The sequence below is a fragment of the Colwellia sp. 12G3 genome (assembly GCF_002836775.1).
Lineage (GTDB): Bacteria > Pseudomonadota > Gammaproteobacteria > Enterobacterales > Alteromonadaceae > Colwellia.
Genome location: NZ_PJAQ01000043.1, coordinates 1 through 230686, shown reverse-complemented (window position 1 = coordinate 230686; position 230686 = coordinate 1). Strand labels below are relative to the sequence as shown.

The window sequence follows — 230686 nt, the reverse complement described above, 5'->3', positions numbered from 1 at the left end:
TTTTATAGGGTTTACTTGACCTTAATCAACAAGATTACCTTTTAGCATTAAGCCTATCTAGAGCCGTTACTTGCCATTGCCGTGAATGAACTAGCAACATAAAGTGGTTACACAAATATTTCCCGTAAGAGTATTATTACTCTCTTACGGGTATGTCTGAGTGATACAAGCACAATTAGCTGTTCCAGCCGACTGACCTAAACTAAACTCTACAACACTTTTTATATTTCTTTCCACTGCCACACGGGCAAGGATCATTGCGGCCAACTACAGGTAATGAACTAACAGGCACACTGTTCTCTATAATTGTATTTTCGTCGTACAGGATATTAGCCAATAAACCACCTTCTCTCATTAACGAATCAAAGCCATCAAAGTCTTCAAGATCTTCGCTTGATAGATTATCGAGTTCTTCATCTTCTGAGTCATCATCAGCCCAAGCAGTTAAGGTGGTAACAACATTAAATTGGGTTTGAATCATACCCGATTCAATCAACTTAGGCGTACCTGCCCTATTCCACACTTTAACTTCATCTTGTTTAAAACGGTCTTCATCAAATAAATCTTTGTCACATAAACTAATAAACTGACTTTTAAAATCATCAAGTTGATATTCAATGCAAGAATCGGCTAATGCGCTAAGTAAAAAGCTATTGGTTAAACTCGGTAAAGCCGAAAATACAGTTAGCCATCGAGTTACATGTGCACTTAATACGAATTCATCAATAATACCCGCTTCGTACTGAGCAAAAACCGCTTCTATAGCAGATGCTTTGCAATACATCGCTTGATGACCATCAACAATATAATTACACAATGCTTGTGTATTACCATCGACCACATTATAAAATAAGGTCGGTGTTAATTCAGTAAGCGCATCGCCAAATACCGCTTCAAGAGGCGTTAAAAACGTATCGCTACGTGAAAATAACTGCAAACACTTTTCTAAAGCTGGAGAATATTTTAATTCTGCTAACAATAAAGTACCAAAAAATAAAATGGTCTGCTGATCGTCGGTTAACGATGTATCATCTGCGATAAATTGATCTATCAGCCGTTCTAATTCAGGATAAAATTCTAGCCATTTTTCTTTAACTACTTCGAGACCCGTAATAGGTAATTCGTTGTCTCGTGTATCACCTATTGCCAATAAAGCTTGTTGTAAATTCATGTGAATTCCGTGATAAATAATAAATTATGAGTGCATATGCGCATATTATATAGTAAAGGTCTTATTCCCGTTACCATTCAAAGTATCAAATTCAATCGAAAAAAAACCGCGACGCGTTAACGTTGCGGTTTTCTTAATATGGTGGGCAGAATGGGCACTCTTTCCTATTTTTTGTTTAAGGCGATATACCGATCTATTTCAGCTTCAACCATAGCTAATGGCAATGCACCATTACTCAATAAAGCATCATGAAATTCACGTAAATCAAATTGTTTCCCTAATGATTTTTCTGCCTTTTTTCTTAACTTCCAAATGTGTAATTCACCCAATTTATAGGAAAGTGCCTGACCAGGCCATGATATATAGCGGTCTACCTCAGATCTAACATTCGTTGGTGATAATGAGGTATTACTTGATAAGAAATCTATTCCTTGTTGTCGACTCCATTTCATTGCATGTATCCCTGTATCAATGACCAAGCGACAAGCGCGCCACATTTCATAACTTAATCTGCCAAAATCATCATAAGGAGTATCATATAAACCCATTTCAACACCTAATTTCTCAGAATATAATCCCCAGCCTTCACCATAGGCACTAAAATAGAGACCTAAACGGAATTTAGGCACATTTTTCAATTCACTTGATATAGCCGATTGGTGATGATGTCCAGGTACTGATTCATGTAATGTTAACGCGGTAAGTTCATACAATGGTCGTTGGTCAAGTTGATATGTATTTAGCCAATAAGCACCACCACGTGTTCCACCAACAACGGCTGAATTATAGGAAGCAGTCGTATAATTAGGGGCTATTTCTTTCGGCACAGCAACAACACCATAAGGTAGACGAGGTAACGTTTTAAAATATTCAGGCATAATATAATCAATGCGTTTAGCAATATACGCTGCTTCTTTTAGCAAGTCTTTTGGCGTTTTTGCGTAAAACTGTGGGTCTGTTCGCAGGTATTGGGTAAATTCTTCAAATGTCCCTTCAAATTTTGTCTCTTTTATTATTTCAAGCATTTCGGCTTTGATGCGTTTGACTTCACTCAGTCCTGTTTGGTGTATTTCTTTAGCCGTGATATTAGGTAATGTCGTATATTTTTTAATTTGAGAAGCATAATAAGCTTTACCGTTATTCATTTGTTCTGCGCCAAGCGTTATTGTGGCTGCCTGTAAATATTCTCCGCCGAAAAACTCGGCAAATGTTCTAAAAGCAGGTATTGCGGATTGTGATATGGCTTTCTTGGCAGATTCTCTAAGTTGTTCTTGCTCTTTTTCTGATATTTTAGTGCTCATTTTCACAAAAGGTTTGTAAAGACTACTATCCGTTGGCTTTTCATATATCTGTGCCTGTACCGTAGGAAGAATACCTTCAACAACAATTTTTGGCAGGGTAAAATTGGAATGAATACCTGATCGCATGTTGGTTATATTTTCATTAAAATAGCGCGGTATCTCGTTAATTCTTGCGATGTAATCGTGGTAATCTTTCGCGGTATTCATCGGCAAACCATTACTCATACTTAATACTTGTAGAAAAAAACTATAAAAAGTATTGAGTGGAATACGTGATAAATTAAGTTGGTAACTTTCTATAGAGCCTTCAATCACCCACTTAAATAGTTGATGATTTATTCGGTTGGAGTCAGACAATTGCGTAGGGTCAATTTTTACTAATTGCCCCAGTAATTTTGTCTCCGCGGCAAGTCGCCTATCATTATCAATTTTTGATACTCGGTTAAGTAAATGATTATATTTGCTGATACCTTCTGATGTTGCTGATAAAGGACTTTCTTTCATCGAATAATCCCAATGCTGTGCAATCAGCTTTTCTAACTTTTTATCCGCGTTTACTGATACTTTATCGTCAGCCATAAGGTTTGTCGCAAAGATGAGCGTTGATAAAATAAGACACAACCCTCGGATATTGTTTAACATTTTATTTTTCTTTTTTATCATCATTCATGCTCGTTTCTGTTTTATATGACTTTTATAGTTACTTTTATATCACCTTAGACAACTTATTGATAATCGAATAAATTTTATGATGAGTATCCTGAAAACTACGTAGAAGATGCTGTATTATAAAACTTTGCAATAATCCTTAGCGATAAAATGCAACGTCTGAAAAGTATAAACCCGCTGAGCTTTCGATTAGCGGGTTTTAAATGTGTCGGTGAGATAGCCATCTTAACTCTGCTAAGGTTTAGACCCTATTTGGCGAAACCCCAATCACACGATTAATCTGGTCCAAATAAAATCACGTTATACTATTATCAATCGCCAACTCTTCAAGGTCACTGGTATTAAGGACTCTTCGTTGCCAAAAAGGTGCCTGAGACCAACGTTGCTCTTGTTGATAAAATTGCTGTTTGAGTACATGGTAATTATCGAACTGATTTTTCAAATCCAAATTATACTGCTTTATCGCCTGATTAACATTTGCAGTACTAGCAGTTAAATTATTAGCATTCAACTGAGCCATTATCGCATTTGCGCCATGGCAAGCTGAAGAAATAGCAAAGCCTATGCCCATTGACGAAATGGGGTCAAAAGCACAGGCGGCATCACCAATAGCTACAAAGTTGCTAACATTGTCAGCCACGCTTATTTGGCTAAATGCAGGGCGAGACCACGGATGCGTTGCTGTTACCGTACAATTGTTGACATAATGTTTAATGTGCTTGCTTTCACTTAATAACTTGTTCCAACCTTCTTGCTGATTTAAGCGTAATTTAGCAATGATATCGACATCAGAATAAAACAGATAAATAGTTTGTTTTAAATTTTGGACTTATCCGCTATTTTGCTATTATGGCCGCTTTTAGTTCCCTATAAGGCAGCAGCACTGCGTGGCAGTTTTTCAACTTAGAGATTATCAACAAGAAGCCGTTTCTGCGGTGCTCAAGCACTTTCGAAAAACCAACGAATCTGCGGTGATTGTTTTACCTACTGGGTCAGGTAAAAGTCTGGTAATTGCCGAGCTTGCTCGCTTAGCAAGACGAAAGATACTCGTGCTAACTCACGTTAAAGAGTTGGTCGAGCAAAATCATGAAAAATTTGAAAGCTATGGTGTTACTGCCGGTATTTATTCTGCTGGATTAAAACTTAAAGAAACTCAACACCAAGTCACGTTCGCCAGCATACAATCGGCAGCCCGCAATCTAGATGACTTTAGTGAGCCCTACTCCTTAATTATTATTGACGAATGTCATAGAGTTAACTTAGCTAGCCCTGACTTGTCTAATGAAAAGCCTAATGAACAGTCTAAAGATAAAGCTAAAAGCAAGCTGTCCAATAGTAATCAGTATCAACAAATTATTGAAAAATTGATGCAAGTTAATCCCGAGGTAAAATTATTGGGTTTAACCGCAACCCCTTACCGTTTAGGTATGGGCTGGATTTATAAAAAGCATTATCGTGGTTTCATGCGAAGTGAAGAAAAGCGGCCTTTTGAGCACTGTATTTATGAACTTCCGCTAAGCTACTTAATTAAACGCCAGTATTTAACCGAACCCAATTTAGTCGATGCCACCATAGAACACTACGATTTTAGTAGCCTGCGAGCAAACGCTTCTGGCGACTATAGCCCTACGGATATTAATCATCTATTAAACAAACATCCCCGGGTGACTCAAGGCATTATTGAACAGGTCATTGAGTTAGGCCATAAACGTCAAGGTATTATGGTATTTGCCGCTACAGTTGAGCATGCAAAGGAAGTCTTTAGTTATTTACCCGTAACATTGAGTGCGTTAATTACCGGGGCTACCGACAACACTGAGCGCGATCAGTTAATTAAGGCATTCAAACGTAAAGAAATTAAATACCTGGTTAATGTTTCAGTATTAACCACTGGCTTTGATGCGCCCCATGTCGATATGATTGCGATATTACGTCCAACACAATCGGTTAGTCTCTATCAGCAAATCATCGGTCGTGGTCTGCGTTTGAGTGATAACAAAAAAGATTGCTTGGTAATTGACTATACCGGTAATGATTTTGACCTCTATCATCCAGAAGTCGGAGAGAAAAAGCCGAATAGTAAAAGTCAGCCAGTGCAAGTTGTTTGCCCAAGTTGTGAATTTCCCAATATATTTTGGGGCATTTGTGATGATGATGGTTATTTAGTGGAGCACTACGGCCGACGATGCAAAGGCCTCGTCGATACTGGCAGTGAAGAACAAGCATACCAAGTAGAAAGCCAGAGTCAATGTGACTATCGTTTTGTATTTAAAGAGTGTCCTCACTGCGGTGGTGAAAATGACATAGCTGCTCGTAACTGCTTACAGTGTCATGAGGTCTTGGTTGACCCCGATGATATGTTAAAAAAGGCACTGCAACTTAAAGATTCAAAAATTATTCGCTGCGCAGGTCTTAATTTAACCCGAGTTAATGGCAAGGACAGTGACAAACTCAGTGACAAAGGGGGAGCTGATAAGTTAAAAATCACTTACCATGACGAGGAAGGCACTGAACTCAGTGAATCTTTTGACTTCGCTATGCCTAATCAAGTTAAAACGTTCAATGATATTTTTTCTAAACGCCTTAGCGCTAAAATCAGTGTTCAATTGGGCTCTACTGAATCGTTTGAAGTGACTAATATTGAACAAGCCTTAAAGTTAGCAAACCTATTGCCTTGTCCTGACTTTGTCGTTGCCAGAAAGCAAAAATTCTACTGGCGTATTAAAGACAGACTTTTTGACTACCAAGGTAAATATCGAAAAGCTAATGAGCTAAGATAAACCTAATGGGTTATATGGATGTAGCGGTGCGATAGATATTAGAACTCTATGTGGGGTTTAGCGCTATACACTCATTGTTTAGCTTTTATAAACAGCAGAAATCAAAAAGCCCGTTAATCTTTCGATTAACGGGCTTTTCTTAATGTGGCGGCGAGATAGAGATTTGAACTCTACTCGAAGGTTTAACGCTACAAACCCTTTATCTATTTTCTATCCTCACATTCAAGGCAAAAAAAAACCGCGACTTGTTAAAGTTGCGGTTTCTTAGAATGTGGCGGGCAGAATGGGACGAGTATGGGCACTGGTTTTATTCAATAAAATTGCCCTTAGGCTAGATATTATATAAAACTAAAGCGTATATATTAAACAGTTTATAAAATAACTTGAGCTGTTTATTATAGATTTTAATAAATATGTGACTACGCATAATGTTTGAGATTGCCAAACATTATATAGATTGACTTCTTATGTTTACTTTTGTCAAGAATACATTTGAACCCGATGATTTCATGATGCGTTGCATTAATTTCCTAATGCAAACTAATACTACTTTGGGGAAATTAGCATTTGGAAATTTATACTGAAACATTTGTATATTTTGATCTAGAACGGTCATAGGTCAATAAACCCATAAAGCTTGCAAATTTGTGATAACGGTCGTCCTCCATAGATAAAGGTATGTGTTTTTTGATGCTAATTCATTTATTAGTCTATGTGACCTATAGTTAGGCAATTATCCCATACGTTAAATTAACTGTTCTACGGACGTATTTTAATTTCCTATATAGTCAATTTATGAAAAAATGATGTTAATCTCACATGTTCAATGATTATTCGAGCTAATAAATGAAAATATTTAAGCTACCTCATTATGGAAAATTCATTTTATATCCCCTTGTATTTGTTTCTTTAATACTTTTAGGGTTTATTTTATATATTGATCATTTAGATTCGGAAAAAAACACTCAACAACTACGGCATGATGTTCTCAATGATGTGGCAGAGGTAAAAGCTAAGCTCGAGGGGAATATCAGTAGTAATATGCAATTAATCAAAGGGTTAGTTATTTCAGTCACCCTAGAACCTGCTATGTCAGAAGAGAAGTTTATCGCACTATCGTCGCCCTTACTTACCAACAACCCTCAAATACAGCATATTGCAATTGCTCCCAATCTAATCATCAAGTATATGAACCCAAAAGCAGGAAATGAACTAGCGATAGGTATTGATTATCGTGATATACCTGACCAATTGATAGCTATAAATAAAGTACGGGTCAGTAGAAAGTTGAATATGACAGGACCTGTCAACCTTATACAAGGGGGACAAGGCTTTATTACTCGATTTCCTGTTTTTATTCAGCCAACCGCTAATTCCAAATCCTATTTTTGGGGAATTATTTCTTCAGTGATTAATGTAGACGTATTTTTTGAACAAAGTGGACTAAATCCACTTTTAAAGAATTTAAACATTAGAATTTTGGATAGTACCACCCAACATCTCATTTTGGGTAAAGACGAAGTGAGTATGTTTGATCCTGTGATCTTAACTATGTCATCACCATTTAGTCAATGGACAATTTTGGCAACACCAAAATCTGGTTGGCTAGTAAATTCTAATAAATTTATTTTTAGAATAAAGCTATTTATAATTTTATTATTCATTTTATTCCCATTATTTTTACTCAGTAGAACGTTTGAAGAAATTAAAAAAAATAAACATAATTTACAAGCGATTATGGATAATACTTCAAATTTTATTCATGTAAAAAACACACAAGGCAAGTATGAATTTGTCAACAGTGAATTTGCAAAGGCAATTAATATCCCTCAGAAAGAGGCTATTGGAAAAACAGATTACGACCTTTTCCCTAAAGACCTTGCCGATAAGTTATCAATGCAAGATAAGGAAGTTATTAGAAAAAGAGAAAAAATAAACTTTAAAGGAGAGATCCTTCAAATTGATGGTATTCATCATTATTTATTAATTAAATTCCCATTATTTGAGAGTAATGGCGATATCTATGCTGTTTGTTGCGTTTCAACAGACATTACAGATCAAATAAACCATCAAAAGCATTTAAACCGAGTTAATAAAATGAATGCTCTTGCTACATTAACTAGCGGTATTGCTCATGACTATAACAATATGTTAGGTATTATTATGGGGTATAGTGAGCTACTACAGCTAAATCTAAGTGATCAACCTAAGTTACTTGGTTATGCTAATAACATAAACGACTCTTGTGCTAGAGGCTCTAATCTAACAAAGAAATTATTAAACTTAACTCAAGATAAGGGTGAAAGTAATGAAATTGTAAATATTAATAACTTGATAAATAAAAACCAAGATTTGTTGGAGAAAACACTCACGTCAAGGATCCAGTTAACATACGAACTCACTAATGATCTCTGGCCTATTTCAGTAGACATAAATGACTTAGAAGATGTCATTATCAATATATCTATCAATGCTATGCATGCCATAGATGGTAGCGGTCAACTTATTATTCGAACATACAATGATCAGCTGAGTGAAGAGCAAGCATCAATTTTCGACGTAAAATGTGGGGATTACGTTTTGCTTACCTTTACGGATACTGGCGAAGGAATGACCGAAGAAGTTAAAGAAAGGATATTTGATCCCTTTTATTCAACAAAGGGTGAAAAGGGTACAGGCCTTGGGTTATCACTTGTTTTTAATTTTATGAAGCGAAGTCATGGCATTATTCAAGTTACTTCTAAATTAGATTGTGGAAGTTGCTTTTCTTTATACTTCCCTCGTTCCCCTGGCAATATTAAGAATAAAACACATATTGAAATCCCTTTAACAATAGAGAAAAATAAAAACTCAACTATCTTAGTGGTAGATGACGAGCCTGCTCTTCTCCATGCAACGAGTGAAATACTTAAGCGGCAGAATTATCATGTGATTAGTGTTAATAGCGCTAATCAAGCTTTAGAAATACTAAAAACTCAACATATCGATTTATTACTCTCAGACGTGATAATGCCCAACATGGATGGTTACCAATTATCAGCAATTGTAAAAGAGAATTACCCAACGGTGCAGATTCAGTTAGTTAGCGGCTTTACTGATCAAAAGAAACAATTGAAAACAGATGGGACTATTCATGAGCAGCTATTGTTAAAACCAATAAATTCTCAGATCTTATTGCAAAGATTGCAAAAATTATTGAATAAGAAAATATAAGAATAATGAGTGCACAATATTCGTATGAAATTGGCATATGATCTGACCATCCTAATTATAGATTTGTTCAGAGTGAAAGGACTATATTGCATAAAAAGTAATCCTTAATACTGTTTTCAATTAATTTAATTTTTAAAACCACAACTGAAATCACCAAAGTAATTTGGTTTATGATAGTAATCTGATTTTTTTAATACAAACTTTTTAACAATATCAAAATATAGAAAGTAAAAATCCGCTAACATTTCGGATAGCGGATTATTTTAATGTGGCGGAGAAAATTGTATGAATATGAGAGCTGGGAAATAACTATTCCTTTACCTTTATAATAAAGCTTAAGGGTATATGTGAAAACTATTAATATCAGTGGAATAGCATCAAAAACCAAGATAAATCAATAATTTTTTATTACATTAATAGGATAAAAAACTCTATCAATACACATAGGTTTATTATTGAAATCGCCTTTAACGATACCTTTCATTTATTTTTATGGGTAAATCTAAAGTATATGAAATCAATTTAATCGAATATATAACATTAGAATTACATTGGATTTGTGATAAATGTGTTAATTTATCTTCGTTAAAAAAAGATTAATACATGCTCAAATCAGTATGTCGTTTTTACTTTTTCATGTAATCACTAGTTAATTTATGTAGTCCAAAATTATAATTATTTAACTGTGATTTTCAATGTTTAATCCTAGACTATTCGAATTCAGGAAATGGTTAGTTCGAGATAATAACTGCATAAATTCATCTCCAGGTATAGGTCTTGAGAAGTAATAACCTTGGCCATAATCACATCCAGAATCCATGAGTAACTTCATTTGTTCTTTTGTTTCAATTCCTTCAGCTATAACTCTTAACCCTAACTTCTGAGCCATTGTGATAATAGCTTCTGATAAAATCATATCAACTGAGCCAGGGGCTAGGTTTTTAGTAAATGACTGATCAATTTTTAGATAATCAAGGTTAAATTTTTTCAAGTACGATAGTGACGAATACCCTGTACCAAAATCATCCATAGACAGCTCAATATCAGCCGCTCTGAACTGAGAAAGTCGCTCTATGGTGCTCGTATTATTATCCATTAATAGACCTTCTGTTATTTCAATAACAATGCTTTCCCCTGATAATTCATTTTCAGTAAGATAGCTTAGCCAATCTAATTGAATGGTTGTTTCTCTAAATTGTACAGGTGACTTATTGACACTAATTTGTATGTCTAAACCGAGCTGTTTTTTGCATTTTTTAATCTGCTGAACTGTTTCTTTAAAGACCCAGTCACCAATTTCTACGATTAAGCCTGATTCTTCAGCCATAGGTATAAATTCTGCGGGACTCACCATGCCGCGAACAGGATGTTTCCAACGTAAAAGGGCTTCTGCTTTACGAATAATACCTGTTTGTAATTCGACAATAGGTTGATAAAATACAGCAAGTTGATTCAAGCTAATGGCTTTACGCAAGTCATTCATTAATGCTAAATTGTTTAGTGCTTCTTCTTGCATTGATGCGGTAAAATAACAAAATCTATTACGCCCAAGACTCTTAGCAAGATACATGGCTTGATCTGCATTCTTAAATAACTCCAAAGTAGTATTGCCATCATTTGGAGAGACTGTTATGCCTATGCTAGCAGATATATATGTCGGCATTTCAGATATATAATAAGGTTTGTTTAGGGCTATTAATATTTTTTGGCAAATAGATTCAACATTATATAGTTCCGATAAGTCAGACAAAATAATTGTAAATTCATCACCACCTATTCGAGCAACAGTATCTGCTTCTCGAATACAATGAGTAATTCTTTTCCCTACTTCGACAAGAAGTGCATCACCATAATCATGACCCATACTGTCATTAATTATTTTAAAGTTATCTATGTCAATAAAAATTAAAGCGAATTCTTGTTTCTTACGATGTGATACTTTGATTTCTTGCTCCAACCGATCAATAAACATTCTTCGGTTGGGGAGTTTCGTTAGGCTGTCATAATTAGCTTGCCTTAATATCAATTCATCCGCCTCTTTCTTTTCAGTAATATCTGAAAATAATGCAATTCGTCTGAAAACTTTGCCATAATCATCATAAATGGTGTTAATTGAAATCCATTCGACATAGTCACTGCCATTTTTTTTGGTATTCCAAATTTCACCTTGCCAGCTTCCTGTTAGTTGTAATTCCTCCCACATTGATTGGTAAAACTGGTGGCTTTGTTTACCCGAACTAAATATTTTGGGGTCTTTTCCTATTAGTTCATCTTTGCTATAACCAGTGATGTTAGATAAAGCAGGGTTAATCGCCACAATCTCATTATCAACATTAGTGATCATCATTGCTTCAGAACTATTTTGATACACCATATCTGCAAGTTTTAAATCATCTTCTTGTTGGCGTTTATCTGTTATATCGTTGCTGATCCCTATCAAACCAATAACTTCACCCTGTGTATTTAGCAATTTTACTTTTGTTATTTCAAGCTGGTATGGTTTTTTATTTAAACGGGGGATTTTTTCATAGGAAACATGAGGAACATCTTGTCCTAAGGCCGCTATATCGGAGTCGAAACAATGCTGTGCCATCTCATCTCCCAATAAATGGGCTAATTTAGATATAGGCGTTTCTAGCATGTCTTTTTCTTCTATTCCGGCTAAGGTACAGAATGTTTTATTTACAAAGTGGTAACGACCATCTATACCTGCAAACCAAATTCCTATTGGTGAATTATCAATAATAGCGCGTAATCTTGTGCTTATTTCTTCCTTATCAATCAGTAATTTTTGAAAAGATTCAGCCATTTCATTAAATCCAATCGCAAGATTATTTAGCTCATCATTCGTATAAAGCGTAACACGAGCATCAAGATCCCCACCGTAAAAATCGTCCGTTACTTTAATTAAATAATTTATACTTCTAATTGTTGAGAAATACAGTCCTACTATAAAATAAAGGACAATAATAAATAGCGTTGACGAAAAACCAATACTCAAGATTAATTGAGTGTTTGCCTGATTAACTTTGCTGTGAAGTAAGCTCCGTAGTGTAAAGTAAAGTGAGTTATCTAAAAAATCATACCCTTTATCAATAACGGAAGTTGAGTCATCATAAAATGTTAAAGGACTTAAAGACGTTGTATCGGCTAATATTTCGTCTAAGGTGACTTTTGTATGGTTCTGGATTGTTTTAATTAGAGCTTGAGCTGAAATACTTTCTCCGTCCGAAATCAGTTCCCTTTTAATCTTACGTATATTCTCTTTGAACACGCCTAATGGGACGATGGTATTCGATAAGGATTTTATTATGGTATTTTTATTTTTTGTACTTTTATTCACTAAATATGAAACACCAACAGCACGCGCTTGTCCTAGCAGCTCTAATGTGATCGGAACTGTGAATAAGAAACTATTGGTTAGATAATAGGAGTCCAGATCATCCATGACTAACAAATAATAGTAGTCAGCCAAATTTAGCTGTAAAGAATTGATATTGTTAATTAATTCTTTATGTAAATGCAAACTCTCATCTAGCCCTAAAGTAAGCCCGTTAGTATTTAAATATTCCCACTGATGAATAATAGAAGACCATTTTGCTATTTCCTTTAACTCTAACGGCAAGTCAGTACTAAGAACGTTGAGGGTATCAACGACTTTTTTATTAATTGATAGAAGATGATTAGGACTTTCATTAACACCTGAAAAAACAGCTGTAGAAATCCCTCTATGTTGTTGTAGTGAATGAATCAGTTGTGATGTCTTTTGAGCCTGATGAATACCTTCTAATTGCAAATTAGCTGTATTGATTGACCCTGATAAATATCTGATTAAAGAAATTGAAACAATCAATAATGCTAGGAGAGAAAGTCCCCCAAGTAACATAAACTTACGAGGGTAACTTAGATTGTTCATTACATTTATAGCCGGGTTAAATAACTTTTTCACAAACATCCTTAAAATACATAATCGAGTAAAGTTATGTATAAATTACTTGCAAACAAAAATATTGTTGGCTTGAATAATATCTTCGGTAAGGGCAGTTGTATTAAGCACTCCCCTATTCTATTATTTAAATGTTGCGCTTAACGCATCGATAATTGTCGCGTTTTCGTATACATCAACACCGGTTTTATTGACTTTTTGTGCCAACAAAGCGTTGTTTTTAGATATTTCATCAATGTTAAGAATACTTTGATTGATTTGATTCGCTACCACGCTTTGCTCTTCTGTTGCTGTAGCAATTTGTGCTGTCATATCACTCACATCAGTAACATTCACAATAATACTTTCCATTGCAGATTTGATATTCACTGTATCTTCAGAACATTTTTCGGCGTTAGATTTATTAACAAGCATTACTTGGCTCCACTCTTTTAAGGTTGTTTGCAACTTTTGAACTGAAGTCTGAATTTGAACCGTTGCATCTTGCGTTCTACTTGCCAGTGTTCTTACTTCATCAGCAACCACAGCAAAACCACGTCCTTGTTCGCCAGCTCTCGCAGCCTCTATCGCAGCATTCAAAGCTAACAAGTTTGTTTGATCAGCAATGCCCTGAATTTCAGACATAACGGTAGAGATTTTATCAACGTCTGTCACTAAAGTTATTGCATTCGTGGCTGCATTTTCGACATCCCCAGTTAAATTATGTATTCTGTTTTGACTAACTTCAATCACTTCAATATTTTGTTTACATTCATTTTGAATATTTATAACTTTGTCATGGGTTTGAGTTGTATTGCTACTAACCTCATCAATCGTCGCACTCATTTCGGTAATTGCCGTAGCAAATTGCGCTAAATGTGAGTTTTCATCATTGATACCTTCAAGCATTTCGCTCGATACTTTTTCCAGTTCACTTGCTAGGTTTACAAGCACTCTTCCTGAATCACTACTTCTACCCAGTATAGTTCCAACGCGTGCTTTATATAGCTCTACGGGATAATTGAGAATATTTGTTAACCCTTTTCCTGAATATATGATGCGTGACGGACTATCAAACAACAATTTGATTTTTTTCGTTGCATTTGGAAAAGCGACTAGCTCTTCTGAAAAAGTTATAAAAACTAATATAAAAGACATTAATAAGATGACAATTGAGATGATAGAGCCCACGTATATCCAATTAATCATGCACGATAATATAATAATCATTGTGGCAAAAAGTCGCTTCAAGCTGATATTCGATCTAATATCACGTATGGATTTACCGCTATTTAACGTGTCATAAAGTTGTTGAGCTTTAATTTTTTGCTCTTCTGTGGGACATGTTCTAACTGACTGATAGCCTTTTATAGACCCCTTTTCATATAAAGGAGTCACATAGGCATCAACCCAATAAAAACCACCATTTTTACAACGGTTTTTTACCATCCCTCGCCATGAATCACCTTGTTTAAGTTTTTCCCATAGATCCGAAAATGCAGCTTTAGGCATATTTGGGTGGCGAACAATATTATGATGTTGCCCTACTAATTCCTCAAGTTCATATCCAGCAACCTTGCAGAACTCTGGGTTCGCATAAGTAATTTTCCCATCGAGGTCAGTAATTGATACTAATTGCTCAGTAGTAGCAAACCTAGTTTCGTTATTATTGAAACGATTATTCATTATTCTTAAATTCCTGTTTAATTGTAGAGCCACAAAAAAAGATAAAGACTATCGATATATTCTGGCTAACCCAAATTGCCATAAACCTTATCAATTCAAGTAAAACGAACCCGTTATTCGGGCGCAGTCATTTACTACAATAATGTTTGTTAGGACTGCTACAAAACGTAATAACAGTGGTATGGTGTAAACGTGCCATAGTTTTAATTAATATTGCTATGAAAATCATTTAATCAATTTTCAAATTGAGCAATGGCTAAGTAAATAGGAAACTCTTGACCATTTTTATTACGCACTATTACGCTACCGCCTTTACCTATAAGTTTAGCTTCTTTAGTTTTTTGATAACTCTCTAGGTAAGAGTCATGTTTTACGGCTCTTGATTTTGGCATCAATAACTTAATATTTTCTCCCAACCGCTCAAAAAAAATAGATTGTAAACGATATTGTTGAACATGCAATCGATAAAAACGATATCGCTATATTAACTTTTAAAGTAATATGATAGATTTTACTGAAATCAATTATTTCTTAGCAAATTACTTTAATATATTTGAGAATTAAACAAATTGAATAATCCAGAAAAGTTACTTACTCCAGCACAAGTTGGGAAACTGTTAAGCGTGTCGCCTATAACTGTTAGATTCTGGGCTAAAGACGGGCGTTTAAAGTTTATTACCACTCCTGGGGGCCATCGCAGGTTTGAACGCTCTGAAGTAGAGAGATTAACTGAAGGTAAGTTAGTTGCTAAAAAAGGTAAAACTATTGTCATAGTAGAAGATGACAAACAACATGCCGATTTATTGGTAGAGTTTATTGAAGTGTTATATCCCGAGTTTGGGGTTGAAGTTGCCAATAGCGGCTTTGAAGCTGGGAGCATGATAGAGAATATCAAACCAAGTCTTATTTTTCTCGATTTAGTTATGCCTGATATTGATGGTTTTGCTGTATGCAAATATATCAGAGAAAATGAAGAGACTAAAGATACTCCCATTATAGCTATGTCTGGACTTTCACAACAAGAACATCAAGATAAAATTATTGCTTCAGGTGCTAATGCATTTTTAATAAAACCAATAAAATTATCTGTGTTAAAACGAGCGGTGGAATCCTTTATAGGAGATTAACTGAATCGATGTTTTATTTAAAAGGACTATTAAGCTTCTACGATTTTAACCGAATAGCTAGTTACTTAATAAGTTTAAAGCTTAATTAGACCGCTGTTGAAATAGGCTAATTATGAGAGCATTAAATCAACTACTGACTTTAATAATGCTCACTGGTTTATGCCCTCAGATAAGAAAAAATTCTATAGCTACAAAAGATGTTCGAGCGATCCAATTTAATCAATTCATAATTCTTTGTTGTAAAGTTTTTCGTAAAACGTAAAAGTCATAATGACCTATTGGCATAGAGGACTATTTATTGTGATAAGTACGCACCTAAATTATGTCTTCTTTGTGGTACTTGTTGAGATAGGTCAGCAACTAACGCTAGAAAAACCAATTTATTTGTAACGAATATAAATGACGGTCTCTTTGACGGTTCAAAAAGTAATAGGTGTAAAAAAACCTTCTAAAAACATAGACCTATCCATAAAATGCGGCGGTGAGATAAAGATTTAAACTCTACTCGAAGATTTGCCGCTATAAACCCGTTGTTTTATATTGTTAGCTTAAAAAAGCAAAAAACCCGTTAATCTTTCGATTAACGGGTTCTTTTTAATATGGCGGTGAGATAGAGATTTGAACTCTAGAAGGGCTACAAACCCTTGCCGGTTTTCAAGACCGGTGCTTTCGACCACTCAGCCATCTCACCTGAAGTTAACAATTAAGCGAGTAAAACAATGCTTGCTTGAGAACGAGGCAGATATTAAAGTCTCTCCTACAGGTTGTAAAGCACTATCTTAACAATTGAGCTTGTTTGCTAGAAAAACAATCACCTTGCTTTTATTTCAAGCAGTTAAGATAAAAATAAACAAGGAATAACACAATGACAGCCGAAACCACTTGTCGATGCCCCTGGTTAGACACATCAAAAGCTGACTATGTTAAATATCATGATGAAGAGTGGGGTGTTCCCGTTCTTGAAGATAATAAAATGTTTGAGTATATTGTACTTGAATCAGCCCAAGCGGGTTTAAGTTGGTATACCATTTTAAAAAGACGTGATGGCTATAGAAAAGCATTTGCCAACTTTAATGTTGCCAAAGTCGCTCAATATACCCTTGCAGATGAAGAGCGCTTGGTGCTAGACCCTAGTATTATCCGTCATAAAGGTAAAATTGCTGCAACCGTTAATAATGCGAAATGTTTTATTGCTATACAAGAAGAGTTTGGTAGCTTTATTAAGTATATATGGGCATTTGTTGATAACAAAGTGCAAGTAAGTAATATAAACAAGCCAAGTGATTATATTGCCACCTCGCCTATTTCAGATCTGTTAAGTAAAGATTTAAAAAAAAGAGGCTTTAAATTCGTTGGTTCAACTACTATTTATGCTCATCTGCAAGCCTCTGGTTTGATTAACGACCACAGTAATAATTGCAACAGAAAACAAGCGATTATAAACAGTTACCTATCATTGGGGCTAGACTGGCTTCAATGTTAACTAACGGCCTTTCATTGTTCACTTTATATGTTGAATAGGTTAGTTTATTTTAATTGCTTGTTACAAAATAAAACAAATTATTGCCACTTTTAAACAAAGCAAAGCGTAGTATTTTAAAAATCACCATGCCATAATATGTCATAAGGCACTAAGTTAGCGTAAGTCAGTTATTCTTTTTAAATAAATAATAAAAACTTGAACTTATCTAAAATGACCTTATCTTAGCTTATAACAAGTAAATAGAATTAAATTCTTAAGGAAGTTTTATGCAATCTAATATGAGTTTTCAAACGGCGAGCAAAAGTTCGGCGATAGAGATTAATAAAGTATTAAAAAATACTTACATGTTGTTATCAATGACACTTGCGTTTAGTGCTGTAACAGCTGGCATTTCAATGGCGATGAACCTACCACACGGTGCTGCGCTTATTATGATGTTAGTCGCGTTCGGTTTAATGTTTGTTGTAAACAAAAAAGCGGATTCTGCTAGTGGTGTTTATTGGATTTTTGCTTTCACTGGTTTAATGGGTGCCTCATTAGGCCCTATGCTTAGTGCTTACGCAGCAATGCCCGGTGGCCCAGCGATGATAATGCAAGCGCTTGGCGGAACTGCATTAATATTTTTCGCACTTTCAGGTTATGCGCTAACCAGTAAAAAAGACTTCTCCTTTATGGGTGGCTTTTTGATGGTTGGTTTGATAGTAGTAGTGGTAGCAAGTCTAGCTAACATCTTCTTCGCAATCCCTGCGCTGTCACTAGCAATTAGTGCTGCAGTAATAATGATTATGTCTGGTTTAATTTTGTACGATACAAGCCGTATAATTAATGGTGGCGAACGTAATTACATTCGTGCCACAGTTTCTTTATACTTAAATATCTACAATATTTTTGTACATTTATTATCGTTACTTGGTGTATTAGGCAACGATGATTAGTAAATATTAAAAATTTACGTTATAAAGCATTATAATTATTTATAATGTTTTATAATAAAAAGCCTCGCAATTGCGGGGCTTTTTTATTCCCTTGATAATTTGGATGTGTTGTGAAAACTCTTGCTGTAGTAGTTACTACTCCCCCTTATAGCCATTTAACAATAACGGCACTCACGTATGTTGAGGCGGCATTAGTCGCAGGCATTAATGTTATTGGCGTATTTTTTTATCAAGACGGTGCTATGCATGCTAATAAAAACATTAGTATTGCCAGTGATGAATATCAGGCAATAGAACACTGGCAACGATTACACCAACAGTATCAATTACCCTTACATATATGTATTACTGCAGCTGAAAAACGTGGTATAGCCTGTGACGTAATAGATAACAATCAAATCAACAAGGCATTTACGGTGTCAGGTTTAGGTGAGTTGGTTGAGTTAACAACAAAAGCTTCTCGCTTGGTGCAGTTTTAATGACTTCGATAGAGCTAGCAACATCCGTTGTGTTATCCAAAGAATGTGGCTTAGCCATTATCAACAGTAAAGCACCTTTTAGCAGTACCTACGGTAAAGATGCTCTAGATGTTGCGTTAATTTTTGGCTCCTTTGAGCAAAAGGTATCGTTATTTTTTCAAGGTGATGGTGTTTATCAGTTAATTGCTAATCAAGATGGTCGTTTAGTGTCAATTAAAGACTATTTAAAAACATTTTCTGCTTTTGAATTCTATGATATTGAAGACATTTATGTATGCCAGCAATCTTTAGTTAATCGTCAACTTGATGAAGCATTTCATATTAATGATGTGCAAGTATTAACAAGTATTGAGTTTGGTTTAGCACTTAACCGTCATCAACATATACTCAGGTTCTAAGTCATTATATTTAAGGGAATGAAACATGAGCACTTTACATTTAGTAAGACAATCAGCTTTTGCTACTAATGATTTCGCACAATGCTTAAGCGTGTTTGATCATCAAGATTCTATCGTGTTAATGGATGATGGGTGTTATAGCCTTAAACATTCATTGATGGATAGCTTACTCAAACGAGTAGATGGCACATTGAACATCAATATTATTGCCAGCCACGCAAAGGCAAGAGCCATTGAAACGATGGCAACAATTAACCATATAGACATGGCTGATGTTGTTGATTTAACCTTTAACCACAATAAAGTGATCACATGGCAATAGTTTTAACATTTGAAGACAATATAGTTGCAACAGATAAACAAGGTTATTTGCTTGATCACCTAGTGTGGCAGAAAGAGTTAGCGTTGGTTATGGCAAATAATGATGAATTTGAACTGACAGATGCACATTGGGAAGTCATTAACTTTGTAAGGCAGTTTTACTTAACCTATAACACCTCTCCTGCTATTCGTGCATTGACTAAAGCGATGAAGGTTGAATTTGGTGAAGCAAAGGCAAGCAGTCGATATTTATATAAATTATTTCCTGAAGGACCAGCAAAACAAGCGACTAAGTATGCTGGGCTACCAAAACCTGCTCGTTGTATTTAGGCTTAGTTTTTATCAAATAGACCCGCGTGCTGCCGTCATCATTAAACTTTAATGTTGACCTGAAAACCACTATTACCCGTAGGCGCAGGTACACTATTGATTTTAGCTGATTGAATAAGCTGCAATGCCATTTTTCCTTCTATCTCCTGCTGACTTTTAGACAATGCTGCAGTAAGTAACTCTGCTCCAGAGGTCGGTTGCGCGGCTACAGAATTATTTTGACCTAAACTTATCGACATATTCCCTACTCCTCGTATTTGAATTAGTAATATATAGTTAGCGGCAAAATGAGCTAAAACTTTACTTCTAGTTTTCTGAAATTATTAATTAATACGAATTTAAAATAAAAAGGCGCATATTATTAAATAATATGCGCCTTTTTAATAACTAAAATAAACAGGTTATTTAAGTGGTAAGCTCGGAACTGTAATACCAGCCATTTCAAGCATAACTTGAACAACTTGACAGCTATAACCAAACTCGTTGTCATACCAAACGTATAATACTGCGCGATCACCGTCAACAATAGTCGCTTGTGAATCAACAACACCAGCATAACGTGAACCGACTAAATCAGTAGAAACGATTTCGTTTGAAGCTGTGTAATCAATTTGATTTTGTAACGGTGAGTTTAATGAAATATTACGTAAATAATCATTTAACGCTGCTTTATCAGTCGCTTTCTTTAAGTTCAAGTTCATAATAGCCATTGAAACATTCGGCGTTGGAACTCGAATTGCGTTACCTGTTAGTAAACCTTTAAGCTCTGGTAATGCTTTAGCGACTGCTTTTGCTGCACCAGTAGTACTGATAACCATATTTAAAGGAGCACTTCGACCACGACGAGGTGCAGGATGATAGTTATCAATTAAGTTTTGATCGTTAGTATATGAATGGATCGTTTCAACATGGCCATTGCGAATACCATATTCATCATTAAGCGCTTTTAATACCGGTGTAATCGCATTAGTGGTACAGCTAGCGGCAGAGATGATAGTATCAGAAGCCAAAATCATATCGTGATTAACACCATAAACGATGTTTTTGATATCGCCTTTAGCTGGTGCAGTAAGTAATACTTTAGCAACACCTTTTGATTGTAAATGTTGACCTAAGCCATCTTCGTCAGTCCAGATACCCGTGTTATCAACGACTAATGCGTTAGTGATACCATGTTCTGTATAGTCAACTTCAGCTGGTGATTTTGCATAGATAACTTTAATAAAAGCACCGTTAGCTTTAATGACGTTATTTGCTTTATCGATAGTAATGCTGCCGTTAAAAGCACCATGTACTGAATCACGACGTAATAAACTTGCACGCTTCTCTAAATCATCTCCGCCTTTACTTGGGCGTAAAACGATAGCACGAAGATTTAGCTTTGCATTTGGGCCTGCTCGTTCTATTAATAAACGCGCTAAAAGACGACCTATTCGACCAAAACCGTATAAAACAACATCTTGGCTTTTTTGATTTGAATTTTCACGGCTTTCTGCTGATAATTCTTTATCTAAATATTGTTCAATAGAAAGGTCATTAGCTTGACCATGATATAAATAGTTATAAGCTAACTTACCTACATCGATACGCGCAGGTGCTAAGTCCATTTTGTTAATTGCTTCTACAAAAGGGAAACTTTCACGTAAACGCAATTTACTTTCTTCATGGAGAGCAACCGATTTATGTGCTTTAATAATATCAATCGAAGATGCATTTAGTAGTGGGCGACCGTACACTAAAATTTCTATGCCTTTGTTACGAAACAGCTGTCCAATAATTGGTTGCATATTTTCAGCGAACGTTTGACGTTCTTGCCAGCTTGCTTGATACGTTTCCTCAAGATGAGAAGTCATTACTTAAACCTTTTATTTCAGTCAATTAAACATTAGGCTACTATCATAAGGTATTACATACGATAATTGCTAGTTGAGAGTATATTTACAGGCGTATTGTAATTGAGTATGAAAGATTTCTCTATAGGCTACAAAAAACTTTTTGGTATTTTTTATGATAAATTTTCGAAAAATAAAACAGCTTACATTCTTCGATACCGTTAAGTTTAGCGCTGTATTATTAGTGTTGCTTCTCAATGGTTGTGATAACAATGTTAACTTGAAGCAACTTTGCAACGAAAATGCAGAAATATGTAATGAATTTGGCAAAGACAGTTGGTGTAAAGGTCAGCGAATAGACGTTGCATTAAACCGGATAAAAGTAAAAAACAATAATCTTGATGAAGATAAATATAAGTTACTTATTTCTTATGAGGATTACATACAATGTATGTCTTTGGCTTCACAAATCCAACATAAGAAATCTAAAGAAAAAACAACACTCAGAAATGATAATTTGTTTAAGGCTAAAACCCAGTTAGCGCAATTGTCTGAGCAAAGTGCTGACTCTAAACACCCACATCTGCTTTATTATCATTGGTCAAGAGGTTCTAGCGCATTGGCTTTAGAAGCGTTTCTACAATTAGAGGGAGATCAGATACTCGAAAACTCAACCGCACAGTATCATCTAGCGACATATTATATAAAGCGGGACAGTAATAAAACATTGGGACTGTTATACCATGCACTAGAGCTTCATCAACCTGGAACTGAACTCTCTCCTGAAATATTACAAACACTGGCGACGATATTTACTAAAAAAAGACAGTATAAGCAGGCATATATTTGGTTACGTACTTATCAGCTATTACAAGATGAGCCAGATGAAATGATCGAGACTAGCCTCAATAGCTATCAGCGAGCAAAAGGATTGGATGCGGACTTTCTTGATAAGGTCGCTAGCACTACGTTAACTAAAATTGAAGCAGGCGAATTTACTAGCCCGAGTTATTAGTGATTAGTGATTAGTGATTATAAATTTCATGACTAAGAGAGAATAAGCACTAATGCTTATTCTCTCTTAAATGTTGAAGGGTTATTCTGGCTGAAATTTCAAACTGAGTGAATTAACACAATAGCGTTTACCCGAAGGTTTTGGCCCGTCATCAAAGACATGTCCAAGGTGAGATTGACAATGTTCACACTGAATTTCTACACGCTGCATTAAATGAGAACTATCAGACTTGTAAGCAACTTGAGTTTCAATCGCAGCAAAAAAACTTGGCCAACCACAGCCAGCATTAAATTTACTTTCACTACTGAACAAAGGTTGATCACAGCAGGCACAATGATATGTACCTTGCTGCCAATGATCATTATAAATACCACTAAAGGGCTGTTCAGTTGCCGCTAAGCGACATACTTTATAAGCAGCGTCGGTTAACTTGTCTTTATAATCATCATCTTTCATAATTTTAGCTATTACCCATCAACAAGTATGGTTTTTCTCTCATCAGTTGACCATTCTACATGGTATTTTTTACCTGACGCTTTATCTATTCGCTCAAAAGTATGAGCACCAAAATAATCTCGTTGGCCTTGTAATAAATTAGCAGGCAATGTTTCACTGCGTATTGAATCATAATAAGCAAGTGAAGAAGACAATGCGCCTATAGGTACACCTTGCATTGTTGCATGGCAAATAGCCTTACGCCAGTTTTGTTGACGACTATTGAGTTCTTGAACAAAAAAATCATCAAGCAATAAGTTATCTAAATCTTCATTACGCTCATAAGCGTTAGTTATCGACTGCAAGAATGCAGCTCGAATGATACAGCCTGCACGCCAAATTTTAGCAATGCTAGCAAAATCTAATGTCCAACCATGCTCTTTAGCCGCAAGTTTCATTAACTGAAAACCTTGCGCATAAGCACAAATTTTAGCGCAGTACATTGCATCATGTAATTGCTCAATAACTTGCTGTTGCTCTTCTGCCAATAATGGTGAAGGCTTTGGGCCACCAAGTAATGATGATGCCTGAGCTCTAAGTTCTTTAAATGAAGAGATAGAGCGAGCATATACCGCTTGAGCGATAGTAGGTGCTGGACAACCCACTTCTAAGCTGCTCATAGCAGTCCAAAGCCCAGTCCCTTTCTGCCCTGCTTTGTCTAAAATCAAATCAACAAGTGGCGTATTGGTATCTGATGATTTATGACGTAATACTTCAACGGATATTTCCATCAAGTAGCTATCTAATGGGCCATCATTCCATTGTGAAAAAATGTCTGCTATTTCGTCACATGTTAAATTTAGACCTGATTTCAACACATGATAGGCTTCACAGATAATTTGCATATCGGCATATTCTATACCGTTGTGTACCATTTTAACGTAATGACCAGCTCCAGCTGGACCAATATAGGCAGCACAAGGTTCACCATCAGTGATAACTTGACCTGGCAAAGTACGCTCTATTGGCTTACCCGTTTTCGTATCCACTTTAGCGGCTATTGCTTCCCAAATAGGTTTAACTCTAGCCCAAGCATATGGAGAGCCACTTGGCATTAATGAAGGGCCAAAACGAGCACCCACTTCTCCTCCCGAAACAGCAGAAGAAAATAATAAAAAGTTACTTTTGTACTTCTTTTCTCTAGCAACTGTATCGACCCAGAGACTGTTGCCTGTATCAATTATAATATCATCCGGCTGAATACCGGCACCAATAAGGTTTTCACATACTTGGTCTACTGGAGCACCAGCTGGAACACTTAATACAATAAGGTGTGGTGCTTTAAGCTGCGACAACAATTCAGTATAGGATGAGCACCCATAAACACGTGGAGTATCGGTAGAATTTTCTACCTCATCTTGTGCAATAACTGCTTGGACTTTTTCATCACTTAAATCGAAAGCGGCAATATTATAGCCATTATCAGCTAAATTGAGCACCAGGTTTTTACCCATAACACCTAGGCCAATGAAGCCGATGTCACACAATATTTTATCTTGTGTCATAAATATTTATCCTATGTCAGATAAGATCAATAGTCTCAGTCAGTCGACTATTATAGAAAATTTCGCGCATTCTACCATGCTATTTAGAAAGTATTATACAAAATGCAAAAATAATTAAACTATAACTAGAAAATTTAGTAATTAAGTCAAAATAACACATAAAAACTGAAACTTTTTAGTCACAAAAGCCATCTTTAGCTTGTAATAATCTCAAAATGGTGTAATTTTACTACATAATGAATTTAAGAGGTTCACCATGAAAATTAGAATTGGTATAAATGGTTTTGGCCGTATTGGCCGTTTTGTATTTAGAGCTGCAGCTGCACGCGATGACATTGAAGTTGTTGGTATCAACGATTTAATGGATATTGAATACATGGCTTATATGTTGAAGTATGATTCAACGCATGGTCGATTTAATGGCACGGTTGATGTTGTAGATGGCCAATTAGTAGTAAATGGTAATACTGTACGTGTTACTGCTGAACGTAATCCTGAAGAACTAAAATGGAATGATATCGACGTAGATGTTGTTGTTGAGTCTACCGGTTTATTCCTAACAGATGAAACGGCTCGTAAACACATTACTGCCGGCGCTAAGCAAGTTGTACTTAGCGCACCTTCAAAAGATGATACCCCTATGTTCGTTTGTGGTGTCAACTTAACTGAATATAAAGGCCAAGATATCGTTTCAAATGCGTCATGTACTACTAACTGTTTAGCGCCTATTGCTAAAGTATTGAATGACAATTGGGGCATCGAAAACGGCTTAATGACTACAGTACATGCGATGACTGCTACTCAGAAAACTGTGGATAGTCCATCAGCTAAAGATTGGCGCGGCGGTCGTGGTGCAGGTCAGAACATAATACCTTCATCAACTGGCGCAGCTAAAGCCGTAGGTAAAGTTATTCCAGAGTTAAACGGTAAGTTAACCGGTATGGCATTTCGTGTGCCAACTCCTGATGTTTCAGTTGTTGATCTAACCGTTAATTTGAAGAAACCAGCAACTTACGCTGAAATTTGTCAAGCGATGAGCGCTGCCGCTGAAGGTGAGTTGAATGGTATTTTAGGTTACACTGAAGATGCTGTTGTTTCTAATGACTTCGTTGGTGAAACTTGTACTTCAGTATTTGATGCTACAGCAGGTATTGCGTTAACTGATACGTTCGTCAAAGTTGTTTCTTGGTATGATAATGAAATTGGTTATTCAAATAAGGTATTAGATCTTGTTGCTTTCATCAGCCAGTATGAAAAGTAACTAATACTTAACTAATACTTAACTAATACTTAACTAATAAAGTTAGATAAGTATTAGTCATAGAAACAAAAAAGCTAGGTCAATGACCTAGCTTTTTTTATCTTGACATTTTGCTGTAGCAAAACAAGTCATTTTGCAGCTTAACGAATAGATGCATTGATTTCTTGTAGTATTAATTGAGGGTCAATTGCTTTGGTAATTGGACGCCCTATCACTAGATAATCTACGCCAACATCTATTGCTTGTTTTGGTGTCATAATTCGTTGTTGGTCATCTTGCGCAGAGCCCGCAGGTCGAATACCTGGCGTGATTAGTTTAAACTCTTTACCTAAATCAGACTTTAATTGTTCAGCCTCCCAAGCAGAACAAACGACACCATCTAAGCCACTTTGCTTAGTTAAGTCAGCTAAAAACTTAACCTGCTCTGCTGGTGTTTTTTGAATACCTAAACCACGTAAATCGGCTTCATTCATACTTGTTAAAACGGTAACAGCAATCAATAAGGGTGCATCTTCACCATAGGTGTCTAGGGCTTGTTTTGCTTTTATCATCATCTGACTACCGCCACTTGCATGAACATTGACCATCCATACGCCTAGATCGGCAGCCGCAGTAACCGCTTTTGCTACCGTATTAGGAATATCATGAAATTTAAGATCAAGGAAAACATCAAAACCTTTACTGGTTAACTGCTTAACAAATTCAGGCCCAAAATAAGTGAACATCTCTTTGCCAACTTTTAAGCGAGCATCGGTAGGCTCAATCTTATCAACAAAGGATAAGGCATCTTTTTTGTTATCAAAGTCTAGCGCGACTACTACTTTTGGATCGTTCATGGGGTTTCCTACTTTTAAAAACAATAGATTCCCGACAACTCTTCACATAGAAGGTTCGGAAATGACAATAAGTTAATTCCCGAATTAACTGTCGAGAATGATAATAAGTTTGCTATTGGCAGCTATTACAACTAATAATGATTCGTTTCAACGTTGTAAAGTGCAAGAGCAAAGAGAAGCACGGAGCTGACGATAGTCAGTAAGTACCTTCGATGAAGCTATTGTGTTTTACAACAAAGAAAGGGATTATTATTCCCCTTCGAGGCCACGAATGGGCTTAAGCTGTTCCCATTCATGACAAGATGGACAAGACCAGTAATGAATTTGGCTATTAAAACCACAGCTACGGCAATCATATCTGTGTTTAACTTTCAAATATTCACCAATTAATTCTTTAATTAAGTCTAAACTATCATCATTGATATCGACTTGATTAATTTGCATCTTAACAAAATGCTCAAAGCCACGAATAGTAGGTCTGCGTTTTAATGCAGACAAAATAAACTCTAACGCTTTTTTCTTACTATGCTTTTTTTCTACATGGCTGAGATAACAAATTAAAGCACTTGAACTTGCCGTTTCATCATAAACCTTTTTAATAAAGGCATAGAATTCATCCAGTTCATCTAATCGTGTATAACAAGCTAACATGGGCTCAATAACATCAGGAAAGAACTCATTATCTTGATGATAGATAGCTTGATAACACTTAGCCGCTAATTCACATTGCTGGTGGTTTTCATAAATTTTTGCCATCAGCCAATTAGCACGACATGAATTGGGATCGAGTATAAGTGCTTGCTCTAGTAGTTCAATCACTTCGATAAATTGATCTTTTTCAAAAGCCGTTGTTGCTAACTCACAATAAAAATTCGCAAGTGTGTGTAACGATCGCTTATCGTTATATTTAACAATTAATTTTTGTTTATCTATGCCCTGTTGCCAATCTTTAGTCGATTGAAATATTTTCAATAGATAAGTTAAAGATTTTAGACCATAGTTTTTTGATTTTAATAATTTTGTAAACATTGTTTCCGCACGGTCATATAAACCCGCGCTAAGAAAGTCTTTTCCTAACTCAAACACAGCTTGCTGTTTATCTTTAGTAGGAAGGTGATTAAGTCTGACAAGGTGTTCATGGACTTTTAATGCGCGGTCTAACTCACCACGTTTACGAAATAAATTAGCCATAGCGAAGTGAGCTTCAACACTGTCGTCTTCAACTTTTAATGCGTCAAGTAGTGAATCGATGGCTTTATCTTGTTGATTAGATAATAAGTAATTTAATCCGGTAGAGTATTTTATCGATAAATCTTGCTTAGCCATTTGTTGGTTTTGTTTGATGCTATTACGCCCCATAAACCAACCATAACCCATGGCAACGGGTAATAATAAAAAGAGTAATTCAATCATTAGAGCTCTTGAGACAAGTTATATAGTGAAGTCGAAAAATAGAATTCAATCTACTTTTCCTGGGATTTGTTTTTTGCGAGTGCCTTTTTACTTTTTCGTACTATACGCCAAAGAATAGTAACTAATAAGCCTAGCATAAAGCCCAAACCGGTAAATAAACTCACGGCGGCAGCCACAGTTATTTCTGTGCGTGCAACTAAATAGTTTAATGTGAGTAATTGATCGTTTTGGCTACCAAAAATAAATGCTACGGCCAGTAAAACTAAAATAAAAAAGAGTGTTAAATATAATCGCACTATCATCAGCCTTATAAAATTCTGTCAAAAAAAAACGGCATGGTTAACATGCCGTTTATTATCTAATTTTTTAGTTAGCTTTGCAATTTATGCTACTGAAAGATTAACTCTTTCACGTAATTCTTTACCCGGCTTAAAGTGAGGAACGTATTTACCGTTTAACTCAACCGATTCACCAGTTTTTGGATTTCTACCAACTCGTGGAGCGCGATAATGCAATGAAAAACTACCAAAACCTCGAATTTCAATACGCTCTCCTTTTGACAAGGATTGCGCCATTAATTCCAAAATTTCTTTTATAGATTTTTCCACTTCTTTAGCGGATAAATGACTTAATTTATCGGCTAATTTCTCAATAAGTTCTGACTTAGTCATTTTGACCTCTCAGTATTTACCTAGCACCGCGCAACTTTACTAATGAATAAAAAAATAATAGTAAAAATTGGCTCCGCCAATGGCGTTAAAAATAAGAAAAGAGTATCACCACGATAGTGATAAATACTCTTTTCACCTGCTGTATTAATTACAGCACCATTGCAAAGTAAAACTATTTCCGGTTAAGGAATATTAGTTTTTAGCGTTTTTAAACGCTGCAGCCATAGCACTTAAACCAGTTTCTTCTACTTGGTTTAGGTTATCCATTGCTTCACGTTCATCAGCTTGATCTTTTGCTTTGATAGATAGACTAATAGTACGGTTCTTACGATCCACACCCATAAATCTAGCTTCAACGTCGTCACCAACTTTTAATACTGTAGATGCATCTTCGATACGCTCTACAGAAATGTCGCTAACACGTAGGTAGCCTTCAACACTTTCAGCTAACAAGATAGTTGCGCCTTTAGCATCAACTTCAGTTACCTTACCGTTAACAATAGCACCTTTTTTCTTATCTGCAAGATACATATTGAACGGATCGTCTTCAGCTTGTTTAACGCCTAACGAGATACGCTCACGTTCTGGGTCAACTTGAAGAACGATAGCGTCGATTTCATCGCCTTTCTTATAATCACGAACAGCTTCTTCACCGCCAGCCCATGAAATATCAGATAAGTGAACTAAACCATCAATGCCGCCGTCAAGACCGATAAAGATACCAAAGTCAGTGATTGACTTGATTTTACCTGATACTTTGTCGCCTTTGTTGAAGTTTTTAGCAAACTCTTCCCAAGGGTTAGCAATACACTGTTTAAGACCTAAAGAAATACGACGACGTTCTTCATCAATTTCTAATACTAGAACTTCAACTGTGTCACCTAAGTTAACAACTTTAGATGGGTGGATGTTTTTGTTAGTCCAATCCATTTCAGAAACGTGAACTAAACCTTCAACGCCTTCTTGGATTTCAACGAAACAACCGTAGTCAGTTAAGTTAGTTACGCGACCAGAAAGTTTAGAACCTTCTGGGTAACGGTTAGCAATTGCTACCCATGGATCTTCGCCTAACTGCTTCATACCTAGAGATACACGAGTGCGCTCACGGTCGAACTTCAATACTTTAACTTGTATTTCATCGCCAACATTTACGATTTCACTTGGGTGCTTAACGCGTTTCCAAGCCATATCTGTGATATGTAGTAAACCATCAATGCCGCCTAAGTCAACAAATGCGCCGTAGTCAGTAAGGTTCTTAACGATACCTTTAACTTCTTGGCCTTCTGCTAATGACTCAAGTAATTCATCACGTTCTGCGCTACCTTCAGCTTCGATTACAGCACGACGTGAAACAACTACGTTATTACGCTTTTGATCAAGCTTAATAACTTTAAATTCTAGAGGCTTGCCTTCAAGGTGAGCAGTGTCACGTACTGGACGAACATCTACTAATGAACCTGGTAAGAAAGCACGGATATCGCTAACTTCAACAGTGAAACCACCTTTAACTTTACCGTTGATAACACCGATAACAGTTTCTTTTTCTTCGTATGCTTTTTCAAGCACTTGCCATGCTTCGTGACGTTTTGCTTTTTCACGAGATAGAATAGTTTCACCGAAACCATCATCTGTTGCATCTAAGGCTACGTCGATTTCATCACCAACAACTACTTCAACTTCACCAGCAGCGTTTTTAAATTGATCAATTGAGATAACACTCTCAGATTTTAAGCCCGCATCGACAATTACATTGTCTTTGTTAACGGCTACGATTGTTCCACGGATGATTGATCCAGGACGTGTTTCGATTTCTTTTAAACTTTCTTCAAAAAGTTGTGCAAAATTTTCCATAACTTGTTATAAACTCAGCTATTAATCCAGTCAACGTCATTGTTTCATGGGGTTATTAAGTATGCCCAGTGTGTCCATACAGTAGGCTTTCTATTAAAAGTTCTTTAATACTAGCTGGTATTAATGATTACGCTAGCACAAAGCTGTTTGTTTTACGTTAATTTGCCATTTGCAAAAATAAGGATTTTATTGACCACTTCCGTTATAGAAATATCAGTAGAATCAATAATTAACGCTCCTTCTGCCGGGATAAGTGGAGCTACCTTTCGGTTTTGATCCCGCTCATCTCGCTGACGTATGTCATCCAAAAGGCGACCGATCTTAACATCAATTCCCTTTTCTTTCAACTGATTAAATCGTCGTTGTGCACGTTCATCAGCGCTGGCAGTCAAGAATATTTTTACTGGTGCTTGCGTAAAAACAACCGTGCCCATGTCACGTCCATCGGCAACTAAGCCTGGGCTGACACTAAAAGCGCGTTGTCTTCGTAAAAGTGCTTCTCTAACACGTGGGAATGCAGCTATTTTTGATGCTAACTCACCAATTTCTTCAGTGCGTATAATATCAGTTACATTCTCGCCTTCTAGAATAACTTTACTTTCTCCTTGGCTATTAATTTGAAATTGCACATCTAGATGGGCAGCCATTGGAATCAAAGCTTCTTCATCATCTAAAGCAAGTTGATGATGCTGAATCGCTACTGCTAAGACACGGTAAATAGCACCACTGTCTAGAAGTTGCCAACCCAATTGATCCGCAACTATTCTAGCAACGGTTCCTTTCCCTGCTCCACTTGGGCCATCAATGGTAATTACCGGATTGCTTTCCTGCATACCTTTTTCTCCTAACATCGAAAATCGGCGAAATTATACGGGATTTATATCGTAAAATCGCATAAAAATGTTTTTCTCTAAAATAATTAACAAGAAACTTGTGCTAGCTTGTCAAAATAATCAGGAAATGTTTTAGCCGTACACTTAGGATCATTAATGGTAACGGGTGTGTTACCCAATGCAACAAGTGAAAAACACATCGCTACTCTATGGTCATTGTAGGTATCAATTTCAGCATACTTTAGCGTCTTAGGTGGTGTAATAGTTATGTAATCTTCACCTTCAACGACCTCGGCACCAACTTTTCTTAACTCAGTAGCCATCGCTGTTAAACGGTCGGTTTCCTTTACACGCCAATTATAAATATTTCGAATGGTTGTTGAGCCTGTGGCAAAGAGTGCCGTAGTTGCAATGGTCATTGCTGCATCAGGTATGTGATTCATATCCATATCAACTGCTGTTAAGGGTTTTCCAACAACCGTGATTGACTCATCCTTCCAATGAACTTCTGCGCCCATTTTTTCAAGCACATCGGCAAAGTGCTTATCACCCTGAACACTTAGTTTACCAACACCATGAACAGTGACCTGACCGCCTTTGATAGCCGCTGCAGCTAAGAAGTATGAGGCAGATGATGCATCACCCTCCACCATATATTTTTCTTGCGCTTGATATGACTGATTACCACTAACACTGAAAGACTTATAATCATTATTTTGAACATTAACATTAAATCTACGCATAATATCAAGTGTAATATCAATATAAGGCTTTGAAACTAATTCACCCTCGATTTCTATTGTGGTATCAGTGTCTAATAAAGGTGAAATCATCAAAATCGCTGTTAAAAATTGACTCGATATAGATCCATCGATAGTCACTGTATTACCAGTTAACGCTTTGCCCTTAATTCTTACGGGTGGGTAATCTTTATTTTCCAAGTATTCTATATCGCTACCAAGCTGTTCTAAAGCATCAACCAAATGTCCAATAGGTCGCTCTTTCATTCTTGGTTCGCCAGTTAAGATAAATTCGCCCTTACTCGCTGCAAGTGCTGCGCACAATGGACGCATCGCGGTGCCCGCGTTACCTAAGTACAATTCCAATGGTTCTTTGGCATTAAAAAATCCATTATTACCGACAACTGTGCACTCTGTGCCACAATCACTTAACGTATATTCAATACCAAGGCTTTTTAACGCATCTAACATGTGATTAATGTCATCACTCACTAATAAGTTAGTAATTTTTGTAACACCATTCGCTAAGGCCGCAATGAGCAATGCGCGGTTCGATAAGCTTTTTGAACCAGGTAAAAATATTTCGCCATTAATTTTAGCTATCGGGTTTAATGTTAACTGTTCCACGTTACCTATTCCTCTGTTCAAATTGTTGCATAAATTCTACAAGCGCCTGTACACCTTCAAGTGGCATTGCGTTATAGATGCTTGCGCGCATTCCTCCAACCATTCTATGACCTTCGAGTGCAGTTAAACCCGCAGCTTCTGATTCACTTAAGAACTTGTTATTTAAAGTTTCATCTTTTAGCCAAAAAGGAATATTCATCTTGCTACGATACTGCGAGTCTATGTGATTAAGGTAAAATTCACTGTTATCTATCGCTTGATAAAGTAACTCAGCTTTAGCTTTGTTTACTTTAGCAATGGCTTTTACACCACCTAACTCTTTTAGCCACTGAAAGACTAAACCAGCAAGATACCAAGCATATGTTGGTGGGGTGTTATACATTGAGTCATTATCTGCAGCTAATTTGTAATTCATGATACATGGAGTTGCTATTTGAGCATGACCTAATAAGTCTTCTCGAACAATAACAATGGTTAATCCCGATGGGCCGATATTTTTTTGTGCTCCAGCATAGATTAAGCCAAACTTACTAACGTCGACTTCATGGGATAAAATAGTTGAAGACATATCAGCAACTAAAGGCACACCATTAGTTTCTGGTATTTCATTAATTTCGATACCGTTAACAGTTTCATTTGGGCAATAATGAACATAAGCCGCGTTGGGACTTATTGGCCATTCTGTTGGGTTAAGGACACTAATATTACCATTATCTTCTTTGGTGATGTTAATAACATTAATATCACCAAAGTTTTTTGCTTCGGCTGCTGCAGCTTTAGACCATGAGCCATCAACAATGTAATCAGCCATTTTTCCTGCAGGTAATAAATTCAATGGAACAGCAGAGAATTGTCCACGCCCGCCACCATGACAAAACAAAACTTTATAATTATCTGGAATAGACATGAGCTCACGCAAATCTGCTTCCGCTTGTGCAGCCATTGCCATGTAAATACCGCTACGATGGCTTAACTCCATCACAGAACTACCCGTCCCTTGCCAATTAACAAACTCTTGTTGTGCTTTTACCATTACAGGTTTTGGCAACATGGCAGGGCCAGCACAAAAATTAAAAACTTCTGACATTATCATTCCTATTATCTTAACTGCTATTTGGATTGCTTGGTTTTATTTAAGACTTTTTACTTAAAAAATAACATTAAAAAAGGCGGTTATTAGCCGCCTTTTTAATGTTACTACGACAATTATTCTTGATTGTCGTCTTGTGAGCTATCAGTAACATCCTGTTGAGCATTATGCTCAGGATTATGCTCTGCACTCGTTTCAATAACTTCATTACCTTCGACAACTTCTTCAAGCTGTTCGGGCTCTTCAATTTCATCAATACGTTGTAGTGCAACCACGTGTTCATCATCAGCAGTACGTATTAAACGCACACCTTGAGTATTACGACCGATAACACTTACTTCATTAACACGAGTTCGAACTAACGTACCGCTGTCAGTAATTAACATGATCTCATCAAGCTCTTCAACTTGAACCGCACCAACAACTTTACCATTACGTTCACTGACTTTAATAGAAACAACACCTTTCGTTGCTCTACTTTTAGCTGGGTATTCAGCTAAGTCAGTTCGTTTACCAAAACCATTTTCAGTAATGGTTAAGATAGGTCCGTCATTTTTAGGCACAATAAGTGAAACAACTTTTTGCTCCCCTTCAAGCTTCATACCACGAACGCCAGTACCTGTGCGACCAATTGGTTTTAACGCCCAACGCTGTTCACCCGTTTCTGGATCAAGCTTTATTTCACCTGTTTCGCTATCACGCACTTTTTCGTTAAAGCGCACAACTTTACCTGCATCAGAGAACAACATAATATCGTTATTACCATCGGTAATATCAACACCAATTAAGGTATCATCATCACGAAGGTTTAACGCAATAATACCGTTAGCACGTTGGTTCGAGTAGGCATCTAAACGAGTTTTCTTAACCGTTCCTGAAGCTGTTGCCATAACGATATATTTATCATCGGCATATTCACGTACTGGTAAGATAGCGGTAATACGTTCATCACTTTCTAACGGCAAGATGTTTACAATAGGTCTACCTCTTGCGGTACGACTTGCTAATGGTAACTGGAAAACTTTCAACCAATATAATTTACCGCGATCTGAGAAACATAAAATAGTGTCATGTGTATTAGCCACTAATAAACGTTCGATGAAATCTTCTTCTTTCATCTTAGTTGCGGCTTTGCCTTTACCACCACGACGTTGAGATTCATAATCACTTAATATCTGGTATTTAACATAACCTTCATGTGACAACGTTACTACAACATCTTCTTCAGTGATTAAGTCTTCTAAAGACAAATCATGCGAAGCATTAGTAATTTCAGTTCTACGCTCATCACCAAATTCATCACGAATGGCAACAAGCTCTTCACAAATCACTTCCATTAAGCGAGCTGGCGTAGCCAAAATATGCATTAATTCTGCAATCAGGTCTAATAACGCTTTGTACTCGCTTAGAATCTTATCGTGTTCCATGCCAGATAATTTGTATAACTGTAGGTCGACGATTGCTTTTGCTTGCTCGGCGGTTAAGTAATATAAACCATCACGAATACCATATTCAGGCTCTAACCACTCAGGACGTGCTGCATCATTACCCGCTTCGCTGAGCATGTTAGCAACATTACCTAGTTCCCAACCTTGAGCAATAAGCTTTTCTTCAGACTCTTTTCTGTTGTTCGAATTTTTAATCATTTCAATGATCGGGTCTATATTTGCTAAAGCAATTGATAAACCTTCTAAGATATGTGCACGGTCACGCGCTTTTCTTAATTCGAATATAGTACGACGAGTAACAACTTCACGGCGATGTAAGACAAACGCTTCTAACATTTCTTTAATATTAAATATTTTAGGTTGGCCATTGGTTAATGCCACCATATTTAAACCAAAAGAAACTTGCATTTGTGTCAGTTTGTATAAGTTATTTAAAACAACTTCACCCACTTCACCACGCTTGATTTCAATAACCATGCGCATGCCGTCTTTATCAGATTCATCACGTAAAGCCGAAATACCTTCAAGACGTTTTTCTTTAACAAGCTCAGCCATTTTTTCAATTAAGCGCGCTTTGTTTACTTGATAAGGCAGTTCGTGAACAATTATTGTTTCTTTACCCGTGGTTTCATGCACTTCAATGCTTGCACGAGCACGGATCTTTATTTTACCACGGCCAGTGCGGTAGGCTTCTTCAATGCCAGCTCGGCCACTAATGATACCTGCCGTTGGAAAGTCAGGACCAGGGATATGCTGTAAAATTTCTTCAAACGTTAATTCACTATTATCAATAAGCGCTAAACAGGCATTGATAACTTCAGTTAAATTATGCGGTGGAATATTGGTTGCCATACCAACAGCAATACCTGACGTACCATTAACGAGTAAATTAGGTACACGGGTTGGCATAACCGCTGGTATGTACTCGGTACCATCATAGTTAGGTACAAAGTCAACGGTTTCTTTATCTAAATCGGCAAGAATAGAATGTGCAATTTTAGACATTCTAATTTCGGTATAACGCATTGCTGCTGCGCTATCACCATCAACAGAGCCGAAGTTACCTTGTCCATCGACAAGCATGTAACGTAAGGAGAATGGCTGTGCCATACGAACGATTGTATCGTAGACAGCTGTATCACCATGAGGGTGATATTTACCTATAACGTCACCAACCACACGGGCTGATTTTTTATAGGCTTTATTCCAATCATTACCTAGTACGTCCATGGCGAATAACACCCGACGATGTACAGGTTTTAAGCCATCACGAACGTCAGGCAATGCGCGCCCAACTATTACACTCATGGCATAATCTAAATAGGAGGTTTTTAGTTCATCTTCAATATTAACTGGAACTATTTGTTTGGCCAGATCGGACATAAATCGATGGTATCCCTTAACTAATTCTTTTGCTTAACAATACTCTTTTATATAGCAAGGCTAATTTTTAGTATTGAATAAACAGTATTTTAAAGATTTTATTGTTATGTAATTGTTATATAACAGACACTAATAATAGTAATCAACGCAGCATACTAGCATAAAAATTGTTGATGCCATACAGCTTTATTTAAAGGTTTTTTTAGGGCTAATGATCAGCTTAAAAAAGCACCTAAAAAGCACCTAAAAAGCCTAGATTTGATCTATCCCCTTTGTTTAAAAATGACTTTCGTTTAGAATCGAGATATTGAAAGTTAATTTAAAGTAGTGAGTATATGTCAACTAAACCTCTTAACGTAAATGAAGATGAAATCGCAAAATTCGAGCAAGTTGCTAGTCAATGGTGGGATTTAACTGGTGATTTTAAGCCCTTGCATCAAATTAACCCATTAAGAGTGCAATTTATAAGTCAACACATTGCTCTTGGGGTTAATGATGTTCACTCAAGTAATGGTTTTTATGACAAGCAAGTTATTGATGTGGGTTGTGGTGGCGGTATATTGTCTGAATCGCTTGCAAAACTTGGTTCTAAAGTAACAGGTATTGATATGGGTAGTGAGCCGTTAAATATCGCTAAACTACATGCCCTAGAAACGGGCTTGTCTATCAATTATGAAAAAATTACTGCAGAAGAAAAAGCAGTAAAAAATCCAGCCAGCTTCGATATAGTGACCTGTATGGAAATGTTAGAACATGTGCCTGACCCAGCGTCGGTAATTCAAGCATGTTCTACTTTAGTAAAACCAGGAGGCTTGATATTCTTTTCAACCCTGAACAAAAGTATAAAAGCCTATCTACTTGCCATTGTTGCCGCAGAAAAACTGCTCAAAATCGTTCCTGATGGTACTCATGACCATGATAAGTTTATTCGCCCATCACAACTGATTAGCTGGGCTGAAGAATATGATTTAAAGTGTATTGATGCGAGTGGCATTCATTACAATCCCATGACTGGAAATCATAAGCTAACGGACTCCCTTGATGTCAATTATATATTGTGTTGTCGAAAGCTTTAAAAATACTCACGAATAATGCTTACTATATAGCTGAAGGAGTACTCATTAGTGATAAATCTATTGCTTCAGCTAAGTGTTGAATTATTGTTGTATAAACAATCAAGTTGTTTAAACATTAATCTACACCAGTCAAATCCACGTAAACCACTGTAAAACAAGTAGTTTATTTTATTTAGATTAATTAACTATAGTGAACATGAATATTTAACAAAAATAATTTATCAAAATGATTAGCGTTAAATAAAATAAAATAATCGTTGCTTTTAGTAAATTCCAAAATGAAAAAGTCTTGCTAGGTTAGTCATCACTAACCCTAAAAACAAGGCAAAAATATTCACAAAGATCAACTTGTTTTATCTCTTGCAAAACAGGGTAAACCTCACTATCTTGTGTCTAGAATTATAAAAAACCCTAGATATTGTGCATTTGATGCCCAGTTGTTATTTTTAATACTACGTATTTAGTCACTTATTTCTAATACGTATGTGGGGTTTTTTATTAGGGACGTTTTAGATCCTTTTATTAGGAATAATAAACAATAACAATAATCGCTTTGCAGGTATTTCATGAATAACAACCTTTCTGTAACTAAACGAAATGGTAAAAAAGAAACCATTGATTTAGAAAAAATCCACCGAGTTATTGCTTGGGCTGCTGATGGTTTAGAACACGTATCAGTTTCTCAAGTTGAATTGAAATCTCACATTCAGTTTTATGACGGTATCAAAACTGAAGATATTCATGAAACAATTATTAAAGCTGCTGCTGACTTGATATCTGAGGAAACTCCAGACTATCAATACTTAGCTGCTCGCTTAGCTGTCTTTCATTTACGTAAAAAAGCTTATGGACAATTCGAGCCACCAGCTCTTTATGATCATGTGGTAAAATTAGTTGAAGCTGGCAAATACGATCAACACTTATTAGCAGATTATACTAAAGATGACTTTGAACATATGGCCAGTTTTATGGACCATAGTCGCGATCTAAACTTCAGTTATGCTGCCATGAAACAACTTGAAGGTAAGTATTTAGTACAAAACCGAGTGACTGGTGAAATTTACGAAAGTGCTCAGTTTCTATATATTTTAGTGGCGGCCTGTTTATTTGCTAAATACCCCGCTGATACTCGCTTAACTTATGTAGAAAATTTTTATCACGCAATTTCCCGTTTTAAAATATCATTACCTACACCCATTATGGCTGGTGTTCGTACACCAACACGTCAATTCTCATCTTGTGTATTAATTGAATGTGGCGATAGTTTAGATTCAATCAATGCGACATCAAGCGCTATCGTTAAGTATGTATCTCAACGCGCTGGTATAGGTGTAAATGCAGGTCGCATTCGTGCTTTAGGTAGTACTATAAGAAATGGTGAAGCATTTCATACAGGATGTATACCTTTCTTTAAGCATTTCCAAACCGCTGTTAAAAGTTGTTCACAAGGTGGGGTACGCGGTGGCGCGGCTACATTATTTTATCCTTTGTGGCATCTTGAAGTTGAAAGTTTATTAGTACTTAAAAATAACCGTGGCGTAGAAGAAAATCGTGTACGTCATCTAGATTACGGTGTGCAATTTAATAAGCTGATGTATCAACGTTTAATTAAAGGTGGCTCTATTACCTTATTTAGTCCTAGCGATGTTCCAGGACTTTATGATGCTTTTTTTGAAGACCAAGAAAAGTTTGAACGTTTATATGAACAATATGAAAACGACGACTCTATTCGTAAAAAACGTATTAAAGCTATTGAACTATTTACCTTATTTGCTCAAGAGCGTGCAAGCACTGGTCGTATCTACCTACAAAATGTTGATCACTGCAATACGCATAGCCCATTTGAACCAACTAAAGCCGCTATTCGTCAGAGTAACTTGTGTTTAGAGATAGCTTTACCCACTAAACCGATGAATGATATTAATGATGAGAATGGCGAAATTGCCCTTTGTACCTTATCGGCATTTAACCTCGGTGCTATCGATTCATTAGATGAATTAGAAGGGTTAGCTGATTTAGCCGTTCGCGCTTTAGATAGTTTATTAGATTATCAAGATTATCCTATTGCTGCTGCGAAAAGTGCCAGTATGGCACGTAGAACGTTGGGTATAGGCGTTATTAATTATGCATATTACCTTGCTAAAAATGGTCTTTACTATTCAAACGGTAGTGCAAATAACTTAACGCATCGTACCTTTGAAGCGATTCAATTCTATTTATTAAAAGCGACTAATCAATTAGCTAAAGAACAAGGGGCATGTCCTAAGTTTGATGAAACCCGTTTATCGAAAGGGATTTTACCGATTGATACTTATAAAAAGGCAATCGATGACATCACTGGTGAGCAACTTCATCTTGATTGGGAGAGCTTACGTGAAAGTATTAAAAAGTACGGCGTAAGAAACTCAACTGTATCTGCATTAATGCCTTCAGAAACATCGTCACAAATATCTAACGCAACGAATGGTATTGAGCCACCTCGTGGTCTAATCAGTATTAAAGCCAGCAAAGATGGTGTATTAAAGCAAGTTGTTCCTGAATATGAAAGACTGAAAGGTAACTATGAATTACTCTGGAATATTCCAAGTAATCAGGGTTATTTAGAATTAGTTGGTATCATGCAAAAATTTGTCGATCAAGCTATATCGGCCAACACTAATTATGACCCAAATAAATTTGAAGGTGGTAAAGTACCCGTTAAGCAAATCTTAAAAGACATACTAACGGCTTATAAATTGGGTGTTAAAACTCTTTATTACCATAACACCCGTGATGGTGCCAGCGATGACATTGAGATTGAAGATGACAGTTGTGCTGGTGGAGCTTGTAAAATTTAAACGTTTTACTTAATCCCCTTATATCTCAAACTGAATATAAAAAACAAAGCCTAGCAAAGTACTAGGCTTTTGCTACTACAGCTGTGTAGTCCTAAAGGAATCAACACATGACGTATACTACGTTTAACCAAACACCTAATAACGCACTACTAGAACCAATGTTTCTAGGCAATAGTGTTAACGTATCTCGCTATGATCAACAGCGTTTTATGGCGTTTGAAAAATTAATTGAAAAACAACTTAGTTTCTTTTGGCGTCCTGAAGAAGTCGATGTATCAAAAGATAGAGCTGATTGGCAGAGCCTAACAGATTCTGAAAAACACATCTTTATATCTAACTTAAAATACCAGACTCTATTAGATTCAATGGCTGCTCGCTCGGTAAATGCAGTGTTTTTACCTTTAGTATCCTTACCTGAAGTAGAGACATGGGTAGAAACATGGGCCTTTAGTGAAACCATTCATTCACGTTCTTACACCCATATTTTACGTAATTTATTTACTGAACCGGGTGAGATATTCGATGATATTATCGTGAATCCTGCGATTTTAAAACGTGCTTCTAGTATTGCTAAATACTTCGATGATGTAATTCTTACAACACAGTTACTTCAATCACAAGGTGAAGGTACGTATGAAGTTGAAGGCAGAACAGTTGAAGTAACCACCAGAAAACTTAAAGAACGTTTATTCCTTGCTGTTTGTTCGGTTAATGCGTTAGAAGCTATTCGTTTTTACGTAAGTTTTGCTTGTTCATTTGCTTTTGCTGAACGTGAGTTACTTGAAGGCAATGCCAAAATTATAAAATTGATTGCTCGCGACGAAGCACTTCATTTAACGGGCACTCAACATATTCTTAATAATTGGAAATCAGGTAAAGATGATCCTGAAATGAAACTGATTAGTGAAGAACTTCGTGATGAGGGTTTACAGATATTTTTAGATGTTGTTGAACAAGAAAAAGAATGGGCTCAGTATTTATTTAAAGATGGTTCAATGATCGGTCTTAATGCTGATATCTTAAATCAATATATCGAATATATTTCTAATCAACGTTTAACTGCTATCGGTTTTGATGCGCCTTATGACATTAAGAGTAACCCTTTGCCTTGGATGAACTCCTACCTTGTTAGCGATAACGTGCAAGTTGCTCCACAAGAAACGGAAATATCAAGCTATTTAGTTGGACAAGTTGATTCTTCAGTCGCTGCAGACGACTTTGACGATTTTGACTTGTAAGAAAAGACAAATGGCATTTGCCTTAGTTAAGACTATTTAATAAGAATGAAAGTAATACATGCGTCTCAAAATTTGAATGATGTCATTAAATTGATGCCGAAAATAAATGTTCAGGGGAAAGTCGTTCATTATGAAAATAATGAGCAGACATTACTTGATTGTTTAGAGTCGGCTAATGTAGAAGTACATTATCATTGCCGTGATGGGTTTTGTGGTGCATGTCGAATAACACTTATAGAAGGTGAAATAAACTACCCTTTAGGTGAGCCTTTAGCTTTTGTTGGTGACAATGAAATTTTACCTTGTTGTTGCGTTCCTGTAACTGATATTAGCTTACTAATAGACGAATAGACTATTACCTAATTTCTACTTGAACGCCCCTAAACAGAGTTTCAATTAACTAACATCCAACTGTAATTTTATTCCTTGCATCACTCGGTTAATCTCTGGTGATAGCTGTGAAAATAAGCGAGTAAAATCTTCCTGCTTATCATCATTAACCGCTATATCAAGTGCTTTAGTTACTTCAAATAAATCCATAGCACCAACAGAGCATGCAACACCTTTTAGTGTGTGAGCAATGTGTTTGACCGAGTCTATATCTTGCTCCTGTATTGCGCTTTGTAATTTATCCCCATCGAGATGATGATCTTGATAAAACATGACTAAAATTTCTTTGAATAAATCTTCATCCCCTAATACATTGCTCACACCGACATCAAAGTCGATTCCATCAAAGTTCGTCATAATTACACTGTCCTGCAAAAGGTTATTGTTATCTATTTCATCAGTATTCATTAAACTAACGACTATATTGTCACTTTCATCTGTCGTTGCAAGAATGATGGCATCAACTACTTGGTTACGGCCGTGTTCTTTAGCGTAATAAAGTGCGCTGTCTGCTAATTTTAATAATTCATCAATGGTTAATGAGTCATTTTGAGCTAATACTAGACCAATACTGACCGTAATATGAATTTCTGTTTCAACGTTATTGTCACTGATAATTCTAACACTGAGTTGCTCTATAAAATTTCGAAACCTCTCACAAGCAAGATTAGCATTTTCTCTACTAGTATTAGGTAAGCACACAGCAAACTCTTCACCACCAACTCTACCGATAATATCATAGCCCCGAAAGACTTCTATCATACCTTGACTAAAGGCAAGCAGCACTTGATCACCAGCATCATGTCCATAATTATCATTTACTTGTTTAAAAAAATCGATATCAAACATTGCTACAACTAAAGATTGCCCTGCTCTCTTTGCTAAACTGATAGCATTATTACTTAATTCAAAAAAACTTCCCCTATTATTAATACCCGTTAGAAAGTCAGTCTTGGCCAAATATTCAAGTTGAGCTGTTTTTTCTTTTAACCGGATCGCTGTTCTCATTCGAGCAAGAAGTACTTTTGCAACATAAGGTTTTGCAACATAATCACCTGCCCCTAATTCTAAAGCAGCAACAACTTCATCTTCATCCGTTGAAGCAGATAACATAATAACAGGTATTTCAGCACTAATGGCTTGTGCCTTTATTCTAGCTAATGTTTCTAATCCCGAAAGCCCTGGCATATACATGTCCAGTAAAATAAGATCAACCTCTTGTGTTTCCATAGACTCGAGCGCATCTTCACCACAATCACAACATGTGACTTGGTAACCAGCGGCGCTAAGATCAAACTCCAATAACATCTGAGTATCTTTAGCATCATCAACAACCAGTATTCTATATTCTTTCTCTAACATCATAAAACAGTCACCAGACTACAAACAAATTATTAAATAGCTAAAAATTCAGCTAACTCTTTTGAATTAAATGGCTTCCTAAGTACAGGGTAATCCCAGCTCCTATCTTCGATGGCAATATAGCCACTAATTGAAAATATATTAATATCAGGAAATTTCTCTAAAACCATATTGACGGCCTCCTTACCAGATAAGTCAGGTAAAATCATATCTGTAATGAAAATATCAAAGACAATATCACCATTGATTTTTTCTATTAGTTGCTCTTTATTATTAGCAACAACCACATTCGCTCCCTTGCTATCTAAAAACAGGGCGACAAATTCAGCAATACTTATTTCATCATCGAGCACTAAAATATTAGTATTTTGATAACTTAGAGAGGAGGATATTGCCTCTTTAGGTAAATATTTTTCTTTTAATACTTTGCATTTAAAAACAAGGGTAAAGTGCGCGCCACCAATATCACTAGAGCCTTCAACTTGAATTAGACCATTATGCTTATACATAGTACTATAAACATTTGCTAAGCCAATACCATTGCCTTTATTTACTGACTTTGAACTGTAAAAAGGGTCAAATATTTTAGTTATGTTCTCTTTTTCAATACCAACACCACTATCTTTCACGTGAATTTCTAAACGATTATTATCCAGTAAATTTGCTGAAATTTCTATTTGACCACTGAGCCCTTTTTCTTGGATAGCATCTTGAGCATTGAGCACTAAATTTAATAAAATATTTATGAACTCCCCTTGAGGGAAATTTATCAAGCAGTGCATAGGTTCAAATTTAAAGGTGACATTAATAGTACTTAACAACAACTGCTTAAACAAATATTGATTCTCGTAAATATCTTGAATAGGGTCAAAACTAACCACTTTTATCGTCGGCTTACGGGTAAAAGCTAATAATCTCTCGGTAACATCTTTGCCTTTATCTATCGCATTTTTGACCCTATCTATGTATGAAGAGATATCTTTTTCACCGCGAGAGAATTTTATCTCCAACATTTCAATGGCACCAAGAGCAACACCTAATACATTATTAATATCATGAGATACATTACCAAAAGTATTTCCTAACAAAGCTAAGCGATTAGAAATCACTTGTTGCTGCTCTGTACGAAATTTGTCAGTAACATTCTCAACGATCCAAATATAGATACCTTCATCACTTTCATAAGTAACCGACAAGTCAAACACTGAAGTATACTTATCAAAACTGACATTATTTTCTTTAATTTGTCCTTGTTTCTTCGCTTGTTTTTTATATTCCATATATTCAGTAATACTAAAATTTATATAATTAAAGAGTACCGCACTAGCCCCGTCATAATGGGGCGATATGTCTTGATAAACAACATTATCATTATCATCAATAAAAAATATAGGCACTTTTATAGTAAAATTAACCATTGCTAATAGCTTTAATTTTTCAAATAAGTCTTCATTACGCGTAATATCTTTATATACACCAAATACCGCTAGTGCTTTGCCATTAGTATCTCGCTCAACCTCTGCAATAATCTCAACCTTAACCTTATGACCTGCAGGTTGTATTAACACAGTTTTAAGGTGAAATGGCTGTTGCTGATGAATAGCATTATGAAAACAGGTACGAAATTTAGCTCTATCTATTTCTCGCATTGCATCCACTGCTTGCTCAAAATCGGGTATTATCGATTTATTCGTCAACCCATGAATACGAAATATTTCTGGTGACCAGTCAAGTGCTGCTGACTCGATATCAAAGCGCCAATGACCTGAGTTACTAATACGTTCAGCTAACATGAGCCAATCATTTTGTTTTTTTAATTTTACTATCATATTCTTAGTATCAGTGACATCTTTCACTGTACCAAACATTAAACTCGCTCTATCATCAATACGCTCAACCACTTTACCAACAGCATGTAACCATAACTCATGCCCTTGATTATTGATGATTGGAATAGTGACATCAATGCGTTCTATGTCGCCCTTAAGGTGTTGCTTTATTTGTTGGTTGACTACTTCCAGGTTATGACTATCTAGATGTTCCTCCCATATGCTACTAGAACCAGTTTTCTGTTCATTTGCATAGCCGAGTAATTTCATTAACTGAGCTGAATAAAAAATATTGTCATTCACGAGATCCCATTGCCAGTAAGCCTCATCAATGCCGGTTAGTACTTTATGTGTTAAGTCGAGAGATTGTGAGTTCAAAATAGTTCATCCTCATCATCAATATCATAAGTATTATCAACTTCGTCATTTTCGGTATTTAACTGTTGGAGTTGCTCTACACTGTTAAGCGCTTGATCAAGTAACTGAGTAACTTCTAGAAAATTAATATCATCTTGGCTGTGTTTTTTAAGTGCTCCATGCACCATATCTGTTAGGTAGTCTTCTTGTTCTTGTGACATATCTAAAATGTGAAAGCTAGTACCCATTTTTTGCACTATTTCATTCATTACTTCTTGTTGATGATGCTTAGATATCTCAACCATTTTTTTAGTGGAACCCACCGCTTGCTTTATTTGCTCTTGAACACACACCAAAGAATTTTTATACGTAATAAAAGCCATTCTAGCGCCAATACATTCAATAACTGACGCTAAGGCATCAATATATATATCAGTATCAACGGTGCCTTCTTCTAAGTTTAGTATAAATAAAGAGACTAGCGCATGGTTAAAAATGGTTCTTGAACCAAAACGGTATAGACGAGGTTTTACTTTCAATAACTCCATCACTTCAATTTCTACCGGGGAGCAAACACCTTTTTGAGCACTATAAAATCTGGGCTTATCATCGATGGGGTAAAATGCAATACAACCATGTAAGTCCATGCTGTGGAAATAGGAAAACACTTCATCGCGAATTTGCTCGTAGGTAAAACAATGATTGAGTTTTGATGTCAATTGCATACAGCTTCCATATTTAGAAGCCTGCGCCATTGAGACATTGATCACGTTATTTTTAGATTTTATTTCATCTTCAAAATCATGAATTTTATCTTGATAATCGATGAGTTTATCAAGTTTTGAATGGAGCGTTAATAACGAGAATGGCTTTGCTAAAAAGTCATCTGCACCACATTCTAAGCCTTTCAATAGCGCTTCTTCTGTGGCCATGCCAGAATACAAAACAAATGAAGTAGGAGAGTTTTCATTGCTCTGCTGCTCTTTTATCCAGATAGAGCCTTTTTCATTTCCTATATGCTCATCAATCAACGCTATATCAAAGTGAATATCTTCTCGCAGCAAATCCTCTGCAGCCGATAAGTTACTCGCACATTTCACCTCGAAAGTATCCTCTAAACTTTCTGCCAATAAGTTTAGGTAGTCAATGTCATCATCAATAATCAATAAATTGTGTTTTATCATTTTACTCTTCCTTCTTAGGCAATATTAACGCCATTTAAACATGCCAAATATAACTTGCTGTCACTCGAGTACCTTTATCTTGATATTCTAAGGTATCACAGAGCTGGTTGACTAATTCGACTCCTCGGCCACTTAATTTTAAACCGTCTTTCATTGCAATGCTGTTATCTTTTATAACATCTACTACTTCAAAACCTTGGCCACTATCTTTAATGTTGATAACCATTTTTCCTCCATGTGACAGTGGAAAATATTCCAGTGAAATTCTAACAAAATTATCCGGTGCATTAATGATATTATCAGCGAGTTTAGCCAACCGCTTTGCCCGCTCATTAAAATATTGACTGAAACCTTCCGCTGAGTCTTTTAGCGATGAATTTAATTCCAAAACTCCGTGGTCAAGCGCATTAATAAAGAGTTCGGTTAATATAGTATATAAGCTTTGCCAGTGTTCGCCAGCACCTTCTAAATCATTAATTTGACTCATGACTAAAGGAATGGGGTTAACTGTCTTTAATAATTTACCTGTTAAGTGTAAATGATAAGACCAGGTTGGTAAGGTACTTTGTGGGATACCAAAGTAATTATCGTCTTCATTAAAACCTTCAGGTATTAAAACCTTACTAGTGACTTCAATCTTTTTCCAGCCACTGCAGGGTATGTCGACTAAAGAAATATCATCCTCTTGTTCACAATGCTGACAAAAATCATCAAGCTCTCTGAGCACACTACTAATTAAATTATTTTGTTTTATACCTTCTATCGCTGCATTTTCAAAACGCGGAAAACCAAAAAGCTCTCCCGGTTGATTTCTTGCTTCAACTATTCCATCGGTAATGAACACTATTCGGTCATCACTCTTAACTTGAACTACTTCTAGTTGAGCATCAGGTAAAAGTTGCGGTAATATTCCTAGCGGTGGGTGTGTTGAGGCAAACTGTTGTATAATTTTTGCTTCTTCATTAAATAGGTAGCCATCCGGTAGGCCTGCATTGAAGATATAAGCGGACTTTTCATGTTCTGAAATACTAGCAAAACTTGCTGCAAAGAATAAATCACCAGGAAGTAAGGTATACATTTGTCGGTTTAATTGAGCGATAATCTCTAATATGGAGAAGCCTTTTTTAGTCATCGCTCTAAACGTTTCAGTAACCGGAATAGCACCAATTGAAGAGCGTAAACCATGACCAGTAAAATCGCCAAGTAATACATGAAGATCACCATTTGGACACAACGCACTCAATTGGATATCGCCACTAAAAATGGTAGCGGGCTTTTTAATTACGCCAATTTTATCTAAAGCAAAATTTCTTGCTTCAATTACATTCGACATCATTTTTTCAGCTAGCTTTGCATCATTTTGCTGCTCTTGCTGCAGGCCTTTCACCTGTTCGACTAAATCACTTATTCTTTGCATCGATTTGATTTTTGCTTTAAAAACATTCGGCGTAAAAGGTCGTACTAAAATACTATCCCCTCCTGCATCAACACTTTCAATAAAAGCTTGTTCACTATCCATACTGGTGATAAAAATAATGGGTGCGAGGTTACCTACGCCCGAAAACTTCTTAATTCTTCTGGTTGCTTCAAAGCCATCCATGATGGGCATATTAATATCCATTAATACAAGATCAGGTTGGTGTTCAATGTACATTTTCACACCACTTGCCCCATCATTTGCAACGACTACACGGTAATTTTCTTCTTCCAGCAGTACCGACAACAATTTACATTGCATTTTAGAATCATCAACAACAAGTGCAAGTTTTTGGCTTTGAGACATATATCGTCCTTATAATCTACAGGTTAAACCGATATACCCGTTACCATTCAAGATGCTGATTTCAAAGTGTTTGAGAAATTTCAATTCAAGGCGCTGTGATGAAATAATGGTTGTTCCATTATAAGTCACAGCAACGATGAAGTGATGTTGCTCAAGCGCTTCTTTGATGGGTTTAAAATCACTTTATACGGCGTTAAATAATCAAACCATAGAATGACTATGCTTAAATTATTTTCCTTGCCTAAAGTGGTTTTAATTCCCACTGAAATCCTGCACTTTGATTGGTAACGGGTATAGTTAACCCGTCAATAAAAATGCTATTCAATGGTCATTAAGCGTTGAAATTGAGCAATCTCTAATATTTTTCTTACCGTATCACTCGGCTTAGAGATAATGAGTTGCCCTGCATAATGTTGTACATGGTCTTTTAATAATAAAATCATACCAAGTGCCGAGCTATCCATATATTCAGTTTGGCTTAAATCCACCACGTATGTTAAATTTTGAGTCATCACACTGGTATATGCATCACGAAATTGCTGATGTAGGGAGAAATCAAAACGCTCATCGATTGAAATGACAAGTTTTTTACCATCTCCTGAAAGTTTACTGCTAATAGTCATAAGTGTCTTCCTTATATATTAAAATTTCAAAAGTTTAGAATAAATCTATTTCACCTTCATCCATGTTTAGCTGCTTAACACTACGTGAACCTTCTGATTGCTGAGTCTTATAATAGACTTGCTGACAAGTCGTTTTAAGTGTAATTAATTGTTGATGCACAGTTATACTGGGGTTTTTGACAAAGGTTGCTAGTGCATCACTTATTTCATGGAGGCTACTGACATTCATTTGCAATGACTCTAGCGATTGCCGCGTTAAATCTTCAAACTGTAACGAACGTACTCCTGTATTTACTGCCTCGGTAATTTTAGGTGCAATGATAGCAAGTTCATCAACACTCCGAGTTGTTTGGTTATTAACATCCTCAACATGGCTCATCATCACAGTCATTTTATCTTTTGCCTCTAACGTCGAGGTCATATCAGCAGAGGCCATTGTTTCAACCGACCCACGTAATTTAGCAATAATTGCTTTGGCGTTATTAATTTCAGTACGGATATCTTCATTAAGTTTTGTTGAGCCAACAGACAAACTACGTACTTCATTAGCAACAACAGCAAAACCCCGTCCCGCTTCTCCTGCTCTGGCTGCTTCTATTGCCGCATTAAGTGCCAACAGATTAGTTTGACTCGCCAAGCCTTCAACTTGTGACAATAATTTAAATATACTGTCAAATTGCGACACCATATCATCAGTATATGTCATGGTTACAAGGCTTTGCTTACTGGTATTAATAATGACACCAACAAAATCATCAAGGGTTTTATTGGAATCTGTTACAAAGCTTTCTAATGATCCTCCCTTACCATCTTCCATGTTGCCCGAATGAGAAATCAGTAATTGGATCATTTGTTGCTGATCTTCACTTAAATTTTGTAAGTGTTTAAAGCTTTCAGATATGCCCGTAACCGCGTCTGCTACCAACACTTTCGTACGTTGTAGTTCTTTTTCAACAATATTTATTTCTTGGTGAATAAATTGCTGTAACTCGAAAATAACACTGTGGATTAATTCATCGTCAACTACAGGCATTGCTTCCACATTTTCATCCACATTTTTTACGACAGTATCCTTGTGTGCTTGACTTGTTAACACTATCAATAAAATAAATAAAGTAGAAAATAAAAGCACAAATAGCGATTTTTCATGAAGAAATAAGTCATTAATCCATATCAACAAGGTTAGCGTGCACGATAAATACAGTCCCTTTGTTATATGTCTCATAAAGGTCTTCCTACAGCACTTTTAGCTAAAACTCCCTGCATTTGCGCTCGATCTAAAGCCGCATAATCAAGTATATGCTTCGCAATGTCTGATAAAGGTGACTCCATTGTGTGGGCAGAAAGAGCATGTGCTCTTCCTGGCATTCCCCAAATGAGACTAGAACTTTTATCTTGAATAAGAGTTCTGGCTCCGAGTACTTTTAATCGTAACATTCCCTGAGCTCCATCTTGTCCCATGCCAGTTAAGAGTACTGCTTGCACGTTATCAGCTAAATTTCTGACCGAATCAAACAATACATCCACTGCCGGTTTATGACGATTAACTTCCTCACCGTCACTTAAAGTACAAAACAATGCCCCATTTTTATGGACTACTTCTAAATGCTTATCTCCGGGTGCAATATAAACATGCCCAGTTTTAATTTTTTGACCATGAGTCGCCTCATGTACTTCAACTTGACAAATGTCATTCAAACGTTGAGCAAAGCGTAAGCTAAATGTTTTAGGGATATGCTGAGTAATAACAATGGCTGGCGAATTACTTGGCAGAGTGACCAAAAGTTTTTTTATTGCTTCCGTTCCACCTGTTGATGCACCAAGTGCGACGAGGTGATTTGCACGTTTCACCCCCTTGAAAGATAAGACATTGCTAAGATCGTTGCTTGCTTTATTATTTGCTAAGGTATCTGATAATTTGAAATTCTTCTGATCAATGGTCACTGCTTGAGTGATTTTTTCGATCAATACTTCCTTAAAGCTGTCTTGAGTAGCCATTAACTCTTGTACTGTTGGCTTAGCAATGAAATCCAACGCACCAATTTCCAGGGCCTGTAACGTGATATCAGCGCCTTTAGTCGTTAATGTCGAAAGCATAATGACTGCCATCGGCCGTAAACGCATAAGATTAATAAGAAAAGTAATACCATCCATTTTGGGCATTTCTACATCAAGGGTTAATACATCAGGATTTAATTTTTTAATAAGATCACGTGCAACCAAAGGGTCTTCTGCCTCGCCAACAACTTCTATATGATTGCAATGACTGAGTGCTTCTTTAATTATGCTACGAATAACGGAAGAATCATCAACTATAAGTACTTTAATCATATCCATGTTATTTGACTCCATTACTTAGGTAACGATAACTGAGGTTACTAAAATATTTCGACATCGCCACTAACCTCTTTTTTATAAATCTCACTGCTGTAATCATTTTCACGTCGGATAATAGTGTCATTATGCAGATTATCGAGTCGCTTGATATAAGCACGGCCAGTTCGGGGTTCAAAAATCACTTTTCTGGGAAATAAATCACCAATATCACTACTTTCAATAACGATTTCTTCTTCCTCCAAATAAGCTAAAGCAAAATCAATATTTTTTTGTCCTACATCAGACATTTGATTAAGTACTTTAGCACCACCGAATAACTTGGCTTTTAAATTTCCTCTTCTACCTCCTGATCTTAAAATAATATTAATTAGATGTTCCATTGCAAAATTGCCATAACGGGTAGCATCAGCTGTTTTATCTCTTTGGCCCCAATTAACTTCGTGCGCCTCTTTATTGGTGATCGGTAACATAAAATGATTCATACCACCAATGTGACTATGATCATCCCAGATACACGCTGAAATACATGAGCCTAACGTAGTGGCGATAGCGACATTCTTAGTTGTCATATAAAATTCACCAGGTAAAATTTTAGCAACCACCATATCCCTTTGCCTATCCCAATAATGATTAACTTTTTTAAACTCTGGTAAGCACTGCTCCATATATTGAGACAATTGAGGGTGGTCATGTCTTAGCACAAAATATCCTCCACTAATATGGTATTCATAACCTAGTACGGTTTTCTAAAAATGGTTCTACCAACATTACTAAAATATTGCTGGTAATTACCTAGGTTCTCACTATGGCCAAGAAAAAGTAATCCTCCTGGTGCGAGCATATCAAAGTAACGTGCAAACAAATCGTGTTGAGTTTTTTTGTCAAAATAGATAATGACATTTCGACAAAATATTGCATCGAATGGTCCTTTCATCGGCCAATCATGTAATAGATTTAGTTGCTTAAAAGTTATAATACGTTGTAGTTTCTCATGTACTTTGACACTTTGACTACTTTTCCCACATCCTTGAAAAAAATAGCTTTGTTTAAGGTTTTTAGGAATGTCTTCAATACGATTAACATCATAAACGCCAGCTTTCCCCTTAGCCAACACATCACTATCAATGTCCGTTGCTAGAATCTTTACATCCCATGAAGGTAAGTCATTTTTCAAGGCTTCAAGTAGCGTAATGCCAATACTATACGGCTCTTCTCCTGTTGAACTTGCTGAAGACCAAACCCTTAAACGCTTTTTACCATTAGAACCTGCCGTCTTGCTCTTTATTAATGCTGGAATTTCTTCTGTTGTTAAATATTCAAAGTGATGATTCTCCCGAAAAAAACTCGTTAAATTAGTGGTTATCGCATTAATAAAAAAATCTTTTTCTTGCTCTCCTTGTTTTCTTAACAACTGACAATATTGTGAAAATGAATTTAATTTTCGGTCTCTAATAATGCGTGTTAATCGTCGGTATAACATCTCTCTTTTACTATCATTGAGAACAATACCTGTGCTTTCGTATACAAACTGACAGATGAATTTAAAATCATCATCTGACAGTCTCATAGACTGATCTCGATCTAATCCACGATCTTGAGGGTGACCTTGCTTTTTATTACTATTGCCCGTTAGCTCAGCCATCCTAACTTTTCTCCTTTATCTTAAGTCTATCATTCAACGTTAAAGCGATAAATTTACTGTCACGTTAGAACTCTTCCCACTCTTGGTCAACAGCTGTACTAGGGCGTTTAGCTACTCGAGTTGGCCTCTGTGCTTTTACATTTGATTGCCTGCCAGCTGGTGCTGCTTGTCTTCTTTGTTGTGTTGGTGCTTCTTGCCTAGAGTTGTTTCTATTTTGGCGTTGTACGGGTTCAGGTTGTTGGGCTGTTTCACCATTATTGAAAAAGGAAACTTGATCTAATAGTGACTGTGATTGTTCTTCCATCGATTTACTTGATGCAGCGGCCTCTTCAACTAATGCGGCATTCTGTTGAGTCATTTCATCCATTTGACTCACTGCAGCACTCACCTCGCCAATCCCTGCAGACTGTTCTTTACCTGCACTGTCAATATCTGCAATCATTTTACTCACATCTTCAATCGCAGTAACAAGCTCACTAAATGTTTGCCCCGTTTCATCAACTAATTTAGTGCCTTGACCTACCGCTTCAACACTGTCGTTAATTAGACCTTTAATTTCTTTAGCTGCACCGGCAGAGCGTTGCGCTAAGTTTCGTACTTCCGCGGCAACTACGGCAAATCCTCGTCCTTGTTCTCCAGCTCTAGCCGCTTCAACCGCAGCGTTTAAAGCAAGTAAGTTGGTTTGAAAGGCAATTTCATCAATCACACTGATAATGTCAGCAATTTTCTTACTCGATTTATTAATATCACTCATCGCAGTAATAGCATTTCGAACCACTGCTCCACCGTTACTGGCTTTTTCCATAACTGAGTTAGCTAACTTACTTGCCTCAGTGGTGTTCTCAGCATTTTGCTGAACAGTACTGGTTAATTCTTCCATGGCAGAGGCGGTTTCTTCTAAACTTGAAGCTTGTGATTCAGTGCGATGACTTAGCTCATTATTACCTGATGCTATTTCACGTGCTGAATCAAAGACATTAGTAGAAGCGTTACGAATTTCCTCGACCATATTACTTAAATTTTCAATTGAGCCGTTCATAGCATTAGCAAGTGCAAGGAACTCACCACCATACTCACTGCTCATACTCTGGGTTAAGTCGCCATCAGCTAACGCCTGAGCAATATTTATTGCATCATTAATGGGTTCAACGATTGAATTCATCAAGTTATTAATATTATCACCTAGCTCTTTCATAAAGCCTTCATATTCAGCAGTTTCAATACGACTGTCTAATTTACCGGCGATTGCATCCGTAATTAAGCGATCGATTTGACCTTGTGCATCTCTTTCTTCGGTCAAATCAACCCATTGAACAGCCGTTCCAACATGACTACCTTCTTCATCTCTCAGGGCGATGGCGATAAGCTGGAAAGTGAGACCAACAACAGATATTTCGGTGGTGTATGGGAGATTATCAGGGTTACCCAATAAGTTTTGTTGATGAGCGGGATTCTTATGGAAGGTATCAAAATTAGTACCTACCATAGTATCAACGCTAAACGATGGTAAAGCAGTACGCAGTTTCGCTTCACGGCGACGTAACATGGTTTTAACTGATGGGTTGGCATACACTATATTACCCTTAGTATCTGCCATCATTACATTTGTTGTCATGCCTTCAATGGTAGAAGTCAATCGACCAACTTCAATCGATTTAGCACGAGCAGAGGTGACATCCTGCCACTCCAGTGCATTACCAATATATTCCCCTGAAGCATTTAAAATTGCGGTAACATTAAGTTGAAAACTTAAATGTTTAATTTGAATATCCGTTGTGTACGGTAAATTATTTGGATCTGATAATAACTTGCGTTGATGGCTTGGATTTTTATGGAAGCTATCAATGTTAGTACCGATAATGACTTCCTCATCGGCGGTAAAACCTGGCCAATTATCAGCAAAGGTTGCTTCATGCTCTTTTAATAGCGCTAGAGTTGCTGCATTGGCATAAGTGATAACAAAGTCTCTATCTATCATGATACTTGCAGTTGCCGATTGATCAATGGCACCTTGTAGTTGCACTGCTTTATTTTCTTGCGCTCTAGCCTGAGTCACATCTTGCCATTCGAGGGCATTACCAATGTATTCGCCAGCAGCATCAGTAATAGCGGTAACATTTAGTTCAAAGGATAAGTGCTTAATTTGAATATCGGTTTTATAAGGTAAGTTACTTGGATCACTTAACAATTTGCGCTGGTGACTTGGATTTTTATGGAAACTGTCAATATTGGTGCCAATAATAATTTCAGGATCTGCTTTAAAACCAGGCCAATTATCGGCAAAAGTTGCTTCATGTTCTTTCAGTAAAGCTAAAGTGGCGGCATTAGCATAGGTAATATTAAAATCTCTATCGATCATAATATTAGCAGTACCTGATTGGTCTATGGCACCTTGTAACTGCACTGTTTGGTTTTCTTGCGCTCTAGCCTGAGTCACATCTTGCCATTCAAGGGCATTACCAATGTATTCGCCAGCAGCATCAGTAATAGCGGTAACATTTAGTTCAAAGGATAAGTGCTTAATTTGAATATCGGTTTTATAAGGTAAGTTACTTGGATCACTTAACAATTTGCGCTGGTGACTTGGATTTTTATGGAAACTGTCAATATTGGTGCCAATAATAATTTCAGGATCTGCTTTAAAACCAGGCCAATTATCGGCAAAAGTTGCTTCATGTTCTTTCAGTAAAGCTAAAGTGGCGGCATTAGCATAGGTAATATTAAAATCTCTATCGATCATAATATTAGCAGTACCTGATTGGTCTATGGCACCTTGTAACTGCACTGTTTGGTTTTCTTGCGCTCTAGCCTCCGTCACATCTTGCCATTCAAGGGCATTACCAATGTATTCGCCAGTAGCATCCATTATAGCACTCACATTAAGCTCAAAAACAAGGTGTTTAATACTTATGTCTGTTTTATAGGGTAAGTTACTTGGGTCTGATAATAATTCTCTTTGGTGACTAGGTTTTTTATGAAAACTATCAATATTTGCTGAAAGTATAGCCTCCTTGTCTGCTGTAAAGCCCGGCCAGTTTTCGGAGAAAGTGACTTCATGTTTCTTTAATAATGACAACGTCGCTTGATTCGCATAAGTGACATTAAAATCTCTATCTATCATCATAAATGCCGTAGCAGATTGTTCTAGTGCCCCCTTAAATTGTGAGGTTAACTCATTGTTCTGCTCATCTTCTACAGTATTCTTCTTCATGGTAGGTCCTTTTGCTGACTGAGTTGATGCTGCTTCATTTGCTGCAGCTATCATAGTAGATGCTAGGGTTTGGTATACTGCTGTCCAAGCCTTCTTTGTCGGGGCGGTAAAGTCATCACCGAGACCTTGTGCTAACGTTTTCAGTAACGCTGCTCCAACCGTATCGTAATGTTCTGGCTCCGCACCATACTTAAGGTGCTTAGCCCCTAAATTTTGCACTGCAGGAATTAACTTATCGGGGTTATCAAGTAACTTTACGGCTGTGTCTAACATCGCCATTAATTTTTTGCCTTGCTCGGCAATATCATTAGGAAATAGTGCTTTTAATGAAGGATCCATTTCAAACAAAGTGGTATAAAATATTTCTGCGGCTTGTGGCGCGATGGGTAATACTTTCTGCCAACTTGTTTGCACTAAACTTATTTGATTGGGTGTCATAAGTTATTTTCCTGTTTAGTTATTTATAATCAATAGATTGGTATATACCCATTCCACTTGAAGATGCTCGTTTCAGGAAGTCTGAGCGATTCATAATCAAGGCACATTTTTTTATTAAGGGTCATTCCCTTAAAAACAAATGTAACGACGAGTATTATTTGCTCAGTCTTCCCCAAAGGGCTGGTTTATAAACGCTTTATGCTGCGTTATTGATTTCGACAATAGAATAACTATTCTCTTCAATCAATGCCTTGCCTAAAGGCGTTTCTAATTCCAGCTGAATCATTCATCTTCAAGTGGAACGGGTATACATAGCTCGGTGTTCGATACTGCCAAGTCTTGAATAGTTAATTAAGCGCTAGATAAGGAGGGTGCGTCCCTGGTTAAATCAGAATTACTCTCCAAATTATCATTCTCCTGATCTGCACTTTCTGCACTATGTTGTACAGTGCGATATAAGTCGTCTTCGCTTAATAGTGAGTCGCTATCAAGTAATATAATCAATTTTTCTTCTACCGAGGCTAGTCCCTTTAAAAAACAACCATCAATATTACTTCCAAAAGCAGGTGCTTTACGTATGGATTGGCTAGTAAACTTGTAAACTTCTGAAACAGCATCGACTACAATACCAACCACCATGCTGCTAGATTTAGATTGTTGGCGTAATATAATAGTGACTGTCTGCTCATTATAATCAAGGGCTGGTTGACCAAACCGTAGACGTAAATCAATGATAGGTATAATGACACCTCGAAGGTTAATTACCCCTTTGATGTAATCTGGTTTATTTGGCAGTTCAGTTACAGAGCTCCAAACTCGAATTTCTTGAACACAGAGTATGTCAACGCCATACTCTTCTCCTTGCAGAATGAAAGTGAGATATTCTTGTTCTATATCTGCCATGATCTTTCCTTTAAACAAAATAGTTTAGTTATTACTTATCGTTTTAAATAACCGAGAATAAGCATCAACCTTGCAACCTATGCTTTTCTACTTGCTGTAAATGAGCAACATTTAGCACTGTTACTACCTTATTTTCACTATTGATTAAACCATCAATATATTGTTGCCCGACACAGCCACCAAATGCAGGTGCTGGTTTTATATCAACACTTTCAACATTGAGCACATCAGAAACAGCATCAACCACAAAGCCGATAGTCCGTGATTTTTCTTCACTTTGATAAGTAAGTACGATGACAACTGTTGTTTCTAAGTAATTAGCTTTACCAATGTTAAATTTAAGGCGTAAATCAACGATAGGTACGATAATTCCCCTCATATTAATCACACCTTTTATATAACTTGGCGCATTGGGTATTTTTGTTGGTTGCTCCCAACTTCTGATCTCTTCAACACACAAAATATCAACAGCGTATTGTTCTTGTGCTAATAGAAACGTTAGGTATTGATCACCACTGGTAATAAAGTCAATACCTTCAACAGTGTGCTCTCCTTCAACAGGAACATCTTGTGCCATAGCTTGTATATTCATAAACAGACCTCCGCAGCTACATTACTATTTCCATCAGTTCTAACCCGCTGGATTTTTTGAGCTTGCTCTAAGGCCATATTAATAATACCGGGTATATCTAATATCATTGCAACAGAGCCATCCCCGAGAATTGTAGCCCCAGATATACCAGAAACCTGTTGATAATTATCATTTAAGCTCTTTATTACAACTTGTTGTTGAGCAAGTAAATCATCAACCATCAAACCGACTTTTTGGCCATCGCCTTCTACCACAACCAATAAGGCTTTATCTATTTCGGTACATTCTGTCTCTAAATTAAACATTTGATATATAGGTAATACGGGTACATTGTCATCACGTAATCGATAAAGAACCATATCGCCAGATACACGATTAATGAGCTGATTATCAATTTGTAATGATTCAACAATTGAAATCAGTGGAATGATGTATGTTTCAGTGCCCACTTTGACTAATTGACCGTCTAATATAGCTAGTGTTAATGGTAGGTTTACTTTGAAAGTACTACCTTTACCTAAGACTGATTCAACTTGAATTCTGCCTCCTAATGCTTGAATGTTACGTTTGACTACATCCATACCAACACCACGGCCGGATATATCAGTCACTTCTGCTGCGGTAGAAAAGCCCGGTTCAAATAATAAATCATATACCTGGCTATCTGTTAAGATAGCATTTGCGTCTATAAGACCTTTATCAATTGCTTTATCTAATACAGTTTGTCTATTAATTCCTGCGCCATCATCCTTAATTTCAATGACGATATTTCCACCTTGATGATATGCATCTAATGAAATGGTTCCTTTCTCAGGTTTTCCATTAGCAAGTCTTACGTCTTTAGATTCAATGCCATGGTCAGCAGCATTTCTCACCAGATGTACCAACGGATCACCTATTTGTTCCATCACCGTTTTATCTAGCTCGGTTTGTTCACCGCTGATCACTAACTCCATTGTCTTACCCGTTTTTATGGCTAAGTCATGCACTAGTCGAGGGAATCGATTAAAAGCAAAACTGATTGGCAGCATACGGATACGCATAACACTTTCTTGCATTTCTTTTGTGTTTTGTAATAGTTGCTCAAGACCACTGGTAAGGCGTTCAACTTTTGACATATCAAAATCATTACCTAACTCCGATAGCATAGATTGGGTGATAACTAACTCACCCATTAAATTAATTAAACTATCAACTTTATCTACACCAACGCGAATTGAACCTAAATCTGCTTTTGCCTTAGTTTTGGAGGTTTTACTTTTTTCACCCGTAGCAGTCTCTGGTTCATTGTCTACTTTAGTACTAGCAAGTACCTCTTGATTTTCTATTTCGCCCAGTGAACTCTCTACTGATAATTCATTAATTACTCCGTCTGCAACATCTGAGATGTTATTAGTCGGCTCTTCATTTGCTTTATTTACTATGGGCTCTAATTCTAATAAGCATTCATCTTCCACCCATTCAAAGATTTCTATGACTTCTGCTTCTTCAGCCGTTGTGATAAGTGTTAATTCCCAACTAAAATAGAGCTCTTGTGCATCAATATCCATCAACGCAGGTAATTCTTCAGTGTTAGCGGAAATGGTTAACTCACCCAATTCGGCTAATGCACTAAAAAGGAAGATGGGATCGTTGCCTGTTTTAGCTAAACTATGCTCTGGAATAAATTTGATGTTGTAACCACAGCCATCATTCTTATTCACATTGCTTTCATTTTCACTATCACTGTCAGTTGACTGTTGTCCACCTAATGTTTCAGATAATCGTGCGGAGGTTGTCGATACTTTATCATGGTCATAATCTTGTTCGTCTCGAGCTGCTTCAATTAATAAACGCATGCAATCGACGGATTCAAGTAAAATCTCGGTATCTGCGCTGCTTACTTCTCGTCGGCCATCTCGCATTTCATCGAGTAAGGTTTCAACTAAATGAGTAAACTCGGTAACACTATCAAAACCAAATGTACCTGCCCCGCCTTTAATTGAGTGAGCTGCTCTAAATATTGAGTGAATTGTTTCATTGTCACCCGGTTTTAAATTTAATAGTCCAGACTCCATCAACTCGAGCCCTTCAAAGCTTTCTTCTAAAAAGCTTGGAATAAATTGTGATAAATCAACACTCATAACTGATTACCTACTCTTTCCTTGTCAAAATCAGGGACCTTATCTCGACTAAGTACTTGTACTAGAAGTACCTAAGATAAGTTCGATAGATGTACTATAACGATTGAACAGAAATTGATGCTAGCAATGTCACTTAACCACGCGTTTAATGGTGGCTAATAATTTTTCTGGATTAAACGGCTTAACCAACCAGCCAGTTGCGCCAGCCGATTTACCGCGCATTTTCATATCGGTAGAGCTTTCTGTGGTTAACATCAAAATAGGGGTGAATTTAAAGTTAGCCAACTTTCGTAGCTCAGAACATAAACTGATACCGTCCATATTTGGCATATTTACATCTGAAATAACTAAATCAAAATCACTGGTTTGCGCTTTACTTAAACCATCTTGACCATCTTTAGCTTCGACGGTTTGGTAACCGGCACTTTTTAGGGTAAAACTGACCATGTCTCTTATTGAGTTTGAGTCATCAACAACTAACACTTTAGTCATACGGTTTTCCTCATAGTTTAATGCTTCGAAGTTCTGGATATTTACATTTTCTTATGAAAGGCAAAGCCTTCAATCCATGATGTATTGCAATAAAATGGCATCACTGATGCCAAGTTGTTGAATGCTTTCTTTTAGGACGCTTGATTTTGATTGCCACTTAATTTCTTTACCTTGGGCAATAATATAGGTAACAACTGCAAGGATAAATTGCACACCAATAGTATCGATGCGTGCTAACTCACTGTCATCGATGGTTATCACATCTTGTTCATCTATTAGCGGAATAATTTGAGCTTGATACTCGTCTACTTGAGCAATTGTTAAGTCACTGGGAAATTTGATCATTTTTATAATCTATCCGTATTTATTTATTATTATTTTATCTTGTGACTTAAAGCATATGATAGATTTAGCGAAATGCAAGAAAGAAGAATATATAATACATACAAAAACGTAACACATTGAAAAATGGTTTTATTTTATAAATAAAAAATGTGAACATTTGACAAACAGTCTATTTTATATTGCTAGTATATAAAATTAAAAGTGCAAGAAAAATAATATTTCCTTACACTTTTTAAGGAGTTACCGAGTCGTTTGCTTTTACCATAAAACCAAACAAGAAAGTATTTTTAGCGAGGTAAATAAAAGACCATAACTAGGCAGAATAGTGCTATCAGCCAAAAAGCTTTAACAAAAAATTTCACCTTAATATTTCTATCATTAGGATGTTTTTCAGGTAGTTCCATACCACAGTGCCGACATAGTTTATTTTCACCCTCATTGTCATTTTCAGTTTGACAATACAGACACGTTTTAGTTATTTGACTCATACTATACCCCTCTAATATTAGTTTTTTCGCTGCTAATGCGAAGTCAACTGATGATACAATTGCGGTAAGCGTAATGGCAATTGAGCTGGTCTCAATATTTGAGTAAAGCCATCATTACCAAATAAATAGGGTAAATACTCTTGTGCATCAACATCTATGCTTATACAAAAGGGTTTGATGCCTAGTCGTTTTGCTTCATTAATGGCCTGATGCGTATCTTCAATACCAAATCGACCTTCATAGTGATCGATATCATTAGGCTTACCATCCGTTAAAATAAGCAATAACTTATCCGCTGTTTTTTGTTCACTGATTACTTTTGTTGCTTGACGTATAGCGGCCCCCATACGAGTATAAAAACCAGGAGTAATTGCTTGAATACGCCCCCTTACATGATCGTTATAATTTTCATTAAAGTTTTTAAGCATAGTAAATCGAATATTACTGCGTTTTACTGAAGAAAAACCGTACATTGCAAAGTTATCACCAACAGACTGTAATGCTTCACCAAATAACAATAAACTGTCTTGCACTACGTCAATAACACGATTGTCATTATCTAAGTGAGAATCCGTCGACATTGATAAATCGGCTAATAACAAACATGATAGATCACGGTTATTTCCTCGATATGATTTAAATAATCCTTTTTCCGCCGTTGCAGCCGTTTTACTTTCAACATGAAAATCCAGCCAAGCATTTAGATCAAGCTCTTCTCCTTGTGATTGAGCTTTCAACCAATACTTTACACTGCGTAATTGCTCAAACTGAGCTTGGATCATTTTGGCTGTTTTTTGTAATTTTATCGGTAATTTTGCTGGCGCGGCATCACGCGGTAGCATCGGCTGTAATAAGCATCGATCCTCTTGTAACGTTTGTGTTTTATAATTCCATTCAGGTAGCTTTATGCCTTCGCCTAGCGGAATATCATCTTGAGACGCCGAAGGTAAATCTAAATCTATTTTTATTTGACCACTTTTTTGATGCTCTTGCTTTTTGGTTAAAGTGATTTTATCAAGATCATCAATAGTGCTTTGATAGTCCTCCTCATCTTCATCACTATCATCAGTACCACGGTCCATTTTTGAAAACTCACTCCATGAAAATAAGCTTTCTAGTCTAAAAATCATCATGCCACCACGACTATCAGGAGAGTCAACTCGTTCAGCTTTTTTTCGTGCACTATGAGATTTTTTAGTCGCTTCTTTCTCTTCGTCCTTATCTTCAATGTCATCGGATAGTTCATCCTCATCGCTTTCTGCAGCAAACACATCATCACAACTGGCTGAGGGGTAAAGCCATAAAGATACCGCTTGCGGGGCAAAATTGACTACTGGAAATTCATTAACAGAGCCAGGGGTTAAAATGGCATCCCTTATAGACCTTTCCATTGTTCTTTCTATTGGTGGCAATTTATCTAATGGTGGGCGCATCGCTACAAATGCTTTAGCTAAGCGGCGATATCGGTTATGTAGCGCAGGGAATTTCTCTAATACGTTGACTACCAAGGCTTGATTGTCTTTAGCCCAGTGACGAAAACTACCATTATGATGGGCAGCAAGTACAGCAAGCCAAATATAAAGATCATAATTTAGCGTTTTGTCATTAAATACCGCCAGTGATTCTGGTAAGCGTAAGCTTTCTTCATCTTGCCAGGCAAGGCTAACCAGTTGATTATCACCTGATATTTTTTGCAAGAAGCTTTTACGGGTTAAATATTCACGTCCTGTTGCCGCTTCGACGCGTTTAACAACATCACCACCTAGGGCTCGAAAAACCATTGCGACGGATTTACTTACTTGATCAAAATTTACTCGTGCATCATCAAACTCAGGGTTTGCTTTACGAGTAATATATTTATGCCAAAGTCCACCAACCCACTCTTCCATAGCTGAATACATTCATTTAAATAAATAGTAGTACGATTGTATCAATAAAATTATCGATTGCTGTGATGTGGGTCAATAGAAGGTTATTTTGGTTTATCAAAGTTTAAGATTGGATCTGTGGTAAAGCGGGGTTTACATTCAGAAGGCGATTTCTTTACCAATATTCGGCGGAACGATTCATCAAGATTTAACCATTTATCAATCAGCTCAGGGTGAGTACCCGTTTCACTAAACGTGTCTACAAGTAGTTGTTTTCTTACATCAAACAACTCATCGGGAATAAACATATGACTATGTGCAACAGGAGGGGCTTTACCAATATAGTGATTTTCTCCTCCAAGCACTTTTTGCATAAAATCAACTTGTTGATCTTCAATATGCTGCTGAGGTATTGTTAAAAAATACTGTTTCAACCAAGGATGTTGATACACTTTATCGTAAAAGACTTTGTTAATAGCGATCAAGCTAGCTCGTCCTCCTATACGATTAAAATCATCAATCTTCGTCATTACGTGTTTCGCCCCAGTAACCAATGATAATAATAAATAGTTAATCAAACTATAGAGGAAAAATGCATAACGGGTATTAAAAAATAGGGAGTTTTTTTGCCATTGCCCGAGATAAGTTCAACATACCAACAAGAACAAAACCCGCATGTAAAGTGACAAAATAAATCAATCCAACCATGATTGATGTTTGTAGTTGCGACGTAAAGTAAATAACGACTAAGGGCACTACGACCAGTAAAATACCGGCAATTACTGAAAGCTGTATACTTCTTATAAGATGAATTTTTCCTATGCCTAGGTTTCTCATTCTTATTTTATTATGCACAACTTGATCTTCGATACCCTCTTCATTATGAACTTTTTGCTGATGGTATTGACGATAATAATACAGTAATACTAAAAAGAATATGCCAGGTAGCAAAAGTAAATTGGCTAAGTACAACGATTGACAAATGACTGCAAACGTCCCGCTAGGACTGGGCTTTTGATTAATCACACTTTCCTCCTTGATTCGTTTAATTGGTATAATCCTGATTGATATACAGACACAATTACATTAAATATATCGCAGTAATAATTATCGGTAACAGTACAATGTAACTTAAAAATATCAAGCGCCAAAATCGGGGTGCAGTGTTAAGTTCCATAAATACATCAACAATTTGTTGACCTTTTATCACGACAATAATTAACACGCTGATAATATATATACACCTATTATCAATAGCTTCAGGTAAATAAATAGCGATAACACTTAAAAGAACAAGTAAAAGCCAACTCTTTGTTGCTGGATTAACGATTATATTTATCTGCACTAATGTATCCTTATACATTACCTTAATTACTCGCTACTTAGACTTAAATGACATATATCAACGGAAATAAAATTATCCATAATAAGTCCACCATGTGCCAATAACTTGTCCCAGCTTCAAAGCCAGAAAGGTCATTATTCAGATACTTATCATGCCAAGCACTGTACGCAAGAAAAGCTAAGATCACCATGCCCAATAAAACATGCATCAAATGAAAAGCAGTGATTAAAAAATATAAAGTGAAAAAAGTATTCGTTTCAATGGTTATCCCTTGCTTAAATAGCGATAGGTACTCCCAAACTTTCACCGAAATATAAATTAATGCGAACACTTTAGCGGTTAGTAATAATAACACCGCTTTTTTAGCTTGTGCTTTATGCATCGCAGTCAGTGCCAATGCGACAAAAAAACTACTGGTAATCAAAGCAATGGTATTAATTAAACCTGACATTTGATGTAACTGAGCTTTACCTTGGCTAAACATTGTTTCGTTTAGCTGTTCACTTACGGCAAAGCCTATAAAGAACAGGGCAAAAACAGTAAGTTCTGCCAAAATAAAAAACCACATGGCTAAATCACCTGGCAGCTTTTTATCTGGAAATACCCTATCTTGGTGTACTAAAGCGATTGATGAATTGCTCATAAAATTGGCAGGATAACTAATCGAAGTATATTCTGGCAACATCCATCAAGGCTTTTACCGTTTGAGGATCATCAGATAATGGCTCAGCTAAACAGCAACGGCAAACTTCTAACGGGTCCATACCTGAACTGATCATTCTCGCTGCATAAATTAATAAACGTGTTGAGGCCACTTCATCTAAATCATTTTGTTCTAATCGACGTAAAGCACCTGCTAGTTCAACCAATTTAAAAGCTAAATGCGGGTCAGCAGATGCTTCTTTAATCAAAATTTGTTGTTCCAGTTCCGCATTAGGGTATTCAAAGCGTAATGCAACAAAGCGTTGTCTCGTACTCGCTTTCATACCTTTTAGTAAATTTTGATAACCGGGGTTGTAAGAAACTACCAACATGAAACCTGGTGCGGCTTCAAGTATCTCACCTGTTCGCTCTAAAGGTAAAATACGACGGTCATCGGCCAGAGGATGCAAAACCACTGTAGTATCTTTACGTGCCTCAACAACTTCATCTAAATAACAAATGCCACCTTCACGCACTGCGCGCGTTAATGGGCCATCTTGCCAATACGTACCATTAGGCCCAATTAAGTGTCTACCCACTAAGTCTGCCGCGGTTAAATCATCGTGACAAGCAACTGTGTATAAAGGTTTATTCAGTTTTTCTGCCATATGGGCGACAAAACGTGTTTTACCACAACCTGTTGGCCCTTTTATCAATACAGGAAGTTGGTGCTCAAAAGCATAAGTAAACAATGATACTTCATTGCTTTGTTCTTGGTAAAATAACTTGTCAGCTGTCATTAGAGAGATATATCTATGGTAATTAAACTTGACGTTAAAGTACCTTGCTCTTTATAAAAGTACAATTACGTAAAGCCTGTTCGTTGATGAAGATCAATGACAATGGTGAAATAAAAAATTTATAGTTCACTGATATGCAAATATAAGCTTGGCTATTAATCTCGCATTCGTTAAAATTGTCATATTCGTCGCACCGTGATTGTTAAAATAGCCTTAACTTCACTTTTAATGTCACCTTTAATCATGGTTTTATATGCAGTTATTTCTTGAATACTTCCCCCTCATTATTTTTTTCATTGTTAATTCAATCGCGGGTATTTATTGGGCTACTGGTAGTTTAATTATCGCTGCCTTCGTGCAAATAATTTACTACATGATTAAGAAAGAGAAAATCCCTGCTAAACAATGGATAATCTTCGGCTTGATTGTTGTTTTTGGTGGCCTAACTATTTATTTACAAAATGATGCTTTTCTGAAATGGAAAGTGTCCATTATTAATGCCTTTTTCGCTGGTGCATTATTAGTAAGTAATGCCCTGTTCAAAAAAAATATTATTAAAGAGTTTTTAGGTGAGTCGTTATCGTTACCAGAAAACATTTGGTCAAGATTAAACGTAGCTTGGGCTCTGTTCTTTCTATTTTGCGCCTTACTAAATTACTATATTGCTTTTAATTATGATCTTGACACTTGGGTTAACTTTAAGGTGTTTGGCTTAACAGGCTTAATGTTTCTTTTTTCTATTACTTCTATTCTATTCCTATACCGGTACTTGCCAGTTGAGGAAGATGAAAACGTTACCAATGCAAAAAGCAATGAATCTAATTAGATTATCCAATTGAAAATTAGCCAGCACAACCTATTATTTAAAGGAATACATGCCATGTTTTATGTTATATACAGTGAAGATGTTGAAAACTCACTCAGCTTGCGTCTATCTGTTCGTGATAAGCATATTGAACGTTTAAAAGACTTACAAGATCAAGGGAAACTGTTAATTGCTGGTCCATGCCCAGCCATTGATAATGAAGATCCTGGTGAAGCTGGATTTACTGGTTCATTAATTGTTGCAGAGTTTGATAGTTTAACTGCCGCACAGATATGGGCAGATCAAGACCCATATATCAGTGCCGGTGTTTATAAGAGAGTCACGGTAAAACCTTATAAAAAGGTATTACCCGCATAATAAAAATAGTTATAGTCACCTATTTATCAACTAAACTTAGCGCTAATGTTTGAGCTTTAATCATAAAAGCATTAGCTTTTTGAGTACTTTGTTCTCGTAATAACTTGAGTATATAATCGTAAAATGATCCGTAATAAAATACTTTTAGCATCAACACTTTTATGTCATTTATTGATGTTCTCTCCAGCTCATGCCACAAAAAGCATTGAAGAGTGTCAAAAGCAAAACGCTGAGAATATGTCCTCGCCGCCAATGTCTCGCTGTTTAGACAGCGTAATATCCTTTGTTGATCGAGAATTACAAACATGGGTGAATTTGCATACCTTTAATTTAGAAGAAAAGGCATTAGTTAATGGCCGTTATTCCGCATTAAAGATGTTTAAGCGTTCGCAAAGTAACTTTATTACTTATAGAGAAAATGATTGCCGTTGGCAATATCTGGCTATATCCCCCGAAAGAGGTGCGGATTTGGCCTATAAAACGTGTTATGTGATGTTAAGCCAAAGTAGGATAACCGCACTGAGTAACATTAAAACGACGAATCCTACTCCTTAGTAATTTAGCGGAGTAATACCAATCCCATTAAGTTACTGCCCACGCATGCTGGTTAAAATATTCAAAAGCGGCGTTGCTCTCTATTGGTCTAGTTTAATTACCGCATCTATAACGGTAACTCATCACAAACGATAAAACTTACATATTGCGTGGTACTCAACTTAATCAAGTAATGCTTGCTCGGTGTTATCTACCAACTCAACTTCATCACTTAATAACACAGCTAACCAACGACCTTCTGGTGAGCTCTCTAAACCTATCTTTAATATCATCGTCAGTGGTACGCTTAATAACATACCGACGGTGCCAAGTAACCACCCCCAAAAAATCAATGATAAGAAAACCACTAACGTAGATAAACCTAGCCCTTTGCCCAGATACCTAGGTTCAATAATATTGCCCATCACCATATTAATTAAAACGAAACCTAAACCTATAGCGCCAGCTTCTCCAATACCTAGTTGTAAAATAGCTAACGTCATGGGCGGTACCGCGGCAATGATAGAGCCGATATTGGGAATATAATTAAGTAAAAAGGCCAACACTCCCCATAATAAATAGAAGTCTAAACCAAAACTCCATAACATTAGTGACACGATGCAACCCGTAGCAAGGCTCACCAGCGTTTTAATGGCGATATAATGGTTAACTGAAGATAGAAATCGCTCTATTTGTTTCAAACGCATTTGAGGGTCATCTAGCGCTAAATGTAACTTATGAGGAAAAGTAGACGATTCAAACAACATAAAAACGACCGTTAATATAATCAGAAACAAGTTGGTCATCACTGAGCCAAAACTAGATAACATTTCAGCGGCTAATCCCATTGCTGCAGCAGGATCAAAATACTCAATTACTATAGATGAAGAGAGCTGAATATCATGACTGTTAAGGAAATCGGTTAGCCAAACAAATTGTTCTTTAAGTTGTACTCTGTATAGAGGTATGTGTTGCGAAAGTTCATTCAACGAACTCCCTACTAATCCCGTTAGAAATACAGCCATGGTAACAAAAACGCCAATAACAAAAATGATAGAAAATGCTTTGGGTATTTTAAATGCGCTTGCTTTATTAATTAATGGATTACAGATGATTGCGATAAATACTGACAGCAAGAAAGGCACTAATATATTTGCCGCTGTTTTAATACCCGCAAAAATGATAAAAATGGCGGCGACGGTGACAAAAGCTTTTGCTATAGAACTTTGATTTAAACTTGAAACCATAAAAATTTTCCTTATATTTATCGTTTCAATATACCTCAATTATAATTTTTAGACTAGGAACGGTTGATTTTTCAGGGGTAAATTTCATTCTAATAAAAGTGGTTTAATCACAACGTGAATTTTTAGCATTTAGTGCTCCTTGTAATCAACAAGGAGCACCTAACTAGATTAAGCAATTTTTCTTAATAAGCCTTGGGTATTTTGCCTCATAGTTCTTGCGACCATAAAGTAACCAATGGTCGAAACAAATACAGCGCCACTGAACGGCCCTAACAACCAAATATAAGGATGAAGTCGTCCTTCAATACTAAAGAGTTGCTGTTGAATAACCAGTAATGCAACATCACTGACTATGGCTGCAACTAACCCCGAAATAGCACCCAAAAGCATGAATTCATAGAGTGTAGCGAGTTTAATTAGGCGACCTTTAGCGCCTAACGTTCGTAATATCACTACTTCTTGCATACGCTCAGCCAAGCTCGCTTGTACTTGTGAAATAAGTACTAAAGCACCACTAATCAACACAATAGATAAAACAAAACCAATCGCTAATGAAACTTGCGCAATAATAGATTGCGCTTGTTCAATTTGAGATTTGATATCAATCATACTTATCGTAGGGTAACGCTGTAATAATTTACTTATACCCTTTGTGTGTTCGTCCTGAAGTTTTGCGGCACTAAAATAGGTTACTGGTACCGTTCCTGCCATGTTTGGACTTAAGATCATGACAAAATTAGGTTTGAGCGTTCCCCAATCAACACTCCTAAAACTAGTAACTTTGGCTTTTATTGGCTGTTCATTAACTAATAATGTAATGGTATCACCCAGTTTTAAATCAAGTGTTTCTTGCCAACCATCAAAAACAGACACCTCAATCTCATCTCCAGTCTTAGCTTCATCAGAGAACCATTGTCCTTCAGTTATTTCATTACCTTCAGGTAAAGACTCTAACCAAGTTAAGTTCGGCTCTCTATTGACCCCTTGTCTAGCATCCTCATCTTTTTCTTCACCTTCTTGCTTTGATACTCTTCGAGCATACTCCTCACCATTTACCGCATCAACTCTGCCACTAAAAACTGGGTAAAAAGCTTCGTGAGCAATATTATTATCGGTAAAGAATTGTTTGATTGGATCGACTTCGTCTTCAGCAATATTAATGATGAACATATTGGGAGCATCTGGTGGAACTTGCATTTGCCAATCTGCAATGATGTCAGTTTTTAAAACGACCAAAAATAGCATCAGCTTAATGGCTAAAGCAAAGCTGATCAGTTGAATCGAATTGGCATTAGCTCTTTTTTGCAATGTAGCTATTGCCAAAGACCAACTAGAACCTGGTCTAAGACCTAAACTCCGGCCAGCAGCAAATAATAATCGAGAGATACCGAATAAAATGGCTATCACCAATAAAGTCGAGACAAATAAAATTAGCGTGGTAATAATTTCACCACTAAACAGCCACATTAAAACAAAAATAGTCATAAATGATAGCGCTAGATGAAGTCGACTTATCGCTAACGTATCACCTAAATTACGGCGTAAAACACGCAGTGGTGGAATATCAAATAAATCGAGTAAAGGTTTGAGTGAAAACATCATTGCGCAAATAAGGCCGATAAGGCTCGATAATAACCAAGGTCGAACACCTGCTTGAGGTAATTCAGTCCCCATAAAGGTCGCTAAATAATCGGCACCAATAGTTTGTAAGATAAACCCTATTGCTAATCCTGCAACAATAGAGAAAGTTGTCACTAAGCTCAGGTGTAAAAGATAAATATTTCGGATAACTTTACGACTGCCACCAAGCGTTTTCATCATGGCGACGGGGTCATATTGGCGTTCACAATACCGTTTTGCTGAAACAGCCATCGCTACTGCAGCTAGCATAATGCCAAATAAACCAGCGAGTAATAAAAACCGCTCTGCGCGATCTAAGTTATTGCCTAAGGGGGATTGTCTATCTTTGATCCCTTCCCAGTTTTGATTACTTTTAAGTTGTGGTTTAAGCCAAGCGTAATAATCACTTAGTTGCTGTTCACTACCTGAAAATAGAAGGCGGTGAAATACACGACTACCTGCTTGAACAGCTTGGGTAGTAGGAATATCTTCATAGCTTATGAGTACACGTTTATTACCTGACAGAGAGAAAAATGGTGCATCCGGCTCTTTCACTAAGACTTTACTGACGTTAAAAATCCCTGCCCCCAATTCGACCTTATCACCTATTTTTACGTTAAGGGTGTAAAATAAACCTTCACTAAGCCAAACTGAACCGGCCTCAGGACCCACATCAACTTCATAATCTTTGCTGGTCAAACTATCTTTGACCGTTATTGTTCCTCTTAGAGGATAAGTCTCCGTTGTCGCTTTTACAGAGCCTAAAATCAACTCATCATTAGCAAATAACATTGAGTCAAAATAGAGCATTTTTGCCGTTTCTAAGCCAAATTCACTTGCTTTGGTTAATACTTGTGGATCGAAAGCATGATTACTGGATAAACGACGATCTGCGGCAATAAAATCACTACTTTTTTGCGCTATATTTAAGCCAATTCTCTCGGTAATTGACGATAAACTAAATACCGTGAGAACTGCTAACGCTATTGCAGCAAAAATTATAGTTAATTCACCACGACGAAATTCTCGTGAGAAGAGTTTAAAGGCGAGCTTAACCCACATTGGCTTCTACCCCTTGACTGATTTTTTCAAGTTGCCCACCTTCAATGTGAATAATGTGTTGGCATTGTTTTGCTAATTGTTCATCGTGAGTTACTAACACTAACGTTGTACCATTTTGCTTATTTAAATCAAATAATAACGTTTCAATTAAATGACCATTTTTGCTATCTAGATTCGCGGATGGCTCATCAGCAAAGAGTATTTTTGGCGAACCAATAAATGCCCGAGCAATAGCCACTCTCTGCTGCTCACCTCCTGACAATTGGGAAGGATAATGCTCAAGTCGATGTGAAAGCCCTACTTTATCCAATAACTCAATAGCTTGTGCTTTAGCATCATGATCTCCAGCAAGTTCTGCCGGTAACATAACGTTTTCAAGTGCGGTTAAACTTTGCACCAACATAAATGATTGAAAGACGAAACCAATTTTCTCTGCTCTAACCCGAGCACGCGCTTCTTCATCAAGGGTACTTAAGGCTTCACCATCAAGATGAACATCACCTTCACTGGCTACATCTAACCCGGCTAATAAACTTAATAATGTTGACTTGCCAGAGCCTGAAGCGCCAACAATAGCCACTGACTCTCCTGACTTGACAGAGAAGTTAATATCGCTAAGGATAGTGAGGCTTCCTTCAAGTGTACTAACACGCTTAGTAAGCCCTGACACTTGAATAACATTTAACTGAGAAAGTACTGACATGACGCGTTATTTCCTAAAATTTATTATTATATTAATTTTGACAAACCTATCATTTACAAGCGTTGCAAATGATAAAATTTTACTTATTGGTGATAGCTTAAGCGCTGGCTATGGTCTTGAGCAAGCGCAAGCATGGGTTCATTTGTTACAAAATAAATATAGTGACGATAACACACCCATCACCATTATTAATACTGCTATCAGTGGCCAAACCACGGATAACGCCTTATTAAAAATTGATACTTGGCTAAAGACACACCAACCTAGTCATGTCTTAATTGAGTTGGGTGGTAATGACGGTATAAGAGGATTTCCTGTTAAATTATTACAAAAACATTTAAGTCTGCTTGTCACTAAAAGCCAGCAACATGGAGCAAAGGTTGCTCTAATGGAAATTCAAATCCCACCTAACCTAGGTCCAAGATACCTGCAAATGTTTACCGACAGTTATAATAAAGTATCCAAGCAAACAGGCGCCTATCTTATGCCATTTTTTATGGAAGGTATTGCCATAGATTCATCGCTAATGCTCAACGATAATTTACACCCTAATGTGAAAGCGCAGCCAATAATCCGTGATTTTATGGACAAAGAAATTGCTAAGTGGTTACAACAATAATGTGCATTTAAATCAGACAAAGCATTAAAATATACGGGTGTAATAGCAATTTAAGTAATACCAATTTGATTAAATTTCTTCCCAACTCAGAGCTCTGCTCGATGTTCAATAACAAGGCAAATTTGTTTCGGTTTAGTCATTCTAAATCAAATAAACTTAACGATGTTAGTGAACAACGAGAAAGCTCCCAGAGGGCGAGTTTAAAAGGTTTACATGCTGCGTTATTGATTTTGATAAGGGAATAACCATTCTCTTCAATCAATGCCTTGCCTCTAAGCCTTTTAATTCTCGCTGAGTGGGAAAGAACTTAAGCAACTTGGTATAACTAAGCAAATCAACTCTCCTATAACATAACAGGCTATCATCCCCAATAGCCTGCTATGTACTCTTTAAAGCGTCTTATTCATTAAATTCCCCCCTTAATAAAACTTCCTGTATGAGCTGATTTAATTGGTATAAGATCTTGTTTTTAAGGTAAACTTGTCTTCATGTGGTGAGAAAATCATAAAATATTTATCGATAAGAAATTCTGCATAATTTATCGTTAGTGTTAAAATCTATCTCGCAATATTTGTCACAAACATCAAAACCTTTTCTGTTTAGTAAATCAACATAAGCTAGAGCAATACTATGGACTTTATCTGGATACTTTTCGCTTTTACCTGTGGCCTAGGGGCAAAATCAATATCACTGCCCCCATCCATAGGTTTCCTTGCAGCTGGATTTATTTTAAATATCGCAGGGTACCAAGCTGATGACAGCTTAAGTTTATTAAGTGATCTGGGTATTACCATTATGCTATTTACCATAGGCTTAAAACTCAATGTAAAAAATCTATTTAAAACTGAAGTTTGGTTAGGTTGCTCTTTACATACCTTACTTTGGATTGTGGTCACCATAACGTTTATTAAGATACTCGCGTTGATGTCAGTCAGTTACTTTAGCGAGTTAGATTTAATGACCGCTGCACTGATCGCTTTTGCCTTGAGTTTTAGCAGCACGGTTTGTGTAATCAAGTTATTAGAAGAGAATGGTGAAATGCGCACTCGCCATGGTAAATTAGCCGTAAGTATACTTGTCATTCAAGATATTATTGCCGTTGCTTTTTTAGTTGCCGCTACCGGAAAAATGCCATCAGTTTGGGCATTTTCGTTATTAGGCTTATTCCTCATAAAACCCCTCATTAATCGAGTGATTAATCATGTAGGACATGGCGAGTTAATTCCTTTGATGGGATTCTTCCTCGCGCTAGGTAGCTATGAATTATTCGAGTTAGTTAATATTAAAGGTGACTTAGGCGCATTACTTGTCGGCATGTACTTAGCTTCCCATATTAAAGCGACAGAGATTAATAAAGCCTTAATGGGTTTTAAAGATATATTTTTAATCGGTTTCTTCTTATCAATAGGGTTTACCGCAGTACCAACTTTAGAGATGTTAGGTTTAGCCACCTTATTAATATTATTAATCCCTATTAAATTTATGATGTTCTACGGTATTTTCAGTTTATTAAAAATGCGTTGTCGTAGTGCATTCTTAAGCGCTCTTTCTTTAAGTAACTTTAGTGAATTTGGCCTAATTGTAGGAGCCTTAAGCGTTAGTTCTGGCTGGCTTAGTAATGATTGGTTAGTGATCCTTGCGTTAAGCATGGCCATCTCATTTATTTTGACAAATATTCTTTATCGATTTGCTCATACTCTCTTTGCTAAACACAGAGGGTTTTTATCACTTTTTGAGCGACAAGCAAAACTTGAAGAAGACAGTTTTTGTCAACCATCTCAGCGCCCTATCGTTATAATTGGTATGGGTAGAGTTGGTATGGGTGCTTATCAAGCCATCAATAGCCATAGCACTAATCCTGCATGGGGCTTAGATGCTGATAAAGAAAAGATCAACTGGTTAACTAGTCAAGATGTTGAAGCCTATTATGGTGATGCAGAAGATATTCACTTTTGGGAAAGCATGGATCTTTCAAAACTCGAACTTGTGTTACTTGCGCTACCCTCAGTACAAGATGCTATTAGCATTACTACACAATTGAATGCAGCAAATTATCAAGGGAAAATCGCGGCTGTCGCACGCTATGACGATGAACGTTTACAACTAGAAGAATTCGGCATTGATAAAGTATTTAACTTTTACACTGAAGCAGGGGTCGGTTTTGCTGAGGAAAGCTTAGCGTTACTACCTAAAGCATGTGATAACCACTGAAATAACATAACACTTCCCTGTGGCTAATTAAGCGTACTTAAACAGATATAACAGCACGAATACCATAATAAAACTGCTCATTATAACACTGTGAAAATCCTGTGGAAAACTTGTGACAAAAGGTCACAACAACGGTAAACAGCACAAGTTAAAAAATAGCAACTCATACAATAAACACAGGTAACCCACTGTATTTAATAATGAAATCAAATAAAAAAATAAACATTAGCTATTTAATAATCTTACACTACACTTAATTACACAAACTTAGCATCAAGTAATATTTTGTTGTTAAGGTGGTAGTAAATTGGATTACAACCCTAGTTTATTTTTGTTTTTGTTTTTATCTTAATTACCAGATAATGGTTAATTAGCGCACGGCTCAAACCCCTTGAGCCAACCCTTGAGCTCAAACTTATGTTTGGGTTTTTTTTTGACTAAAAATCATGAAAATAATAGCTATACGCGAACAAATTAAGGTTATTTACAACTTAAAAAGACGATTGAAATTATCACTTGATAACTTCGCTATTTCTTCAACTGATTGACCACGAATACTTGCCAAGTGTTTGGCAACTTCGACCACATAGGCGGGCTGATTTTCTTTTCCTCTATGTGGTACAGGTGCTAGATAGGGTGCATCTGTCTCAATCAAGAATTTATCATCCGGCACTAATGCCGCCACTTCTCTTAGAGCTGTGGCATTCTTAAAAGTGACAATACCTGAGAATGAAATATAAAAGCCTAATGCTATCGCTTGTTCAGCCATATCCCAGCTTTCTGTAAAGCAATGAAGAATTCCACCTACCTGCACTGCTCCTTCACTGCGTAATAAAGACAAAGTATCTTCTTGTGCTGCTCGGGTGTGAATAATAAGCGGTTTATTTAATTGCTTGGCAACGTGAATATGCTTTTTGAAGGAGTCAAGTTGTAGTTCTTTAGTCTCTGGTGCGTAATGATAATCCAGTCCGGTTTCACCGATAGCGATAACACGATCATTTTTACTTAATGCTAACAGATGCTCAGGGTTAACTTTATCTTCTTGATTTAAAGGATGAGCACCACAGGTCAGAAAAACATTATCATAATGAGCGGTTTTTGCTGCCATTTCAGGAAAGTCAGCTAACGTTACGCTGACACATAGTAATTTATCTACTTTAGCCGCTTTTGCGGCCTGGATAACATTATCCAGATTATTATCATGTAGTGATAAGTTAAGACGATCTAAATGGCAATGAGAATCTATAAACAACGGAAAACTCCTGTGCTTAAAAGTTTATTAAAAAAGAGTGTTTGTCACTTATAGTCGCTACCGTTCAAGATGCAGGTTTCAGACTGCACTTTGAATGATCACGGGTTATAATTTGTAACAAGGTAGCTCAACTACATAGTGAGTGTTGGCTCTGAAGAATTTAAATGTCGAGCAAGTATTTGCTCAATTTGGTGTCGTATTTTTTCTGGATCTTTAACAAAAGTGACACCAACACCTGGAGGGGTACCATTTTGCGCGCCAATAGGTGTCAGCCAGCAAACTTCACCATGAACGACCGCCTCTTCTAAAGCATCGGGCAGTAATATATTTAATTCCACTTCATCGCCTAAATCATACTGGCGTGGAGTACGAACAAAAAGGCCACCTTCTTTAAGGAATGGCATAAAGGCAAGGTATAAGTCTCGCTCTGAATGGAACTCTACGTTTAATGGAACCAAGTTGGTCTCCTATGTCGATGGTCTAACGATATCATTTATCGTCATAAGTAGCTGTTCGCCGACGAATTGTCGATTAGCTTGGGTATAAGACTTTATCAGTTTATTACTACTGATGATAGCTTGATATATTTGATTAAGCACCTGTACTGAAATTTTTTGATTAACAACGGATGTTATCTGCTCAGCTTCTATGAGGAGATAAGATTGTCTGACTAGATTGCAGGTTATTTTTTCTAACCAGCGTAAGCCATGCTTATTATCAACAAGCTGACTAAGCACTTTACTTTCACTTTGACCAAAATATAAAAAATCTAAGAAACATTGATTAAAGGTTTGATACTCTTGAAAAATAACATCATCAGTTAATTCAGCTAATTGAGATAAATTAACAAAAGCATTATCATTTAACCTTTCATGTAACCTAGCGTCACTTGATACTTGAGAGTCATGAGGGTTCGATGATTTGAGTTGTGCCAACAAGGCTTCACCAACCATAGGTCTAATGGCATATACAGCACATCGACTTATTATTGTCGGTAATAAGCTATCGAGATCGTCTGTAATTAGAACGATATAGCTGTTCGCGCTTGGTTCTTCTAATGTTTTTAATAATGCATTAGCTGCAGCAATAGTCATAATTTGAGCTTGTGGGATGAATATTGTTTTTACCTTACCTAGATGAGCTGTTTTCTCTAAAAAAGCATTACCACGACGAATATCATCAACCCCTAGGGTTTTGTTCTCGCTTTTCAATAATAAGTGGTCTGGGTAGCTATCACTTTTTCTTAACAAGCACGCTTTACATTGCCCGCAGGCATGACTAATCGGCTCAGGTAAATTATTTGTGGCTAATGGTTGTTGGCATATTAACAATTCAATTAGCCATTGTGCTAATGCATCTTTACCACAACCTTCTATGCCCTGAATAAGAATGGCATGTGCCAAGGTTTTTTGCCGGTATTGTCGGCTTAATTGACTTTGTTTTTCGCGGCAAATAGGTAACATACTTGATCTCTAATCCAAGTCTATTTTAGCAATAAACTCATTAACAGCTTTCTCTATATCCAGATGCACTTTTGGCATTACTTGTGCGGCATCAACGGTAATAATAGACTCGTCTTGTTCAGCTAGTTCTCTATACTTATTATGAACACGGATAAAAAACTCCATTTTCTCCAACTCTATACGGTCTAAATCACCCCGTGCTTGTGCTCGAGACAAACCAATATGAGGGTCTATATCTAAATAAAGGGTAATGTCTGGACGAAAGCCTTTCAGGGTTATATCACTAATGGTGCCCATTACCGCTTCATCAAACCCTCGTCCTCCTCCTTGATATGCGCGAGAGCTCAAATCATGGCGATCACCTATTACCCACTTCCCTGCAGTTAAAGCGGGTAGTATCTTGTTAGCAAGTAATTGACTACGGCTGGCATACATAAGCAGTAATTCGGTTTCAACGGTTAGCGTTTCTTTATGTTCCACTGACTTTACCATATCACGCAAAGATTCAGCTAAAGGAGTACCACCGGGCTCTCTGGTATTAATATACTCAATACCATGTTGATTTAAAATACGTTCAATTACCCCGATAGCTGAAGATTTACCAGCGCCCTCCATACCTTCAATGACAATAAATTTTCCTGTAGACATAGCTAAGCTTGTACCTTTAATCAGTTGTTTTGGTTAATGTAACTAATTATATAATTTATAAAAATCACACTATTTAGTTCGTTCTATTCTGTCTTTGCTTTTTTAGATAATTTTTCACCGCAAGGTTATGTTCAGGCAACGTTCGGCTAAAAATATGTTTGCCATTACCACCACTAACAAAATAAAAATAATCACTATTGGCAGGATTTAATGTTGCTTTAAGGGCTGATAGACCAGGCATTGCGATAGGCGTTGGCGGTAGACCATTAATTCTATAAGTATTGTAAGGCGTTTTTTCACGTAAGTGTGCACGTGTTATATCACCTTGATAACGATCCCCTAAGCCATATATAACAGTAGGATCTGTTTGTAGGCGCATTCTTTTTCGTAAACGGTTGACAAAAACTGACGATATAACAGGCTGTTCTGCGATATAACTTGTTTCTTTTTCGATAATAGAAGCCATAATCAAGGCTTGGTAAGGTGTCTTATACGGTAAATTATCTGCCCTACTTTCCCATACTTTATTTAATTGTGCCTGCATATTTGTGTAAGCACGCTTTAATAATGTTATATCTTGAGTACCTGCAGTAAAGGAATAAGTATCAGGAAATAACCATCCTTCTGGATTTTCAACATTGATACCTATTTTTTCGGCAATAACTAACACTGTTTTCTTATTGATACTTTGTTCAATATAAGGATGCTCTGCTAGTATCGTTAACGCATCTTTAAAGCGTGTACCTTCAATAAAAGTCACCGAGAATTGATGTTCTTTCCCTTCAACAAGTTGTATTAATAATTGCGCTAAGGTTAGGTTTTTTCTTATCAGGTAAGTACCCGCTTTAATATTTGCCTTTTGAGGGAATAGTCGGCCATAATTTCTCAGCCAAAAACGAGTGGGTATCCATTGCAACTGCTCTAATTGCTTGGCAAAAGAGCTAATAGAACTACCCGGTTTTATTTTTAAAAAACTATCGTTTTCAATTGCTAAAGGTGCTTTTAACGCTTGTTGAAATTGATATACTAAGGTACCTGCACTACCCAGTAATACTAATAAAACAATAAGAATAATTTTTCGGAGCACGAATTTTCCTTAATAAATAATGACCAGCAAAAACAGTAAAAGTTGTTTAAATCAGTCCTTTCAATTGTCTTTGAAGCTGCAGTACATTATCGACAACAAGTATCCGATTATTGTACGTTTTTACCGGGATGATGCCCATCAAAGAATTACAGATAAATATGGCTTTAGCTTGTTTAAGATCGTCAAGTTTAGTTTGGCATACTATCACTTGCGGGCTATTGGCTATAATTGTCTGTCTAATAATACCATCAACTCCTGATGTTGATACGTCAGGAGTACATAACTGCTCATCAAGCCAATAAAATAAATTTGAACTTGTTGCCTCTATAACATTACCTTGGCAATTAGTAACAACGAGATCATCTTCAACTCGATCATCAAGTTCAGCTCTTAACAATACTTGCTCAAGCCTATTGAGATGTTTAATCCCGCCGAGCATTGAACTAATCGCAATCTGTTGTTTACTATCTCCAAGATTAATTCCTCGCTGGACAAGAGCTTGGTAATGATCAGGAAAACTAGATATCATAATAATTACATTAGTTGCATTATCGCGTAGCCCTTCTCGGGAGTATCCCCTGCCGCCACTGCCTGCAGTAATCATTACTTTTAATACCGCTAGTGGATAACCTTTAGCAACCGATGCCAATTGTTCGATTAAATTGTTTCTACACGGTGCTTTAATTTTTAAATGCAGACAACCATGGACTAATCTATCTAGATGTTTAGCTAACAATACTACTTTGCCGTTAACTATTTTAGCTGTGGTAAAAATCCCATCTCCATAAGCTAAACCTCTATCGGTAATCGCTATATTCGATTGTTGTTTACCATTTACCGAGCAATATTTCATTGAGTGTCGCTACATTAATTATTGACATAAAAAAGCCTGAAGACTTCCTCTACATGGAGGTTAGTATTCAGGCTTACTCATGATTTTTCAAGTATTTTACATTACTACTTGCGAACAAAAAATTTAAGAATATTTAAGAAATTAAATTTTCTTAAATATTAATGAGCCGTTTGTGCCGCCAAAACCAAATGAATTACAAAGTACGTATTCCAATTCAACATCACGTGCCGCACCTGCAATATAATCTAGATCACAACCTGCATCAGGGTTATCTAAATTAATTGTCGGTGGAACTTGGTTATGCATTAATGCTTGGATGCTGAAAATAGCTTCAACAGCGCCTGCAGCACCTAACAAATGCCCCGTCATTGACTTGGTAGAACCCATCATTACATTCTTTGCACCTGCACCAAATACAGTTTTAACCGCATTAGTTTCGGCCATATCACCCGCTTGTGTAGAAGTGCCATGGGCATTGATGTAACCAATTCTGCTAATATCTACCTTTGCATCATTAATCGCATTTTGCATAGCTCGCGCGGCACCATCACCATTTTCAGGTGGTGAAGTCATATGATAAGCATCGCCACTCATACCAAAGCCAACTAGCTCAGCATAAATTTTTGCGCCACGGGCTTTAGCATGTTCATATTCTTCAACAACAATAATACCAGCGCCATCACCAAGAACAAAACCATCACGATCTTTGTCCCAAGGACGAGATGCCGCTTCAGGGTCATCATTACGTCGAGATAAAGCACGAGCCGCACCAAAGCCCCCCATACCCAATGTTGTAGAAGCTTTTTCAGCGCCTCCGGCAACAACAGCATCGGCATCACCGTAAGCAATCATACGTGCAGCATGTCCAATGTTATGAACGCCACTAGTACACGCCGTAGTAATTGCTATATTGGGGCCTTGTAGACCAAACATAATTGATAAGTGACCAGCAATCATATTAATGATGGTTGATGGTACAAAAAATGGCGATAACTTACGTGGATTACCATCGGCTTGTATCAGCTTATTATGGTTTTGCTCAATTAAGCCTAAACCGCCAATGCCAGAGCCAATAGCAACACCAATACGAGGTGCATTTTGCTCTGTAACTTCAAGACCTGAGTCTTTAAAAGCTTGTACGCCCGCTGCAATACCATATTGAATAAAAAGATCCATTTTTTTGGCTTCTTTTCGTTCCATATAATTTTGGGCATCAAAGTCTTTTACTAAGCCTGCAAATTTAGTGGGGTAATCTGTGGTATCAAAATGATCAATATTACCTATACCACTTTTACCAAGCAGCAGGTTTTGCCATGTTTCTTCTGCGGTGTTGCCTAATGGGCTAAGCATGCCTATGCCAGTAACTACTACACGTCTCATAACAGAGCGGCCTCCGAAAAGTTAAATGTATTACCCAATATTAATATTCTATTGAATAATATAGTCATATTAAAGATAAAAAAAAAGCGGTCACTTGCAATTAAGTATACCGCTTTTATTATTTTACTAAGCCCGAAATATCGAACTTATTAACAATTACTGGTTAGCAGTAACGTAATCAATTGCTGCTTGAACTGTTGTGATTTTTTCAGCTTCTTCGTCAGGAATTTCAGTATCAAATTCTTCTTCTAACGCCATAACTAATTCAACAGTGTCTAATGAGTCAGCACCTAAGTCATCAACAAATGATGAATCAATTTTAACTTCTGCTTCACTAACACCTAGCTGTTCAACTGTGATTTTTTTTACGCGTTCTTCGATAGTACTCATTTTATTTCCTTTACTGAAAGTGCAGTTTTTCAAATTGCGTGTAGTGTATTCGTCAACAGCTTGCCTTGCAAGCATCTAATTCACTTTTTTAGACTGGTCTAACCTGTTGAGCTATTGAAAAATATTATTAAAAAACAATGTAAGCCACAAAAATAAAGGCTTACACCATGTACATACCACCATTAACATGAATAGTTTCACCAGTTACATAAGCCGCTGCATCTGATGCTAAAAAGGCCACCGTACTTGCAATTTCTTCTGGTTTACCTAAACGATTAGCAGGGACTTGAGAGAAAATACCCTCTTTTTGCTCATCAGTCAGGCTTTGTGTCATATCAGTATCAATAAAACCTGGTGAAACGGTATTAACGGTTATCCCACGAGAAGCCACTTCACGAGCTAATGCTTTCGTAAAACCAAGTAAGCCGGCTTTAGCTGTTGCATAGTTAACCTGACCAGCGTTACCCATGGTACCAACAACCGAGCCAATATTGATGATACGGCCAGTGCGTTTCTTCATCATAGGACGTATCGCGGCTTTACTTACTTTAAAAACAGACGTTAAGTTAGTTTCAATAATATCTGACCACTCATCATCTTTCATACGCATAAATAGGTTATCACGTGTGATACCAGCATTATTTACGAGAATATCAATTGAGCCATGTGCTTCTTTAATAGCAACAAACATTTCAGAGATAGATTCATCACTCGTCACGTTAAGCACTAAGCCCATACCACTACCGTTATCGGCCGTTAAGTATTCAGTTATATTATTAGCACCATTTTCTGATGTCGCAGTACCAATTACCGTTGCACCAAGTGACTGTAATTGTGTTGCAATTGCTTTACCAATACCACGGCTTGCGCCAGTAACTAAAGCGACTTTACCTTCTAAAGAAAACATATTCTTACCTACTATTTTTATTTTAAAACGCTGTCCTGATAGATATGATAGCGCATCATTTATGTTAATTTTATTAAACTAATCTTTTATCACTTATTAAGTAATAATTAAACCTAACTATTAATTAAATCTTTTGCTTGTTGTAACGAGTCAGTAGTATTGAAACTAACACTGCGCAGTGATTTATTTATACGCTTATTTAAGCCTTGTAAAACCTTACCTGGTCCAACTTCAACAACTTTGTCGATGCCCTCACTTGCTAGCAGACTCATTGTTTCGCTCCAACGTACTGGCGAATACAATTGCTTAACTAACGCAGATTTTATTGCTGCACTTGCCGTTTCCTTTGCAACATCAACATTATTAACAACATTAATAACGGGTGCATTAAAAGTAACTTTATCTAGTTCAATAGCTAATTTAGTTGCGGCATCACTCATTAAAGCACAATGTGATGGCACACTAACAGGCAATGGTAAAACGCGTTTAGCGCCTGCTGCTTTACAAAGTTCACCTGCACGTTCAACTGCTTCCTTATGACCAGCAATAACGACCTGACCTGGAGAGTTAAAATTAACTGCTGAGACGACTTGAGCTTCTTTTGCCATTTCACAAGCCTTAATGATTTCGTCATCGGCTAAACCGATAACAGCCGCCATAGCGCCAACTCCTGCAGGAACACAAGCCTGCATAAACTCACCACGTTTTTCAACGAGTACTACCGCATCACTTAGGGAAAACACACCCGCACAAACTAACGCTGAATACTCTCCTAAGCTGTGGCCTGCCATGACATCTGGAGTCACTTCCGATTCTGCTTGCCAAACTCGCCATAAGGCAACACTGGCGGTTAATAACGCAGGCTGGGTGAAATTAGTTTGATTAAGTTTTTCTGCCGGACCATCTGCAACTAATTGCCATAGGTCATAACCTAAAGCCTTTGAAGCTTCTTCAAAAGTTGCTTGCACGATACTATTTTCTGCAAAGTCACTGAGCATGGCAACAGTTTGTGAGCCTTGCCCCGGAAAAACGAATGCTAATTTATTTTGCATATTAATACTCTATTTAAGTTCTTGTTAATAAATATTTTGATTTTGATACTTTTTGCTTAAGAAAAATTATCTTGTCGAATACATTTTCACTATGTAATAGGAGTTATCGGCCAGCAAAGCCATCTTCAAATGAGGTTTTAATTTTCTCAGGAACTTGCCTTTCGACCTCTTTTACTGCTTCTTCTATGGCAGATAAAAAAGCACTTGAACTGGCATTACCATGACTCTTAACAACTATACCGCGTAATCCTATCAAACTTGCGCCATTGTACTGGTCGGGGTTCATGGTTTTAAACAATTTTTTGAAGCTTGGTTTAAGTAATGATCCAAATAACTTAGCCAATAAGCTCGCACTAAAAGCCGTTTTAGATTTTTGATAGACTAACCGTGCTACACCTTCGCAGGTTTTTAGCGCGACATTACCTACAAAGCCATCACAGACAATAACATCGGCTTTATTGGAAAAAATATCACTGCCTTCAATGAAACCTACATAGTTGATATTTTTATTTTCACTTAACTCAAGTGCAGCAAGTTTTATGTGGTCACTGCCTTTAATTGATTCTTCACCCATATTAAGTAAAGCAACTCGCGGCTTACTAATACCATCTACTTGTTCAGCCATTACTGAACCCATCACACCAAATTGATATAAGACATGCGAGTCACAAAAAACATTAGCGCCCAAATCTAGCATAAAAACATGTTTATCTTTATCGTGGGTGGGCAAAGAAGAAATAAGTGCTGGGCGCTCTACTCCCGGTATATTTTTTAACACAAAGTGTGCCATCGAAAATAATGCCCCGGTGTTACCGGCACTGACACAAGCTTGTGCACGACCTTCATGAACTAGATCAAGTGCTTTACGCATTGATGAATCTTTTTTGGTTCTGAGTGCAACAATGGGCTTATCCGACATTAAAACAACTTGAGAGGTCGGAAAAATACTTAACTGCTTATGAGTGGTTAAATTTTCTTTGGTGATTTTAAAACGGGCAAGAATTTCTGTAATGATGATTGCATCACCACATAGAATGAGGTGCAAATTTGGCTGTTTATTGATAGCCATGATTGCTGAAGAAATTGTTATAAGGGGGCCTTGATCGCCCCCCATAACATCTAACGCGATGGTTAGATCAGTATTTAAGCTCAAACGAGGTAAGCCTAAAATATAATCGCTTAAACAGCGATTACTTTAACGCCTTTGTAAAAGCCATCAGCAGTTATATGGTGACGTCTATGCGTTTCACCAGATACTGGATCTACTGATAAGTTTTCCGGTGTTACTGCATCATGTGAACGGCGCATGCCACGTCTTGAACGAGACTTTTTGCTTTTTTGTACTGCCATGAGTTACTCCTAAATCGGTTATTAGTTAAATAGCTTTATGCTTATTAACTACTTGAATTGTTTTAATACATCAAATGGATTTGGCTGCTCAAGCTCTTCTGGCAACTCACCCCAAACTGAATCAGCATCAGCTGAACAATCTTGAATGTTGTGCCGTGGAATTAATGGGATCATGAGCATTAACTCTTCTTCCACTAATTCACGTAAGTTTACTTCACCATTTTCATCTAATTCTACTACGTCATAATATGACGGGATTTTTTCAGCTGCTTCCTCATTTTTGGCAGGACTAAAAGTAAACTCTACTTCAAGCGTCTGGTCAAAATTTTCGTTACACCGCTGACAAGTTAATGCAACTAATGCCGATCCCGTACCTGACATTACTGTCAAACCACGTTCATCCACATCAAACTTAACACTTACTTGAACATGCTCGCTTCTGCTTTCGCATTCTGCAAGCAGTCTCGTCATATCCGCTAATTTAAATACACCTTTGCACACAAGTCTACGTTGCGCGCTACGGGATGGACTAATTGTTATTGGAAGTTTAAGATTCTGCATAAGGCGCGCATATTATAGTCCCTACCGGCTAGTGTCAAAAGAAAATTGCACTATTTTGTTTAAAAGTTCAAGATAGTCTCAAAATAAACAATTATTGTATAATAATTGTTTATTTTGACAACAATTGCTATTTAAAAAAACAATGCAGCTCATTATAGCTACTTAATACTAATCAGTGTAAGAATGTTCTCACTTCTTTATACTTAATAGTATTACATTAAAAGAAGGATAAATATGAAAACCTTAGTGCTTGGATCAACTTCTCCATTTCGTAAAACTATTTTAGAAAAACTTCAACTACCTTTTCACTGCGCAAAACCTAATATTGATGAAACGGCACTAAAAGGTGAATCCCCCCAAGCTTTGGTTGAGCGCCTTGCCATAGAAAAGGCAAAAGCGGTTACATCAGAATATCCAAACGCGTTAATTATAGGCTCAGATCAGGTTGCCGTTTGTGAAGGCGAAATTTTAGGGAAGCCTCATAGTTTTGACAATGCTGTTATTCAGCTGAGTAAATTTAGTGGTAAAAGCATTATCTTCTATACTGGCCTGTGCGTTTATGACAGTGAGAAAGATAAAGCAATTGCCTTGGTTGAACCCTTTACCGTGCATTTTAATCAACTGAGCCCAAAAGACATAGAAAATTATCTTAATGCTGAACAACCCTATAACTGTGCTGGTAGTTTTAAAAGTGAAGGTTTGGGTATTTGCTTATTTAACAAACTTGAAGGTGATGACCCAAATACATTAATAGGGCTACCATTAATTAAACTTGTTGCATTATTAAAGCAGCAAGGTATCGATGTCTTAGCTGAGCAAAGTAAAATAACTGATTAATAAATCGCTGTTTAAGAAAATCTAAAACAACCAGTAGCACAGTATTAAAGTGCTATTAGTTGTTTTAGGTATAGTAATTTTAGAGAATGCTACATGATTATCTGTGCACTGCTGCGGGTAGTAGTAATTGCTGTAACTCAGCAAGAGAGTCAACAATGGCTATTGGCTGGTAGTTGTTTAATATATCTCTATCGTGGACGCCAAGGGTAATACCTATCCTATCTATACCCGCCGTTTGCGCCATTTGCATATCATAACTAGTATCACCAATCATAACGGCTTGCTCAGGTGCAATGCTTAGCTCTGCTAGTAAGCTTAATAGCATCTGTGGATCAGGTTTAGATCGAGCCTCATCAGCACAACGTGATGCATGAAAAAAATGTTCTGTTTGGCTTGCAGAAAATACACGTTGTAATCCTTCTCGCCCTTTACCTGTTGCCACAGCTAACAGCTTGTCGTTATCGGTAAGTGCCTTTAATAACGACAGAGCATGTTCAAACAAAGGTGCCGGAGTACTATTCCCCTCGACATATTGAAATTTGTATTGCTCAAGCAAAGCAGTTATATCGATTTGAGAAGCACTAGGGAATAAAATATCAAGCACCTTAGGTAAACTTAAGCCTATGGTATTTTTTACGTTATTGACTGTCGGTATAGTCAACTGACAATGACGTGCTGCTGCTTGCATTGATGAAACAATACGAGCAATTGAATCCATCAAAGTACCGTCCCAATCAAAAATAACTAATTTATACTCAGTCATGCGCGTTATTCTTTAACCAACTTAGTTAACAGTTTCTCTAAACTAGCCTCCATCGGTGCTTCAATTTTTAAGCGTTCCTCTGTGCTTGGGTGAGTGAACTCAATACTAGCGGCATGTAAGAAAAGTCTTTTTAATCCTTTACTCTTCATCTGCTCATCAAACTCTTCATGACCATATTTTGCATCCATCGCAATGGAGTGACCACTCGTTTGACAGTGAACGCGGATTTGATGTGTTCTGCCTGTTACCGGGAAAGCCCTCACTAAAGTAGCACCACGATAGCGCTCTAACACTCTAAAGCGTGTTTCAGACTCTTTACCTTCTTGGTTATCAACAACGACAACGCGTTCACCTGATTTTAAATCATTTTTCTTTAGTGCATCAGTAACTCGCGTAAGTTTAGTCGGCCAATGACCTTTAACTAAAGCGTGATAAAATTTTTGTACATTTTTTTCACGAAACTGTTCATGTAAGTGTCGCAAAGTTGAGCGTTTTTTAGCTACCAGTAAACAACCAGACGTATCTCTGTCTAATCGATGAACGAGCTCTAACATTCGCGCATCTGGTCTCAACGCACGTAACGCTTCAATTAATCCAAAACTTAATCCGCTACCACCATGAACTGCCATACCTGATGGCTTATTGATAACAATTAAACGATCATCTTCAAAAAGTATTTGTTTTTCTAAATTAGCAACAATATTGAGTCCTGTAGAAACAGCATCCTTTTCTTCTGAAACTCTAATAGGGGCAATACGTAACTCATCATTTAACAATAATTTATAGACAGGTTTAATTCGCTTTTTATTAACTCTTATCTCGCCCTTACGCATTAAGCGATATAGATGACTTTTAGGAACACCTTTGAGCGTCCTTAAAAGGAAATTATCAATTCGTTGTCCTTCATCCTCACTATCTATAGTGATAAAACGTACTTTTGGCTTTTCGGGCTCAGGCTCGTTTGTTACTTGTTTAGGCTTTTCAGGCGTGATTTTTATCTGTTGAATTTTTTTTTCAACTGAGTGATGTTTTGTCTTTAATTTAATTTTAGGCACGTGTTTGGCTTTTTTGGTCTTAATTTCTTTCATAGCTGCAGTTTAACACACTTTATTTAGCGAATAATGCAATTAACTCCCTTTTTAATTGGCTAAACAACAAAGATAGTGGGATAATATCAGGGTTATTAGTTGATATTTAACGCTAACTGCGTATTAAGAAGCCATATTAAAGATTCACACACGGCTAATCAACGTAACAAATTTAACCCTAGAAGCTTTAAAGAGAGACGTAAGAGGCAAACTGCGGCCACATTTTTATGCGAACTTTTATTTTATTAACTGCACATATTTAGCGTTGATAAAAATAGAAAAAAGACATACTGATAGTACGGCCTATTGCATTATTTGACACAGTAAACCATCACTTTTGATGTTTTACCCGTTGTAGATTGTCAAATAAGCATAAACAGTTTTAACAATTTGATTTTGAATTGTTATTAGCCCAGCACCATAAAGCAATTATTATAAAATAGTATCAGAGCGAGAATGCACTGATATGTTGCACAGCACACACGCTGAGCACATAAAGAAATAATTTAGCATTGCCACTTAAATAAAGGGCGATGATATAAAAAACAATCCGAATTTATAATAGCTTAACTTGGTTTTATGACAGGTTAACTCTGACAACCGTGAGGTTGACAAACTGCTGTTACCAGAAAAACAGATTGCTTTGTGTCCTAAGCAAATGGTGTGTTGTGACTAAAATGAGTCCGGCAAACTATGAAACGTATGTTAATTAACGCTACCCAATCAGAAGAATTGCGCGTAGCACTAGTAGATGGTCAAAAGCTTTACGATTTAGATATTGAAAGCCCTGGTCATGAACAAAAAAAATCTAATATTTACAAAGCTAAAATCACCCGTATCGAGCCTTCTTTAGAAGCGGCTTTTGTTGATTATGGTGCTGATCGCCATGGTTTCTTACCAATGAAAGAAATCGCACGTGAATACTTCCCTAAAGGCTATACATTCCAAGGCCGACCTAACATTAAAGAAGTGTTACACGAAGGCCAAGAGGTTATCGTTCAAATTGATAAAGAGGAACGTGGTCAAAAAGGCGCAGCTCTTACCACCTTTATTAGTCTCGCCGGTAGTTATTTAGTATTAATGCCTAACAACCCGCGTGCTGGTGGTATTTCTCGTCGTATTGAAGGTGACGAACGTACTGAATTAAAAACATCATTAAGTAAACTAGATTTACCTAAAGGAATGGGTTTAATTGTAAGAACTGCTGGTGTTGGTAAAGATTACGACGAACTAAAGTGGGATCTCAGTGTTCTTTTGCATCACTGGCAAGCAATCAGTGAGGCAGGAAAAAGTCGTCCTGCTCCTTTCTTAATTCATCAAGAAACAAACCTAATTTTGCGTGCTATTCGTGACTATCTTCGCCGTGACATTGGTGAAGTATTAATAGATCGTCCTAAAACCTTTGAAAGTGTAAAAAAACACATTGAAGTTGTTCGTCCTGACTTCTTAAGTAAGATCAAGCTTTATACTAGTGATGTACCTTTATTTACTCACTACCAAATTGAAACTCAAATTGAGACCGCATTTCAACGTGAAGTTCGTCTACCTTCTGGTGGTTCAATAGTTATTGACCCAACTGAAGCGATGACTTCAATAGATGTTAACTCTGCCCGTGCAACTAAAGGTAGTGACATTGAAGAAACTGCTTTTAATACTAACTTAGAAGCAGCAGAAGAAATTGCTCGTCAACTACGTTTACGTGACTTAGGTGGCTTAGTTGTCATCGATTTTATCGATATGACACCTGTTCGTCATCAACGTGAAGTAGAAAATAGAATGCGTGATTCAGTTCACCAAGATAGAGCACGTATACAACTAGGAAAAATATCTCGTTTTGGTTTATTAGAGATGTCTCGCCAACGTTTACGTCCTTCTATTGGTGAAACAAGCCAAGGTGTATGTCCTCGTTGTAGTGGTACCGGTCATGTACGTGGCGTTGAATCTTTAGCGCTATCGGTATTGCGTTTAATGGAAGAAGAAGCCATAAAAGACAATACACTTCATGTACAAGCACAAGTGCCTGTACCTGTTGCTACCTACTTATTAAATGAAAAACGTCGCTCTGTTATGCATGTTGAAAAACATCATAACGTTAGGGTTTTAATCATTCCTAATCCACACATGGATACACCGCAATACGAAGTACTGCGCGTTAAAACGGATGAAACTGTTGTTGAAGCAAGTTATGAATTACCGGTAAAACAAGCTGAACTTGAAGAAGCTAAAATGCCGAAATTTGATAAAGTAACATCAAAGCCTGATGAACCTTTGATTCAAGGAATGACAGCACCAAAATCAGCTCCAATGCCTACTGAAAAAGCAGTAAAAGCTGACACCCCTTTGGTATCAAAGAAATCTGGTGGCTTCTTTACTTGGTTAAAGGGCTTATTTATTGCCGAAGAAGTAGTGGTTGTTAAAGAGAGTAAAGAAACAAGCACTAGTCAAAAACCTAGACGACCACAAGATAGACAAAGAAATCAGCAAGCAAAACGTCGTAATAATCGTGGCACCAATCGTCCCGATCGTAATGACGAGGACTCTACCAATCGTCCTGTTAATAAACAGAATGAACCAAGAACACCTCGTTCTAGTCATGATGAAGTGAATAAGCCTAAGAGACAACCTCGTAAGAATGATAGTGTAGAGAAAGAAAATGTCATTAAAGAAGAGAAAGTCGGTGAGCGTCGCCAACGTAGAACTAATCGTAAAAAAATACGTGTAAACCCAGCAAATATAGCTATCGATACAACTGAAGCATTAACAGCAGTTAACACAACTGAGAATGAACAGGTTAATACTCCTATTGTAGAAGACGTAGCTCAAAATGATGATAAACCACGTAATAGACGTTCTCCTAGACACCTAAGAGCAAATGGCCAACGACGTCGCCGTAGCAACAGTGATAGTGAAAATTCACAACAAGAACAGGCATTAACTGGTGAAGAAGTATCTATCGATGAATCTGTAGAGGCACGTTATCCTGCTACGACAACTGCACCTGTTGTAACTGCTCCTGTTGAAGCTGCACTTGTTGAAGCTGCACTTGTTGAAGCTGCACCTGTTGTAACTGCTCCTGTTGAAGCTGCACCTGTTGAAGCTGCTCCTGTTGAAGCGGCACCTGTTGAAGCTGCTCCTGTTGAAGCGGCACCTGTTGAAGCTGCTCCTGTTGAAGCGGCACCTGTTGAAGCGGCTCCTGTTGAAGCGGCACCTGTTGAAGCTGCACCTGTTGAAGCGGCTCCTGTTGAAGCTGCACCTGTTGAAGCGGCTCCTGTTGAAGCTGCTCCTGTTGAAGCGGCTCCTGTTGAAGCTGCACCTGTTGAAGCTGCTCCTGTTGAAGCTGCACCTGTGACTGAAGTTCAGCAAGAGTTACCGTTAGAACAAAAAGAAGATATTGTTGTAACTGCAGAAGTGACAAGTCAGTCTGCTGAAACAGTTGCAATAGAGAAGCTAGAAGTTGTTGCTCCTGTAGTTATTGACGTTGAAGCGGCTGAAGACAATATAGAAACTCAAGAAGATAAAGTTGAGGTTGAAGTTAAAAAAGTCAAGAAGGCTGCTCCTGCTGCGAAGAAAACCGCAACAAAAGATAAAAAGTTAGCAAGGCAAATTAAGAAAGCAAATAGTCTTTCTGGTCATGCAACAGCACCAATGACAAAAACAGAAACAATCTCAGTAATTAAAGAGATCCCAACAAGCTTTATGGCTGATAGTGAACGACAAGTTCATCAGTCATCAGGTAGGACTGCTATTCTTGCTGATGTGACAAGCCGTAGTAGCGCGATGGCTACTAAGCCATAGAACAACGCGTTCTTTAAACTTAAAAGCCAGTTATAAACATTATAACTGGCTTTTTTTTATCTAAATTTTAACGGCTTAAACACTATTCATTCCTACACCTTAGTTATTAAATTAATTATAAAAAGTATATGAATTAAGATGTTAACTCAGTACATTTATATAACATTATATTTACAAACCCATTAAAAAAAGTAATACAAAACTATAACTTAGCATTAACAAAATAGCTTGACTGTTGGCTTAAGCTAACGTTAAATGGTAAGGAGTAGAAGACCCACAGTTAATAAATTAGATAGGTCGTTATTGTTACCTAATTCAAATAGGGTAACTGATATAAAAGAGAGTAATAATTATTATGAAAAAATGGTTTTTTTCTGACAATGGTGAAGTAACAGGTCCTTTAGGGTTAAAAGAGTCAAATGAATTAATTTCAAAGAATCCTGACTTATATGCTTGGCACCCTTCTTACACTCATTGGGTCCCCGTTAGTTGTATTGATGAATTTGAAACGTCAATTTCCCCTCCTCCACCTCCAATAGAGATCCCAAGTGGTCTTATTGATGATTTAATTGGGGAAGAAAAAGAATTGATAACAACATTAGACCGTATTGATAAAACGATTAAAATCACGTCTGATTCTTTGTATGAAATTGATACTGACTTAGATAATTATGGAAGAACAGCTCGTGATTTAACAGAACAAGTTAAAATAGTGGTCAAGCAGATTGAAGAGCAGTACGCCTCTCTACAGAAAAACCTAGCTAACGTAATTAAAACTGATTATTAACACTGCTCGTTGGTTAAATACCAACTGAGTCGTTTATCAAATTAATTATAAAACTAACGTTAACAGATAAGAGTATTTACGATGAAAAAATGGTTTTTTTCAAATAATGGCAAAGTAACTGCCCCATTAGATTTAGACGCAGCGAAAGATTATTTAGCAAGTAACCCAAATGTTTATGGCTGGCACCCTTCCTTTACTCAGTGGAAGCCGGTCAATTGTATTAGTGAATTTGCCGATGTACTTCCGCCGACTGTGCAGTCGCCTTCAATTCCAAAAGAAATTTCTGACAAGTTTTTAGCTAAGAAACAACGTTTAGAATCAAAATTGACCTCAATTGACGATAGCATTAATCATAGTCAATCTTCTCTTGCTAAATTTGATAAACAAATTGAAGAGTATAAGGATCTAACTCAGAACTTAAATGATGATGTTAAAGGTGCTATTGATAACATTGAGAAGAAATACAACAACTTAAGACGTAAGTTATCTCAAGTTAAAGATGCTGTTAGTATAGCTGAGACTGAAATGACTGAGGTAGTGGACGACTTTGATCGTAGAATGAGCTCTAATGATATATTTATGCCTTCTTGTAACCAAAGCATAGCAATGTCACAAGACAGTGGTGGTAACGCACTTTCCAGCGCACAAGTAAGTAGAGCGAAACTTGCCCAAGAAAAATTAGCAACACCTCATAGTCGTGCTGACGCCGTCGAAGCAAAGGTTGAAGTAGCTCCTGTTGAAATAAAAGAGCTCGATAATAAAACAGCCAAAAACGTAGATAAAACTGCATCGAAATCACTTTCAAACGACACAGTCGAAGAGAGTCATTCAACTAAAGACAGCTTCAATGGCATGAAAAGCATGATGAAGTCTGTATTTAAAGGTGACAGTAAAGTAGAGAAAGTTGAAGTTAAAAAAGAAGATGTTAAAAAAGTTGAAATCAAAAAAGGTAAGGATGAGCCATTATCAATGGCTGAACGTTTGAAAATGGCCCAAAACAACCAGTAAAAATGTTCCTACAAAAGCTGTGACTTGTTGATAACATAGCAATAAAAAAGCCAGTCATTATTTATAATGACTGGCTTTTTTATTGCTTATTAACGAATAAGCCTTAGTTTTACCTTACATGCGCTAACGCTTGGTTGGCTAATCTAGTGATTTCAGACCAATTCTTATTGTCAACAATCTCATTTGATACTAACCATGAGCCGCCACAACAAACAACATTAGGTAAGGCTAAATAATCTCGAACATTATTTAAGTTTATGCCTCCCGTAGGGCAAAAACGAATATCAGGGAAAGGACCACCAATTGATTTAATAGCATTAACGCCACCGGATGCTTCAGCAGGAAAAAACTTTAAATGATCGTAACCATAATCGGCTCCTTCCATAAGCTCTGAAATCGAAGATATACCTGGTATTAACGCGATATTACCTTCATTGCCGGCTTGTAATAAATCTTTTGTTAAACCTGGACTAATAGCAAATTTAGCACCTGCATCATAAGACTGTTGTAACTGCTGACGATTGGTTACTGTACCCGAGCCTACGATAGCTTCTGGTAACTCTCTAGCAATGGCACTGATAACATCAAGTGCTGCTGGCGTACGTAGGGTTACTTCTAAGACTTTAATCCCAGCAGTTAATAGCGCTTCAGCAATTGGTAACGCTTCTTCAACGTTGTTAATTACTAGTACAGGAACAATAGGTCCCATGTTGAAAAGGTCCTTTGGCATAATTTGCCAATTTTTTGATACTGTCATAATTCCTCTTTATTTCTTTACGACACTTAACCTTAGGGTTAAATAGACGCTGAATTTTTTATATTGTTAATTATAATAAGGAGCCACGTTGTAACTCCTTAATCGTTATCTGTTCTTATTGGTTATGAATCGAATAACGAACACGCACCTGTTTCAGCCGAACTCAAGTTACGGCGCATAAAGCCAAATAACTCACGACCCATACCTTCATGATGGCCATTAACTTGAAATATTGACGTTTCGCGATTTGCTAACTCTTGTTCATCAACGAGGAGTGTCAATTCGCCCGTTTCACCATTTAGGCTAATCATGTCGCCTGTCTGAACCTTAGCAATCAAACCGCCATCAAGTGCTTCAGGGCATAAATGGATGGCTGCAGGTACCTTTCCTGATGCGCCAGACATACGTCCGTCAGTAACAAGAGCGACTTTAAAACCTTTGTCTTGAAGTACACCTAACAATGGCGTTAATTTATGTAATTCAGGCATGCCACGCGCTTTAGGTCCTTGGAATCTAACAACGGCAACAAAATCTTTTTCTAGCTCTCCTGCATCAAATGCAGTTTGTAATTCATGTTGGTCTTCAAATACAACAGCAGGGGCTTTAATGACAAAACTGCCTTCTCGAAGTGATGATGTTTTTATAACAGAAACACCCAAGTTACCTTTCATTACACGTAAACCACCATGAGCGCTAAATGGTTTAGCAACCGTTGCAATAATGGCATCATCAAGTGACTTTTCAACACAATCAACCCACTTAAGTTCACCATTATCTAATACTGGTTTTTTAGTGTAACGAGTTAAACCACGACCACATATGGTTTCTACATCTTCGTACACTAGTCCGCCTTCAATAAGTTCACGGAATAATAACGCCATCCCACCTGCTTCTTGGAATTGGTTAATGTCTGCATGGCCATTAGGGTATATACGTGTTAATAGTGGTACTTCTTCAGAAAGATCATTAAAATCTTGAAAGTTAATGATGATACCGGCGGCTTTAGCAAAAGCAATAATATGCATGGTTAAGTTAGTTGAACCACCTGTTGCCAGTAATGCAACAATTGCGTTTACCACTGAGCGTTCATCAACCATTTTACCAATCGGCATGTAACTGCCAGATTGCTGTGTTAAGCGTGTTGCTTGACGAGCAGCGGCTTTTGTTAATTCTTCACGAAGTTGTGTATTAGGCGCAATAAATGAAGCACCTGGTAAATGTAATCCCATTACTTCAACCACTAGCTGATTGGAGTTTGCTGTGCCGAAGAAAGTACAAGTACCAGCAGAGTGATATGATGCCGACTCAGCCTCAAGTAAAGCTTCTTCGTCTACTTCACCTTTAGCATGCTGCTGACGTACACGTGCTTTTTCTTTATTTGGAAGTCCTGAAGGCATTGGACCTGCAGGAACAAATACGGTTGGTAAGTGACCAAATGTCATACTCGCGATCAGTAATCCGGGTACTATTTTGTCACAGATGCCTAGCATTAATGCACCATCAAACATGTTATGAGATAGACCAACAGCTGTTGACATAGCGATAACATCACGGCTCATCAGGCTTAAATCCATGCCCGGTTGACCTTGAGTCACGCCATCGCACATAGCAGGAACACCGGCAGCAACTTGTGCAACACCACCTGCGTCTTTAACTGCTGCTTTGATAATATCAGGGTACGTTTGATACGGTTGATGTGCACTAAGCATATCGTTGTAAGAGGTAACAATAGCGATGTCTGAGTGTTGTATACCGCGTAACGAGGCTTTATCTTCTTTACCACAAGCTGCAAAGCCATGTGCTAAGTTACCACATGATAAGCCAGCACGATGTACCGTGTCTGATTTGGCTGCATCAATTTTAGCTAAATATTCAGCACGCGTTTTAGCACTACGTTTTATGATTCTGTCGGTAATATCTACTATTTGCTGTTTCATTTAATCTCTCAACTTATATACTTTTCATTTTGATCTAAAACTTAAACTTATTTTGCCAAGTGAGTTATGGTGCCCAAAAAATTTGAGTGTTTAAGCTAGGGTGTTGTAAAAATGCCCTGATAGGCATTTCAAACGGATCATCACCATTTAACGCTTGTGTTAATACCGTCTTCTTTCCTTCTCCGCATGAGTGAAGGAAAATATTTTTGCTGGTTATTAAGCTAGCAAAAGTAAAACTGATGCGCTGATGTGGCGCCGTTTTAGGTTGAACTTTCAGTAGTACGTCATCATTCGATTCATCGAGACCTGAAGTGATTTCGTCGCTACATGGGAATAATGAAGCCGTGTGACCGTCTTCACCCATTCCTAAAATTAATACATCTAGTGGTAACAATGTTTTACTTGCTGCTACGTTTAAATCAGCAAGAGTTTCGTCTGTTAGTTCATTACCTTGTTTAAGATGAAAAAACTTAGCTTTTTCAGCTTTATTTTGTAGTAAGTTTTCATGAACTAAACGGGTATTACTTGCATCGCTATCAATAGGAACCCAACGTTCATCAGCCAAGGTAATGGTTACCTTTGACCAATCAAGATCACTTTGTGATAACACGCTAAAGAAACCTTTAGGCGTAGAGCCTCCGGATACGGCAATGCTTGCTTTACCTGTCTCTTTAATTGCTTTAGCTAAAATATCACTGACCGTGTTTGCTAGTTGATTATCTAAATCGTCTCGTGAGGTGAATTCTGTTAATTGGTGCATAATTATTCTATCCACTGGCGATCATCACGCGCAATTAGAGATATTGAAGATACAGGTCCCCATGAACCCGCAGCATAGGGTTTAGGTGCTTCATTTGTTGTATTCCACGCTTCAATAATACTATCAGCCCATATCCAAGCAGCTTCAACTTCATCACGGCTAACGAATAATGACTGATTGCCATTTAGCACTTCTAACATTAAACGTTCGTAAGCATCAACAACACGTTCATCGTTATAAGTATCAGAAAAACTTAAATCTAACTTATTTTCTTGAATACGCATTTGTGAAGCAATACCCGGAATTTTGTTCATCATTTGTAACTCAACTCCTTCGTCAGGTTGCAAACGGATGGTTAATTTATTAGCAGGTAAGTCGCTGTAGCTATCTTTAAAAATATTATGTGGTTGCTGCTTAAAATGTACCACTATTTCACTGTGTTTCTTTGGCATACGCTTACCTGTTCGAAGGTAAAATGGTACGCCTTTCCAACGCCAATTATCTATCTCTGCTTTAATAGCGACAAATGTTTCTGTATTGCTATTAGCGTTCGCATCTTCTTCATTTAAATAACCAGGCACAGGTGCGCCATTTAAGAAGCCATCACTGTATTGACCACGAACAGCTTTATCTTTAATATTTTCTCGGTTGATTGCTTTTAATGCTTTAACAACTTTCAACTTTTCGGCACGAACACTTTCCGCACTTAAATCAGCCGGTGGCTCCATGGCCAAAAGAGATAATATTTGCAATAAGTGATTTTGCACCATATCGCGCATTTGTCCGGCTTCATCATAAAATCCCCAACGACCTTCAATACCAACACTCTCTGCTACGGTAATTTGTACATGATCTATGCTGTTACGATCCCAGTTGTTAGTAAATAGTGAGTTGGCAAAACGTAATACCAATAGGTTTAATACCGTTTCTTTACCTAAATAATGATCTATACGGTAAGTTTGGTTTTCTTTGAAGAATTCAGACACCTGATTGTTGATTTCAATTGAAGACTCAAGCGAGTGGCCAATTGGCTTTTCCATCACAACACGATCCGCATCGGTAATTAAATTAGCGTGGTCTAAGCCCTTACAAATATCACCATAAATTGCTGGTGGTGTTGAAAAGTAATAAACACGGGTAGTGTTTCCGCTCGCTAGCGCATCACCTAATTTATTAAATGAGCTGTACTCTTTGAAATCTAGCTGCTGATAAACCAATCGATTGATAAAACGTGCTAGCACTTCCTCATCTATTTTTTCTTTAACAAAATTATTTAAATTCTCTAAAACAACGCTTTTGAATTCTTCAAGGCTATGATCTTGTCTTGCCGCACCAACAATACGGCTATCTTTATTGATTAAACCACAGACTTCTAGTTGGTATAATGCGGGTAGTAGCTTGCGGCGAGATAAATCACCCAAGGCTCCAAAAATGACGATTTCACTCGCTGATTGACAATCTAAATTACTCATAGAATTTCTCTTATATAAAATTTCATTGCTTTAATTTTACTTATATATTTACTCATGCATCAAAGATAACGCGCTTACAGCAAAACTAATTAGATGTAACTAAACTACATATACATCTAATTTAGCGCTTGTTTAGTCGACAGTAAAGAACTTTTTGTAATTTTACTACATCAATTATCTTCATATCCAATTATCAGCCTTCAGATAAGGTAGCACGGTAAATAAAGGTCTCTTTACTATAGAAGCACACAGTAATCGTGTTGTTTAAATAGTAAACATTTATAAAATACACCGCTAATTTCTTATATTAATCCTAATTTATGAAATAAAATTTCATTTTTTCTGTTCCTTAGGCAGAAAATAAATTACAGTATAGACAAAATAGCCTAATATTTTTGCTCGTTATCATTAAAATATCGGTTAAAACTTTCGATACAGAAGATCTAGGATCAGACCATAATGAATATATTAGAAAAGATCACTAACGAACTAGACATGCTCAGTAAATCAGAACGAAAGGTAGCTGAAGTTATATTAGCGTCACCCGGTACTGTTATTCACTCAAGTATTGCGGCACTTGCCAAACAAGCCAATATCAGTGAACCAACCGTTAACCGCTTTTGTCGTCGTTTAGATACCAAAGGTTACCCTGACTTTAAATTACACCTAGCTCAAAGCTTAGCTAATGGTACGCCGTACGTTAATCGTCATGTTGATGAAAATGATACTGCTGATGAATATACCTCTAAGATATTTGAATCAACAATGGCTAGTCTTGAATTAGCACGTAAAAGTTTAGACTCTAATGATATCAATCGCTCTGTGGATTTATTGACTCAAGCCAACAAGATTTCATTTTTTGGTTTAGGTGCTTCTGCGATTGTCGCTCATGATGCACAAAATAAGTTTTTCCGCTTCAATGTGCCTGTTGTTTATTTTGATGACATCTTAATGCAACGTATGAGTGCTATAAATAGCCGCCAAGGTGATGTTGTTGTTGTTATCTCGCATACAGGACGTACAAAGTCACTTGTTGAAGTGGCCAGTTTAGCGAAAGAAAACGATGCCACAGTAATAGGTATCACCACAACAGGTACACCACTTGCCAAAGAATGTAACATCGTACTTTCAGTTGATGTGAGTGAAGATACCGATCTGTATATGCCAATGTCGTCACGTATTGCACAATTAGCCTTAATTGATGTGCTAGCGACCGGATTTACTTTACGTCGCGGTAGTAAATTTAGAGACAACCTGAAAAAAGTAAAAGATAGTTTGAGAAGTTCACGCTTCGAGAGAAAAGACTAATTGTAAATCGCTAATGCTTGAAACTGTATTTCAACCATCATTAATACAATAGATAAACCTATTTAAAACGTAATTAAAAACGTAAGAGGATTCCAATGCCTAGAAGAACGAAAATTGTTGCTACCTTAGGTCCGGCAACTGACGATAGAGAAATTTTAAAAAGTGTATTAGCTGCAGGAGTAAACGTAGTTAGACTCAATTTTTCTCACGGTATTCCACAAGACCATATTGATAGAGCAAACAATGTCAGAGCGATAGCAAAAGAACTTGGTATTTATGTTGGTATATTAGGTGACTTGCAAGGCCCTAAAATCCGTATTTCTACATTTAAAAATGGCCCGATTAAATTAGCTATTGGCGATAAATTTGAATTAGATGCCACGCTAGAAAAAGGTGAAGGCTGCCAAGAAAAAGTTGGTATCGATTATAAAAAATTAGTGCAAGATGTGAACACCGGTGACATCTTGTTACTTGACGATGGCCGTGTACAATTAAAAGTATTATCTACTTCTGATAATTCGGTATTTACGATAGTTACTGTTGGTGGCCCGTTATCAAATAACAAAGGCATTAACCGTCAAGGTGGTGGTTTAACTGCACCAGCCTTAACCGCTAAAGATAAAGAAGATATTAAATTAGCTGCCATTATCGATGTCGATTTTCTAGCAGTTTCATTCCCTCGTGATGCAGCAGATATGCGCGAAGCACGTTTACTCGCGCAAGAAGCTGGCTGCGATGCTCGTTTAGTCTCTAAAATTGAACGCGCTGAAGCGGTTAATGATGACAAAGTTCTTGATGGTATTATCTTAGCCTCAGATGTTGTTATGGTAGCTCGTGGTGATTTAGGTGTTGAGATTGGTGATGCTGCATTAGTTGGTAAGCAAAAGCATATTATTACTCGCTCTCGTCAATTGAATCGTGTCGTGATCACTGCAACACAGATGATGGAAACCATGATTGAGCAGCCTATGCCAACGCGTGCTGAAGTTATGGATGTGGCAAATGCTGTATTAGATGGTACTGACGCTGTTATGTTATCAGCAGAAACTGCAGCAGGTAAATATCCTGTTGAAACAGTGAAAGCAATGGCTAATGTTTGTGTTGGTGCTGAGCTACATCGCTCAGTTAATATTTCAAACCACAGAATTGAACTTACTTTTAGTGAAGTGTCAGAAACCATTGCCCTTTCTGCTATGTACGCTGCAAACCATTTAGAGGGTGTTAAAGCGATTATCTCTTTAACCGAATCAGGTCAAACAAGTAAGTTAATGTCACGCATTACTTCAGGTTTACCTATATTCTCATTATCTCGCCATCCAAAAACATTAAATAAAACAGCAATATACCGTGGCGTTTACCCTATTGAGTTTGATTCAACTCACGTAAATAATGACAATTTGTCTGACGAAATGTTAAAAGTAGTCAGTAGTCAAATTGATTTAGCTGTCGGTGATAAACTCATTTTAACCCATGGTGATATGATGGAAACAGTCGGCGCTTCGAATACTTTGAAAATACTAACGGTTACTAAAAAACACCTTAAGTAAAGTTCCATACTTAATGCTAAAAAGGCCATATGTTATCAACATATGGCCTTTTTTATATTTACGCTATCCAATTACCTGAATATGTATATTTTAGAAACTATTAGCAACTCATAATCAAGGCGTATATATTGATATATGATTATGCCAATTTAATTAACTTGTTGCTTACTTGCACTGGCTAAAATACGCCACATCAGCCTTGCTATCAATCCCAACTATCCCTTGTCCAAATCAATAACACAGCATAAAACACTTCTAAGCCAATTGGATCCTGCTTTTTCAAGTGAAACGGATATATAACTAGCTGTTATCTTTTTTCGCTAATTGCTCCGCAAGGTATAGCCATGTTGGTAATACGGTATCTGGGTTTAACGAAACACTATCAATGCCCTGCTCTACTAACCACGCAGCAAAGTCTTCATGATCTGAAGGTCCTTGACCACAAATCCCCACGTATTTACCTCGTGCTTTACAGGCTTTTATCGCCATCGCTAATAATATTTTAATCGCTGGGTCACGCTCATCAAATAAATGCGCAATTAAACCTGAGTCTCTATCTAAACCAAGCGTTAACTGAGTTAAATCGTTTGAACCTATAGAGAAACCATCGAAGTAATCAAGAAATTGATCAGCTAGTAGCGCATTGGACGGTAACTCACACATCATAATAATGCGTAAACCATTCTCGCCACGTTTTAAGCCATGCTCAGCTAAAATATCAATAACCGCGGCCGCTTCACCTAGAGTACGTACAAACGGGATCATGACTTCAACATTAGTTAAATCCATGTCGTTACGAACACGCTTTATCGCTTCACATTCAAGGGCAAAACAATCTCTGAAATCTTTAGAGATATAACGGGCGGCACCACGATAACCAATCATAGGGTTTTCTTCGTGCGGTTCATACGCTTCGCCGCCAACAAGATTAGCGTATTCGTTTGATTTGAAATCAGACATACGCACAATAACTTTCTCTGGAGAGTATGCTGCTGCTAACGTTGAAATACCTTCTGTTAGCTTAGCAATATAAAACTCAACCGGGTTATCATAACCCACGATAATTTCATTGATTTCGTCTTGTAACTCAGCAGACTGCGTATCAAAATTAAGCAGAGCTTTAGGGTGAATACCAATCATTTTATTGATGATAAATTCTAAACGCGCTAGACCAATACCAGCATGAGGTAAACGGGCAAAAGCAAAAGCTCTGTCTGGGTTACCCACATTCATCATGATTTTAAGTGGTAATTCTGGCATATCATTAATTTCAGACGTTTTCACGTCATAATCTAACTTGCCGCGGTAAATAAACCCAGTATCACCTTCGGCGCACGAAACGGTGACGTGATCGCCAGTGTTGATAAGCGCAGTTGCATTACCACAACCAACAACCGCTGGAATACCCATTTCACGTGCAATGATAGCAGCATGACAAGTTCTGCCACCACGATTAGTCACAATCGCTGAAGCACGCTTCATGATAGGCTCCCAATCAGGGTCGGTCATGTCAGTAACTAATACATCGCCAGGTAAGATTTTATCCATTTCAGCTAGTGACGATAAAACTTTAGCTTCACCGCTACCAATTTTGTGACCAATAGAACGACCTTCACAAACAACAGTTACATTATCGTTAGTTTGTAATTGGAACTGTTCCATTACATTGGCATTTTCACGACTTCTTACCGTTTCAGGACGTGCTTGAACAATATATAGCTTGCCATCTAAGCCATCTTTTGCCCATTCAATATCCATTGGATGGCCGTAATGGTTTTCGATGATTACCGCTTGTTTAGCCAATTCTTCAACTTCGCTATCTGTTAATGAAAAACGGTTAGAATCAGCTTGCTCTATATCAACAATTTCAACTTGTTTAGAATGCTCTTGGCTATCTGAGTAAACCATCTTGATAGCTTTGCTACCAATATTACGACGTACTACTGCAGGTTTTCCTTTAGCCAGCGTTGGTTTATGAACATAAAATTCATCAGGGTTTACCGCACCCTGTACCACCATTTCACCTAGGCCAAAGCTTGAGGTGATGAAAACAACTTGGTCAAAACCAGACTCAGTATCAATAGAGAACATAACACCAGAGGATGAAATATCACTACGTACCATTTGTTGAATACCAGCAGATAAGGCAACACCACGATGGTCATAGCCTTGGTGAACACGGTATGAAATAGCTCTGTCATTAAAAAGCGATGCAAATACATGCTTAATAGCAATCATGACTGCATCAAAACCACGAACGTTTAAAAAGGTTTCTTGTTGGCCAGCAAAAGAGGCATCTGGCATATCTTCTGCTGTGGCAGAAGAACGCACTGCAAAAGATGCATCGTCTGAGAAGTCACCGGCAAGTTTTGCATATGCAGCTTCAATATCACTCTGCATTTGTGGGAGAAATGGTGTATCAATAATCCATTGACGAATAACAGCACCACATTTACCTAGTGCACTAATATCGTCTACGTCTAAATCATCAAGGAGTTGGTAAATTTTTTCATTAATACCGCTTTGCTCTAAAAATTCATTAAATGCAAATGACGTAGTAGCAAACCCAGTAGGAACTTGCACACCAACATTCGCTAAGTTAGAAATCATCTCACCAAGTGATGCATTTTTACCGCCGACACGGTCTACATCATTCATGCCTAAGCTTTGATACCAAAGAACATTTTCTTGCACGTAACTTCTCCAAATTGGGGAATATCCATTCAACTTGACCATTAATAAATCAAGACGACGGGTATATAAAAATAAAATAGTTTGTTTATTTATTTGTAGCTAAATACCAATTCTATTAAATTTATTCACAACTCAGAGCTATATCAGCAGTTTAAGAACAAACTAAATTGATTTAGATTTAGTCGTTCTAAATCAAATAACTTTAGTGCAGTTATTAGATAGCTGATAGGCTCCCAAAGGGCAAGTTTAAAATACTTAAATGTTGCGTTATCGATTTTGATAAGAGAATAACCATTATCTTCAATCAATGCCTTACCTTTAAGTGTTTTAACTCTTGCTGAGTGGGAAATAACTTAATAGACTTGGTATACATACATTCTACACTGCCAGTTGTACAAACTAAAAGACAAAAAGAAATATAAGTTAAAAGTTTTCAGTCTAACTTTCATAACAAAGTTATCACTACTAAATAACTATTCAATAAGAAGAATTAAATATGCGATCAGCTTTTTATATCTCGGATGGTACCGCCATAACATCTGAAGTTTTCGGTCATGCACTACTGTCACTTTTCCCGACTGAATTTCAGCATCATACCATTTCGTTTGTTGAAACAACCGAGAAAGCCCTTGCTGCAAAAGAGCGTATTAACAAAGCGACTAACCGCGCAGGTCAACCTGCTTTAGTATTTCATACCTTTGTTAATAACGATGCGCGTGAAATTATTGAGAGCTGTGATGCGGTTCTTTATAACTTTTTAGACCCCTTTATTGCCCCTCTTGAAAAAGAGTTAGCAATAAAAGCCAAACCTAAAACCCATAGAACACATAGTATTCATGAAAATAGTTATGATTACCGAATTGAAGCGGTGAACTACGCTTTAAATAATGACGATGGTTCAAACGTCACTAATTATGAAGATGCTGATGTGATTTTAGTCGGTGTTTCACGTTCAGGAAAAACCCCCAGCGCCCTCTATTTAGCATTGCAATATGGCATAAAAGCGGCAAATTACCCTTTTACCGATGATGATATGGAAGAGCTTAAAATCCCGATTTTTTTGAAACCTTTTCATAAGAAATTGTTCGGCTTAACCATAGATGCACAGCGCCTAATCGATATAAGAGATGGCCGAATGGCTAACAGTAAATATTCATCGGCAAGGCAATGTCGTATGGAAGTAAGAGAAGTAGAAAAGCTTTATAAAAATGAGAAGATACCTTTCATTAATACCACCAAGTTTTCTGTTGAAGAAATCACCGCTAAAATACTGGCTGAAACTGGCTTACAGCGTTATAAGTATTAAATTAAATAACGAATAACCGACTCATATCAATTTATCGGTCAGTTATTCTATTTTTATTGCTTTATATTAACTTAAATCTGTAATAACAGTTCACATTAGCGACTAATTTAGCTATGTTATCGCGCATAAATTAGTTTATTCGCGGCATGTTGTTCGCCCATAAAAAAGCCAAGCTAATACCCAACTAAAACCAAACATATATTAGAGTTTCATGACTATTAAAACTGATGAGTTACGCACTACGCTAATTGAAAATTTAGCCTCTCCTGCGCAACTTGCTGAACAAATACCTTTGAGTACTGCGACAGCAGATTTTATTATGCAAAGCCGCAAAGAAATTGAAGCGGTCATAAGTGGTGAAGACAAGCGTTTATTAGTAATTATCGGCCCTTGTTCTATTCACGACACTACCGCTGCTATTGATTACGCTAAAAAGCTTGCCGTTTTACGTGACAAGTATAAAAATGAATTACTCATTGTTATGCGTGTTTACTTTGAGAAACCGCGTACCACTGTAGGTTGGAAAGGCTTAATTAGCGACCCTGATTTAGACAAGTCATTTCATGTTGCTAAAGGCTTAAAGCTTGCCCGAAACTTGTTAGTCGAAATTAATGACTTAGGATTACCTGCAGGTACCGAATTTTTAGATATGGTTACCGGTCAGTATATCTCTGACTTAATAAGCTGGGGCGCTATTGGCGCACGTACGACTGAAAGCCAAGTACACCGTGAATTAGCCTCTGCACTATCTTGCCCTGTTGGTTTTAAAAATGGTACTGATGGTAATGTTAAAATTGCCCTTGACGCAATTCAAGCATCAAGTGTCCCGCATGTATTATATTCGCCTGATAAAAGTGGCCAAATGTGTATCTACCAAACCCATGGTAATCCATTTGCTCACGTCATTTTACGTGGCGGTAAAGTACCTAATTATCATGCTGCTGATATTAAAGATACTTGCCAAAGACTTGAAAAAGCCTCATTACCGCAAAGCATTATGGTTGATTGTAGTCATGGTAATAGCTATAAAGATCACAACAAACAAATTGATGTTGCTCGTTCGATAGCTGAGCAAATAAGTCAAGGCGAAGACAGTCTATTTGGTGTGATGATTGAAAGCTTTTTAGAAGAAGGTAATCAAGCTGTTAAGGCAAACACACCATTAACTTACGGAAAAAGCATTACTGATGCTTGTATTAATTTAGCCGTAAGTGATGACATTTTAGCGTTATTGGCTGATTCAGTTAAAACGCGTTTCGTTTAAACCAAGACTATCGCTTACTTATTTCTTTAATGAACAGAAAAATAAGTAAAGGTATAATTATACAGATGAAAAAGCCTCGTTCTACGTAAGGCATTACCCCTTTGCAGGGACTTTAATTTATTTTTACTGCAAAGCATCAATAACAATGTGGCCTAGCAAGTTAGTGTAGTAATCCGGATGCCTAGAATATATTTTCTAGGTGTTTTTTTTGCTTAAATTTTGATCTTTTGAATAGTTATGACTTTATTGACAGGCTCAGGATATGTGTTCTTCTAATAGTATTTTCCTTATAGTAAATTAGAACAATAAGAGGCACCTCTAAAATGAAAGGTGCTACTTAATGATCATCGACAACATTGGACCAAATGAGTTTGCTTAAGCATAACGCCCTATAGCAACCTAAGCAATTAGTGCTCTTATAAATACTCTCTTAAGAAGGATAGATATTTATCTGATGAACTGATGCGATTCGCCTATTTACTAAAACCATGGCCTTCATCGTCAAATACTAGGGAGTCTACGTGAGGGCCACCGCCACGAATAGCTTCAACCATTTCGTCACTTTGTAGTATCTTTGTTAACATAGAGCTAGTGAGTAATTGAGCCTTCTTCAGTTAGCCAAAGAACTAAAGCGCTCCGCGGTATTGGGGTTATTGGCTAATCCTTTAAATCCTTTAACCTTTCATATTCTTTTCTACTCTTAGTATTGAGGCATTTCGCCTCAATTAACGAGGAGTTTTAACATGTTTTTTGCTACTTATTTTGATCCTGAACTGAGCCGACGTTTCACTGAAGACATGGTTATCCGTAATTTTACGGCTAAAACACAGATAGATTATGTCCGAGCACTAAATCGTTTATGTGAATATTTGAAACATTCACCTAAAGACGCTACCCGTGACAATTTGCGCGAGTTCCAATTGTTTTTAGTTGAAGACGGTGCAACAGGGACAACTATTAATTGCTCCCTTTCTGGTTTGAGGTTTTTATATAATGTCACGTTAGATAATCCGCAGTTACTCACCAAATTAATCACTGTTTCGGTCGCACGTAAATTACCCATTATTTTGAGTCTAGAAGAGATAAAGCTGTTCCTTGCGACAGCTGCTCATCCTAAATATCATGCTGCATTTTCTGTTGCTTATGGTGCAGGGCTTCGCGTTAGCGAAGTCGTTTCTCTTAAAGTCTCAGATATAGACAGTGAGCTTATGGTACTTCGTGTTGAACAAGGTAAAGGAAGCCGAGACAGATACGCTATGTTATCTCCTGCGCTACTCGACCATTTACGACATTGGTGGTTGTTTGCTAATAAACATGGGCAAATGCATCGTGAAGGTTGGTTGTTTCCAGGTCTTAATCCGATTAATCATATGACGAGTCGTCAGCTTGCTAGAATTTGTAGAACAACGGCTAAGGACGCTGGTATTAATAAAAAGGTATCGATGCATACCTTACGTCACTATGTCTTGCAAGACATAGACGTCACAGCTTTGCTACACATTTACTTGAAGCGCATGTTGATATACGTGTCATACAGGTCTTGCTTGGGCATGCTAAATTAGGTAGCACGGCTTTATATGCTCCGGTCCCCGCTAGGGTAATAGTCATGTCGAAAGAATGTAGATATTTGCATGCAACTTCCTTGTTGATGCCAAATAGTGCTATTGTTTACTGAAAGCTATAACGAACACCTACGCTATAACGAGGGCCATATTGATTAGCAAATAAGAACTGCTCCTCATAACGGCCAAAGCCTTGTTCAGTTTCATCATTAAGGTTAATACCTTCAAAAAACACGGTGAAACGATCAGTAACATCGTAGTTAATGCTCATATCCCATTGACCAAATTCTTTGGCAAATTGTGGCGGGTTATCTGACGAACCTTGAGACTGACCAACACCCAGTAAGAACTCATCGCGCCATGCATATGTTACTTTAACCGACAAACCATGCTTTTCATAAAAAGCTTGGAAGTTAGCTGAGTTACTTAAACCGTCTAGTGGTGTTTGTTGATTGAGGCTTTCAACATCAAATTCAACATCGCCTTCAACTAAGGTGCCATTGATACCAAAACCAAAACCGGTTTCACCAATTAAATGTTGCAGTGCAAGTTCAACACCATAAACATTTTTAGTATCTGGGGCATTAGAAGGACGTGAAATATCCCATAACATCGCAGGGTCACTTGACGTAGGTACTAAATAACCTTGGTCATTAAGTGATGAACCGTTGGCTTGAATTTGAGCAAAGATTGCATCATTGGTTGCTTGATCACCTCGACCTTCAATATCACTAACCGCTTGATCCCAACGAGGTCCTTGGTAGATATCATAAAAACCATCAATGGTTGTTTCTACTATCTCACTACCAATAAAGTTTTTAACATCTTTATTGAAATAGCCAATCGACGCATAACTGCCTTCGCCATAATAGTATTCAAGACTTAAATCAAAGTTAGTTGACTCATAAGGTTGTAAGTTGGTATTACCTTCACCACCCGTACGAGAACCTATTCTTGTACTTGCACCTAAGCTTCTGCCACCCGCTAATGAGCCTAATGGTGCACGAGCAATAGTTTTACCCCAAGAAACTCGCCCGACTAGATCGTCAGTTAAATCAAGTTTAATGTCTATCATAGGTAAGAACACATCATGTTCGCCTGTCATTTCCAGGAAGTCATTACCTGGTAAATATTGCGTATGCCATTCGCTACCACCTTGCCACCAAACATCCGTAGGGATTGCTTGTAAAACAGAACTGGTTACATCAGTTTGCTCATAACGCATACCAGCATTAATTTGTACGGTAATATCAGAAACATCAAATTCCCAAGCAGTATCAATATAAATACTACTGGTCTCTTCTGTTACAGAACCTTCATTAAGAATACTACCCTCACGATAGGCTGTTGCGGCAAAATAATCATCGCCTAATAAATCCTCATTTAAAAAGTTCGCTGAACGCGAAGCGACCTCATCAAAGTCAAAGCTGTAATAATAATGTGGAGATAAATCACTACCACCACCATTAAAAGCATCGAGGAAGTCATTAGTATCATGGCGAGTAAACATGCCATCAGGAAAAATTTCTGGCCATGATGGATTAAATAAGAAACCACCGATTAAGCCACTCCAGGCGCTTGACCCTGACATCTCTTGTTCGGTGCGGGCGATACCAAATTTAACATCGACCAGACCGATATCAAAAGAATCTATCTCCCAAATACCATCAAGTTGAACCTGTTCAACACTCGATTCGCCTGGTGAATGTACAAACTGGCTAAAATGAGAATCGATTTCACTTGGTGCTAGTTCATTAGTACCGTTATTCCATAAGATTTCAGCATGAGGTATTTCGCCCGTTCTGTAATCATAGAATTTATTTTGTAGTTGATCCGAGCCTAATACTAATGAGCCATTGCTTCCTAAACCTTCATCGGCACCATTATCGATATCATTGGTTGAGTTATGGTAATCAAGTGTCAAAAAGATAGTATCATTTACTTGCCAATCGATATTAAGACCAACGGATTGTTCGTTAACTTCCGTGGTATTTCTTGAGGCTGTATACGATCCATCATTCCCACTCATTTCAGCATAAATTGCAGTACCATTTTCATCAATTTCATAGGCATTAATGTTTCCGCCATAATCATTCCACATACCCCAACCCAGTGAGTTAGAAGCAGTTGTTGCTTGAGTACCTGTATAATCTAAAGAAATAACCAAATCGTCTATCGGGGTATATTGCACAACCGCATGACCATTAATACGCTCACGTTGCACATTATTAATGCCATAGTTCATATCACGAGGAAAAAAATGATTTCCAATACGCTCACCGTCATCATCTAATGGACGAGGATCAATTACTTTTGATTCATCTAAGTTTGAAGGTAAAGCGACATTCGCTTGCCAACCTTGGATGTTAGCACTTTGTTGCTGAAAGTCTCTGCGATGGTAATTAGCAGAAAAACCAAAACCAAAGCTATCATCGGCAAAGGTATTAGAATATAACGCTGAAAACTCTGGTGTTACATTGTCGCCTTCAACATTAGAGGTGTCATGCATCGCTTTAGCTGACAAAGATAACTTTTCACCAGGGCTAGACAAAGGTTTGCTAGTAACAATGTTTACTGTTGCGCCCATGCCACCGGTTGGGTTTGATGCTTTCCCGGTTTTATAAACTTCTAGTGCTGAAACACCGTCTGACGAGAGGTTTTCAAAGCTGTAAGAACGGCTGTTACCTGTACCTGGCATTTGTCGGCCGTTTAAGGTAACTAAGTTAAATCGAGGCCCAAAACCACGTACCGTTATTTGGCTACCCTCACCATTACTACGACTTACCGTAACACCGGTAATACGTTGCAATGATTCCGCTAGGTTAGTATCAGGGAATTTACCCATTTCTTCTGCTGAAATGGCGTCAACTACGCCAGACATGTCTCTTTTAACATTCATTGAACGGATTAAGCTACCTTTAATACCTGTTACTTCAATGATTTCCAATTCATCTTTATCTGCTACCTTTGCTTCATCAGCAAATACTGGTAAAGAAAAAGCGGTACCTAACATCATAGCAATTGACGTCGCTATTCTTGTTTTTTTTAAATCAGTTGTTTTCATAACTTACCTACCATTTACTTTATGTTATCGCTGTATAGAAACATTGAAGACATATACAGCTGGAAAACGGGCGCTGATGCGCCCAACACACTTAGGGTTTAATTGCGTTATTTGTTCACATAACGAATATTATCGAACTTAACGGTCATAATCCCTGTAGGCTCCATAACAAATGGGTTAATTATATTAGTCGCGTCAGCAAAACCATTCTCAAATGCATTTCCGTCAGCAAGTAAGGTTTGCAAATTAATTCTGACTTCTTGCCATTCACCTAACGCTGAGGAATCAACAACAACATCACTCACATTAGGCCAACCGCTATCTAGTTTTATATAGAGTTCAACACCTGCATCGGCACTAACGACATACATATCGAAAACTAATTCACTGAAAACGCCATAACCGCTGATATCAAATGGAGCAGCTGAACTATCAAGGTACCAGTTACCTGTCCCGCCTGTTTTAACGACTTCAATCACATTGCCACGGTCAACTTCAGCAATTTCATTTGCTACAACAAAGCCGTCCGGGTTATAGCTATTAAAGGTGATGTTGCCAGTGACAGCATCGTCATACAAAGCTATATCTACCTCACTACTACCTGGTGTTTCATAACGAATATTATCGAACTTAACAGTCATTATCCCTGTAGGTTCCATAACAAATGGGTTAACTATATTAGTCGCGTCAGCAAAACCAGTTTCAAATGCATTTCCGTCAGCAAGTAAGGTTTGCAAATTAATTCTGACTTCTTGCCATTCACCTAACATTGATGAATCAACGATAACATCACTTACATTAGGCCAACCGCTGTCTAGTTTTATATAAAGCTCCACACCTGCATCAGCACTCACGACAAACATATCGAAAACTAACTCACTTCCCGCAGGATAAAGGCTGATATCGAACGGAGCAGCTGAACTTTCAAGATACCAGTTACCCGTTGCGCCTGTTTTAACTACTTCAATCACATTGCCACGGTCACCTTCAGCCATTTCAGTTGCTGCAACAAAGCCGTCCGGGTTATAGCTATTAAAGACGATATCGCCAGTTACAGCATCGTCATACAACATAGTAACCACTTTGGTACCACTACCACTCTCACCTGCGGCAACAATGCGAACGTTATCAATTTGAGCAACAAAGTCCTTCTGATTTCCCCAGGTAGGGAAGAATGCTAATGGTGTATTCACATTAGATAGCTCTAAAGTAGAACCTGGGGTAGCGACCAAGTCTGCTAACAGTATGCTGTAAGATGTCCATACGCCTTGCGCAGGTTTATCGATAGCGTAATCGCCTGAACTACATGGGTGTACACAATCCATTTTGATAACAAAGCCATCAGCGCCGTTATCGTTAACCACAAAAATATCAAATTCAAGTGTGGCATAACCTCTAAAGTCTTCTACATCGCCTGGAGCAAGCTGGAAATAACCTAGTCCTTCATCTGTGTTAAAGGTGAACTGTTTAACAATGCCGTGGTCACCACCTAAATCAAGCTCTTCAATGGCAATTTCACCACTAGCAGCATAATGGCCAGCTACAAAATCGGTATCTGTATCACTAAACACGTCAAAGATAGCACCAGGAGCAACCGGGATTGCTGCTACAGGAGGGTTAGGAGCAGCACCTAGGACTAAAGCACCTTCAGGATAGTCTTCAGTTGCTTCTTGATCATAACCACCACGAACCGTTTCGCAGCCTTTGCCCGTATCAGTATTTTGAATACATTCATAAACACGTATATAGTCAATTTCAAAGGTTTGACCATTTTCAAAAGCAGTTGGGTCAACATTCATATTGTTGGTATTTTCAGCCCAATCACCGCCAACAGCATTATTTAGAATCATAAAAAACTGTTGGTCGTATGGTGCATTATCCCAATACGTCGTTAAATCACCGGTAACTGCATCATAATATTCAGCAAACCAACCTCTATGATTCAAACCTAAAACTTCACCGTCAGCTTTAGTCTTTAGCTCAGATTTACGTTGCGTAGCATATAAGTAGTTGTCTACATACCAACGAATCTCCCCTTCTTGCCACTCTATTGCATAAACATGAAAATCATCGGCAGGGTTAACCGCATCAGGCAAGCTATAAGACTTTCCTGAACGTGCGTTGTCTGGCCAGCTTTCGCCATAATGCAAGGTGCCATGAATGTTATTTTCAGCGATACCTTCTTCATTAACCACTTTCAGGTTAACGGTTTCAACAATATCGATTTCACCTGAATGTGGCCAACCACCATAAACCTCATCTGTTGGCATCATCCAAAACGCCGGGAAACTACCTTGTCCGAATGGCATTTTGGCTTTTACTTCAAAACGACCATATTTAAAATCTGCTTTGTTTTTACTGATAATACGTGCTGATGTGTAAGGCTGAACAGGGTTTTCATCGACAGCAGGTAAGGCTACAAGCTTAAGTGTGCCATCGCTAACAAACGAATTTTCAGCATTCTCGGTATAACATTGCTTTTCGTTGTTACCGCCACCGGTACAGTTAACTTCGTGAGTCCAGTTGTTCGTTTGAATTTCCGTACCGTCAAACTCATCACTCCATACCAACTGCCAGTCAGTAACAGGTTGTTGAGGATCGATAACAGTAAGGTCTGTTTTTGTTTCTACATCGCCACACGCCATCAATGATGATGCTGTGGCTATAATGCACAATTGTGTAATTTTCTTTGCAACTTTAATCATAATTTGTTTTCCAAATACCTGACTAGTTTTGTTGTATCACTGCATTAATAATATTTTATTTTTAATGGTTTATTAATTGAGTGATTTGAATGTTAAGCAAGTACATTAATTAAATGTACTACTGCTCCCCTAGAATCATCGTGGTTTAAATAACAAATGGTTACAATTGATATGCGGCATGGCGTGATACGAACGGGATGTTATCGTTTTAACGTCAAGGATTACGACAAAGCGATATAGTTTTACGATAAGAGGGTTAATCGCTGCGAACTCTTGTGTTAACAACCGTAAACCGCAGCTAAACTTGTTTAGATTTAACAAGTGCTTGAATAGCGGAACTGAAATTTCGACTCACTTTAAGCTGAACATCATCACCCAGCGCTAAAATGCTCTCACGATTCCTAAGAGAGCGAATGCTTTTAATGCAGGTAACATTCACTAAAGTTGATTTGTGAATACGCTTAAACACCCGTTCATCGAGTTGCTGTTCTAGCTTTTTCATGGTGATACGAACAATATGTGTCTCTTTATCTGTATGAACACACATGTAATCCCCCGCCGCATCAATCCAGCGAATATCTGTTACCGGTAAGAACACCTTTTCATTATCACTATTTTTAATCACCAGTTCCTGACAATAAGTGGTCGGTAAGGGTTCATCTGAGCCAAGCCAATCTTCCAGTTCAGAAATAGCAACACCTGAGCTTTCACCCAGAGCTTTTAATAATTTATATTTTTCTTTGGCCTGCTCTTTATCACTATTTTCAGGACTACGGCGTTCTAAAATACGGGCAACCGTTTTCTTCAAACGACCAAGGTTAGCCGGTTTTAATACATAATCAATGGCATTTAATTCAAAAGCATCCAGTGCAAATTCACCATAAGCGCTAACAAAAACGATCATAGGTATAATGTCTGCCTGTAATGCTTGCACCACTTCAATACCATTTAAGCCAGGCAGTTGCAGATCTAGAAACAGTACATCAGGGCTAAGTTCATGGCATAATTTAATCGCCTGATCTCCATCGCTCGCTTCGCCAATCACATTAAGTTCAGGTATTTTTTCAAGCCTAAGCCTAAGCCCTTCTATTGCTAAAGGCTCATCATCAACAATGACGGCAGTTAATGGTTTATCAATCATAGACATTTCTTTCTTGGCATAATTACTTCTCAATAGGCATCGCTATTTCTACCGTGGCACCTTCTTCAGGCTTAGCGATTAAATTAATTTCATAGTCACCATTAAACATAGCATCTAACCTTGCTTTGGTATTACTTATACCAATACCAAAGCCTTTTTCAGCTTTCTCATTTTCTCCATAACCGTCATCTAATACCTTAAGCAGTAATCGATTATGAGTACATATGGCTGTAATGGTGATTTTCCCACCTTTTTTTCTAGGCTCTATAGCGTACTTAATAGCATTCTCAACCAAGGGCTGTAATAACATATTGGGTACTTGGCAGGTTTTTGCTGATTCACTGATCTTTAGCTGAACATTTAAACGTTCACCAAAACGTACTTTTTCAATAGAAAGGTAAAGCTCTAGCAGCTCAATCTCTTTCTTTAAGGTGGTTTTACTCTTGGCTTTGAAATCTAAAGTGTAACGGAAAAATTCGCACAGCTTATCTAACATTTCATTGGCCTTATCATTTTCATTTTTCAAAATAAGCGTTGAAATAGCGTTCATAGTATTAAACATAAAATGCGGATTTAATTGATACCTGAGCATTTGCAGTTGCGCATCTTTTGCCAAGGTTTGTGCCTTTAATAATCGTTCATGCTCTTTTTGCAGTTTAGCGTTATAGAGCATAATAAAAAATATCGATGTCCAAGCAAACATGGTGGTTAAAGAGAACATTAACCAGCCACCAAACTCCAACATATCCCAAGCTTCATTCCACTGCTGGTTATAGACAATAACTTTAAAGCTACTGAGTTTAATAACATTGTAGATAAGGCCTAAAAATGCGGCAAAAGTAAAACTAAAAAACAAGGTCTTTTTAAGAGGAAGATGCACTATTTTGCCAATAAATAGCCACTGTAAATACGATAAGAAAAAACCACTCATCGTTTCAGCAACGAGGTTGGCTATTTGTCCGGAGAGATTGAAACCGACAGTGTCTAGTTGAGGATGAATGATCGCCAAAAAGACCACCAGTGCATAACCTGACCAGCCAGCTATTTGTAAAGTCCAAAATTGGTGGCTTTGTCTTGAGAAAACTTTTGATTCTAATTCGAGAAAACTTTCATTACGATATTCGTTTAATACGGTATTACTTTTCATAGGAAATAGCTAAAGAATTACTTTTATTTTAATTACTATAGCAACGTTATAATAAAACACGTCCACAAGTCACTATTTACGACAAAACGTGCTTTAAATACGACAACAAGGACTCAATACCTCGCTAAAAAAACGCCTGCAACCCTGTTTGTGCTCGACCTAAGATCAAGGCATGAACATCATGGGTGCCCTCATAGGTATTTACTGCTTCAAGATTCATCACATGACGGATAATATGAAATTCATCACTAATACCGTTATCACCATGCATATCGCGCGCTTGTCTAGCAATATCGAGCGCTTTGCCACAGGAATTACGTTTGATCAATGAAATAGCTTCAGGCGCTAAATTGCCGGCATCCATCAAACGTCCTGCTTGCAAGCAAGCCAATAGACCTGTGCTAATCTCGGTTTGCATATCAGCGAGTTTCTTTTGAATGAGTTGCGTTGCCGCTAGGGTTTACCAAACTGTTCTCTATCAAGGGTATATTGGCGCGCGCCATGCCAACAAAATTCAGCCGCGCCTAACTCCCCCCAAGCACTGCGATAACCACTATCAACCCGCTCAACTTCACGAGCAATCAAACCATAACTAACATAGTTAATACCCGCACAGCCGTATTTCTCTTCAGTGGTCACCTACCGATTATTGGGTGGTCAAAGTAAATATTAGTTACTGGCAGTGTTAAAAATTAATCACTGGCATAAGTGATGTAATTGAGTGGAAAAACTAATGTAATTATCCAGTAACTGCTAATACTTTACTTAAGCCTTTAACAGGCTTTATTACAGGTTCTTTTCTTTACTACAGAATAGTTATTTTCTTGCTTCAGATAATAGTCCCTGTATTTTATGCCAATAAAGCTCGTAAGCCCCACGTTGTTCATCAATCCAATTATCTTTGTTCGATTCCGGCAGTCGGCACCATTTATTATCTTTGGGAATATAGGAAGCCTCAGCATTTATGTTAAGCCTTTTTTATTGCCTGTTATTTAATAACCACCTAACTGAATGAAGATTTTTAAAACTAATTTTACAGTTCAAGTATCGCGAACTTGCTCACTAAATTTACTCGTTCCGCTAAAACCCTATCCCACATGTTCTATGCCGTATGAATCCAACAACTTAAAAAGCACTCTAACTTGTAAATGTACCGCTTCACCTTTTCATAATCGTAAATGTAACGATTCAACTGATCTCGATAGTTAAAGTGGTTAATTAATGTATTGTAAATTTCAGACTTAGTTTAGCTGTTTACTTGTACGTTCTATCAATTGAACAATTTTAACTTTGCTTATTTAAAAAATGAAAAAACACAAAAAAAATACTAATAACAATATATTGATAGATGTTTTTGCTAAGAAACAATTGACTGCAAGCCAATGATTTTAAGGTGAAAATAAACTGTCACATTTAGGGGAAGATAATGAATAAAATTAACAATAAGTTCTCAAAAACATTAATCTGTATCAGTTTGAGCTTAGCACTCAGTGCTTGTGGTTCAGACACTAAAGAGATTATTGAAGACATAACAAACTCTGCACCTGTAATATCAAGTACAGGTGTTCTTACTGTAGAAGCCGGCTCAGCATATTCATATAACCTTGCATCCAGTGATGCAGATGGTGATACCTTATCCATTTCGGTTTCGACTTTACCGGCTTGGATTTCGTTTGACGAAGCAACAAGTATGCTAAGCGGTACACCTGCCGAAAGTGATATAGGCGATCACCCTATCACACTAACAGTTAGTGATGGCGTTGATAGTGTCACCCAATCTTTTAGTATTACAGTAACAGCCCCAGTTGTGATACCTGTCAACAATGCAGCTGTTATCACCAGTTCCGAAATAACCAATGCGACGGTTGATCAAGCATACTCTTATACCTTAACCGCAACAGATGCTGACGGTGATGCTTTAACGATGTTAACAACCCTACCTGCTGCACTTTCTTGGTTGAGCTTTGATGCTTCAACAGGTGTATTGTCTGGAACGCCAGTGTTAGCCGATATTGGTGCTAGCCAAATTACCTTAACAGTAAATGATGGTACTGAAGATGTAATGCAGACATATACCATTACCGTTGCAGAGGCTGGAGCTATTGAAGCGCCCAGAGATGCAACTGAAGCATCGTTCATCATCTCTGATGGTTTAAATGACTGGGAATCTTGGATAGAAACAAACGGCTCTTCACAAGTTATCGTTGATGCTAACGCAGCCTATGATAACGTTACTGAAGTAACAATTAATGCGAGCCAATTTGTTGCAGGTTACAAACCAACCGCAGATGGCACATCAATTGATATGAGCGCTTTTGCAAGCACTGGTACCTTTGAATTTGATCTTAAAGTGACCACGGCTCCTACAGGGACTGAAGAATGGTTTATTAAAATTGAAGGTGATGCTGGTACGCTTGGCGATTATAGTATCTTTAAAGATAACGGCGATCATAGCGCGGTTGAAGTGGGTGTATGGAGACATTATAGCTTCAGTTTAAGTGACCTAGCAGGTCTTGACCTTACTGCCATTAATAACGTCATGTTATTTCCTGCTTGGGGAAGTAATGGTGGTGCAGTTTATCAATTAGATAATTTTGCTTTTTACCCTGATGGTGCCCCAGAAAAAGAGGCTGTTACCTCCGGTGACTCTGGTGATGGTGCAACAACGACTGTTGCTCTAGGTGTAGACTTTGAAGGACCACAACTGACCTGGTCATCATTTGATACAGATAAAGTTCAGTATGTAACTAACCCTGTTACGACTGGAATCAATACTTCAGCAACTGCCGCAATGTTTGATATTAAGCAAGGTAATGGCGAGTGGGTTGGTGCATTAACGCAAGGTATTGATAATTTTGCGCTAGATGCAACCAACTGTACAGTGAAGCTTGATGTTTACAAAGACACAATTAGCGAAGTTCATCTGAAGTTTCAAAAGAATAATGGTGTTAATGCCGATGGCATAATGTGGGGCTCACATGGCACAAAATCCGCAGCCAATACCGTAGTGAACCAATGGGAAACCTTAACGATTGATTTTTGTGACATGATTGGTTTACCTGAAAATGATGATATTGGTGCTTTGGCGATATTCCCTGATAAAACAGGGGCAAGAAGTCAAGATACTGTGAACCACATTGATAACATCATGTTCTCAGCACAAGAAGTTGTTGCGGTAACAGGACCTGAAGTTGGCGCGCCAGTACCCGCATTAGCTGACGGAGATGTTATTTCGGTATTTAGTGATACTTATACTGCTGTTGCAGGTGTCGATACCAACCCAAATTGGGGCCAAACAACCGTCACAACTATTATTGATGTTGCAGGTAATAACACGCTGAAAATGGCAGATTTAACCTATCAAGGAATTGGTTACGCGAATACAGACGTATCGGGTAAAACAAATTTACATCTTGATTATTGGACAGCTGACTCAACTGGCTTTGACGTTTACCTCATCGGTGCCGGTGGAGAAACACTATTTACTATCACCCCAACTCAAAATGGCTGGCAGAGTGTTGATATCCCATTAACCACTTATTCAGGTGTAGTAAACCTCACAGACGTATTCCAGTTCAAGTTTGATGCTCAAAATCACGGTGGCGGTACTATTTACATTGATAACTTGTACTTTCACTAACAGCTGATTAATAGCTAACCCTCAGTAAAATCAATATGTTCTGAATTTAGAAGGAGAATTACGATGATAATTGTAACTCTCCTTTTTCCTTAATAGTGGTATGACATTTAGTCAGTGAGAATCATTTATGAAGACATCAATTATTTTTTAAAACATAATTTTTGGACTAATTATTTTACTTATTAGTGTCCTCACCTTATTTATTATTGAGCAAAGACATGAGTCAACAGCACAAGAAAATCATAAAAGCTCATACCTGCCAGATTGCTCAGATGAATTAAAGAACACTGTTATTGATGCACAAAAATCCCGCCAAATTTTATCATTAAGACGATAAAGACATTTAAAAATAAAAATAAAAATAAAAATAAAAAAAGAGAAACGCGTGAAACTCAAACAACAAATATTCAGTATCCTTAAAAAATGGCTATGCATGTCATTATTAATTGCCTTGATATCAGCTTGTGGTGGAGAAACAGGAGGAGAAGAAGAAGCCATCAATAACGATCTTGATAATGACAGTATCGTTAATAGCATTGATATTTGCCCAAACACCCCTACAAATAATGTCGTCAATTCAGTAGGCTGCTCAGACAGCGAATTAGATACTGATACAGATGGAATTTTTGATAATGTCGATGTTTGTCCCAATACGGCAGTAGGTAGTGTCGTTGATAGCACGGGCTGTCTTGTCATCGTAATAGCAGATGCAGATAACGATGGCGTTGTTGACGTTAGTGATAGCTGCCCAGAAACAGCGGCAGGTAAATTAGTCGATGAAACAGGTTGTGAAATAATGTCACAAACAGTTGATATCACCATTCAGGCAGAAGACTACATCAACTATCACGACACTACTCCTGCCAATGAAGGTGGTGCGGGTGATCGAAATGATGGCGTTGATATAGAAGTGACTACCGATACCGGTGGTGGTTTTAATGTTGGTTACACAGAGACAGGTGAATGGTTAGAGTATGCTGTTACCCTAGATCCAGGGACTTACACAATTAATACCCGAATAGCTTCAGAGTCTGGTGGTGGTCAATATACGCTATCAATTAATGGTAATAACATTGGCAGTGATAGCGTTAGTGGTACCGGCGGTTGGCAAACATATATTACCCAAAACGTTAATTCTTTTACCATCGCCGATGGTAGCGAGCCTCATACGCTACGTCTTGATGTAGACTCAGGCTCCTTTAATATCAACTGGCTGCAAATTGTTAGTCTTATTGATGATGATAATGATGGTGTTGCCAACGAGTTAGATAGCTGCCCAGGCACCCCTAAAGGTACTTTAGTCAATGCTATTGGCTGTGAAATAGTTTCGGTCAATCATGAAGTTTCTTATTCAAATGAGCGTTTAACTGGCGGCGTAGATTCTGCTAAACCGGATTTTACCTTGTATGTATTTGATAACGATTTATCGACGCCAGAAACGAGTGTTTGTAACGGCGATTGCGCAACATCATGGCCGCCAGTACTGGTAGGTGATGTTGAAGCCTCAGGCGTTAATGGCTTAAGCACCATAACGAGAAACGATGGAACCTTACAAGCTGCCCATAACGGTCGCCCTTTGTATTTCTATGCCCAAGATAGTGCCGTTGGAGATACCAATGGTGAAGGCCTTGGTGATGTTTGGTGGTTAGTTCCTTATGGCGTTTTAGGTGATATAGCGGCGTTATATAATTCATCAACCATATTAGAACCCGATACACAAGTTGAAACTGAAGACGCGTTAATTACTCGTTTTTCAGATCGCCCACGTACACGTCATGCAAAAGAGGACCAATTTCAAAGTTACGATCACTACATCAAATTTTATTTCGAGGATCGTTCTAGCAATATCGAAATTATTGATTACGTGGCTAAAGGTGGCGATACCATTGAAATGAATGTACGTACTATATTCCCTTTAAGTGATTTAGAAGCAGAAAATCGTTGGTGGTACCAAGGTTTTACCACGGTTGCTCAATATGCTAGTAATGGCATTATGGACTTCATAGGAACTGAGGTGATAGACGGTGTCACCTATTACAACTATCAAAAAATTGGTAATCAAAATACTCGCCTAGGTCGCGAAATTCGCATTGGCGATGAAATGGAATTTGAGATCAGTCAATTTAGTGCTCCGGGTATACCGCGCGGTCAAACAAACTACTACGGCACAACCTTTCTCTATATTGTGGGCGAAGGTATAGTGCCATGGTATACAGAAATCTCAGGGCCGTTTCCAGAAGATAGTGCAAAAATACCTGAAGAATATTGGCTAGGTGGTAACACCAGTATGCATTATCAATATACCGATGAGCCTGATAACCATTTCATGCAAATGGCCACTAACCTTAGTTACGACAACGGTCAGACTTTCCTTTTAGGTCGTCGTGTGCACCACTCGTCTTTTGTTGATGGTACACATGATGAAGATGCAGATAATGGTGTTTTTGCAGACAATGTCGGTTTGTCGGGTCCGCGTTATGTCAACGAAAGTTGTGTTGATTGTCATGCACGAAATGGTAGTGCTCCCGTTGCTGAAAATGGTGTACTGCTCGATCGCTGGGTATTTAAAGTAGGTGATGAAGACGGCAACCCTGATCCGTCTATAGGTCGTGTTTTACAACCAAATGGCAGTGGTGGCGAAGGAAATGTTTCGATTGCTTCCTGGATTGAATTAAGCAATGGTTTACGTCGACCTAACTATCAATTTAGTGGCGCTACGCCAGCAACATTCTCTGCGCGAATTGCGCCAAGATTGGTTGGTTTAGGTTTACTTGAAGCCATTTCTGAAGTTGACATTATTGCCTTAGCAGATCCTACAGATACTGATGGTAATGGTATTTCAGGTGTTGCCAACAAAACTATCGACCCAGAAAATAGCGAATTAACACGCTTAGGTCGTTTTGGTTGGAAAGCGGGTACGTCAAGTGTTCGTCATCAAGTCGCTGGCGCGTTAAATACCGATATTGGTGTACGTACCTCAGTATTGCCTGATCTAGATTGTGGCTCTGAGCAAGCTAATTGTGGCGGTGCTAGTCCAATAATGCCGGAAAAAAATCTTAATGACTTAGTAAAATACATTTCTACATTAGGTGTACGACCACAACGTGTATGGAAGTCTGGTGTTGAAGATACTCAAGTACTAGCAGGCTCGGCTAAGTTTGAAGAAATTGGCTGTGTTGATTGTCATACTAAAACCTTTCAAACTAGTGAATTTCATCCATTGGCAGAAGTACGTAATCAAACCATACATCCATATACTGATATGTTACTACATGACATGGGACCAGGGCTTGCTGATAATTTAGGTGAAGGGTTAGCCAATGGTAGTGAATGGCGAACGACTCCTTTATGGGGACTTGGTTTATCTGCTTGCGTAACCAGTGGTGTAACTAACCCAACAGGTGCTGAGGGTGACGAAATTTGTACTCCGCATCATGCATACTTACATGACGGTCGTGCTAGAAGCATAGAAGAAGCTATTTTATGGCATGGTGGTGAATCAGAAAATTCTACCACCTTATATAAAGCCCTTTCTGATTCAGATAAAGCAGCGTTACTTAGCTTTTTACGCTCGTTATAAACACTTGATTAGCTATGTCCATTAGTGACACCTATTAGTGGATAACTCTGATTAATAATGAGTTATCACTCTTTTAAACACTTTAAACGGTACGAGATTTAACATGAATAAAATAAATAAGTTAGCCAATAAAAATGACAAACAACTTATTGCTAAGGTGAAACAAAATCTTAAGAAAAAAGTGGTTTATTACTTTGTATATCCAGCTTACTAATATCCACACCTTCACTAGCTGGTTGGGAAGTTAACTTTATTGATAAGTTTGATGGAAATGGCATTGATTGGAACAACTGAAGCGGAAGAGTAAAGTTGGCCACATTGTTAGAGATATCAGTAAAGATAACCTATGCAGCTATGTGCCCCATTGCGCCATAGAATCATAATGATTTTTAATACCTAAAGTCATGTTAATCTAATGTCCGCTTTCTGTATTTTTAATCAAATTAGAATTATTGACTTTACATATTTCTGTTGATATTTATCACAGTTTTATTATCTAACGCAGGACTGTTTTGTGTCAGATTACTCATCGCAAGATAAGTCAGGGCTAACGTCCGGTTTCGTATCTTTGTTAACATAGAGCTAGTGAGTAACTGAGCCTTCTTCAGTTAGCCATTAGCGGACATTTATATATTATATTAAAAATTTAAGTTCAATATCGGTACGTTTGAAAAATAAATATAACGGTAAATATTTATCAAAGCAGAGCCCCTTTCATCACCTCACGCAACTTATCTAAGCTGTAAGGCTTACTAACAACACCTGCTACATTGTCACGCCCTAACTTTGTATTGATTTCAGTATCACCAAAACCACTGGAGACAACGATAGGGAGTTCTGACTTAATCTTTTTTAGTTTTTCGAACAACTCATAACCATCCATCACTGGCATCCCCAAGTCAGTAAAAACAAGGTTTATTTCTGCTGAGTTATTTTTATAAATTTCCAATGCTTCCTCGCCGTTCACTGCTTCCAGAATAGTGTAACCTAGTATTTCAAGAAATTCTTTTGCAAGAGAGCGTACATTATCCTCATCCTCTACCAAAAGTAATGTGCCGTTTCCCTTCCATGATACTGAATGTGTGGACGAGTTTTCTTTGTCGCTCATATTGTGTTCATTTAATAGGGCAGGCAGATATACTTTGAAGGTTGTGCCTTGTCCCAACTGACTGAACAGTTGTAAAGCTCCAGCATGTGATTTTATGATACCAAGAACTGCTGACATTCCAAGTCCACGTCCTGTAAATTTAGTTGTGTAAAAGGGTTCAAATATCTTCTCTTTTGTTTCTTCATCCATACCAGCACCATTATCTGTTACTTCCAGACAGACATATTCACCTGCGGGAATTACCTGGTCGCTGTTATCTTTAAAGGTTTTACCCGCTATAACTTTATACATAGTGAGCAATACATCGACTTCACCTTGCTCTGGGCCGATAGCTTCTGATGCGTTTATTATCAGGTTCATGATCACCTGATATAGTTGATTGACATCCCCTTTTATCAGAGAAATTTCACCTGAAACTTCTGTTTTGATAACTGCATTTTGGGAAAGGGCTTCTTTTAGCATGCTGATAGCTTCGTCTACCTGCACCACCATATCGACATTGGTTATGGTGAGTGGAGCATTACCTGCGTATACCATCATCTGGTTACAGAGTCCTGCTCCTCGTTCAGCAGCAGCTTCTATTTTTGGGATATTCCGAGCGGCAGTTTCTAAGTTCATCTTTGTCAATTCGCAATTGCCAATAATGATCCCAAGGATGTTATTGAAGTCGTGGGCTATTCCTCCAGCCAACACTCCTAGGCTTTCCAATTTTTGAGAATGTTGAAGTTGCTGTTCGAGAAGCACTTTTTCTGCTTCTGCCTGTTTGCGTTCGGTGATGTCATTGATTGAGCACACCAAACCTCTTCTCCCGGATTCATCGATGAAACGTACCTTACTAGTGATGATAGTCCGTGTGTGGCCTTTCAGAGTAAGTTCTTCTTCTCGTATATCGGGTTCCCCTGTATCGAGAACCATTCGGTCGGTTTTGAGAAAATGCTCCCGCTCATGTTCCGGAACGGTTTCCATAAGGGTATTGCCTATTACGCTGTTTTCATCCATATCATAAAGGTCATAGAAAGCACGGTTGGCATCGGTGACATGATGCTCGTTATCCTTGACGAATATTGGCTCTCCAACCATGTCAAGAATTGCTCTTATACGGTTCTTCTCATATTGTAGAGCCTCCTTGGCCGCCTTATGTACTGATATGTCGATCATCAATTGTTCTTGACTGTAGGCAAGCGAAAACGAATGAGTAGTCAGCAATGCACGCGACACGCCCCAACTGATGATAAAAAATCCTCCTGCGAAAATTATATGCGCCAGCCACCACAAATGCTCCCAGGGTTTAGCTAGTATAAAAGCAATCGGTACCTGTGCAAAAATCACCAGTGCAATCATAAAGAATTTCATAAGCGGCGAGTTAATATGACGTATTAACATAATGCTGATGCCGCTTAATGCCAGCACAATCGCTCCAATTTCCATCGGTGTGCGAACCCAGAAACTACTCGCAATGGGGGAATATGCTAGTACGGCAACACCGATATCAACCATCACACACAAAATAAGCACACGCCACCAGAAGCTACTTTTTGTTACTTCCGTCACGTTCTCGGCAGGTTTGCCATATTGCAACAAGCCATACATAAAACATCCGAGCAGCACTATTCGCGATACGGGACCATAAAGTAAAAACAGCCACATATTATGATCGGCCATTCGGGTAAACAGACCATGTGGTGTATAGATAATGGTAAAAGCTAGAAAACCAACAGTTAGCCAACGCAAGAAAATTTCACCTGAAGCCTGATAACTTCGCCATGAAACATAGGTGACAAAACCGCCCACGAGGGCAGCGATGGTAATAATGATTTCATGAAAACCATGATTCACAAATCGTAACGCTGGGGTAGATGAAAAAGTTACCAAATAACCAATTACAAGTAACGGCGTAACGGCTAAACCGACCATGATTAAAACTTCATACAACCGTGTTAAATACTCTATACGATATGCAAGCTGACTCGGCATGGACGACTTTTTTTTCATAATTTATTTATCTCCTGCATTGGATAGCATATACATATAAATAGAATAATAACTACGTTGAAGCCGACCAGATTGAATTAGCTGTGGAGTATAGGTAAAATATAACGTAATTTTTCATAAAATAAAAATACATGATGCCTCATATTGACATCTCTTTTATATCTTTGAGGGCTTAAATGTCGGCTACCTATAGTCTATTACTCAACCGTTTTCACGTAATTCAGAATTCAAAACTAGCATCTCCTGCTGATGTGCAACCCAGCTCTGACTGTCCGGCTCTAAGAAGAAATTGGTCTTTTCAAATTGTTATGTCAACAATGCGCACCAAGAAGTCCTTAACATAGACCTACTTTTTCATCGTTTTTATCAGGAGTTAAGGCTCACAGCTAGTGATTTAACTCACCTTTTCAAACAATATCGTCTACTTAATCAACCCTTCTATTGCCGAAATTAGTTCACTCCCACGATACGGCTTACTTAACAACGGCTTTATTTTTTTAACTTGAGTATTATCTTTTTCATCCAAATAACCACTAACAAAAAGATACTTTATTGCTGGCACCAAAACTTTTGCTTTTTCAATAAATTCAACACCTCCCATTTGAGGCATTACAACATCAGTGACGATCATATCAATATGTTTATCCCTCAAAAGCACTAATGCATCTGCTGCGTTGTCAAAACTAAAAACAGTAAAGCCAGCATTGTTAAGTACTTCACTATTTAATGAACGGATTTCATTTTCATCATCAACAATTAATACGGTATAATTTTTTGCATCAAATTGATCCTTTCCATTTCCAGTACTGGTAGGAAATCGTGCAGTGGATCTTTTTTCTACTGAGACAGGAAGGTAGATTGAAAAGATCGAACCTTTATTGACTACAGAATCGACATTAATTACCCCGCTACTTGATTTCACAAAGCCATAACACTGGGACAAACCAAGCCCATGCCCAACCTTTCCTTTAGTGGTATAAAAGGGTTCAAATATGTGAGAGCACACTTCTTTACTCATGCCACAACCATTATCTTCAATAGTGAGTTTTACATACTGACCCGCTTGAAAATGCATATCAAACTTATCATCTTTACCTAGCACTGTATTTTCTGTTTTAAACTTCAATTTGCCACCATTAGGCATTGCATGCATGGCGTTAATTGACATATTTAGTAGTAGATCTTCCAATAAGCTTTTCTCCACACAAGTCATTAGTAGCTTAGGCTCTAACACAAATTCTAACGATATTTTACTAGTGACTAGCGTTTCTATCATATCCTTATTCATTAAAATAACTTCATTGAGAGATAACAAGCTAATATCTGAGGATTGCTGATTGGTAAACGTTAATAATTTTTCCGTTAATTTAGCCCCTCTTTCACTCGCAGCTGATATTACCGATAAATAACGGTTATCCGTTTCTGTGGTTGGTGCATCTAAAAGCAAGCTACAATAGCCAGTGATTATACCTAGTATATTATTGAAATCATGAGAGATACCACCAATAACGTTACCTAATGACTCCATTCTTAGACTACGATTTATAATCTCATTTTGGCGTTGTATCTCGGTTAAATCTTGAAAGTTTGCGATGAATCTTGCTTTGCTTAGTGCATTAGAAGGTAATTCCGCAATTGCAACTCTTATAGGAAATTCATGTTGAAGTTTATGTAATGCAAGAACATTACGTCCTTGTCGATTGCCAACCATTGCTGATTCATTGCCTTTTAAAAAACCGACCAAATAACTATCGTGTTCTACCGCATGATTGTGAGGGATAAGTAGAGAGACATTTTTTCCGATAATTTCTTCAGCTTTATAACCAAATATATTCTCTGCTTGTGGGTTAAATGTTAAGATAGCGCCAGAGTTATCGGTAGTTAGTACACCTTCAAGCATGCTATTAATAATTTGTAGCTGCTCTACTTTCGTTGATTCAAGTAATTGTCGATGTTCTTCTAATTCAGTAATATCTTCCCCTCTAAATATAAAACCGACAATGTTACCCTCATCATTTTTATAAGGGGTATATGTCATGTTCAGTAATCTTTTCCCGAGGGCTTTAAATTTAACAGTTGTAGTATCTTTAGTAATTTCACCAAATAAAGCCCGATCAGTTAATGGTTTTACTTTATCGACGAAAAGCGCTTCACTTAAAATATCGCTAAGATGATGATTTTCTATTTTATTTTTTGGTAATCCATGGTATCTGCAATAGGTAGGGTTAACCATTTGGAACTGATAGTTTGTATCAACAAATGCTATCAAATCGTTTGAATCTTCGATAATTCGCTTATATTTTTCTAAGGCATTTAATTGCTTGTTTCTATCCGTTAAATCTATGATAAAAACAATAAACTCTTTGGAGTCGTGTTTAAATAATGATCCCCCAATCAGTATTGGAACTCTTCGGCCATCTTTATGGAAATACTCTTTTTCAAAAGGAGTCCAATAACCTTTTTCTTCGGCCTCAGCAATAGCGGTCATATCTAAATGCAAAAACTCTTTCGGAGTTAAATGTTGCCAATCAATATCACCATTTTTCAGTTCATTTTCGCTATAACCTAACATATTTAACAAAGCACTATTGGCATCGAGTATTTTCCCCTCAGCGTCCGAATGAATAATGCCGATAAAGTTAGATTCTTTCCATCGTGTAAACCGCTCAGCTTCGAAATGAAGCTGTCCATTCATATTTGTTAATTGCTTTATTGCATCATGTAACGCTACCTCTGCCATTAATTGGGAGGAGAACATTTGATTAAATGAAATACCCAGTTCATTTATTTCAGCTAACTTTGATTTTTGTGCCCTTAATTTTATATCTCCTTTGTTTATACCCCTAACGACTTGTTCCAAGGCGAGTATTGGTTCAGATATTTTTTTACTTAAAAAAATTGAAATTACGATGGCTAGAATAATGACAAGTAAACCAATCTGAATAATAAAATATTGGAAATAATCTAATTGTTCTAAAGCTTCCTTACTATCAATCTTAACTATCATGCCCCAACTTACTTCAGGTAAATGACGAGATATAGCAAGTACAGATACAGAGCGATAATCAACATATCCTTTTAATATGCTTGATTCGCCTTTCATGGCAAAGGTGATGAGGATATCTAACTTATCTTTTGGGATAATAATATTAAATGCAGAATTTTCATTATGCCGCGTTGGCGTTAAAAACATGGTATTGCCTTGTGCATCTTTCCCAGCAAGTACCACTTCGCCTGTGCGACCTAATCCTGTGTAGTCTGAAATAATGTTAATCAATTCTTGGCTCGAAAAATCAACAGATATATAACCAATATGTTTATCTTTTATATACAATCTTTCTGTAAAACCGACAATCAGCCTATTATTATCCCCTTTAAAAATTTGAATATTTAACAAATTTTCTCTGTTTTGATTTGAGTAATGAAAAGTATACTGATGTTGTGAATTTATCTCTCTATCAGTAGAGACAATAAGGTTCTGATCAAGAGAAATAACAGATAAGCGTTTTATGTTACTTGCAGAGTTTTTAGCATCATTGAGTATTTTTACGATTTTATCTTTTGTATCTTCAGAGTCGATTATTCGAATGCTGTCTAATAAAAGACTTAACTGCTTGCTACCGGCAATTAGCTTGACCGATTCTTTCTTACTGTTTAATAACTGTCGTATACGCTTATGTTGCAACGTAGCGATATCATTAAGTTTTGCAATACTATTATCATGAAGTAAAGTTTTACTTTCTCCATAAAAAAAGAAATAGCTGAATAAAATAGGAAAAATGGACATGGAAACTAATATAATTATGAGTAATTTTTTTATTTTCATAGTTATTTTTTAAGCCTATAAAGTTATTTTAATCTGCCGTTAGTACTACTTTAATATACTCAATTTTGTATTTACACCGAATATTTAAGTTTAGATAAAAATTGTCTTATTAGAGTTTATGATGGATGTTCAATAAAGCTGTAGTAACAAAGAGTAGCCCTGTGTAAATTAACTTTCAGAAACATCTATTAAATCTAGTACATATTGAGAAAAAAAACAGGTATAAAGTCGTTTTTATGTCATCCTTGTAAATAGAACGATCTATATAAAAAAACATATATTTATGCTTGAAAGCGAGCCAAATTTAAAATGGTTTCGGCTAATAGATACAAGGTATGGTGTGATAGATAAAGCGTAGGTTAGGCGGCCTTAATGTCTTCACTCGCTCTAAACGAGATTTCCGTTCAACATGACATTAAAAGAAGCATACAAGGTAAATGTAACTAAAAAGGATAGGTATAGCTATCGGTATTAAGAAGGTAAAGCCTCCACATAGAGGGCTTTATATCATGGTATATACCGCGCTATTGGTGACGTGGACAAAAGATATTAAGCGCGATTAACGCTAAAAGCACCGATTTATATTTTTGCTAATAAGCCATCACTTGCCGCTTCAACTAAATCGAGTACATAATCAAAACCTCTGGCACCGCCATAATAGGGATCTGGTACCTGCTCTTCTTCATGTCCAGGGGCAAAATCTAGCATTAAATGTATTTTGTCTTGCATAGCCGTTGGCGCTACTTTTTTTAGCTCTTCAATATTGTCATGGTCCATCGCTAAAATGAGATCAAAATCGTTAAAGTCTTGCACCGTAACTTTACGTGCTTTAATACCATCAAAAGAATAACCGCGTGCAACACCTGCTTTTTGAGCTCGATGATCAGGTTTTTCTTTGGCATGTGCTCCCAAAGTACCTGCTGAATCAACTTTTAGTGCTAAGCCTTGTGCTAACATTTTGTGTCTAAAAACAGCTTCAGCACTGGGCGATCGACAGATATTACCCATGCAGATAAATAAAACTGAATTAATTCCCTTTACGTTTACACTATTAGACATTACTTGGCACCATTTTCGAGTTGTATTTTGTGTTAACGCCATAACATACCAACAAGGTGTGTTTTAATGTTAAGTCGTTTATTTTGATATTTTATTGTCTATTTTTTTCATCAAAAAATAAAGTAAAATATCTTTGTAAATGACAATTTTACTACTATGTATACTTATAATTTTTGACAAACTACCGATTAAAAAGAGATTGATATGACACCCGCAATTAATGCCGCTAAGCAGAATAAAATTATTTATCGCGTTCATGAGTACATACATGATGCAGCAAGTGAGTCATATGGTGATGAGGCAGCACTAAAACTCGGTATATCAACAGATAGAGTATTTAAGACCTTAGTAGTGAGTATTGACAATAAAGCACTAGCCGTGGCAATAATACCTGTGTCGGCGATGTTAAGTATGAAGTTAATAGCTAAGGCGTATGGTGGTAAAAAAGCCATAATGGCATTAAAAACGGATGTAGAACGCTCTACAGGTTATGTACTGGGAGGTGTTAGCCCGCTTGGGCAAAAAAAACGTCTGAGCACTTTTATTGATTCATCAGCAAAGCAATGGACTACTTTGTTTGTTAGTGCCGGAAAAAGAGGTTTAGAGATAGAATTAAATCTAAAAGATTTACAACAAATTACCCAAGCAGAACTGGCTGACATTTGTCAGTAAACTATTTATATAGTTATAAAATTTAAAGCAGATACAAAAAAACGGTAGTGCTTTAAGGCTACTACCGTTTAGTTTATGAAGTACTAATGCTTAATAAATATATATACTTCAATTAAAACAATATCTAACGTTATACTTATCTTTTAAACTCAGACGTTGTACTCCACTGCGGCCACACACCTGAAACAGATAATTCAACACCAATTTCAAAGAATAATTGCATATCTTCAACAGCACCGGTTAAATCCCACTCTTCGCTGTATTCATCACAAAGACCGTGATAACACTTACCAAGAATTGGATCTAATGTAGCGCGTAAATCAGCAGTCGCTTGATCTGCTGGTATAGCGCCACCTTTTGCATACAACGCAGGAATGCCTACGTTAGCAAAAGCAAAGTGATCTGAACGGTAGTAAATGCCCGCAGCTGGTCTTGGGTCGCCCGAAATATCTCGGTTTTGCTTTGACGCTGCTTTAGTTAAAAAGTTATCAAGCTCTGATTGGCCTAAACCATATACAGCAACATCTTTACTCTTACCGTTTACATTCAAGGCATCCATATTAATGTTAGCAACTGTTTTGGCTGCTGGAATAACTGGGTTTGCTGCATAGAACTTAGAGCCAAGTAAGCCCTGCTCTTCTGCGGTTACCGCTAAAAAGGTAATTGAACGTTCAGGTCTATTCGGTAACTTTGCAAACGCTTCACCGACTTCGATTAAGGCTGCTGTACCAGTAGCATTATCACGGGCACCATTGTAAATTTGGTCGCCTGTTTTAGTTAAATCTGTACCTAGGTGATCCCAATGCGCTGAGTATAAAATATGCTCATCCGCTTTTTTCTGACCAGGTAACGTCGCAATAAAGTTATACGAAATTGATTTTTTAATCGTATTTTTAACCGTAATAGAGGCATCTAAATCACCCATAGCAATGTTGAAACTACCTTGTGCGGCACGTTCTTTCATTTTATCAAAATCTAGACCGGCTTTTGCAAACAACTCACTAGCAACAGAGCTGTTAATCCAACCTTCTACTGCAACACGGTCTTTATTTAAATCATCACGTTGAAAACTAAACTGAGGACCAGTCCAAGAGTTTTTAACTACCGACCAACCGTATGAAGCCGGTGCAGTTTCATGAATGATAATTGCTCCTTCAGCGCCTTGACGGCTCGCTTCTTCATACTTGTATGTCCAACGACCATAATAAGTCATCGCATTACCCGTAAATAACTCAGGGTCTTGCGTAGCAAAACCAGGGTCGTTCACTAAAATAACAACCGTTTTACCTTTAACATCAAGGCCTTTATAATCGTTCCAGTTATACTCTGGCGCGTTAACACCGTAACCAACAAAAACTAGCTCTGAGTTTTTAAGCTGCTCTAATTCACTAATGCGAGCACTGCCCATCACCATATCAGTACCATGCTGGTAGTTTTTACCACCAATGGCCAATGTCATATCACTTGACGCTTCAATTGATACTAATGGTACTTCTTGTAAAAAACTGTCGCCATTACCTGGCTGAAAACCAATGGCAGTAAACTGCTCCGTTAAGTATTTAAGGGTCAGTTTTTCACCTTCACTTGATGGCGCACGACCACCAAATTGATCAGAAGATAGAACTTTGACATGTTCAATTAATTGCGTGGTATTAATACTGTCGTAGCTTGCGCTAATATCTTGTGGAGAGTTAACTTGGGAAGAGTCATCCGACGTAGCTGTAACACAACCGACTAGTACAGCGGCCGAAAGAAGTGATAAACCAATTTTTTTTATCATAATTATTATACTTATACCGTGAAAAAGATGGTCAGAGTATAAATGGTCTCAAAACAACTAACCAGTCTCTATAGGTAAATCAACACCAGCAAAGGTATGTGAACTGTCATGGTCCGTTTCCACATTAGTGAAATAATCACCTAACATGAGATAGATTTTAAATGCTCGCTAGTTTACAGTAACGAAATCGCTTAGTAAGCCTGTTCAATCAAACACTTTATCTATAAGAATATAATGAAAGAAACCTTAAAAGAACTCTCTGAGATTGTCGCACAAGCCAATGATATATTTTTTGAACGCAATAAAAGTGTAGATACCTTGATGGGTATTATGGATAAAACATTACGTAAGCAAGGTATGGAAGCCGATGCTATAACAATAGACTGTATCGCCATCAATAAAAAAATAGTATTGGTGCTACATGATAGTAAACCTGATTTGGTCGACATTGCTTTAGGTGACAAAGCTGGCGTAGTGCATTCTTCAAGCGAGCATGTATTGAAAGACGTTAACATTGCCCAAATAATAGCGATGATGGAAGAGAACTTCCTTAATTAATTTCAGCCCGTTTAAGTACACAATAAAGTCATCTTTAAGCATGATAAGACCAATATCCTGCTATTGTTCAATCAAGAGGCTCTCTTAAATTACCTTTCCTGATCACAACAAAATCACAAACTTAATGTGATTGGTTTACATACTATTTTGAGTTGACATCGCATAACAGTTAAATATGCTCATGGTGTATTCAAGCAGACTTAACTTGGCAGCACGCAGAGCCCTTACTTGTTTTAATCGGCTTTATCGATAACAAAACATCATTAATTAATGAGTTATGGTAAAAGTACCTAATTAATAAAGAAAAATAACCTGCCAGTAGCATTAACGACTATGATAGCCAGCATTGATGCTCTTGAATATGGCTTTAAAGAGCAAAGTAAAATTTAAGGCTAAGCGTAATATGATCAAAATACTTGATAATTCGAATGAAGACGTGGCAAATCAAATTTACACGATTTTTCAAAACTCTTATAAAATTGAAGCTCAACTTATAGGCACTCTTAATTTTCCTCCTCTATTACGGAGCGCTAAAGATATAAATAATTCAAAAACACTATTCTATGGTTTTAGTGAAAATGAATGTCTCGCTGCCATTATAGAGATTGTTGTAGAAAATAAGCACTTAAAAATTGATAGCTTAACGGTTGACCCAAATTATTTTAGAAAAGGTATTGCTAGTAAACTAATAAGCCATGTTCTAGAGAGTATTGATTTTTCAAAAGCTATCGTAGAGACAGCGGTTGTAAATGAACCGGCAATAAATTTATACAAGAAACATGGTTTTGTTGAGTTTAAAAGATGGACTCCATCTCATGGTATTCGAAAACTAGCAATGTTGGTTGAAGGTACATTCTAGTAAGCAAGAATAAATACAGTGCCCTGTGTTTTACTTAACAATTTAACCAACTATCTATTTGCCGTGTATTGCGGTGTTTTTACCTTTTAGGAAATTAGTTATGGAATCCATTTTAGCCTTTTTAATCGTGTTTTATTTAGTCGCTTTTGCTTATGATAAAACCATTGATAATGCGATTAAAGGCAATCAAGCATTAGCAGATAAATTAACCGAGTTTAAGTATTTTCATTCCTTTCAATCACGACCTAAAGCCCTTACTGGTGTATTGAGTTTCAAGTTTTTTGGTATCTCAACGGCTTTAAATATTGTTGGTAGCGTGTTTTCTTTAATGATGTATTTCGGTTTAGGCTTTGGTGCCTATTTACTCGTTCGATAGAACTCAACAACTTTGACCTCCCCCTTAGTACTTTGATATGCATATGGATAATCAATGAATTTTGATATTACAGAGTTAGGCGTTCAAGAAAAGTATCGCCTGTTAAATGGCGGGGTAACGCCAAGACCAATCGCGTGGATTAGTACACGGTCAAAAGAGGGTATTGATAACCTTGCACCCTACTCCTTTTTTACCGTTGCCAGCTGTAATCCTCCTGTTCTGCTCTATACACAGGTGACTCAACGCAGCGGCATTGATAAAGACACCTTACAAAACTTAACAGAAACCGGTGAATGTGTAGTTAATATTGTTAATAGCCATTTGCTAGAAAGAATGAACGCTACCAGTGCCAGCATTGCCATTGATAAGAGTGAATTTGATCTCGCCGAAGTTGAGCACAGCCCTAGTTCTGTTGTCAGTCCCTTATCTGTTACTGACTCACCCATTCGTTATGAGTGTACCTTAAGAGAAGTAATTTCTATCGGTGATTTACCTGCCGGAGGCACCATTGTGCTGTTAGATGTGCAGTCTGTTTATGTAAGAGATGATCTTTACAGTGATGATGGTATTAACCAGCAGCTGGTTGATTCTGTTGGTAAAATGGGTGGCGATGGTTATAGCCTTACGACAAACTATGTAGCACTTAATCGACCTGAGTAAACTTACATGGTCATTATCTTTTTAACTTATTCGTATAATTAATTATGCCACAAGACAATGGACACTTTAATTAAGAAACGGCGAAAGTACTACCAACAAACCTCTGCACGCGTCCTTTAAGCAATGCGTTTACTGCTTGAGTAGAATTTAAAATCCATAGGGCATATGTCTAGTTTGAGATCAGCCATGATGACAGTTAAGTCTTAAGCTATCTGTTTAGTTTTAGCTATCTTTAATACTTCATAAACTTAACTATACATTTTCATCCCTAAAAAATTTACCTATTTAATTGAATCACACGTTGCTCTGCAAATGAAATTAACTGAATTAGCTCACCACTATGCTTCATTCGCTGAAGCTCCTTATCAATAATGGGTATTAAGTTTTGATGTTTTTTATGAATATAATGATATAGCGATAGCCGTGCCAAGGGCTTTTGCATGGCGACAACATTAGCTAAACCAAGGCGTGCGAGTGCTAAATTTCCATCAATGGTATTCGTTAGCACCACATCGACTTTGCCACTAAGTAATAGTTTAAACATATCCTGAGTAGAACTCATGTCATAAATACTAGTGAGTCCTTGGGTAATATTATTAGTATGTTTCACGCCACGAATTTTAGTTAGGCGATATTTAGCGAGATCTCCCTTCATTGAGATAACAATATCAGATTTTTTCAAAACGAATGGCATCGTTTCTAGGTAATAATAAGGTGTAGGTACTCTGATGGTGTTTGTATTTTCTTCTCCATAAGTCCAAATACGCATGATTTCACCATCTTTCATGCCTAAATTAGCAACGTACTGTGCACGCTTACCAGGTAAAGGGCTGATAGTAATGTTTATACCAATGTTTTTATACACTTGCGTAAGGACAATACGACCAACTTCTTGCTCTATCAATAATTCAATTGAAGCAAAATTATAGTGATTAGCTAAAGGATATTTAGGCTGGTTACTTTTAGATTTTTTCGTGGCTTGAAAAGCGGACGTATCTTCGGGATAAACACTTAAATGTGCCGCATGATCTACTGATGAAGCGAACACTGCATTATTGTAACTACTAAGAAGCATAAAAATAACAGATAAAAATAATTTCACTTACGCTCCAATTTCTCTACATCACATAAAATAAATATAACATTATTAATTTGTGCTTTCTCATGTTTTATCTATAACTATTTTGCAAATATAAGCCTTCAAACTATCCCCTTGTATATATTCTGTACCATAAACTACAACTTTGATGTTGTAGGTCATAATGTGACTGCCAAAAGCTATCAATTATTGGTTACATTTAAAAATAAAACACCAACAACTGAGACCGTCAAAGAATTAAATATTAAGTCTTAAATCAATGGTTGATGTGACTAGTCAATATAGCGAGTGAACTTATTTATGGATTTATCACAATCGCCGATAAAAAATCTACTTGCGCTTTAACGTTATGGAGGTAACTGCACAGCCTTTTAGTCATGCTGTTACCATTTAGTATACAACCTCTAAAGTTTAGCATTTGATTCAGTGATAGACGCCATTGGCTCTACAACCTCAAAAAGTTGTTCAATTCTCTGCTTAAGGTGTAAAGCATTTTTCATTGAATTAAAATCACCACCTAAATCAATTCTTTTACCTGTATTAGTTAATAACCTTAAACAAAACTTTTCACTTGTTTGTTTACCATTAGTATGTTCTTTTGATGAGCTAAACGCTTCAATGCTATCTACCTCTGTTTTATCTAATAACACTGTTTTAACCGGTCTAGAAAAAAAATACACATCCACTTGTAAACTATCAGGCTTAACTTTAATCTTACAGTTTCGTCCATAGCCCCACGTTCCAAGTCCTAGAAAAACAAAGCTCATAGCAGCGAAAACCAGACCAAATAAAGAACCACCAATTGTTGCGATTGAAATACCAATAATAAAAAATATTGCACCAATGCCAGCAATAAACAAGCTGTCCTTTGAACCAGGTGTATGCAATGTCATTTCTTCTTTTACTAAGCTAACATCAACAGCTAACCGTTTATTCATAGCTGATTTCTCAGATGACGTTAACGGTTTCTGTTGTAACTCATCTGCTACTGACATACTTTCTTGAGTAACAAAAACAGGCACTTCGTATTCTCGATTAAAATTGAAACCACTCAAGTTACCCTTAATGGCAATAGTCCATTTATGGTAACTCTTACTTGGAGCGCTTGATTGTGGTTTATCTGCTGGTACATCAAAACTGAAATCAATGTTTGAGCCTTTAAGACTAGGCCTAGCTATTGTTATTTGCGCCTTAGAATATATGATACTCTGATTAGATTCCGTTTTACTGCCACTACGCTCAGTCCAATATTTGGTACAGTTTAAAGTAACAGTACATTTTTCTGAAGCGCTAGATTGCCCTGGTATAGTGAGACTACCCTTTACTTTACCGCCAACCAGCCCTGGATAAGTGCCTAATGTGAGTGGTACTTTTTTGAAATATAACCATTCTTTTTGAATACGTCTAGCTCTGATGACTAACCACAGTGGTACCACTAAAAAAAGCAAAGAAAAAATTGTGGCTATAGGGTTTTGACCAAACAAAGCGACTGAAAACATACCAAAAAACAAGCCCGAAACTATAGCAAAATACCAAGCATATTTAACACTCATCTGTGCATTAGAATATATTATGGGTGAAGCCCATTGCGAGCGAGTAGTCCAGGGTTTTTCAGGGTTAGCATTAACTGGTTTTTCTTCTTTTTCTGGACGACTGTAACTAATAATCCCAAGACCGATAGCCATAAAAACACTACTAAATAGAGTCATCATGAGAAGAAATTGAAAGTCTAAGGTACGATCATATATCGACTCATTCACATTGCTAGGGTTATACCAAACAGTAATACTTTGTTGTGAACTTTGCTCATGATTAACTTTACTGAGTAACGTATAAGCATCACTGCTATCACTAGTACTGTTATCATTCCTGATTTTAGCGCGATTGCCAAAATAATCAGTACCCGCGACTTTATAGCGATATTGTATATCCAGTTTATACATTGTCGTGTATCCGCCATTATCATTACGGCTTTGGAAACTACTGACATCTGCACTATTCAATTGCGCTTTAGTGGCTTGCCAAAACTGCATTCTGCTGGCATCAATGACAGCAGACAAAACGATAAAGTAAAAGGCGACAAGCCCTGCAAGGAAAAATATTCCACCAAAAAAAACACCGCCTTTTTTCATAAACATCCCTATTGTGAATAAATTCTCAAATAATATGCTAACAAAACTATCAGCTTTCTATTCTATTTCCAATAATTATCATTGGTATATGAAGTAGCTATGCAGACTAATAAAAAGTTATTAACCACTAGCGGTTAATAACTTGCTTCACTCAAAATCTACCGCTTTAAATATCAACTAAACCCTAAGTAAAGGATAAGTAAATAAAGCTAAGTGAACCATATTAAAAAAGAAATGCAGTAAAATTGCATGCCAAATTTTACCTGTATTTAGGTAAACCATCCCATACAAAAAGCCAGCCAACGTAGCAACAATCACATAATTAAAGCCACCTGAAAAATGGGCAAGACCAAATAATAAGCTTGTTAATATAAGCCCTATTAATGGGTTTATTAAGCGAGTTAAGTTTTGCTGAATGAATCCTCTAAAAAACGCCTCTTCAATAATACACGTTAAGAACAAATTGTTTAACGCAAACAACCACCACCAGCTTGGCAATTGGGGATCATATTTAATTAATGATAATAAAATGGCTAGGCTAAATATTACAATAAAGATAAACACAACGAAGGCACTTAACCGCCAGTTATTGTGCGTTTTAAAAAGAGTGACCGATTTTTTACTTGTCAAGAGTGCTGGATACAGCAACAAAAGAACAAATAAAATCATCGGTTTATCAAAATTTAAATACAGTGTAAATGGCATGCTGTTAAAACTTTTTTCAACCTTGCTTAATACTTGTAGATTATTAAAACCTGGTAATAAGTGTACAGCTAAGGCAATACAGCTAATGATAACTAAGACCGTAATGACTGTTTTAACTCTCTGGTACCACAAGTTATTTGAAGACTTGTTTGATGACTTATTAGATAACCTGTTCGCATAATAAGACATCGCGAATAAAAGCGTTACAACACCAAGGCCGACCAGATCTATCGCGTTATAAAACAGCCCGCTAATTAAAGTACAGACTAAGCCAAATGGCCATAACTTAGGCTTTACAAAAGCGGTCATTAAGGTGATGACTAGGAATAACCAAGGGTATATAGATGGGAAAAGCTCTTGCGTTGGCAACATAGAATAGCTAGTTAATATATTTTTTCCTCAAGATAACATATTGTTATCAAGTCTAAAAATTTTATATTTTTATAATCTGTTTTACGTTTATCAATCTGCTAGGAGTTAGATTTACAGCTTGGCGTCGCGGTGGCGACAGCACCCAAAGGGACACTGCCTCCGGCGTCCCCTTGGAACCCCACGGAGTCCCTACTCAGCTAAAACTGAAATAGTCCTTTTGGCAGTTATCGATACCTGACGAATGCTCGTCCCTGCGCGACGTCAGCTCCAGCCATCCATGGCTGTCATCGATTAACAGCTTATCAAAAAATACTATTTCAACGCTGAGATGGGAGTTGGAGTATTTCGTACAGTTAGTATATAGAAACAAAACGCATAATCTGTTGAGCAATCAAAAAGCACAAAAGCAATATTGTTACCCCACCTATCAACAAACACCAAACCTGCTTTAATCAAGTGCCGTAATGAAAGGCCATATTCACGTATGTTCATTATGGATGATGAACAAAGCGATGTAGGGCATGGATGCCCGCTCAGCGCTGTTACGTCGAATATATTGCCTTGAATGCAGGGTTACACTTGATTAGCAGCGCCGAGGGAGTCCAAAGCCAAAGGTAAGAGCGGCTGCAGTCTCCCTCTCTTCTTGGGTGTCGTCGCCACCGCGACAATGTAGAAAATAAAAACGTTGCATGAAAATTTATTGAGACTTCATTTATTTTCTTGGGTGAAATCAACACCCAGAGAAATAGTTTAGTAAAATATCTATATAATTTTTGAATCCGACAGCTTATTATTATATCAATAAGATAAATAAGGATATACCTTGCCTCAAAGAACAAATGATTTTCAAAAGTTAATTTTAAGAATTCATGAGATTCTTCTCCCTGATGGAGCAATACTAACTGAATCAAAGATGATACTTGATGAATACTCAGGATCTATGAGAGAAGTAGATATTTGTATCGAAACAACAATTATAAACCAGAAATTAATGTTTATGATTGAATGCAGAGACCATTCTCGAAAGCAATCAACAGAGTGGATAGAGCAACTAATTACAAAATCTAAGTCACTTAAAGCTAACAAAGTTATAGCTATCTCTCATAAAGGCTTTTATAAACCTGCTATAAAATTAGCCCAAAAACATGGAATAGAAACCTTAGATCTGATTGAGGCTCAAAATGAAGACTGGGATAAATATAAAATCAAACCAGGCATTGCATTAATCAGTCATGAATCCTACCAACTTCAAGGCATATCAATATATACAACTAACTCCCCTATCCCATTAAAGCAATTTGATAACTCCACCCCTGTTTATTATCAGGGTGAAGAGTTAGGCAGTATTATTGAATTTATTGAGTATTATTTTAAAGAGCATTTGACTATGGAGATAGATAAGAAAATAGGGGAAGAGTTCAAGAAGATGGTTAATAATTTAGATGATGTTAGAAAACCTATACAAATAGAAGTGATTAAACATCTAGCAGGTTTATCTTTGCATACAGCCAAAGAAACTACTTTAAATATATCCAAAGTCCAATTCATAGTTATTGGAACCCGAGAGGTTACTGATATACCAATGGAGCATAAAGTATTTGATAAACAGATGATTTCATTTGGAAAGCACTTAAATTCAACGTATGAGCATGACGTAGCAATAATCCAAAAACCTAATTGTGATAATCTTACTGGTAATATCAAAACCGTAAGAAAATAATTTGTTATTTACTTATACAAAAAACCCGCTAGATAGCGGGTTTTTATTAAGATTAACAGTTTGCAATCAAAAGCTGATTACCAACCTGTTTTCTCTTTAAGTGCAGCGCCAATTTCTGCTAAAGAACGAACAGTTTTAACACCGGCCGCTTCTAGTGCTGCAAATTTCTCATCAGCTGTACCTTTACCACCGGCGATAATCGCGCCAGCGTGACCCATACGCTTACCTTCTGGTGCAGTAACACCAGCAATGTAAGATACTACAGGTTTAGTAACGTGTGCTTTGATATATTCCGCAGCTTCTTCTTCAGCAGTTCCGCCAATTTCACCAATCATTACGATTGCTTCAGTTTGTGGATCGTTCTGGAACATTTCCAATACGTCGATGAAGTTAGTACCTGGGATAGGGTCGCCACCAATACCTACACAAGTAGATTGGCCAAAACCAAAATCAGTTGTTTGTTTAACGGCTTCGTACGTTAACGTACCAGAACGTGAAACAATACCAACTTTACCTGGTAAATGAATGTGACCAGGCATGATACCAATCTTAGACTCGCCAGGAGTGATAACACCTGGACAGTTAGGACCGATCATACGAACGCCAGATTGGTTAAGCTTAGCTTTAACGTCAACCATATCTAAAGTTGGAATACCTTCAGTAATAGTTACGATAAGCTCGATGCCTGCATCAATAGCTTCTAAAATAGCATCTTTACAGAAAGGAGCTGGAACATAGATAACTGTAGCTGTTGCGCCAGTTGCTTCTACTGCTTCACGTACTGTGTTAAATACTGGTAAACCTAGGTGCGTTTGACCGCCTTTACCTGGGCTTACGCCACCAACCATTTGTGTACCGTAATCAATAGCTTGTTCTGAATGGAATGTACCTTGACCACCAGTGAAACCTTGACAGATAACTTTAGTATCTTTATTAATTAATACAGACATTATTTGCCCTCCGCAGCAGCAACAACTTTTTCTGCTGCATCAGTTAGTGATTCAGCAGCAATGATGTCTAAGCCAGAGTTCTTAAGAACTTCACGACCTAATTCAGCATTAGTACCTTCTAAACGTACAACTACTGGTACTTTAACGCCTACTTCTTTAACCGCGCCAATAATACCTTCAGCAATCATGTCACAACGAACAATGCCACCAAAGATGTTAACTAAAACAGCTTTAACGTTATCGTCAGAAAGGATGATTTTGAATGCTTCAGAAACACGTTCTTTGTTTGCGCCGCCGCCAACATCAAGGAAGTTAGCTGGCTTGCCGCCGTGTAAATTAACGATATCCATAGTACCCATTGCTAGGCCTGCACCGTTAACCATACAACCAACATTACCGTCAAGAGCTACATAGTTAAGCTCCCATTGTGCTGCGTGGGCTTCACGTTCATCTTCTTGAGATGGATCGTGGAAAGCACGCATTTTAGGTTGACGGTAAATAGCATTACCATCAATACCGATTTTACCGTCTAAACAGTGAAGATTACCTTCGGTAGTAATAACTAGCGGGTTGATTTCAAGTAAAGCGAAATCACAATCTTCAAACATTTTAGCAAGACCCATAAAGATCTTAACAAACTGCTTCATTTGCGTAGGGTTTAAACCAAGTTTAAAACCTAATTCACGTGCTTGGTAAGGTTGAGCGCCAACGAGTGGATCAATCTCAGCTTGGTGAATTAATTCTGGAGTCTCTTCTGCGATCTTTTCAATGTCAACACCGCCTTCGGTAGATGCCATGAAAACAACTTTTTGAGAAGCTCTATCAACAACAGCGCCAAGATATAACTCATTAGCGATGTCAGTACAGCTTTCAACTAAAATTTTAGCTACTGGCTGACCTTTTTCGTCTGTTTGATAAGTAACTAAGTTCTTACCTAACCAGTGTTGCGCGAAATCTTTGATTTCTTGCTTACTTTTAACTAGCTTAACACCGCCAGCTTTACCACGTCCGCCTGCGTGTACTTGAGTTTTAACAACCCACATATCGCCGCCAATTTTATCAGCCGCTTCGGCAGCTTCTTGAGGAGTATCGCAAGCGAAACCTTCAGAAACTGGTAAACCGTATTCAGCGAACAATTGTTTCGCTTGGTATTCATGCAAATTCATGGTGTTTTATCCATTTATCTGTAAATAATGACAGTCGATTGCATTTCTAAGAAATACGCAAAGCCTGCCGTGAAAAGTAACTCGATTATAGTACAAAAGCTCTAGTGACGGTAGTCATAAGAGCTAATACTATAGTCGAGTACTAAATTTTTATATCTGGTGTTTTTTACTGTCTAATTACTTAGAATTAAGCTTATATATCAAGTAAAAGACGTGTTGGATCTTCTAACAATTCTTTGATTGTTACTAAGAAACCTACCGACTCTTTACCATCAATTAAACGATGGTCGTAAGATAATGCTAAATACATCATAGGTAAGATTTCTACTTTACCGTCAACAGCCATAGGGCGGTCTTGTATTTTATGCATACCTAAAATCGCTGCTTGAGGTAAGTTAAGAATTGGCGTTGATAATAATGAACCAAACACACCACCGTTAGTAATGGTGAAGTTACCGCCAGTCATATCAGCCATTGAAAGCTTACCGTCACGACCTTTAATCGCTAAGTCACGGATACCATTTTCAATGCCAGCCATACTTAATTGGTCTGAATCACGTAAAACCGGCGTTACTAAACCACGCGGTGTAGATACAGCGATAGAGATATCAAAGAAGTTATGGTAAACAATATCGTCACCGTCAATTGATGCGTTAACACCAGGAAAACGTTTTAATGCTTCAGTAACCGCTTTCACGTAGAAAGACATAAAACCAAGACGTGTGTCATGAGTTTTTTCGAATAAGTCTTTATATTGCTTACGAAGTTCCATAATTGGCTTCATGTTAACTTCGTTAAACGTAGTTAGCATGGCCGTAGAATTTTTCGCTTCTAATAAACGTGTTGCAATCGTTTTACGTAAACGCGTCATTGGTACACGTTTTTGGGTACGTTCGCCTAAATCTTGTGCAGGAGCAGCTACAGGAGCTGCTGCTTTTGGTGCGGCAACTGGTTTGTTAGCAGCGGCTTCAACATCTTCTTTTGAAATACGACCGCCTTTACCTGTACCAACAACATTAGCAGCCGTTAAGCCTTTTTCAGTCATTAATCGACGTACTGAAGGGCTAGCAATTTCATCTGAGCTTACTGCATCTTCAATTGGCGCAGCTGTGGCAGCCGCTGAAGCGCCTGCATTAAGTTCACCAATTTTTTGAGCGCCTAACACAGTATCGCCTTCAACATGGATAATTCTACCAATTACGCCATTATCTTGCGCAACAACTTCTAGCACTACTTTGTCTGTTTCGATATCAACTAAGTTTTGGTCAACTGTTACGGTATCGCCTTCAGCTACATGCCATGTAGCAACGGTTGCATCTGCAACTGATTCAGGTAAAACAGGAACTATGATGTCGATTACTTTAACAGCTGTAGTCGCCGCTGCAGGAGCGCTTGCTGCTACAGGAGCCGGAGCAGCTTCGCTACCTTCGCCATTACCTTCAGAGAAGGTACCAATAACTTGGTCGCCCAATACAGTAGCACCATCAGCTTGGCTAATATCTGTCATAACACCATCACAAGTTGCTGGAACTTCTAATACTACTTTGTCAGTTTCAATATCAACAAGTACTTGGTCACGTGTAAATTTTTCACCAACTTGAACATGCCAAGTTGCCACTGTTGCATCAGCAACTGATTCTGGTAATACCGGAACTTTGATTTCGGTTGTCATTTTTTAATCCTTACAAACTGTCTTTGCGCTTACTATTTATTAAAGTAAGCGCACCAAAGAGTTAATCTAATGTTAATGCTTGAGTGACAAGCGCTTGCTGTTCTTTAACATGAAGTGACATATAACCGACAGCTGGTGCTGCTGAAGCCTTACGGCCTGCATAAGTCAAATAAGTACCTTCAGGAATTGCAGCTCTAAAGTGATGCTGCGAACAATACCAAGCACCTTGGTTTTGCGGCTCTTCCTGACACCAAACAAATTGCTTAACATGTTGGTATTCTTTCAATACCGCTTGAAGCTCTTGTTCGGGGAATGGATAAAGTTGCTCAATACGAACAATAGCAACATTATTTAGTTCATTTTTACGACGTTGATCAAGTAGCTCGTAATAAACTTTACCACTACAGAAAACAACACGTTCAACAGCTTTGGCATCAAGCTCATCAATTTCACCAATAACACTGTGGAATATACCCGTAGACATTTCTTCTAATGAAGAAACCGCTAATGGGTGACGTAACAGTGATTTAGGCGACATAACGACAAGAGGACGACGCATAGGACGTACAACTTGGCGACGAAGCATATTAAATACTTGCGCTGGTGTTGATGGCACACATACTTGCATATTGTGATCAGCACAAAGTTGTAAGAAGCGTTCTAAACGGGCTGATGAATGCTCAGGTCCCTGACCTTCATAGCCATGTGGTAACAACATAGTTAAGCCACACAAGCGGCCCCACTTTTGCTCACCTGAACTAATAAATTGATCAAATACTACTTGTGCACAATTAGCAAAATCGCCAAATTGCGCTTCCCAAATAGTTAAACCAGCAGGCTGAGCCGTTGTATAGCCATATTCGAATGCTAATACAGAAACTTCAGATAACACTGAATCATGTACATCAAATGGGCCTTGGCCTTCTCTGATATTTTGCAGTGGTAAATAAGTACTACCATCTTTTTGATTATGCAATACGGCATGACGATGGAAGAATGTGCCACGACCAGAATCTTGACCGGTAATACGTACACGCTCACCACGATCAACAATAGATGCATAGGCTAAGTTTTCAGCCATGCCCCAATCAAGTAATTTCTCACCCGTTGCCATTTTCATGCGGTCATCATAAATCTTTTTAACGCGTGAATGCACTGTGTGACTTTCTGGGTACGTTGACAACTTAAGTGCTAATTCTTTTAGCTTCTCAAGGGAAATTTCTTTGTCGTAGTCATCATCCCACTCATGACCTAAGTATGGAGTCCAATCAACTGAATGTTCAGTCATCGGGCGCCATTGCTCAACCGTACATTGACCTTCATCAAGTAACTTACGGTAGTAGGCTGTTAGCTCATCAATTTTAACGGGTGTTAAACTACCTTCAGCCGCTAATTTATCAGCGTATAATTGACGTGGTGTTGGATGCTTTCTAACAATTTTGTACATAAGTGGCTGCGTGGCACTTGGCTCATCAGCTTCATTATGTCCATGACGTCGATAACAAACTAAATCAATAACAACGTCACGTTTAAATTCATTACGGTAATCAAGTGCAATTTGAGTTGCCAATATCACCGCTTCAGGATCATCACCATTAACATGAATAATTGGTGCCTGAACCATTTTAGCAATTTCAGTACAGTATTCACCAGAGCGAGTATCTGCAGCAACAGATGTGGTAAAACCTACTTGGTTATTAACCACAATACGCACCGTGCCACCTACTTTAAAAGCACGGGCTTGCGACATGTTAAAGGTTTCTTGTACAACACCTTGACCTGCAATTGCAGAATCACCATGAATGGTAATAGGCAGTACTAAATCACCATGATTACAGTCGCGTCTATCAAGGCGAGCACGTACTGAACCAATAACAACTGGGTTAACAATTTCTAGATGTGACGGATTAAATGCCAGCGCTAGATGAACATTACCACCGGGAGTAACGAAGTCTGAAGAATAACCTTGGTGGTATTTAACATCACCTGAGCTAAGAATTTCATCATGCTTACCGGCGAATTCATCGAATAATTTCGATGGATTTTTACCCATAACATTGACAAGTACGTTTAGACGACCACGATGAGCCATGCCCATAACCACTTCTTTAGTACCAGCGGCACCAGCACGAGTGATTAATTCTTTAAGCATAGGGACAAGTGCATCGCCACCCTCTAGAGAGAAACGTTTTGCTCCAGGGAACTTAGCACCCAAATATTTCTCTAAACCGTCAGCAGCAATTAAGCCCTTCAGTAGTTCAGTTTTCTGGTCAATAGATAAAGTAGCTTTAGACTGAACCGACTCAAGACGTTGTTGTATCCAGCGTTTTTCGACGGTTGAGGTCATGTGCATATATTCAGCACCAATAGAACCACAATAAGTGTTTTTTAATGCTTTGTACAAGTCACCTAACTTCATGGTGTCTTGACCGATAGCAAAAGAACCCACGTTATATTCTTTATCAAAGTCGTTTTCAGATAAGTCGTGATGCGAAAGTTGTAAGTCACGTACTTTGTCACGCTGCCATAAACCTAACGGATCTAAATTAGAGTTTTGATGACCACGGAATCTAAACGCATTAATAAGTTGTAATACTTTGACTTGCTTAGCATCACTATCACTCGAAACAATAACTTGTTTATTGGCTTGTTTTGCTAACGTTCTAAATTCGTCACGGATGGCAGAATGGCGGTATTCAACCTCACTACCTTCTACTTTCGGGAGTTGACTAAAGAGTTCCTGCCATTCTGCAGATACAGAGGCGGAGTTATCCAAGTATGATTCGTACAATTCTTCAATATAAACGATGTTGCCACCGTTTAAATGGGAAGACTCTAGCCAAGCCTTCATTACACCTTCTGGCATTGCCTTGTTCCTTTGCTTGTGTGTAGCAAAAAAAATAACGTAATAACTATTTCTTTGCAATTTGTTAAGCTTTTTGCTTAAGGCTTCTATTTATAGAATAGAAACAATATTTTTGCATTAAGAGAACTAAATTACTGATGAAAAATTATTACAATGTTTAAAATTAAGTTAAAAATACAGAACATTATCTTAATAAGCTATTTATACCGGAACCGATTAAAGCGCTTATTAAAGAAAATACCCTGCTTATTCTGTCATAAAAAGCAACGAAGTAAACTTAGACTAAAGCAGTACTTAAAGTAACTTTAGCTAAGTTTATTGATAATTAAACCGCTCGGTTTAATAACATTGATTTTATATGGCCAATGGCTTTGGTTGGGTTTAGTCCTTTTGGACAAACATCAACACAGTTCATGATTCCATGACAACGGAATACGCTGTATGCATCTTGTAAACCATCTAAACGCTCTTCGGTAGCAGTATCGCGGCTATCGATTAAGAAGCGATAAGCATGCAATAAGCCTGCAGGACCGATAAATTTATCTGGATTCCACCAAAAAGATGGACATGATGTTGAACAACAAGCACATAAAATACATTCGTAAAGACCGTCTAACTTATCACGTTCTTCAATTGACTGGATATTTTCACGTGCTGCTGGTTGCGCATCATTGATAAGGTATGGCTTAATTTTTTCATATTGCTGATAAAATTGAGTCATATCAATAATCAAATCACGTACTACAGGTAAACCTGGTAGCGGACGTAAGACAATTTTTTTGGCTTTCAATTCTGATAATGGCGTAATACACGCTAAGCCATTTTTACCATTCATGTTCAAACCATCAGAGCCACAAACACCTTCACGACATGAACGACGGAAAGATAAGCTTGAGTCTTTTTCTTTTAATAATATTAATGCATCAAGTACCATTAAGTCAGAGCCTTCAGGCACGTCTAACTCATAGTCTTTCATGTATGGCGCATTATCTACATCTGGGTTATAACGATAAATCGAAAATAACTGTTTGGTCATTTTATTCGACATAATAATGCTCCTTAGTATACACGAGCTTTCGGAGGGAAAGCTTCACGGTGAACAGGTTTCATATTAACATCACGCTTCGACATCTCTTGAGACTCTGGTGTGTAAATAGAATGACATAACCAATTTTCATCATCACGGTCTTGAAAATCATTACGAGCATGCGCACCACGAGATTCAGTACGGAAGTTAGCTGCCTTTGCAGTACAAAAAGCAGTTTCCATCAAGTTATCTAATTCTAAACATTCAATTCTTTGAGTATTAAAATCTGATGATTTATCATCTAAGTAGGCATTATTTAAACGTTCACGAATTGCTTCAAGCTCTTTCATACCTTCAGCCATGGCATCACCATCACGGAATACCGAGAAGTTAAATTGCATACATTTCTGTAAATCTTTACGAATCTGTACTGGGTCTTCACCACCGGTAGAGTTTTCCCAACGCTTAGTACGCGCAAGAGCCGCTTCTATATCAGACTCTGTTGCTTCTTTACCAAACTCAGTATCGTTTAAGTAAGTACCTAAGAAGTTACCTGCGGCGCGGCCAAAGACAACTAAATCAAGTAATGAGTTACCACCAAGACGGTTAGCACCATGTACTGATACACATGCTATTTCACCAACAGCGAATAAACCTTCAACTATTGTTTCGGTTCCGTCTGCTGTAACATTTAATGCTTGACCATTAACGTTACAAGGTACACCACCCATTTGGTAATGACATGTAGGTATAACTGGAATAGGCTCATCTGCTGGGTCAACGTGAGCAAATGTTTTAGATAATTCACAAACACCAGGTAAACGTTTGTACAACGTTTCACGGCCTAAGTGATCAAGTTTAAGTTTAAGATGAGGACCATATGTAGGGTGGTCACAACCTCGACCTTCTCGTATTTCTGTCATCATAGAACGAGCAACAACATCACGACCCGCTAAATCTTTAGCATTAGGTGCGTAACGTTCCATGAAACGTTCGCCATCTTTATTAAGAAGGTAACCACCTTCTCCACGACAACCTTCGGTTACTAATGTACCTGCACCAGCGATACCCGTTGGATGGAACTGCCACATTTCCATGTCTTGCATTTGAATGCCAGCACGAAGTGACATACCAACACCATCACCAGTATTGATGTGTGCATTGGTTGTAGAAGCAAAGATACGACCTGCACCACCAGTAGCTAGAACGGTAGCACGCGCTTTAAAGTAAACGATTTCGCCAGTTTCAATACAAATAGCCGTTGTACCGACTACGGCACCATCACTATTTTTTACTAGATCTAAGGCATACCATTCAGAAAAAACATTCGTTTTGTTCTTAACGTTTTGCTGATATAAACAATGAAGTAGTGCATGACCTGTTCGGTCAGCTGCAGCTGCAGTACGTGCAGCTTGTTCACCACCAAAGTTTTTAGATTGACCACCGAAAGGACGTTGGTAAATCTTACCTTCTTCAGTTCGAGAAAATGGTAGACCCATCTTCTCTAATTCAATAATAGACTCAGGGCCTGTTTTACACATGTATTCGATTGCGTCTTGGTCACCGATATAATCGCTGCCTTTAACTGTATCGTACATATGCTGTTCCCAATGATCTTCATGAGCATTACCTAAAGCTACGGTAATACCACCTTGAGCAGATACAGTATGAGAACGGGTTGGAAATACTTTAGAAATCAAGGCACAAGACTTGCCTGACTCTGAAATTGCTAATGCAGCGCGCATACCTGCACCGCCTGCGCCAATAACAATGGCGTCAAATTCACGAATTGGAACGCTCACTTATACACCCCACACAGTTAAAGAGCCAAATACTAAGTAGGCTAATAAAGTAACAGAAAAGAAAAATTGCAATGCACCGCGAAAGAACGCAGGTTTTACGTAATCAGACAATACCTGCCACACACCAATTTTGGCGTGAACAAGTAATGCTAATAACGCCATTACTGTAGCTACTTTAACACTCATACAAGCAAAAAAACCTTGCCATACATCATAAGTAACACTCGGTGTTACTACGAAGAAACCTGCTAGGAGTAAAGTGTATAGCACAAGAATAATTGCACTAGCTCTCAAAAGAATAAAATCATGCACGCCATTTCGGCCTGCTGATGCGACGACGTTTACCATAACCAAACTCCTATAACTACTGAAACTGCTAACCAAATAATCATGATTACTTTGGCAGTGACATTACCTGAAGCTAGTTCTTCAAAATGACCTAAATCCATTAACAAGTGACGAACACCCGCTAAAACATGGAAAGTAAGGGCAGAAAGACAGCCAAACATAATGAACTTGAAGAAGATGCCATCAAGGTAACCTTGAATTTGCGCAAATCCTTCAGCAGAAGAAAGAGAGGTTGAAAGGGTAAACAATAAAATGCCAATAGCAAAAACCATAATAACACCAGATACGCGATGTAAAATGGAAGCATTAGCAGCGGGATGCATTTTTATTGTAGTTAAATCTAGGTTTACAGGACGTTGTTTTTTCACAATTGTTGCCTAAAGAGCTCGAAAGCCTTCAACTTTTATTATTGTTACTCATGAACTACCTTTACTATCTTGACTTTAAACTTAATTGAAACTTAAAAATCAATATAAAAAAAAGCAGTTCCCGAAAGTGAACGGTAACTTTTAACAAATTCTTAATTAAGTGTACCAATTCGCACACAAGTCTAACCAACTTCACAAAGTGATTCTAGTTAGATTTTGTAATAAGGTTAAAAAGTGTGATTAAATCTTAAAACAGTCAGAAAAAGCTACAGAACGCATTGATTATATAATCGTTAACATGGAATTACAATTTTACCGAGCGCTAATTTAAGCTCGTCTATTTTTTAAACAGTTATTTGCGCTGTATTAAACTTTAGTATAATTACTCTTACATTTTAAATTCATTTCGGGGTAGAATGTCGCCAGTTTAAAAAACCCAAGAAAAATCACAAAAACTGACTGTTTATTCACTAAGCTTAGGATGGGAATTAAGCAATATTAGTAGAGTGTCAGTAAATGTATATTAATTATAATTTGATAGGGGAAAAAACATTATGGCTGAATCAAAAGCCTCTCTGAGTATTGATGGCAAAGAAATTGGCGTATTTCCAGTTTTAAAAGGTACCGCTGGTACTGACGTAATTGATATTAGAACTTTAGGTAGCCTTGGCTACTTCACCCATGATCCAGGCTTCTTAGCCACGTCTTCTTGTGAATCATCAATCACCTTCATTGATGGTGGCAAAGGTATTTTACAACACCGCGGTTATCCTATTGATACCCTGGCTAAACAAGCAGATTACCTTGAAGTTTGTTACATCTTATTGAACGGTGATGCGCCGACACAATCAGAATATGAAGATTTTAAAACGGTTATAACAAACCACACTATGGTACATGAGAAATTAGTTCATTTTTTCCATGGTTTCTTACCTGATGCTCATCCTATGGCAATGTTATGTGGTGTTGTTGGCGCGATGTCATCGTTCTATCATAGTGACTTAGATATTACTGACCCTGAACAACGCAAACGTAGTGCACATAGATTGATTGCTAAAATGCCAACTATTGCTGCTATGGCCTATAAATACAGTGTTGGTCAGCCTTTTGTGTACCCACGCAATGAGCTATCTTACGCTGAAAACTTCCTTCACATGATGTTCTCCGTTCCTGCTGAAGAATATATTGTAAGTCCTACTGTAGCTAACGCTATGGATAGAATATTTACGTTACATGCGGATCATGAACAAAATGCGTCTACGTCTACGGTTCGTTTAGCCGGTTCTTCTGGTGCTAACCCGTACGCATGTATAGCAGCGGGTGTTGCTTCTTTATGGGGCCCAGCACATGGCGGCGCTAACGAAGCTTGTTTAACAATGCTTGAAGAGATTGGTGATGTATCTCGTGTTGATGAATATGTTTTAAAAGCGAAAGATAAAGATGACCCTTTCCGTTTAATGGGGTTTGGTCATCGTGTTTATAAAAACTTTGATCCACGTGCCACAGTAATGCGTGAAACTTGTCATGAAGTATTAAATGAACTTGGCATAAGCGACCCATTATTGGACGTTGCTATGGCCCTTGAAAAAGTTGCTCTAGAAGATTCTTACTTCATTGAAAGAAAACTTTACCCGAATGTAGATTTCTACTCAGGTATCATTCTTAAAGCTATTGGCATTCCATCAAGCATGTTCACTGTGATTTTCGCGATGTCTAGAACTGTTGGTTGGATCGCTCATTGGGATGAAATGTTATCCCAACCTGGTCAAAAAATTGGTCGTCCTCGTCAGAAATATACGGGTGAAATCAACCGTGAATTTGTTCCATTGAACAAAAGATAATGACTTAGTGCTTATCAGTCCTTACCTATTACTTGAATAAGAACTGATAAATTATTGAAAAAGGCAGCTTTAGCTGCCTTTTTTGTGTCTATTTATTAGGAAAACTCTCTGAACCACATAATTAAGTTCTATAGTCATTATTCAGCAAAACAATCTTTTTGGTCCGTTTTGACGTTAAATATCACTGTATTGAACGATAATTATACTAACATTTAGATTCAACTCCCCATAACTAAACGTTATAATAGTCCCTTCATCTATATGACTCACTCAAAAGACTTCTAAAAATAACTATGTCTGACTATTCTTTACGTTTTGGTGGTATTCGCCGTTTATACGGCGCTCATGGCGCTAGCATTCTACAAAAGTCCCATTTTTGTATCATTGGTATTGGTGGCGTTGGCTCTTGGGCAGCTGAAGCTATTGCCCGTAATGGTGTAGGGCAAATCACATTAATCGATTTGGACGATATTTGTACCACCAATATTAATCGTCAAATCCATGCACTTACTGACACGGTTGGACAAAGTAAAGTTGACGTTATGGCTGATCGCATCAAACAAATCAATCCTGAGTGCCAAGTGAATATAATTGAAGACTTTGTTACTGTCGAAAATTTATCTAGTGTAATTACTAAAGATTTTGATTATGTCATTGATGCAATAGACTCTGTCGACATCAAAACACGCCTCATTGCTTTTTGTAGGGGAAGTAAATTACCCATTATCACTATTGGCGGTGCCGGCGGCCAAGTAGACCCAAGTAAAATTGAAATCACTGACTTGAGCAAGACTTATCAAGACCCTTTACTAGCTAAAGTAAAAAATCAACTACGGCGAGAATTTAACTTCCCGCGTGCTGATCTTAAAACAGCAGGAAAACGCAAATTTTCAATTGATGCCGTTTATTCAACAGAACAATTACGCTACCCTGCTGATGATAAAGAAGGTGAGGTATGCTTAGCAAAACCCGATACTAGCTCGGGCGATAAAGGTGGTACACGTTTAGATTGCCATAGTGGTTTTGGTGCTACAACGCATGTAACCGCCACTTTTGCCTTTTTTGCGGTCGGAAGAGCCATTGATAAGCTATTAAAAAAGAATAATATACAATATACCAAATAGAATAACTATTCATTGTGATTGTTATTTTCTAACTATTCAAGGCCGTTTTTTTCCTCTTAAATTGATTAATGCGACCAAATTTTATCTGAAAATTTTTTATAGAACTAATACCAAGTTGATTAAGTTCTTTCCCACTCAGCGAGAATTAAAAGGCTTAGAGGCAAGGCATTGATTGAAGAGAATGGTTATTCAGGAGAATAAGCTCCTGCATTCTCTAATAAGCTGCATCCATGCAGCGTCCTTATCAAAATCAATAACGCAGCATGTAAACCTTTTAAACTCGCCCTCTGGGAGCTTTCTCGATGTTCATTAACATCGTTAAGTTTATTTGATTTAGAATGACTAAACCGAAACAAATTTGCCTTGTTATTGAACATCGAGCAGAGCTCTGAGTTGGGAAAAAATTTAATCAAATTGGTATAAGTACTTTTAGGAAAAACCCCTCACTATAAGGGATTAAAACCTCAAAATAATTCTATATTTTGAACATTTTAAAAACTACTTAGTTATTTTTATCGCTATTTTGTGCTAATAATTTAATTTTATCCACAATAGCCAATAAACCATTACCCCGTGAAGGGCTTAAATGTTGCATTAAGCCTAAACGGCTAAAATAATCATTGATGTTAAATTGGTTAATTTGCTGAGCAGTTTTATTATTAAAAGCAGCAAGCACAATCACCAATAGACCACGTATTATTTTAGCGTCACTATCGGCGACAAACGTATATAAGCCTTGTTCGCTGTAATCGCTTTTGAGCCAGGCAAGACTTTCACAACCAGATATAAGGCTATTATCGTCGCGTAATGCTTTGTCTAAACGTGGTAATGTTTTACCCAACAACATAATTTCTCTATGTCGACTATCCCAGCCTTTAGTATTAGAAAATAGCGCAATAATCTCGTCCATTTCATTTTTAGTTGAGTCTGTTACAACTTTTTTATCACTTAGATGACTTACTTCTTCATTAGTTTTATCTAAAGACCCGTCGAGTAATATAGTTTTTAAGCTTGTAATAAAATAATCTATTTCTGCAATGGTATTATAAGCGGCTAGCGAGACCCTTAAACAACCATCAATATTTAAGTGGTCCATTAATGGCATAGCACAATGATGACCAGATCGAATAGCGATACCATAAATATCAAGGGACATAGCAATATCTTGATTATGATGCCCTGTTAAGGTGAACGCGATAACACCAACATCAGGTGTGCCATCAACAATAAACTTTACTTGCTCTATTTTAGCTAGCGCTTCATAGCAATGATTAACAAGTTTTTGCTCGAATAGGTTATAGGCATTAGTTTCATCAGCTAAAAAGGGGGTTAAAAAACTAATACATTCAGCAAAAGCAATCACACCAGCAATATTGGGTGTACCCGCTTCAAACTTAAAGGGTAATTCATTAAATGTAGTTGCTTGGGTAAAACTCACTGTTTTAATCATTTCCCCTCCCCCTTGATAAGGCAACATACATTCAAGTAGCACTTTTTTTCCATAAAGCACACCAATACCTGTTGGTCCATACATTTTATGTGCTGAAAAAACGTAAAAATCACAGTCAAGTGATTGTACATCGATAGATAAATGAGCCACCGCTTGAGCCCCATCAATCAAACTAATTGCACCTACAGACTTTGCTTTAGCAATAATTTTCTTAATTGGGTTTATTCGCCCTAATACGTTAGAGATATGAGCGCAAGTTACAAACTTTGTTCTATCAGTAATGATATTATCCATTTCAGCTACATCTATATAGCCGTTATTCGTTAAGGGCAACACCTTGATTACAGCACCGGTTTGCTCTGCAACTATCTGCCAAGGAACAATATTAGCGTGATGTTCACTGGCACATAGAACAATTTCGTCGCCTGGTTTTAAGGTATTTCTTGCTAGACTCTGTGCGACAATATTAATACTTTCCGTTGCGCCTTTCGTCCAGATAATTTCTTTAATACTTTTAGCCCGGATAAAGCCTTGTACCAAACTACGTGCTTTTTCAAAAGCGAAGGTTGCTTTGCTACTTAACTGATGGGAGGCTCTATGAACATTAGCATTTAGGTGTTGGTAATAATGTTGCTGACTATCGATAACTTGCTGTGGTTTTTGCGTGGTCGCTGCATTATCAAAATAAATTAAAGATGATGTTAAACCGCTTTTTTCAATCAATGATTTATCATGATTTTCTATCAATGGAAATTGTCGACGAAAGAGGTGAGGATCAAAAAGGTTCATAAAAGACTCATGATTAAGGTGAAGCAGGTTAAAAAATTAATAAAAAATACGCTTTTATTATAACTTATTTTCCCTCTGCAATTTAGATACTTAGTCAACAACATGCTTTATAGCTATGTCTAGTAGTAAAGTTGAGCCTAATTGACATTGGCTAAAATTGGCCAATGTGAGCTATAACTAGTAGGTGTCCTTTGCCAAGGGTCTCTAATATGACTTTTTTTGCTTATATCTACCAAGTCAAAATAATATTCAAGAACTATTTCAATACAAATAAAGCTTTTATGCCTACAGATGAAGAAACAAGGTGCGCTGAAGAAGTCAGTGCTAACTTTAACTATAATCTCAAGTTAAAGTGTAAAAAAGCAGCTCAGGAAATACAATATATAAACAGTTTTACCTATTGGCCAATTACTGAAGCTAAATCAAAAACAGAAAAAAATGAAATAATCTACATGGATATTAGACGTACAAAACAGACTACAATTACACAAAAAAATTACGACGATAATGAAATTAGTGAGGCGATTAATAAAATGGCTCTAACGAATAAGGTCATCGTAATAAAAAGGCCTCGCTAGGCTTACTTTCTATGTTTTATAACCCTCCTCTTAAGACTATTGCTTTTCTTAATGGGTTATCCTCCCATTGTGCAGCTTTGTTCAACCAGAACTTGGCTTCTACAATCTCACCTTGTTGATACAACGCTAAAGCAATATTGTAATGAAAACTCGGCATCAAATAACCTGATGGATTTTCCTTTAATAAAGTAAGGTATTCCTCAGGAAAGTCATCTGCAAAATATCTAAGTTGAGTACGTCGACTCAAGGGTTTGAAAGCTGAATAACTAGATGAAGTTCTATCGTTTGCACGAGACCTTTGACAGCTTTCTGAAATATGAATGCCTATTTGATCTTTATATGCTAACGGTGTACCTAGACGCCACTTTTTTTTCTTGCTCGTTGTATCACCCATTAATTGCAGAATCGGAGTATTATCATTAATGTTATTTGCCCATGATATATCTTTCAATATCATCGCTCTTAGTTTGTTCTTATCCCCTTGATAATGCTTTTTTAACACCGCAATATTATGTGAAAAAGCCTTAGATTGTATGCCTTGGCAACTGTCATGCCCTTTGATTAAAGGATATTCATCCACAAAACCTAATAAATGACTGACTTCATGACTAAAAACGTCCGCTTTATCCTTAACATCAAAATATAATATACCTAAGTGAACATTTGCCCCACCTTCGCTAAGCATTAATCCTATGTGCCGGCTATCAACCTCTTTAGTAATACTTTGCCAACGGGCTTCATCACACGTTATTGTCTGTTGTAATTGAGCCATGCAATCAAGATGTTTAACACTAATATAACGTGGTGTTGGCAGACATACGAACTGAGCAAGAGGTTGTTGCTTATTAAACGTGTTAATTAGCTGCTCAAGGTGCTTTAAATGTTTAAGATTGGTGGCAAAGAGTTGTAGATTAGTAATACAACTTGATGAGACGCCAAGCGATAAGTTAATTTTAGCTTCGTCATTAGCTTTTAGTATCGTGCTATTTTTGATAATGGCATATTTTTCCAGATCTGCTAATAGGCTGAGTGTTTTTCCATCACGATATAGCTTTACCGTGGCAGACTTAAAGAACTGTTTGACCGGCGTAATATCACCTAAGTAAATAGCGATATGAATACGTAAACGAACTATGGCTTCGCCTAAACTATTATTGGGTAGGATCTCAGGCAATCGCCTTAATGTTGATTGTGTTTTTATAATCTCACCTTGTTGAAAATATAACTGGGCAAGATCAACAATAGCTTGTTGTGAATCTAAACGAATAGCTTGTTCAAACCACATTATAGCCGTGGTAAACAGTACCTCCCTTGATTTTTCCTCCGCTATTCCCTGATACCAATGCGCTAATTTTAATGCAGATCTCCATTGGTTTTTAGCTAATTCTCTATTGAGGGTTATCCAATTATTGCTGCCAAAATCAGCGTCATTTTCTTGTATGATTAACGCAGCGACATAATGTTTTTTTAGCGCAAAGCTGAATTGGCCGTCACTATAATTATTATCGTTTATTTGCTTAGTTAAATACGCAGGCAAAAAAAATGAACTTGATGATATAAATATCATCGAGCTCATCATTACTATGAAAAGGTTAACTTTAATAAAACGCACTTTACTCACTAAAGAGTTAATTAGGGTTGTGTATTAATGGCTGTTTTTGTACGCATTAAATCTAACTCAAGTTTTGCGTATCTATGTTCAACAAACTCATAAACATTGGTACTTAAAGCCAATTTGAAGAAATTTGCCGCACTACCACGTTGGCCTAACGTTTGATTATATTTACCCAAGTAAAAATAAGCTTCACATAAACGCTCTGTAAGTTCTTTGTTTGATTGAACATCGTTTGTTAAGTTTTTAACAAACTGTCCCTGTGAAATGTCCCCTAAGTAAAGGTGAATAACCTGTTTAGCCCATATGCGATCATCAACTAATTGTGCACGCTGTTTCAATGAATATTTTGCCGCAAGCGGATCGATTTCATACTCAGTCAAATAAAGCCACAATAAACGATACGGATCATCTTGTTGCTTTTGATGAAAGGCTTGAAAGTCAAGACTAGCTAATTCGGGACGCGAGCCATAATATAGTGCTATTCCCCTATTTAAATAAGCATACTCATGATCAGGTGCCAAATCTAACGCAGAATCAAATTTTTCATACGCCTGAGCAAACTCTTGCAGTTGCGTGTAATGAATACCTAAAAAATTATAAGCATCAATTAAGTCTGGTTTTAATTGTAAGGCGTGGGAAAAATCAAATCTTGCTAATGATCGTAAACCAACGCTATCGTACAAAACACCACGGTCATAAAATAATTGTGCTCTTTGTTCATCGGCGATTTTCGCCCTATTAATCACTTCAGATAACCGTGCAATGGCTATTTCACTCTTAAAGTTAATCGAGAGCGGCTCGGCAATCACTAAGTTATTCATTATTGATGAAGAAATGTTATTGCTCTGTCCACTTGGGCTTGAGGTACAACCTTGCGTCAGCAGCGTACTACTTAAGAGTATAGTTAGAAGAGTAGTTTTGATAAGTGAATGCACAAAAAAGCCTTATAAATAAATAAGTAACAATGATAATATTTCATTATAAACAAAAAAGGAGCCTTATGGCTCCTTTTTTACTTAATGAAATGTAAAAGTTTCTTACGTAAACTATTACTCAGCAGCGGGTGTTACTTCTGCTGTTTTTTCCATTGCTTCTTTAATACTTAAACGTACACGACCTTGGCGATCAACTTCTAGTACTTTAACTTTCACTTCTTGACCTTCTGTTAAGACTTCGCTTACGTTGTTAACGCGCTCTTCAGAGATTTGAGAAATATGTACTAAACCATCTTTTCCTGGAAGTACATTAACGAAAGCACCAAAATCTACGATACGAACAACTGTACCCGTATAAAGTGTTCCTACTTCAATTTCAGCAGTTAATGCTTTAATGCGGTTGATAGCATCTTCAGCTTGCTCACCAGAGGTTGCTGCAATTTTAACAGTACCATCATCTTCAATTTCGATAGTAGTACCCGTTTCTTCAGTTAACTGACGAATTGTTGCACCACCTTTACCAATGATGTCACGAATCTTATCTTGGCTTACTTTCATCGTATGAATGCGAGGAGCGAATTGAGAGATATCGTCTCTGTGTCCACCGATAGCTTCATCCATTACAGATAAGATATGAGTACGTGCAGCTTTTGCTTGGTTTAAAGCAATTTGCATGATCTCTTGCGTGATACCTTCAATTTTGATGTCCATTTGAAGTGCAGTAATACCGCCAGTAGTACCCGCAACTTTAAAGTCCATATCACCTAAGTGATCTTCATCACCTAAAATATCAGAAAGAACAACGAATTTCTCGCCTTCTTTAACTAGACCCATCGCAATACCAGCAACAGATGCTTTAATTGGAACACCAGCATCCATTAATGCTAAAGATGCGCCACAAACAGAAGCCATTGAAGATGAACCATTTGATTCAGTGATTTCAGAAACAACACGTACCGAGTACGGGAATTCTTCAATCGTAGGCATAACAGCTAACATGCCACGTTTAGCTAAACGACCATGACCAATTTCACGACGCTTAGGGCTGCCAACAAAACCAGTTTCGCCTACACAGTATGGAGGGAAGTTGTAATGAAGCATAAACGTATCAGTTTTATCACCCATGATAGTATCTAAACGCTGAGCATCACGTTGTGTGCCCAATGTAGCAGTTACTAAAGATTGAGTTTCGCCACGAGTAAACACTGCAGAGCCATGAGTACGTGGTAAAACACCAGTCATCACGTCTAATGCACGAATTGATTCAGGATCGCGACCATCAATACGAGGGTTGCCATTTGTAATACGACCACGTACAACAGTTTTTTCTAAATCATGGAATAAATCTTTAGCATCTTGAACGTCAAGGTCAGCGTCTTGTGCTAATAACGTTTCAATTACAGTGTTACGAATTTCTTTAATTTTTTCATAACGAACAGCTTTTTCAGTAATTTGGTAAGCTTCGTTTACTTGCGCTTCACTTAACTCAGCAATTTTAGCTAATAATTCAGCATTTTTAACTGGGGCAACCCAATTCCATGAAGGAGTATTAACTTCTGCTTTAAATTCTTTTATTGCTGAAACAGCTACTTGCATTTGCTCATGGCCATATACAACAGCACCAAGCATAACTTCTTCAGATAATACATCAGCTTCAGACTCAACCATTAATACAGCAGAATCAGTACCAGATACAACTAGGTCTAATTGACTTGCTGGAAGTTCAGATTGTAGTGGGTTAAGAATGTATTGACCATCAACATAACCAACACGTGCTGCGCCAACAGGACCACTAAATGGTGCACCTGATATAGCTAATGCAGCAGAAGTACCAATTAAAGAAATGATATCAGGAGATATTTCAGGATTAACAGAAACAACAGTAATAATTACCTGTACTTCGTTAGTGAAACCTTCTGGGAATAATGGACGGATTGGACGGTCAATTAAACGCGCGATAAGTGTTTCTTCTTCTGAAGGACGACCTTCACGTTTGAAGAAACTACCAGGAATTTTACCTGCAGCGTATGCACGTTCTTGATAGTTTACTGTTAACGGGAAAAAATCCTGTCCAGGTTTAGCTTCTTTTTTAGCAACAACGGAAACAAGTACACAGGTATCGTCCATGCTTGCCATTACGGCTGCAGATGCTTGACGAGCGATAGCGCCGGTTTCTAATGTTACGGTATGCTTACCGAATTGAAATGTTTTAGTAACTTGATTGAACATAAAGTGTGCCTTATTTTATTTTTGATGTTAATCAATCTGTACAATTATTTATTCACTCAATAACCTTTGATTTAGGAAAGAGTTGAACAAAAAATTATACAGTTTGATTGATTATTAACCTGTTTTATAAAACAAAATACGTTTCATAAAATTCCACGCATATTATACTTACCTCTATAATATTTACTAGACTATAAAGGTTATTTGGTCTCTTTTATATCACTCAACGTTTAATTACAACTCATTAACAATATATATAGACTTTATAGGTAAAGCGCATTACTGTCAGACGCTTACTAATTCATATAAAAGGATATTTTAATGAAAAGTGTGTTGCTAATATTACTAATCTTAGTATTTCTTCCTTCATGTAGTTCAACAACGAGCGAAAACGACGGAGTGTCAGCTAATGTAACAAAGAAGAAAGTTTGTTTTGAAAAGAAATCAACAGGTAGTCGTATTGCCAAAAAAGTGTGTAAAACTTAGAGTACAAAGAAAATACTAAATATATTTTTCTGTCAGTTTGAGACTAGAAGGTAGTTAAACTATTTGATATTGATATTTTATTCGATAAATCATTATCAAAGTTTTAAATATAAGATATTAAAAAGGAGCCACTAGGCTCCTTTTTGTACTCTAAAGTAAGAATAAATCGTTTTATTAACGACGTAGGCCTAATTTAGCGATTGCTGCAGTATAACGTTCAACGTTCTTACCTTTAAGGTAATCAAGTAATTTACGACGTTGTGCAACCATACGTAATAAACCACGACGTGAATGGTGATCATGGATGTGCTCTTTGAAGTGACCTTGTAAGTGGTTGATTTGTGCAGTTAACAAAGCAACTTGAACTTCTGGAGAACCAGTATCACCTTCTGATTGAGCATATTCTGCAACGATTGCAGCTTTTTGTGTAGCATTTAAAGACATTATAAAATCCTTAGTGTGTTGACCCTACCCTCAATTGTATTGAGTTAAGAGATTAAAATACGCATCAAGCCAAACACTAATTTAGCATTGATGACGAAAGAGCGCGTATTCTAGCAGCCAATAACTAAAAAGCAAGCGATTAGTTTCATTCGCAAGCTTATGAGCTAAAAATAATTTGATACTATATACGCTTTATATGTGTGCTTTATACTTATGCTCTAAATAACGACGATACGCTTAGGTGCAACTAAACCATCATCATTGATAAAACCTACGCCGATAAATTCAATGTTTGCATCATTTTCATCTTCACCAAGGTACACCTGAACACTGCCAGCTTCAGGCTGATTGTAAGCTTGTACCGGGTTACCGTGGCGTAAAAAATTAGCAGACATATCATCAACGTATACGCAGTGCATACCATCTACCGCGCTATTCATAGGCAGTAATAATGGGTCAAGAACATCCGAAGGTGTTATCTCATCGGCAATAGCTTGTTCAAGTAATGCTTCAAGCTCAGGCAAGGTTATCATTTTTTCTATTGGATAATTACCTACAGCAGAACGTCTAAGGTGCGCCACATGTGCGCCACAACCTAGTAATTCACCTAAGTCATCAACGATAGTTCGAATGTATGTACCTTTAGACACATGAATATTCAACTCAACTTCATCATGTTCAAAGCGTAATAACTCAAGATTAAATACTGTAATATCACGTGCTTCACGTGGTACTTCAATACCTTCTCTTGCGTATTTATACAGAGGCTGTCCTTGATGTTTAAGTGCCGAATACATTGATGGTACTTGCTTGGTCGTTCCACGAAAAGTATCGAGGGCTTGCGCGAGTTGTTCATCTGTCACGTTTACTTCTTTCTCACTGACAACCTCACCACCGGCATCACTGGTTGTGGTGCGAATACCTAGCTTGGCTGTCACTTGATACGTTTTATCGGTATCAAGTAAGTACTGTGAGAATTTAGTTCCCTCACCCAAACAGATAGGCAGCATACCTGTTGCTAACGGGTCTAAAGCCCCCGTGTGACCGGCTTTTTGAGCAAAATAAATACGCTTAACTGTTTGTAAGGCATGGTTAGATGACAATCCGTGTGGTTTATCTAATAACAGAACACCATTTATTGCGCGACCTTTTCTACGTTTAGCCATTTATGACTCGCCCTGCTCACCATCGACACTTTTTTCGTCGTCAACCTGTGCATCGTCAACTTGTGTATCATGGTTCTTATCACTTGCAACAGCTTGGTCTACCAAAGCGCTCATACGAACACCTTCACTCATTGAGCTATCATAAACAAAGCGTAAATGTGGCATAATACGAGCACGTAGACGTTTACCTAGCAACGAACGGATATAACCTTCAGCTTCAGCTAAGACTTCTAACGAGGCCTTAATTTCATCTTGATTATCATTAAAAAAAGTTACAAAAATTTTGGCGTAAGCTAAATCACGAGTAACTTCAACAGCAGATACTGTCGTCATACTTAAGCGAGGATCTTTAATTTCGCGCATTAAAATAGTCGCGATTTCTTTTTGGATTTGCTGACCTACTCGGTCAGTACGGGCATATTCTCTAGCCATCGTATACTCCTATGAAACTGTTATTATTAAATGACAGCTTCCTTTGTTTGTTTATTAATAAGTTAATTATAAATTATCAACATAAAAGGGGCATAAGCCCCTTTTATAATTAACTACCTGTTGCTTTAGATTGAATCTAATTGCTTTGAGAGCGAAGAGGAAGCACAGAGTTGACGCATGTCAATGAGTACTTCCGATGATGCTCTCGATGTAATTAGCAAAAATATAAAGTTACAGCGTACGTTTTATTTCAATAGTTTCAAATACTTCGATTTGATCACCAACACGTACATCATTGTAGTTCTTAACACCGATACCACACTCAATACCGTTACGAACTTCTTGAACGTCATCTTTAAAGCGACGTAATGACTCTAGCTCACCTTCGTAAATAACTACGTTATCACGTAATACGCGAATTGGTGCGCTGCGCTTGATAATACCTTCAGTAACCATACAACCAGCGATAGCACCGATTTTAGGTGACTTAAACACATCACGAACTTGAGCTAGACCAATGATTTCTTGCTTGAATTCTGGCGCTAACATACCACTCATGGCTTGTTTAACTTCTTCAATCAAAGCGTAGATAACACTGTAGTAACGTAAATCGATGTTTTCTGCTTCAATCACTTTACGAGCAGAAACGTCTGCACGAACATTGAAACCAACAACGATAGCATTAGAAGCAGCGGCTAACGTTGCATCAGTTTCAGTGATTGCACCAACACCTGAACCAATGATTTTCACTTTAACTTCGTCAGTTGAAAGTTTAAGTAATGAATCGCTGATTGCTTCAAGTGAACCTTGAACATCTGACTTAATAACTACATTTACTTCTGAAATATCGCCTTCAGCCATACTAGCAAACATGTTTTCAAGTTTAGCTTTTTGTTGGCGAGCAAGCTTCACATCGCGGAATTTGCCTTGACGGAATAAAGCTACTTCACGTGCTTTCTTTTCATCTTTTACAACAGTTGCTTCATCACCAGCTTGTGGAACACCACTTAAGCCGATAATTTCAACTGGGATAGATGGACCCGCAGATTGAATAGTTTTACCATTCTCATCACGCATCGCACGTACACGGCCATATTCTAAACCACAAAGTACGATATCACCTTGCTTTAAAGTACCTTCTTGTACCAGTACAGTAGCTACTGGGCCACGGCCTTTATCTAATTTAGATTCAACAACTACACCATTAGCCATTTTATCGATAATAGCTGTTAGCTCTAATACTTCAGATTGTAACAATATAGAATCAAGTAATTCGTCAATCCCTAAACCAGTTTTAGCTGATACATGACAGAATTGAACTTCACCGCCCCACTCTTCTGAAAGTACGCCGTGTTGTGATAATTCACTTTTAACACGATCTGGATCCGCAGACTCTTTATCCATTTTGTTAACGGCAATGATAATAGGCGCATCAGATGCTTGAGCATGTTGAATTGCTTCAATCGTCTGTGGCATAACACCATCATCTGCAGCAACAACAATGACTACAATATCTGTTGCTTTAGCACCACGAGAGCGCATAGCAGTAAAGGCAGCATGACCTGGAGTATCTAAGAAAGTGATCATACCATGACCAGTTTCTACGTGATAAGCACCGATATGCTGAGTAATACCACCCGCTTCGCCGTCAGCTACTTTTGCTTGACGAATATAATCAAGTAGTGATGTTTTACCATGATCAACGTGACCCATAATAGTAACAACAGGTGCACGAGTAATCTCTTCACCAGTATCCTGACGATCGGCAAGTACCGCTTCTTCTAAAGCATTTTCTTTAACAAGTACTACTTCAAAACCCATATCTTCAGCAACAAGTGCTGCAGTTTCTTGGTCAATTACTTGGTTAATGGTCGCCATAGCGCCCAATTTAAACATAGCTTTAACAACTTCTGCGCCTTTCTTAGACATTTTATTGGCTAATTCAGCAACAGAAATCGTTTCACCGATACGGATATCTTGTAATTTAGTTTCAACAGGTTTTGTAAAACCGTGTTTTAAACTGTCTGGTGAAGATAATGTTTTACCTTTTCCTCGTCCACTATTACGGCCACGAGCATTACGATCAACTGGTTTTTTCTTCTTACGTCGACGACCACTTTCATCAGCAGAGTCACTTTTATCTTCCGCTTCTTGGGCATAGACAGAAGATGTTAAATGTACAACTTCTTTTTCTTTCGCTTTACGTTCAGCTTCTTGTTCTTTCCAACGACCTTCATTTTCTTCAGCAAGCTTTTTAGCCGCTGCTGCCGCTGCTGCCGCTTCTGCTTCAACTTTTGCAGCCGCTTCTTTTTCTTGAGCTAAACGAAGTTTTTTCGATTCTTCTGTTTCAGCTACCTTTTCAGGGGCTTGTTCAATATTTTTAGCTTTTTCTACCGCGGCATTTTTTGCTTTAGCTGCTGCTTCAACTTTCGCTTCAGCTTTACGTTCAGCTTCAACTTCAGCTTTAGCTGCTGCTACGCCTTTTTCATTTTCAGCTTCTTTCGCTGCAGCTTCGGCTTTAGCCTTTGCATCTGCTTCTACTAAAATAGCTGCTTCAGCTGCTGCTTTCGCCGCTTCTTCAGCAATTTTTTCATCTTCTAGTTCACTACGCTTCACGTAAGTGCGTTTTTTGCGAACTTCAACATTAACCGACTTAGCTTTACTGCCATGACCCATGGTCAGAGTAGACTTAGTTTTACGGTTTAAAGTGAGTTTATTCGGTTTTGCTTCCGACTCATCACCATGTTGCTTTTTAAGGTGTCCTAATAAGGATTCTTTTTCATCTTGCGTAATAGCATCGGTAGCCGATTTATTCACGCCTGAGTCAGCTAACTGACTTACTAAGCGATCCACCGGTGTTCCGATTTCTTTGGCAAGTTCTGCTACAGTTATATCTGCCATCTATATTATTCTCCGGTGTTATTATTCTTCGTTAAACCAACAAATATTACGTGCCGCCATGATTAGCTCGCCCGCTTTGGTTTCATCTAAATCTTCAATATCGCTAATTTCATCGATACCTTGTTCAGCTAAGTCTTCAAGTGTTCGAACACCGCGACTTGCTAAAACAAAGGCTAAATGACGCTCTAAACCTTCAAGGTCAAGTAAATCTTGCGCAGGTTCAGCTCCTTCTAAAGTCTCTTCACTCGCTAGAGCTTGTGTAGTTAACGCTTCTTTAGCACGTTCACGAAGAGCTTCAATAATTTCTTCGGTTAGACCTTCAATATCTAGCATTTCAGCTACAGGAACATAAGCAATTTCTTCTAGTGAAGTAAAACCTTCTTCAGCAAGTAATGTTGCAAAGTCTTCATCGAGATCTAACTTATCAATAAACAAGTTTAATACTTTATCGTTTTCTGCCTGATGCTTTTCTTTCATATCAGCAACAGTCATTACATTCAGTTCCCAACCAGTTAACTGGCTTGCTAAACGAATATTTTGACCACTACGGCCAATTGCCATAGCTAAATTAGCTTCTTCAACTGCAATATCCATAGTGCCTTTGTCTTCATCAACAATAATTGAAGCGACTTCGGCAGGTGACATAGCATTAATTACATATTGAGCAACGTTGTCATCGTATAAAACGATATCTACACGTTCCCCACCTAACTCGCCAGATACCGCTTGGACACGAGAACCACGCATACCAACACAAGCACCAACAGGGTCGATACGTTTGTCATTACTTTTTACTGAAATTTTAGCTCGAGAACCAGGATCACGAGCGGCCCCCTTAATTTCTAGTAATTCTTCGCCAATTTCAGGTACTTCAACTCGGAAAAGCTCGATTAACATTTCAGGTTTGGTACGGCTTAAAAATAATTGTGCACCACGTGCTTCTGGTTTGATTTCATACAACAAACCACGTACACGGTCACCCGGACGAAATGTTTCGCGTGGTAACATATCATCACGGTAAATAACCGCTTCAGCATTATTACCTAAATCAACAATGACACTCTCACGACTTGCTTTTTTAACAACGCCGGTAACAATCTCACCTAAGTGCTCTTGGTACGCTTCAGTTACTAAAGCACGTTCAGCTTCACGTATTTTTTGAACGATAACTTGTTTTGCAGTTTGCGTAGTTACACGGTCAAATTTTACTGACTCAATTTGATCTTCTGAATAATCACCTACGTTTAATTCTGGATCAGAATATTGCGCTGCTGCTAAACCAATTTCAGCATAGGGATTTTCCATTGGTTCATTGCCGTCTTCAACAATTAACCAACGACGAAATGTCTCAAACTCGCCTGTAATACGGTCAATAGCAACACGTACTTCAATGTCACCTTCATATTTTTTCTTGGTAGCTGTTTCTAAAGCAGTTTCCATCGCCTCAAAAATGCTTTCTCTTGGTAATGCTTTTTCATTAGAAACCGCATCAACAACCAGTAATATTTCCTTACTCATGCTACTTAGCCTTTAATTTATGTTAACTGTTTATAATATTTTCAAGGTTTAAAATTTTGCGACAAGGTTCGCTTTATCTACGTTGCTGTAAGCAATTTCATAATCGATGCTGTCGACTTGTACTATTAATGTATCGTTTTCTATGGCAACTAATGGCCCTTTGAACTTTCGACGACCATTTAAAGGCATTGATAATCTTAGATTAACCGTTTCACCAATAACTTCTTGAAAATGTGCTAATTCAAATAATGGACAATCAACACCTGGAGATGAAACTTCTAGACTGTATTCACTACTAATTGGATCTTCTACATCTAATAGTGCACCGACTTGACGACTCACTTCTGCACAGTCGTCAACATTGATGCCATTTTCATGGTCAATAAACAAACGTAAAACTGAGTTATTGCCCGCACTGAGATATTCAATGCCACGCAAAGTTTTGCCAGTTTCTTCAACTGCAGGTCTTAATAAATCAGTTAGTTTTTGCTCAAATTTAGCCAATCTTGTTCTCCTGTTATTCTACCCTTATGATAAATACATAAGGCAGTACAATATAAATTTTAGATATAAAAAAAGGGCATATAGCCCAGCGAAATGTTGCTGTATTCGTCTTAAATCACGTGATTTCTACGCTTAAAAAAACAAAAAACCCCAATTCAGGGGCTTATTTCACTGTTTTCCCCCTAGATCAAACAAGAATAACAAGTTTAATCTGGTTATTATTAGCTAGACTACTAATAATATTAATAAGAATATAAACCGCACAGCGTAAGTTGGTTTATTCAGTGACATCTTATTAAGTTCTATTGTGGCAAATTATATAGTGGCTTGTCATCAAGCGCAAGGGGCATTAGCCATTATCGATTATAAAAATCGCCTTTTTAGCGATATTCGTCCAAAAAATCACGAGTAAATATTTGCTAAAATTAATTTATATTTTACAATACGTTAGTATTGACTCTATAATGTAGCTATTAATATAGCCATCATTTCATACAAAAACTGCATTGATATAAATAGTATGTCTTTGCTTCTTGATAGGATTTAAACGGAGCATTTAATTTCATCATGTATAAGTTTTCTAAATTATTTATCAAAAATATATTGTTTGCGTTAGTTTTTATTATCGCTATAGGCGCCATTGCATTTGTACTATTAAGCTCATACGTGAATCAGCAAACACTAGCACAACAAAACACCATTCAACTCGTTAGCCAACACTTTGTTGAAAGTGAAATGCCTGTACAAGAGATGGCTACTAAATTAGCCGATATTTTAACGGCCGGCACAGATTACCAAACCTTAATAATTAAAAGTAATTCTCAAACATTTGTTAATCATCAAAAGAATCAAACCCATCCATTTGATTCTTTTTTAGCGAAGCGTAAAACTGTTTCCGCCGGAAAACTTAATTTACAAGTTCAATACCAATTAAGCTTTATTGGTATTATTGACTTTTTGACGAAATTCTTTATCGGCATTACTGCGCTATCCCTTTTATTTGTTTTTATTTCAGCAAGACTAAATTATAAATTACAACTTACTATCTTCCGTGTGATCAGCAAGCAAATTAGTAATGAATTAGCCCAAATTAATGATGCTGATTTCATTACAAAAGAAAAGAGCAATCAGCAACTACTAGACATTCCAGCTTTAGAAGAAGGTATTGCTGAAATCAAATCGATGATGACAAAGCAATTTAAAAATACTACCTCTTTAGAAATTGAAGCGCATGTTGATAGCTTAACTGGCATAGAGAACCGTAATCGATTTGTCCAGTTTTATGAAAATCAAATTGTACAAGACAGTCCCGTAAAATTTGGCGTTATTCTTATTACCCGTTGCTCTGAACTGCAAACAATTAATCAAGTACATGGCTATAACTCCGGCGACAACTACATAATAAAAGTCGCTGAGATAATGAAAAACGCCTTAGAAACAAGGCCAACAGGAAAGCTTTTTAGGTTAAACAGTTCTGACTTTGCTACCATATTACCTAACGAACAACTGAAAGTAGCTGAAAATTATGCCAGCGATTTAACGCTTAAATTTAATGACTACCAGCAAGTTAATGAATTAGATTCTGTTGCCTTTACTGGTTTAGTCTATTTTGATAAATCAAAACCATTAGGTGAGCTTTTGGCCCTAGCCGATACGGGTGTAAGTGTCGCTCAAACACAACAAACAAATTCATGGTATTCGCAAAAAGACATTGATATTTTAACAGATAACAGCGCTAACTTTGGTAGTCAAAATTGGCGACATGAAATAGATAGCGTCCTAGATGCTGGAAGAGTTACCTTATTATTGCAACCTATACAACCAAGCGGTCGTAATAATAAAGTGTATGGTGAAGTATTAGCACGTTTTCTTAATGCTAACGATGATATGTTACCAACTGCCACATTTATTGCTATGGCTGAAAAGCTTGATAAAATAATCGAAGTAGACCGTCTCATCATCGAGACAGTGATTAAAGAAATAACCAGCAAAAATATGTTAGAAAGCAGTTATGGCATTAACATTAGCCCTCGAAGTATTAATAATGAGCATTTTATGATCTGGCTAGAGCGTAAATTGCTACGTGAACCGACAGCTTCTCCTCGATTAGTCTTTGAAATATCAGAGTTAGGCATGCAGCAAAACATAAAAGCGGCTAAACGCTTAGTTGACATGTTACACCGTGTGGGTTCAAGAGTGACTGTAGAACGGTTTGGTGTTGGCTTAACGTCATTTAAATTTTTTAGGGATTTAACACCTGATTATATTAAAATGGATAGTTCTTATACCCGCGATATTGATGATGATAAGAACAACCAATACTTCTTACGCTTAATGGTTGATTTAGCCCATAGACTTGGCATTAGCGTATTAGCTGAAAGTGTTGAAAGCCAAGAAGAAAAACACACGTTAGAGAAACTATTCATTGATGGTTGTCAGGGGTATTATGTTGGAAAACCCGCTCCACTGTAATTGTTTTTATAGTTAATACCGTAGAAGCCGAATGTGTTAAACGCATTCGGCTTTTTTTCAGAGTCCCCATTTGTTATTTCAAAATAAAGAAAACGAATAAAAGCGTAATACCCCTACTGCTGGTGTGTTGTTAAATAAACTAAAAACACGGATAATAGCGGCATAATTATAAATTACCTAATGACCCTTAAAGTAAATGACTGACTATCTGTTACTACTCGTTGGCACTGTACTCGTAAACAATTTTGTTTTAGTACAATTCCTTGGCCTATGTCCATTCATGGGGGTTTCTTCACGTACTGAAACCGCTATAGGTATGTCATTCGCCACAGTTTTCGTGATGACATTAGCCTCTCTTTTGAGCTATTTAGTTACCACCTATCTACTTGTGCCGCTCAACCTTGAATATCTAACCACGATGAGTTTTATTTTGGTAATTGCTGTTGTTGTGCAGTTTACTGAGATGGTTGTTCATAAAACCAGCGCTAGCCTTTACCGATTATTAGGCATTTTTTTACCACTAATCACGACAAATTGTGCTGTGTTGGGTGTTGCCTTACTCAATTTAAGATTACAGCATGGTTTTTTCGAATCCATTATTTACGGTTTTGGTGCCGCATTAGGCTTTTCTTTAGTATTAGTGATGTTTTCTGCCATGCGTGAGAAACTAGCAAATGCCGATGTACCAACACCATTTAAAGGTACTGCTATCGCAATGATTACCGCGGGTTTAATGTCATTAGCTTTCCTTGGTTTTACCGGTTTGGTGAAAATTTAACATGAACATCCTTCTTGCCATCCTTGTATTAGGCAGCATTGCTGCCATATTTGGTGCTTTACTCGGTTTTGCTTCAGTCCGCTTTAAAGTAGATGCAGATCCAATTGTCGAACAACTTGATGCTCTACTTCCTCAAACACAATGTGGTCAATGTGGTTACCCCGGTTGCAAACCTTACGCGCAAGCAGTTGCCGATGGTGAAGCAATCAATAAATGTGCGCCAGGCGGCGAAGACACGATTAAAAAAATAGCTGACTTAATGGGGGTTGAAGTTCAACCACTTGATGAAAGTCACGTTAAAGGTGATATCGCACAAAGTAATCGCCCCAAAGTAGCCTTTGTTATTGAAGAAGATTGTATCGGCTGTACAAAGTGTATTCAGGCTTGCCCTGTTGACGCCATTATTGGTGCCGCAAAGCAAATGCATACCATTATCATAGATGAGTGTACCGGGTGTGATTTATGTGTTGCACCTTGCCCAGTAGATTGTATTGAAATGCGTGAGTTGCCAGAGACTATTCATAATTGGCAATGGGATTTAACCAGTATTCCAGTAAAACAACTGGATTAGGAGAGTATGGTGGAATCAGTAATAGAGCGTATCACGCGTGGCCATTTTTGGGATTTTCATGGCGGCATTCATCCCCCTGAACAAAAGTTTCTCACTTCAAACAAGCCTATTAAGCAGCTTGCTTTACCAAAGCAGTTAATTATCCCCCTACAACAGCATATTGGTCGTGAAGGTGATTTACTGGTTACTATCGGCGAACATGTATTAAAAGGGCAAGCCCTAACGCTAAGTACTAACCCTATGGTTGTTCCGGTCCATGCACCAACGAGTGGAACTATCAGTGACATTAAAATGTCGGTTATTGCTCACCCTTCAGGTTTAAACCAATTATGTATATTCCTCGATGTTGATGGCGAAGACGCTTGGCGTAAAAGAAACGTTTGTTACGATATAGAACAACTATCTAACCATGAAATAATTGAAAAAATTGCTGATGCCGGTATCGCGGGCATGGGCGGCGCAGGTTTTCCAACCCATATCAAAGTAAACAGCAAACCCGATATTAACTTCCTTATTATCAACGGCGCAGAATGTGAGCCTTATATCACTGCTGATGACTTGTTAATGATGGAACAAAGTAACGCTATTGTCGATGGCATCAAAATTCTTGATAAACTGTTAAACCCTGCTTTTATTCTAATTGCTATTGAAGATAATAAACCTAAAGCAATTAAGGCACTACAACAAGCTACCACTAGCATTGAGAAAATAAAAGTTTGTGTCGTACCGACTAAGTACCCTACAGGTGGGGAAAAGCAGCTGATTCAAATTCTAACTGGTCAAGAGGTTACCTCAGGCCAGCTGCCTATTCATGCTGGTATTGTCATGCAAAACGTTGCGACTTGTTTTGCAATTAATGAAGCGGTTAGACATGACATTCCTCTTATTCGCCGTGTTGTTACGGTAACAGGACAGGCTTTAAATAAACCACAAAATGTTTGGGCATTACTCGGCACGCCGATAAATTTCTTGCTTGAACAATGTAGTGTGCAAAATATTGAAAATGAAAAGCAGCCGGTAATTATGGGTGGCCCAATGATGGGCTTTAGTGTCTCTAGTGAGCTTGTACCTATTGTTAAAACCAGTAACTGCATTTTAGTACCCAGTAAAGTTGAAATGCCGAGTGCTTTTGAAAAAGAAAGTAAAGAAGTTGAATGTATTCGTTGTGGTCAATGTAGCGATGTATGTCCTAGTCAATTACTGCCACAAGAATTGCAATGGAGTGCAAAAGCTAAAGATCATGCACAATTAAAAAAACTTAATTTAAGTGATTGTATTGATTGCGGCGCCTGCGCTTATGTTTGCCCAAGCCAAATTCCTCTGGTGCATTACTATCGTATTGCTAAAGCTGAAATACGTGAACAGCAACAATTAGATTTAAAAGCAGAAAAAGCCAAAATTCGTTTTGAAGCGCGTAAATTACGCTTAGAAAAAGAGAAAATTGCTCGACAAGAAAAACACAAAAAAGCAGCTGCGGCGCGTAAAGCTGCCATGAATAAGGCAACACCTGAAGCAACGGGCGCTAAATCAGCGGTTGCTGCTGCGTTAGCGCGTGTAAAAGCTAAAAAAGCATCAAAGGATCAAGCCCAAACAAATGTTCCTGATCCTCAAGGTGATTTACCTACAGATAGCGCGGATGACCAGAAATCTCAAGTATCCGCGGCTATAGCAAGAGCTAAGGCGAAGAAAAAACTTAAAGAAGAAGCAGTCAATAAACTTTCTCTCGACAGTGGTATTGTTAGTACAAAGTCAGAGGTCGAGGCAGATAAAGTAGCTCCAACTGAACAACCGACTGTAGATGATAAAAAAGCCAAAATAGCTGCGGCTATTGCCAAAGCTAAAGCAAAGAAACTCAGTAAGTCTGCTGAATCCTCTAATACGGTTCAAGCCCCCGAAAATATGGTGTCTGAAAAAATAGCAAGTTCAGATGATAAAAAAGCAAAAATTGCCGCCGCTGTAGCTAAAGCAAAGGCTAAAAAGAAATTAAAAGAAGCCACTTCTTTTGCAAATAACGACCAAGATAGCGTGTAAAAAATGAGCGAATATAAACAAACTCGAATAGAAATTTATCCTCGAAACAACCCGACGAGTCGACATAAATAATGGCATTTTGGATAGCAAGTTCACCACATAACCATAACCACACAAAAACACCTAACTTAATGCGTTTGGTGATGTACGCAACCCTACCCGGCGTTATTGCCCAGTGGTACTTTTTTGGTTGGGGTAATTTAATTCATATAGGCCTAGCGATGGCAACGGCGCTTATTTGTGAGTTTACGGTACTGTCTCTACGTAAAAAGCCAATATCGCATGAATTATTTGATGGCAGTGCTTTATTAACCGCCTTATTAATCGGCATTTGTTTACCGGCATTAGCGCCTTGGTGGATTTCAGTTATTGGAACAATGTTTGCTATTGTCATTGTTAAGCAACTTTATGGTGGTCTTGGTCATAACCCATTTAACCCAGCAATGGCTGGGTATGTCGTGTTATTAGTATCTTTCCCTTTGCAAATGACACTGTGGCAACCACCACTCACGTTAGTTGCTGTTGATCTAAACTTTACTAATACGTTAACAACTATTTTAACCGGCTTTACCGTGGAGGGTTACTCAGTAGAGCAAGTACGCACCAGTATTGACGGTTTTACTATGGCAACACCGCTTGATACCCTAAAAACCAACACAGGCTTAGGTTTAACGGTATTGGAAAGTATTAAGAATCCCGTTTTTGGAGATAACTTTGCTTTAGGTTGGGAGTGGGTAAATGCTGGATTTTTATTAGGCGGTCTATTTCTCATTGCCAAAAAAGCCATTGCTTGGCAAACACCTATTAGTTTTCTAATAAGCTTGTTTATCTGCTCTTTTATTAGCTATAGCCTCAGTCCAGATAGTAGCGCTTCAACTATGTTCCACTGGTTTTCTGGTGCGACTATGCTAGGGGCATTTTTTATTCTAACAGACCCAGTAACTGGAGCTACCAGCAATAAAGGTCGTATCATTGTAGGCTTACTGGCTGGCTTACTAGTTTACTTAATCCGTACTTCAGGTGGTTTCCCTGATGGTGTCGCTTTTGCTATTTTACTCTGTAACATGTCTGCGCCGCTAATAGATCAATACACTCGCCCAAGAACCTATGGTCACCTAAAGGGGGATAAGTGATGTCTGATAAAATTGACGCTGAACAAGATATTCATATTGAAAAAAATGACGATATTAGTGGTGAAAGTAATAATAACAATGGCGAAGATAAAGCGGTAAAGTCGCCACTGACTATTGCTGTTTCTAAAAACACCAAAATTCTTGCGCTCTTTGCCATTGCTTGTACTTTGGCCGTTAGCCTAGTCAGTGAACTCACTAAAGACCGAATAAAAATTCAAGAACAGCAGCAGTTATTAAGAACATTGCATAGCATTATTGAACCGAGTCGTTACGACAACGACATTGCTAATGATTGTATAATGATGAGTGCACCAGAGCTGGGCTCAAATAAAGTGAAAACAGCCTATATCGCTAGAAAGTCTGGCCAAGTAGTTGCCGTTGCTATGACCAGTACCTCGCCAAGTGGTTACAATGGTAATATAGACTTTATTATGGCTATCAACATTGATGGCAGTGTTAACGGGGTTCGAGTACTTAAGCATCAAGAAACACCTGGTCTAGGTGACAAAATTGAAATTAGAAAAAGTGACTGGATAACCAGCTTTACCGGAAAACGAATGCTATCAGAAGATGATAGTCGTTGGGCGGTAAGCAAAGATAACGGTATGTTTGATCAATTTACCGGCGCAACCATTACACCACGAGCGGTAGTAAAAGGCGTTAAAAGCACACTGAATTACTTTACTGAGAATAAAGCGAGATTATTAGCTCGCCCTAATGCTTGTGTCGAAACCGCTTTTACATCAACACTAGCATCTACAAAGACACACCCAATTAACGAGGCTGCTAATGAGCAATGAAATAGCACCACAAAACAGTGATGAAACTGATATTGCTGACAACGCTAATGATTTGGCGATAGCTGCCGCAGCCCATAAAGCTGAACGTAAGGCAGAATATAAAGAATTAGCTGTACAAGGGTTATGGAAAAACAATCCCGGTTTAGTACAGTTACTTGGCTTATGCCCCTTACTGGCCGTAACTTCAACCGTTACTAACGCCTTAGGTCTTGGCTTAGCGACAATGCTGGTACTTATTTGCTCGAATATTACCGTATCAGCAATCCGTCATTGGGTTCCTAAAGAAATTCGTATACCTATCTTTGTTTTAATCATTGCCGCCTTTGTAACCTGTGTACAATTGCTGATGAATGCCTTTGCTTATGGTATTTATCAATCTTTAGGTATTTTCCTGCCATTAATCGTGACTAACTGCGCCATTATAGGCAGGGCTGAAGCTTACGCATCAAAAAACCCTGTTAAACAATCAGCCTTCGATGGATTAATGATGGGACTTGGTTTCGCCATTATCTTACTTTTGTTAGGCGCAATAAGAGAAATACTCGGACAAGGGACACTTTTTGATGGTGCCAATTTATTATTTGGTGAATGGGCAAGCGTACTTCGCGTTGAAGTAATGCAACTTGATAGCCAATTCTTATTAGCTATTTTACCACCGGGAGCCTTTATTGCGATGGGTATTTTAATTGCCCTTAAAAATGCTATTGATAACTATTTAAAAGCCAGAAAAGTGGTCGATACTGAGCAAGTTATTGAAAGAGTACGTGTTAACTTCGACTCTTAACCGCCAATATTGCTACTATTAAGCCTATTATCGATAACATTTTTATCGATAATAGGCTTAATGATAACGTAATTAATGGTTAATTATGCCAGCAAACGTCCCGCTCCATCTGACACTTTACACCTGATAAGCGATAGAAGAGTAGAGCCATGAATAAAGAAAAACGCATAAAAATGTTAACGCGGCTTCGCGATGAAAACCCTAATCCAGTTACTGAGCTAAACTACTCTAGCCCCTTTGAATTACTCATTGCCGTCTTATTATCAGCGCAAGCTACTGATGTTGGTGTTAACAAAGCCACTGATAAACTCTATCCAGTAGCCAATACACCGCAAGCAATTTTGAACCTAGGACTTGATGGATTAAAAGGATATATCAAGACGATTGGCTTATTCAATACCAAAGCAGTGAATACCATTAAAACGTGTCAAATGTTAGTTGATTTACATGGTGGTGAAGTACCCGAAAATAGAGCGGCATTAGAAGCATTGCCGGGTGTAGGACGTAAAACAGCTAACGTCGTGTTAAACACAGCTTTTGGTTGGTTAAAGGATAATGAAGGTAATTATTTTTTAGCGGTAGATACCCATATATATAGACTTGCTAACCGAACAAAATATGCACCCGGTAAAACGGTTGACCACGTTGAAGCAAATATAATAAAACTAACACCTCGAAAAACAGAGTTTATGTTTAACTTGCACCATTGGTTCATATTGCATGGCCGTTACACATGTACTGCAAAGAAACCCAAATGTGGCTCTTGTATCATTGAAGATTTATGTGAATACGCTTCAAAAGAAGACTAATAAGATAAAATCAGCTGATTAATTTTAAAAATCAAGGGTTGGAATAGCACTAAAAAAGCAAATATTGCATCAATATAGTAGACTGTATCTTACCCCACTAAGTTATTAATAAAACGTTACCAAACGTGACAACTCTATTGGTATTGTTAAGTTATCTAAAAGTATTTTTAATATCTATAATTTCATTGTCTATGCTAAAGTCTTAAATTTATTAATAAGATACCGATAGATGTTTAACTATATAAAAAGGACTCTTCAGCATGCTGTTAAATAAACGACACTCCATTCAAAAGAAAGTTACTTTATTATTTGTTAGTATTGTTTTGCTCTGTGCTATTGGTTTTGGCGTGCTAACCGCGCGTACTTTATCATCATTATCTCATGAGCAAATATTGTCGACTAAAAAATTATTGCAAAACTCTGTACTTGAATCCATGAATGACGCAGGAAAATTGTCCGGTGAACGCATTAGCAAACTACTTAAACAAAGTTTTTCACCCGCGCTAATTTTAGCTGAAACCTTATCTAAAACAGCCTACCCAAGTACACCTTTCAGTAGAGATGTAGTAAAAAGCTTAAGTCGTTTCACGTTAGATGCAACGCCTACTATCAGTTCGCTTTACGCTCAGTTTGAAGCAGACGGTTACGATGGTCTTGATAGTACCTTTGTTGATTTTCCACAACACTCAACGCCAACAGGCTCCTTAGAAATCTATTGGATCAAGGAGAATGGGCAAGCCGTATTTTACCCTACAGACAATGCAGAAGATAAATATATTAGTACAAAAGACGATAATGGTATTCGTACCGCTGAGTTTTACTTATGCAGTAAAGATTCCCTAAAGCCTTGCGCGCTTGATCCCTACTTGTATGAAATAGAGCCTGGTCGTAAAGAGTTAATGACGACACTATCTGCGCCAGTGATTGTATCAAACCAATTTAAAGGAATGGTCGGTGTTGATATTAATTTACCTGTCGTACAAAAGTGGATCACTGAACAGTCTAAATTATTATTTGATGGTAATGCATCCATCAGTTTATTCAGTCAAAAGAATTTACTAATTGCTTCAAGTAGTTACCCTGAAAAATTATCTAAAAAAGCCAGTGATGTAAACCCGAAATTTTCAACCCTATTGAGCAATTCTAACAACTCAATTATCTCTGACTCTGACTGGCATGTTAAAGTACCTGTCTTTATCAGTGAAGCAAATGTGACTTGGACACTGCTTGTTTCTGTTCCTGAAAAAATAGCATTAGCTTCAGTCTTAAAAATGACAGAAAAAGCGAATGAGTCCTATAATAATGCACTCACTGAGCTTCTATTCTTTTCTCTATTGTTCTTACTAGCCGCATTATTCTTTGCTATTTGGCTTGCTAAGTCGATAACTTCGCCTATAAAACTACTTTCTTCTGCAATTCAAGAGTTAGCAGACCGTGAAGGTGACCTAACTCAAAAAGTAAAGGTTGAAAGTCATGAAGAATTAATACTCTTGGCTAATGGTTTTAATAAATTTATTAATAAGTTGGCTGAAATGATTGGCTCATCTAAAGTTTTCTCCAATGAGCTAGCGAGTAAGTTTGGGGAATTAGAAAATATTGCTCATGACGTTGAAAGTGATACTCAAGCGCAACAAATTAATTTAGACAGTATAGCCACTGCAATGACCGAGATGGCGGCTGCCTCAAGTGAAGTTGCAAAGCTTGCCGTAGAAACTGCCAATGGTGGAAAACATGCCAATGCCCTTCTACAAGAAACTCAGGATATCTTAGAGGGTAGTGTACAAAACGTGCAGCTTCTTGAAAAAAACATAGCATTAACGAGTGAACAAATATCACAAGTTGCTGCCCATAGTTCTGATATAACCGGTATTGTTGAAACAATTCGGTCCATTGCAGATCAAACCAACTTACTGGCATTAAATGCTGCCATTGAGGCAGCGAGAGCAGGAGAGCAAGGTCGAGGTTTCGCCGTTGTTGCTGACGAGGTTAGGAACTTAGCCGCTAGAACTCAAACATCGACTCAAGATATCAGTAATTTAATCGGAAATTTACAAATCGATGTCAATAAAGCCGTTGAAACACTGGCTGCAAACAAAGACTCGATTACAAGTACTGTCGATAAAACAAGTATCAGCTTTGAGCGTCTTTCACAAACAATGGAAAGCATCAAAGTGATGAGCGAAAGTACTGAGCAGGTCGCTACTGCAGCCGAAGAGCAAAGCCATGTAGCAGAGGATATAAATATTCGATTAGTCTCCGTTTCCGATAGTAGTACAGGCTTAGCTGAATTAGGGCGTAAATTACAAGAAAACAGCGCTCATTCTAAAGGGATTGTTGAACAGATTGAAGTGGAGCTAAGTCGACTGAAATGCTAATACTTATAAAGCTAATAAATTTAAACTTAATATTCCCCAATAACTACGCTAACAAAAAGAGAGCTTTATGAAGTTTTTACATACCATGGTACGTGTACGTGATTTAGCCCAATCATTAGATTTTTATATCAATAAACTTGGCTTAATAGAAACACGACGTAGTGAAGTACCTGCTGGAAGATTCACCTTAGTTTACTTAGCGACTGAAATAGGTGGTCCTGAAGTTGAACTCACTCACAACTGGGGTTCAACTGAAGATTACTCTGCTGGGCGCAGCTTCGGTCACTTAGCGTTTGAAGTTGATAACATTTATCACACCTGTCAAAAACTCCAAGACGCTGGCGTTATCATAAACAGACCGCCTCGCTGTGGTCATATGGCCTTTGTTAATTCACCTGATGGTATCGCAATCGAGTTATTACAAAAAGATGGTTCACTAGCGCCACAAGAGCCATGGTTAAGTATGGAAAATAGTGGCACTTGGTAAACCACAGAGTCACACTTTGATAACGCAAAAAAAGCCCGCTACTGATAAACATCAATAGCGGGCTTTTATTTATACTTTTACGATTTCAACTCAGCAAATAACTACTGCTGTAAAGCTTCTTTCAATGCAGCCAAGCACAAGGTGACATTTTCGTTTCTTGCGGCATAGCCCATCAACCCTATACGCCATGCTTTGCCTGCGAAAGCACCTAAACCTGCACCAATCTCTAAGTTATATTCATTAAGTAAAAACTGTCTAACTTTTGCATCATCAATACCTTCTGGAATATAAACGGCATTAAGTTGCGGTAACCGTTCAGCTTCGGGCACAATAAAATCTAAACCTAAATCACGTAAGCCAACACTTAATTTCTCGTGCATGGTTTTATGTCGAGCCCAGCTATTTTCTAAGCCTTCATTTTGCAACATCACTAATGATTCATGTAAGGCATATAAAGAGTTAACCGGTGCAGTATGATGATAACTACGCTTACCTTCTCCCGACCAATAGCCCATCACAAGCGTTTGATCCAAAAACCAACTTTGCACCGCAATACCACGATTTTGAATAACCTCAGCGGCTTTATCACTAAAACTTACCGGTGATAAACCAGGTACACAAGATAAACACTTTTGACTACCCGAATATACGGCATCAATTTGCCATTCATCAACACGCAGTTCAACACCACCAAGGGAAGTTACCGCATCAACAATTGTTAAACAGCCGTGTTTCTTGGCGATAGCACACAAAGTTTTCGCATCTGATAACGCCCCGGTTGATGTTTCCGCATGAACAAAGGCAACAAAGTTTGCTTGTGGGTTTGCTTGAAGTGCTGCTTCCAATGTTTTGGGATCAACCGCTCTACCCCATTCCCCCTCAACAGCCACCAATTTGGCACCAATACGTTTTACGTTTTCAATCATACGCATACCAAATACACCGTTAACACAAACAACCACGGTATCACTTGGGGTGATTAAGTTAACAAAACATGCTTCCATGCCCGCAGACCCTGGAGCAGAGACCGCCATAGTGAACTTGTTTTTAGTTTGAAATGCATATTGCAGTAACTCTTTCACTTCATCCATCATGGCAACAAAACAAGGGTCTAGATGCCCTATAGTTGGCCTTGCTAAGGCAGATAAAACACGAGGACTAACATCTGATGGACCCGGTCCCATCAAAGTACGTTGTGGTGGAAAAAAAGATTGAATTGTCATGTGAGCCTCTTACAAAAGTAGGGATAAAATAATCCGAAACTTTATCATGCTTTAAATCTCACCATAAGTAGAATTAATTACCATTATCCTAGTTATTCACTTGATCAATACCACCTGTTTACAATCGGCTTGATACAACCCGATTACTTTATCTTTACAGGCTTTTGCAAGTTAGCAACATACTGTTATGATACCGCCACTATTTATCACCTCCTAAGACCACATGGCCCTTAAAGCAACTATATACAAAGCCAATATCGAACTTGCCGATATGGATCGTAATTATTACGACAGCTTGCAACTTACCATTGCTCAACACCCTTCAGAAACACCGCAACGATTGATGATACGTATCATTGCCTACATCCTTAATGCCCACGAAGATTTACAGTTTGGAAAAGGCGTTAGTGATGAAAGTGAAGCGGTTATTTGGCAAATTAATTACAGCGATGAAATAAACCTGTGGATTGAACTGGGTCAGTTAGATGAAAAACGTCTCAAAAAAGCCTGTAACCAAGCAAAAGCAGTAAAGCTTTATTGTTACGGTAGTAGCGTAAATACTTGGTGGTCTCAAGCGGAACAAAATCTGAAAAAACTTGAGCGACTAAGCATAGAACAATTCGACACAAGTACCTGTGAAGCATTGGTTAAACTACTTAGCCGTAATATGGAATTTCAGTGCAGCATTCAAGATGGTCAATTATGGTTAACTTCAGGTGAAGAAACATTATTAATTGAAACAACAAAACTCAAGTAAAAGGCCTTCCCTTCAGGACAAATAAAATGACTAAAAAACGATTAAAATCAGTAGCGTTGGCAACTTCACTTACGCTACTAGCGCTAGCCTGCTTATCTTTATCAAGTTGTAGCAATATTGACTTAGGCCTCGACAGTGAAACGTCTAACGCTACTGTAGATGATAAAAAAAGTACCGCTACTACTATTGATAACACCATTACTTTAGAGCAAATTACTGAAGATGTTAGCTACTTAGCCAGTGATGAACTTAAAGGCCGTGATAACTTTACCCTTGATATCCGCCATGCTGCTGACTTTATCGCTAAGCGTTTTAATGAAGTAGGTCTTACGACAGCAAAGAGTGCCCCCAACTTTAAACAGCAATATTCAGTACAACGAATTACCCCTAATACCCTTACTGTTGAAATAAATGGCCAAGCAATTTCAAGTGAATTGTTATCCATGGCAACAACAAAAACTGAGTTTTCATGGCATAGTAATGCTCAGGAAAATAATCAGCCTGTAAATATGGTTATGATTGGTGAAGACGACAACATGCGTAAATCGCTGCGTGAGTTAAATAACCAAGGTGGTCAACATTTAGTATTACTTCACCCAAAACATGAAGAAAGCTTTAAGCGCTATCAAAGTTACTTTGCTCAAGGCTTAACTAAACTCGTTACCAAAAATGCTACAGAGCAAGGTGGCGTTATTGTTATGGCGTTAACTGACATTAGCAAAGCAAAAACATTTAGCGTCAAAGGCAACGCCACGGTTACAGACACAACCTTAAGTAATGTAGTGGGTATTTTACCTGGTAAAAGCAGAGCTAACGAGGTTGTACTTTACTCAGCTCATTATGATCATTTAGGCATTAAACCGAGTATTGATGATACGTCTAATAGTCAATCACAAACACCAACTGAAATTTATAATGGTGCTGATGATGATGCTTCTGGTGTTTCAGCCATTATCAATTTAGCCAATCACTTTGCTCAAATGGGCAATAATGAAAGAACATTAATGTTTGCCGCTTTTAGTGCCGAAGAGATTGGTGGTTTTGGCTCTCGTCATTTTTCTACTCATGTAGAGCCAACAAGCATAACAGCCATGATTAACATTGAGATGATCGGTAAACCCGCCATGTTTGGTGATGGTACTGTTTGGATGACGGGTATGGATCGTTCAAATCTAGGTGAGCAACTAAACCAAGCATTAGCACCACAGAACCTAAAAGTTTATGCTGACCCCTACCCTAAACAAAACTTATTCTATCGTTCAGATAATGCAACGTTAGCAAGATTAGGTGTACCGGCTCATAGCTTTAGTAGTACGCAACTCGATAAAGACCAACATTACCATCAAGTGACCGATGACATTAATAGCTTGAACTTACCTTCAATGTTACAAGTGATAAAAATGCTAGCAATAGCAACCACACCATTGGTTGATGGTTCTATTACGCCATCACGTATTGACCCGAACAAAGTAAAACGTAACGGCCTTATCTACTAGGCTTATTTATTAGAGATGTTACTCAGTTCATTTAGTTAAGCATGACTAAATACGAAAATAATGATTGTCGCTGACAAGCTAAAATTAATCAGCTAAGCGGCAATCACCTCTAATGGACAACGTAATTGATATTCCAAACGATTTTTCTTCTCCACTTGAAATCCGTGACGCAAATACAATCCTCTAGCGGGGTTTTTCAATAAAACATTTAGGGTGATCGGTAAGCATAACTGTAAAGCACGCTTTTTTACTACCTTAATAACCTTACTACCGATACCTTTTCCTTGATATTTTGGCATAATTTGTATCTGCCGAATATGTAAGCTTTTATGCGTATTATTAAGCGCAACAACCCCCATTTTCACTAAGCCGATAGGTTTACGGTCCGCTAAAATTATATGGCTCTCATAAAAATGTTCTTTAATTCGAACTAAGTGCTGCTCATCGGTCATACGAATACCTGCCGCGAGCAAATGCTGAGTCATGGTTTTTCTCCGCAACTCTAACAAAAAATCGATGTCTTCATTCTTAACTTTTCGAAAGCCAACGGTAAATTTCATTTACTGGGTTTCCATGGTCGCTTGGATCTAATGATATAACTCAGTTTACTTCTTTTTACCGATTCACAAAACCTGTTGGTCGTAATTTTAGAACAATCTGTCGAGCATTCATTGAATTAGCTACATACATTAAGGCAAACTAGGGATAATGTGAATCAGATGAGAAATATATGTCATTTAAAAAGTCCCTATTAGTCGTTGCTGTTGCCGCGGCTTTACTAAGCGCTTGTTCAGAAGATAAAGCAGCACCACAAAATAACCAACACATAGCAGCCACAGCTGATGAAACAGCGGTTAGCGTAAAGACAGCTTCAGAGCAAGCCAATGCGTTGTTTGATAACATTTTTAACCAAGAAGTTGATCGTGACCCTTCATGGCAAACCTATTTAGGCATAAAAAAAGATTACGACAAGTGGAATGATCTTTCACAAGAAAATGAAGAAAAAGAACTCGCTTTCGCTAAAAATAATTTAGCTTTAATACAAGCTATTGATGTTAATACGCTTGATGAACAAACTCAAATTAGCCACAGTTTATACATGCAAACATTCGAAAACCGTATCGAAGATTATAAATGGCGTTTTCATAATTACCCTGTTAATCAAATGTTTGGTACACATTCACAAATACCCGCCTTTTTGATTAATCAGCACTCTATTAGTGATATAAAAGAAGCACAAGATTATATTGCCCGTGTTCACGGTGCTAAAAAATTACTAGAGCAGCTTGTTGAGCAACTTAAACTGCGTGAAATGAAAGGTATTATTGCACCTAAGTTTGTCTTTCCTCACGTTATTAGAGACTCAAAAAACATTCTGGTCGGCGCCCCCTTTGATAATTCATCTAACAGTACTATTTTTGGCGATTTCACCCACAAGGTTGATAAACTTAACATTACCGATGAAGAAAAATCGGTCTTAATTATTGATATAAAAACAGCACTAATCGACAGTTTGAAACCAGGTTACGAACAATTAATTACTTATTTAACAACACTTGAGACAAAAGCAGACACCCGCGATGGTGCATGGAAGTTTCCTGACGGTGAAGCCTTTTACAATAATGCTTTAAAACGCACCACCACAACTAATTTAACCGCAGATCAAATTCATACTCTTGGCTTAAGTGAAGTGTCACGTATCCATAATGAAATGCTTGTCATCCAGAAAGCCGTTGGTTTTGAAGGAAATCTTAATGACTTTTTTGATTTTATGCGTAACGACAAACAGTTTTATTACCCAGCTAGCGATGAAGGGAAACAGCGTTATTTAGATGAAGCCGTAGCACTTATCGATGATATGGAAGGCCGCTTAGACAGCTTATTTTTAACCAAGCCAAAAGCGACATTAAAAGTTAAAGCTGTTGAAGGTTTCAGAGAAAAATCAGCCGGAAAAGCGTTTTATGAAAGCCCGGCTCCAGATGGCTCTCGTCCGGGAATTTACTACGCCAACCTCTATGACATGGCAGCTATGCCTTCTTATCAAATGGCAGCATTAGCCTACCATGAAGGTATTCCTGGTCATCACATGCAATTGGCAATCCAACAAGAATTAACGGGCATCCCAAAGTTCCGTAAATTTGGTGGATATACCGCTCATACTGAAGTCTAAGCCTCGAAATATATACACAATACTTACCAGAGACTTCGCCTTACGCGTAGGTCACTAAAGATCCCCCTCTCCAACAACCAATTAAACCGTTACCCAGTTTTTGTCTTTGTCGTACACGTAAAAGGCTGAACATTAATTTACATACTTTTGACTACACATAATGCTCGAGAATAACGATCAGAAAATTAGATCACTCATGCCATCTATGTGTGAAAACTCCCTGCGTAATTTTTTTATGCGACGCTACGTAAATTAACAGGTGGTTTGTTATCAAACGTACTACAGAATTTAATCTACAGCGCCTTTTTTCGTTGATATTATTCTATTACGAAAGTTAAAAATAGTTTTCACACAGGCTGGCCACAAAGCGGTCTAAATTTACGAGTGAAATTCATCCCATCTAACGATCACTTTGATACGAATATAGTCATTTTGATAATTAGTCCTTATGTCTTGCCAGTGCGAAAATTAGACATTGAATTCAAATTATTACCTCTTTATCTGTATTTGAAAGATTAAAATTCAGATGTTTAATCGAAAATAGATAACGTATTATAATCAATACAATAAGTTTGTAATAGGCATAGTAAATAGTATGAGTATCGGTCAGGAAGTGTTAGGAATTATAAATCCGGAGTTGCTAGATATTAGTGATAATGAGCGAGCCGCTTGTAGTTTTTTTAAAAATCCTAGTCAATTTGGAGACACAGAAGGTGAAAGGCGTCGCAAGCCCTTAATTATGTTATCCATATTTTCACTTATTTATAATCTAGCGGGAATAAAAATTACAGGTTCCGGGATAGGCATTGTTAGTGGGACAATATCAAATCCTGCTATTATAGGTTATGCGCTATTTATTGCACTGGTTTATAGCCTAGTAGTTTATTTAATATTGTTCTGGTCAAATCATGGAGACTATTATTTACGTATGACTGATATAGGAAACCAAAAAAAATATGAAGAATCACTAATTCGTTACTGGACTGAAGAGAAGGTTAAGTTATATCTAAGAAACAATCATATTGATATTAATCGAATCCAATTTCAAGAATATGACGGCGATAAAATTGCTCACAAGTTTAGAATTTTTGGGGCTAAAAGTTATCAAAATGAATTGATATTTAATCTACTGAACGGACAGGACGGTCTAGAGTTTAAGGATGATGAAGCTACTGAGTCAGCATTATTTTATACAGTTCCATACGAACTTACGAGCGCTGATATGAAATACTTTTTAAGACATTTTAAGAACCTCAAGGTACTCCATTTTAAAAATTTTATTGAATTCAGAGTTCCATATATGTTCGCTATATTAGCTATCTCTTCTTTTTGGCTAAGATTCTAAGTCCGCAGTGTAGTATTACCTAGACTTTTCAACGACGCCATTAAGGTCAACTCATAGCTAAAGAAGCGGAAGTAATGTGAATGTCATGGTTAACTTCCGCTAAGCGCACAAAGTGATCTTAGAACCACTTACAAAAACCTCATCAATTATGCGTATGTATATACAGACCCAGACTGAGGGTTGGGGACTCTATTCAGAGATGATCCCTAAAGAGATTGGCTTATACCAAGACCCCTATTCTGACTTTGGTCGCTTAGCAATGGAATTATGGCGTGCATGTCGTTTAGTGGTTGATACAGGTATTCACTCTAAACAATGGACTAGTAAGCAAGGTATAGAGTACTACGCTACAAATACGCCTAATGCCATGTCTGATGCAGTAAAAATGGTAGAGCGTCACGTGGTAATGCCGTCACAAGCGACAGCTTACAAAATTGGTATGAACAAAATCATTGAATTACGTGAACATGCCAAAGTTCAGTTAGGCGATAAGTTTGATATTCGTGAGTTTCATGACGTAGTATTAAAAAATGGTCCAGTACCACTTAACGTTTTAGCCGATTTAGTTAATGACTACATAACAACTAAGAAAGCCTAGTTAATACTTAAGTAATAAAAGCGTTAAGCACTTTATATTAAATGTTTTCATAGCATAATAATCCGCACTTTCTTGAGTATAGACTGAGCGGATTTTTTTATTCTACATAACGGTATTTAAAGTAAGTCAGATAAAGGACTTCGCACACCGTTTGCGCCATGTTCAATTACATGAGTGTATATTTGCGTTGTACGAATATCAGTATGTCCCAACTGCTCCTGCACGGTTCTAATATCGGCACCTCGTTGTAATAAATGTGTGGCAAATGAATGTCGTAACGTATGACAAGTCACATTTTTTGCTATGTCCGCATTCAGTGCAGCCATTTTCACTGATTTTCTTAATGTTGTTTCATCAATATGATGTCGACGAACAAAACCTGTTTCAGGATCTCTACTTAACCGACTCGAAGGGAAAAGATAATGCCACAGCATATCTTTGCTCGCATTAGGATGCTTTCTCGCTAAAGCATAAGGTAGCCATACGCCTTTATAGTTTGGATTGTATTGGTCTTGTTGATAATAATACTGCGCTAACGCTATTTGAGATTTTAACGAATTACATAACTCTTTTGCTAACGTAACACGCCGGTTTTTACCACCCTTACCTTGCCATACCTGAATAGCATGAAAGTCAAAATCAATGTCTTGTACCCTTAAGCGAACAACCTCCATTAAACGCAACCCACTTCCGTACATTAATTTACAAGGCAAACTATAGTTATTTGATATTTTGGCTAATAACGCGATGATCTCTGCTTGAGTTAACACGACAGGTAACTTAGTTTGTTGTTTAGATTTATTAAAATTAAGTTCGAGAGTTAAAGGTTTTAATAAGATCCCCCGATACAAAAATACTAAAGCATTTAATGCCACACCTTGGGTTCTAGGTGCAACATTGAGTTTGTTAGTTAAATGAGACAAAAAATTTTCTACTTCAGCATCATGACACTTTATTGGGTGACGCTGACCATTAAAATTTATAAACGCCTTTATCCAATAAACATAGCTTTCTATCGTTCTTTTGGCATAACGCTTTAAACGCATTTGTTCTGCAATAGACTGTAAAAATGGCGAAGACATAAAAACCTCTTGCCAACTGTATATACATACAGCTTAACATAAATCCTTCTTTCTACAAGAAAGCGCGCAAATCCCCTCCTTTCACACATCTACCAGTTTGAGCAATGTTTTTAACTGATTGATCTATCAGTAACAATCGAGTAACCTCCTAACATTATAAAATTATGGACGATTAATCCCATCTTGTAGAAACAAGGGGCTTTCCTCATAATAAATTGTTATGTAATTAAATAAATGGAGTAGCAATATGGGTGGTATAGGGATTTTTTCAATCTTGATAATATTTTTCTTAGTTTGGGTTTTACCCGTAGTTTTAATTTTAAGTTCATCAAAAACTCGTGGTGGTGAAAAATTGGCTTGGTTGTTATTAGTAGTCTTTGTGTCTTGGTTTGCTTGGATATTCTATATGCTTTTAGCTCCTCTCAAAAATAAAGAAACACCGCAGCAGTAAATTACATAACAAGAAAAAAAACAGTTGGCTTTTTCACTCCGTTCACAATTTTAGCCAACAAGTTTTTCCCGCTTATCAAAGCGTTATAAGTTTCTAAGTATTGGAGTATTAAAATGGTTGCTGGGAATAAAACATATTTCATTCTACTCGTATTTTCTATTACCTTTCTCTCTGGTTGTACTGCTTTAGATATTAAACCTTGGTCTGCGGGCGAAATTATTGATGGCGTTATAACTACAACGGTTACTGGAAATAGTACTGCTTATGGTAACGAGGCAACTTGTAATCATTATAAAATGAAATGTGGTTCAGGCTACAGAGAGTGGGTTCAAGACGGCGAAATAGCTTGTTCTTGTGTAGTTAATTAAACTTATAATAAGCTGTTAAATCAGGACAAAATATTGTTGGCTGTGTTTCGTTCCTCAACTATTTTAGCCAACAATATTTTGCCCATTAACGAGGGCGTTATATCTCTAGGAGTTTGTGTTGATTATTGTTGAAACTGAAAGGTTATGTATTCGTCAAATTACGAATGAGGATGCTAAAAACCTATCAAAAGTGTTAGCTGATCCTGTAGTAATGCAATACTCAACTGTAGGTGTTCACACAGAAGAACAAATCCATGATTATATAGCTAACTGCAAAAAACAGTATGACTTAAATGGCTATGGGCATTGGGCAATTTTTAACTCTGTTACTGATGAGTTTGTTGGGGTGTGCGGTCTTAATAAACACAACTTGAACTCTGAAGATGTTATACATATTAACTATCGCCTTACCACTGACCAACAAGGTAAAGGTTATGCTGTTGAATCAACAAATGGGATTTTAGACTTTGCTAAAAAATCCTTAAATCTTAACGCGGTACACGCACTAATAGAATCGGATAATGTTAGCTCTGTTAAAGTCGTAAACAGAACAGGCTTTCAATTTATTAAATCTTCTGTATTTCGTGGGTTCGAAATAGATATATATCAAGTGGCTTTATAAAACGAGATTTAACAAGAAAATCAACAAGGAAACGTAACAGTTGGCTACGTTTCGCTTCGCTACACAATTTTAGCCAACCATTGCTTAGCCCATTATTTGGGCGTTATATTACTAAATCAACATGGAGTATATTTCTAAAATGGAAGTTAAAATATTCACAAAAATCATTAAGCCTAAGCAAGGTTTTTGGCCTAGTTCAACATCATCATCTGATTGTGGTTTAGAAGCTGAAATCAATCTTTGGCTCGCTTCAAAGCCAGATGTGGAAATTAAAAATATCACTCAATCACAAAGTGGTGGTTCATGGATGCCTGCAACAGTCGTCGTAAGTGTTTGGTATCAATAGTAATATAACAAGCTCTTCAAGCGGAAAAATGCACCTCTGATTTGGTGACTAATTCTAACTTGAGAGTAATAGGAGTCGTATATGAAAATGAAATATATAATTGGAATATCGTTTATCATTCCAATGCTTGTTTTAGCATTTACAAATTTATTTGAACCTAATCTATCTAGCGTTAATTTAGATTCAATAAACTTTATTTGTTCGATTATCATACTGATCACAGTAGTAGATGTTTTATTTATTGCATTCAAACGTGTAAAAATAAAACCTGCTAAATCTTAGTGTTGTGCATATAACAAGTAGTTTAAAAGGACAAAATTTACAGTTGGCTGTTTTTCGTTCCTCAAACATTTTAGCCAACTATAATTTTCCGCTTATTGCGGCGTTAGGTATACAAACAAGGATGTCATCTCAATGAAGTATTTAATATTATTATCAATTTTAGTTTTATCTGCATGTACAACAACGTCTGACGTAACTTCAAATCAACCCTCAACTGATGTGATGCGTTTAATTGAACAAACAGAACTAAATGCACCAGATGGTATAAGAGGTACTTTTCAATTTTCAATAAAAGCATCAGGTGTAGAGAGAAAAGTTGTCTATTTAAACACTGAATTAGATTACAGAGATAGAAGAAGTATTACGGTAGCACTCCACCCTAAAACAATCGCAGCGTTTACAAAAAAATATGGCTCTTCGCCAGAAGCATATTTCATTAATAAAAATATCGAAGTTACTGGTAAAGCCAAACAAATGAAAATTTGGTTTATTTCAAATGGTAAGAGAACTGAAAAATATTATTTTCAAACTCATATTAGAGTAAATTCAATAAACCAAATCAGAGTATTGAGTTAAGTATATGAATTCGGCATACCTAACAAGTCGTTAAAGCAGGACAAATTATTTGCCTCTTAACGAGGCGTTATGTGTAAAGGATTTCACAATGTCTGTAGGAATGAGTCTAGCAATGAAAGCTAAGCAGCCGAAACAAAAACGCTGTGATAGATGTGAATTATATACACCGGAAGCAAGCGATAAATGTATTCATTGCTCTGATTTAAATGAATCACAGTTGGCTCAATTACAAGCGCAGCATCAAGAAACTCTCGAAGATAATTCTACCTTTGGTAAATACCTATTATTTGGTTCGGGAATTATAGGTTTACTATTACTTCTTAGTTTTTTATAGTCGGTATATCAGCAATTTATCCATACAAGCTACTCAAGTGAGACTTTTTACAGTTTGCTCGGTTTCACTTCGTTCAACATTTTAGCAAACTAAAAAAGCCCCTTATTAGGGCGTTAGCTTTTGTTACATATTGAAGTCGTTAACAACTATTCTTTTATGTTAACTTAAAATTTTTATAATCAAGGGTAGAGTCTTGAATAAATTACAAAAAATAGGTGGCGTTGCAGCACTTTTTGAGGCCATTATTTACATATCAGCTTTTGTTTTTTTTGGAGCGTTTTGGAGCGTTTTGGGATTACCCTGTCAGTGCGGATGATACACATAAATTTATTTTTCTAACTAATAATCAAGTGATTTTATCGATAGTTAACTTAACTATGTATGTCGCCTTTGGTCTTTTTTTGGCGGTATTAGTTTTAGCGATCCATCAACGAATGAAAACCAAAGCCCCTGTTTTATCACAAACTGCTTCGGTCTTCGGTATTATTTGGGTTGGCCTTGTCATAGCAAGTGGAATGATTGCAAATGTAGGATTAGCTGCTGTAATCGATTTGTCTGCCAAAAACGCAGAGCAAGCAATGACTCTTTGGATCGTTATTAATACAATAGTTGAAGGTTTAGGGGGAGGTAACGAAGTTGTAGGAGGGTTATGGGTTCTTTTATTAAGTGTTGCAGGCTTAAAAATTATTGAATTACCTAAATTGCTAAATTGTTTCGGTCTATTTATTGGTACTGTTGGTATTCTCACTATTTATCCTGCTGAAATACTGACAGAAATATTTGGCTTAGGCCAAATATTATGGTTCTCTTGGCTAGGTATGGCAATGCTTATGAGCCATCAAAGCTAACAAGGCTTCAAACGGACAACTGCTAACAGGGCGTTAGGTTTCTAACTCTATCAATCGAATATTGTGTTAATACTCTTTAAAAAGGATTAAAAAAGTGTTTCAAAACCGAATATCTCAAATAGCAAATATAATACTTTTGTGTTGCTGTACGACCTCTGTTTTTGCTAATGAAAAAGATGCTTATTCATATTTGCAGCAATTGGTCTCTGTTAATGAAGGCATTGGGGTTAGAACTTCAGGATCTGTAGAGGAAATGAATACTTCTAAATTTATATCTAACACACTTAGAGAACTTGGCTTTAAGGTAAAGGTTCAACCTTTTGAGTTTAAAAATAAAGAGCAATATTTTAAGTCAAACAATATAATTGCTGAATTAGGAAGTAATGATTTACCGACTATTATTCTTGGTGCTCATTACGACTCTAAAGGCGAAGGTTCATATGGAGCAATAGATAATGGGACAGGTGTTGCAGCTATGCTCGAGATTGCCCAGATTATTTCTAAAAGTCCATCTAGACATTTCAATATACGTTTTATTGCATTTGGAGCAGAAGAAATAGGGATATCAGGCTCACAATATTATGTGAAGCAGTTAACTCCAACAGCATTGCAAAATATAGCTGGCATGATTAATTTTGATATGATTGCTGGAGGCGATAAAATGTATGTTCACAGCGCGCTTTCAACGCCATATCCATGTGGTAAGTCTGATTCTATTTACAATGGAGAGCCTATTTTACGTAAAGCTATTATTAAAACATCAGAGTCTATTAACAAGAGTATTCAATTTGTTGAACATCCTAAATCTAAGGAATACCCAAAGGGTGAAACGGGTCCTTGGTCAGATCATTTCCCTTTTTCTTGTGCAGGAATACCAATTGTATTTTTAGAGTCTACTAATTTTTCAATTAATGGGTTGTATGGGTTTGATGGATTGTCTCAAACAAATCATCCTGCTTTTTGGGATTGCTTCGACTCCTCATCTCAAGGTGCTTGTGATCGAGAAACTGAAAATCGTTGGGGTATTATTTTACATTCTAAATTTGATCGGTTGGATACGATTGAGCAAGTATTCCCTAAGCGTATAAAAGAGCAACTTGAACAAGCCGTAAATTTATTCTCTACCTTCTTGTTAACTCCTGAAAAGTACTTAGACAATAAAGTAATAGAGAAAACCTAACCGCTGTTAAATGAGGACAAAATACAGTTGGCTTTTGCTCCTACGTCGCTTATTCTAGTCAACTACAATTTGCTCCTTAGCAAAATGTTATGTGCTTTTAGAGGACTGTATTTATGATTCGAGTTGCTCACAAATCAGATTACACAGATATGGATTCTGTTTTTAGATCTTCAGCAGAAGCTCTTTGTATAAGAGATTATGATAGTAAGACAGTTTTGGACTGGGTAGGAGAAGCCAATCCTGAACGGTTTGTACAAAGCGCGAATAATGGCTGTGTACAATATGTCAAGGTATTGGAAAATAGAGTTGTCTGTTTTGGTGAGCTAAATATAGAAAAGCAACTTTTGCTTTCATTGTTTGTCTCACCTGATTGCGTAGGAAAAGGAATTGGTCAAAAAATGATTGAATTTCTATTTATAAAAGCTAATAAAGCAGGCATTAAAATCCTTAAAGTAGACTCATCGCTTAATGCTGCAAATTTTTATTTGCGAAATGGATTCGTTGAACAAAGCAAAAGTAACTTTACTACTCGAAATGGAGTAGTTCTAGAATCAATTAAAATGGAGTGTGCACTAAGCACATAAAAAGAACATTGAACGGAAAAATACAGTTTTCTAGGTTCTGCTTCGCTCCACAATTTTAGCAAACTATAAAAAGCCTCTTATTTAGGCGTTATCACTATGGGTGAATTCTCCAGATATGCGTAATATTTTAATTGCCTTAATAATTCTTCTATTTAGTGGGTGTGCTTCTAAAAGTATAAATAACAATGAAATGTCTCAAATTGTTGTGGACTACTTTAACGTATACTCACAACGTAATGATTTTAATCTCTTAATGTCTTTCTATGATGATAATGCCCAATTTGAAGATATTATCTATGGAAATAGTTTAAAAACAAAAAGAGAGATTAAAGAATTCTTAGCCTGGGATAAAGGCGAATTTACGGCTCTTTCAGGTGGGCAAATTTTAACCATTACAAAACAAATTCAAGATGGAAATACGGTTGTAACACAAGGTTTTTTTCATGAGTTTATCTTTGATGGACAAAGGATGGGCCCGTGGTTGTTTATAATTTATCAAGAGTTTAATTCCCAGAATAAAATTATAAAGCAAACAGATTGGATTAATTATACTCCTAGAGAGGATTTCTTAGGGGGTAAAAACATGAATGATGAACTAATTAAGAAATAGTTCTAACAAGCGGTTAAAAAGGACAAATATAGTGTTTTTTTTACTCCTTCGTCGCTATTTTAACTCACTACTTTTCGCCTCTTAGTGGCGTTATGTGCAAAAGGATATTGTATGAACATTGCAAAATGCCTAAATTGTAAGGCTTGGGTATGTGACAAGGATCTTCGTAATAATTTAAAGAATTTGCCGTGGTATTCTTTATCTCCTCGCGTGTTTTGCTGTCACTCTTGCAATTGCCGGTTTAGGCTTAGTAATTTAGCTATTACACTCTGTTGGTCAACATTTTTAGTTTTTGGTGCAAGCTTATTTCTAGAGGGTATTTTATTCTCTATGGGTATTATATTTGTGCTTTTATTCTTAATCATCTGTAGATCAGGCTTTGGTCTGACTTCGGTGGAATAACACATAACAAGCACTTCAAACAAAACAAACAGTTGGTTAGGTTCCGCTTATGTAAGTATTATGATTCACTGCCTCTCACAATTAGTGGATACCTTCTATAGTTAATTTGTATCAATTACTTTAGGAGAATATACAATGAAATTAGCTGACATAGTACAGCGTGGATGGGAAGCTGTTGGCACAGGTGACTTTGATGTCTTAGTTAAAGATTATGTTGAAGAAATGAAATTCATTATGCCCGGCCAAGTCAATATTTTGGAAGGGCGACAGGAGTTTCGCTCTGCTTTGAATGGTCTTGATTTAATCCTTCCTCCTGGTTTCGAAATTACGGAACTTAGACAAATAGAGGGGGAACGAGAAGTTGTCTCGATCGTTGAATGGAAATCCGATAAGATTACGGCTTCTCAGCTGTCAGTTCTATTCAAGTTTGACGATGAAAAAATCTATGAGGAGCGCTGGTTTATCGATACTGAACAATGGAAAAGCGCATTCTGAGTAGTAGGAGAAACCTAATAAGCAATTTAAACGGAACTTGAAGCAAGTTGGTTAAGTTCCGCTCGCTTCACATTATAACCAACAATTTTTGTCCCCTTAATGTGGGCGCTATTACCAAGAAAGTCTAATTCGATGCCTGAACCCGATCCATTGAGAATCATGACATTTGTAACTCCAAAAGATCTCTGCAAGTGGCTTAAGGTAAATCATGCCACTGAAAGTGAGTTGTGGGTAAAGATATTTAAGAAAAACACAGGGGTTCAAAGTGTTACTTGGAATGATGTAGTCATAGAAATTTTATGCTGGGGCTGGATTGATGGCGTAAAAAAGTCAATTGATGACCAAGCCTATCTTCAGCGCATAACACCCAGAAAAGTACGAAGCAACTGGTCTAAAAGAAACACTGAGCATGTTGAACGTTTGATAAGCGAAGAACGGATGAAGGAATCAGGGTTTGTTCATGTTCGTGCAGCGAAAGCCGATGGTCGTTGGGGAAACGCCTACGTGGTAAGTGAAATGAAAGTGCCCGAAGATTTCTTAACTGCGTTGGAAAATCAGCCAAGAGTAAAACAGTTTTTTGAAACACTTAATAAATCGAGTCGTTATGTTATCGCTTATGGCTTAACAAGTGCAAAGAAAGCTGAAACCAGACAACGGCGATTTACAAAATACATGACAATGCTTGTTCGTGAGGAAAAGCCTAAATAAGTGACATTCGGCATAACCAATATTTCAAGCAGTACTGCTAAAAGTTGGCTCGGTTTCGCTTTGATCTTGTCTCACTTTGCTGGATTGTTATTTAATTAATTGTCACTAAAGGGGTGACTTGTCGGACATACAATAAAGCGTCATTATGAGCAATATTTACTAACGTACAAACTTCATGCTATTTTACTCGCTTCTGAGCAAAGTATTTTAGCCAACATTTTTTAGCCTCTTATTGAGGCGTATATACCAAGGAAAAATTATGCACACTCGAAAATCTCTTCGATTAAGAAAAAAGCTTTATTTAGATGAATTTGCTGTAATGGGAGTTGAGTTAGATTGTAATTTAACGTGTAAGGATGAGTCTGAATTAGCAACAATAATGGATGACTTTTTTCTTTATGTTGAAACTCTAAAGTTGCGTATTGGCGGTGGTGGAGATCTGACTTCCTTTGCAGGATTTATTTCTTCTATTGAACGCTATGGTTCAGTTACTGAATCAGACATATCAAGCATATCTAATTGGTTGAAAGACCAGAATATCATTTCAGAGTTTAATATTGGTGAACTTGTTGATGCTAACTATGACGTATAATAAGCCAACCAAACGGGACTAAAAACAGATTGATTTTTAGTTTTCCAACCGTAGAGTAAACATTTTTTAGTTCTTGATTGAGGTGTTATATGCCTCTTACAATCATAGGCAACTGATAAAAATTTAGAGATAATTAAATGATAAATCAATATAAAAATTTTTCGGAATTTTATCCTTTTTATTTAAGCCAGCACGAAAATAAAATCTGCCGACGACTTCATTTTGTAGGCTCTAGTTTAATTATTTTATTAATGACTTATGTTGTGATCTCTAGATATTTTTCTTTGCTTTGGTTTATACCTGTTATTGGTTACGGTTTCGCTTGGCTGGGGCATTTTATATTTGAAAAAAATAGACCCGCTACTTTTGTTTATCCAATTTACAGCTTAATGGGTGATTGGGTAATGTTTAAAGATATTGTAGTGGGTAAAATAAAATTTTAATTATTAGTAAGTCAGGAGCTGTTGGCGTATAAAAAGTCATTATAAAGGACAAAAAACAGTTGGTTTTTCTTCTTTGTCACTTATTTTGGCGTTAGGTGTATTCGTAGGGATCCGATTTAATGAAATTTTTGAGTGTGGTAATACTTAGTCTTTTTCTTGTTGCTTGTTCTTCTACAGAGGTACGTTTATATACCCGTTATTTATCAGATACTGACATAAAAAAAATCAGTTCAAAGCTGGACGAAGCTAACTTTACAGTTATTACTAATACACTCTCTTTTCCAGAAACAATTGACCAATCAACTCTGCTTTATTCTCCCTTTATTAACGGTGAAAAAACTTTAGATATATTAATAAATTCACTTTCTGATATAGGTTGGTTTATCCCTAATGTAGAAGCGCTTGTGTCAGGAAATCATTGGTATAGCAAAGATAGTGTTGGTTTGTTTTTACTCCCAGAAGGAGTTAAACAAAAAGATAAAGTGGCTAGTCAAGATCTGGCTAATGATTACGAAAGCCTACATTGCGATACTGTAGTTAACCTTCTTTTAAACAAAGATAATTCTTATCAACTGTCTTTTGCCAACAAAACGAACGACCGAACAGATCATCTCAAAGGAAGTTGGAAAATAAGAAGTTATCCTTATATCGAATTAACATCATTTAACGAACGTTGGTGGTTTTACTTTGAAATAGAACAAAAAATTCAATCGGATAAAGTAAGTGAAATAAATATTATTGAGCTTAAGCCCGTAGATAGTTATTCTTTCTTTCCTAATTGCAGTTTTGTAAATGGTGTAAGAATTTAATTATGATAGGCAAGTGGGACGTTTTCCCTTTTGGCTTGGTTGCCTTAATGTTCAGCTAAAGCCTAGACGTTTGGGAGAAGGATCAATAAGTATCAAGTACGTTAAATGGAAAATTACAGTGGGGTGTGGCTTGTACCTCCCGCATTTCAGCCATGCTATATTTATCCGCTTAGTTTAGTTGAGTGTTAGGCTTTTCTTAAATAGTGTCATCGAATAAAGGCGAGATATAAAAACATCAGGAAATTTTGACTTGCAAATGAAACCAATTGAGCCTTATGCGGATTAAAAGCATGGTATTAAATTGGCTTATCGGCTATTGAATTAGTTACAATTGAGTTAAGTGGTAAAAAAGCTAGTTTTGCACTTCAGCATTTTGGCACTATGTCGAATGGTGAGCAGAATTTAATCTTAGCGGCTATTCCTGACTCTGGTATCGGGGAGTTGTAAACCGCTTGGTTTTCGATATTTTAGCCTACTATTACTTAGCCCGTTCGTTGGCCATTATAAATACATAGAGAATAGATTATGGATGTAACCTTCTTTACAGAAGTAGATGATAACGCTTTCAAAAGTTCTGATGACATCCCTGATGACTCAATTCTCGGAGGTGGTCGTTTTACTAAAGATAATATCAGTGAACTACTTGAATGTTTTAAAAGTGGTAGCTCTGCTCAAACGGATAACCTGTGGTTGTTGTCTGTTAATTTTTCTGAAACATTATCAATAATCGATGACGAAAAAATAAAGATCATTGCTGAACATTGGTCTCAAGAAAGTTCTTGGGGAAATACGGATGTAAATGCCGTAGATTTAGCAAATCACTTATTGGAACTAAAATATTCCTATTCAAATTCCAGTAAAAGAATCTGGGTGTTTTTTGAGTAATTTTTTACAGCCTTATTAGCACAGCCATATTTTACCTTTATCTCAGTTCAGCCTATAACATTGGTCTGTTCATAAGCACAGTAGACTTTACTTTATATTATCCTCTAGGGAACTCATGAAATTACAAATTTATCAAGTTGATGCCTTTGCCTCAAAGGCTTTTGAAGGAAACCCTGCCGCTGTAATTCCATTAAATGATTGGCTTGATGATGACATTCTTCAAAAAATAGCTGAAGAAAATAACTTATCGGAAACTGCATTTTTTGTCTATGGCGACAATGATATTCAGTTGCGTTGGTTTACCCCATTAGAAGAAGTAGATTTATGTGGTCATGCCACGTTAGCGTGCGCCCATGTGTTATATAAGCATTTAGGCTACAGTAAAGCTCAAATAAACTTCCAAACTAAAAGTGGTAAGCTGATTGTCAGCCAAACAAGTTCTGGCTACAGCATGGACTTCCCTGCTTCAGCGCCTATTGAATTAAATTCAAATCTTCCCACTGACTTGATTAACGGTTTAGGGGGAGTAAGACCATTACAAGTCTTGTCAGCATTTGATTATATTATTGTGCTTGATAGTGAAGAAGTAGTTAAAGAGTTAACCCCCGAACTTTCATTGTGGTTGAATATTGATTTAAGGGGCGTTGTTGTTACTGCGCCAGCAAATGATGCTGATGTAGATTTTGTTAGTCGGTGCTTTTTCCCTAAATTAAGAGTTAATGAAGACCCTATTACGGGGTCTGCTCACTGCGAACTAACGCCATATTGGGCAGAAAAACTCAACAAGAAAACGTTAACAGCACAACAACTATCAATGCGTAGCGGTATGGTTTTTTGTAAACTCAATAAAGACAGAGTTATCCTGACCGGCAATGCTATTGATTACATGGTCGGCGAAATAACCCTATAAAACCTACGCTAAACTTCAAACGAATGACATACAGTGGCCATCATAAACCGGGCTTATGAATTACTTGGTGGCCGACTATCACTCATCAATATATCTAACGTTACTTGTGCTTTTTTCGTGTTTTCTAAATCAATGACTTCAATCATTTCACATTCATCTCTGATCATTTCAGCAACTAAACTCGGGTAATGACGACAGTCTTCAGGTCTGTCTAAGTAAATGCTGCAGGTATACATATTGGGCGCTGACGGATCTTTTTTGGGCGCAATATAGAGAAAAGGACAAGTCTTTAGACTTACGCCAGATTTGGGGTCGAACCATATTTCGTTATTCTTAACGAATTTGAAAATTTCTGGGTTAAATATCTCCCACAGATCAATTTCTTCTTTTGTTGCTGAAAGATCCCCTCCTCCGTATTTGATGCAACATTTTCCGCATTGATTACAATCTTTCATAGTTAACCTAAGTTCAGTTTATTTAGCTAATAGCTAGCCAATGAATAGGCTATATACCGGCTTATTGTATCATTGCCGTGATCGTTTCTGCTATGCTAACTGTCTTAACAATAACGTAATAATTGCAACTCACCTATCAATTTATTCATGTTAACCAACCGCTATATTGAGCTAGGGAAATACAAGCCTATGAAATGTTCCGTTTATATTGCAACAAGCACAGATGGTTATATAGCGACGCCTGATGGTGGTGTTGATTGGTTACATACTAGCGGTAAAGCCGATGCTGATATGAGTGAAAATCCAGATATGGGATTTACTGAATTTATCAACTCGGTAGATTGTATGATTATGGGCCGTAAGTGCATGGAGGTAATTGCTAGCTTCGATATACCGGCTGAGCAATGGCCTTATCGTAATATTAAGATTTATGCCCTGAGTAATACGCTGACCGAGCCTCCGGCAAACTTAGCAGGTAAAGTTGAAATGGTCTCTGGTGATATTATTACCCTTGTAAATCAGCTGTTTGAAAACGGGTACAAACATGCCTACATAGACGGCGGCGCAACCATTACCTCATTTATTAATTTAAAACTGATTAATGAAATGACGATAACCAAAGCTCCTGTAATACTTGGCGACGGCATACCGTTATTCGGAAAATTAAATCATCCCGTTAAACTAGAACGTGCTGAGTCTATTTCCTTCCCTAATGACTTTATTCAACTTAAGTACCGTGTTAATTACAGATAAAATATATATGGTCCAAACAAATGATAATAATGAGAAAAGACAATATGAATCAAGTTTTAAAGACGCTTATCCCCCTGTGCGCAGTGGTTTTCTTTTGTTTTATTGTTTGGGTTATTTATTTAGCAAATACGGGGCAAAGTAGTGTGTTTTTTCAGTTCGTCGCCAGAATTCCTTACGGTGATAAGTTAGGACACTTCTGCTTATTTGGCCTGTTAACGCTCGCTACCAATGTTGCCTTTAAATTTAAATCGTTCAAGCTGTATTCTAAGGAACTCTTTTTAGGCACCGCTTTAGTGTTTATCTTTGTTGTCATTGAAGAATGCAGTCAGTACTTTATTCCTAATAGAACCTTTGACTTAATGGATTTATCAGCAGATTTTATTGGCATACTATTTTTCAATGCCGTGACAAGTTATTTAAAGAAATACACCTTAAATTCAAAAGTTACTCAATAGCTTAACTAATGAATTTAAGTATTCTCTGCAAAAACGGCAACAAAGTGGCCATAATAGAGTTTTTTACCTACCAAACTCTCTATTTCTGCTGCACTTGGGTATGTTGACCATTTGTATGAACTTGCCTCTACGGCTTCAATGTTTGCCCACGTAAGATGCCAACAGACCTCTTCTGCATTATCGGTTTTCACTAATATTTCATGAGCAATAATGTTTTTATTATCCGCATTAATTTCAAGAAATAGTGATTCACTTAACGCGATAATACGCGCTAAGTTAGCTTTTTTAACCTCAAAAACTGCAAATTCAGTACACGTTGGCATAGTGTTCCCTTATTTATTTTTATTATCAGACTTTCTAACATCAGTCTGAAGCTAGCCTAATACTTTGCTAATACTTTCCTAATACTAGTCTTCGCTATGATAACTTGCTAGCGACGTAGTTAGCGTAATACCTTGTAATTTCAACTGGTTTACTCGTTGTAAGTAGGCAGCACCTTTTAGCATATGCAAAGCAACATCAACGGCATAACGGCGAGTGTAATCTTCTAAATAGGTGCCTTTTACCCAGCTATTAAATGCACCTAAACTTGGACCTGCCCAAATTTGATAATCCATTTCACGGCCTTTTTCACCGGTATTTGACCAACGCGAACTTAAGCCTAAATACCAACGGAAAATTAACGCCATTTTACGTTTAGGGCTTGATTGTGCACGCGCTAACATTTCAGGATCACGTTCAGTAAAGAAGGCTTCAGTGCCTGCCCATACGTCATCAAGATTAGACCTAAAGATTTGTTTTTCTATCTTAAGTCGCTCATCAGCTGGGATCGCTTCAATTGAGTCATAGTTAATGTACAACTCGTAAAGCTTCTTCGCTCTCATAGCGAACATTGAACCACGTTTAACGACTTGTAATTTCACGCCCATTTCAAACATATCGGCTGCGGGAGCCATTGTCACATCAGCCATTTCAACATCAGCTAATAGTTTACGGGTATGCTCTGAAGCGCCAGCTTCAACACAGGCTTGGTTTACTGAGCCAAGTACAATATAGGCAGCACCCATATTAAAGGCAGCTAAGGCAGATTCAGGGGTACCAATACCACCACCAGCGCCAACACGTAGTGCAGGAGAGAAGTTATATTGCGCTTGAACTTCATCACGAAGCGCGATGATAGTTGGCAATAAAGTTAAGAAAGGTCGGTTATCGGTATGACCGCCAGAATCAGCTTCGGCAGTAATATCATCAGCCATTGGCACGCGTTTTGATAGCTCTGCTTGCTCTGGGGTTATCTTGCCTTGGCTAAGTAATTTATCAATAAGTTTTTGCGGTGCAGGCTCCATAAAGCGTCGCCCTACTTCCGTGCGTGATACTTTCGCAATAACTTTGTTACCAATATTGACACTACCATCACTGTTTTCGCTTAAACCAGCTAAACGGTACCAAACAATATGTTCGGTTAAACCTAAGTAAGCTGAAGCTTCAACGGTTTTAACACCAAGCTTTAAAAAGCGTTCAACTGCGCCACGCTCTAAAGCTTCTTCCGCTGGAGCATGAATTAAGTTAACCGCGTAAGGGCCATTGGGTAATGCTGCTTGAATGCGTTTAATCGCATCTTCTACCGCATCAGGTACTAAACCCGCAGCGCCAAATGAGCATAAGAAACCGGCTTTACCTAAAGCGACCACTAATTCAACTGAGGCTATGCCATTAGCCATAGCGCCGCCATGATAGGCATATTTGACGCCATGCTGTTTTTTGTAGGCGTCATCACCTAAATCTTGCGGCATAAGTTTTTGTGCGAAAGCTAATACATCCGTATCACCTGTAGCAGCGGTAGTGCTTACCACACCTAAGCCAGTCGCCGATTTAGCAACATACACTGGTTTTGTTAAATCCATTAACGCTGATTTTATTTGTACATCATTACTGTTAACTTCATTGGCGTTAACTTTCCATGCCCAATCAATGGCTCTGGCATTATTAAAATCGATGTTTGACATGTTATTTCCTGTTCTTTTATTTTTTTGCTCAAAAAACAATGGATTCCCGCCAAGACAACGCGGGAATGACGATTGAGAGGTTTGTTCCTCATCATTAAGAAACTCTCGACTTATTTACGTCATACCCGAAGTTACTTGTCGGACGTGGCACGGATGCCACTTGTTAGACAATGAATGGAGCATATTGTCCTGTATCCAGTTTTTATTAATTGTTATTTATGCTTCTACGATACTTAATACAATATCTTTAACTTGATATATGCGTAAGCCATCTTTAGACAAATTCGCATCACCAATCAAACGTACTTCGCCAGCTTCATGCACAATATCGGTAATATGCACGTCTAATGACATTTGTTTGTTTAACGGCGTTATTTGGCCACGATATTTCCATTTAACCACACTATTTGGTGCACTAAATCGTGGGTTAGTGAACGACTTACCTAAGTCATTTTTCAATGCGTAAGTTTGCATTAACTCGATTATCGCTTCTACACCTAAAGAGCCAGGCATTACTGGGTCTTGATGGAAGTGATAACGGAAGAACCAATCGGTAGGATCTATGGTTCTTTCGCCATAAACATAAGCAACACCTGCACTACCGCCACCCTCGACAATTGAGGCAGAGTCGATAAAGTTCATTTGTCCGCCCGCTAATTTATAGTGCGGTTTATTCGCTGGTGCTTGATAAAAAGATAAGTGCTCATCACGTAAGTTAATCGTCTCAATGCTAGCTGCCGGTGTTTCATTATCGACATACCAAGCATGGGTAATTCTGCCGTTATCAATACCGAGTTGATTGGTTAGTGCATCACCACCAAAGTAACCAAACACCGCAGTGCCTTTATAAAACTTTTCATGCCGAGCTAGGTCATGACTTTCTAGTGATACGGCTGCGCTTTCATCTTTGACATAAAGCTCAAAAGTGAAACTTTGCACTATCATGCCGCCAGCCATCGTTGTACTTAACAAGACAGATTTATTGACGATAGTTTTACCGCGTAAATCTACCTGCTTTATTAAGTCACCCGAGCCATCAAGGTTACGGAAGAATAGATCTTTATCTGGGTACTTTAATGTTGTGCCCATGTAACCTGAAATAAAGCCATTTGGCTGCAAAGCGATTTCCATAATCAATGAGTATGGCATCCAACCTTCGTGGCTATTCTTGGTAAAATACCAGGCATCACTTGGCACATAATATTCGGCGATACAGCTTGATTTTTTCTTAAGATCTAAGCGTTCACCTTGTACTTCAACAACTTGTGTTACGACTTGTAAATCACCACAAGGAGTACGTGGTGGAATACGTCCTTTGTAGACGTCAAAATCAGGACCAAAACATTTAGAGATATTACCGGTAGCAAATTCAAACATGTGCCATGGCGTAAAGGGTGCTTGGTTAGGAACACGATTTTGTCCGGCGACCATAGGTGCTTCAAAATGTTGAATAGGTGTTACACCTTTTTCTTTGGGCGCACTTAAATCAGACATCACTTTCATTAATGGGCGATGTGCGTGTTTAAACGGCGCAATTCCTCGCTCATCTAGCTCTGCCAGTATGTCAGGGGCTTGCTCGCTTGACGGTTTATCACCAAGACTTTCAATAAGTTTAACGTTATCAGGCAAGGTTACCGGATAAGGTGAGTTGTCATCTTGCTCGGTGATCATCACTGATAAGTTTTTAAAATCAACGACAACTTTGCCATCAAGAATAATATCTATATTGGCTTTTAAAAATGGGAAAGGTTTCATGCCCATTTCCGTCACTTCCATACGATAAGTCAACGTATTGTGTTGCGGCAGTACTTGTCCGCGACAACGAACCGTTTGAGATTCACCTGGCATAGGTTGGAAACGTGCATTATTAACACCGCTGTGCATACCTAATGACAACATGTAGAACATCGCCATTTGACCACAACCTTCACTCATTAATGAGCCAGCCATAACTTGGTCATCTTTAAAGTGACACGGGAAGTACCAATGTTGTGGATCTAAATCTTTTTGTCCTTCAAGTAAGCCTAAACCCCAATGACCGCCAGCAGCATCCACTTTGATAATACGCTCTATCATTAAGAACTTTTTCGATGAGAATTTTAACGAGGGGTTACGTCCTTTTTGGTCGTAACTATCGCCAAAGCAGCCAGCGACATCACCATTAACCAGTTTCATCATGTCGGCATAATCATAAATATCACGATTACGCTGCATTAATGGTGTAAATACTGATTTTTGAGCATTGGCTAATTGCGCTTTGTCGGTGTCATTTAAGATCACACCTTTACCGTCTTTTAGTTCTTCATCGGTGAAAAACCCTGCGCAACCGTTGCGCATGATTAATACTTTTTTATCACCGACATAACAATCGTAGTGAAAGAAAAACAATAATTGTTCGCCATTTCTGGCATACGAATCAATATGAATTTCATAACGTAGTGTTTCGCCGCCAAACGCCATCTCTTCAAGAAAGGTAAGTTCGCAATCTAATAAACGATAAACACGCTCACCCTTGGCTTGAAAATCAATGCCGATATAAGCAATGAGTAATAAATCACATTGACCAGACTCAACTGAGACTGACCAAGGTATTTGACCATCAATTAAAAATGGCGCATCAACCGGAATATCATACTCTGTACACATGTATGACTTTTTATATTCATTCACCGTTGCGTCAAGCGCAGTTACCCGCGAAACCAATAAATAATCAGTGGTAGGTAGACGTACACGGCGCGAGTAACTATCAATAATACGGTAGTCTTCACCAAAAACATTACCGATATCACCTTCAGCAAACTCTACTAAGTCTGCAGTATCCCAAATGATTTCGCTGGGTTGATTAAAACGTTCTTTCAGTTGTAAAGGCGCATAGCTATAACCTGCTGGCCCTTTCACTTTAAAGGAACCTTGAAAAGAGCCATTAATACCAGACTCAGCAGTTTCTACCGTTGGTGCCGGTGTTAGTTGCTGCGCAAACTCTGCCGTTGTTTCTGCTGACGTTGCTGCAATAACCATATTAACGGCTTTAGCATTACGGATACTTATCGAATCAATAGCCGAATTAAAAGAAGCTTCAACTTGTAGCGCCAGCATTTTAGCAATTTGCTCTTGAGCGAGTTGACGGTTAGTTAAGAACGCTTTATGCGTTGCCGTTTCTTGAGAAAAGTGCTGACTGATACATTTACTTATCTTCTGGCTGCTTCCCGAAGTATGAGCTGGGGTACTATTTTTGGTAATAACGTTAGTTGGTTTATTCACTGTTGCTCCGCTTGAACCTGTTAATTCTGTTTCATGGCTTTGTCTTGCTTGAGTGTTTTGCATTGTCTGTACGGTATTTTTTATTTGGCTAAATCTTGGCTTGATTTGAGCCAAGTCAATTTTATTTTGATCGCTTAATTTCGCCATTGACGATAATTGACGAGTATTGAAAGCTGCTTTGATGGCAGAAAAATGCGAGCTAACGTTCGGCTGTTGGCTGGCTTTTATAATCGTTTCATCAATGGCATTACCACCTAAAGCGATCGTTTTTATTAACTGTGGTCTTTTTTTAACGCCTGTTTGATTTACAACGTGCTCTGATGGGTTCGTTACTTTGGCACGTGAAATAGCACTTGATGATAAAACAAGATGTGCACAACTGCCGTCTTTGGCTAAACCATTAATCGCGCTGTATTCTTTGCCGCTAGTATTGGTACTGTTGCTGGTATTGCTGTGGGCTGATAAACCCAGCGCTACTTTAATAATACTGGCTGCACCTGAGGCATTAAAGGTGTGACCTATTTGGTTTTTCACTGAGCTAATGGCTTTACCTTGATACAAGGCAGGTAAGCTTGCTTTTTCAGCGTCATTCTCGCTAATAAAACCACTATTGTGTGCTTCTACTTGGCTTATATCATTGGCATTTATATTGGCTTGAGCAAGCGCGTTACTCGCCGCTTGTTCAATCGCTTGTGCGCTTTTATCATTAACAAAGGCGATGCCATCAATCGTGGCATATGCGCCCTGCTCGTCAACGTTACTTTCTGGCTTAAGCACAAAGGCTGCTGCGCCTTCACCTACTTTCCATTGATTATTATTTAGCAGTGAGTTATCAAGCAATGCGTTATCTGATACATGCTGCGTAAGATTACTTGAATCTACTTCACCAAAATGTTGACGTAAGGTTATATTTTCTATTGATCCTGCAAGGTCGACACCCGCAATAATAACGGCATCAACATCACTTGTTTGAAATAAGTTCTGCGCTAATTCAACACAGCGATAAACAGAGTTTTCTTCCGCCGACACAGTAATTGCTGGCCCTGAAAAATCCCATAAAGCTGAAATACGCGACGCCATGATATTACCAATAAAACTGGTGTATTGGTTAAGCTGCGCCGCAAAAGCAATACCGTCTTTGGCAATGTTAGTGAGTGTTTCGCGTTGTTCAAGGCTAAGTTCTATGCCTTGTTGTAACAAGCTGTCTTCTATTTGCGTAGTTAAATTAACGCGACCACGGTATTGGTGAAGCTCTAACTCCATACCCATAGCAACTAATACCGCGACATTACTGCTGGGTGTTAAGTTAGCGTCTTTTGCGGCATTGTCCGCAACTTTCATCATCATCAATTGCTGAGGGATCAAACAATCTTGCTCATTTGGCGGTACTTTAAAGCGTAAGAAATCAATATCAAAGTCTTCAACATAACCGCCCATTGGCGCTTTATTCAATGCTAATGCATTCATTACTGCGGTATTAGTATTAATCCCTTTCCAACGTTTTGGCGGTAATTCTCTAAACGTGGTCGCTTTATTATCGAGTAAGGCTTTAAAGGTTGATAAATTATGCGCTGAGCCAAAGTGTGCATCCATACCGACAATAGCTAAAGGTTGTGCTGGTTTAGCTACTTTGCTGGTTGTTGAAAGCATGCTTGTTTCTAAAACATAGGTTGGCTCTTGTAAAACCAAATGAGCATTAGAGCCACCAAAGCCAAATACACTGACACCTGCTGTACGTGGTTTTTGTGAGTTATTTGCTTTAACTGGCCAATCAATGGTTTGTGTTGGCATTTGAGCAGCACCAAAATAACCTTTTTTAGAGCTTAATGGCTCATTAAGATTAATGGTGCCAGGAATTTTTCCTTCATTAAGCGCCCAAATAGCTTTAGTCATACCAGGCATACCTGCCGCAGTAAGTAAGTGACCTAGGTTCGATTTAACTGAGCCTAATAAAGGTTTATTTTCTTCAGTAAATCCGTAACGGGAGAAGAAGGTTTCCATTGAACCCAGCTCAACATTATCACCTTTAGGTGTACCTGTAGCATGACATTCGATGTAATCTACATCCGCTGGATTTACTTCTGCATTTTCATAAGCACGTTCATAGACCAGTACTTGCCCTTTGGTATTAGGGCTTAAAACAAATTCGCCTTTACCATCGTTAGATAGTGCGCCACCTTTGATAATAGCGTGAATTTTATCGCCATCTCGCACAGCATCGCTATGGCGTTTAAGTACCATCATGCCTGCACCTTCGCCGGCAAATAGCCCTTGAGAGTTTTTATCAAACGGGGCGTGAATGTTATTCGCTGGATACGCTTGGAAGATAGAGAATCCCATATTAACAAACATAGGATCAGCGCCGGATACCGCGCCAGCCAACATCATATCGGCTTTTCCGGTATGTAAATAATCACAAGCCAGTTTTACTGAGTAACAGCTTGAGGCACATGCCGCATCAAGCGCGAAATGAGCGCCACCTAACCCTGCAGCTTTTGCTAATAATGCCGCAGGATAACCTGCCACTAACGCATTGTCCTCGTGAACTAAACCTTTATGGACTAGCTGTTCAGATCCATCTTTTGAAAATGGCGTCAGTTCAAAATCACTATCAATCACTTGCTTTAACGTGTCATCAACGACTTGATGATACAAAGGCATAAATAAATGATTCGACGATTTTGTCGGAAAAGATAAGTTACCTAAAATAACGCCACAGTTAGCTAACTTATCACTACGCCAGTATCCTGCATCAACAAGTGCTTGCTCTGTTACATACAAAGACCATTGGTTTAAGTCATCAAGTTGCGTTAAATATTCTGTATTTAAGTCGTTACTGCTGTGACAAAAAGGCTGGGCATCAAAGTCGAAACCTCGAATATAACCGCCATGGACACAATAAAACTTATCAGTGTCACCTTTTTTTCCGGTGTATTTTTCTACATCCGCGCCCATTTGTTCATGGGTAGCTTTACTGCGACAATCTTGCTTAGTCAGCAGTTGTTGCCAGAACTCTTCTGGCGCACTTGAACCGGGAAATAAATTTGCTATACCTACTACGGCTATGTTTTCCATGTATTTCTCTTATTGTTATTTATACCCGAGCATCTTCAAGTTGATCGGGTATACCCCTGACTTGCAGGATTTTTTTGTGCTTTATTAGCGCTATGGTCTGTCGTTGCCATGACTTTATTTGTCGTCTTTTTATTAATGACAATCGAACCATAAAACAAGCTATTAAGGTCAAGCTTTACGCCGTGACTGACTAATTTTGCAATCGCACGAAAATAGGTTAATTCGTCACTCACGCCTTTGGCATTTACCGGCACTGATACGCTGGTTTTACTACTGCCATCTTTTACCTGCGTGACTTGTTGATGATTATGTTGCTGCTTGTGTTCAGGCTGCTTGTGTTCATGTTCAAGTGTTTTATCAACCCAACTACACAGTGAACGACCCGGACCCATTTCAATAAAAACGCGAGCGCCATTGTTATAAAGCGTATTGACCAAACGCGGAAAATCGACGCGATCACATAAACACTTCGCAATAGAGTGAGCTATTGCTTTACTTAATTGTGGTACCGGTAAATAACAAGAACTTGAATACAACTTGGTATTAATACGGGCATTTACCGCCATGGTATATAACGCCACCATGTCATCGTATTCCGCTTTTGCTGGTGCACTATGAATAGCGTTGGCCATATTAAGTGCCATGGCGCGAACACCTAACTTGTCAATTACGCGTAAACAATCTGCAGGAAAACCTGCTAACAAAACACTGTCTGGGGTATTAATAATGGTGCAATAGACCCGAGTTTCATCAATACAGGCAGCCTCTACCTGAGCTAACGTCGCTTTAATGGTATACGTTTCCCATATTGGCGCTTCAGTCACTTCAGTTTTGCTATTTGGTAAGGGCAAATCCCAATGCTCACGTAGCGTTAATAAATCACCACAAAGTCGTTCATTGAAAGTAGCCGAGTTTGCCAAACGTGCGCTCATTAAGCCCGGTTGTTGCCAACAGCCTAAGGCAGCATACATACTGACTTCACCCATGGAGTATCCCGTGGCGAAATCGGCATTAAGTTTGAATACCTTGGTAAATATTTTGCTAAACACACAGGCAAAACCAACCCCAGCTTCGGCGATATCAGCAAGGTTGCCACGTAAGTCTAAATCACGTTGTTTTAGCGCTTTAAAATCAAGACGACTGATGCTGCGCGGGTTCAACAAGGTATCTTTTAAACTGCTACCAATATCATCAGCTAAGTTTGCAACGTCGGTATAAATCTCGGGAAACAACTGAAATAAATCGCGACCTAAACCAACATACGTTGCACCAATCCCTGGGTACATAAAGCAAACATTATTATTAAATTGAGAGGTACTTTTAGCGCTATTTTCGGTTTGTTGTACCGCAGGCTCCGCGCTGAAAAAACTGCCTTTAGGTGTTTTCCATTGCGTTGAGTCAGATGATGTGGCTTTTCCTAGTTCAGCTTGAGACAAATTAACAAAAACGTTTTTTATGCCTTGCTGAGCCAACTGAATTTCTTTTGTTAACTCGTCATTCGATTCAGCCAATAATGCAATAGAATACTTTTTAGTCGACGTTGTTAAGTACTGTTGATATTGCTGATCGGCCATCAATTTTAAATCATCATGGCCTTTCTTTACTGGTAATAGCGAAGCTAGCTGTGAAAGCTTCTGTTGCAACTCAGCTTCATCTTCACCATTAACAAGTACTAAATGCAGCTCACTACTGGCAAGAAATCCGTTTAGACGAATATCTTCATCTTTGCTCTCAAGCGCATGTTCCGATAACACCAAATGACAATAACTGTCTTGGGTTAAACAGCTATAAGCCGCACTGTGCAAACTACCATCTGCATTGGGATAACGCGTTCTCGATTCTGTTGGAAAGTAAAAACTTGATGATTGCCAATTAACTAAGTGCCCAGCTTTTGGTGTTTGCCAATTATTGATACCCGGAATATAACGTTGCTGCAGTGCAATAACAGTGCGCAGTAATCCTAATACTTGAGAAAAACCAGCGCCCTCTCCGGTAATGCTTCGTACACAACTAATAGCGCGCGTTAGCACCTCTCCCGCATAGACATCACGGTAAGCTTCAAGTAATACTGAAGACTCTAATTCACTGTGAAATTCATCTTCAAGGGCTGAAACTTCAACTAACGCAACTCGCTGTTGGTTAATGCTTTTTAGAGATTCAAGCACAGCTGCTTTCATTGCACTAGCATTGACAGCTGAAATCGACAAACCATTAAGTTGAGCATAAATAGGCAGTTGAGTTTGCTGTGCCATGAGTTTCGGCGCAAGTAATAGACTGGCAATACCTGACGTTGATTGATAGCCAGAAAAGTGGCTATCAAAGCTAATAGTCTTATTGTTCTGAACCGTATTCTCAGGAGTGTTCTGCTCAACGCCTTTGTTCAAACTCGTTATGTTTAATCCAACCAGTGCAACGAAGCTGCCTTTATCGAGTAACGATAGTGCAAGGGTCAATGCTTCACTTAACTGACTGACCACATTAATGCTATTGATATGAGCTTCGATTTTAACATTGTTATCAAGATCAAGTGATTGCTCACTGATAACAATCATATCCAGTTGCTTTAGCACGTTGTTGTGTTCTTGCTCAGCTAGTTCACTAATAGAGAGTGCGCCAAGCATACGCGCGCTAGAATCATTGATAACATCAGCAATAGTCGTATTGGCTATGCTTATCTCATTGCCTAAGTCTTCATCTAAGCCTTTATCGACCCCTTTACCTACCTCTTTACCTACCTCTTTACCTACGTAAAGGGCACGGGCAACGCGGTCAATATTGGCGAACTCAGCAAACTGACTATCAATACCAACGATGGCTATTTCATTAGTTAGCATTTAATTAGCCATTCCTGCTGTTTTCGTTTCTACCGCTTTTACATCACTCGTTTCTGGGATTTTATCTACATCACTTTGTGAGCCAACAGGTAAAAACATGTCATTTAAACTCTCACTCGCGGTGACTTTAGCAGATTTCATTTCAGCCAATAGCAAACCATCTTCACTGATAAAGTTAACATCTGCGACTAACTTGCCACGTTTACCGCCTTTACCACTACTGCTCACCACGTTTAACTGTAAGTAGAAAGTTTTACCTAGTTCAACTTGACCATAAACATGCCACGCTTGCGTACTTGACGGTAAGCTACCTAAACCAAGTTCTCTTTTCACCCAAACGAGCATGGCTTGATAAGCGAGATCGTTAGCAAAGATGTTACTTGCTGAGTTATTACTTGTGGAAATAGGAAAGTCGCCCTGTTTCTGCTGAGCTACTTCAGGCACTTTACAAGCTAGAAGTAAGCCCTTTTCATCACACTCGATAACGTGGGTAATGCCTTGCAAACTTTCACCATGGAATAAAGTGCCATTTTGGTATAACGCTTTCGCTTCGCTAGCTGTGGTAGCCGTTAACTTATCTGCTACCCCATTAACAACTGAAAGCGCTGCAGAATTTGCTAGTTCACGCTCTACAGTAATAACGGATTGAGTCGTTTTAGAAACTAAAACGACTTGTCCGCTGTAATGAAAGACTGTTTTACCCGCATCATCGACTGATGATATTTTACTATCAATCAATAAGGTATCACCGCCATCTAGTTGGCTATTCATATCAACTTGCATGTCAACTTTCATATCAGCTGTCATATCAATAAAAAAGTCTTTGCTCTCTTTCTTAGCGAGCGTTGCTTCATCAAAGGTTACGCCTTTGAATAGCTTGTAATCATTTATGCCTTGATAAACATAGTCAGGATAAACACTTTGCGCCGCATCACTCATCCAAGCGATAGCACAAACTGTTGGTAATACTTGGTCATTACCGATAACGTGATCTGCTAAAAAAGTATTGTTAGTCGCTTGCAGTGTTTTAATAACACGCGCTGATAAGCAACTAACTTGTGACTTTTTTAGTGAAGACACTTGTGCTGTTTTTTCTTCGGAAGTGGCACTATCGGGTGTTTTAGATAAATCGTTACCAACAAGGATTTGTGCACAACGGTTAGTGTTAGCACTTAACTCACTGACTAATAATTTAGCGCCAGCATCAAGTGGAATAATATAAACACCACGCGCATTGAACATACGTTTTAGTTCAGGAGTAACCATACCGCCATCCCAAGGTCCCCAGTTAAAACTCAATACTTGAGCGTTGGGGTGTTGCGCCTTAAAACGGTATGCAGTTTTATTTAATATATCGTTAGCAATTGAATAATCAGACTGACCTGGGTTTCCGTAGAAACCTGCCGCTGATGAAAACAACACTAAATGCTTAATATCTTCTGGCTGACATACCGATAACAATGACAATAAACCATCTATTTTAGTGCGGTAAACAGAATCAAAATCGCTCAATGTTTTTTGTTCAATAAACTTATCCGCCAATACGCCAGCGCCATGAATAATACCGGTGATTGTTAGTGGCTCTTTTGATGTTCCCGCAAGAGCAGCTAATGCAGGCGCAACAGCATCACTCACACTTTGACTATCCGTAACATCGGCAGCAACGTATTGTGCCTGTCCACCAGCAGCTTTAATCGCATTTAGGGTTTGAACAATTTCACGATTAGCTAAAATAGGACGAACAAACTGCGTTACTTTAACCGGCGTTGGTTTTTCACCTGAGGCAATTAATACCTGCATCGCGGCTTTTTTCAACGCTACTTCATCGTGATGACCATTGGCCCAACTTGGCTCAGTACCTTTATCTTCTGCATTTTCAGCTTCACTCTCGAGCAGTGGTGAGCGGCCGAGTAAAATAAATTTTGCTTGATGTTGCTTGGCTATTTCAATAACACAATGTGCGGTAACACCTTTAGCGCCACCACTCACTAAAAAGACAGAATTGCTGTCAATGCTATCACTGTCTGAGGTAACTTTTTGCGCTAGCGTGTAACTGTCTGTTTTTACGCCAACAAGTGTTAAGCGTTTGCCTAAATTTTGGCTTAGGTTATCGGTGTCATGTGCTACTTCAATAAGTGACGTATTAATATCAAGCAATTCATCACAGATAATGGTTGCCGCTTTATCGGCTGCTAATTTTGCTGATAGGTCGATAATACGACAAAATACGCCAAGATCTGTATCACTATTATTGTCGCTATTGTTGTCAGGAACGGCGCGCCACTCATGAGAAAGAGTTTTTACTAAGCCGCCTAAGCCGCCTTGTACTAAATCGGCATGTAAGTCTGCTTTAATATTTTGTTCGCCGGCACTGCCAGTGTTCGTAAAACCAAGCGTTCCGCCTTGTCTGGTCACTACAACAAAAGAAGCGCGAGCCACTTTAGCCGATTTAACCTGACATAGTTTGGCTAACACAAACGCTAACATTAAGCCTTGTTTCGCCGCTTCAGGAAATTCTATAGTGTTAACCGTGTTCTTAGCTTGCAAGTAAATAACCGCATCAAGCTGTGCATGCTGTTCAAGTAATTGTTTAACTTGCTCTTCAACTACAGTGTTGTCATTACTGCCAATTTCAACATTACCTATTTCAACAAGGTTAACCGCTTTACTGAACGTTTTCTTCGAACTAGTCACTAGCCAATTAGGTTTTAACACCGTCACTTGCCAGCCTTGTTTTAGTAACTTTGAGCTTACGGCTACTGCGGCGCCACTGCCATCATCAACAACAAGTGCATTGGCTTGCGCTTGGTCTTTACCTAGCGCACTAAAGTCTTGCACTATTTTAGTTACCGACGACAATGCCTGCAAGGCAACAACTGCGCTCGGTGCAGGGTCTGCGATAACTGTGCTAATAGACGTTGATGACTTATCTGTTGCCGATGTACTGTTTGTAGAAGGCGACGATGGAGATGTCGGTGGTGTTGTAGGTGGTGTTGGCGGAACTGGTGCAACTTTACTCTGCACTTTCTCCTGCATATGCCTAACTATTTCACCTAAAGTACGAAGCTCAGCTAAATCTTCAGGGTTAAGCTCAGGTAAGTCTTCAATGATTTCTTGCACTGCACCTAAGATTTCAACACGTTTGATTGAATCGATACCTAAGTCAGCTTCCATATCCATGGCAAGCTCTAACATTTCAGGTGGATAACCTGTTTTATCAGCGACTACTTCCATCATCACATTTTGAATGTGGTCAAGGTCAATAGCAACAGAAGCGACTGGCGTTTGAGTTATTGCTACAGACGTTGTCGATTGTACAATTTCTACTGTAGGTAATGGCGAAACTTTACTCTGCATATAGCTAACTATTTCACCTAAAGTACGTAACTCAGCTAAATCTTCAGGGTTAAGCTCAGGTAAGTCTTCAATGATTTCTTGCACTGCCCCTAAGATTTCAACACGTTTAATCGAGTCAATACCTAAGTCAGCTTCCATATCCATGGCAAGCTCTAACATTTCAGGTGGGTAACCTGTTTTATCAGCAACTACTTCCATCATCACGTTTTGGATGTGGTCAAGGTCAATGGCAACGGTCGCTACTGGCGCTTCAGTTAATGCTACAGACGTTGTCGATTGTACAATTTCTGCTGTAGGTAATGGCGCTACTTTACTCTGCATGTAGCTAACTATTTCACCTAAGGTACGTAACTCAGCTAAATCTTCAGGGTTAAGCTCAGGTAAGTCTTCAATGATTTCTTGCACTGCACCTAAGATTTCAACACGTTTAATCGAGTCAATACCTAAGTCTGCTTCCATATCCATGCCAAGCTCTAACATTTCAGGTGGGTAACCTGTTTTATCAGCAACCACTTCCATCATCACGTTTTGGATGTGGTCAAGATCAATGGCAACGGTTGCTGATGGTGTTGCAACTTCTACTGCTTGTGTAACTACTGGTGCAGCTTGTGTTAAAGGGACGGCTGCCACTTTACTTTGCATGTAGCTAACTATTTCACCTAAGGTACGTAGCTCGGCTAAATCTTCTGGGTTTAACTCAGGTAAGTCTTCAATGATTTCTTGTACCGCACCTAAGATTTCAACACGTTTAATCGAGTCAATACCAAGATCAGCTTCCATATCCATGCCAAGCTCTAACATTTCAGTGGGGTAACCGGTTTTATCGGCAACGACTTCCATCATCACGTTTTGAATGTGGTCTAAATCTATAGCAACTGTCGCTACTGCCGCTTGTGTAACTACGGGTGCAGCTTGTGTTAAAGGGACGGCTGCCACTTTACTTTGCATGTAGCTAACTATTTCACCTAAGGTACGTAACTCTGCTAAGTCTTCAGGGTTAAGCTCAGGTAAATCGTTAATGATTTCTTGCACTGAACCTAATATTTCAACACGTTTGATAGAATCAATACCAAGGTCGGCTTCCATATCCATGGCAAGCTCTAACATTTCAGTAGGGTAACCGGTTTTATCGGCAACCACTTCCATCATTACCGTTTGGATGTGTTCAAGGTCAATAACGGGTGCAGATGTTGTTTGTACTTGTGTCGCTAGACTTGTTGCTGGAGCAACAGCCACTTTGCTTTGCATGTAGTTAACAATTTCACCTAAGGTGCGTAACTCTGCTAAATCTTCAGGGTTAAGCTCAGGTAAGTCGTTAATGATTTCTTGCACTGAACCTAAAATCTCAACACGTTTGATAGAATCAATACCAAGGTCGGCTTCCATATCCATGCCAAGCTCTAACATTTCAGTTGGGTAACCGGTTTTATCAGCGACTACTTCCATCATCACGGTTTGAATACGTGCTAAATCTAATACGGGTGCGACTGGAACAATAACGGTTGCCACTGTATCAACTGCCGCAGACTTAGATACTGTTCCCTGCTTAACTACTGGTTTAGCTTCTTGCTGAGCTACCTGTGCCACTTGGCTAATAACAGGCTGTGCAATAACCGTTGGTGTAACAATGGCCGCTGGCGCTTGTGGCGCACGGTTTAGCGGATTAGTTAACTCCGCGCTATTAGTGAGTACTCTTGTGCCCGTCTGCGTTTTACCCGACAACACATTTCCCGATAACATGGTGGACATGTTATCGCTTTGATTATTTAAGTATTGCTCATGAACACGTAACGTTTGAGACTGAAAATCGTGATACATAGTTAACGTACGCTCGACACTTTCAGGTACTTCGCCATCAACTTGCTTATTAGAGACCGCAGTTAATACGTTATCAACCGTTTGAGCATAAGCTTTTGGCCCTTGCATGTACTGTTCGTGTACATTAAGCACTTGCTGTTGATGCTCAACAAATTGGCTAACACTACGTTCGATATCTGCCGCTAAAGTGCTTGTCTGACTTGAAGCTTGCCCAATAACAGGTAAAGCGTGTGTTGCTTGCCCGTTAACTTGGGTTCCCTTTGCGATAGTTCCATCGGCGTTCAGATAGACAATTTTTTCAACTTCAACAATACGTTCTACTTCAACGATTTTCTCAACAATTTTCTCAACAATGCGTTCAGGTGCAGTATGTGACGTTGCTTTTGCTTGTTTTACTACTCGTCCATCAGCTAACGCATCTGCAAAGGCTTTTTCTGTTTTAGCACTAACATAAGACTTACCCGTTAACTTCATCGCTAATGGCGACATTTTAACCGCAGCTAATGGGCGTTTTACTGCGTTGTGCGGGTCAATATCATCTAAGCTGACACCTAATACGGCAAGTTGTACCGCGGCTTGTCTTAGTTGTTTGTCTGATGATTGCTTAGCGTTAGCATTAACCGCAATTGTCACGACATCGTTTTTGTCTTCTAAAATATTATCAACCAATTTTGTTAATACATTTTTAGGACCAAATTCGACAAATACACGACCACCGTCAGCGTAAATGTTTTCAATTTCTTTATTAAAATGAACTGATTCTAAAATATGCTTTTTAAGCGCCTTTTTGATATCCGTCGCTTTATTTGAATGCGCTTTACCTGTGCCATTAGCAAAAACAGGCATTGATGGCGCAGAAAACTTGGCGCGGTCAATTGCTTGAGCAAAAGGTTTTTGAGCATGAGCAACTAATGGAGTATGAAATGCTGCTGAAACCGGTAAAGGTACAACTTTATAACCTCTGGCTTTGAGTGTTTCAGTTGCAATAGCAATTTGACTAGTAACACCGGCAACAACCACTTGGTTGTTGGAGTTATAGTTAGCAATAGAGATATCGTTAATGTCTTTGATAGCGGCAGCAATTTTTGTCGGCTCACCCACAACGGCAACCATAGTACCTGCATCGAAATCAGCGCTAACATTTCCGTTATCATCAGCGCTTGGCTTAGCCATCGCTTGACCACGGCTGCGTGCTAGCATCATATAATCTTGTTCAGAGAATACGCCAGCTGCCCATAATGCCGTTAATTCACCAAAACTATGACCTGCAGTAAAATCTGCTTTAAAGCCAGCTTGGGTAAAGGTTTTATACAAACCAACACTTAAGGTACCAATAGCAGGTTGAGCATGCTGTGTTAAGCGTAATGCTTCGTCTTGCACTTTTCTTGCATCAGCGTTAAATACAGGAATTGGGTAACTGGTAGACGAAAGCTGTGGTAAACCGGCAGCAGAGAACTGGCTGTCCATGTCACTAGCAGCTTGCATCACTGTTGGGAAATTACAGGCTAACTCACGGCCCATATTCACATATTGTGAGCCTTGACCTGAGAACAAGGCAACCACTTTTCCGGCAGTTGTTATGGCTGATTTTCGATAATAAAGCCCTGTAGGTAATGACCAAGCTTCACTGTTAGCGCTATTTTTAGCCTGTGAAGAAAACTGCTTTAATGCCATGGTGATCATATCTATGGCTTCAAGTGCATTTTTAGCAACAAAACCACAACGCGCTTCATTCGCTTCGGGCGTTTTTAACTGCTGCTCAGTAACTAAGGCATTAAAAACGAAAACTTGTGCTTCTGCACCTACGTTTAACTTGCTTTGCCAATCATTCAATAGCGTAATTAATGTCGCTTCATCTTTGGCATTAAATAATAGTGTTTGTGGTACCGCGTTTAATCGGTACTTACCTGCGGCTGTAGCTTGGTATTCTTCTAATACCATATGAAAATTTGTACCACCAAAACCAAACGAGCTGATACCTGCACGGCGTGGTAAACCATCTGCTCTTGGCATCCATGGACGGGTTTCATTGTTTAAATACAATGGGCTGTTTTCAATATCAAGCGCCGGGTTTGGCGTATCAATATTAATGGTTGCTGGTAATACTTTATGATGCAAAGCAAGTACCGCTTTAATCATACCAGCAGCGCCAGCAGCGGCTTTTGTATGACCGATTTGAGACTTAACTGAGCCCAGGGCAATATGCTGCGTGGCATCATTGTTATGCGAGAAGTGTTTCAATAAGCCACTAAACTCGGCGGCATCACCTGCTTTAGTGCCCGTACCATGTGCTTCAATTAAACCACAGCTTTTAGGATCGAAACCGGCATCATCATAAGCGCGTTTTAACGCTTTTGCTTGCCCGTCAGGTCGTGGCGCGTAAATAGATTTAAAACGACCATCGCTTGACGTACCAATACCTTTAAGTACGGCATAAATTTTGTCGCCATCACGCTCAGCATCTTCTAAACGTTTAAAGGCCATCATACCGATGCCTTCACCAATCATCATACCTTTTGAATCAACATCAAATGGACGGATATCATCGTTAGTAGTAAATGCCGGTGTTTTCGCAAAAGACATGTACATAAACGGTGAGTTATCACAACAAACACCACCAGAAATCATCACTTCAGAGCGGTATTCTAATAAATCAGAAACGGCTAGTTTGATGGCAGATAATGAACTGGCACACGCCGCATCAACCACACAGTTAGTGCCACCAAAATCAAAACGGTTCGCAATACGACCAGCAATAACGTTACCTAACATGCCAGGGAAAGAGTTTTCTTCCCAGCCGATGTAAGCTTTTTTGAATTTTTCAATGATCATCGCGCGATCTTCAGCATCAACGCCTGAGGCTTTTAATACTTTTTCAAGTACTGGTCCTTGCAAGCGAGACGTTAATGGCGCAATTTGCTTTTGTCCGCCACCGACACCTAGCGTAATACCGACTTTGTCACGGTCATAACCAGAGCCGTCACCAATACCCGCATCATTAAGTACTTCACGGGCAACCACTAAAGACAATAACTGTGAAATATCGGTTAACTCTAAAATATTTGGCGGTAAACCAAATTCCATTGGGTCAAAATCAATTTCTGGTAAAAAGCCACCACGCTTACAGTAAGTTTTATCTTTTACTGAAGGGTCACTGTCGTAATAATCATCAATATCCCACTGACTTTTAGGCACATCTTTAATGCCATTAACGGACTCAAAAATGTTATCCCAGTAATCTTCTAAGTTTTTCGCATCAGCAAAAATAGAAGCCATGCCAATAATCGCTATTGGACATTCTTGCAGACGAGAATTAAACGTTTTTTCGTCTGCTTCATTTAATACTGGGTTATTAGCTGTGGGTTGTTGCTTTTTAGTCATTGTGGTTACTCTACAGTTATTGTTTGGTTGCACTGCTGTATTGTTCGGTTGCATTGCTGGTTGCATTTTCGCTATTCGTTTAGGTATCTGATGGGTAAGTATCAGACCCGTGAAAGTTTTTTGATGAGAACGCTGTTGTGGGCTCATCAGGACTATCATTTAATAAACGAAAACGGCTTAAAAATTCATTGTAATTACCCGCTAATATTCGGCGGATATGAAAAGGCGCTTTGGTGAGTACGTAGCTCATGTAACGGCTAGCAGCTTCACTTTCATTGCCATCGTAAATATCGACATAGACCCAACTTGATGTTGGATCATTGGCTATTAATAAACGGCACTTATTCTGTTGTTTTTTAGACTTGTCTGCGAAATCTGGTATTTGGGTGACTTTTACTTGCACCACTTCGTCTTCATTTAGGCTGTTAGCGCGATTCAATACCTCACGCATTGCTTTGGGGGAAATATCTGAAGTAAGTTGTTGATGAGCTTGGGTATCTTCTAATACTACTCGTACTGTTTCTGCCGCTGTTGCATCAGCATCATAACTCTCACCATTACCTTCCATATCGCCTTGCATGTCAGTAAGGCGAGAAACACCATGACGCTTTAGGCATCGTTGTAAACCTGCGCGAGACACATTGGCATTAATAAATTGCTTACACACGGCAAGTAATTCATCAAGGGAAAGTAATAAACGTGTTCGAAGCTCAACCACAACATACTCTTGTGCTTCACTTAAGGTGGTGTTTAGCTGCTTAGGTACGTGAGACGCATCAATAAGGGAGTCTCGTTTACGCCATTTACGCACGGTAGATTCTGAAATTTTCAATAACCGTGCAAGCACAGCCGTAGGTAAGTCAGATTCATGGATGAATGCGCGCATTTCAGGTGTGGTAGTCGCGTTGGCATGTTGAGTGGAAGTACTTTTGGGCTGCTTGCTCATTTTCATCCGTTTATTATTTTGGGCAAATGACTTTTCGTAAATCACTTTCCGTAGACAGGCAGCCATTCATTTCACAAAAAAATAAAGGCGCATTAACGATATATCGCGGCTAATATACACAGGTTTCAAACCCAACACAATCACCCGATACTCGCTTTGTTAATTTATAGACTAAGGTATCAACCTATCTGTTCGACCAGTTGGCAATATATCGCTACTATCACCATATATTCACCCTAAATAGTGGCAATTAACAGCAACTAGTCTTTTTTATTCCTAATAAATAATTTTAAAAAAATTCATAAAAACAAATTACCTTTGGACTCTTTATGATAAAATAAAGCCTCACCAAACATTAATCACGCGTTAAATAAGCAATACAAGCTACCGATACTTTTATGACCTTTTTTACTCCATCTGACCTTTCTACTCGATCAAAACAAAAGCTCACTCTCGCTAACAATGAAATTCATCTATGGATGACCAAGCCAGAAGAGTTGCTTGGTAATGATGAGCTGTTAGCAAGCTACTCAGCATTACTCACCAATACTGAATTAGCTAAGCAGCAACGTTATAAGTTCGCTAAAGATAGGCATGATGCTTTGATTACTCGTGCTTTTATACGTGATTTATTATCTTATTATGCTGATATAGCACCGCAAGATTGGCAGTTTGAAAAAGGTTCTAAAGATAAACCTGAAGTGATTAATTGCCCTCTACCACTGCGTTTTAACATCAGCCATACGAAGAACCTCATTATTTGCGCGGTAACACTTGAAGATGATATTGGCTGTGATGTAGAAAATACCGGTCGAAGTAACGATGTATTGGCCATTGCTGAACGTTATTTTTCCCCAAAAGAGAGCGCTGAGCTTTTCGCCCTACCAGAAGCAGAACAACGACATCGTTTTTTTGATTATTGGACCTTAAAAGAATCCTATATCAAAGCCTGGGGTTTAGGCTTAGCAATACCGCTTACCGACTTTAGCTTCAATATCAACGACGCAGAACAAAACCATAAAGATTTATTTACCATCAAACAAGATATTAACTTAAGCTTTGCCCAGCATAGAGTAGATGAACCACAAATTTGGCGCAGTTGGTTAATTTACCCAACAGCAGCCATTGATATAAAACAAGAACATCGCATTGCTTTATCCTTAAGAGCTAAGACCGATAATCAAAAAACTGATTACCAATTACGCTTTTTTGATACCCTGCCCTTGCTTGGTTATCAGGAAATATAGTATTAAATATATATCCTACTGATTCATAGTTTTTGATGGTTACTGGCAATAACACAGCTGAGTATTTACATTTTCAACGATGTTCGTTGACTTCTAAGATAGAAGTTATCCAGACAGTGATTCGCCTTGAAGTTTCCAATTTTGTTATTGGTGGTTTCATACCATACGCTGGTTTAAATAAAGCGCGACTTAGGTAACTAAGCCGCGTTTTTTGATCCATCGGACTTAACAGTTTAACTCCTTTATACAAGGACTACTTTTATACCAAAAGAGTCTTATGTTTATTTTAAAATGCACTGTACATATACACAGCCACACTGTAATTCCTTCTTTCTACAAGAAAGCGCGCAAATTGCCTCCTTTCACACATCCACCAGTTAAGCCGTAATTTTTAACTCATTGATCTATTGATAACAATCGAGTAATCTTCTAGCATTATAAAAATCATGGAGGATTATCCCATCTTGTAGAAACAAGGGGTTTTGCCTCATAATAAACTGTTAGGGCTATCTAGAGTATGGATGCTGATTCACCATTAGTTTTAAATCGAAGTAGAGATAATTCACAAATATTTTGGGCTTCATTAGCACCAATGCTACCTATCTCATTTGTTGTAATTGAAAACTTAGATTTCAATATTTATTCCATATCCTTTTTAATTTTTGCTTATCTAGTTTCATTAGCATTTTGGTTCACTAATGGCACTAAACCAGCGGCTTGGATTAAAGATGATATTTTACACATCCGAGACGGTGTGTTTGGACAAGATAAATTAGAAAAAACAAAAATAGAAACCATGTATTACGAAGTTGATTTTCATCGTAATTCAGCAGGTAATAGTAGCGGTGAAGAAACTGATGTGCATATAATCGTTATTAAACTTAAAGGGTTTAGTGAGTGGCGGTTGCCTATTAAAGATCTTGAAGAGCATGCTGAGAAATTAAGGTTATATCACTTTATAAACGACAACTTTTATAGCTTAGAGTTGCGTAGGTTATAGCCCTAACAAGCACTTCAAACGGAACAAAAACAGTTGGTTAGGTTCCGCTTCGCTTCACATTTTAACCAACAATTTTTGTCCGCTTAAGTGGGCGTTAGCCTTACAAGGAGTTTTCATGATTCTTAAAAGAGATCAAACTTTTCAAGTAGTATTTAATCTAAGGACACCTGTTCATAATGGTGATTCTGTTGGTACAGGTATTTTTGTTGTAAAAGACGATGTTCCTTATTTAGTCACTGCAACACATGTTGCAACTACAACGAACCTTTCAACTCGGATTGTTATAAGTGACTCCGCAGGAAATAGTACGTCATTAAATTTAACTGACTTTAACCAAAATATAAGTTGGAGCAATCACCCTGAAGCTGATGTGTCTGTTTTACCAATTATAATGAGCGCTAAAATAGCTCCGCACATGAACGGAAGATTTTTTCCTTTTGACCATTTTCACACTGCGAAAACTCCGGTGTCTAGAGATTATGAATTAACATCTGTTGGCTTTCCAAATGGACTAGGAGCGACAGGAATGTTCAGTCCATTAACATACCGCTCTTACGCTTCATCTTCATTCATTACTTTTAATCGGGCGGATACACAAACACCTTCAGTATTTTTCTTGCTGGAAAACCCTAGTGTTGGTGGTTACAGTGGCTGTCCAGTTTTTGACCTTGGGTATATGGTTGTTGGTGCTATGACTACAACTAAAGATAAAACTCTTTGTTATGGAATTATGCACGGTACTATTTCTGATAATACTGGTGGAAAGTTAGCGGCAGTTACACCTGCATACTACTTATCTGATTTAATGTAAGGCTAACAAGTTGCTTAAACGGAATAAAAACAGTTGGCCATCGCTTCGCGATTATAGCCAACCATTTTTATCCGCTTAGCAAGGCGTTAGCAGGCATCACTTAATTCTAAATAATTATTTGGTTAGCTTTGTACTTCACATCAAAGGATTGGTGTTTATTTCCCCTCCTTTTTCGTGTCTAACTCATTAGTTTTATAAACTGGTAAGCATTCTATGTTATTGTTTATCAATCAAGTTTAGTGTGTAAGTGATGCAATGTTTTTTGCTATTCACTCCCATTAAATTAATTTTAGCGTTAGTTGTCGGTTTAGTGTTTTTAACTACCTTCTGCTAACAAGGTATTCAAACGGACACGTACAGTCGGCTCGCGCTCCGCGCAGTATAGCCAACAGTACTTAGCCGCTTAATATAAGCGTTATATGGTACAAGGAAGTTTGGTGCACAAATCTAATATTATCGAAATATTGCAATTAATATCATCTGTCGAAAGCCAATTTGAGTACGAAAAAAATGTACCTATTGCCAAAGTTCCTGCTGAATTATTTTGTACATGGTTCGACGATTATTATCATCCTAACTCTGCAGAGTTTGCCTCATCGTTCAATGCCGATGAGCTGAAAGATTTAGCCATATTTAATCAGCACTTTGATAGGTTTGGTAAAAATATACCAATGAATAATGGTGTATCTAGTTTGCAAAGTAATTCGAATTGGCTTGCAATTCAATCGTATGCAGGTAAATTATTGGAAAAGCATTCGTGGTAAGTACCATATAACAAGGCATTCAAACGGAAAA

The 230686-nt window shown here is 37.7% G+C and carries 182 protein-coding genes, 1 tRNA gene and 3 pseudogenes; 80 read left to right on the top strand and 106 right to left on the bottom strand.

What is annotated here, in order from left to right; translation table 11 throughout:
* Window positions 1-202: 202 nt before the first annotated feature.
* The 3 genes from CXF71_RS11080 to CXF71_RS11070 all read right to left on the bottom strand — a co-directional run bounded on the left by CXF71_RS11080 (window position 203) and on the right by CXF71_RS11070 (window position 3781).
* The gene (locus CXF71_RS11080; RefSeq protein WP_101233010.1) at window positions 203-1171 is read right to left on the bottom strand and encodes a DUF1186 domain-containing protein; all 969 of its coding nucleotides are present in this window, start codon (window positions 1169-1171) and stop codon (window positions 203-205) included.
* A gap of 164 nt (window positions 1172-1335) precedes the next feature.
* On the bottom strand, window positions 1336-3114 hold the full coding sequence (locus CXF71_RS11075) for a DUF885 domain-containing protein (RefSeq protein WP_232771450.1): 1779 nt from the start codon (window positions 3112-3114) through the stop codon (window positions 1336-1338).
* A gap of 322 nt (window positions 3115-3436) precedes the next feature.
* Complete coding sequence (locus CXF71_RS11070; RefSeq protein ID WP_101233009.1) at window positions 3437-3781, bottom strand: tryptophan 7-halogenase; 345 nt, start codon at window positions 3779-3781, stop codon at window positions 3437-3439.
* Between the two features lie 247 nt (window positions 3782-4028).
* Here CXF71_RS11070 and CXF71_RS11065 point away from each other — a divergent pair, with 247 nt between their 5' ends.
* Window positions 4029-5921, top strand: coding sequence for a DEAD/DEAH box helicase (locus tag CXF71_RS11065; RefSeq protein WP_101233008.1), 1893 nt, complete (start codon window positions 4029-4031; stop codon window positions 5919-5921).
* Between the two features lie 846 nt (window positions 5922-6767).
* The gene (locus tag CXF71_RS11060) at window positions 6768-9134 is read left to right on the top strand and encodes a response regulator (protein ID WP_101233007.1); all 2367 of its coding nucleotides are present in this window, start codon (window positions 6768-6770) and stop codon (window positions 9132-9134) included.
* A 679-nt stretch (window positions 9135-9813) separates the two neighbouring features.
* Here the strand turns inward: CXF71_RS11060 and CXF71_RS11055 are convergent.
* From CXF71_RS11055 to CXF71_RS21435, 3 genes are all read right to left on the bottom strand, one after another.
* Window positions 9814-13083 carry a bifunctional diguanylate cyclase/phosphodiesterase gene (locus CXF71_RS11055; protein WP_101233006.1) on the bottom strand — a complete coding sequence of 1090 codons (3270 nt, stop codon included), beginning with the start codon at window positions 13081-13083 and terminating at the stop codon, window positions 9814-9816.
* Between the two features lie 120 nt (window positions 13084-13203).
* Complete coding sequence (locus CXF71_RS11050; RefSeq protein WP_101233005.1) at window positions 13204-14745, bottom strand: methyl-accepting chemotaxis protein; 1542 nt, start codon at window positions 14743-14745, stop codon at window positions 13204-13206.
* Window positions 14746-14978: 233 nt separating this feature from the next.
* Window positions 14979-15137, bottom strand: coding sequence for a hypothetical protein (locus tag CXF71_RS21435; RefSeq protein WP_157826739.1), 159 nt, complete (start codon window positions 15135-15137; stop codon window positions 14979-14981).
* Between the two features lie 177 nt (window positions 15138-15314).
* Between CXF71_RS21435 and CXF71_RS11045 the strand changes: the two genes are divergently transcribed.
* Window positions 15315-15872, top strand: a complete 558-nt coding sequence (locus tag CXF71_RS11045) for a response regulator (RefSeq protein ID WP_101233004.1) — start codon at window positions 15315-15317, stop codon at window positions 15870-15872.
* A 600-nt stretch (window positions 15873-16472) separates the two neighbouring features.
* Here CXF71_RS11045 and CXF71_RS11040 read toward each other — a convergent pair.
* Window positions 16473-16563, bottom strand: a tRNA-Ser gene (locus tag CXF71_RS11040).
* A 174-nt stretch (window positions 16564-16737) separates the two neighbouring features.
* Between CXF71_RS11040 and CXF71_RS11035 the strand changes: the two genes are divergently transcribed.
* The 6 genes from CXF71_RS11035 to CXF71_RS11010 all read left to right on the top strand — a co-directional run bounded on the left by CXF71_RS11035 (window position 16738) and on the right by CXF71_RS11010 (window position 19818).
* On the top strand, window positions 16738-17355 hold the full coding sequence (locus tag CXF71_RS11035; protein WP_101233003.1) for a DNA-3-methyladenine glycosylase I: 618 nt from the start codon (window positions 16738-16740) through the stop codon (window positions 17353-17355).
* Between the two features lie 266 nt (window positions 17356-17621).
* Window positions 17622-18290 carry a Bax inhibitor-1/YccA family protein gene (locus CXF71_RS11030; protein WP_198555662.1) on the top strand — a complete coding sequence of 223 codons (669 nt, stop codon included), beginning with the start codon at window positions 17622-17624 and terminating at the stop codon, window positions 18288-18290.
* A 110-nt stretch (window positions 18291-18400) separates the two neighbouring features.
* Window positions 18401-18769 carry a sulfurtransferase complex subunit TusD gene (tusD, locus tag CXF71_RS11025; RefSeq protein ID WP_101233002.1) on the top strand — a complete coding sequence of 123 codons (369 nt, stop codon included), beginning with the start codon at window positions 18401-18403 and terminating at the stop codon, window positions 18767-18769.
* Window positions 18769-19167 carry a sulfurtransferase complex subunit TusC gene (gene tusC, locus CXF71_RS11020; RefSeq protein ID WP_101233001.1) on the top strand — a complete coding sequence of 133 codons (399 nt, stop codon included), beginning with the start codon at window positions 18769-18771 and terminating at the stop codon, window positions 19165-19167. Before tusD ends, tusC begins: the two co-directional genes overlap by 1 nt.
* Window positions 19168-19192: 25 nt before the next feature.
* The gene (tusB, locus tag CXF71_RS11015) at window positions 19193-19489 is read left to right on the top strand and encodes a sulfurtransferase complex subunit TusB (RefSeq protein ID WP_101233000.1); all 297 of its coding nucleotides are present in this window, start codon (window positions 19193-19195) and stop codon (window positions 19487-19489) included.
* Window positions 19480-19818: a TusE/DsrC/DsvC family sulfur relay protein gene (locus CXF71_RS11010; RefSeq protein ID WP_101232999.1), complete on the top strand. Its 339-nt coding sequence runs from the start codon at window positions 19480-19482 to the stop codon at window positions 19816-19818. The genes tusB and CXF71_RS11010 overlap by 10 nt, the downstream gene beginning before the upstream one ends.
* Before the next feature lie 41 nt (window positions 19819-19859).
* Here CXF71_RS11010 and CXF71_RS11005 read toward each other — a convergent pair whose 3' ends face one another.
* Both CXF71_RS11005 and CXF71_RS11000 read right to left on the bottom strand, forming a co-directional pair.
* Window positions 19860-20057 (bottom strand): hypothetical protein, encoded by a 198-nt coding sequence (locus CXF71_RS11005; protein WP_101232998.1) that lies wholly within the window; start codon window positions 20055-20057, stop codon window positions 19860-19862.
* Between the two features lie 162 nt (window positions 20058-20219).
* The gene (locus tag CXF71_RS11000) at window positions 20220-21671 is read right to left on the bottom strand and encodes a glyceraldehyde-3-phosphate dehydrogenase (protein ID WP_101232997.1); all 1452 of its coding nucleotides are present in this window, start codon (window positions 21669-21671) and stop codon (window positions 20220-20222) included.
* Window positions 21672-21825: 154 nt separating this feature from the next.
* Here CXF71_RS11000 and CXF71_RS10995 point away from each other — a divergent pair, with 154 nt between their 5' ends.
* Complete coding sequence (locus tag CXF71_RS10995) at window positions 21826-22665, top strand: DUF2989 domain-containing protein (protein ID WP_101232996.1); 840 nt, start codon at window positions 21826-21828, stop codon at window positions 22663-22665.
* Between the two features lie 81 nt (window positions 22666-22746).
* Here the strand turns inward: CXF71_RS10995 and msrB are convergent, their stop codons facing one another.
* Both msrB and gndA read right to left on the bottom strand, forming a co-directional pair.
* The gene (msrB, locus tag CXF71_RS10990; protein WP_101232995.1) at window positions 22747-23121 is read right to left on the bottom strand and encodes a peptide-methionine (R)-S-oxide reductase MsrB; all 375 of its coding nucleotides are present in this window, start codon (window positions 23119-23121) and stop codon (window positions 22747-22749) included.
* A gap of 11 nt (window positions 23122-23132) precedes the next feature.
* A complete protein-coding gene (gene gndA / locus CXF71_RS10985) occupies window positions 23133-24665 on the bottom strand; it encodes an NADP-dependent phosphogluconate dehydrogenase (protein WP_101232994.1) in 1533 nt (510 codons plus the stop codon).
* 256 nt (window positions 24666-24921) lie between these two features.
* Here gndA and gap point away from each other — a divergent pair, with 256 nt between their 5' ends.
* Window positions 24922-25926 (top strand): type I glyceraldehyde-3-phosphate dehydrogenase, encoded by a 1005-nt coding sequence (gene gap, locus CXF71_RS10980; protein WP_101232993.1) that lies wholly within the window; start codon window positions 24922-24924, stop codon window positions 25924-25926.
* A 140-nt stretch (window positions 25927-26066) separates the two neighbouring features.
* Here gap and pyrF read toward each other — a convergent pair whose 3' ends face one another.
* The 9 genes from pyrF to gyrA all read right to left on the bottom strand — a co-directional run bounded on the left by pyrF (window position 26067) and on the right by gyrA (window position 36818).
* Window positions 26067-26762, bottom strand: a complete 696-nt coding sequence (gene pyrF, locus CXF71_RS10975) for an orotidine-5'-phosphate decarboxylase (protein WP_101232992.1) — start codon at window positions 26760-26762, stop codon at window positions 26067-26069.
* A 249-nt stretch (window positions 26763-27011) separates the two neighbouring features.
* Window positions 27012-28175, bottom strand: coding sequence for a lipopolysaccharide assembly protein LapB (gene lapB, locus CXF71_RS10970; protein ID WP_101232991.1), 1164 nt, complete (start codon window positions 28173-28175; stop codon window positions 27012-27014).
* Between the two features lie 50 nt (window positions 28176-28225).
* The gene (locus CXF71_RS10965) at window positions 28226-28477 is read right to left on the bottom strand and encodes a lipopolysaccharide assembly protein LapA domain-containing protein (protein WP_101232990.1); all 252 of its coding nucleotides are present in this window, start codon (window positions 28475-28477) and stop codon (window positions 28226-28228) included.
* Window positions 28478-28558: 81 nt separating this feature from the next.
* On the bottom strand, window positions 28559-28846 hold the full coding sequence (ihfB, locus tag CXF71_RS10960) for an integration host factor subunit beta (protein ID WP_101232989.1): 288 nt from the start codon (window positions 28844-28846) through the stop codon (window positions 28559-28561).
* Window positions 28847-29038: 192 nt separating this feature from the next.
* Complete coding sequence (gene rpsA, locus CXF71_RS10955; protein WP_101229754.1) at window positions 29039-30697, bottom strand: 30S ribosomal protein S1; 1659 nt, start codon at window positions 30695-30697, stop codon at window positions 29039-29041.
* A 152-nt stretch (window positions 30698-30849) separates the two neighbouring features.
* Complete coding sequence (gene cmk, locus CXF71_RS10950) at window positions 30850-31530, bottom strand: (d)CMP kinase (protein WP_101232988.1); 681 nt, start codon at window positions 31528-31530, stop codon at window positions 30850-30852.
* Between the two features lie 86 nt (window positions 31531-31616).
* Complete coding sequence (gene aroA, locus CXF71_RS10945) at window positions 31617-32897, bottom strand: 3-phosphoshikimate 1-carboxyvinyltransferase (RefSeq protein WP_101232987.1); 1281 nt, start codon at window positions 32895-32897, stop codon at window positions 31617-31619.
* Window position 32898: 1 nt separating this feature from the next.
* On the bottom strand, window positions 32899-33984 hold the full coding sequence (gene serC / locus CXF71_RS10940; protein WP_101232986.1) for a 3-phosphoserine/phosphohydroxythreonine transaminase: 1086 nt from the start codon (window positions 33982-33984) through the stop codon (window positions 32899-32901).
* 119 nt (window positions 33985-34103) lie between these two features.
* Complete coding sequence (gene gyrA, locus CXF71_RS10935) at window positions 34104-36818, bottom strand: DNA topoisomerase (ATP-hydrolyzing) subunit A (RefSeq protein ID WP_101232985.1); 2715 nt, start codon at window positions 36816-36818, stop codon at window positions 34104-34106.
* 335 nt (window positions 36819-37153) lie between these two features.
* On the opposite strand from gyrA, the gene ubiG reads away from it, so the two are divergent.
* The 4 genes from ubiG (at window position 37154) to yfaE (ending at window position 42320) form a co-directional block, all read left to right on the top strand.
* Window positions 37154-37894 carry a bifunctional 2-polyprenyl-6-hydroxyphenol methylase/3-demethylubiquinol 3-O-methyltransferase UbiG gene (gene ubiG, locus CXF71_RS10930; RefSeq protein WP_101232984.1) on the top strand — a complete coding sequence of 247 codons (741 nt, stop codon included), beginning with the start codon at window positions 37154-37156 and terminating at the stop codon, window positions 37892-37894.
* Between the two features lie 566 nt (window positions 37895-38460).
* Window positions 38461-40731, top strand: a complete 2271-nt coding sequence (gene nrdA, locus CXF71_RS10925; RefSeq protein ID WP_101232983.1) for a class 1a ribonucleoside-diphosphate reductase subunit alpha — start codon at window positions 38461-38463, stop codon at window positions 40729-40731.
* Between the two features lie 107 nt (window positions 40732-40838).
* Window positions 40839-41969: a class Ia ribonucleoside-diphosphate reductase subunit beta gene (nrdB, locus tag CXF71_RS10920; protein WP_101232982.1), complete on the top strand. Its 1131-nt coding sequence runs from the start codon at window positions 40839-40841 to the stop codon at window positions 41967-41969.
* Window positions 41970-42062: 93 nt separating this feature from the next.
* Window positions 42063-42320, top strand: coding sequence for a class I ribonucleotide reductase maintenance protein YfaE (gene yfaE, locus CXF71_RS10915; protein ID WP_101233102.1), 258 nt, complete (start codon window positions 42063-42065; stop codon window positions 42318-42320).
* A 45-nt stretch (window positions 42321-42365) separates the two neighbouring features.
* Here yfaE and CXF71_RS10910 read toward each other — a convergent pair whose 3' ends face one another.
* The 22 genes from CXF71_RS10910 to CXF71_RS10800 form a co-directional block, all read right to left on the bottom strand.
* On the bottom strand, window positions 42366-43724 hold the full coding sequence (locus tag CXF71_RS10910; protein WP_101232981.1) for a diguanylate cyclase: 1359 nt from the start codon (window positions 43722-43724) through the stop codon (window positions 42366-42368).
* Window positions 43725-43753: 29 nt separating this feature from the next.
* Entirely contained in the window at window positions 43754-45928 is a 2175-nt protein-coding gene (locus CXF71_RS10905; RefSeq protein ID WP_101232980.1) for an ATP-binding protein, read from the bottom strand.
* Window positions 45925-47091: a response regulator gene (locus tag CXF71_RS10900; RefSeq protein WP_101232979.1), complete on the bottom strand. Its 1167-nt coding sequence runs from the start codon at window positions 47089-47091 to the stop codon at window positions 45925-45927. The genes CXF71_RS10905 and CXF71_RS10900 overlap by 4 nt, the downstream gene beginning before the upstream one ends.
* 34 nt (window positions 47092-47125) lie before the next feature.
* Window positions 47126-48874, bottom strand: a complete 1749-nt coding sequence (locus CXF71_RS10895) for an ATP-binding SpoIIE family protein phosphatase (RefSeq protein WP_101232978.1) — start codon at window positions 48872-48874, stop codon at window positions 47126-47128.
* Window positions 48875-49191: 317 nt separating this feature from the next.
* Window positions 49192-49497 (bottom strand): STAS domain-containing protein, encoded by a 306-nt coding sequence (locus tag CXF71_RS10890; protein ID WP_101232977.1) that lies wholly within the window; start codon window positions 49495-49497, stop codon window positions 49192-49194.
* A 34-nt stretch (window positions 49498-49531) separates the two neighbouring features.
* Window positions 49532-50722, bottom strand: coding sequence for a methyl-accepting chemotaxis protein (locus CXF71_RS10885; protein WP_101232976.1), 1191 nt, complete (start codon window positions 50720-50722; stop codon window positions 49532-49534).
* Complete coding sequence (locus tag CXF71_RS10880) at window positions 50719-51828, bottom strand: protein-glutamate methylesterase/protein-glutamine glutaminase (protein ID WP_442871930.1); 1110 nt, start codon at window positions 51826-51828, stop codon at window positions 50719-50721. The genes CXF71_RS10885 and CXF71_RS10880 overlap by 4 nt, the downstream gene beginning before the upstream one ends.
* A gap of 47 nt (window positions 51829-51875) precedes the next feature.
* Window positions 51876-52499: a chemoreceptor glutamine deamidase CheD gene (cheD, locus tag CXF71_RS10875; RefSeq protein WP_101232974.1), complete on the bottom strand. Its 624-nt coding sequence runs from the start codon at window positions 52497-52499 to the stop codon at window positions 51876-51878.
* 68 nt (window positions 52500-52567) lie between these two features.
* Window positions 52568-53401, bottom strand: a complete 834-nt coding sequence (locus tag CXF71_RS10870; RefSeq protein ID WP_101233101.1) for a CheR family methyltransferase — start codon at window positions 53399-53401, stop codon at window positions 52568-52570.
* A 139-nt stretch (window positions 53402-53540) separates the two neighbouring features.
* Complete coding sequence (locus tag CXF71_RS10865; RefSeq protein ID WP_101232973.1) at window positions 53541-57125, bottom strand: methyl-accepting chemotaxis protein; 3585 nt, start codon at window positions 57123-57125, stop codon at window positions 53541-53543.
* 351 nt (window positions 57126-57476) lie between these two features.
* Complete coding sequence (locus tag CXF71_RS10855) at window positions 57477-58028, bottom strand: chemotaxis protein CheW (protein ID WP_101232972.1); 552 nt, start codon at window positions 58026-58028, stop codon at window positions 57477-57479.
* Between the two features lie 64 nt (window positions 58029-58092).
* On the bottom strand, window positions 58093-58620 hold the full coding sequence (locus CXF71_RS10850; RefSeq protein ID WP_101232971.1) for a chemotaxis protein CheW: 528 nt from the start codon (window positions 58618-58620) through the stop codon (window positions 58093-58095).
* Window positions 58617-60743, bottom strand: a complete 2127-nt coding sequence (locus CXF71_RS10845) for a chemotaxis protein CheA (RefSeq protein WP_101232970.1) — start codon at window positions 60741-60743, stop codon at window positions 58617-58619. Before CXF71_RS10845 ends, CXF71_RS10850 begins: the two co-directional genes overlap by 4 nt.
* A gap of 129 nt (window positions 60744-60872) precedes the next feature.
* The gene (locus CXF71_RS10840) at window positions 60873-61235 is read right to left on the bottom strand and encodes a response regulator (RefSeq protein WP_101232969.1); all 363 of its coding nucleotides are present in this window, start codon (window positions 61233-61235) and stop codon (window positions 60873-60875) included.
* A gap of 69 nt (window positions 61236-61304) precedes the next feature.
* Window positions 61305-61580, bottom strand: coding sequence for an STAS domain-containing protein (locus CXF71_RS10835; RefSeq protein ID WP_101232968.1), 276 nt, complete (start codon window positions 61578-61580; stop codon window positions 61305-61307).
* Window positions 61581-61867: 287 nt separating this feature from the next.
* Complete coding sequence (locus CXF71_RS10830; protein WP_101232967.1) at window positions 61868-62068, bottom strand: DnrP protein; 201 nt, start codon at window positions 62066-62068, stop codon at window positions 61868-61870.
* Between the two features lie 32 nt (window positions 62069-62100).
* A complete protein-coding gene (locus CXF71_RS10825; RefSeq protein WP_101232966.1) occupies window positions 62101-63957 on the bottom strand; it encodes a nitric oxide reductase activation protein NorD in 1857 nt (618 codons plus the stop codon).
* A gap of 83 nt (window positions 63958-64040) precedes the next feature.
* A complete protein-coding gene (locus CXF71_RS10820) occupies window positions 64041-64466 on the bottom strand; it encodes a group I truncated hemoglobin (RefSeq protein WP_101232965.1) in 426 nt (141 codons plus the stop codon).
* Between the two features lie 76 nt (window positions 64467-64542).
* Entirely contained in the window at window positions 64543-64962 is a 420-nt protein-coding gene (locus tag CXF71_RS10815; protein WP_101232964.1) for a hypothetical protein, read from the bottom strand.
* Window positions 64963-65017: 55 nt separating this feature from the next.
* The gene (locus tag CXF71_RS10810) at window positions 65018-65281 is read right to left on the bottom strand and encodes a cytochrome C oxidase subunit IV family protein (RefSeq protein WP_157826738.1); all 264 of its coding nucleotides are present in this window, start codon (window positions 65279-65281) and stop codon (window positions 65018-65020) included.
* 43 nt (window positions 65282-65324) lie between these two features.
* Window positions 65325-65924 (bottom strand): cytochrome c oxidase subunit 3 family protein, encoded by a 600-nt coding sequence (locus CXF71_RS10805; RefSeq protein ID WP_232771448.1) that lies wholly within the window; start codon window positions 65922-65924, stop codon window positions 65325-65327.
* A gap of 16 nt (window positions 65925-65940) precedes the next feature.
* Window positions 65941-66723: a CbbQ/NirQ/NorQ/GpvN family protein gene (locus tag CXF71_RS10800; protein WP_101232962.1), complete on the bottom strand. Its 783-nt coding sequence runs from the start codon at window positions 66721-66723 to the stop codon at window positions 65941-65943.
* Window positions 66724-66976: 253 nt separating this feature from the next.
* Between CXF71_RS10800 and CXF71_RS10795 the strand changes: the two genes are divergently transcribed.
* The 3 genes from CXF71_RS10795 (at window position 66977) to CXF71_RS10785 (ending at window position 68461) form a co-directional block, all read left to right on the top strand.
* Window positions 66977-67549: a septation protein A gene (locus CXF71_RS10795; protein WP_101232961.1), complete on the top strand. Its 573-nt coding sequence runs from the start codon at window positions 66977-66979 to the stop codon at window positions 67547-67549.
* Window positions 67550-67603: 54 nt separating this feature from the next.
* Complete coding sequence (locus tag CXF71_RS10790) at window positions 67604-67906, top strand: YciI family protein (RefSeq protein WP_101232960.1); 303 nt, start codon at window positions 67604-67606, stop codon at window positions 67904-67906.
* A gap of 123 nt (window positions 67907-68029) precedes the next feature.
* Window positions 68030-68461, top strand: coding sequence for a lysozyme inhibitor LprI family protein (locus CXF71_RS10785; RefSeq protein ID WP_101232959.1), 432 nt, complete (start codon window positions 68030-68032; stop codon window positions 68459-68461).
* A 161-nt stretch (window positions 68462-68622) separates the two neighbouring features.
* On the opposite strand, the gene CXF71_RS10780 is transcribed toward CXF71_RS10785, so the two are convergent.
* The 3 genes from CXF71_RS10780 to CXF71_RS10770 all read right to left on the bottom strand — a co-directional run bounded on the left by CXF71_RS10780 (window position 68623) and on the right by CXF71_RS10770 (window position 73072).
* On the bottom strand, window positions 68623-69687 hold the full coding sequence (locus tag CXF71_RS10780; protein ID WP_101232958.1) for an AI-2E family transporter: 1065 nt from the start codon (window positions 69685-69687) through the stop codon (window positions 68623-68625).
* Between the two features lie 168 nt (window positions 69688-69855).
* The gene (locus CXF71_RS10775) at window positions 69856-72369 is read right to left on the bottom strand and encodes an ABC transporter permease (RefSeq protein ID WP_101232957.1); all 2514 of its coding nucleotides are present in this window, start codon (window positions 72367-72369) and stop codon (window positions 69856-69858) included.
* Complete coding sequence (locus tag CXF71_RS10770; protein WP_101232956.1) at window positions 72359-73072, bottom strand: ABC transporter ATP-binding protein; 714 nt, start codon at window positions 73070-73072, stop codon at window positions 72359-72361. Before CXF71_RS10770 ends, CXF71_RS10775 begins: the two co-directional genes overlap by 11 nt.
* On the opposite strand from CXF71_RS10770, the gene CXF71_RS10765 reads away from it, so the two are divergent.
* Both CXF71_RS10765 and CXF71_RS10760 read left to right on the top strand, forming a co-directional pair.
* The gene (locus CXF71_RS10765) at window positions 73071-73691 is read left to right on the top strand and encodes an arylesterase (protein ID WP_101232955.1); all 621 of its coding nucleotides are present in this window, start codon (window positions 73071-73073) and stop codon (window positions 73689-73691) included. The two genes, CXF71_RS10770 and CXF71_RS10765, sit on opposite strands and share 2 nt — an antisense overlap.
* Before the next feature lie 630 nt (window positions 73692-74321).
* Complete coding sequence (locus CXF71_RS10760) at window positions 74322-75902, top strand: cation:proton antiporter family protein (RefSeq protein ID WP_101232954.1); 1581 nt, start codon at window positions 74322-74324, stop codon at window positions 75900-75902.
* Window positions 75903-76386: 484 nt separating this feature from the next.
* On the opposite strand, the gene CXF71_RS10755 is transcribed toward CXF71_RS10760, so the two are convergent.
* From CXF71_RS10755 to yceD, 13 genes are all read right to left on the bottom strand, one after another.
* On the bottom strand, window positions 76387-77154 hold the full coding sequence (locus CXF71_RS10755; RefSeq protein WP_101232953.1) for a TatD family hydrolase: 768 nt from the start codon (window positions 77152-77154) through the stop codon (window positions 76387-76389).
* A gap of 131 nt (window positions 77155-77285) precedes the next feature.
* Entirely contained in the window at window positions 77286-77612 is a 327-nt protein-coding gene (locus tag CXF71_RS10750; RefSeq protein WP_101232952.1) for a PilZ domain-containing protein, read from the bottom strand.
* Window positions 77613-77621: 9 nt separating this feature from the next.
* Window positions 77622-78617, bottom strand: a complete 996-nt coding sequence (locus CXF71_RS10745) for a DNA polymerase III subunit delta' (RefSeq protein ID WP_101232951.1) — start codon at window positions 78615-78617, stop codon at window positions 77622-77624.
* Between the two features lie 9 nt (window positions 78618-78626).
* Entirely contained in the window at window positions 78627-79265 is a 639-nt protein-coding gene (tmk, locus tag CXF71_RS10740) for a dTMP kinase (RefSeq protein WP_101232950.1), read from the bottom strand.
* Window positions 79266-79338: 73 nt separating this feature from the next.
* Complete coding sequence (mltG, locus tag CXF71_RS10735) at window positions 79339-80352, bottom strand: endolytic transglycosylase MltG (RefSeq protein WP_101232949.1); 1014 nt, start codon at window positions 80350-80352, stop codon at window positions 79339-79341.
* Window positions 80353-80398: 46 nt separating this feature from the next.
* Window positions 80399-81205, bottom strand: coding sequence for an aminodeoxychorismate lyase (gene pabC, locus CXF71_RS10730; RefSeq protein WP_101232948.1), 807 nt, complete (start codon window positions 81203-81205; stop codon window positions 80399-80401).
* Window positions 81206-81346: 141 nt separating this feature from the next.
* Window positions 81347-82585, bottom strand: coding sequence for a beta-ketoacyl-ACP synthase II (gene fabF, locus CXF71_RS10725; RefSeq protein WP_101232947.1), 1239 nt, complete (start codon window positions 82583-82585; stop codon window positions 81347-81349).
* A 156-nt stretch (window positions 82586-82741) separates the two neighbouring features.
* On the bottom strand, window positions 82742-82975 hold the full coding sequence (gene acpP, locus CXF71_RS10720) for an acyl carrier protein (protein WP_101232946.1): 234 nt from the start codon (window positions 82973-82975) through the stop codon (window positions 82742-82744).
* 160 nt (window positions 82976-83135) lie between these two features.
* Complete coding sequence (gene fabG, locus CXF71_RS10715) at window positions 83136-83882, bottom strand: 3-oxoacyl-ACP reductase FabG (protein ID WP_101232945.1); 747 nt, start codon at window positions 83880-83882, stop codon at window positions 83136-83138.
* A 113-nt stretch (window positions 83883-83995) separates the two neighbouring features.
* A complete protein-coding gene (fabD, locus tag CXF71_RS10710; protein WP_101232944.1) occupies window positions 83996-84934 on the bottom strand; it encodes an ACP S-malonyltransferase in 939 nt (312 codons plus the stop codon).
* A 103-nt stretch (window positions 84935-85037) separates the two neighbouring features.
* A complete protein-coding gene (gene plsX / locus CXF71_RS10705) occupies window positions 85038-86087 on the bottom strand; it encodes a phosphate acyltransferase PlsX (protein WP_101232943.1) in 1050 nt (349 codons plus the stop codon).
* Window positions 86088-86113: 26 nt separating this feature from the next.
* On the bottom strand, window positions 86114-86284 hold the full coding sequence (gene rpmF, locus CXF71_RS10700) for a 50S ribosomal protein L32 (protein WP_011043108.1): 171 nt from the start codon (window positions 86282-86284) through the stop codon (window positions 86114-86116).
* A 48-nt stretch (window positions 86285-86332) separates the two neighbouring features.
* Window positions 86333-86845, bottom strand: a complete 513-nt coding sequence (yceD, locus tag CXF71_RS10695) for a 23S rRNA accumulation protein YceD (RefSeq protein WP_101232942.1) — start codon at window positions 86843-86845, stop codon at window positions 86333-86335.
* 234 nt (window positions 86846-87079) lie between these two features.
* On the opposite strand from yceD, the gene CXF71_RS10690 reads away from it, so the two are divergent.
* Window positions 87080-87682 (top strand): Maf family protein, encoded by a 603-nt coding sequence (locus tag CXF71_RS10690; RefSeq protein ID WP_101232941.1) that lies wholly within the window; start codon window positions 87080-87082, stop codon window positions 87680-87682.
* Window positions 87683-87779: 97 nt separating this feature from the next.
* On the opposite strand, the gene CXF71_RS10685 is transcribed toward CXF71_RS10690, so the two are convergent.
* Window positions 87780-88445: an HAD-IA family hydrolase gene (locus tag CXF71_RS10685; RefSeq protein ID WP_101232940.1), complete on the bottom strand. Its 666-nt coding sequence runs from the start codon at window positions 88443-88445 to the stop codon at window positions 87780-87782.
* A gap of 5 nt (window positions 88446-88450) precedes the next feature.
* Window positions 88451-89533, bottom strand: coding sequence for a 23S rRNA pseudouridine(955/2504/2580) synthase RluC (gene rluC / locus CXF71_RS10680; protein WP_232771447.1), 1083 nt, complete (start codon window positions 89531-89533; stop codon window positions 88451-88453).
* Between the two features lie 693 nt (window positions 89534-90226).
* Between rluC and rne the strand changes: the two genes are divergently transcribed.
* From rne to CXF71_RS10665, 3 genes are all read left to right on the top strand, one after another.
* Complete coding sequence (rne, locus tag CXF71_RS10675; protein ID WP_101232939.1) at window positions 90227-93328, top strand: ribonuclease E; 3102 nt, start codon at window positions 90227-90229, stop codon at window positions 93326-93328.
* Window positions 93329-93683: 355 nt separating this feature from the next.
* Window positions 93684-94115 (top strand): DUF4339 domain-containing protein, encoded by a 432-nt coding sequence (locus CXF71_RS10670; RefSeq protein WP_101232938.1) that lies wholly within the window; start codon window positions 93684-93686, stop codon window positions 94113-94115.
* 81 nt (window positions 94116-94196) lie between these two features.
* Window positions 94197-95123, top strand: a complete 927-nt coding sequence (locus tag CXF71_RS10665) for a DUF4339 domain-containing protein (RefSeq protein WP_101232937.1) — start codon at window positions 94197-94199, stop codon at window positions 95121-95123.
* Window positions 95124-95232: 109 nt separating this feature from the next.
* Here CXF71_RS10665 and CXF71_RS10660 read toward each other — a convergent pair whose 3' ends face one another.
* From CXF71_RS10660 to zwf, 4 genes are all read right to left on the bottom strand, one after another.
* The gene (locus CXF71_RS10660) at window positions 95233-95880 is read right to left on the bottom strand and encodes a bifunctional 4-hydroxy-2-oxoglutarate aldolase/2-dehydro-3-deoxy-phosphogluconate aldolase (RefSeq protein WP_101232936.1); all 648 of its coding nucleotides are present in this window, start codon (window positions 95878-95880) and stop codon (window positions 95233-95235) included.
* Between the two features lie 122 nt (window positions 95881-96002).
* On the bottom strand, window positions 96003-97817 hold the full coding sequence (gene edd, locus CXF71_RS10655) for a phosphogluconate dehydratase (protein ID WP_101232935.1): 1815 nt from the start codon (window positions 97815-97817) through the stop codon (window positions 96003-96005).
* Window positions 97818-97881: 64 nt separating this feature from the next.
* Window positions 97882-98577 (bottom strand): 6-phosphogluconolactonase, encoded by a 696-nt coding sequence (pgl, locus tag CXF71_RS10650; RefSeq protein WP_101232934.1) that lies wholly within the window; start codon window positions 98575-98577, stop codon window positions 97882-97884.
* A gap of 2 nt (window positions 98578-98579) precedes the next feature.
* Window positions 98580-100049: a glucose-6-phosphate dehydrogenase gene (zwf, locus tag CXF71_RS10645; protein WP_101232933.1), complete on the bottom strand. Its 1470-nt coding sequence runs from the start codon at window positions 100047-100049 to the stop codon at window positions 98580-98582.
* Between the two features lie 459 nt (window positions 100050-100508).
* On the opposite strand from zwf, the gene CXF71_RS10640 reads away from it, so the two are divergent.
* Together CXF71_RS10640 and pyk are read left to right on the top strand one after the other, a co-directional pair.
* Window positions 100509-101357, top strand: coding sequence for a MurR/RpiR family transcriptional regulator (locus CXF71_RS10640; RefSeq protein ID WP_101232932.1), 849 nt, complete (start codon window positions 100509-100511; stop codon window positions 101355-101357).
* Window positions 101358-101452: 95 nt separating this feature from the next.
* Window positions 101453-102904, top strand: coding sequence for a pyruvate kinase (gene pyk, locus CXF71_RS10635; protein ID WP_101232931.1), 1452 nt, complete (start codon window positions 101453-101455; stop codon window positions 102902-102904).
* Between the two features lie 300 nt (window positions 102905-103204).
* Here the strand turns inward: pyk and ppsA are convergent, their stop codons facing one another.
* A complete protein-coding gene (ppsA, locus tag CXF71_RS10630) occupies window positions 103205-105598 on the bottom strand; it encodes a phosphoenolpyruvate synthase (protein WP_101232930.1) in 2394 nt (797 codons plus the stop codon).
* A gap of 496 nt (window positions 105599-106094) precedes the next feature.
* On the opposite strand from ppsA, the gene ppsR reads away from it, so the two are divergent.
* From ppsR to CXF71_RS21950, 4 genes are all read left to right on the top strand, one after another.
* On the top strand, window positions 106095-106904 hold the full coding sequence (gene ppsR / locus CXF71_RS10625; protein WP_101232929.1) for a posphoenolpyruvate synthetase regulatory kinase/phosphorylase PpsR: 810 nt from the start codon (window positions 106095-106097) through the stop codon (window positions 106902-106904).
* Between the two features lie 211 nt (window positions 106905-107115).
* Window positions 107116-108168 carry a 3-deoxy-7-phosphoheptulonate synthase gene (locus CXF71_RS10620; RefSeq protein ID WP_101232928.1) on the top strand — a complete coding sequence of 351 codons (1053 nt, stop codon included), beginning with the start codon at window positions 107116-107118 and terminating at the stop codon, window positions 108166-108168.
* Window positions 108169-108911: 743 nt separating this feature from the next.
* A complete protein-coding gene (locus CXF71_RS10615) occupies window positions 108912-109730 on the top strand; it encodes a tyrosine-type recombinase/integrase (protein ID WP_101232927.1) in 819 nt (272 codons plus the stop codon).
* Window positions 109691-109843, top strand: coding sequence for a hypothetical protein (locus CXF71_RS21950; protein WP_442871929.1), 153 nt, complete (start codon window positions 109691-109693; stop codon window positions 109841-109843). The genes CXF71_RS10615 and CXF71_RS21950 overlap by 40 nt, the downstream gene beginning before the upstream one ends.
* Here CXF71_RS21950 and CXF71_RS10605 read toward each other — a convergent pair.
* The 6 genes and pseudogenes from CXF71_RS10605 to CXF71_RS21890 form a co-directional block, all read right to left on the bottom strand.
* Window positions 109837-112794 carry a TonB-dependent receptor gene (locus tag CXF71_RS10605; protein ID WP_101232925.1) on the bottom strand — a complete coding sequence of 986 codons (2958 nt, stop codon included), beginning with the start codon at window positions 112792-112794 and terminating at the stop codon, window positions 109837-109839. The two genes, CXF71_RS21950 and CXF71_RS10605, sit on opposite strands and share 7 nt — an antisense overlap.
* A 107-nt stretch (window positions 112795-112901) precedes the next feature.
* The gene (locus tag CXF71_RS10600; RefSeq protein WP_101232924.1) at window positions 112902-115499 is read right to left on the bottom strand and encodes a glycoside hydrolase family 16 protein; all 2598 of its coding nucleotides are present in this window, start codon (window positions 115497-115499) and stop codon (window positions 112902-112904) included.
* A gap of 298 nt (window positions 115500-115797) precedes the next feature.
* The gene (locus tag CXF71_RS10595; protein WP_232771446.1) at window positions 115798-116640 is read right to left on the bottom strand and encodes a LytR/AlgR family response regulator transcription factor; all 843 of its coding nucleotides are present in this window, start codon (window positions 116638-116640) and stop codon (window positions 115798-115800) included.
* 22 nt (window positions 116641-116662) lie between these two features.
* Window positions 116663-117787, bottom strand: coding sequence for a sensor histidine kinase (locus CXF71_RS10590; RefSeq protein WP_101232923.1), 1125 nt, complete (start codon window positions 117785-117787; stop codon window positions 116663-116665).
* Between the two features lie 124 nt (window positions 117788-117911).
* Window positions 117912-118336: pseudogene (locus CXF71_RS10585) on the bottom strand (acyl-CoA dehydrogenase family protein); the annotation flags it as partial.
* A 33-nt stretch (window positions 118337-118369) separates the two neighbouring features.
* Window positions 118370-118426: pseudogene (locus tag CXF71_RS21890) on the bottom strand (hypothetical protein); the annotation flags it as partial.
* 787 nt (window positions 118427-119213) lie between these two features.
* On the opposite strand from CXF71_RS21890, the gene CXF71_RS10580 reads away from it, so the two are divergent.
* Both CXF71_RS10580 and CXF71_RS10575 read left to right on the top strand, forming a co-directional pair.
* Window positions 119214-121427 (top strand): putative Ig domain-containing protein, encoded by a 2214-nt coding sequence (locus CXF71_RS10580; RefSeq protein ID WP_101232922.1) that lies wholly within the window; start codon window positions 119214-119216, stop codon window positions 121425-121427.
* Between the two features lie 385 nt (window positions 121428-121812).
* The gene (locus CXF71_RS10575; RefSeq protein ID WP_232771445.1) at window positions 121813-125007 is read left to right on the top strand and encodes a di-heme oxidoredictase family protein; all 3195 of its coding nucleotides are present in this window, start codon (window positions 121813-121815) and stop codon (window positions 125005-125007) included.
* Between the two features lie 697 nt (window positions 125008-125704).
* Here the strand turns inward: CXF71_RS10575 and CXF71_RS10570 are convergent.
* From CXF71_RS10570 to CXF71_RS10560, 3 genes are all read right to left on the bottom strand, one after another.
* Window positions 125705-128107, bottom strand: a complete 2403-nt coding sequence (locus CXF71_RS10570) for a hybrid sensor histidine kinase/response regulator (protein WP_101232921.1) — start codon at window positions 128105-128107, stop codon at window positions 125705-125707.
* 421 nt (window positions 128108-128528) lie between these two features.
* On the bottom strand, window positions 128529-131933 hold the full coding sequence (locus tag CXF71_RS10565; RefSeq protein WP_101232920.1) for a hybrid sensor histidine kinase/response regulator: 3405 nt from the start codon (window positions 131931-131933) through the stop codon (window positions 128529-128531).
* A 579-nt stretch (window positions 131934-132512) separates the two neighbouring features.
* The gene (locus CXF71_RS10560; RefSeq protein ID WP_101232919.1) at window positions 132513-132992 is read right to left on the bottom strand and encodes a low molecular weight protein-tyrosine-phosphatase; all 480 of its coding nucleotides are present in this window, start codon (window positions 132990-132992) and stop codon (window positions 132513-132515) included.
* 204 nt (window positions 132993-133196) lie between these two features.
* Between CXF71_RS10560 and ybaK the strand changes: the two genes are divergently transcribed.
* Window positions 133197-133664, top strand: a complete 468-nt coding sequence (gene ybaK, locus CXF71_RS10555) for a Cys-tRNA(Pro) deacylase (RefSeq protein ID WP_101232918.1) — start codon at window positions 133197-133199, stop codon at window positions 133662-133664.
* 136 nt (window positions 133665-133800) lie between these two features.
* On the opposite strand, the gene CXF71_RS10550 is transcribed toward ybaK, so the two are convergent.
* Entirely contained in the window at window positions 133801-135444 is a 1644-nt protein-coding gene (locus CXF71_RS10550; RefSeq protein ID WP_101232917.1) for a M28 family metallopeptidase, read from the bottom strand.
* A 234-nt stretch (window positions 135445-135678) separates the two neighbouring features.
* On the opposite strand from CXF71_RS10550, the gene CXF71_RS10545 reads away from it, so the two are divergent.
* The 4 genes from CXF71_RS10545 (at window position 135679) to CXF71_RS10530 (ending at window position 137897) form a co-directional block, all read left to right on the top strand.
* Complete coding sequence (locus CXF71_RS10545; RefSeq protein WP_101232916.1) at window positions 135679-136002, top strand: hypothetical protein; 324 nt, start codon at window positions 135679-135681, stop codon at window positions 136000-136002.
* A 403-nt stretch (window positions 136003-136405) separates the two neighbouring features.
* Window positions 136406-136861, top strand: coding sequence for a GNAT family N-acetyltransferase (locus tag CXF71_RS10540; protein WP_101233096.1), 456 nt, complete (start codon window positions 136406-136408; stop codon window positions 136859-136861).
* Window positions 136862-136961: 100 nt separating this feature from the next.
* The gene (locus CXF71_RS10535) at window positions 136962-137237 is read left to right on the top strand and encodes a hypothetical protein (protein ID WP_101232915.1); all 276 of its coding nucleotides are present in this window, start codon (window positions 136962-136964) and stop codon (window positions 137235-137237) included.
* Between the two features lie 54 nt (window positions 137238-137291).
* Window positions 137292-137897 (top strand): flavin reductase family protein, encoded by a 606-nt coding sequence (locus CXF71_RS10530; protein ID WP_101232914.1) that lies wholly within the window; start codon window positions 137292-137294, stop codon window positions 137895-137897.
* Window positions 137898-138174: 277 nt separating this feature from the next.
* Here CXF71_RS10530 and CXF71_RS10525 read toward each other — a convergent pair whose 3' ends face one another.
* From CXF71_RS10525 to CXF71_RS10515, 3 genes are all read right to left on the bottom strand, one after another.
* Complete coding sequence (locus CXF71_RS10525) at window positions 138175-138999, bottom strand: substrate-binding periplasmic protein (protein WP_101232913.1); 825 nt, start codon at window positions 138997-138999, stop codon at window positions 138175-138177.
* A gap of 401 nt (window positions 139000-139400) precedes the next feature.
* Window positions 139401-141128, bottom strand: a complete 1728-nt coding sequence (locus CXF71_RS10520) for a DUF3592 domain-containing protein (RefSeq protein WP_157826737.1) — start codon at window positions 141126-141128, stop codon at window positions 139401-139403.
* Between the two features lie 177 nt (window positions 141129-141305).
* A complete protein-coding gene (locus CXF71_RS10515) occupies window positions 141306-142205 on the bottom strand; it encodes a CPBP family intramembrane glutamic endopeptidase (RefSeq protein WP_101232911.1) in 900 nt (299 codons plus the stop codon).
* An 823-nt stretch (window positions 142206-143028) separates the two neighbouring features.
* On the opposite strand from CXF71_RS10515, the gene CXF71_RS10510 reads away from it, so the two are divergent.
* Window positions 143029-143925, top strand: a complete 897-nt coding sequence (locus tag CXF71_RS10510) for a restriction endonuclease (RefSeq protein WP_101232910.1) — start codon at window positions 143029-143031, stop codon at window positions 143923-143925.
* 77 nt (window positions 143926-144002) lie between these two features.
* On the opposite strand, the gene sucD is transcribed toward CXF71_RS10510, so the two are convergent.
* The 8 genes from sucD to sdhC all read right to left on the bottom strand — a co-directional run bounded on the left by sucD (window position 144003) and on the right by sdhC (window position 154124).
* Window positions 144003-144875: a succinate--CoA ligase subunit alpha gene (gene sucD, locus CXF71_RS10505; RefSeq protein WP_101232909.1), complete on the bottom strand. Its 873-nt coding sequence runs from the start codon at window positions 144873-144875 to the stop codon at window positions 144003-144005.
* Window positions 144875-146041: an ADP-forming succinate--CoA ligase subunit beta gene (sucC, locus tag CXF71_RS10500; protein ID WP_101232908.1), complete on the bottom strand. Its 1167-nt coding sequence runs from the start codon at window positions 146039-146041 to the stop codon at window positions 144875-144877. Before sucC ends, sucD begins: the two co-directional genes overlap by 1 nt.
* A 193-nt stretch (window positions 146042-146234) precedes the next feature.
* Entirely contained in the window at window positions 146235-147713 is a 1479-nt protein-coding gene (gene odhB, locus CXF71_RS10495) for a 2-oxoglutarate dehydrogenase complex dihydrolipoyllysine-residue succinyltransferase (protein ID WP_101232907.1), read from the bottom strand.
* 61 nt (window positions 147714-147774) lie between these two features.
* Window positions 147775-150579: a 2-oxoglutarate dehydrogenase E1 component gene (sucA, locus tag CXF71_RS10490; protein WP_101232906.1), complete on the bottom strand. Its 2805-nt coding sequence runs from the start codon at window positions 150577-150579 to the stop codon at window positions 147775-147777.
* 325 nt (window positions 150580-150904) lie between these two features.
* Window positions 150905-151615, bottom strand: a complete 711-nt coding sequence (locus tag CXF71_RS10485; RefSeq protein WP_101233095.1) for a succinate dehydrogenase iron-sulfur subunit — start codon at window positions 151613-151615, stop codon at window positions 150905-150907.
* 23 nt (window positions 151616-151638) lie between these two features.
* On the bottom strand, window positions 151639-153408 hold the full coding sequence (gene sdhA, locus CXF71_RS10480) for a succinate dehydrogenase flavoprotein subunit (protein WP_101232905.1): 1770 nt from the start codon (window positions 153406-153408) through the stop codon (window positions 151639-151641).
* Window positions 153409-153756 (bottom strand): succinate dehydrogenase, hydrophobic membrane anchor protein, encoded by a 348-nt coding sequence (sdhD, locus tag CXF71_RS10475; RefSeq protein WP_101232904.1) that lies wholly within the window; start codon window positions 153754-153756, stop codon window positions 153409-153411.
* Window positions 153750-154124, bottom strand: a complete 375-nt coding sequence (sdhC, locus tag CXF71_RS10470) for a succinate dehydrogenase, cytochrome b556 subunit (protein ID WP_101228038.1) — start codon at window positions 154122-154124, stop codon at window positions 153750-153752. Before sdhC ends, sdhD begins: the two co-directional genes overlap by 7 nt.
* 554 nt (window positions 154125-154678) lie before the next feature.
* Between sdhC and CXF71_RS10465 the strand changes: the two genes are divergently transcribed.
* Both CXF71_RS10465 and tcdA read left to right on the top strand, forming a co-directional pair.
* Window positions 154679-155965 (top strand): citrate synthase, encoded by a 1287-nt coding sequence (locus CXF71_RS10465; protein ID WP_101232903.1) that lies wholly within the window; start codon window positions 154679-154681, stop codon window positions 155963-155965.
* 293 nt (window positions 155966-156258) lie between these two features.
* Complete coding sequence (tcdA, locus tag CXF71_RS10460) at window positions 156259-157089, top strand: tRNA cyclic N6-threonylcarbamoyladenosine(37) synthase TcdA (RefSeq protein WP_101232902.1); 831 nt, start codon at window positions 156259-156261, stop codon at window positions 157087-157089.
* Window positions 157090-157591: 502 nt separating this feature from the next.
* Here the strand turns inward: tcdA and CXF71_RS10455 are convergent.
* Entirely contained in the window at window positions 157592-159328 is a 1737-nt protein-coding gene (locus CXF71_RS10455; protein ID WP_101232901.1) for a SufS family cysteine desulfurase, read from the bottom strand.
* Window positions 159329-159537: 209 nt separating this feature from the next.
* On the opposite strand from CXF71_RS10455, the gene CXF71_RS10450 reads away from it, so the two are divergent.
* A complete protein-coding gene (locus CXF71_RS10450; protein ID WP_101232900.1) occupies window positions 159538-159906 on the top strand; it encodes a hypothetical protein in 369 nt (122 codons plus the stop codon).
* Window positions 159907-159922: 16 nt separating this feature from the next.
* Here CXF71_RS10450 and CXF71_RS10445 read toward each other — a convergent pair whose 3' ends face one another.
* From CXF71_RS10445 to rimP, 9 genes are all read right to left on the bottom strand, one after another.
* Window positions 159923-161473 carry a hypothetical protein gene (locus CXF71_RS10445; protein ID WP_232771444.1) on the bottom strand — a complete coding sequence of 517 codons (1551 nt, stop codon included), beginning with the start codon at window positions 161471-161473 and terminating at the stop codon, window positions 159923-159925.
* Window positions 161474-161538: 65 nt separating this feature from the next.
* Window positions 161539-162456, bottom strand: a complete 918-nt coding sequence (gene nlpI / locus CXF71_RS10440) for a lipoprotein NlpI (protein ID WP_101232899.1) — start codon at window positions 162454-162456, stop codon at window positions 161539-161541.
* Window positions 162457-162570: 114 nt separating this feature from the next.
* Complete coding sequence (gene pnp, locus CXF71_RS10435) at window positions 162571-164685, bottom strand: polyribonucleotide nucleotidyltransferase (RefSeq protein WP_101232898.1); 2115 nt, start codon at window positions 164683-164685, stop codon at window positions 162571-162573.
* 660 nt (window positions 164686-165345) lie between these two features.
* Window positions 165346-165615 carry a 30S ribosomal protein S15 gene (gene rpsO, locus CXF71_RS10430; RefSeq protein ID WP_101232897.1) on the bottom strand — a complete coding sequence of 90 codons (270 nt, stop codon included), beginning with the start codon at window positions 165613-165615 and terminating at the stop codon, window positions 165346-165348.
* A gap of 218 nt (window positions 165616-165833) precedes the next feature.
* Window positions 165834-166781, bottom strand: a complete 948-nt coding sequence (truB, locus tag CXF71_RS10425) for a tRNA pseudouridine(55) synthase TruB (RefSeq protein ID WP_101232896.1) — start codon at window positions 166779-166781, stop codon at window positions 165834-165836.
* Complete coding sequence (gene rbfA, locus CXF71_RS10420; protein WP_101232895.1) at window positions 166782-167213, bottom strand: 30S ribosome-binding factor RbfA; 432 nt, start codon at window positions 167211-167213, stop codon at window positions 166782-166784. It lies immediately after the preceding gene.
* 231 nt (window positions 167214-167444) lie between these two features.
* Window positions 167445-170114, bottom strand: a complete 2670-nt coding sequence (gene infB, locus CXF71_RS10415; RefSeq protein WP_101232894.1) for a translation initiation factor IF-2 — start codon at window positions 170112-170114, stop codon at window positions 167445-167447.
* A 21-nt stretch (window positions 170115-170135) separates the two neighbouring features.
* Window positions 170136-171632, bottom strand: coding sequence for a transcription termination factor NusA (gene nusA, locus CXF71_RS10410; protein ID WP_101232893.1), 1497 nt, complete (start codon window positions 171630-171632; stop codon window positions 170136-170138).
* A 48-nt stretch (window positions 171633-171680) separates the two neighbouring features.
* A complete protein-coding gene (gene rimP, locus CXF71_RS10405; protein ID WP_101232892.1) occupies window positions 171681-172136 on the bottom strand; it encodes a ribosome maturation factor RimP in 456 nt (151 codons plus the stop codon).
* 567 nt (window positions 172137-172703) lie between these two features.
* Between rimP and CXF71_RS10400 the strand changes: the two genes are divergently transcribed.
* The 10 genes from CXF71_RS10400 (at window position 172704) to CXF71_RS10355 (ending at window position 184376) form a co-directional block, all read left to right on the top strand.
* Entirely contained in the window at window positions 172704-174608 is a 1905-nt protein-coding gene (locus CXF71_RS10400) for an EAL domain-containing protein (protein ID WP_101232891.1), read from the top strand.
* 196 nt (window positions 174609-174804) lie between these two features.
* The gene (gene rsxA, locus CXF71_RS10395; protein ID WP_101232890.1) at window positions 174805-175386 is read left to right on the top strand and encodes an electron transport complex subunit RsxA; all 582 of its coding nucleotides are present in this window, start codon (window positions 174805-174807) and stop codon (window positions 175384-175386) included.
* 1 nt (window position 175387) lies between these two features.
* Window positions 175388-175957: an electron transport complex subunit RsxB gene (gene rsxB / locus CXF71_RS10390; RefSeq protein ID WP_101232889.1), complete on the top strand. Its 570-nt coding sequence runs from the start codon at window positions 175388-175390 to the stop codon at window positions 175955-175957.
* A gap of 6 nt (window positions 175958-175963) precedes the next feature.
* Window positions 175964-177988 (top strand): electron transport complex subunit RsxC, encoded by a 2025-nt coding sequence (gene rsxC, locus CXF71_RS10385; protein WP_101232888.1) that lies wholly within the window; start codon window positions 175964-175966, stop codon window positions 177986-177988.
* Between the two features lie 71 nt (window positions 177989-178059).
* Complete coding sequence (gene rsxD, locus CXF71_RS10380; RefSeq protein WP_101232887.1) at window positions 178060-179121, top strand: electron transport complex subunit RsxD; 1062 nt, start codon at window positions 178060-178062, stop codon at window positions 179119-179121.
* Entirely contained in the window at window positions 179121-179921 is an 801-nt protein-coding gene (gene rsxG / locus CXF71_RS10375) for an electron transport complex subunit RsxG (protein ID WP_101232886.1), read from the top strand. Before rsxD ends, rsxG begins: the two co-directional genes overlap by 1 nt.
* On the top strand, window positions 179911-180705 hold the full coding sequence (locus tag CXF71_RS10370) for an electron transport complex subunit E (protein WP_232771443.1): 795 nt from the start codon (window positions 179911-179913) through the stop codon (window positions 180703-180705). Before rsxG ends, CXF71_RS10370 begins: the two co-directional genes overlap by 11 nt.
* Window positions 180706-180854: 149 nt before the next feature.
* On the top strand, window positions 180855-181514 hold the full coding sequence (gene nth, locus CXF71_RS10365) for an endonuclease III (protein WP_101232885.1): 660 nt from the start codon (window positions 180855-180857) through the stop codon (window positions 181512-181514).
* 260 nt (window positions 181515-181774) lie between these two features.
* Window positions 181775-183889, top strand: coding sequence for a methyl-accepting chemotaxis protein (locus CXF71_RS10360; RefSeq protein WP_101232884.1), 2115 nt, complete (start codon window positions 181775-181777; stop codon window positions 183887-183889).
* Window positions 183890-183956: 67 nt separating this feature from the next.
* Entirely contained in the window at window positions 183957-184376 is a 420-nt protein-coding gene (locus CXF71_RS10355; RefSeq protein WP_101232883.1) for a VOC family protein, read from the top strand.
* A gap of 101 nt (window positions 184377-184477) precedes the next feature.
* Here the strand turns inward: CXF71_RS10355 and CXF71_RS10350 are convergent, their stop codons facing one another.
* The gene (locus tag CXF71_RS10350; protein ID WP_101232882.1) at window positions 184478-185599 is read right to left on the bottom strand and encodes a pyridoxal-phosphate-dependent aminotransferase family protein; all 1122 of its coding nucleotides are present in this window, start codon (window positions 185597-185599) and stop codon (window positions 184478-184480) included.
* Window positions 185600-185822: 223 nt separating this feature from the next.
* Here CXF71_RS10350 and CXF71_RS10345 point away from each other — a divergent pair, with 223 nt between their 5' ends.
* Entirely contained in the window at window positions 185823-186356 is a 534-nt protein-coding gene (locus tag CXF71_RS10345; RefSeq protein WP_101232881.1) for a YaeQ family protein, read from the top strand.
* A gap of 26 nt (window positions 186357-186382) precedes the next feature.
* Window positions 186383-187852 carry a M28 family peptidase gene (locus CXF71_RS10340; protein ID WP_101232880.1) on the top strand — a complete coding sequence of 490 codons (1470 nt, stop codon included), beginning with the start codon at window positions 186383-186385 and terminating at the stop codon, window positions 187850-187852.
* A 92-nt stretch (window positions 187853-187944) separates the two neighbouring features.
* Here the strand turns inward: CXF71_RS10340 and CXF71_RS10335 are convergent, their stop codons facing one another.
* Window positions 187945-188412, bottom strand: coding sequence for a GNAT family N-acetyltransferase (locus CXF71_RS10335; protein WP_101232879.1), 468 nt, complete (start codon window positions 188410-188412; stop codon window positions 187945-187947).
* Between the two features lie 170 nt (window positions 188413-188582).
* On the opposite strand from CXF71_RS10335, the pseudogene CXF71_RS10330 reads away from it, so the two are divergent.
* The 3 genes and pseudogenes from CXF71_RS10330 to CXF71_RS10320 form a co-directional block, all read left to right on the top strand.
* Window positions 188583-190016 (top strand): annotated as a pseudogene (locus tag CXF71_RS10330) (DUF885 domain-containing protein); the annotation flags it as partial.
* Window positions 190017-190617: 601 nt separating this feature from the next.
* The gene (locus CXF71_RS10325; protein WP_101232878.1) at window positions 190618-191367 is read left to right on the top strand and encodes a hypothetical protein; all 750 of its coding nucleotides are present in this window, start codon (window positions 190618-190620) and stop codon (window positions 191365-191367) included.
* Window positions 191368-191479: 112 nt separating this feature from the next.
* Window positions 191480-191965 (top strand): DUF885 domain-containing protein, encoded by a 486-nt coding sequence (locus CXF71_RS10320; protein WP_269800809.1) that lies wholly within the window; start codon window positions 191480-191482, stop codon window positions 191963-191965.
* 116 nt (window positions 191966-192081) lie between these two features.
* Here the strand turns inward: CXF71_RS10320 and CXF71_RS10315 are convergent, their stop codons facing one another.
* The gene (locus tag CXF71_RS10315; RefSeq protein WP_101232877.1) at window positions 192082-193047 is read right to left on the bottom strand and encodes an integron integrase; all 966 of its coding nucleotides are present in this window, start codon (window positions 193045-193047) and stop codon (window positions 192082-192084) included.
* Between the two features lie 247 nt (window positions 193048-193294).
* Here CXF71_RS10315 and CXF71_RS10310 point away from each other — a divergent pair, with 247 nt between their 5' ends.
* From CXF71_RS10310 to CXF71_RS10215, 18 genes are all read left to right on the top strand, one after another.
* On the top strand, window positions 193295-193498 hold the full coding sequence (locus tag CXF71_RS10310) for a hypothetical protein (protein WP_101232876.1): 204 nt from the start codon (window positions 193295-193297) through the stop codon (window positions 193496-193498).
* Window positions 193499-193611: 113 nt separating this feature from the next.
* Window positions 193612-193866, top strand: a complete 255-nt coding sequence (locus CXF71_RS10305) for a hypothetical protein (RefSeq protein ID WP_101232875.1) — start codon at window positions 193612-193614, stop codon at window positions 193864-193866.
* Between the two features lie 115 nt (window positions 193867-193981).
* A complete protein-coding gene (locus CXF71_RS10300) occupies window positions 193982-194488 on the top strand; it encodes a GNAT family N-acetyltransferase (RefSeq protein WP_101232874.1) in 507 nt (168 codons plus the stop codon).
* A gap of 139 nt (window positions 194489-194627) precedes the next feature.
* A complete protein-coding gene (locus tag CXF71_RS10295; protein ID WP_101232873.1) occupies window positions 194628-194834 on the top strand; it encodes a hypothetical protein in 207 nt (68 codons plus the stop codon).
* Window positions 194835-195248: 414 nt separating this feature from the next.
* Window positions 195249-195692, top strand: a complete 444-nt coding sequence (locus CXF71_RS10285) for a hypothetical protein (RefSeq protein WP_101232871.1) — start codon at window positions 195249-195251, stop codon at window positions 195690-195692.
* Between the two features lie 88 nt (window positions 195693-195780).
* On the top strand, window positions 195781-196026 hold the full coding sequence (locus tag CXF71_RS10280) for a hypothetical protein (RefSeq protein ID WP_101232870.1): 246 nt from the start codon (window positions 195781-195783) through the stop codon (window positions 196024-196026).
* Window positions 196027-196295: 269 nt separating this feature from the next.
* Window positions 196296-196874: a hypothetical protein gene (locus tag CXF71_RS10275; RefSeq protein ID WP_232771442.1), complete on the top strand. Its 579-nt coding sequence runs from the start codon at window positions 196296-196298 to the stop codon at window positions 196872-196874.
* Window positions 196875-196968: 94 nt separating this feature from the next.
* Window positions 196969-198054, top strand: coding sequence for a M28 family metallopeptidase (locus CXF71_RS10270; RefSeq protein ID WP_101232869.1), 1086 nt, complete (start codon window positions 196969-196971; stop codon window positions 198052-198054).
* 113 nt (window positions 198055-198167) lie between these two features.
* A complete protein-coding gene (locus CXF71_RS10265) occupies window positions 198168-198638 on the top strand; it encodes a GNAT family N-acetyltransferase (RefSeq protein WP_101232868.1) in 471 nt (156 codons plus the stop codon).
* A 100-nt stretch (window positions 198639-198738) separates the two neighbouring features.
* Window positions 198739-199248, top strand: coding sequence for a nuclear transport factor 2 family protein (locus tag CXF71_RS10260; RefSeq protein WP_232771441.1), 510 nt, complete (start codon window positions 198739-198741; stop codon window positions 199246-199248).
* 537 nt (window positions 199249-199785) lie between these two features.
* On the top strand, window positions 199786-200145 hold the full coding sequence (locus CXF71_RS10250; RefSeq protein ID WP_101232865.1) for a nuclear transport factor 2 family protein: 360 nt from the start codon (window positions 199786-199788) through the stop codon (window positions 200143-200145).
* 132 nt (window positions 200146-200277) lie between these two features.
* Window positions 200278-200853 carry a YdeI/OmpD-associated family protein gene (locus CXF71_RS10245; RefSeq protein WP_101232864.1) on the top strand — a complete coding sequence of 192 codons (576 nt, stop codon included), beginning with the start codon at window positions 200278-200280 and terminating at the stop codon, window positions 200851-200853.
* Between the two features lie 259 nt (window positions 200854-201112).
* Window positions 201113-201445, top strand: a complete 333-nt coding sequence (locus tag CXF71_RS10240; protein WP_101232863.1) for a 50S ribosome-binding protein YggL — start codon at window positions 201113-201115, stop codon at window positions 201443-201445.
* A 137-nt stretch (window positions 201446-201582) separates the two neighbouring features.
* A complete protein-coding gene (locus tag CXF71_RS10235) occupies window positions 201583-201888 on the top strand; it encodes a DUF962 domain-containing protein (protein ID WP_101232862.1) in 306 nt (101 codons plus the stop codon).
* Window positions 201889-202007: 119 nt separating this feature from the next.
* Window positions 202008-202697, top strand: coding sequence for a hypothetical protein (locus CXF71_RS10230; RefSeq protein WP_101232861.1), 690 nt, complete (start codon window positions 202008-202010; stop codon window positions 202695-202697).
* A 300-nt stretch (window positions 202698-202997) separates the two neighbouring features.
* Complete coding sequence (locus tag CXF71_RS10225) at window positions 202998-203144, top strand: DUF3224 domain-containing protein (RefSeq protein ID WP_101233092.1); 147 nt, start codon at window positions 202998-203000, stop codon at window positions 203142-203144.
* Between the two features lie 78 nt (window positions 203145-203222).
* Window positions 203223-203582 carry a hypothetical protein gene (locus tag CXF71_RS10220; RefSeq protein ID WP_101232860.1) on the top strand — a complete coding sequence of 120 codons (360 nt, stop codon included), beginning with the start codon at window positions 203223-203225 and terminating at the stop codon, window positions 203580-203582.
* A gap of 115 nt (window positions 203583-203697) precedes the next feature.
* Window positions 203698-204492, top strand: coding sequence for a PhzF family phenazine biosynthesis protein (locus tag CXF71_RS10215; protein WP_101232859.1), 795 nt, complete (start codon window positions 203698-203700; stop codon window positions 204490-204492).
* Between the two features lie 53 nt (window positions 204493-204545).
* Here the strand turns inward: CXF71_RS10215 and CXF71_RS10210 are convergent, their stop codons facing one another.
* Window positions 204546-204947, bottom strand: coding sequence for a YkgJ family cysteine cluster protein (locus CXF71_RS10210; RefSeq protein ID WP_101232858.1), 402 nt, complete (start codon window positions 204945-204947; stop codon window positions 204546-204548).
* A 189-nt stretch (window positions 204948-205136) separates the two neighbouring features.
* Between CXF71_RS10210 and CXF71_RS10205 the strand changes: the two genes are divergently transcribed.
* Both CXF71_RS10205 and CXF71_RS10200 read left to right on the top strand, forming a co-directional pair.
* Complete coding sequence (locus CXF71_RS10205; protein ID WP_101232857.1) at window positions 205137-205700, top strand: dihydrofolate reductase family protein; 564 nt, start codon at window positions 205137-205139, stop codon at window positions 205698-205700.
* A gap of 44 nt (window positions 205701-205744) precedes the next feature.
* Window positions 205745-206155: a VanZ family protein gene (locus tag CXF71_RS10200; protein ID WP_101232856.1), complete on the top strand. Its 411-nt coding sequence runs from the start codon at window positions 205745-205747 to the stop codon at window positions 206153-206155.
* 14 nt (window positions 206156-206169) lie between these two features.
* Here CXF71_RS10200 and CXF71_RS10195 read toward each other — a convergent pair whose 3' ends face one another.
* From CXF71_RS10195 to CXF71_RS10170, 6 genes are all read right to left on the bottom strand, one after another.
* Complete coding sequence (locus CXF71_RS10195; protein ID WP_101232855.1) at window positions 206170-206478, bottom strand: hypothetical protein; 309 nt, start codon at window positions 206476-206478, stop codon at window positions 206170-206172.
* Window positions 206479-206562: 84 nt separating this feature from the next.
* The gene (locus tag CXF71_RS10190; protein WP_101232854.1) at window positions 206563-208161 is read right to left on the bottom strand and encodes a PfaD family polyunsaturated fatty acid/polyketide biosynthesis protein; all 1599 of its coding nucleotides are present in this window, start codon (window positions 208159-208161) and stop codon (window positions 206563-206565) included.
* 216 nt (window positions 208162-208377) lie between these two features.
* Window positions 208378-214497, bottom strand: a complete 6120-nt coding sequence (locus CXF71_RS10185; RefSeq protein ID WP_101232853.1) for a hotdog fold thioesterase — start codon at window positions 214495-214497, stop codon at window positions 208378-208380.
* 35 nt (window positions 214498-214532) lie between these two features.
* On the bottom strand, window positions 214533-217331 hold the full coding sequence (locus tag CXF71_RS10180; protein WP_101232852.1) for a PfaB family protein: 2799 nt from the start codon (window positions 217329-217331) through the stop codon (window positions 214533-214535).
* Window positions 217332-225887, bottom strand: coding sequence for a type I polyketide synthase (locus CXF71_RS10175; protein WP_101233091.1), 8556 nt, complete (start codon window positions 225885-225887; stop codon window positions 217332-217334). It abuts the gene before it with no gap.
* Between the two features lie 79 nt (window positions 225888-225966).
* Window positions 225967-226833, bottom strand: coding sequence for a helix-turn-helix domain-containing protein (locus tag CXF71_RS10170; RefSeq protein WP_101232851.1), 867 nt, complete (start codon window positions 226831-226833; stop codon window positions 225967-225969).
* A gap of 398 nt (window positions 226834-227231) precedes the next feature.
* Between CXF71_RS10170 and CXF71_RS10165 the strand changes: the two genes are divergently transcribed.
* The 4 genes from CXF71_RS10165 (at window position 227232) to CXF71_RS10150 (ending at window position 230655) form a co-directional block, all read left to right on the top strand.
* The gene (locus CXF71_RS10165; protein ID WP_101232850.1) at window positions 227232-228080 is read left to right on the top strand and encodes a 4'-phosphopantetheinyl transferase family protein; all 849 of its coding nucleotides are present in this window, start codon (window positions 227232-227234) and stop codon (window positions 228078-228080) included.
* A gap of 517 nt (window positions 228081-228597) precedes the next feature.
* The gene (locus tag CXF71_RS10160; RefSeq protein WP_101232849.1) at window positions 228598-229080 is read left to right on the top strand and encodes a hypothetical protein; all 483 of its coding nucleotides are present in this window, start codon (window positions 228598-228600) and stop codon (window positions 229078-229080) included.
* 115 nt (window positions 229081-229195) lie between these two features.
* Entirely contained in the window at window positions 229196-229891 is a 696-nt protein-coding gene (locus CXF71_RS10155; protein WP_101232848.1) for a trypsin-like peptidase domain-containing protein, read from the top strand.
* Between the two features lie 437 nt (window positions 229892-230328).
* On the top strand, window positions 230329-230655 hold the full coding sequence (locus tag CXF71_RS10150; RefSeq protein ID WP_157826736.1) for a hypothetical protein: 327 nt from the start codon (window positions 230329-230331) through the stop codon (window positions 230653-230655).
* Window positions 230656-230686: the final 31 nt, after the last annotated feature.

Bases quoted from the DNA above. Each gene is read 5' to 3' on its own strand.
- CXF71_RS11080 (WP_101233010.1), bottom strand. From the start codon at position 1,171: ATGAATTTACAACAAGCTTTATTGGCAATAGGTGATACACGAGACAAC.
- CXF71_RS11075 (WP_232771450.1), bottom strand. From the start codon at position 3,114: ATGTTAAACAATATCCGAGGGTTGTGTCTTATTTTATCAACGCTCATC.
- CXF71_RS11060 (WP_101233007.1), top strand. From the start codon at position 6,768: ATGAAAATATTTAAGCTACCTCATTATGGAAAATTCATTTTATATCCC.
- CXF71_RS11050 (WP_101233005.1), bottom strand. From the start codon at position 14,745: ATGAATAATCGTTTCAATAATAACGAAACTAGGTTTGCTACTACTGAG.
- CXF71_RS21435 (WP_157826739.1), bottom strand. From the start codon at position 15,137: ATGCCAAAATCAAGAGCCGTAAAACATGACTCTTACCTAGAGAGTTAT.
- CXF71_RS11035 (WP_101233003.1), top strand. From the start codon at position 16,738: ATGACAGCCGAAACCACTTGTCGATGCCCCTGGTTAGACACATCAAAA.
- CXF71_RS11030 (WP_198555662.1), top strand. From the start codon at position 17,622: ATGCAATCTAATATGAGTTTTCAAACGGCGAGCAAAAGTTCGGCGATA.
- tusC (WP_101233001.1), top strand. From the start codon at position 18,769: ATGACTTCGATAGAGCTAGCAACATCCGTTGTGTTATCCAAAGAATGT.
- tusB (WP_101233000.1), top strand. From the start codon at position 19,193: ATGAGCACTTTACATTTAGTAAGACAATCAGCTTTTGCTACTAATGAT.
- CXF71_RS11010 (WP_101232999.1), top strand. From the start codon at position 19,480: ATGGCAATAGTTTTAACATTTGAAGACAATATAGTTGCAACAGATAAA.
- CXF71_RS11005 (WP_101232998.1), bottom strand. From the start codon at position 20,057: ATGTCGATAAGTTTAGGTCAAAATAATTCTGTAGCCGCGCAACCGACC.
- CXF71_RS11000 (WP_101232997.1), bottom strand. From the start codon at position 21,671: ATGACTTCTCATCTTGAGGAAACGTATCAAGCAAGCTGGCAAGAACGT.
- CXF71_RS10995 (WP_101232996.1), top strand. From the start codon at position 21,826: ATGATAAATTTTCGAAAAATAAAACAGCTTACATTCTTCGATACCGTT.
- msrB (WP_101232995.1), bottom strand. From the start codon at position 23,121: ATGAAAGATGATGATTATAAAGACAAGTTAACCGACGCTGCTTATAAA.
- gndA (WP_101232994.1), bottom strand. From the start codon at position 24,665: ATGACACAAGATAAAATATTGTGTGACATCGGCTTCATTGGCCTAGGT.
- gap (WP_101232993.1), top strand. From the start codon at position 24,922: ATGAAAATTAGAATTGGTATAAATGGTTTTGGCCGTATTGGCCGTTTT.
- pyrF (WP_101232992.1), bottom strand. From the start codon at position 26,762: ATGAACGATCCAAAAGTAGTAGTCGCGCTAGACTTTGATAACAAAAAA.
- lapB (WP_101232991.1), bottom strand. From the start codon at position 28,175: ATGATTGAATTACTCTTTTTATTATTACCCGTTGCCATGGGTTATGGT.
- CXF71_RS10965 (WP_101232990.1), bottom strand. From the start codon at position 28,477: ATGATAGTGCGATTATATTTAACACTCTTTTTTATTTTAGTTTTACTG.
- ihfB (WP_101232989.1), bottom strand. From the start codon at position 28,846: ATGACTAAGTCAGAACTTATTGAGAAATTAGCCGATAAATTAAGTCAT.
- rpsA (WP_101229754.1), bottom strand. From the start codon at position 30,697: ATGGAAAATTTTGCACAACTTTTTGAAGAAAGTTTAAAAGAAATCGAA.
- cmk (WP_101232988.1), bottom strand. From the start codon at position 31,530: ATGCAGGAAAGCAATCCGGTAATTACCATTGATGGCCCAAGTGGAGCA.
- serC (WP_101232986.1), bottom strand. From the start codon at position 33,984: ATGTCAGAAGTTTTTAATTTTTGTGCTGGCCCTGCCATGTTGCCAAAA.
- gyrA (WP_101232985.1), bottom strand. From the start codon at position 36,818: ATGTCCGATCTGGCCAAACAAATAGTTCCAGTTAATATTGAAGATGAA.
- ubiG (WP_101232984.1), top strand. From the start codon at position 37,154: ATGTCAACTAAACCTCTTAACGTAAATGAAGATGAAATCGCAAAATTC.
- nrdA (WP_101232983.1), top strand. From the start codon at position 38,461: ATGAATAACAACCTTTCTGTAACTAAACGAAATGGTAAAAAAGAAACC.
- nrdB (WP_101232982.1), top strand. From the start codon at position 40,839: ATGACGTATACTACGTTTAACCAAACACCTAATAACGCACTACTAGAA.
- yfaE (WP_101233102.1), top strand. From the start codon at position 42,063: ATGCCGAAAATAAATGTTCAGGGGAAAGTCGTTCATTATGAAAATAAT.
- CXF71_RS10910 (WP_101232981.1), bottom strand. From the start codon at position 43,724: ATGATGTTAGAGAAAGAATATAGAATACTGGTTGTTGATGATGCTAAA.
- CXF71_RS10900 (WP_101232979.1), bottom strand. From the start codon at position 47,091: ATGATAAAACACAATTTATTGATTATTGATGATGACATTGACTACCTA.
- CXF71_RS10895 (WP_101232978.1), bottom strand. From the start codon at position 48,874: ATGTCTCAAAGCCAAAAACTTGCACTTGTTGTTGATGATTCTAAAATG.
- CXF71_RS10890 (WP_101232977.1), bottom strand. From the start codon at position 49,497: ATGACTATTAGCAGTAAACTTTCAGGAGATGGTAAAAAACTTGTCATT.
- CXF71_RS10885 (WP_101232976.1), bottom strand. From the start codon at position 50,722: ATGAGACATATAACAAAGGGACTGTATTTATCGTGCACGCTAACCTTG.
- CXF71_RS10880 (WP_442871930.1), bottom strand. From the start codon at position 51,828: ATGATTAAAGTACTTATAGTTGATGATTCTTCCGTTATTCGTAGCATA.
- cheD (WP_101232974.1), bottom strand. From the start codon at position 52,499: ATGGAGCAGTGCTTACCAGAGTTTAAAAAAGTTAATCATTATTGGGAT.
- CXF71_RS10870 (WP_101233101.1), bottom strand. From the start codon at position 53,401: ATGAGACTGTCAGATGATGATTTTAAATTCATCTGTCAGTTTGTATAC.
- CXF71_RS10865 (WP_101232973.1), bottom strand. From the start codon at position 57,125: ATGACACCCAATCAAATAAGTTTAGTGCAAACAAGTTGGCAGAAAGTA.
- CXF71_RS10855 (WP_101232972.1), bottom strand. From the start codon at position 58,028: ATGGCAGATATAGAACAAGAATATCTCACTTTCATTCTGCAAGGAGAA.
- CXF71_RS10850 (WP_101232971.1), bottom strand. From the start codon at position 58,620: ATGAATATACAAGCTATGGCACAAGATGTTCCTGTTGAAGGAGAGCAC.
- CXF71_RS10845 (WP_101232970.1), bottom strand. From the start codon at position 60,743: ATGAGTGTTGATTTATCACAATTTATTCCAAGCTTTTTAGAAGAAAGC.
- CXF71_RS10840 (WP_101232969.1), bottom strand. From the start codon at position 61,235: ATGACTAAAGTGTTAGTTGTTGATGACTCAAACTCAATAAGAGACATG.
- CXF71_RS10835 (WP_101232968.1), bottom strand. From the start codon at position 61,580: ATGATCAAATTTCCCAGTGACTTAACAATTGCTCAAGTAGACGAGTAT.
- CXF71_RS10830 (WP_101232967.1), bottom strand. From the start codon at position 62,068: ATGAGTCAAATAACTAAAACGTGTCTGTATTGTCAAACTGAAAATGAC.
- CXF71_RS10825 (WP_101232966.1), bottom strand. From the start codon at position 63,957: ATGGAAGAGTGGGTTGGTGGACTTTGGCATAAATATATTACTCGTAAA.
- CXF71_RS10820 (WP_101232965.1), bottom strand. From the start codon at position 64,466: ATGACGAAGATTGATGATTTTAATCGTATAGGAGGACGAGCTAGCTTG.
- CXF71_RS10805 (WP_232771448.1), bottom strand. From the start codon at position 65,924: ATGAGCAATTCATCAATCGCTTTAGTACACCAAGATAGGGTATTTCCA.
- CXF71_RS10800 (WP_101232962.1), bottom strand. From the start codon at position 66,723: ATGACAGCTGACAAGTTATTTTACCAAGAACAAAGCAATGAAGTATCA.
- CXF71_RS10795 (WP_101232961.1), top strand. From the start codon at position 66,977: ATGCAGTTATTTCTTGAATACTTCCCCCTCATTATTTTTTTCATTGTT.
- CXF71_RS10790 (WP_101232960.1), top strand. From the start codon at position 67,604: ATGTTTTATGTTATATACAGTGAAGATGTTGAAAACTCACTCAGCTTG.
- CXF71_RS10785 (WP_101232959.1), top strand. From the start codon at position 68,030: ATGATCCGTAATAAAATACTTTTAGCATCAACACTTTTATGTCATTTA.
- CXF71_RS10780 (WP_101232958.1), bottom strand. From the start codon at position 69,687: ATGGTTTCAAGTTTAAATCAAAGTTCTATAGCAAAAGCTTTTGTCACC.
- CXF71_RS10775 (WP_101232957.1), bottom strand. From the start codon at position 72,369: ATGTGGGTTAAGCTCGCCTTTAAACTCTTCTCACGAGAATTTCGTCGT.
- CXF71_RS10765 (WP_101232955.1), top strand. From the start codon at position 73,071: ATGACGCGTTATTTCCTAAAATTTATTATTATATTAATTTTGACAAAC.
- CXF71_RS10770 (WP_101232956.1), bottom strand. From the start codon at position 73,072: ATGTCAGTACTTTCTCAGTTAAATGTTATTCAAGTGTCAGGGCTTACT.
- CXF71_RS10760 (WP_101232954.1), top strand. From the start codon at position 74,322: ATGGACTTTATCTGGATACTTTTCGCTTTTACCTGTGGCCTAGGGGCA.
- CXF71_RS10745 (WP_101232951.1), bottom strand. From the start codon at position 78,617: ATGTTACCTATTTGCCGCGAAAAACAAAGTCAATTAAGCCGACAATAC.
- tmk (WP_101232950.1), bottom strand. From the start codon at position 79,265: ATGTCTACAGGAAAATTTATTGTCATTGAAGGTATGGAGGGCGCTGGT.
- pabC (WP_101232948.1), bottom strand. From the start codon at position 81,205: ATGAAATATTGCTCGGTAAATGGTAAACAACAATCGAATATAGCGATT.
- fabF (WP_101232947.1), bottom strand. From the start codon at position 82,585: ATGAGACGTGTAGTAGTTACTGGCATAGGCATGCTTAGCCCATTAGGC.
- acpP (WP_101232946.1), bottom strand. From the start codon at position 82,975: ATGAGTACTATCGAAGAACGCGTAAAAAAAATCACAGTTGAACAGCTA.
- fabG (WP_101232945.1), bottom strand. From the start codon at position 83,882: ATGTTTTCTTTAGAAGGTAAAGTCGCTTTAGTTACTGGCGCAAGCCGT.
- fabD (WP_101232944.1), bottom strand. From the start codon at position 84,934: ATGCAAAATAAATTAGCATTCGTTTTTCCGGGGCAAGGCTCACAAACT.
- rpmF (WP_011043108.1), bottom strand. From the start codon at position 86,284: ATGGCAGTACAAAAAAGCAAAAAGTCTCGTTCAAGACGTGGCATGCGC.
- yceD (WP_101232942.1), bottom strand. From the start codon at position 86,845: ATGCAGAATCTTAAACTTCCAATAACAATTAGTCCATCCCGTAGCGCG.
- CXF71_RS10690 (WP_101232941.1), top strand. From the start codon at position 87,080: ATGAAAACCTTAGTGCTTGGATCAACTTCTCCATTTCGTAAAACTATT.
- CXF71_RS10685 (WP_101232940.1), bottom strand. From the start codon at position 88,445: ATGACTGAGTATAAATTAGTTATTTTTGATTGGGACGGTACTTTGATG.
- rluC (WP_232771447.1), bottom strand. From the start codon at position 89,533: ATGAAAGAAATTAAGACCAAAAAAGCCAAACACGTGCCTAAAATTAAA.
- rne (WP_101232939.1), top strand. From the start codon at position 90,227: ATGAAACGTATGTTAATTAACGCTACCCAATCAGAAGAATTGCGCGTA.
- CXF71_RS10670 (WP_101232938.1), top strand. From the start codon at position 93,684: ATGAAAAAATGGTTTTTTTCTGACAATGGTGAAGTAACAGGTCCTTTA.
- CXF71_RS10665 (WP_101232937.1), top strand. From the start codon at position 94,197: ATGAAAAAATGGTTTTTTTCAAATAATGGCAAAGTAACTGCCCCATTA.
- CXF71_RS10660 (WP_101232936.1), bottom strand. From the start codon at position 95,880: ATGACAGTATCAAAAAATTGGCAAATTATGCCAAAGGACCTTTTCAAC.
- edd (WP_101232935.1), bottom strand. From the start codon at position 97,817: ATGAAACAGCAAATAGTAGATATTACCGACAGAATCATAAAACGTAGT.
- pgl (WP_101232934.1), bottom strand. From the start codon at position 98,577: ATGCACCAATTAACAGAATTCACCTCACGAGACGATTTAGATAATCAA.
- zwf (WP_101232933.1), bottom strand. From the start codon at position 100,049: ATGAGTAATTTAGATTGTCAATCAGCGAGTGAAATCGTCATTTTTGGA.
- CXF71_RS10640 (WP_101232932.1), top strand. From the start codon at position 100,509: ATGAATATATTAGAAAAGATCACTAACGAACTAGACATGCTCAGTAAA.
- pyk (WP_101232931.1), top strand. From the start codon at position 101,453: ATGCCTAGAAGAACGAAAATTGTTGCTACCTTAGGTCCGGCAACTGAC.
- ppsR (WP_101232929.1), top strand. From the start codon at position 106,095: ATGCGATCAGCTTTTTATATCTCGGATGGTACCGCCATAACATCTGAA.
- CXF71_RS10620 (WP_101232928.1), top strand. From the start codon at position 107,116: ATGACTATTAAAACTGATGAGTTACGCACTACGCTAATTGAAAATTTA.
- CXF71_RS10615 (WP_101232927.1), top strand. From the start codon at position 108,912: ATGTTTTTTGCTACTTATTTTGATCCTGAACTGAGCCGACGTTTCACT.
- CXF71_RS10605 (WP_101232925.1), bottom strand. From the start codon at position 112,794: ATGAAAACAACTGATTTAAAAAAAACAAGAATAGCGACGTCAATTGCT.
- CXF71_RS10600 (WP_101232924.1), bottom strand. From the start codon at position 115,499: ATGATTAAAGTTGCAAAGAAAATTACACAATTGTGCATTATAGCCACA.
- CXF71_RS10595 (WP_232771446.1), bottom strand. From the start codon at position 116,640: ATGATTGATAAACCATTAACTGCCGTCATTGTTGATGATGAGCCTTTA.
- CXF71_RS10590 (WP_101232923.1), bottom strand. From the start codon at position 117,787: ATGAAAAGTAATACCGTATTAAACGAATATCGTAATGAAAGTTTTCTC.
- CXF71_RS10580 (WP_101232922.1), top strand. From the start codon at position 119,214: ATGAATAAAATTAACAATAAGTTCTCAAAAACATTAATCTGTATCAGT.
- CXF71_RS10570 (WP_101232921.1), bottom strand. From the start codon at position 128,107: ATGAAAAAAAAGTCGTCCATGCCGAGTCAGCTTGCATATCGTATAGAG.
- CXF71_RS10565 (WP_101232920.1), bottom strand. From the start codon at position 131,933: ATGAAAATAAAAAAATTACTCATAATTATATTAGTTTCCATGTCCATT.
- CXF71_RS10560 (WP_101232919.1), bottom strand. From the start codon at position 132,992: ATGTCTAATAGTGTAAACGTAAAGGGAATTAATTCAGTTTTATTTATC.
- ybaK (WP_101232918.1), top strand. From the start codon at position 133,197: ATGACACCCGCAATTAATGCCGCTAAGCAGAATAAAATTATTTATCGC.
- CXF71_RS10550 (WP_101232917.1), bottom strand. From the start codon at position 135,444: ATGATAAAAAAAATTGGTTTATCACTTCTTTCGGCCGCTGTACTAGTC.
- CXF71_RS10545 (WP_101232916.1), top strand. From the start codon at position 135,679: ATGAAAGAAACCTTAAAAGAACTCTCTGAGATTGTCGCACAAGCCAAT.
- CXF71_RS10540 (WP_101233096.1), top strand. From the start codon at position 136,406: ATGATCAAAATACTTGATAATTCGAATGAAGACGTGGCAAATCAAATT.
- CXF71_RS10535 (WP_101232915.1), top strand. From the start codon at position 136,962: ATGGAATCCATTTTAGCCTTTTTAATCGTGTTTTATTTAGTCGCTTTT.
- CXF71_RS10530 (WP_101232914.1), top strand. From the start codon at position 137,292: ATGAATTTTGATATTACAGAGTTAGGCGTTCAAGAAAAGTATCGCCTG.
- CXF71_RS10520 (WP_157826737.1), bottom strand. From the start codon at position 141,128: ATGAAAAAAGGCGGTGTTTTTTTTGGTGGAATATTTTTCCTTGCAGGG.
- CXF71_RS10515 (WP_101232911.1), bottom strand. From the start codon at position 142,205: ATGTTGCCAACGCAAGAGCTTTTCCCATCTATATACCCTTGGTTATTC.
- sucD (WP_101232909.1), bottom strand. From the start codon at position 144,875: ATGTCTGTATTAATTAATAAAGATACTAAAGTTATCTGTCAAGGTTTC.
- sucC (WP_101232908.1), bottom strand. From the start codon at position 146,041: ATGAATTTGCATGAATACCAAGCGAAACAATTGTTCGCTGAATACGGT.
- odhB (WP_101232907.1), bottom strand. From the start codon at position 147,713: ATGACAACCGAAATCAAAGTTCCGGTATTACCAGAATCAGTTGCTGAT.
- sucA (WP_101232906.1), bottom strand. From the start codon at position 150,579: ATGCCAGAAGGTGTAATGAAGGCTTGGCTAGAGTCTTCCCATTTAAAC.
- CXF71_RS10485 (WP_101233095.1), bottom strand. From the start codon at position 151,615: ATGACCAAACAGTTATTTTCGATTTATCGTTATAACCCAGATGTAGAT.
- sdhD (WP_101232904.1), bottom strand. From the start codon at position 153,756: ATGGTAAACGTCGTCGCATCAGCAGGCCGAAATGGCGTGCATGATTTT.
- CXF71_RS10465 (WP_101232903.1), top strand. From the start codon at position 154,679: ATGGCTGAATCAAAAGCCTCTCTGAGTATTGATGGCAAAGAAATTGGC.
- tcdA (WP_101232902.1), top strand. From the start codon at position 156,259: ATGTCTGACTATTCTTTACGTTTTGGTGGTATTCGCCGTTTATACGGC.
- CXF71_RS10455 (WP_101232901.1), bottom strand. From the start codon at position 159,328: ATGAACCTTTTTGATCCTCACCTCTTTCGTCGACAATTTCCATTGATA.
- CXF71_RS10450 (WP_101232900.1), top strand. From the start codon at position 159,538: ATGACTTTTTTTGCTTATATCTACCAAGTCAAAATAATATTCAAGAAC.
- CXF71_RS10445 (WP_232771444.1), bottom strand. From the start codon at position 161,473: ATGATATTTATATCATCAAGTTCATTTTTTTTGCCTGCGTATTTAACT.
- pnp (WP_101232898.1), bottom strand. From the start codon at position 164,685: ATGTTCAATCAAGTTACTAAAACATTTCAATTCGGTAAGCATACCGTA.
- rpsO (WP_101232897.1), bottom strand. From the start codon at position 165,615: ATGTCTTTAAATGCTACACAAAAAGCTGCAATCGTTGCAGAATATGCT.
- truB (WP_101232896.1), bottom strand. From the start codon at position 166,781: ATGGCTAAACGTAGAAAAGGTCGCGCAATAAATGGTGTTCTGTTATTA.
- rbfA (WP_101232895.1), bottom strand. From the start codon at position 167,213: ATGGCTAGAGAATATGCCCGTACTGACCGAGTAGGTCAGCAAATCCAA.
- infB (WP_101232894.1), bottom strand. From the start codon at position 170,114: ATGGCAGATATAACTGTAGCAGAACTTGCCAAAGAAATCGGAACACCG.
- nusA (WP_101232893.1), bottom strand. From the start codon at position 171,632: ATGAGTAAGGAAATATTACTGGTTGTTGATGCGGTTTCTAATGAAAAA.
- CXF71_RS10400 (WP_101232891.1), top strand. From the start codon at position 172,704: ATGTATAAGTTTTCTAAATTATTTATCAAAAATATATTGTTTGCGTTA.
- rsxA (WP_101232890.1), top strand. From the start codon at position 174,805: ATGACTGACTATCTGTTACTACTCGTTGGCACTGTACTCGTAAACAAT.
- rsxB (WP_101232889.1), top strand. From the start codon at position 175,388: ATGAACATCCTTCTTGCCATCCTTGTATTAGGCAGCATTGCTGCCATA.
- rsxC (WP_101232888.1), top strand. From the start codon at position 175,964: ATGGTGGAATCAGTAATAGAGCGTATCACGCGTGGCCATTTTTGGGAT.
- rsxD (WP_101232887.1), top strand. From the start codon at position 178,060: ATGGCATTTTGGATAGCAAGTTCACCACATAACCATAACCACACAAAA.
- rsxG (WP_101232886.1), top strand. From the start codon at position 179,121: ATGTCTGATAAAATTGACGCTGAACAAGATATTCATATTGAAAAAAAT.
- CXF71_RS10370 (WP_232771443.1), top strand. From the start codon at position 179,911: ATGAGCAATGAAATAGCACCACAAAACAGTGATGAAACTGATATTGCT.
- nth (WP_101232885.1), top strand. From the start codon at position 180,855: ATGAATAAAGAAAAACGCATAAAAATGTTAACGCGGCTTCGCGATGAA.
- CXF71_RS10360 (WP_101232884.1), top strand. From the start codon at position 181,775: ATGCTGTTAAATAAACGACACTCCATTCAAAAGAAAGTTACTTTATTA.
- CXF71_RS10355 (WP_101232883.1), top strand. From the start codon at position 183,957: ATGAAGTTTTTACATACCATGGTACGTGTACGTGATTTAGCCCAATCA.
- CXF71_RS10350 (WP_101232882.1), bottom strand. From the start codon at position 185,599: ATGACAATTCAATCTTTTTTTCCACCACAACGTACTTTGATGGGACCG.
- CXF71_RS10345 (WP_101232881.1), top strand. From the start codon at position 185,823: ATGGCCCTTAAAGCAACTATATACAAAGCCAATATCGAACTTGCCGAT.
- CXF71_RS10340 (WP_101232880.1), top strand. From the start codon at position 186,383: ATGACTAAAAAACGATTAAAATCAGTAGCGTTGGCAACTTCACTTACG.
- CXF71_RS10335 (WP_101232879.1), bottom strand. From the start codon at position 188,412: ATGAAATTTACCGTTGGCTTTCGAAAAGTTAAGAATGAAGACATCGAT.
- CXF71_RS10325 (WP_101232878.1), top strand. From the start codon at position 190,618: ATGAGTATCGGTCAGGAAGTGTTAGGAATTATAAATCCGGAGTTGCTA.
- CXF71_RS10315 (WP_101232877.1), bottom strand. From the start codon at position 193,047: ATGTCTTCGCCATTTTTACAGTCTATTGCAGAACAAATGCGTTTAAAG.
- CXF71_RS10310 (WP_101232876.1), top strand. From the start codon at position 193,295: ATGGGTGGTATAGGGATTTTTTCAATCTTGATAATATTTTTCTTAGTT.
- CXF71_RS10305 (WP_101232875.1), top strand. From the start codon at position 193,612: ATGGTTGCTGGGAATAAAACATATTTCATTCTACTCGTATTTTCTATT.
- CXF71_RS10295 (WP_101232873.1), top strand. From the start codon at position 194,628: ATGGAAGTTAAAATATTCACAAAAATCATTAAGCCTAAGCAAGGTTTT.
- CXF71_RS10285 (WP_101232871.1), top strand. From the start codon at position 195,249: ATGAAGTATTTAATATTATTATCAATTTTAGTTTTATCTGCATGTACA.
- CXF71_RS10280 (WP_101232870.1), top strand. From the start codon at position 195,781: ATGTCTGTAGGAATGAGTCTAGCAATGAAAGCTAAGCAGCCGAAACAA.
- CXF71_RS10265 (WP_101232868.1), top strand. From the start codon at position 198,168: ATGATTCGAGTTGCTCACAAATCAGATTACACAGATATGGATTCTGTT.
- CXF71_RS10250 (WP_101232865.1), top strand. From the start codon at position 199,786: ATGAAATTAGCTGACATAGTACAGCGTGGATGGGAAGCTGTTGGCACA.
- CXF71_RS10245 (WP_101232864.1), top strand. From the start codon at position 200,278: ATGCCTGAACCCGATCCATTGAGAATCATGACATTTGTAACTCCAAAA.
- CXF71_RS10240 (WP_101232863.1), top strand. From the start codon at position 201,113: ATGCACACTCGAAAATCTCTTCGATTAAGAAAAAAGCTTTATTTAGAT.
- CXF71_RS10235 (WP_101232862.1), top strand. From the start codon at position 201,583: ATGATAAATCAATATAAAAATTTTTCGGAATTTTATCCTTTTTATTTA.
- CXF71_RS10230 (WP_101232861.1), top strand. From the start codon at position 202,008: ATGAAATTTTTGAGTGTGGTAATACTTAGTCTTTTTCTTGTTGCTTGT.
- CXF71_RS10220 (WP_101232860.1), top strand. From the start codon at position 203,223: ATGGATGTAACCTTCTTTACAGAAGTAGATGATAACGCTTTCAAAAGT.
- CXF71_RS10215 (WP_101232859.1), top strand. From the start codon at position 203,698: ATGAAATTACAAATTTATCAAGTTGATGCCTTTGCCTCAAAGGCTTTT.
- CXF71_RS10210 (WP_101232858.1), bottom strand. From the start codon at position 204,947: ATGAAAGATTGTAATCAATGCGGAAAATGTTGCATCAAATACGGAGGA.
- CXF71_RS10205 (WP_101232857.1), top strand. From the start codon at position 205,137: ATGAAATGTTCCGTTTATATTGCAACAAGCACAGATGGTTATATAGCG.
- CXF71_RS10200 (WP_101232856.1), top strand. From the start codon at position 205,745: ATGAATCAAGTTTTAAAGACGCTTATCCCCCTGTGCGCAGTGGTTTTC.
- CXF71_RS10195 (WP_101232855.1), bottom strand. From the start codon at position 206,478: ATGCCAACGTGTACTGAATTTGCAGTTTTTGAGGTTAAAAAAGCTAAC.
- CXF71_RS10190 (WP_101232854.1), bottom strand. From the start codon at position 208,161: ATGTCAAACATCGATTTTAATAATGCCAGAGCCATTGATTGGGCATGG.
- CXF71_RS10185 (WP_101232853.1), bottom strand. From the start codon at position 214,497: ATGGAAAACATAGCCGTAGTAGGTATAGCAAATTTATTTCCCGGTTCA.
- CXF71_RS10180 (WP_101232852.1), bottom strand. From the start codon at position 217,331: ATGCTAACTAATGAAATAGCCATCGTTGGTATTGATAGTCAGTTTGCT.
- CXF71_RS10175 (WP_101233091.1), bottom strand. From the start codon at position 225,887: ATGACTAAAAAGCAACAACCCACAGCTAATAACCCAGTATTAAATGAA.
- CXF71_RS10170 (WP_101232851.1), bottom strand. From the start codon at position 226,833: ATGAGCAAGCAGCCCAAAAGTACTTCCACTCAACATGCCAACGCGACT.
- CXF71_RS10165 (WP_101232850.1), top strand. From the start codon at position 227,232: ATGACCTTTTTTACTCCATCTGACCTTTCTACTCGATCAAAACAAAAG.
- CXF71_RS10160 (WP_101232849.1), top strand. From the start codon at position 228,598: ATGGATGCTGATTCACCATTAGTTTTAAATCGAAGTAGAGATAATTCA.
- CXF71_RS10155 (WP_101232848.1), top strand. From the start codon at position 229,196: ATGATTCTTAAAAGAGATCAAACTTTTCAAGTAGTATTTAATCTAAGG.